Origin of the sequence: Proteus vulgaris (assembly GCF_023100685.1) — a bacterium.
Classification (GTDB): domain Bacteria; phylum Pseudomonadota; class Gammaproteobacteria; order Enterobacterales; family Enterobacteriaceae; genus Proteus.
This window is the reverse complement of sequence record NZ_CP090064.1, coordinates 3,628,693-3,859,378: the sequence shown is the minus strand read 5'-3', so window position 1 is coordinate 3,859,378 and position 230,686 is coordinate 3,628,693. Positions and strand designations below refer to the sequence as shown.

Genomic DNA, 230,686 nt, shown 5'->3' with positions numbered 1-230,686 from the left:
ATCACTATAGCAAGTTATATGATGAAAATATCAGTACCTCAGAGCAACAAGCGATGGATCTCTATCTGGCATCGTCAGTGTTGAATACCGCCAGCCAAGGGCTAAACATTGCAGGAGCTGCTGCAGATTTGGTGCCGAATATTTACGGTTTAGCGGTCGGTGGCTCGCGTCTAGGCGCTATTTTTAATGCCACATCAATTGGTCTGCAATTATCAGGATCTGCAACTCGTATTGCGGCAGATAGATTAAGTCAATCTGAGTCTTATCGTCGCCGTCGTGAAGAGTGGGTATTATCTCGCGATAACGCAAAATCCGAGTTGGAACAAATTGATGCACAACTTGAAGCCTTAAAAGTACGTAAAGATGCCACGAGTTTGCAGCTGGATAGCTTGAAATTACAACAGCAACAAACGCAAGAGCACTTAACTTTCTTACAAAATAAATTTACCAATAAAGCCCTGTATAACTGGTTACGCGGTAAATTAATGGCGATTTATAAACCTTTCTACGACTTAGCTATTTCTCGCTGTCGTATGGCGGAATTAGCTTATCAGTATGATTTAGGTGAAACCCAAACCTTTATTCGCCCAGGTGCATGGCAAGGTAACTATTCTGGTTTGATGGCGGGTGAAAATTTAATGCATAACCTGACTCATATGGAAAACAGCTACCTTGAAAAAGATAAACGCGCACTGGAAATTACCAAGATTGTTTCGTTGGGTGATGTATATCAAGGGTTAAGCACTAAGCCATTTGGATTTGAACAAGTAACTGATGTGATTAATCAATCGAAAACACAGTTAGGTACAGCAGTAAATGGTATTACGCTGAAAAACGGTCAATTACAAGCTTCAATTAGGCTCTCTGATTTAGCTATCGACAAAGATTACCCTGCTGATTTAGGTCAATTACGTCGAGTTAAACAAATTAGTGTGACATTACCTGCATTAACAGGCGCTTATCAGAATATCAGAGCAGTGCTGAATTATGGCGGTAGTGCGGTGAAACCAAGAGGTTGTAATGCAATCGCGATTTCTCATGGTATGAATGACAGTGGTCAATTCCAACTGAACTTCAATGACGATCGTTATCTGCCTTTTGAAGGTTTACCCGTGAATGATAGCAGTACACTGACTTTAAGCTTCCCTGATGCAACAAGTAAGCAAAAAGAGATGTTACTGACACTGAACGATATCATTCTCCATATTAATTACACCATTCGTTAATTATCTAAATCTTAATTAATTACAGGCTCCTTAGGGAGCCTGTCAGGAGTTCTACATGCAAAATTCAGAGACATTGACCTTTGATGCGCCGAATTTACCGAAAGGTGGTGGGGCTGTCACAGGATTAACGGGCAACATGGGTGCTGTTGGCCCTGATGGTGCAGCCACTTTTAACTTACCATTACCGATTAGCCAAGGTCGTGGTTATGCCCCTTCTTTAGGTTTAACGTATCAAAATCAAGCGGGCAATGGTGCGTTTGGTTTTGGCTGGTCTGTCGGTACGATGTCGATTCGCCGTCGTACATCAAAAGGTGTGCCATCGTACACTCAACAAGATGAGTTTGTTGGGCCAGATGGTGAAGTGATTGTACCGATTATCAATAAGAAAGGTGAAATTGAAACGGCACAACGTAATACATTATTAGGCATAAAACTTGCACATCAATACCAAGTCACAACTTATCGTTCTCGTATTGAAAAAAGCTTTAGTCGTTTTGAGTGTTGGTCATTAAATGAGGCTAATACTTCTGCCAATATACCAAAACAATTTTGGGTGATGTTGAGTGCAAATGGTGAGGTTCATTTATTCGGTTATGAAACCACAGCACAGATTGTGGATAGCCAAAACAGCGCACATATTGCGCAATGGAACCTCAATGCTTCGGTTTCAGCGATGGGTGAGCAAATTGAATATCACTATCGCGCTGAAGATGAACAAGGCTGTGATAAACAAGAAATTCAATCACATAAAAATGCCAATACACAACGCTATTTAGAGAAGGTGTATTATGGCAACCCTGTGGGAGAGCGCGCGCTTTCATGTACTAAAATTGATAACACATTACCTAAAAATGCTTTATTTACTTTGGTGTTTGATTATGGTGAGCGTAGCAGTGCATTAGCCTCTTATCCTCAATGGCAGAGCAATTCATCCTGGACACTGCGTCAAGACTGTTTTTCGCTTTTCCATTACGGTTTTGAAGTCCGTACTCGCCGTTTATGTCGCCAAGTGCTGATGTATCACCGTATTGAAAGCTTAGAAAAACAAACAGCACTGACAGAAACACCAGAATTAGTCGCTAGATTAACACTGACTTATGCCGAGTCTGGAGCTAGTTCGATATTAGTTTCTGCACAACAATCGGCGTTTAACGACAATAAAGATACACAATCGTTAGTGACATTGCCTCCTGTAAAATTTGATTGGCAACAGGTTGGTACGACAAAACAAGCTCAGTGGCAATCATTGGATGAGCTTGCTTCTTTTACACCACAACAGCCTTATCAGTATGTTGATTTATTTGGGGAAGGGCTTGCTGGGGTGTTGTATCAAGACCATGGTGCTTGGTGGTATCGCGCACCGATTAGAAAAGAAGATAAGCAAAATCCTAATGCTATAACATGGGATAACCCTAAAAAACTCCCTGTTATTCCATCACTACGAGGTTCAGCTATGCTGACAGACGTTACAGGTGATGGGAAATTAGAATGGCTAGTCACACAAGGTGATGTAAACGGTTATTACACTCAGGATGATACTAAAGCCGAGAATTGGCTTAATTTTGTGCCACTTGATGCCATACCTGTGGAATATTTTCACCCTAGAGCTGAAATTACCTCATTAACAGGCAGTGGTTTTGCTGATCTTGCCTTGATTGGTCCTCGTAGTATTCGTCTTTATGCTGGCTCAGTTCGAGGTTGGAAAGAAAGTAAAGAGATAATGCAGGCTGAAGGTGTGATCTTGCCGATTAAGAATATCAATCGTCGTGCTTTAGTCGCATTTAGTGACGTATTGGGTTCTGGTCAACAACATCTAATTAAAGTGGATTATCAAGGAGTAACCTGTTGGGTACATCTCGGTGAGGGTAAATTTAGCACACCAATCACTATTGCGGGATTTTCGGCAGATCGTCTTAAATTTAATCCTAACCAACTCTATTTAGCTGATTTAGATGGCAGTGGTACAACTGACATCATTTATATCCAATCTACTCATTTAGAAGTTTATTTTAATCAAAGTGGTAATCAATTTGTACGTGGTGATGATATCCCATTACCTAAAGGTATGCGTTTTGATAACCAGAGCCAACTGCAAGTGGCGGATATTCAAGGTTTAGGTATTGCCAGTATTTTGCTGACAAAATCTTATCCAACACCGCAACATTGGGTGCTTTCTTTACAAAATAACAAACCGTGGTTATTAACCTCGATTAATAACAATATGGGGCTGATCCAAAACTTGCACTATCGTAGTTCTGCTCAATATGGATTGGACGAAAAATTAGCTCAGCAGCAAAGTAAGAATAAAGTGGTGAGTCATTTACCTTTTCCTCTGCATACGCTTTGGAAAATTGAAACGGTTGATGAAATTACACAAAGCCAGTTAACACAGCTTTTCAATTATCGTTATGGTGTCTGGGATGGTAAAGAAAAAGAATTTCGTGGTTTTGGCTGTGTTGAAGCCACAAATGCGGAGTCTTTTAAAAGTGAAGAAAATACAACGAATAAAACGCCAAGTGCGTTAACCCGTCAATGGTTTTCAACCGGTAAATCCATTGTTGATGCTCAGCTTTATAATGAGTTTTGGCAAGGTGACAGTGTGGCATTTCCTCATTTCTCACCGCGTTTTACACAAGGTGAAGGAAGTGCTGAAAAGATCTGTGATAACACAGTACGTCAAGAACAAGCCTATTGGCTTGAGCGTGGATTGCAAGGCCAATTACTTCGAAAAGAGGTCTATGGGCTAGACAGTTCTGTTGTTTCCAATGTGCCTTATGCTGTCACAGAACAACGAGCGCAGGTACGTCTAATTGAAACGCAAGGGCGCTCGCCTGTGGTGATGCCTTCGGTGGTGGAAAGCCGTCAATATCACTATGAGCGTATTGCGACTGATCCTGCTTGTCATCAACAAATCATCTTAGAACAAGATAGTTATGGTTTTATTTCTAAAACAGTTTCTATTGATTATCCAAGACGAGTTAAAGGCACAGAAAATCCTTATCAACATTATGAAAGCCTGCCAGAAACTTTATGGGGATCCAGTTATGATGAGCAACAACATACGCTGCGCTTAGGTTTATCACGTCAAACTTGCCATCATATTAATCATCCTGAAAAGCAGGTTTATCAACTAGGTGTTACAGCAACAAGTCGCCAAGATATCTGGACATATGGCGTAGAAAAACAGCCTAAAGATGGTTTAAGTATCGAAGCATTATTAGCAACTGATAATTTGCTCACACAAAAATCGGCATCCGTATTTGTAGGACAACAGCAACTTGCTTACCTGAATGCGAGCAGTAACGCCACATTTGCAGAACCTGATTTCCCTGCGCGTTTAGCCTCTAGCGAAACGGCCGAACTCGATGAAGAAATCGCAAAAGCTATTTCACAACCTTATCCACATTTAAAACTGGATGAAGTCATGGAAAATGCGGGTTATCAGCAAAAAGTGTATTTATTTGCTGATGTTCCAGAAAAAGGCAAAAAACTGTGGGTGAAATCGTTATTAGGTATCAAAACCTACGGTTCATTAGCGCAATTCTATAAACCACTCGTGTACAAGAAAACAGCACTCTCTTGTGATTACACTTTGCTATGGGATAAACAATTCTGTGTTTTGATGGGTAAAGAGTCTCCTTTAAATACACAAGATTTCCATCTTACTTATGATTGGCGTTTTTTATCACCTAACTCTATTACTGATGAAAATAAAAATATTCATCAAGTAACCTTTGATGGTTTTGGCCGAGTGACAACAACACGTTTTTCGGGGCGTGAAAACGATAGACAAAGTGGCTATAGCGATAAAACGTGCATCATGCCAACAACCATTAATGGGGCTTTGGCGCTAACATCAACGCTGCCTATTGCCACTGGTTTTGTGTATGTGACAGACAGTTGGATGTCAACATCTGCAAAATTGCCTCCTCATGCATTGCAAATCATGACTGATCGTTATGACAGCGATCCACAACAACAAATCCGCCAACAAATCGCGTTTAGTGATGGTTTTGGTCGCTTATTACAAACTTCCGTGAGAGTTGAAACGGGAGAGGCTTTCTTGCGCAGCGAAACGGGTATGTTGGTGATGAGTGGAGAGCAACACGTCCAAGTTAAAAATGCACCGATAAGATGGGCTATTTCGGGTGAAACAGAATATGACAATAAAGGAAATATAAAGCGAGTTTATCAGCCTTATTTTCTCAATGATTGGCGTTATATCAACAATAGCTCTGCACAATCGAATCGGTTTGCGGATACCCATTATTACGATGCATTAGGTCGCTTATATCAAGTGAACACAGCAAAGAACTATCAACGTAATACGATAGTAACGCCTTGGTTTGTGGCTCAGGAAGATGAAAATGACACCTTAATGTAAGTTATTTATTGCTTATTACGCGGATTAATTGGCGATGTCGCTTAATCCGCATTATTTAGGAATTTTATTATGCTAGTTGCGATCCCATCAGAAAGCGATGCACTGGCTTGGATGATAATCGGTGGATTTTCAGCCTGGGGAGGTATCGTGAGGTATTTAATGGAAATTAGGCAAAAACAAATTAAGTGGTCTTGGTGTGGTATCACCAGCCAAATAGTGATCTCTGTTTTTACGGGATTATTAGGCGGATTATTAAGTTTTGAAAGTGGGGCAAGTCGTTATATGTCTTACATGATTGCAGGGCTTTTTGGCTCGATGGGTAGCACAACTTTAATTTGGTTGTGGAACCGGATTTTTGGTGTGAATAACCTTAAGGAGCCTAAATGAGCATATATACATTGAGTCAGCGTAGCCAAAAAAACCTAGAAGGTGTGGATCAGGATTTAGTCCAAGTGGTTAATTTGGCACTGACATTTAGTGAATATGACTTTGTCGTTATTGAAGGGGTACGTTCATTAGCTCGACAAAAAGAGCTAATGAAGGAAGGTAAAAGCAAAACACTCAATAGTCGCCATTTAACAGGTCATGCCGTTGATATTGTGCCCTTAGTGAATGGAGAGATCCCTTGGCAAGATTGGTCAGCATTCGAGTCGGTATCAAAAGCGATGAAAAAAGCTGCTTATCAATTGAATGCTCGAATTAATTGGGGGGGGGATTGGGTTTCATTTCGTGATGGCCCTCATTACGAACTTTGTCGAGAGACATATCCATGAATATAAGCACTTTTTTACGTTTAGGTGTTAAAGGTGGAGTGGCAATTATTATTGTTCTCACTCTGCTGGTTATTCGTTATCAATATAAGCAAATCAATCGACTATCAGAACAAAACAGCCAGCTTGAATATCAACAACGCACATTGCAATCACAATTAATTCAATGGCATGAGCAAGCTGAGCAAGTGTCTGAAGCATTAATGCACCAACAAAAGGAGCAACAATTTTTAGAGGAAGAAAATCATGTTATACGACAAGAATTACGGCAGATTTTGGCTCAAACGCCTTGTGCTAATGAGTCTGTACCTGATGCTGTTATCCGGTTGCAACAGAACACCCTCAATCGTCGTTAAAGCGCCGGATAAATTTGTTCCTTCACATTTGTTACAGCCGTGCTCTGCACCCTTCTTTAATGTGCAAGTGTGGGGAGATTACCCTGATTATGTGGCCCGTTTAATATTGGTTTTAGAAAAATGTAATACCGATAAAAAAGCTATTGCCGAAATTTTAGCTTTAAAAAATCAGCGTAGTAGTAACGAATTGGATGCTAAAAAGAAAATCAACTAAGGAATTATAGAAATATGTCAAATCAACAATTATATACACGAACACCCACTGTGGTGGTTCATGACAATCATGGATCAACAATCCGTGAAATTAACTATTGTCGTCATCCAGATACAAGTAACCAAACCGATGAGCGTATTATCCGTCATCACTATCATGTTCGTGGTTACTTAGAGCGCAGTATTGATGCTAGATTGTATGAAGCACAGCAATCAGACTCCTCTATTCAACCCAATATTCAGCAAACAATTAGTTTAGGTGGTGCATTATCGCTTTCACAATGTGTTGATAATGGAAATAACTTTAATCTAAATGATATTGAAGGCACTGTTGCACAGCAGATTAATGCCCAAGGTACTGTGATTACATATGAATATAGTAAACCTGAGTTTGTGCGTAATTTAGAAAAAGTTAAGGAAGGTAGTAAGGTAAAACAACTGCTGAAATGGGCAAATAGCGACGAAATATCAGTTAATAATAATCGTGTAGGAAAATGTATTGCTCATTATGACACTGCGGGTAAAAAAGAATTTAAGACGTTTTCTTTATTAGGAAAAAATACCTATTTCATCAGAAAATTTCACTTTGGTAATGATATACATTGGGAGGAAGGCAGTTACGATATGAATCAAGTGGAGCATGCGGAGAATTATAAAACTATGCTCACTCATGATGCCACAGGGGCTGTATTAAAAGAAACAGATGCTAAAGGTCATCAACGCCGTATTGTCTATGATATTGCTGGTTTTGTTAAACAATCGTGGCTAACCTTAAAAGGAAAATCAGAACAAGAGGTTTTATGTTCACTCACCTATTCGGCGGCAGGGCAAAAATTACGCGAAGAGCACGGTAATGGACTAGTGACCACTTATGAATATGAAGCAGAAACACAGCGTTTACTACAGGTCAAAACAGAACGTCCTCAAGGTCATGCTTTAGGGGCGAAGATCATGCAAGATCTGCGTTATGAGTATGATCCTGTGGGGAATATTATTGTACTAAAAAACGACGCTGAAGCGACTCGCTATTGGCGTAATCAGAAAGTGGTACCTGAAAATCGTTATGTTTATGACTCTCTGTATCAATTAGTCAGTGCTACTGGTCGAGAATCCGCCAATCAGCAAACACCTGCTTCGATGCAATCCCAACCAGTGACAATATTCGCTAAAGATGCGCAAAGTTATACTAATTACACCCGCTTATACACTTACGATCGTGGTGGTAATTTAACGCAAATTCGTCACAACTCCCCGACGGCACAACAAAGTTTTACTCAAGATATTATTGTTTCTCATAAAACCAATCGTGCTTTATTGAAATCTCAATGTGCAGATCCACAAAATGTGGATAGCTATTTTGATGAGAGTGGTAATTTAACCAAACTACTGAATGGCGATACGCTATTTTGGAATAATTGTAATGAATTAGAAGCCACAAATGGAAAAATAGAAAACGGATCAATTTATGAGGGGGAAACTTATCAATATGATAGTGAAGGCCAGCGAGCCACTAAACTAAGAGGACGTAAGCAAGGTTCGTCTGATAAGTTGGAGAAAGTGCTTACTCATTACTTATCTAATATTGATGTTTGGGAGTTTGGTGAATATCCGACAAGAGAAAAATATGATGTCGTCCATATTCAGGTAGGCACTAGTGCAAAAGTCAGAGCATTATGTTGGGAAATCGGATCACCGCAAGGCATTGAAAATAATTCATTGCGTTATAGCTATGATGATGGCATTGGTAACAGCGGATTAGAAACTGATGGTAAAGGGCAATTAATCAGTTATGAAGAGTATTACCCTTATGGAGGCACTGCAATTTGGTCTAGCGAAAATGCGGTAGAAGCTGACTACAAAACGATCCGTTATTCAGGGAAAGAGAAAGATTCCACCGGACTTTATTACTACGGCCACCGTTATTATCAACCTTGGCTTGGTCGTTGGTTAAGTGCTGATCCCGCAGGTACGGTTGATGGGCTTAATTTATACCGAATGGTGCGTAATAACCCTGTGACTATGCATGATCCTGATGGGCGAATGCCAATTCCACCAGCACCGCCAGCACCGCCTATGGCACCACCAGCACCGCCTATGATGGGGGGAGCACCATTGCCACCACCAGTACCTGATGGTATGCAGGCAATATCAAAACCACGGAAAACTTGGGGTGATCCATTAAAGAATGCTAATAGTACGGCATTATCGGATCAGCAAGGAGGAAATTATCCATACTATACGGGATTTTTTAGAACTTTATATGTCTCTAAAATTAAACATTATAACGATATTTCTAATATAAAAATGTTTGTTGATGAATGGCAAGGTATTAATGAAAAATCTCAACGTCAATTAATAAAGGAAAATATTAATGAACAGAAAGTATTATATCTACAAAATAAATTAAATAAAATGGAAGAAGAATGGCCTAAATATGTTAAGACTCATGAGAAAACAACATATCGAGGTGATGGATTATCGATTAGTGAAACTTACCCGTGGTTTAAGGATTTTGTAGATGAAGTTAAAAACAAGGAGAAAGCAGTATTAAAGCAAGTAAATATTCCTGTTTCTGCTGTTTCTATAATGTCTACTGCAACTACACCGAAGTCAGGTTATGTTTCTAACGCAAATGTTATGTGGCATTTTAATCTTGAACCCGAAAATCTAGGTGTTTCTATGCCTGTCTATAAAGGTGAGGATGAAGTGACATTCCCTGTTTATAACAAGATGAAAATTACTTCATTGCAATATTTACCAGAAGGAAGTTCTTATATGAATAATCCAGAGAAGTTTGGTTCGTCTCATCGCTATATTATTAATGCTAATATGCTTCCAAGAGGCTAATCTACAATAGTGCATTTTAAAATTTGTCAGGGCAACATGTATATATTGCTCTGACAGTTTTTAACGCTATCTTAATGAAGATGTTTTTCTACTAAACTCCTTTCTTATAATGCTACTTTTCTATATATAATCGTTAATTTAAATGTGATTATTTTCTCAAAAAAATACATTTTAAAAATTATTTAAATAATGAAGTTTGATAAATTTTAATAGTCAGATACAGTTGGATACTTATTTTTTATATCTTGCTTTAAGGTTTTATTTTCATTTCCATAATAAATTGTATATCTAATAAATATTAAATAGCTGTTTTAATTCCATTTTAATATTAAATTAAATGGCGATATTGCTCACAAATATAAATAAATACATATTCAACTATCTATTTTTGACTAATATCTATTGGGATTGACACAATCATTATATTTTAAAATTTTTAATAATCATTGAGGTTTCATTATGAAGAAAAATAAAATTATGGTATTTACTGCAACATTATTACTATCATCAGCGAGTTTTATTTCAACCGTGTCAGCAGATGTGACATTAAAACATGGATATATTGATGTACCTCCTAGTAGAGCTTTCCTTTGTTCATCAAAAGGAGGAAATTTAAATAAAAATTGTGGACCAATTCAGTATGAACCTCAATCAATTGAAGGATTTAAAGGATTTCCTAAAGATGGGCCTGCTGATGGTCAAATTGCCAGTGGTGGGAAAGAGACTTTTTCTGCTTTAAATGCACAAAGTGCGGATCGTTGGCATAAAGTGGCAATGAAAAGTGGAGAAAATATGTTTAAATGGACATTAACGGCTAAACATAGCACTGAATCATGGCGATTTTTTATTACGAAACCAGGGTGGGATGTAAATAAGCCACTGACCCGTGCTGATTTTGATTTAACACCATTCTGCCAACAAAATGATAATGGCAAAATACCAACAGAAACCGTAGAGATAAATTGTAATATACCAGAGCGTGCAGGTTATCAAATTATTTTAGGTGTTTGGGATATTGCGGATACAGGTAATGCTTTTTATCAAGTTATTGATGCTGAATTTAAAAAATAGTCAAATCAAATAAAATTATTTTTTAATATCAATAATGATATTGTATATATATTATTTCATCTAAAATGTAATCCGGTATTGAATATTAAATTTAGATTGGTAATTATTTAGTTGTTAAATGAAAATAATAGCTATTTATTATTGAAATTAAATCAATAGCGCCTTTGTGTGGGCGCTATTTTCATTGAATCGACTAGAAATCCATCGCGCACAATGCTACTTTCTACGTTATACCTATAATTATTTAGCTTAAAAACCACATCATTGAGGCGCGATTATGGAAATCTATTTAGATACAGCGGATATCGAAGAAGTCAGAAAACTCTCTCAAGTTCTTCCTATTGCAGGTGTCACTACCAATCCGTCTATTATTGCTAAATCGGCACAAGATATTGAAACGCTGTTGCCTGAATTAAAAGCGGCAATGGGAGGAAAAGGTCGGGTATTTGCACAGGTTATTGCCAGTGATGTCGATACCATGATTGAAGAAGCATTACGTATTGGCAATATCGCGGATAATACCGTGATTAAAATCCCAGTTACTGAAGCGGGACTTGTCGCCATTAAACAATTGAAACAAAAAAATATGCTGGTATTAGGTACCGCGATTTACAGTGTCTCACAAGGATTAATGGCAGCTTTAGCAGGGGCAGATTATATAGCCCCTTATGTGCATCGTATGGATAGACAAGGCTCTGATGGGGTAAGAGTAGTAAAAGAGTTACAAACACTGATTACCATGCATAATTTACCGACGAAAATCTTAGCTGCGAGCTTTAAAACACCCCGTCAGGTTGTTGATTGTTTATTAGCTGGGGCTTCTTCGGTGACATTACCGATTGAACTTGCTTACTCAATTATTCGCTCACCGGTTGTCGATGATGCAGTAAATAGATTTGCAGATGATTGGCAAGGCGCATTTGAACGTCGTTTTTTATAATCAAATTAATAATATGAGACTAAGTGCTATAGCGCTATATAGCACTTGATTTATCAGTTTTGGGATATTTAAGATATTAATCTTCACTTTTACTAATGTATTAATAACTAGATTATGATGCCTTAAAATAAAAGAATATTGATTTACATCTAATAATAAGTCACCTTTCTGGCAATCTAAATTTAGATCTATTACTATAATCTTAGTCTATAAATGGATTATTAATATAATCTATCTATTTTTTATTTTTTTGTGAAAAATAGTTTATTTATCAATGAATTGTTATTTTTTCTCTAAAAGCTATTTTATATTTTAATATTTAATTAATTTTTTGTTTTTACTCGGTTTAATTGTTATTGCTTTGGCTTTAATAATAAAATAACAAATTGTGACAAGTGTGTTAATTAAAGAGTTTGGTTGTTAAGAATAAACTAAATATTATATTGATGGGGTTGTTAACTTACCAGATTAACAGGGAAAACCGATACTCCGCGGTGCAATGATAATTAACATATACAGTTATTATCTTTATTTAGCGATAAATAAAACTTTATTTGTGATACTGGAGTAAATATGTGCGAAGAATACATGAATAAGCCACTTTATCTATCAATTGCTGACTGGGTTCAAGCGCAAGAACGTTGGGTAAGTGCGAAAGAAATTGCAACAAAATTCGATATTCCTCAATGTAATGCGATTAATATCGTTTCTTATATTCTTTCTGATGTAAAAGAAATTGAATGTGAAACGAAAAGTGTCCCTAATCAGCTTGAAGGCAGAGGATGCCAATGCCAACGAATGATCAAAGTGAGTCATATCGATCCTCAACTTTATTCACGCTTAAAAGGCCATGTTCAAGGTAAAAGTAGTCAAAGTTCTCCTGAGAAATTAGCATCCATGATCCCTCATGGGTTAAACCATGAACAAAAATGGCAATGGATGTTATCAAAATCACAACGACGATAACGTGACTGATTAAGTTGCAGGTTGAAAAAAGAACAATGACGACAGGCGCGTATAACGCCTGTCGCTGTTTGTTACTGACCTTTTGGTTTCACTTCGGTTGTGCCTCGTAAACGTGGACGATTAGGCTCAGGTGCCGTTAAAGGTGTGGTTTCGACTAAGCTTTGACGACAACGCACCGCTAAGTCTTGATATTCGCGTGTGTTCATACGCTTCCATTCCATGTCATTATCAGTAATATCACGCACATGTTTCGCAGGACTGCCAATCAGCATTTGCCGAGGTTGTCCTTGAAAGCCTGCTTTCACAAAGCTCATCGCGGCAACAATACTTTCTTCACCAATCACTGCACCGTCCATAATCACGCTATTCATACCCACTAAACTGTCACGCCCGATAATACAACTATGGAGAATTGCACCATGCCCAATATGTCCATTTTCTCTAACAATGGTATCCATATCGGTATAACCGTGCATGATACAACCGTCTTGAAGGTTAGCGCCTGCTTCAACAATCAAGCGCCCATAATCCCCTCTGAGTGAGGCTAATGGGCCGATATAAACTCCTGCACCAATAATCACATCACCAATTAATACTGCAGATGGATGAACATAAGCTGTTGGATGAACCACAGGGACAAGGCCTTCAAACGCGTAGATATTCATCTGTTTTCCTCTTTGTTGTATTATCGAAACACTAAATAATTATCGACCTTTCCATTCAGGTGCTCGTTTCTCAGCAAAGGCAAGTGGCCCTTCTGTGGCATCTTCTGAATGGAGAACACTTGGATAATGTTTTAATACACCACTGCGCATTAATTTATAGCCTTCTTCAATAGAAAGTTCGCTAGTGGCACGATAAATCTCTTTTAATGCTGCAACAGCCAGTGGGGCACTATTGGCGATTTGATCTGCGAGTTCACGAGCGCTATCCATTAATTCAGCAGAACTAACAACACGGTTTGCAATGCCCCAACGCAATGCTTCGTCCGCATTCATACGACGGCCGGTCATTAGCATTTCATTGACGATAGCCGGAGGTAAACGTTTAGGTAAACGCAATACGCCACCACTATCTGGCACAATGCCTAGTTGTGCTTCAGGTAACGCAAAAGAAGCGTTGTCTGAACACACTATCATGTCGGCAGCGAGTGCTAATTCAAATCCACCACCAAAAGCATAGCCGTTAACGGCGGCAATAACAGGTTTATCTAGATTGAAAAGCTCAGTTAAACCAGCAAAACCGCCTGCACCGAAATCAGCATCAGGGGCTTCACCTTCAGCCGCTGCTTTTAAATCCCATCCTGCCGAGAAAAAGCGTTCGCCTGCACCTGTAATAATCGCGACACGTAGGTTGGGATCATCACGAAAACGTAGGAAAACTTCGCCCATTTCATGACTGGTTTTCGCATCAATAGCATTGGCTTTTGGCCTATCTAATACAATTTCAAGTACTGAACCACGCGTTGTTAGGTGTAATGATTGGCTCATGTTGTATTCCTTTTCATCATCAAAAATAAGCATTTATGATTGAGGTTATTAAGTTGTGGTTGAACCTACCTATGCCTTATTTCAAATGCTTTTTAATCACTTTTCCGGAGCAATTACGTGGTAAGCCCTCTCTAAATTCAACTGCGCTGGGAACTTTAAACTTCGCCATATTTTGCTCACAGAAATGGAAGAATTCTTCTTCACTCAAGGTTTCATTTTCAACCAGTACCACAAAGGCTTTAATTGCTTCATCACGAATGTTGTCAGGCACTCCAATTACGGCGACATCTTGAATTTTAGGATGTGAAGAAATGATATTTTCAATCTCAACGCAAGAGACATTCTCGCCACCACGTTTGATCATATTGCAACTGCGATCAACGAAATAGAAAAAGCCTTCATCGTCACGATAACCATAATCACCAGTATGTAACCAACCTTCTGGCTCTAGCGCTTTTGCTGTGGCATCGGGTCGGTTGTAATACTCTTTGAATAAGGTTTTTCCAGGCTCGCCTTTTACGCAGATTTCACCCACAACGCCATCAGGCACTTCGTGGTTTTGTTTGTCTCTGATTTGAGCTTGATAACAAAAACCCGGTCTACCAATTGATGGCCAACGGCGTTTATCTCCGGGTCTATCACCAATTAAACCAACGATAGTTTCTGTCATGCCATAAGAGGTGAGCAATCGCACGTTAAAGCGCTCAATAAAAGCGTCTTTTTCTTCATCTGCGAGATTGAGGTAGAACATTACTTCGCGTAATTTGTGTTGCTTTTCTTCGGATGAAACTGGTTGTGCCATTAAGGTTCTCATCATCATGGGAATGCATTCCGTCACCGTCGCTTGATACTTAAGGATTTGTTTCCAAAAAGCTCTAGCACTGTATTTTTCGAGTAGGACAAATGTCGCACCTACAGAAAATGCCGCGAGAGATGCGGTGCATTGGCAATCAATATGAAAGGCAGGCATAACGGTGAGATAAACATCGTCTTCACGTAATGCGTTTTGCCATGATGAGTAATAACCCGCAAAGCGTAAGTTATAGTGTGTAATAACAACGCCTTTGGGTTGAGAAGTTGTTCCTGAGGTAAAAAGAATTTCAGCAGTGTCATCTACACTTAATGGTGTGTGATGATTAAGCGTAACAGGATGCTTGGCTTTCTCTTTTAAAAAGTCGATAACCCCTTTTTCAGCAGGCGGACTGTTTTCTGTTATTAAAAACAGTTGCGTTAAAGGGCATTGTTCATCCTGCAACATAGGTTGGTAAATAGGATAGAAATTATCGCGAGTTACCACGTAATGAGCTTGGCAGTGATTGATTATCCATGCGCTCTCTTCATACATAAAGCGCGCATTAATGGGCACCATGACAGCACCAATTTTTGCCAAGCCAAACCAGCAAAAGAAAAACTCAGGGCAGTTATCAAGATGCAAGGCAACATGGTCGCCTTTTTTTATGCCACCAGCATGGAAAAGATTTGCGGTTCGGTTGATCTCTTCATTTAATTCACTGTAGCTAAATTGTCTCTCTTGTCCTTGTGCGGATACGAAAATTAGCGCTGTTTTTTTGCCAAAAACCTCTGCTAAATCATCCCACATTTGACGTAAGTTTTGTTTGCCAATCACATCCATTAAACTGTTACCCTATTCTTTTGCCGTGAGTTCAGATGCATTTTCTACCTATGTGCTATCTGAATTTAACGGTATTACTTTTCGATTTTAGCCAGCCCCTTATCGACTAGCCCCCTGATTTGTTCGTCGTTATAACCGATGTTTTTCAAAATCGCGTCAGTGTCCATGCCGTGAGATGGCATTCCACGCCAGATCTTTCCCGGATTATTTTTGAATTTCGGCATCACGTTTGGTCCTTTGCAGGTTTCTCCATTCATGGTTTGCCATTCGGTGATCGATTCACGCGCGACATATTGCGGATTGTCTTCAAGCTCAGGAATAGTCAGCACTTTGGCGCTGGCAATATTAAGTTCTGAAAGACGTTTAAGTACTTCAGTGATGGGTTGTTTGGCTAACCATTCATCTAACTTGTCTTCAAATAATTGGCCATGAGGGCAGTTAATACGGTGAATAAGTTGAGTGCCTTCTGGTACTTCAGGTGTACCAAGCAGATGAGCAAGTCCGATATCTTTGAAAATTTCTTGAATTTGAGTGATACCGACAACTTCCATCACGATATAACCATCTTGGCAACGATAAAGCCCACAGCCTGCATAGTACGGATCTTTCCCTTTGGTCATTCGAGGGCAGATTTCTCCACCATTGAAATAATCCATCATGAAGTATTGCCCCATGCGCAACATCACTTCATACATAGCAATATCAATACTTTCGCCTTTACCTGTTTGTTGAACTTTATACAGTGCCGCTAACGCCGAAGTGGTTGCGGTCATCCCTGAGAAATAGTCTGCGGTATAAGGGAAGGCTGGCATTGGCTGATCTTTGTCACCGTTTTGAATAAGGTAACCACTGAAAGCCTGAGCGATGGTGTTATAAGCGGGTAGGTTGGTATATTGCGGATCGCCATATTGACCAAAACCCGATAAATGGGCGATAACTAATTTAGGGTTATGTTCCCATAATACTTCATCTGTAATACCGCGACGTGCAAAGGCTGGGCCCTTACTGGCTTCGATAAAGATATCAGTGGTTTCCATTAATTTTAAGAACGCATCACGACCTTCGTCTTTAAAGATATTTAACGATAGTGCATGAAGATTACGGCGAGAAAGTTGAGGGTAGTGAGGTTGAACGCGAATGGTGTCAGCCCATGCAACGTTTTCAATCCAAATCACTTCAGCACCCCATTCTGCAAACATTTGTCCTGCAAATGGCCCTGCAATTTCAATTCCTGAAAACACAACACGAACCCCTGAAAGTGGGCCGAATTGTGGCATTGGTAAATGTTCTGTCATAGCGTCACCTCGTAAGTGGTTTAATGAATACTCTCTCACCTAATGATGAGAGAGTTTTCGTGATTAATTAGCGATACTGTTTAAGTACTGAACGTCCTAATGTCAGGATCTGCATTTCATCAGAACCACCAGAGACACGATCAACACGAAGGTCACGCCAGAAACGAGAAATACGGTGCTCGCCAGCAATACCAACACCACCAAGCACTTGCATTGCACTATCAACTACTTCAAATGCCGCATTCGCACAGAAGTATTTACACATAGCTGCATCACCAGAAGTGATTAAGTTGTTGTCACTCTTCCATGCAGTTTCATATAACATGTTGCGCATTGAATTGAGTTTGATCGCCATATGAGCGAATTTTTCTTGAATAAGTTGGAAACGGCCGATAGCTTCGCCAAATTGCACACGTTGGTTGGCATAACGAGCCGCATCTTCGAATGCACACATTGCGGTACCGTAGTTAGTGAGAGCCACTAAGAAACGTTCGTGATCGAACTCTTCTTTCACACGGTTAAAGCCGTTGCCTTCACGGCCAAACATGTCTTTTTCTTCAAGTTCAACGTTATCGAAAGTGATTTCACAGCAGCTATCCATGCGTAAACCCAGTTTTTCTAACTTGTTGACTTTAATACCCGGTTTACTCATATCCACAAACCATTCAGTAAAAATTGGTTTATCTGGAGATGCTGAGTCACGGCTCATCACAACAACATAAGGGGTATAGGCACTACTGGTGATAAAGCATTTGCTACCGTTAAGGTAAACTTTGCCATCTTTACGGGTATAAGTGGTTTGTAAGCTACCAACGTCGGAGCCTGCACCCGGTTCAGTGATAGCAGAGTTCCACATCTGTTTACCTGTACCACGGAACGCCATGATTTTATCAATTTGCTCTTGAGTCCCTTCACGCAATACGGTGTTAAAGCCACCAGGTAATTGGTAAAGCACGTAAGTTGGCGCACCTAAACGACCTAATTCCATCCAGATGGCAGCAACAGTAACAAAACCTGCATTTAAGCCACCGTGCTCTTCAGGGATAAGCAGATTGTCAATTTCCATATCCGCTAAGGCTTTGACAAAACGTTCTGGGTATTTGCTTTCGCGATCACACTGTGCGAAATAAGCTTCCCAGTTTTCACTGGCCATTAATTCGCGGACACCGTCAACAAACAGTTCCTGCTCATCATTCAATCTAAAATCCATGTTAATAACCTCTTAATATGTCATTCTTTGCGTATAGCGGATCAGTCTTTCCAATGTACTTTGGCATCTTTAATAAAGGACAAGGTGACCATGATATTGACGAAAAATAGTGGGCATCCTCCGGCGATAATGGCGGTTTGAATTGGTTTTAAACCTCCAAGTGCTAGAAGAATGATGCCGATAACACCGACCAGCACAGACCAGCCGATACGCACTAATAAAGGTGGCTCAGAGCCTTCTTTCATAGAGCGACAAGTGGACATTGCTAGTGTGTAAGAACAGGCATTGATTAAAGTGACAGTGGCAATAAAGCAGAGGATAAAGAAGCCCCACATTGTCGCTGTGCTGAACGGTAATGCCGCCCATGTTTCGATAATGGCGCGAGGTACACCGTATTGTTCAATTAGTTGTGGAATGTTGAGAATATTTTGGTCAATCAGTTGTAAGGTGTTACCACCAAGAATTGTCCAAATTAACCATGTGCCTGCGGTTAAGCCTGTAACCATACCTAAACACAGTTCACGAACAGTACGGCCTTTAGAGATACGGGCTAAGAATATGCTCATTTGGATGGCGTAAATAACCCACCATGCCCAATAGAAGACCGTCCAACCTTGAGGGAATCCACCTTTACCGATTGGGTCTGTATAGAACAGCATACGAGGCATATACATCATCAATGTACCAACAGAGTCTGTGAAGTAATTGACGATAAAGCTCGCACCACCGACGATAAATACCCAACCCAGTATTAAGAAGCTCAGGTAAGTACGAATATCACTGGCGATTTTTACCCCTTTTTGCAGACCAAATGCCACGCAAATCGCGTTTAATAAGATCCAGCAAGAGATAATGATGGCATCTAATTGCAGAGTATGAGGAATACCAAATAAGTATTGAATACATTCAGTGACTAACGGTGTTGCTAAACCAAGGCTAGTCCCCATTGCCAGAATTAAAGCAACAAGATAGAAGTTATCAATAATCGTCCCAACAATGCCATTAACGTGTTTTTCACCAATTAATGGGGTTAAGGTGCTACTTGGGCGGATAACTTCCATTTTGCGAACAAAGAAGAAATAAGCGAACGCAACAGAAAGGAAGCTGTAAGTTGCCCAAGGTAGAGGACCCCAGTGGAACAAGCTGTAAGCAAGACCAATTTCTTTAGCTTGAGTCGAATAACCTTCCATTCCAAAAGGCGGGCTTGAAATGTAGTAGTATATTTCAATCGAACCCCAGAAAAGGACGGCGGCTGATGTACAAGACGCAAACATCATAAAGATCCAGCTTGCGGTACTAAACTCAGGTTTGTCTTCCCCAAGACGTTTATTGGCATAACGACCGAAGACTAACCAAAACCAACCTCCGAACATGATAACCATGTACCATTCAAAGGCCCAACCCCAGACATTGGTAACATAGCTGAATACGGCATTAATCACTTCATTTGAAGCATCAAGATCACGTACCGTTAACCAACATAAAATACCAACAATGATCAATGGCGGAAAAAAAACCTTCGGTTCTATTCCTGCCTTTTTATTATCTTTGCTCATAGGTAAATTTTCCAAATATATTTAGCGCAGAAGTTTAAGTGGTGTTAATTCCTAATAACTAATAAAACAATTAAGTTTATTTATGAATATTTTGTCTATTGGTGATTCATCATAATAGAAAAATAAAGTCATTGGCTAATCTACAAATCCATTAATGATGAAGAATGATGGATATTATAAGAAATCTATTCTGTTATTCACTTCACACTATTCTTTTTGTCGATTTTATGTTACGTTTTATAACGTTTTATTTTCATTATAACTTGTTGATAATTATTGATATTGAATTGTATGTAATCGGCTTGTTATATTCCGTCTTTCAATATTGTTGATCTGAGTGGCAATATTGAATGTTAAATACCATTATATTTATTATGTTCAATATTGTTGATCAAAGTAGCAATATTGAAAGTTGAACCCTTCAATTAAAACTAATTTCAATATTGGTGATGTATTAAGCAATATTGAACGCTATCTCTTCTTTATTTAATAATGTTCAATATTGGTGACCTAGGTTTAATTTTTTAATCACTTAATTATGTTAATTCTATATTACATTGCCAGAGTAAATGACATTATTTATTAATTTCAGGAGATGTAATGAATATTATTACATGTTACAAAAGTGTTCCCGATGAGCAGGATATTACGGTAAATAGCGCAGATAGTTCGCTAGATTTTTCTCGCGCTAATACCAAAATCAGCCAATATGATTTAAATGCGATTGAAGCCGCTAATCAGCTTAAGACGCAACTTGATGGTATTCAAATCACGGCAATGAGTGTTGGTGGTAAAGCACTGACAAATGCGAAAGCACGTAAAGACGTTCTTTCTCGTGGTGCTGACGATTTAGTGGTTGTGGTTGATGACCAATTTGAAGCCTCTTTACCCTATCAAACGGCGGTTGCGCTGGCGGCTGCAGCCACTAAAAAAGGTTATGACTTAATTCTTTGTGGTGATGGCTCTGCAGATCTCAGCTCACAACAAGTTAGCTTGCTGGTGGGGGAAATTTTAAATATCCCTGCAATCAATGGTATTAACAAAATTGTTTCGCTCTCTAATGATTCAATTACGGTTGAGCGTGAATTAGAAAATGAAATTGAAACACTGACCATTCCATTACCTGCTGTAATTGCGGTATCTACTGATATTAACACACCTCAAATTCCTTCGATGAAAGCCATTCTTGGCGCTGCCAAAAAACCTGTTCAGCAATGGAGTGTTGCCGATCTTGGTCTGGATGTGATTACTGCGCGTTCAGAGCAAAAAATTGCGGCACCAAAACAGAAAGTGCGTCAACGCATCATTATTGAAGGTGATGGTGACGATCAGATTGCTGAGTTGGCAGAACATTTACGTAAAATTCTTAAGTAATAGGGGGAGTTATGAGCCAGTTTTCAACTGTTTGGGTATTTAGTGATGCACTTTCCCGTTTACCAGAGTTAGTGGGTGGCGCTTCTTCATTAGGACAATCTATCAATGTATTTACATTGAATGATGAACAAAGCGTGGCTGCTTTTAAATTAGGGGCAACTGAGGTTTTCCAATTAGAAGGTAAACCTGACGATCGTATGATTGAAGACTATGCACAAAGCATGGTTGAAACCATCAAACAAAAAGGTGATGCAGGTTTAGTGCTATTACCTAATACACGTCGCGGAAAATTACTCGCAGCACGTTTGGGTCATCGTTTAGCGGCGGTTGTTTCTAATGACGCACAATCTTTAAAAGTAGACGGTGATGCATTAGTAACAAAACACATGGTTTACGGGGGTCTTGCCTTTGGTGATGAAACCCTGAAAACCCCTTATTGCGTAGTGACTGCAAGTGTCGGTGCTTTTGATGTTGCACCAGAAACAAGTGCGGCAGGTAATGCACAAAAAGTGGCATGGATTGCTCCCGCTCAAACCATCGTTCGTAATTCAGTTCAACCGCGCGCAATCAATGCGGTTGATTTAGATAAAGCGCGTTTTGTTGTCAGTGTAGGTCGCGGTATTGGCAGTAAAGAAAATATCGCTATTGCAGAAGAGCTAGCGAAAGCCATTGGTGCTGAAATCGCGTGTTCTCGTCCTGTTGCTGAAAATGAGAAATGGATGGAGCACGAACGCTATGTCGGTATTTCTAACCTGATGCTGAAACCTGAACTCTACCTAGCTGCGGGTATTTCAGGACAAATTCAACATATGGTCGGCGCTAATGGCGCACAAACTATTGTTGCTATTAATAAAGACAAAAATGCCCCTATCTTCCAATTTGCTGACTACGGCATTGTCGGTGATTTAATGAAGATTTTACCTGCATTAACTCGTCAATTATCTAACTGATTTATTTAAGCAGAGAAGGTGACTTCTCTGCATTTATCGCAAATTCTGGAGATGTTATGTCCGATTCCGAAGATATTTTCGATGCCATTATTGTTGGCGCAGGATTAGCAGGATCTGTGGCTGCACTTGTTTTGGCAAGGGAAGGCGCACAAGTATTGCTAATAGAAAGAGGTAACTACGCTGGCGGGAAAAATGTAACCGGTGGTCGTATGTATGCACATACTCTTGAACGCATCATTCCTGAGTTTGCGCAAGAAGCACCTGTTGAACGCGTTATTACTCACGAAAAATTGTCGTTTATGACTGAAGCCGGTGCAATGACAATTGATTACCAAAATGCCGAAGGGAATAACCCCAAAACGGCTTCTTGGTCTGTATTACGTGGTGAGTTTGATCAATGGCTAATGGAACAAGCCGAAAATGCCGGTGCGCAATGTATTACAGGTATTCGCGTTGATAAGCTCGTCGAACGTGATGGCAAGATTGTTGGTGTGGAAGCTGATGGTGATGTGTTAGAAGCCAAAGCCGTTATTTTAGCTGATGGTGTGAATTCTATCTTAGCTGAACAGTTAGGGATGACAAAACGTGTTGCCGCTGAAAATGTAGCAGTAGGTGTAAAAGAGATCATCGAATTGCCTGAAAGTGTGATTAAAGATCGCTTTAACCTAAAAGATAACGAAGGCGCGGCTTGGTTATTTGCAGGATCACCTACCGATGGATTGATGGGCGGTGGTTTTTTATATACCAATAAAACCACGCTCTCTTTAGGTCTTGTTTGTGGGTTGCACCATATTAAAGATGCGAAAAAATCAGTACCACAAATGCTGGAAGATTTTAAACAGCATCCCGTTGTTGCTCCGCTAATTGAGGGCGGAAAAATGGTGGAATACGGTGCGCATGTCGTTCCAGAAGCGGGCTTAAGAATGCAAAACGAATTAGTACGCGATGGCGTATTAATTGCTGGTGATGCAGCAGGGATGTGTATGAACCTTGGCTTTACTATCCGAGGAATGGATTTAGCGATGGCATCTGGTGAAGCGGCTGCAAAAACGATGCTTTCTGCTATGGCAAAAAATGATTTTAGTAAACAATCACTTAATGAATATCTCAAACATTTAGAAGATGGCCCGTTGCGCGATATGAAAGCGTATCAGCGTATGCCTGATCTACTTGATAATCCTCGTATGTTCACTGCTTATCCTGAAATGGTCGTTGGTATCGCGAAAGATCTCTTTACCGTTACGGGTGAAGCCCCCGTACCAATGCGTAAAACCATGATGCGTCATACCAAAAAAGTCGGTTGGATGAATCTGATCAAAGATGGGATCAAAGGAGTAAAAGCAATATGAGTTCTCCCGTAAATGTCGATGTCAAACTAGGCATCAATAAATTTAATGTCGATGAAGAAAATCCACATATCGTCGTTAAAGAGCAACCTGATATGCAGGTATTGGAAACCTTAGTCAAAGCTTGTCCTGCAGGTCTATATAAAAAACAAGAAGATGGCACTATCAGTTTTGATTATGCAGGGTGCTTAGAGTGTGGAACGTGTCGAATTCTTGGTTTAGATAGTGCGCTTGAAAAATGGGAATACCCACGCGGAACTTTTGGCGTGGAATATCGTTACGGATGATGTATCGCTACTTTTCTCCCAGCGCTGCTCCGGCCTGGGAGCTTTTCTTTTTTTGCTTTATTTAGAAAAAATACCAGGACGCAGTCATGCAACCCAGAAACTTTGATGATATTCGTTTTACCTCTGTACATCGTCGGGTGATGTTATGGGGGAGTGGTGGCCCTTTTCTTGATGGCTATGTATTAGTGATCATCGGTGTGGCATTAGAGCAACTCACACCGTTATTACAGCTTGATACACGATGGATTGGGCTGCTTGGTGCGGCAACATTAGCAGGGCTTTTTATTGGCACATCACTTTTTGGTTATATTTGTGACAAAGTGGGTCGTCGCAAAATGTTCCTCGTTGATATTGTGGCTATTGGGCTTATTTCGATTGCAACGATGTTTGTGTCAACACCAGTGGGTCTATTGGTGATGCGATTCCTTATTGGAATTGTGATTGGTGCTGATTACCCCATTGCGACGTCAATGATCACGGAGTTTTCCAATAAAAAACAACGTGCTTTTGCTGTCGGTTTTATTGCCGCAATGTGGTATATCGGGGCAACATGTGCCAACTTAGTCGGTTATCTTTTATATGATGTTGCAGATGGCTGGCGCTGGATGTTGGGCAGTGCTTTTATTCCTTGCGTTATTATTTTAATTGGTCGCTTTGATTTACCTGAATCCCCGCTTTGGCTAATACGCAAAGGGCGTATTCAAGAGTGTAATGAAATGATGATAAAGCTTTTTGGTGAACCTGTCGTTTTTGAAGCTGAAAATGCCAAAACAACGCGTTTTATCGAGCTATTTAATAAACGTCATTTTTCTTTCGTGCTTTTTGTTGCGGTCATTTGGACTTGCCAAGTTATTCCGATGTTTGCCATTTATACCTTTGGACCTCAGATTGTCGGTTTATTAGGATGGGATGCGGGAAGGAGTGCGGCACTGGGTAATGTGGTGATTAGCCTATTCTTCATGTTTGGATGTATTCCTGCTATGTTTTGGTTAAATCAAACAGGGCGACGTCCGTTATTGATTGGTAGTTTTGCCATGATGACATTGGCATTATTAGTGCTAGGGGTTTTCCCAGATTTACCTATCTTATTTGTTATCTTAGCCTTTGCGACTTATGCCTTCTTTTCTGGTGGCCCCGGAATTTTACAATGGCTTTATCCTAATGAATTGTTCCCAACCGATATTCGTGCATCGGCAGTTGGTGTCATTATGTCAATAAGCCGTATTGGTACGGTTATTTCAACTTGTGCGCTTCCTGCCTTTATTGCCACTTACGGGATTAATACGACGATGTTAGTGGGGGCCGCAATTTCTTTATTCGGCATGATAGTTTCTGTGTTGTTTGCGCCAGAAACCAAAGGATTAACGCTTAATCAGACTTCAACCATGCCAATGAGACGAGGTAAATAACATCTTTAATTGATAAGCAAGAAAATAAGTTAAGTAATTTAAAACGTTTTTTATTTAGATGTTATAAATTTTAATCATTATTGTATTTATTTTTATATTATTTTAATTTAAATTATCACACCAATGATTATTGATAAGATTTATTTATACCTTAAAGAGAGATGAGACTATTTATATTAAAGAGAGAGTGATTTTATTTTTATTATTTAAATAAAATGACTCTCCTTTTTATTTTTAAAAATAACACCTTTATAACGCCTTGGTTTCAAATTTATTTCATTGTTATTAATTCATCTTCAATTACAAATTATATTTAACTCATCAAATCTAGACCCCAATCACAGATCTCTCTCATACTATTCAAATGACGAAAAACAGTTCGTTATTTACCAAGAATGAATAATTCCCCCTACCCAGAATAAGGTCATTACAGACGCAAACACCAGCAAAAAAGCGGTTGAGTAGGTATTTATGACCTTATTAGAAATGACAGTTAAAGAATGTCTAAACAATATTGTAAAGCAATATGCTTCACAAACAGCCTTGATTGAAAACCAAAGTAAAAAGACACTTTCTTGGCAACAATTACAACAAGAAGTAGAAAGTGTTGCGCGTGGTTTTTTAGCGATTGGTTTAAAAAAAGGTGATCGTTTAGGTATTTGGTCTGCTAATAGTAAAGAGTGGATAATTTGTTTTCTTGCGGCTGCTCAAATTGGTGTTCCTGTTGTTTGTATTAACTTTCATTTTAAAAAAAGAGAGTTATTAGATTTATGTCGATTAACCGGTATTAAAGCATTATGTTTTTCTGATGGGTTTAAAAGTAATGACTTTATTGAAGTGATTAATTGCCTTGCTAAAAAAGTAACTGAAAATAAGGATGTATTACCTCAGTTATTTATTAGTATGGGAAATAAATCGGCAGAAAAAAGTGTCTCATTATCTCAATTAAAAGCAATTAGCCAAAAAATATCAGATAAAGAATATCAACATGCTATTTCACAAGTTAGTGTAAAAGATTTACTGACTATTCAAATGACCTCAGGCAGTACTGCTATGCCTAAAGGTGTCATGTTAAGCCAATATAATGTGATTAATAATGCCATGCTGTCAGCACAGCGATTAGGCGTAACGCATAACGATGTCATTTGTCTTGCTGTTCCTTTATTCCACTGTTTTGGGCTCTCTTCTTGTCTCTTTTTTGCGTTAACAACCGGATGCCAATTAGTTCTTCTTGATAACTATTGTGCAGAAGATGTTTTGAAAGTCGTCCAAGACTATCGTTGCACCGTTATGCATGGCGTACCAACGATTTTTAGCCGTTTAATGAAGCACGAGCAGTTTTCTCACTACGATTTATCTAGCCTTGATAAAGGCATTATTGCCGGGGCAAGTTTTCCTCCTGTGTTAATTGATGACATTGAAAATACGTTAGGAATGAAAGGGATCACCGTCTCTTATGGACAAACAGAAGCCTCGCCTTGTTGTACTCAAACATTACCAAACGATACTTTACCCATAAAACGCAGTTCTATCGGTAAACCATTACCTTTTGTTGAAATGCAAATCATTAGTCCGAAAACGGGTAAACCTGTGCCAGTGGGCGTTTTGGGTGAAATTTGTACTCGTGGTTTTCATGTGATGATGGGTTATGACAATGCCCCTGATAAAACCAAGGAAGCTCTAGACGAGGAAGGTTGGTTACATACAGGGGATATTGGTTATGTCGATGAACAAGGAAATTATCACTACGCCTATCGCATGAAAGAGATTGTCGTTCGTGGTGGTGAAAATATCAGCCTTTGTGAAATAGAAGAGGCTATTGCGGAATATCCCGGTGTTGACGCAACGAAAGCGTTCGGCATTCCTTCTGTCGATTTAGGTGAGGAAGTCATTGCCACTATTTGTGTGCAAAAAGATTGCACCCTAAATGAAAGCGAATTACGTGTATTTCTACAAGAGCGACTAGCTCGCTACAAAATCCCCAAAGAACTCCATTTCTTTACGCAGTTTCCTCATACCCCTTGCGGAAAAATTGATGTGCAAGCCCTGAAATTGCAATTGGGTTATGGCGTTTCAATCAAGGATGAAGAAACCAAAGTAGCGGGTTAAGTGACAACGGATTTATCCACATTCTGACAACAGCAGTATGAAGTCTAAAAATAATTAGGAGAAAAAATGACAAGTCGTAAAGCACTGGAAGGCGTCACTGTAGTTGAGTTGGCGACCTTTATTGCCGTACCCGCAGCGGGCCGTATTTTAGCTGATATGGGGGCGAACGTAATCAAAATTGAATCCCCAAGTGGTGATAACTTACGTTATACCGCACCGACTGAAGGCCGTCCGTTAGATCAACATGAAAACACCAGTTTTGATTTAGAAAATGCCAATAAACGTGGCATCGTGTTAAATACGAAAACAGAAGCAGGTAAAAAAATTCTGTTTGAACTGCTAGAAAAAGCCGACATTTTCTTAACTAACTGGCGTCCTGGTGCAAGAGAACGTGCAGGGTTGGATTATGAAACGTTAAAACAACGTTTTCCAAAATTAGTTTACGCCAGCGTGACCGGCTATGGTGATGAAGGCCCAGATAAAGATCTACCTGGATTTGACTACACGGCATTCTTTGCTCGTGGTGGCATTTTAGGTTCGCTGTACCAAAAAGGCACAGTACCGATGAATGTGATCCCTGGCCTTGGTGATCACCAATGTGCATTAGGTTTAGTGTCTGGTGTGTTAGCTGCTTATATTCGCGCTAAAGATATTGGGCAAGGTGAGTATGTTTCAACTAACTTACTGCATACCTCAATTTATACCCAAGCAATCATGATCCAAGCGGCACAATACCCAGATTATGGTCAGCCGTATCCAATCGATCGTCGTAATACTACTAGCCCATTTATTCTGGCTTATAAAACAAAAGATGACCGTTTTATTCAAGTCTGTATGCCTGTTTATGACGCCTACTATCCAACCTTTATTTCTTGTATTGGTCGTCCAGATTTAGCGGAAGACGCTCGTTATACACGTCTACAAGAAGTAGCGAAAAATAATCGCTCCCCTGAATTATATGATCTGATTTGGCAACAAGTTGAGCAAAAAACAGCATCAGAATGGGCAGATATTTTCACCAAAAACGATATCCCATTCAGTATTGCGCAAACATGGGAAGAAGTGTTGGAAGACAAACAGGCTTGGGCAATCAACACCTTCTACAACATGAAGTACAAAAATGGCAGTGAAAAAGCCTTAGTTCGCCCACCTATTGATTTCTTAGAGAGTGGTTTACCTGAATATCGTCGTGGTCCTTTGTTAGGTGAAGACACACCGTCTGTATTAGCTGAATTAGGGTATAGCGCAGAAGAAATTGCCAGCCTTGAAGCCAATAAAGACGTGATGACGTGGAAAGAATAATCCACTTATTTTTTTAATTTTCAGGAGAGCAAAGGCATGCAACAAGACATTTTCACAATGGGCGTTGATATCGGATCGTCTGCATCAAAATGCATCATCATGAAAAATGGTGACGCCATTGTCGCTAAATCACTGGCATCTGTGGGTGCAGGAACTTCTGGGCCTGAAAAAGCGATCGCTGAAGTATTAAGCCAGTTTGGTGGCGATCTCAGTCAGATCAGTTGGATCTGTGCAACCGGTTATGGCCGTAATTCTCTGAAAGAAGCCAATAAAGAAGTGAGCGAACTGAGCTGTCACGCCAAAGGCGCGCACTTTCTTTTTCCGGGCGTAAAAACAGTGATTGATATCGGCGGTCAAGACGTTAAAGCACTTCATATGGATGGTGCAGGCCGTTTATTAAACTTTGTGATGAATGACAAATGCGCCGCCGGTACAGGACGCTTTTTAGATGTAATGTCGAGAGTATTAGAAACCAAGATTTCTGACCTCGCTCAAGAGGGCGCTAAGTCCACTAAGAAAGTCACGATTAGCTCAACCTGTACCGTGTTCTCTGAATCAGAAGTGATTTCTCATCTCGCGAATAACGAAACAATACCCGACGTTATTAATGGCATTCACCGTTCTGTGGCTAGCCGTATTGCTGGTCTTGCAAAACGAGTGGGGGTTGAAGCCCCTGTCGTGATGACAGGCGGTGTTGCCAGTAATTTTGAAGTTGTTCGTTATGTTAGCGAAGAGTTGAACGCCTCTATCGCCACTTCACCTTTATCACAATACAACGGGGCGATAGGTGCCGCCATTTATGCCTTTGAAGCGTACCGCCATCAACTGGAAGACGATGCGTTAACAATAGGAACATCAAAATGAGCAATGTAGATATGAATGCGCCGGATTATATTCCTGCGAAAAAACGACTGCAAAAAATCGCTGCTGATGCTTATCAGCGTGCGTGGGATGCTAAAAATAGCGGTGAAAAAATAGGCTGGTGTGCCTCTAACTTCCCACAAGAAATTGCTGAAACATTAGGTTTATGCGTGGTTTATCCTGAAAACCAAGCCGCAGCCATTGCGGCAAAAGGTGCAGGTTTAAAAATGTGTGAGCATGCAGAAAGCATGGGATATTCCAATGATATCTGTGCTTATGCTCGAATCAGCCTCTCTTACATGGATATTAAGCAGTGTGAAGAGATGGATATGCCTCAGCCTGATTTCTTGCTGTGCTGTAACAATATCTGTAACTGCATGATCAAGTGGTATGAAAATATCGCATACGAATTGAATATCCCGATGATCCTTATCGATATTCCTTATAAAAATGATTATGACACTGATGATGTGACAGTGAAGTATGTTCAAGCACAATTTGATGATGCGATTAAACAACTTGAAAAAGTCACTGGCAAAGTCTTCTCCGAAGAGAAGTTTAAAGAAGTCTGTGAAATCTCACAACGTACAGGGCGTGCATGGTTAAAAGCGGCAGAATATTGCCAATTTGAGCCGTCTCCAATGAATGGTTTTGATCTGTTTAATCACATGGCGGTTGCTGTTTGTGCTCGCGGTAAATTAGAAGCTGCACTGGCTTTTGAGCAACTGTGTGAAGAGATGGAACAAAATATCAAAGAGAAAAAATCGACTTACCGCGGTGAAGAAAAATACCGTGTTCTCTTTGAAGGTATTGCTTGCTGGCCTTATTTGCGTGCCACATCTACCCCGTTAAAAGAGCAAGGTATTAACGTTACCGCTACTGTTTACGCCACTGCATTTGGTGTGATTTATCAAAACAGTGACGAGATGATGCGTGCTTACTCTTATGTTCCTAACTGTGTCTCTGTTGAGCGTGCTGCTGATATGCGTATTGACGTTAGTCGTCAGAATAAAGTGGATGGCGCGATTATTCACGTTAACCGCAGTTGTAAGCTCTGGAGTGGCATTATGCCCGAAATTGAGCGCCGGATTCGCCATGAACTTAAGATCCCAACAGTGACTTTTGATGGCGACCAAGCAGATCCCCGAGTTTTCTCTGAAGCGCAGTATGTCACCCGTGTTGAAGCATTAACAGAAATTATGGCTGCGAATAAAGCAGATATGAAAAAGGGAGACATCTAATGAAAGCATTAACGGATAGATTTGATGAGCTGCAAGCCGTGGTGGATAACCCCGTTGCGCAATTAGAGGGTTTTATTCGTAGTGGCAAAAAGGTGATTGGTTGTTTTCCTGAATATACTCCGAATGAAATTGTCTATGCAGCAGGCATGGTGCCTTTTGGCATTTGGGGCGCGGAAGGACGTGAGATCTCAGAAGCGAAGAAATATTTTCCTCCTTTCTATTGTGCGCTAGTGCTTTCTTCTCTTGAGATGGGATTGGATGGTGCGCTGAATAAACTGTCAGCAGCCATAATTCCTTCTTTGTGTGACACCTTAAAATGCTTAGGGCAAAACTGGAAAGCCGGTGTGCCACAAGTGCCTTTTATCCAACTGGTGCATCCACAAAATCGTAAAACCCCAGCGGGTATTGCTTTCTTAACCGAACAATACAAAAAAATCGCACTGCAATTAGGGGAAATTTCAGGTCAGCCTGTGACAGATGATGCACTAAAAAGTGCAATCCATTTGTTTAATCAGCGACGCGCCGCGTTACGCGAATTTTCAGAGATGGCCGCGCTTCATCCAAACTTAATCACACCACAACGTCGTAATACTGTGATCAAAAGTGGTTACTTTATGGATGTCGTTGAACATACAAAAGCCGTTGAAGCCATTGTTGCACAATGCAAAACCTTATCTCCAGAACCTTGGAAAGGGCACAAAGTTGTTGTGACAGGCATTATTGCGGATAGCCCTTCTATTCTACAAATTTTGGCTGATAACAAGATAGCGATTGTGGCAGATGAAGTGGCACATGAGTCTCGTCAGTTCCGTCAAGATATCCCAGAAAATAACGCACCTTATGAAGCAATGGCAGAGCAAATCGCCCAGCTTGAAGGGTGTTCACTTTTATATGATCCAGAGAAAAAACGTGGCCGTTTAATTGCCGATATGGTGAAAAACACAGGCGCTGATGGTGTTGTCTATTTGCTAACAAAATTCTGTGATCCAGAAGAGTTCGATGCCCCGATAGTGAAGAAATTCCTCGATAGAGAAGGCATTCCTTCCATCATTATCGAAATCGATCAGCAAACTAAAACGTATGAACAAGCTAGAACGGCACTGCAAACTTTTGCTGATGTGCTTTCTGCTTAACAACATTAATCAATAGTCACAAAAGACCTGTGTGGATAGCACAGGTCAATTGAACCCTAACACATATAAGTGGGGCAATCATGGGTATTATTTGTTTAATCATTGGGCTAGCGATATTAATGATCATGTGTATGAAAGGCATACATATCTTCATTTCTGTCTTTACCACCAGCCTATTTCTTGCTGTGACTGCATGGCTTGTATCACCAGATATGCTTAATCCTGTCGATGCACTGTTACAAGTGTATACCGGTGGATTAGGTGGTTATTTTGGTAGCTTCTTCTTCATTTTCGTACTTGGTGCGATTTTTGGCAAATTAACCGCTATCAGTGGCGCTGCTGATAGTGTTGCCTCTTTTATTATTGGTAAATTTGGTGAAAGAGCCGTTATTCCTTCATTAGTTGCGGCTTGTGCCATTTTAGCCTACGGCGGTGTTTCAGTGTTTGTTGCACTGTTTACCGTTTATTCGATGATGGTGAGTTTATTCCGCAAAGCGAATCTTCCTCGCAGACTTATTCCTGCTGTCTATTTTGCCGGTGCAGGTACGTTTGTGATGATAATGCCTGGATCACCACAAATCCAAAACCTTATCCCAATGAAGTTCTTAGGTACGTCAGCTACGGCCGGTTTAGTACCGGGTATGTTGACAGCATTATTCCAAGTCACCTTAGTGATTATTTATCTCACTTGGTTATTTAAGCGTGTAAAAGCGAAAGGTGAAGGCTGGGTTGAAGACGAAAAAACAGCAAAAGCCGAAGAAGGTAAAAAAGATCGTCAATTACCTAATGTGCTCGTTGCATTACTCCCTATGCTTATTTTGCTGGTCGTGCTGAATATCCTGAAATGGGACCCAGCTATCGCACTATTCTGCGCCATTATCGCCGCCTTGATTGTGTATTTACGCTATCTCGATTGGAAAAAGCTCGTACCTAATTTAGCCGCAGGAACAATGGAAGGGGTGACCTCCCTCTTTAATACGGCGGTTATTGTTGGGTTTGGGGCATTAGTGATGACCTTACCTGCGTTCAAAGAATCATTCCAAGCGATTGCTCAATCGGGTCTTAATCCACTTGTTGTTACTGCAATTTCAGTCGGTGCCTTGGTGTTTATCAGTGGTTCTGGCTCTGGTGCGCTAAGTATTGCCATGCCAATGATTGCTGCAATGTTCCCTGCAACTGTGGTTGATCAAGGCTCCTTACACCGTGTGGCAACAATGGCATCAATGAGTACAACTCCACCATTTAACGGATTGATTATTACTGTCTTTAGCGTTTGTGGTGTCAGCCATAAAGAGGGCTATGGCCCTGTAGGAACGTTAACTCTCGCTATTCCACTGTTAGCCATGATGTTTATGTTGCTGCTGTACACCTTCTTACCTGCATCCATAGCGACGATGTAGAAATAACGTTAACCCATTAATGCGTGCGATAAGACGACAAACGTGAAATCGCACGCCATAGAGATAACCCTATATATTCACAGAGGAAAATAAACATGGATTTTCAGCTAACAGAAGAACAAGTCCTGATCCGCGATATGGTCAGAGAGTTTGTTGAAAATGATATTAAGCCTATTGCTGGCGAAATTGATAAAGAACACCGTTTTCCAAGTGAAAGCATTGCACCTATGGCTGAATTAGGACTCTTTGGTTTCAATATTGATGAAAATTATGGTGGAACAGAAGCGGATGCAATTAGCTATGTATTAGCAACAGAAGAAATGGCAAAAGTCAGCGCTGCACACGCGATGATCATGGGATCACAGTGTTCATTAACTGGCCCTGTTATTCAAAAATATGCTGATGAAGAAACCAAAGCACGTATTTTACCGGGAGTGGTTTCAGGTGAACAAATTGGTTGCTTCTGTTTATCCGAACCAAGTGCGGGTTGTGATGCTGCTGCTCAACAAACAACCGCTGTTCGTCAAGGTGATAATTATGTGATCAATGGCTCTAAATTGTGGATCACTGCAGCACCTCAAGGTGCATTCTTTATCGTATTTGCCATGACTGATAAAAGTGCGGGTGTTAAAGGGATCACCGCATTCTTAGTTGAGCGTGATAACCCAGGGATCAGCATTGGTTTACCAGAAGAAAAAATGGGTATGAATGGCTCTGAAACTTGTTCTGTCAGTTTTAGTGACTGTGTTGTACCTGTTAGTGCACGTTTAGGCGCGGAAGGTAAAGGCTTTAGCATTGCCATGGAAACCTTAGATGGTGGCCGTTTAAGCTGTTCAGCTATTGCGTTAGGTATCGCACAAAGTGCATTAGATGCCACGATTGATTACACCAAAGAGCGTATTCAATTTGGAAAACCTATTGCAGCTAACCAAGGTGTGCAATGGATGCTAGTGGATATGGCTACCCGCGTAGATTGTGCTCGTATGTTGGTGTATCGCGCAGCGGCGGCAAAAATTGCTGGGCTTCCTTATACCCGCGAATCAGCGCAAGCCAAATTATACGCTTCTGAAACAGCAACCTATGTCACTCAAAAAGCTGTTCAACTCCACGGTGGTATGGGCTACACCAAATCTTATCCTGTTGAACGCCTAATGCGTGAAGCAAAACTCACTGAAATTTTTGAAGGCACAAGCGAAGTGCAACGCATGGTGATCGCTAAACATATTTTAGCGTAATGACATTGGGATTTTATTAATTTGCTCCCTTGAGCAAAACGGAGAATGTGAATTATGAAACTTATTGCCTGCTGTAAGGTTGTTCATGACGAACAAGACATCACAACGCGGCCTGATCGTACACTCGCAACTGATAATGCGGGTTTAAAAATTAGTTTATATGATTTAAATGCAATTGAAACCGCAGTAGAAATTGCCTCTGCTCTGGGTGATAGTACCGTAACTGCGCTTAGTGTAGGCACTAGTGCAATGGTAGAAAACGCGAAAATTAAAAAAGATATTTTATCGCGTGGCCCTGATGCATTAACACTTGTTGCTGATGATGCGTGCAATGCTCTTTATTCAACAGATACCGCCAATATTATTGCGCAAGCAGCACAAAAGGTGGGTTTTGATTTATTAGTTTTCGGTGAAGGATCTGGTGACTTATACGCTCAACAAACAGGTTTAGCAGTAGGTGAATACTTAGGCTTACCTTGTGTTAATGCCGTTAACAAAATCACCGTTGATGGTGACAAAATCATTGTTGAGCGTGATTTAGAAAATATCACTGAAGAGCTAGAGCTGACATTACCTGCCGTTGTCTGCGTGACATCAAGCATTAACACTCCCAAATTACCGTCAATGAAAGCCATTTTAGCTGCGAATAAAAAACCTGTTGAGAAACTTGGTTTAGGTGATATTGGTGTTGATATTTCAGCACTGACTGTCGTGCAAACACAAGTGTGCGCACCAGAACAGACTGATCGCCTTGGCATTATTTTAGAAGGTGATTCAGATGAAAATATTGCCACATTTGCTGAGCATTTACGCCAAGCGGTTAATCAATAAGGAGATTAAAAATGGCTAGTTTACTACCTACTACCTTTGTTTATGCCGAGAAAGCGGATGATTTAGCAAAGCTGATAGCGTTTGCTCGTGGTCTTGGTGAAAAAGTGAATGTGTTATTTATCGGTGATGACGAAAGCACGCGTGAATGTGTCAGCCTTGGTGCTGATTGTGTCTATTGCTTTGCGCCACAAGAAGGTGTGATTGCTGAAGATTATGCGGCCTCTTTTGCTGAAATTATTAAAGAAGCAGGTGCTAATGCATTGGTTTTATTAGCATCATCAAAACGAGCAAAAGCCATTGCGGCCCGCCTAGGTGTTACGTTAAAAGCGGGTGTTGTCAGTGATGCATTAAGTCTGACTGTTGAAAACAATACCGTGATCGCAACACACCAAGTTTATGGTGGTTTAGCACATGCTAAAGCAGAAATTCGCTCACCTTATGCTATTGCTACTGTTGGTGGTGCATTAGATGTGGAAGTTATTACAGATGCTCCCAATGCATCAGTGGTACAAGGCACCTTTGTCGCCCCTGCGCATACATTAAAAGTGTTAACACGTAAGCCAAAACAAGGTAGTAGCGTTGATTTAGGTAAAGCGCATTGTGTTGTTGGTGTTGGACGTGGCTTTGGTAAGGCAGATGATATTGCGTTAGCGTCAGCATTAGCAAAAGCCCTTCAAGGTGAAGTGGGTTGCTCACGTCCAATTGCTGAAGGTGAAGGCTGGATGGAACACGATCGCTACATTGGTGTTTCAGGCGTGACCTTAGGTGCTGATGTTTATGTTGCTGTCGGTATTTCAGGGCAAATTCAACATATGGTCGGTGTAGATAGAGCAAAAATTATTGTTGGTATCAACAAAGATAAAAATGCACCTATCTTTAATATGGTGGATTACGGGATTGTCGGCGACCTCTACAAAGTGTTACCTGCATTAACAGCAAAACTTGGCGGCTAATCCCCGTCGGTCGCTTAGTGAAAGTGTGCTAAGCGACCACACATAATAAAAGGATAGAAAAGTATGTCAGACGATATTTTTGACGCCATTATTGTGGGTGGTGGACTTGCTGGTGGTACTGCTGCCTATGTTTTAGCGCAAGCAGGATGTGATGTTTTAGTGGTTGAGCGAGGTAATTTCGCTGGCAGTAAAAATATGACGGGTGGGCGTTTATACGCACATAGTCTTGAAAAAATCATTCCTAACTTTGCCGAAGAAGCCCCAGTTGAACGCCTTGTGACGCGTGAAAAGATCTCAATGTTAACGCCGACAGATGGCGTGACGTTAGATTATCAGCATACACAGCAAGAAGAGGAAGCGGCGCGCTCTTATACTGTATTGCGTTCTTCATTTGATCAGTGGTTAATGGAAAAAGCGGAAGATGTTGGCGCACAAGTGATCACAGGCGTTCGTGTCGATGAAGTATTAGTAAAAGAGGGCAAAGTATGCGGCGTTAAAGCGGGTGATGATGAAATTGAAGCCCATGTCGTGATTTTAGCTGATGGTGTTAATTCATTGTTAGCGAAGCAATTAGGTATGACGCAAAAAGTAAATCCTCATACTGTTGCTGTTGGTGTTAAAGAGTTACTTGAATTTACTCCTCAACAAATGGAAGACCGATTTGGTTGCACCAATGATGAAGGGTTAGCTTGGCTTTTTGCGGGCGCACCATCAGGGGGATACTTAGGTGGTGGTTTTTTATATACCAATAAAAATACCGTTTCTTTAGGCCTAGTTTTAGGGCTACATAACGTCGATAAGTTCGAAAAAACGGTTCCTCAATTATTAGAAGATTTTAAACAACATCCTGTTGTTGCACCGCTTATCAAAGACGGAAAATTATTAGAATATTCAGCCCATATGGTGCCAGAAGGTGGCATGAATATGGTGTCTGAATTAGTGAGAGATGGTGTATTAGTGGCGGGTGATGCAGCTGGTTTTTGCCTCAATGTGGGTTATACCGTAAGAGGGATGGATCTGGCGATTGCTTCAGGTGAAGCGGCCGCAAAAGCGGTATTAATGGCGAAAGAACAAAACAGCTACAGCCAAAAAGAATTAAGTTGTTATCAATCTTTATTAAATGACAGCTTTGTGATGAAAGATATGAAGCTATATAAAGATCTGCCTGCTTTCCTTGATAACACCAGATTCTTTACGGATTATCCGCAAATGGCGGCCAATGTTATGCATGATTTATTCGTGATTAATGGCCCAGAAAAACCAGTACGTAAGAAAATACTGTCTCAGGTGAAGAAAGTTGGTGTGATGAACTTAATTAAAGATGGCTTTAAAGGAGTACGTTCTTTATGAGTCAAGTAAACGTAGACGTTAAATTAGGCGTCAATAAATTTAATGTGGATGAAGAAAATCCGCATATTGTCTTAAAGGATGATATCGATCCTGCGCAATTTGAAATCTTAATGAAAGCTTGTCCCGCAGGGCTATATAAAAAAGATGAGAAAGGGCAATATCTTTTTGATTATGCGGGGTGTTTAGAGTGTGGTACTTGCCGTGTGTTATGTGGTGAGACGATTTTAAAGAAATGGGAATATCCGTGTGGCACACTAGGCATTGAATTTCGTTACGGCTAATGAAATAGATCTTTTTCCCCTCTAGTGTAACCTCCAAAATTTAAACTAGAGGGGGATAAGTATTCTGGGTACATATTGATTCATATACGAACCATAATGCTTGTAATGATACTTATATAACCCATAATTTTGTTTTATAACTTATCTCAACGAGTGTATTTTTCGATACTCTGAAGGTGTCATAAAAAATTCAGATTTAAATTTTCGGCTTAAATTAGAAATATCACTAAACCCACATTCATAAGCCAGTTGTGTAATATTTTTCTCTGCTAAAAGCGGGTTAACTAACGCTGTTTTATAATTCTCAAGACGCTTTTGGTAGATCCAACGAAGTACAGATGTATTTTGTTCTTTAAATAGCATCTGTAAATAGCGGACTGAGATCCCACACGCATTAGCACATTCATTAACACTTAAATCGGGATCGGAAAGATGTTGCTCAAGATAGTGCTGAGCAAAATAAAACAGTGTTGATCTTCCTAAGCTTTGCGGTGGTGTCGCAATACTAAATTCGCTAAAGGCTGAAGTAATTAAATTCAATAAAATATCAGCAAGTTGTTGTGCATGTTGTGGTGGCATTGAATCCAAAAATGGAATATAACGCATCACAAAACTATAAACGAGAGAGCCGGTAATGCTATTACCGCGTATTGCTCTTGCTGTAAGATTTTGGGTATTACCTAAACGTGATGCTAGTTTCTCCCTTGGGATAAGGATCTTAAATAACGAGTAGTCGTTATCAAAAGACCAGGATACGGGTCTTGCCATATCAAAAATACAAAAGTCGCCTTGTCGCAGAAATGCCGTTCTTCCATCTTGAGTTAGATGGCTGGTTCCTGAACGCTGTATCTCAATTTGAAAATGTTCTTCTAAGCTCAGTTTATGGCTCAAAGGACGGCTACTTGCCCAGTGTCCATTAGACTCTAACTGAATAAAGCGCATATTTGTCACCTGCTGCTCGACAATATTGGCATAAAATCGAGAATGAGGAGGCAATTCGACTTCATTGCATTCATAAGACGATAAAAAGCGGTCTTTTATTGTATCCCTGAATACGGAAAACCGATCTACGTCAGGGAGTTCCCGAGTCGTAAACATGCTTTTCATAGTACGCCCACTTTTATTGAAAGTATTTTTGTTGTGTTGCCATCAATCTAGTATAAAAAACAACTTAAACTAGACGGAAATAGAATAATATTTTTTATAACTTTAAACTTAAAATAGTACATTTAAATAATTATTAGCGAAGATAGTTATTATCTTTTTTGTTAATAAATTGAAGGTAATATATTTAAAAATTTTTAATTTTTTAAATTAAAGCCATATAAATAATATAATTAATTTATAGCATTTTTGATGCTATCATTTCTATGCTATTAATCCTAAGTTAATTTCCTATCTTTAGAGAGAGATCTCATAAATGGATTAAGAGTGATTATTATTAATGTCTTATTTATTTCATTCTTTTCAGAGTGTGAGTTAATATGGATTTTATGTACATAATAGAATTGGTTGTTAAATAATTTTGTTTTTTTATTGTTAATCATATAATTATTAATTATATAAAATTAAATTAATTTTTTATAAATTTAAGTATTAACAGTAAATATATTTAATCTTAATGACGTTCACGTTTTCACTTGTTTTGAAAAAATCAATATTGTGAGCGTGAAATAGGTTTCTCGATTTATAAACATTATTTATGTAGTATTTAGCCCACTAAAATTAGTGGGCTGAAAATGAATATTTTCTATCTTTAACGTAGACCTTGCACACTTTCCACTAAATTGGCTAACTGTGATACTACGCGGTCGCCAATATCGGCATTATCACCACCCAATGCTTTATTGCGCATAAAGTCTTTCTTGATTTGTTGCCAACGAATAGCGTCTTTTTCAGTTAGTTTTCCACGTAATTCAGCGAGTTTTAATAAATTTTCTTCGGCTCCAGTTGTCAGCAATTGTGCTTCGCCAAGATAATGATCGTCGAGTAAGCGTTCAATCTCTTCATCATTCATTACCGCAGAGACTTTTTCACTTAATTTATTCATATTGCGGTAGCTACCTTGCAAACGGAATGCTGGCTCTGTGCGATATTTATCTGATTGTGCCGCACTGGCGATATATTGCTGATTTACTTTTAAAATGACATTGCGTAGCGTAATTAAGTGTTTAAGCACCATTACAATTTCATTAATTTCAGCATCAGAATAAGGATAACTTAATGTATTGGTAGAGACAGATTTCCCCATCGCCTTATCAACTAAAATATAGAGATCGTTAAGATCACGTAGTGCAAGCGGTGCCAATACCGCATTCGACGTTAAGCTATTTTCGATATAACTCAGGGCAAAAGCATCGTCCATACCACCTAATACTTCACCTAAGTTATAAATATCAGCTCGGTTAGCCAACATATCAGGAATACGGAAGACTTCACCTGATTCGGTGTAAGGGTTACCTGCCATGACGACACAGAATTTTTTACCCCGCATATCATAGGTTTTGGTTTTTCCTTTCCATACCCCTTCAATACGTCTTGTTCCATCACAGAGCGAAATGAACTTTTGTAAGAATTCAGGGTGAGTATGCTGAATATCATCCACATACAGCATAACGTTATTACCCATTTCTAATGCTAAGTTGAGTTTTTCAAGCTCTTGTCTCGCTGTTGCGTTGGGCGCTTGTTCGGGATCGAGTGATAGCACGTTATGTCCTAATGCAGGGCCATTGATCTTCATAAAAATAAGACCTAAACGTGCGGCTGCATATTCCATTAATGTGGTTTTGCCATAACCCGGAGGGGAGATCATTAATAATAATCCCATTAAGTCGGTGCGTTTACCTTCGCCTAATGCACCAATTTGTTTTGCCATATTGTCGCCAATAATCGGTAAATAGACATCGTTAATCAGCTTATTACGGACAAAAGAGCTTAATGGTTTGGCTTTAAATTCATGCAGTTTTAAGCGTTCACGTTCATCGCTGACTATTTTTTGACGCAGTGTGAGATACTGTCGGAATGCAGGAATAAAGTTCTTTCTTTGCCCGCGCATTCGGCTGAAATAGTCATCTAAACTGAGTGATAATGCTTGGTTTTCAATGGTGGAGTGAGAGCCTAATAAACCCGTTACAGTGAAGTATAAATCAGCTTCACTATAACGAGCTGATGCGACTTTATCTAATATAATGATAGCGATAGCACCCGGAATATAAGGTGAGAGTTCGGCATAATCAGGCAGAGAGCACAACCCTTGTAGCCAATTTTGGATCAGCGCCCAACGCTGTGCGTATCGCGTACCTAAATTCTGTTGTGAACGATTAAAGTCTATCCACATATGGGCTTCTTCTAATCGACTTTGTAATGCAATCACTAACTCTTTAGCATATTTGCTATAAACTAATTCAATAGGTGTTCTCGCCAACGCAAAACTTAAATATTCAGAGGCCTGCATCGGTACATAGTGTTCGCACTCAATCGGATTATCATGAAGGAAGAGGCGTATATCTGCTTCGATTTCTGCTTGCAGATCGGTTAACGCATCGTCAGTATGGAATAATTGCTGAATATTCAGTGCGGTTCTTGCGCGTTCAGGCCATAAAGCGGGATATTGCTCATTTTGTTTTGTTTCCCAAAAGAGAGCAGCTATTGCGCGTGCCGTTGGGTTGTAGCGTAGAAGATCAGCACTTTCGCCAATAGGGATCAGCTTTTTCAATATGGCGATCGCATCGTGATCGTGGATCCCTTTTTCATAGCCTTCTTTATAACGTGGGGTTGCAAAATCACGCACGAGTTTTTCCAGCTTTTCTGGAAGAGTGAGTGCTTCTTTTAGCGTTTCGTAATCAAGACCATCTTGACGTTTTGCCGCTGCATAAATAATGGAATAAGCAAGGTACTCTGCACGATAAACAGTGTCCGATTCAGATTCAAGTGAGGCATTCCAATAAGGCTGTAATTGAGCAAGTTCTGTATTTTCAATCGGTTCTTGGTAATCCGTTCCTGTCAGATATAACCAAAGCTTATCTTCTTTAGGTAAGATAGTGAGATCAAGTTCTTGCGTATTAACGCTAAAGCGATGGCGAGGCCCTAATTTAATAACATTGCCACCGTCTTCAAAAATATCAGTTTTATCCCGCAGAATACGAATAGCCTGGTCGCGAGAGGATTTTAAGCGTGCATCAATATCATCAGCTTTGACGTTATCATTGATTTCTCTTAATTTTTCAATGATCTCTCGTGTTTTTAGTGATAAAGGATCTGATGCGAAAAAGGCATTTAACTCATCTTGTGACTGTAATCGAGATGTTCGACGTTGCAGATTTTCCAGTAAGCGATTGGCTGCGGTTAATAGGCTTTGTGAGCGACGTTGGCGATCATCAAGCAACACTTGTTTGTGTGACTCAAAAGTTTCTACTAACTCTTCACGTTTAGCCATAATATCATCAAGAAATTCATCATGATGGCTAAACTGACTTTCTAGCTCTTCTAATTGAACTAAAAGACGCGAAAGCTGATCGTCACAACGTTCAGGATCGGTTGCAAGGGATAAAGCATTGGTGATCCCTTGGCTAAATAAGCGAAATTGAGCACCAAATTGTGCCACGCTTTCGACGCTACTTTGTGATTTGCGTTTTTGTTGTAGTCGAGCGCGAGATTGATTGAGCTGAGCATAGATTTGTGAGATTGCATCAATAATATGCGTTTGTTGGGTAACGTCTTGGAACGTCAAAGATGCCATTAAGTTAGAAAGCATATCCAAATCAGCAGACATTTTTTCCATGTCATTCATTGGTGCATCTAGTTGTGCGCTGTTCTGGGCTTTTTCAATGAGGTTTTCAAAGGTAACAAGTTGAGCTTTGAATGGTTGTAATGCTTTATCACTGGCAAGGAAAAGTGCGGTTGCTTGTGAAACACGCTGCTGTGTTTCGGTAATTTCTGTTTCCATGGCGCTAAGCTTGGTTAAATCCATATAACGGAATTCACGCAATGAAATCAGATGCCCTCGATGGGCATTTAATAAATTCAAGCTATCAACAAATTGTTGAATATCAGTCCAACTATCGGGGAGTGTTAAGGCCAGTAGTGATTTTTGGCGATTAACCGCTTCAAGCATTGATTTCGCAGATTGTTGACGAATACTTTCCACTTTTTCATATTCATCAAGTACTAATTCACTGGTTTGAGCGATATCTTTTAATAATTTACCAATTCCTAAACAGTGTTCATCATTAAACCAATAATAGAGATCTAATAAGTTTTTAGGTTGTAAGCTGAGTTGCTCATAACGAGCAATAGAGATTTGATTACCTTCAATTTCTTTTGCAACATGCAAAATTTCAGAAATACCTCGTACTAAATCAGCATTACCAATACGGCCATAAAAACCATTACGAGGCGGTTGTTTATCGGCAAATTCTTCAGAATAGAAGGGAGTTTGCCAAACTTGCATAGGATGAACACGCGTGGCTTCTTCGCCTTCACCTTCAAACAGCACCATTTTCCCATCTTCAAGCATCGCATAGCCATGACCAACTAACGGCACAGCAAGTTTACGCTCAATCATATTGTAATTGAAAAGCGCAAGGCGACCTTGTGAAGGAGAGTAGAAAACATATAACACATCTTCGCCATTAGGCGAACGGCGTAGACGGCGGAAATACATTCCTTCCATTGGTTGATCAAAGGTTTTATATTCGCCATTTTGCAGGTAATAGCCACCCGGGAAAATAATGCCGTGATCTTCAGGTAATTGAACACAAGCTTGTCCAATTGCATCAATGCGTTGTACAGTTTGCGTCAAAATGTTGTAGACCAAATAACGCCAGTTTTCTTCGCGATACGGTAAGATTTTTAACAGAATTAAACTGCCTGTTTGAGCATATTCAATTTGTGCATCATCGAGAGATTGGTTTTTATCTAAGACGGCTTCACGATAAATCCCTAAACCATCTTCGGTATTATTTTCACATTTAACGGTTAGATCACCACCAGTCGTTTCGACAAAAACGGTATCAAGAATATTGATATGGGGAAAACGGCCATTAACCGTATCTTCACGTTGGGTTTTTGTCCATTCGAAATCGTAAGCAGGAGGGAGGGCAATATCGCGTTCACCACGATTATCAATATAGTCGATACGCTTTTTATCACTTGAGATAGCCCAGCGGAAAACACGCACATCAGTAATTCGCGCACCAATTTGAAAACTGGCAAGCAGTTTCCCATCACGCTCAACAAGTTGTAGTAATTGCGTATTTTTGTAATAAGTATAAAGCTCAGTAAAATCCTGAATAAAACGATTATCGTTTAAAAAAGTCTCTTCATAAGGGACTGCCTCAACGTCAAACTCTCCCTCGCTTTCAGTTAAACAATAAAGTGAAAAGACATCTTCAAGATGAATTTCACGTTTTAATCCAAGGAAAACGTTATAACCAAACAGTAGCCATTCACCAACACGAACAATATCTCTGGCTTGGCAGTTATTTTCAGTACGAATACGGATACGGCCAATAATATCCATTTGGCTTTGACCAAATTCATCTAAGCGATGTTGATTTAACTCAGTGGCTTTTTGATGAAGTTGTTGGCCTTGCTCAGTGAGGCGTTTGCGTAAGATTTCATACGCGCCACCTTGTGCAACGGCGCTATCGAGTATTTCCTGCTCGCGATTCGTATCCAGAATTTCAGACATGGTATAACGGATTTCCTTGGCTTAAACGATAAAAACAAGATAAAAGACATAGAGATGTCTCTATGCCTTTCGCCTCCTAAATAGCATTATTCTTCTTTAGAGGAGTCTGATTTAGTTGTCACATCTTTAATCAGCTGACTGGCACCTTTTGTTGCCATAAATCCATTAATTAAATCTTGAACTTCAGGATTTTTTAATAAAGAAGCGATATCGAGCTTTTTATCTTGTTGAGTACGGTTAATCAGTTTTTCAACGTTCTCTTTGGCAAAACTGCTTTTATCCATAAAACCATCTACCGCTTTACCTAAGCTTAATGCTTTAGAGAAGGTGTTAAAGAAGCTGCCATCACCGCCTACAATTTCAATATTGGTTTTGCTCAGTGCAGCGGCCAATACATCGGCTTGTTCGCGTGCAATTTCTTTGTTGGCTTCGATAGACGCCATAGCCTGTTCAAATTGTTTTTCAAGTTGCATACGGAACTCTTCATGTGAACGAGCCGTATCGCTAAGGTGATCCATAGATTTGAATTTATCTGTTAAACCATCGGCTTCTGCTTTCAAGCGTTGGCGAATAACTTCAGCTTGTGCTGATCCTAATTGGCCTTCACCACGCGCTTGTGCTGCGAGTTTCTCTTCAAGAATTTTCGCATCAGCAAGACCTAATTTCTCTTTTGCATTGGCTTGTTGTTCTTCACCACGCGCTTGTGCAGTAAGTTTTTCTTCTAAAATCTTGGCTTCAGCAAGACCTTGTTGTTGCTGGGCTTGTGCTTTTGCCTCCATCACTTGCGCTTCCGTTAAGCCTTTTTCTTTCATGCCTCGTGCTTCAGCTAATAGTTTTTCAGCAGTGATGTTTGCCAGTACAAGACCTTCTTTCTCTTCAGCCTCGGCTGTGGCTTGACGCACTCGTGCTTCGGCAAGACCTAATGCAGCATGCTCTGCTTCAATACCTTCTGCTAAGCGTTTCTTGGCTTCTGCTTGTTTAACAGAGGCTTCGAGTTCTGCTTTTGCCATCGTACTGATTTCTTCCGCTTTATGCTTTGCACTGGCTTCATCTGCTTCTGCTTTTTTCACTTGGCGCACTAATGATTCTTCTGCTTCAGCTTGTGCATTAATGATTGTGACTTGTTTCATACGATCCGCTTCAGATATTTCACGGACTTCTTTAATGCGCTCTTCTTCTTGTGCTACCGTTTTTTCTACAACCACGCGTTCGCGGATAACATTTGAGATGTTTTTACGTTCTTCTTCTAACGCTTTTTCTTTCTCAATCCGTTGCAACTCAACTTCGCGTTCGCGAGCAACAATTTCTAATTCACGAGCACGATTAACTCGCTCTTGTTCAATGGTGACTGCACGAGTACGATTTTGTTGTGCAACTTCCACTTCACGCATGCGGTTTTCTTCACGAATTTCAATTTCTTGCTGCGTTTGAATACGGGCTTGTTCTGCTTTTAAGCGCTCTTCTTCTTGTACACGCAAGGTTTCAGATGTTTCACGAGCACGAATATTATCGATTTCACGTTTTTGGCGTGCTTCTGCATCGGCTTGTTGGCGTTCTAAGGCCAGACTTGCTTCTCGGGTTTCCACGTTTTTCTTTTGAATAGCAAGTTCTTGGTCGCGCTCTTTTTGGTTGGTTTCAATATTATGAATGGCGGTAATTTCCGTGATTTTACGGATACCTTCAGAGTCAAAAATATTATTAGGATCAAGTGCTGATTTCGGGGTTTGTTCTAAATAGTCGATAGCAACGTCTTCTAATGCATAACCATTAAGATCTTTACCGATGACATCAACAATGCGATCACGGAAATTTTGTCTATCTTCAAAAAGTTTAGACAGTTCAAACTGTTTACCTACTGTTTTTAATGCTTCTGAGAATTTAGCACTAAATAGGGTACTGACTGCTTGGTGATCTGATGCTCTATCAACACCAATGGCTTTTGCGACTTTTAATACGTCTTCAGTGGTTTCATTTACACGTAAATAAAATGCAACGGTAATATCAGCACGTAAGTTATCTTGGCAAATCAAACCATCTTTACCACGACGATCAACCTCTAACGTTAAAAGAGAAATACGCATAAACTCTTTTTTGTAGATAACAGGATAAACTAAAGCACCTGTAAAATGGACTTTAGGTTGTGAGCTCATGTCGTTGACAATTAAGGCTGTACCCTGTGGCACTTTAATATAAAAAGCTTTAAATAATCCAAATAACCCTAAAATAATTAGAATTGCGAAGCCAACAATAGTTAAGAAAGGCATAACGAAAGCCAAATCCATACTTTTTTCTCCATAGGTTCAGACGATGCCGTCATTTTTTAATCGTATTTGTCTGTTAACTTAATTGCATTTCATCGAATGCGAATATCAGCGATGAAATTCATCTTCCGTTACGACTTGATAACTGTGAGTAGACGCGTCATAGCTAATAATAATAACGTTGTCTCCTCGTTTAATATTTTCTTGTTCTGGTGCTCTAACTTGTAAAATTAAACCTGCACCTCCATCCTCTAAAACGGCTTCACCTTTGTTTTCCGCTACATTCGCTGATCGTACTATGGCTAATTTACCTATTAATTGGTGTACTGATTTAGGCTTATTACGCGACATGAGTTTTTTGCGAATAGGTTTTAAACATACCGCAGTAAGATTAAGAGAAATAAAAGAGATAATGATTAAAGCAACAAAGCCAACTAAATAATGAATAAAATTGGTTTCAATAGCGCTGATAATCCAATAGTTAGTAAAGTAACTGATAAACCAGGCAATAAGGGTAAAAAAGGTTACAATAATCGTAACTGGGATACCGGCTAATCCTAATTTTGTTAACCAACCTGCGAAACCTGTTGCATCAACATCCAATTCACTATCAATATTAAATAAATCAATATCTAATAATCCAAAAGCAGCACAAAGCCAATAAAAAGAGATAATAATAAGTAATGCACTAAAAATAATGCTAGGAAAAGCTAGGCTATTTTGGAAAAACAAATTCATAAAGAGTTCTCTTAATTTAAGAAGAAGGTAATATCCTTGTCATATTAATATCTCTTATCATACTTTAATACGCTGAAAAAGCATGTAGTTATAATCACATTCTATATTTATTTTTTCATTTTATTTTTTTATGGAAGTTAATATAACTTATTTAGATAATGATGAATAATATTCGGTATTATTGCGTATAAAATCAGATCATTCTCTAAAGTAATAATAAAAATATTTTTATCTATTACATATCATTTCTTATTAACTGAATAAGTGTTTTGTTATAAAAAATAGAAATTTATTAAATAAAAACTCTATAACATTAAAAAAATGACACTAATAGTGTTGTGCATTCCATGCAGTACTATCGGTGCGATTAATGAACGAGTTCCTATTCTGATTTGGCAAAACACAACACCCACAACAAAAATAAGGATAAACGTAGTCATTGACTCATATTGAGTATGCATAGCGGCAAATAAAAGTGAAGAGATAATAATGGCAATCCATTTTCCGATATTGCCATACCACATACCCGCATTTAGTAGAAAACCTCTAAAAATGACTTCTTCAGTAATTGGAGCAATAAAAATAACTGAGAGTGCAAATAAGAAGAAGGCAAAACCTGTAATGGATTCAATTTCTGTAACCCATGAATCATCTTCAGAGCCTAAAAATAGACTAATAAAATATAATCCCACTAAGGCCAAAAAGGGGGCTTTTAGTGTACTCCATTGAAGGCGACCTAACGGCATTAATTTAATATGTTTTTGATAGGCAAACCAAATAATTAGACAGTAGGGGAGATAAATAAAAAAACTGATCAATGAGATGATATAAGGTGATTGAAATAGTGCAACAGGAGAGGGAGTCAGTAATAGACTAAAAGATGAGAAAAAATAACCTATAAAGGCAAGTACGCAAATAAAGGAGTGATAAATTCGGTCTTTGGGAAATTCCATTTTTGTTGATCCTTGAAGTTATACCGATGAGGTAGTTCTATTTTTATCATGTTCCAAATTATAAAGGCTTTGTAAGAAAAGAGTATGAAGGAATATTTGAATTATTAGGATATAAGAAAATACTTAGATGTTTGGTTTATGTAGGAGTTGCTCTATCGTTTTCAATTATGCTTTTAGTTATCGATGAGTCAGTCGTATTTCACTCTTTTAATGAGGTGATTAATAAACACTCAACGTGTTCAACCTATGATATTTAAGAGATAATAATGGTAGCTAATTATTTTCCTTTGTGTTTTTTATAAATACAAAGATTTATATCTTAATATTGGTGTGGAAGAGAAAAGAACGATAGCGATGGCAATTAAAAATGCCATTTTTTTAACATTAAGCCTTCAATTCCATTTTTCATAATCTATCTTCCTGATCCTCATATGATACAAATATATCTGAACTAGCATATTACTAATAGTGTTGTATTTATTTTGATCTACTTTCTAATAGATAGGAATGAGGTAGGTAGAAAAGAGAAGTGATATTTAGTAAGAATAACAATTAGTTTAGTCTATGAAAGCAAAAAACCAGCCCTAAGGCTGGTTTTTCTAAAGATGGTGCCCGAACTCGGAATCGAACCAAGGACACGGGGATTTTCAATCAGTTATGAGAAAAATATATTTGGCATCTGTCACTGATAATACTTTATCAGGTGACTTATATGCATGTAATTTCAGTTATTTCTACAAAAGGTGGAGAAGGTAAATCTACTCATTCTGCGAATCTTGCAGGAATATGTGCTGATGCAGGGTTAAAAACACTACTTATCGACGCGGATTATGCACAGCCAAAAGCTTCTAGTTATTACTCCTTACTTTATGAGGCTCCTAGTGGTCTCTATGAGTTACTAATGCAAACAGTAGATCTTAATCATCCAGAGCGATTAATTTCTCACACTTGTATTCGTAATCTCGACCTTATTATCTCTAATGATCCTCATGAACAATTAAAAACGGCCATGATGCATGCTCCTGATGGTCGAATTCGTCTGCGTAATCTATTACAACACCCACTTTTTACTGCTTATGATGTGATTATCATCGACTCACAAGGTGCTCGTTCTATTATGTTGGAATTGATACTACTCGCAACTAACCATATTGCTGTTGCGATGGTTAAGCCTGTATTACCCGATGTTCGAGAGTTTTTGCGGGGAACGGTAACACTAATGGAAGAACTGTTACCGTATCAAGGTTTTGGTATTGAATTGCCACCGATAAAAATTCTGATTAATTGTATGGATTATACAGTCTTAGCAAGAAAAGTCCTTAAAGCACTAACTGAAATTATTCATAACAGCTCATACAGTCAAGAAAAAATCCCACCTATCTCATTACTGCAAACCCAAGTTTATGATCTCGATATTTACAAATTAGGTCATAGCAAAGGACAGCCGGCACATCGTCTAGAGTATCAAACAGATCGCAAAAGTTTACCTGCTGCACAAACAATGCATAACTTAGCTTGTGAATTATTCCCTCAATGGGAAGCGCGTTTCGATTTGGTTTTAAAGCATCAACCAAAGGGGAATGCACTGTGAAATTTTATTGTGTAATACTGAAGATGCTGAACTCCCTGTGTCGAGGTGATGATTTATTTAATTCATCACATATATTCAATGAAATGGGAGATAATAATGAGTAATCAAAAACAGAAATTACCTCCTCATTCTATTCATGCCGAGCAAGCTATATTAGGTGGACTCATTCTTGATAATGAACGTTGGGATGATATTTCATCGATCATTTCTGCGGACTATTTTTACTCTCGGCCTCATAAAATGATTTTCTCTGCAATACAGTCATTATTTCAACAAAATAAGCCCGTTGATTTGATTACATTAACTGAATCAATGGAACAGCAATCTATTCTAAATCAGTGTGGCGGTTTTGGTTACCTTGCGGAACTTTCTAAAAATACACCTAGCTCAGCCAACATTGTGGCGTATGCAGAACATGTCGCCAATTACAGTCAAAAGCGTCAATTGCTGGCATTAGGATATGAACTTGTCACTCAAGCGAGTGATGTGAGTAGTGATTTATCTGGACTGTTAGAACAAGCAGAAAAACGTATTTTTAATATCACTGAGCAACAACATTTAGATGGCAATGTGGATCTCCCTTCATCAATTGAAACCTTTCTCAATGAACTAGAGCAACGTTGTAGCAATGAAAACCTGATTACGGGAACACCTACGGGATTTGAAGAATTAAATGATATGACCTGTGGTTTCCAGCCTAGCGATCTAATTTTATTGGCTGGTCGTCCATCAATGGGGAAAACTGCATTAGGTCTTACTTTCTGTGAAAGTGCATTGAATGAATGTGTTGATAAAACTGTACAAATTTATAGTTTAGAAATGCCAACCACGCAGTTATTAATGCGCTTTACATCCATGTTAGGGCGAATACCTTTACAGCATTTGCGTAACGGCAATATGCAAGATGAAGATTGGGCAAGAACCAGCAACGCAATGAATGTATTGCTTGATGAATGGAAAGGGCGATTAATTATTGATGATTCAAGTTATATGACACCAACAATATTGCGCTCTAGAGTTAGAAAAAATATTCGAAAATACGGTTATCCCTCACTTATTTTAATTGATTATTTACAGCTTATGCGATGCCCAAATCAAGAAAACCGCACTCAAGAAATCGCTGAAATTTCTCGTTCCCTTAAAGCATTAGCCAAAGAAATGGGATGTCCTGTTGTTGCCCTTTCTCAACTTAATCGCTCATTAGAAAGTCGAGTAGATAAACGCCCTAACAATGGTGATTTACGGGATTCAGGCGCATTAGAGCAAGATGCTGATTTGATCATGTTTATTTATCGAGATGAAATTTATCACCCTGATAGCACAGAAAAAGGGATCGCTGAAATTATTTTAGGGAAGCAACGTAATGGCCCTATCGGTACGGTAAAAGTGCAATATCAGGCAAATATCACACGGTTTGAAGATAGATTGAGTGGGCATTATGCAAGCTGAAAGAGTAATTTCTTTAGATGAAAAAATGCTTCAACGAGGTAGATCACCTAAACAGTTGGCATCAAAAAGTGTATTAACGATAAGTGAAATACCGATGGTGTTGACCTTAGAGCAACTTCGTCCTAATCCAGATAATCCACGCACTTCACGTAATCCTAAATATGATGATATTAAAGCCTCAATTCGTGCTCGTGGTTTAGATTCTGTTCCTAAAGTCACCAAAGATCCTGATTGTACCGACGATATTTATATTTTTAGTGATGGGGGCAATACACGTTATGCCATTTTAACAGAACTCTATGCTGAAACAGGGGATGAACGTTTTCATTCACTTCAATGTATTGTGAAACCGTGGCAGGGTCGATTGCAATGTATGATTGGACACCTTGCTGAAAATGATATGCGTGGAGAGTTATCTTTTATTGATAAAGCATTTGGCATAAAGAATACGCACACAATTTATGAAGAACAGCTAGGTCGTGAAGTAAGTCAGCGAGAGCTATCCGAACTTCTCAAAAATACGGGATATCCTGTTCATCACTCCAATATCAGTCGAATGTTTGCAACAATTGAATATCTTTATCCTTGGATCCCCAATTTACTGAACTCAGGGATGGGAAGGCCTCAAATTACGCAGTTAATAGCATTACGGACATTGGCTGAAAAAGCATGGAAAACCTTTACTCAAAAAACAAAAATATCACCAGAGCAAAGCTTTAATGATGTTTTTGGGCAAGTTTGCCACTCTTTTGATAATGCTGAATATTACTCAATAGAACTTCTAAAAGATGATTTGATTAACTCATTATTAGAGGTTATTCCTGATCCTTCTATTACTTATGAGAATTGGTTGATCGAGTTATCATCTAAAACTCAAAGCTCTTCTTCAGAGATTATCACTACGTCAATTAGAGATGATTATCACCAAGAAAACCAGCCTATTAAGCAACCTGAAAAATCGAGAACAAAAAAGCGAGAGATAAAACAAGAGCCTCAATCTCAAGCTATGCCTACTGTAAACGAATTAGAGTCTGTCACAGATATCTGGCATATCTCTGCATTACACGATGATATTGAGCATCTTCAAGATATTGCCTTTCGTTTAGCGTTTGAGCTTGCTGAAGTGATGGGTGTTGAATCGACTATTCAAGAAAATAAGTCAGCCTTAAGTGCCGGTTTTTCGCTTTCACACAATGCCAAAAATGGACTTTTTGTCGCTTTAAGTGGCGATGAATCGAACACAACTTTAGTGCCATTTATGGACGCATTAATAGGAAATGAGAATTTACTTGATGAGCCGTTGTTTGATGATGCTTACACGATGAAATTTCTGCGATTAATTAGGATTATTCGACGATTACGCGAATTACAACGAAAAAATTCTGCTGAGATAAATGAATGAACCAACCAATAGTATCAAGGCTGATTGTGTTGTTATGTTTTGTTGTTTGGGCGATCAATATTGTGATGATTTATGGAGGAATAACACAATGAATGCACTATTAACGGAAATTGTGATGAAACTAAAAGCAGGAAAAATTCGTCACATTGAATCAATGGGATTAACACTGGATGAGATCCAAGCGCTCGATAAATTGACGGTAGAAGATCTCTATTATCTTGTGAATACTCCTGTGCCATTTCTGACGTTAAATATCAATCATTGCAATTTTAACATGATGTTGAAACAAGCTCAGCAAGAGCAAAAACGGATCAAGTATATGAATCGAGCATTAGCATTACAGGGTTCTATTGAGTTAATGCAGCACTTTTTTGGGCTTACTGCGATTGAGGTAAGTTCTCGACGTCGATTGGTAGGTATTGTGGCCAAACAAGGGCGCAATATTAATCCAACGGAAGAACAAGAATTATTGATCTGGCAACAATGGAAAATAGCACAAATCCAGAATATTGATTCATTAGAGGCTTTAGAAGTGATGATGGATATTGCTGAGCAACAAAAAATTCCACTTGCGGTCGTATGGTCATTAACTAAAGAGTGGAGTGCTATTTAATGGCAACTATGCCGGTCGATAATATTATTCAACAAACACTAACAAAGATGCAGGATCGGATTGAGCAAAAGGCGCAATCTGGTGATATGAGTAATGAGCAAAGTGGATTGCTGTTTTTAGGTAATGTACATGATGCTATTCCTCGTCGGCTATTTTTAGATAGCCGATTATCGCCATTAGATAAAATGGCTTGGGTCATGATCAGACTTTATGCTCAACAGAATGAGGGCGCTATTTTTCCAACCTATGACGAGTTACAAAGCCAACTAGCATTGCCCCATTCTGATAAAGCATCCCGAGAGACAATCAGTAGAGCCTTGTTGATGTTACGATTAACTGGTTGGCTAAGCTTATGCAAAAGAGTCAGAGATAAATCAGGACGCATTCGAGGTAATATTTATGCTCAGCATGATGAACCATTGAGTGTATTTGAATGTGAATATTTTGATCCCAGTTGGCTTGATACCGTTGCTCAAGCATGTAGCCATAGCAATAAAACAGTACGCTTAACAGCAATTGCCATTTTACAAGATATCAAAACCGAGAAACGAATGCGTCACCGACATGCTCGAGTGGCCCTTATTGAAGCGCGTATATCATCACCACAAACACCACAACAAATGGTGTCAGCAAAACAAAAGAAAATAACCTCTTCTAAAATCGAACTTAGTTCAAAAATCCCTAGTTCGGAAAACGAACTCAGCAATGAAAACACCACTCAAATACCGAGTTCGATTTCCGAACTAAGCCGTAAATCAAGGGATTGCGACCCAGTTCGAAAATCGAACCGTTACGTACGTAGTTTTACACAAAGTGTAAAAGATACGTATACAGCAACAAACTCAGAGCTGTTTTGGTCAACTCAAGTCACTGAACGACTCAATCCAGAGGACAAAATGATGCTAGAGAGACAACTCAAGGCATTACCTGATGGATTAGGGCAACAGCTCCTTGATGATTTAGCCGATAGAATAAAAAAAACAACAGTCAGAAACCCCACTGCGTACCTGTTAGCCAACCTCAAACGCGCTCGAGAAGGACGATTTAATTTGGGCAACAGCGCTACCGATAAGCCATTGGAAAAACCACACTCAAAGACACCTGAAACCGTGTTAGTGGCAGAAAAAAGAGTGATTAAACGTGCAAGAAGAGAATATGTGTCAGGAGTTATGGCAGAGCTTAGGGAGGCCTATTTTAGGTAAGGAAAGGAGTGTTGACAGTGTCAACAGAGAATATGTGTATCTTGAAATATAAAATAAAAATATTAAGTCATGTTTATAGTGACCGCAGCAATGGGCATATGCTCATTTCCCTTCAAATTGAACAGCTATATGCTTCTTGAGGAGCTCACCGTGTTGGTCGGTATTCATAAAGTCAGACAAACGCCTGGCTGGATTGTGGGTCTGTCGTGACGCTAACAGCATGTGAATCCAGAATGCTAGTTTTATTTTGTATAGAGAAAAATAATAATAACCACCGCTTTTTATTGATGCCTATAACAATAATGCAGTATGGCCTATTCTATACCGTACATATATTATTTCGGGCCTTTTATATGCTTAATGCTTAGCATGGTAAATTGATTTTTTATAATCTAATTCTAAGTTACACCAGTGAATTGTAATTGTTCTCTTTTTTTGAGTTAAAAAGGTCCTGAGTGGCAGTTCTTTCAAATGTTATAGTAACTTTGTTTTCCGATCTAGGATGATCAACAACCATTAAACTAAATCCTTGAGAATTGTAGTGGTCAACTAAAACTGGCCGTTTTTCCAGCATCTTTTTTCAGATTCATTTGGTGGCAACCCGTCGTTATATTCATGAGGTCTAAGTGTACTGTAATGTCCGATAATATAATCCGTTATATCACGAACTGCATCACCAAAGCTTTTGTAACCAATTATCGGTATCCACTTGTTTTTTAGACTCCTGAAGAACCGCTCCATCGGACTATTATCCCTGCAGTTCCCTCGCCGACTCATACTCTGTGTTATCCGATAACGCCATAGCAACTGTCTACTGGTATAGTGACTACCCTGATTGCTGTGAAACATGATTCCCGCTGGGTGTCCTCGTCATTCCCAAGCCATTTTCAGTGCCCTGATTGTCAGTCGACTATCCGGTGAAAACGACATAGCCCAACCCACCGGTTTTCGAGCGAACAAGTCAAGTACAACGGCGAGATATGTCCAACCCTTTCCTGCCCAGATATAAGTCACATCGCCACACCACACCTGATTGGGTTCAGTCACTGCAAATTGACGTGCAAGATGATTTGGAATAGCAACATATTCTTGTCCACTTCGTTTATAACGATCTTTCCTAATATTGAATTTTAGTTAGAAATGTTATCAATTAGATAATTGTAATGTTGTCGGAGCTAGTGGAGCACATAATTTCAGATGCTATCGGAGTGATAGGTAGTTCAATTTAGTATTTTGTCGATCTACTATCTATGTCGTCCATTCAATCTGACTACTTTATCTAGTTACCCCTCGTGAATGGATATTCACTTAATAGTTAATTGTAACAACTGATTCTGTCACAGAATTCATTTCGAGAATGGAACGACTCCATGCTCATGTGCATCACGTTAAATGACTAACTTAGCAAAACAATAGACTATTTTCTCCTGAGATGTATTGGAATGATCACGGCTAGCATGTTTTTGCCCTAAAGTGAGCTAGAGCACGATTGAACCTGATATCAATCCTCACAATTTGAATTAGTTTTCGTTATACCCAGATATTTAGCTATGTGGTCAAATTTCTAATCCACGTCACCAAGTTAGTATCGCTGAAGATGTTATGCTATGAGTTTCTCATAATAGCAATGAGTGATTGATTTGTAGGTAACATTTATTGCGTTTAAGATATGTATAATTTTTCATGGGTGGTTAAAACGTGTACATTTCTAGTATCGATATCTCAAATTACAGAAGCTTCAGAAGTCAAAACGTACAATTTAAAAATGATATTAACGTTATCGTAGGGCATAACAATGCAGGTAAAACAAATCTTTTACGTGCATTAGCTATTGTACTGGATAACTCATCTTCAAAGAGCCTATCTATTGATGATTTTAACAAAAATATTCCTTTGGACGAGTTAAAGATTGCTGCACCAAAGGTCTCGATAGCTGTTACCTTTAAAAAAGGGAACGACCACACTCCAGATGATTTAGTTACGATTGCGAACTGCCTGACTAAGCTTGAGGAGGATTATGAAGCTAAACTGACCTATGAACTATTTTTGCCAGAAAAAGAACAACCCAACTATTTACAAGAGCTAGATAAAGTAAAAAATACTATTTCAAAAGAAGATATATGGAGGATCATTGAGTCTAAGTTTTTAAGAAAATATAAGTATAAAATTTGGGCTGGTAAAGTTGAAAATAAAGATCCTGTTAGTAGCGAAATCATCAGTAAGTTTGATTTTCAGTTTTTGGATGCAATTAGAGATGTTGAAAGAGACATGCTCAGCGGAAAAAATAACTTACTCAAAGATGTATTTCAGTTTTTTATAGACTATGACCTTAAGAAAAATATCAATACTCTTGAATCAGATGAAATAGAAAAAAAAGTACAAGAAATCAGGACTAGAGAAGATATGTTTAAGACATCCTCTGAAAACGTATTACTGCAACTGCATGAAAGAATGTCAGAGGGAAAGAGTGAAATACTAGGCTATGCTAACAAAACTGGTGCGGATTTTAATGATTCGTATCCTGACTTTGATGGTAGCGTTTCTGAAAAAGATATGCTGTTTGCTTTGCAACTTATAATAAAAAAGAAAACGGGAATAACGTTACCCGCAACTCATAACGGTTTAGGATACAATAACTTAATATACATGTCTCTTCTCTTGGCAAAAATGCAAGTTAATTCTGATGGTAGCTATATGGGAAGTAACGCTAAGATATTCCCCATGTTAGCAATCGAAGAACCAGAGGCACACCTTCATCCATCGATGCAACACAAACTATTGAAGTTCTTAAGTGACAAGAATAATAAAGCTAGACAAGTTTTTATCACGACTCATTCAACACACATAACGTCATTATGTAAATTGGACAATATAATAAATCTGTATTCCGATGATGAGGAATATACAGTTTCCTACCCTTCAAGAGCATTAGATAACGATGATAGTAAAAGGTATGTTCAGCGATTCTTAGATGCAACTAAATCTGATATGCTGTTTGCTCAAAAAGTTATCTTTGTTGAAGGAATTGCTGAACAGTTACTAATATCAACTTTTGCAAAATATTATGACAATGAAGTCAAAAAGATACAGCCAGATCTTTCCAGATGCTTAGAAGACAACCATATTTCTGTAATTAATGTTGGTGGTCGGTACTTCGAGCATTTCTTGAAAATTTTCGATACAAATAATGAAAATGCTATTCCTAAAAAGGTTGTATGTCTAACTGATAGAGATCCGGTAAGAAAAATAGAAAGCGGTAATTATGAAAAGTGTTATCCCTTTGAGATAGGAATTGATAAAGAAACTTATGATTATTCTAACAACTCATCACAATTGATTGATAAATATAAAAATCATAAAAATATAAGATATTTTAGCCAAGGAGAGAAGAGTAAAACCTTTGAATATGAGCTTGTTTTAGAAAACCCAAAACTTAAACTTCTATTAACTGATTCCATTAGTAATAAAAAAGAACTGGAAAAATTAATGGATTCAATTGACGAACTACCAATTGAAGAATTCATTGAGCTATTGAATAAAGGAACTGAGAAAAAACCACACGAAGAAAACAATCGAATCATCGAGTCCATTCAGCACTGTTCATGGGATGAATATAGTAAAAAGAAAGCTATATTAGCATCCAGATACTTGAACTCCGTGGGTAAAGGTGAAAATGCACTATTACTATCTGACGTATTAGAAAGAAACCTTGAGAAAATAGGTACAGATGAATACCAAGAATTTGTAGTGCCTCAATATATTAAGGATGGGATTGACTTTCTATGTGCATAAATACGATAACATCTGAATCAGTCATTAAAGCCATTGATGATGAATTTAGGATTTCAGCAGGTCCAGGAGCTGGAAAAACTCATTGGTTAATAAGTCATATTAGTAATGTAGTAACCAACTCAACTCGTTTAGGTAAATTTGGTAAAGTTGCATGTATTACTTATACAAACATTGCCGCTGACACAATCAATAGTAGATTAGGTAACTCATCACAACATACGGAAGTAAGTACTCTTCATAGCTTCTTATACAGACACATAATTAAGCCCTATGCATCCTTCTTGCCATCTGAGTATGAACTTAGCTTCGAAAAAATAGATGGCCACGATGATCATTACGTTAGCCTTAAAAGAATCAATGATTGGTTAAGTAATCATAAAAGTAAGGCTAAGTTTAAACACCCTTATACAATAAATCAGCTCCAAAGACTAAAGAACAATCAAGATGCCTTAAGTAATTTGATAAGAACAATTTATTGGTCGATGGATCAGGAATCAAACCTTGAACTAAAGTGCAAAAACAAAGAAGCATATTATGATGAGTCAGGGAAACGTAAGTATATATCAAAAAAAATCATAGGTGCTTTATCAGAAGACTTAATTACATACAAAAAGATTTTCTGGAGAAAAGGGATATTACACCATGATGATATACTTTACTTTAGCTATAAGCTAATAGAAGAAAATCCATTTATTTTAACTGTAATAAAATCTAAATTTCCCTATATATTCATCGACGAATTTCAAGACACAAACCCTATTCAGTCTAAAATAATAAGTAAAATTAAAGAATTAGGTGTTATAGTTGGTGTTATTGGAGATAAAGCACAGTCAATTTATGGTTTTCAAGGTGCTACACCAAACGATTTTGATAGCTTTATTTCACCTAGGACAACCCAATACACTATTTCTCAAAACAGACGTAGTACAAATTCAATTATTGATGTTTTAAATCATATAAGAAAAGATATTGAGCAAACCCCATATAGGCAAGAAAAAGGGGTATTACCACAGTTACTAGTGGGAAGTATTTACGACGCTTATGTGTATTTAAAGGAAAGTATTGTTGACGGGGAAATTAAAATAATTTCAAGGAGTAACATCTATGTATACTATTTAAACAAAGTTTTTAACGGTGGAGTATCAGATGTAAATCCGATAGATGAGATTAGAAATATCGACTCAAATACAGAACGGAAAAATAAAATAATAAACTGTATTACAGCGCTATTTTTCGCTAATAATTTTAGATTTAAAGAAGCAATTGCTGAAATTGAAAAAAATTTCCGTGAAATTTTAGATGAAGATATAAGAAGAAAAAAAGCGTTAGATAGTCTTTTTGTACTTACAGCGAATCGAAGTGAATTTGAAGAAAAAAGCATTTACGATTTTTTTGTTTTCATTAAGGAAAATATACACAATTCCATTTCAAAACTCACAGACAAAGGAAAGCAAAAACCTTTATATGAACGCATTTTGTACAAAGATATTATAAATCAATTATGTACTGGCGGAGAGATAGGGGACATAAAAACCATACATAAAACTAAAGGCGATGATTTTGATAATGTGTTAGTCCACTTACCAGATGAAGAAAAACTCGATTTTTTAATAAATCCAGACCTAGAAAATAATGAAGAACATAGGATTTATTACGTGGCCGTAAGTCGAGCAAAGGATGGATTGTTTATATCAGTTCCTACTCTAAAGAAAAAAGATAAAGAAAAATTATCATCTTTATTCAAGATAGTTGATTTATATGTACCAGCTCAGACCTGATCTGACAGTTACCAGTTATTTATACAGGTGTCTGTCAGATTATATCTGGGTTAAATTCTTTTCAGCCCAAATACATTTTCTATCCAATAAAGTTTCTATTGGTGTTCGCCCACAGCATATTTTTCCTTGGTGAATGCGAGCATTATTATAGTAATACAATCATTCATCAAGATCTGATTGTAATGTTTCAAGGTCACTATACAGCTTTTTGCGGAATGTAATTTGGTAAAATTCTTGTAATATCGTTTTGTGAAAGCGCTCACAGATACCATTAGTTTGCGGTGACATCGCTTTTGTTTTTGTATGATCGATATCATTTATTACGAGATATAACTGATAATCATGTTGTTTTACGCGCCCACAAAATTCAGTACTTCGGTCAGTTAATATCCTCAGCATTGGCAAACCATGAGACTCATAGAACGGCAATACACGGTCATTTAGTAAATCTGCCGCCGTGGTGGGAGTCTTACCCACATACAGTTTGCAGTGCGCGATTTTTTAGTAAGTATCAATAAAAGTCTGTTGATAAATACGACCAACCCCTTTTAAGTTGCCCACATAAAAAGTGTCCTGAGAATCTAAATAGCCTGGGTGTGACGTTTCAATTTCCCCACAAGCCTCATCATCATGAGCTTTCTTTTCTAACGCTACAATTTGGGCATCATTAAGTTCGATTGTAGTGGTTTACTACTACTCTGGTCTGACTAGTAGTCAGTTAAAGGGTCTTCGCAAGGTTTACCCACTCACTAAAGTCGGTTCTTACTGGAATATCCCAGTTCGCCACTGCTCCTCCACTGAGTTTCCTCAACCCTAAAGCCCCTGAATTAGAAGTAGTTACTTCAATTAATTCAGGCATTACATTCCACAACTGCTCTATAAGACCAGAATCAGGTACGGCACCTTCATGCGCAAGAGCATTCCGTTTTTGTCGCGCACATTTAAGCACATAGTAACAATCTTTACTAAAAATATCTGACAAACTCAGAAGTGTATGTTTTGTGGAAATGAGGCTAAGTTTTTTCTGCTCCTTTGCCTTCTTGTGAGCTTTTGTAACCTTTTTAGGAAAGCTACTACTTTTCTTCAGGTATAGCTCATTCCATATATATTCCGTGAGTTGCTCCACGGTTATCCAGAGATTGTTTAGCGCATCGCTATTATTCCGGTACACCATTGCAGTATAGCCATTCAATAGAAAAATCGGAGAAAAGGAATTGACCGATTTAATTACACGTTGTCCCTGCTTAAATGCTTTTTTCATCTCATTTACGGTGAGAATCCTAGGTAACTTCAAAGGGTTACAGCGATCAGCTAGAGAAGCCCAGTTCAATCTAAGGCTTGTGTGGATAGATGGAGTGTATGCAAAGAGACGGTTCTTATTCTGCAACTGTCCGATAACTAGTTCTTCGGCACGAAGAACCTCAACATGTATCCCCCCTAAAAGAAGGCTACAAAGTATCTCATTCAACTTGTTTACCCCATCAATCCTGCTAGGGTAGTCACTACACTGAGGAATAGCTATGGCTCCATCATAACTAACAAGAGCTGGAATTCCACTTGAATTCCCAAGAGGTAGTAAAGTGACCACCTCCGCAAGTTTACTTCCTTCATAATAATTTGAATTGATTTGGTCTAGAGTGAAGTTCAAACCAGAGTTAGTGTTACGATGAACAGCACTATATGGGCGTAAATTAGCGATCCATGCTGGGTTGTATGAAGGAACACTTGATATTGGCGGTGTATAACCAATTGGAGCATCCTCTTGTTTTATCCAGTCACATTGATACCAGACATGAGTATCATCGGGCTTCGATTTGACTATTACAGAGAGGGTTTTAGGAAGATTTCGGTTATCCCCAGTGAAGGGGTCGAAATCATCCTCAAACTCATAGATCTGCCCCGTTTCGGTATCTTGGTATTCTTTCATATCACTTTAATCCTAATTTCTAAAAGTTTTGAACAATATAGTTTTGTTCGTATAACCCTCATAAACCACCCGATTGTTCTTTGGGGACAATGGCCGTGCTAGCCGAAAGTGCCAAGAAAAACTGTACTACCCAAAATTTACCAACCACTTTACTATAGAAAATAAATGCTCAATATTGAAGCAATATATACTAGCAATTACCTTGATCACCATTGGGGTTAAGAATGTTGCTGGATGCTCAAAATTAGGTGGGAAAAATTACCCGTTAGTATAGCAATGCCTTCCTTATTTTAGGATAGCGTTGCATTGATTGTAGTGGTTTAATAAATTGAACTCACATCTTATAGCAGACACTTGTTATTTTGAACTTGAGCTAAAAATTAGGTTTTTCATTAATACATAGCCACATAGTTGGTGGTGGCATCTATATAATTCAAGGTGTTTTTATTTCATGGTTTTCTAATTAGAGGAATATGGTAATAATAAGTTATTTACTATTAAATAGTCATTTATAACTAAAGGGTTATATATCGCAAATAGATTAAGAAAATTAACTAATAATAAATAAATTTAATTATCACTCCCCAAAAACACTTCCCCATTGCTCCCTAACTAACAATCCATCAAAGTTGAACTCTTTGTAATAGAGAGTCCTTATGAACAAACCCATCACCTTTATAATCTGTTTCACTACCTTATTTGTAACGGCTTGTACCCCCAAAGAAAAACTTCAACAACCTGCAACGGAACCGAGTCCGATCACTCTCAATAAAAATATTCAAATAGCACCGCCCGATCTCTATGCACCGACACCAAAAGTTGTGCGTTATGATCGCTATTTATTAATAAATACATCCCCAACATTGGCTCAACGCGAACCACTAGAGCAAGTGATTGATATTCATATTCCAACTTCTCAACAATCCTCTATTAGTGATGCAATGCGTTATATTTTACAGCCATCGGGATATTCTTTATGTAAGACAACACCGTCTAATCAAGTGCTCTATAACCAAAAACTCCCCGTTGTGCATCATCAATTAGGGCCTATGCGTTTAAAACAGGCTCTACAAGTATTAGCAGGTGTTGCATGGCAACTTGAGATTGATGGTGTTCAACGAATTGTTTGTCATTCATTACGTGAAGGCTATCAATTACCACCAGAAACACCCATAAACTCAACACTATCGGCTAATAGGATGTTGAAATGAAAATGCAGTCTATATTGAATTCTCAATTTCTAGTCTTATTGGGTATTAGTGTGTTGACAGTGTCAACAGAAGGAATGGCAAATCAAAGTCAGCATCAAGTTTTAAAAACAGAGCAACAAACATCAGAGCAATCGCTTATCGCTGAAAATGCTCAAGAATGGAAATTAACAGGGAAAGAATGGCAACGCTATGAAATGCTAAAAAAGGGGAAACGAGGGCTGTTTTCACCGAACTTAGATCCTTTAACTTTATTAGGCATTGAAGCGCGTAATTATGAAGAGCGACGTTATTTCGCTGAATTAGTGGTGAAGCAAGAATTTCAGCGCGTTGAAGCGGAATTGGCTTTTCAGCGAGAAGTTAATCAAGCGTGGCTTCGACTTTATCCTGAAATCTTACCGATTCAACATGAAATAAGAGAAAATCGTCAGGCTTTATTTGTGAAAGAAAATTGCCCTGTTTGTGATGTAAAGCTCACTCAACTTATCAAACAAAATCAACCTATTGATATCTATTTAGTGGAAAGTGCGGGGAAAGATAATGTGATTCGACATTGGGCTAAAAAACATCATATTCCTATCGAAAAGATAAGAAATCGGCATATCACATTAAACCATGATAATGGGATATGGCTAAAACATGGCAATGGAATGATGCCAGTCGTTTTACAACAAGGAGTGCAGGGATGGCAAAGAGCCGATTAGTTTTTCTATTTATTTCCGTTGGAATATCTCCTAGTTTTGCAGAAGTAATACCGTCACTCAATACGGAACAAACCGAATTAATTGTTGTTGCTGATTTAGGTGGGCAATCGACCGAAAACTATTTTCAAGCAATATCATCATCTGATGGTGAATATAAAGTTTCATCCCCTTCCGATGTGTTGACACTGTCAACACCCAGCCTAGTTAGCTTATTGCCTGTGAGTACACCAGAATTAACACCGGGCTATCAACCTAACCAAACTCTAAATTTAAGCGGAATGTCACCGCTGTTTTTAATTGGTGACGATGATTTTTCTCGACGTTGGTTAACAGAGAAAAGGGAACAACTGATTGAGCTTAATGCAGTGGGCTATGTTGTCAATATTGATACTGAAACGGCATGGAATGAGCTAAATGAATTAGCACAAGGACTGACATTATTGCCCGTTTCAGGAAGTGATCTAGCCCTAAGATTAGCACTTACACACTATCCTGTGTTAATCACTGATAAGGGATCAGAACAATGAGTGATCGCTATGTCATTGAAGCCTTATTACGTCCTGCGGTTGAGTTTAATACCGCTGTCGTGACAGCGTGTGCAAGTTATCTTTGTATTACTGCACCTTGGGCAGTAGCTTTAGCTCCATCTGTTAGTTATGTCACGGCATCAGGATTTGCTATTTTATCAATAAGGCGAGTTATTCAAGGGAGTCGTGTTTTACGTTATCGCCGTAATATTCGTCGTTTAAAACGTTATGCGATGTCGAGTAAAAATATTCCTATAAGCCACCATCAACTCTTCTTAGGAAAAGGATTCTTATGGGAACAAAAACATACACAACGATTACTCGATACGTTACGACCTGAAGTCGCTAAATATATTCGTCCACCTAAGCTGTATCGTGTGGCTCGTCAATTTGAACAACGCTATGAGTATCATTTCCCGTCACTATGTTCATTATTAGCATCCGATTCGATATTTAATTCCGTTCGCCCATTACCACCCGTTGGCGGAAACCCTGCTATACATGGGATTGAGTTAAAAGAGATAAATGTCTCTATGAGCTTAAGTGAACGAGTAGGGCATATGTTGGTGCTAGGTACTACGCGAGTGGGTAAAACACGTTTTGCTGAGTTACTGATCACACAAGATATTCAGCGAGGTAATGTCACCATTGTTTTCGATCCTAAAGGTGATGCTGATTTATTAAAACGAATGTATGCCGAAGCGCATCGAGCTGGGCGAGATAATGAGTTTTATGTTTTTCACCTTGGATGGCCAGATATCAGTGCTCGTTATAATGCCGTTGGACGTTTTAGTCGGATTTCAGAAGTCGCCTCGCGTATTGCAGGTCAATTAAGCCATGAAGGAAGTAGTGCGGCATTTAAAGAATTTGCATGGCGCTTTGTGAACATTATTGCCAGAGCATTGGTTGCATTAGGACAACGACCTAGCTTTAGTATCATTCAGCGCTATGTGAATAATATCGAATTATTATTTGAAACCTATGCTGAATATTGGCTAACAAAGCATAAGCCTGAGTTATGGCAACTCATCGAAAATCTCACCAAAATATTAGATGAACGTGATATTCCTCGATATATGGAAGGGCGTTCCTTGCGTGTTGTTGCAATTGAACAAGTGCTAAATGGTAATGAAGGAAAATCGATATTCGATCCGATATTAGAGAGCTTACGCTCTTCTGTTCGTTATGACAGAAAGTATTACGACAAGATTGTGGCAAGTTTATTGCCGTTATTAGAAAAGCTCACTTCAGGAAAAATTGCTGAATTAATTTCCCCTGATTACACAGATATTTCTGATCCTCGTCCTATTTTTGATTGGCTACAGGTAATACGCAAAAAAGGCATTGTGTATGTGGGATTAGATGCCTTATCTGATCCTGAAATCGCTACGGCAGTAGGTAATGCCATGTTTGCTGATTTAGTGAGTGTTGCTGGACATATTTATAAGTTTGGCATTAATGATGGTTTACCGAATGCAGATGAAAAAAAGGTATCAATTAGTCTACATTGTGATGAATTTAATGAATTGATGGGGGATGAGTTTATTCCGTTGATCAACAAAGGTGGTGGTGCTGGAATTGAAGTAACAGCCTATACGCAGACTTTACCTGATATTGAGGCGCGAGTGGGGAGTGTGGCAAAGGCTGCACAGGTTGTAGGTAATTTTAATAGTGTGGTGATGTTGCGAGTGCGACATACTGAAACCGCAGAGCTATTGACGAAGCAATTACCCGAAGTTGAAGTGTATACCAAGATGCTGATTTCAGGAGTAACCGATATTTCTAATGCTGATATGGGGGGTGATTTTACTTCGAATACACAGGATAGGGTCAGCACCGTTAGAACACCTTTAATCACGCCAGCAAATATTATCAATCTACCTAAAGGACAAGCTTTTGTATTATTAAATGGAGGGCAACTTTGGAAATTAAGAATGCCATTACCTTCAGATAAAGCAGATCCGTTAATGCCTGAAAGCATGAATCAAATTGTGGATTATATGCGACAACATTATAGAACGAGTGATACCTGGTGGTCTGATAGCATTCTCGCCAATCAGTAAATTTGAAACATGATATGTCGCAGATAAATACATCATCTACATTATCGCCAACATCACCAAAAAAACGTGGTTTTTTTACCACATTATTGTGGGATATACCTTGGCAGATTATTGGTGTTTTGTTGGCTTCACTTTTGTTTAGTTTGATATTGGAATATATCGGTATTTTCTTCTTTTGGGCGGAAGAGGGAGCACAACATAGTTACCAAATCATGCTGATTGAACGAACTTATTTTGCTGAGAGTTTTACACAAAGTATATTTTTATCCTCACCAGTAATAACAGTAATTTATTGGATCACTGATTTTTCGCAATGGATGCAGGATAGTTTGCTGAAAATACCATTATCTTCCATAAGAACGGGTAATGGTGTTACTGATGGGATTAATGTAGAAGTAATAAAAGCGATTCAAGCAGGAGAACAATATCTACTCGCGACATTCTTTGTTTTACAAATCGTGATGATGCGAGTCACGATCCTCGTGCTATCAATTCCATTGTTTATTTTGGTGATAATAGTCAGCGTTGTTGATGGTTTGGTCAGACGTGATTTACGTCGATATGGTGCAGCTTATGAATCGAGTTTTCTTTATCATCATGCAAAACGAATAATCAAGCCTGCAATTTATATTCCCTGTGTATTATATTTATCACTGCCATTTGCAGTTTATCCGAATATCTTGTTGTTACCTTCTATCTTGTTGATAGGGATGGCTATTTCTGTGACTGTGGGGAGCTTTAAGAAGTATTTATAAAGGACGTGATAAATAGTAGTAACGAAATTTGAAAGGAAGAATGTTTTGTTAATTTTTCACATAAGATTAAAAAGTAAAAGGAGAACCTAAGTTCTCCTTTTGATATTTCTCTACGACAACAATGAGTGTTGAAGGATTAGCCGCTGCCTAATCGACTGATACTTGCTCTTTACAAGCTGACCTCAGTCAGGTGCTTACGCGGGTCTCATCTGGATTTTAAGAGCGGGGAGACTCAAGCACACTCTATAGCGCCTTTATACCCTTTTATCTTGATATTATCAAGTTTTTTTGTTTTGTCGTCTTATTGAACTGAATAGGCAAATAGCATGTATAATAGCGTTTGGATACTGTTGTGCAATGATATCTCTAGCTGTAGTTAATGTTGTTCCTGTAGCCATCAGATCATCGACAAGTAATATTCTTATTTTTTCAGTATTGGATGATGATTGTGTACTTAAAACAAATGGTGGGAATATATTCCTAAATTCAGTAGAGATACTTTTTAGTGAAAATCCTCCTTTAAGTCCAACTTCTTTTGCTTGTAATTTAATTTTGAAACTAAGACTTTTAGTCTCCTCTATATTAACATCCGCTCTATCGAGAAGTTGAAAAGCATTATCGACTGTTATTTTTCTTAAAATATCAGTTAAATGTATGGCATTAAATTTTTTTGCTAAACGTTTTGCGATAATATGGCTAATATTATGGGCTGAAGGCATTGATATTATTAATTGATAGCCTTTAGGTTCTAATTCCATAAATTTATTGCAAATAACTTTGAAGCTATCATTGAGTTTTTTTATGCTAGAAATGTTTGTATATAAATCATCCTTTTTTTTCAAAGCATAAATCAAAGGACAGTTATCTCCCAGTTGACGTTGTTTTCTATTACGTCTTCTTTTACCTGAAAGGAATTGTCTTTTAAAAATAGCATAAATTTTTAAGCCACTGGTATAATCAATAGTTGGATTCCCTTCAGGCTGGGTTATTAGCCATTCAGGGCAATCATGATCGACAATAACACATAGCTCTTTAATTATTAATCCCATAAATATATATACCATTTTTAGAAGAGAAGAAAAGTATAACAGAGAGAAAATAGCAGAGCTATATTCAAATAAGGCAATGTATTATTTAGAGTAATATTTTTATATAAAGAATTTAAGTTTAATTGATTAAGTTAAATGGAAATAAATTTATATATTTTAAAATATAATAATTATTAAAATTGAAATCTCTTCCCCATGATGAATTTATTCGTTATGGGGAAGGGATTAAACAACTCACGTAGTGAGGCGTTAGCTTCCTATAAAATTCTCACTCTCTCATTTCTGCTTTTCTACTGCTTAGCCAGTTTTTTCCTGCCACTCTGCTTTCTTTTATACGACAGTATCTAAGAAGGTTTACTTATGCGAATTGTTCAAATGCGAACGTGGTGTTTATTGGGAATATTAATAACACCATTAGCTTATGCCTCTGAATCAGATGAACTTGTTTTAGCTATAAAACAACTCGATTACCTTGATGCGAGATTAGCCTCCGCTCATGTAGATGTTCTTAAGCGAGAACAACCCACGCGTTTCTACTTGGATTACCAACAAATCAAACAGGATATTGAGGCAATACGCCAAGGGCTTAAACACTATCTCAATCCTTCGCGTGCCCAGCCAAACGCTTTAATTCCTTTCTCAGCACAATATCAGCAAGAGCATCATCCATGAGTGAAGCACAAATTAATGCATTCAATATTGCGAGTGGCAATGTTGCGCCGACATCTCTACATCCTTTATTTGTTGGGATTTTGATTGCATTACTCTTGTTATGGTCTGGATGGGGATTACTGCATGTTTATCAAGGATATGCTTCGGAACGTATTACAGAGCAAGGGCTGATCCGCTTTGTTATTCGTACTGTATTGCTGATTGTTATCAGCCTTTTTTTATTTGCCCAATAGTATTGGGTATTTTTCACTTTATATAAGGATATCTCGATGTATCAAAAGGGATTGTTTTCTCTACGTTTATTCTATCGTTTTCTTATTCGTAGTGTTTCGCTTTTATTATTAGGTAGCTCTATGGCTTGGGCTGATTTGCCTACGGTAGAAGGCCCTAAAAGCAGTACAGATAAAACCTTTTATGGGCAAATTTCGGGCTACCTTAATGATGGTATTGTGCTTGGTGGTTTAATTCTTTCCGCTGTGGCGATGTTAGCGGTTGGTAATGCCATTATTGCCACTTTTGCTGAAGTGCGTGACGGTAAAGCAACGTGGGCAAAGTTTGGCATGCTTTGTGTTGTCGGTGTGATTTTAATTGTTGTCGTGATTTGGTTAGCCTCAAAAGCAGCAACCGTGTTGCTCTAAGGAAAGATATGCCAACAATTGAGTTTATGCCTGATAGATTAAATGCCGAGCCTGTTGTTTTTCGCGGTTTTACAACGCCAGAGTTAGGAATAACAGCGCTGTTGAGTGTTTTGGGTGGCTTGATTATTGCTATTCCTATCATGCCTTTTTTAGGTTGGATAGCTTTGCCGACCGTATCTTTATTAATGCCATTAATCACTATTATTTTAGGGGGAAGGTTATTGGCGCGTTTTAAAAGAGGCAAACCTGAAAACTACCTTTATCGCCGTATAGAGTGGTTTTTAAGCTTGTGTGGTGTGGGTTCAAGCAGATTAATTTGTCGTAGCCAAGTGTTATCACTACGGCGTTTACGTTCGGTGACTTTTTATTGTAAGGAGTCATATGAGTCGATTTAAGAATGCACTCAATGCGCGTGATCATCATGTTCTAACATTAAGAGTAATATGTGGCGCTCTCTGTTTTATTGTCGCACTCGCCTTATTTGGCTGGCTCACATCACCTCGGCATTTAACTATTCATAATCCGCCTGATTTACGTTCAGGGAGCTCTCGAGCTTGGTGGGAAATCCCTCCGCCAACCGTCTATGCTTTTAGCTTTTATATCTTCCAACAACTCAATAGTTGGAAGAAAAATGGCGATGTGGATTATCCCTATCGGATCAATTCATTATCGGCATATTTAACGCCAAATTGTGAACTGCTATTACAGCAAGATGCGAAACAACGTAAAGATCTGGGGGAATCTCGTGATCGCGTTCGTGGCGTATCTGAAATCCCAGAACGAGGCTATAAGGAAGAGAGTGTCACGATTGTTGATCGCGATAATTGGCGTGTTCGACTTGATTTAGTCACTGATGAGTATGTAAATGCAGAACCGGTTAAACGCTCATTAGTTCGCTATCCCTTAAAGGTCGTTCGTTGGGATAAGAACCCTGAAATCAATCCCTTTGGTCTAGCATTAGACTGCTTTTTCGATATTCCTCAACGTTTAGAAGTTGTTCCCACCATCAAGGATGAAAAGAAAGGAGTGCTTCATTAATGCGCTTGAAACAACATGTATTTTTTCTGCTCTGTTTTATTGTCTTACCCGTTCAAGCTGTTGAATTAATGAAGTGGGAACGCATTCCTCTAAAAGTTACTTTGCATGTAAATGAAGAGCGTATTGTATTTATTGAACGCAATGTGCGAGTCGGTTTTCCACCTGAATTAAAAGGAAAACTGAGAATACAAAGTGCTGGCGGTGCAGTTTATTTACTAGCGAAAGCACCGTTTTCTTATACTCGTTTAGTGCTTCAAGATGTTGAAAATGGTGAGATGATTTTATTAGATATTAATGCCAAACAAGGAAAAAAAGGCTTAGAGCCCGTGAAATTGGCATACCCACAAGAGAAAACGTTAGCAAAACAGCAAAATACGTCCACGAATAAACGCCCAAAAATACCACCGATCCCTATTGCGTTAACCCGTTACGCTTCACAAAGTCTGTATGCACCTCTTCGTACCCTTGAGCCATTGATAGGTGTGTATTCTCTTGCCATGCCATCACCTGAAAAACTGACATCATTACTGCCAAGTGAAAGTATTGAGATAAAACCATTAGGTGCATGGGGATTGCAAGGTTACAGCGTAGTGGCACTCAGTTTACGTAATCAACGAGCGCAAGAGGTATTGCTTAACCCTAAAGATCTACAAGGTGATTTTTATAGCGCAACTTTTCAACATAGTTGGTTAGGTGCAAAGGGAACACCTGAAGATACCACGGTTGTTTACTTGGTGACAAAAGGGCGTTTAGAGAATGCTTTTCTTCCTGAATTAACCATAAAGGAAGATTAAGTTATGCAAATAAGCTCAAATATCTTGTTGAAGATAATTGTTCCTGTCGTGTTATTGGTCGTGATAGTGATAAGTGTAAAGTCTTGCGATCACACTCAATCAGCACAAGAGACAATTCACAATTCCTCTATAACAGATTTAACACAAGAAGAATTACGCATTCTGGGTATTGAAGGTGATACAGCGCAAGACACTTTACGTACCTTGCTAGGGCGAATTAAAGCCATACAAATCAATCAGGAGAAATTAGAGAGACAAAGTAAGGTGTTACTGACTGAAAATACACAGTTAAAAAACAGAAGTGATAATGTAGAAAGTCGAATTCATGAGGCAGTGACGAAAGCACAAGAGGAAGGTAATTTAGCCCAGCAAACGCTTTATCATGAACAGCAACGATTGGCTGATTTATTGGATATTTTAATTAATGAACAACAAAACATTAAGGCAAAGGAGACTGAATTACCCGTTGGTTTAGCGCTTGAGCAAACTGATCAACAAACAACACTCTGGATTGATCCCTTAGAGGGGATAGCTTATGAAAATAATGCAAAGCCGATAAATGGCACAAGTACATTTCAGTATCCTACAGCGTTTCGTCAATTAGAAGATAATGAGATCAGCCGACAAAAAGCAAAGCTTGATCTTACTGCGAAAAACCAACAACACATTCCAGCTACAGAACATCCTGTTTATACCTTACCTGAAAATACCACGCTGATGGGAAGCCAAGCGATGACGGCATTACTCGGTCGAGTGCCGATAGACGGTAAAGTTACCGATCCCTACCCGTTTAAAATCCTTATTGGTAAAGAAAATCTCACTGCAAATGGTATTGAATTACCTGATGTTGAAGGTGCTGTGGTTTCAGGCACTGCAACAGGCGATTGGGTATTATCTTGCGTTCGTGGTGATATTTATTCCATTACCTTTGTGTTTAAAGATGGCTCAATTCGTACTGTGCCTAAATCGGCAACATCAACAGATGGACGCCATGATAAATCGCAAGGGGGAAGTATCGGTTGGCTCTCTGATGAACAGGGCGTACCTTGCCTCTCAGGTTCTCGTAAAAGTAATGCCTCCACTTATTTACCGACTTTATTTGCGCTTTCTGCCAGTAGTGCTGCATCGTCGATGATGGCGGAAAGCCAAACCACAAAAGCAACAGACGGTTTATCGGTGATGAATTCATTAACGGGGAATGCAGGGAAGGCAGTATTAGGTAAAGCGCTATCGGGAGGAACTAACGAAATTGCAGAGTGGGTCAAAGCGCGATATGGCCAAATGTTTGATGCGATTTATGTGCCTCCTGGTGCACGAGTTGCGGTACATATTACTCGTGCCATTCCTATCGATTATGAAGCGCAAGGACGTAAAGTTAAATACGATTTCGATATAAGCCAGCAGAATGAATTGGACTAAGGATGGTTAATGAAAGGAACTCATTTATCGTTAATAATGATATTACTATTAACAGGTTGCAGTACTTCTAAAGAGGAGATTTTACCCACAGGTAACAATACCATGCGTGATATTTGGCAAAGCAAAGTGGGTGAAATAAAGACAGAAAAAAGGCAAGAAAGAGCCATTCAGCGAGGCTTACTAGGATCAGATAATCCGCCTAATCATCTTATCAATAAGAGTGAGATCCAACAGGCTAAAAAGCATATCCAGCATCACTTCCCTCGTTTACCTAATCCCGATATGGTGATCTATATTTATCCGCATTTTGTGGGTTCTGAGCCTACGCCTATTCCCAGCTATAGCACGGTTTTTCCTTTTTATAGCAAAGTGCAATATGCCTTACCCAATGAACGATTGGAGGCTTATTGATGAAAAAGAGTGGTAAATTAACACAACAAGCCGTGAAGTCACTTTACCCTAATTATGCCTCATTTATTGATTTTCTCCCTTGGGTTGAATATTTACCCAATAGCCAATGTTTATTGTTGGATGATGGAGTCTCTGTAGGGGCGGTTTTTGATGTTATTCCTATGGGCACAGAAGGCAGAACTGAAGCAAGATTAGAAGAAATTCGCGATATTGTGGAAGATGCTTTTCAAGACAGTTTTGAAGAGCGCGATAGTCATCCTTGGGTGATCCAATTTTTTTGCCAAGATGAAGTCGATACATCAGGATATCTCGATAAATTACGTCATTACATTAAACCGTGGGCACAAGATTCTGCTTTTACAACGGCATATTTACAGGTCATTGAACGGCATATGCGCGGGCTTGCAGTACCTCAAGGCTTGTTTGTTGATAAGGCGGTAACAGGAGCACCGTGGCGAGGTCAGCAACGACGCACTCGTATGGTGATTTATCGTTATGTTAACCCGAATTCAATAGGGCCTTTCTCACCTGAAGAACAACTCAATCAAGTCTGTGAGCGTTTATCTTCCGCGCTGTTAGGTGCAGGGATCACTACGGTCAGGCAAAATGGTGAACATATTCATGCATGGTTGTTACGTTGGTTTAATCCTGAGCCTGATTGGGTTGATAAAGAGACGCTCTATCGCACAGCAACACATGTTGACACTGTCAACAGTGAACTTCCCATACTCAATGATTTTAGCGAAACATTGATGTTTACACCGCCTAAAGCAGATGTAGAAAATGGCGTTTGGTGGTTTGATAATCGCCCTCATAAAGCCATTAATATTGATAGGCTTCGTCGAGCGCCTACCGTAGGGCATTTAACAGGCGAAACGCGCAAAGGGGATAATATCAATGCGTTGATGGATTTGTTACCACAAGGCACCGTGATATCAATGACATTAGTGGTACAACCGCAGGATGAACTGGAAGAGCGTTTTAACCATCTTGCGAAAAATGCAATAGGCGAAAACAGTGCATCAGCCCGAATGCGCGCTGATGCTCAAACAGCAAAAAGTTATCTTGGTGAACGTCATAAACTTTACCGTGCGAGTATGACGTTTTATTTATCAGGTTCGACACTAAAAGAGCTCAACAGTCATCAACGCCATTTAACTGCCGTATTGCTAAATGCAGGGCTACAACCGATAAAACCTGACTATGATATTGCGCCATTAAACGCCTATCTTCGTGCTTTACCTATGTGCTTTGATCCTGAATTAGATAAAAAGCATTGGTATACCCGACTGACTTTTGTGCAACATATCGCCAATATGTTACCTGTTTTTGGTCGTGACACAGGAACTGGTCATGCAGGACTTACCTTTTTTAATCGTGGTGGTGCACCGCTGACTTTTGATCCTTTAAATAGTGTTGATCGTTCTAAAAATGCTCATTTGGTACTCTTCGGTCCTACGGGTTCAGGCAAGTCCGCAACACTCAATAGTCTATTTACTCAACTTATGGCGGTTCATAGACCTCGCTTATTTATTGCAGAAGCAGGAAATTCATTTGGGTTATTTGCTGATTATTGTGCTGAGTTGGGTTTGAGTGTGAATAAACTTAGCATTAAACCGGGTTGTGGGATTTCATTAGCGCCTTTTGCTGACGCTTATAAGCTTATTGAATCCACGACTAAGCCTATTAATGAAGATGAGCTGAGTGAGGTTATTGATGCAGATGAAACCGACGAAATAGATGAGCGAGATATTTTAGGCGAACTCGAAATTGTTGCTCGATTAATGATAACCGGTGGTGAAGCCAAAGAAGAAGCAAAGCTAGAACGTGCAGATAGAGGCATGATGCGAGAAGCCATTTTAGTGAGTGCCAACAATGCATGGAATGAAGGTAGGCAGATGATTACCGCCGATTTGCAAAATACATTTTATGCCTTTGCGAAAGATAAAGATCGCCCTGATATTCGACGAGCAAGAGCCCAAAATATGGGCGAATCGCTCAGTGTATTTATGCAAGGTTTTTTGGGGGAGTTATTTAACCAAGAAGGACAACATTGGTCAGAAGCTGACGTAACATTAATTGACCTTGGTACATTAGCCAGAGAAGGCTATGAAGCCCCTTTAGCCGTTGCTTATACCTCATTAGTCAACACCATTAATAATATTGCAGAACGTGATCAGTTTTTAGAACGAGAAATTGTCTTTGCTACGGATGAAGCCCATATGATCACCACTAACCCATTACTTGCTCCTTACGTGGTTAAAGTCGTTAAGATGTGGCGTAAATTGGGTGCATGGTTATGGCTAGCGACTCAAAATTTAGAGGATTTTCCGTCTACGTCAAAGAAGATGTTGAATATGATTGAGTGGTGGTTGTGTTTAGTGATTCCACCTGAAGAAGTTGAAGAAATCGCCCGATTTAAAAAACTTACACAAGAACAAAAAGCCATGTTGTTATCAGCAACCAAAACCCCCCGTTGTTATACAGAAGGCGTTGTCCTAGCCAGTCGTATTGAAGCGCTATTTCGTGCCGTTCCTCCAAGTCTATACCTTGCATTAGGTATGACTGAGAAAGAGGAAAAAGCAGAGCGAAAAGAACTGATGGTAGAGCATGGCATTAGTGAACTAGAAGCAGCTAAACGGATAGCGGTTAGGCTGGATGAGGTGAGGGGGATTGTTGATAGTGGGTATTATTAAATAATGTACAAATATGTGAATTAAATTATGATTATGTGGTATAATATAAATATCAGAAGTGATTGCATTAGTAAACTAATATAACTCTGAATAAATAATAAAATAATATTTATTCAGGTTTTCTTATTATATGTGAAGATAAAAATTACAATAATTAAAGTTTAAATATATCTGAATTTTGAAAGTTATAAAGAAATACTATTTTTATGCAAATTTATTGCATAGATATAGTATTTAATCACTTCATAAAAAGCCCTCAGTAAATTTTCATTTTTATAATTATGAATTTAATAGATAATCAATCATATTAAAAATACTGTTAGCGTTTGGGCAAGAACAATAAAATAAGGAGATACATATGTGCAAAGAAATGCAAATAGAATTCATGAAGGAACTTCAACAGCTTTATGTTGATTTAATAGCATCTCATGCAACATTATATCAGCCAACGAGGGTTCAAATTTCTAGACAAACTATTTTGTTTGAAAATCTAGGAAAAATAACCAGTTGGTTAGATAAAGCATTTAAGTTATAAAACTTAAATGATAATTAAAGGGTGAATCATATTGACTCACCCTTTTATATTTTTTAATTAAAAATTATTTATTTTTCTTCATAAATACACTCAATATAATATTTCCCTTCATTCCTTGATATCCATTTCTTGATTAGTTTTTCTTTTTCTAAGGTGGAAAATAGTAACTCTGCATCTTGGTTATTGTTAAAATTCAAAGTTGCAGTTTTTTGATTAAATATTTTATTAAATTCTTTTTCTTGAAGCTTATCCACAAGGTTAGCGATTTCTTCTCTATCCTTATAATTGTTATTTATTAATCGTACTATTAGGTTAATAGAAAAATTATCATTATTTGATAATTTAATTAATGATATTAATATTTCATTAGTGATATCTAATTCGTCAATGAATGATTCATGACATTCTTCACGATATTTATATAATAATGATGCTTTTTCTGAGTTTGAAAATAGATTGGAATCATTAATAGCAATCAACATACTTTCGAGGAGTTCATTATCTTGTTCATAAAATAAATAATAATTTTCGTCTGAAAATAATACTTCTTTAAATTTAGAAAGCCATAATATAAAAGATTCTATATTCTCTTTACTCTCATTTGGAGAAAAGCATTGTATTGCATTTTTATAAGATTCATTATTTAACGGTACTTTGTTATTCACTATTAACCGTAGGAAATTAGCTAAGCTTAGTTGTTCATCCCAGGAATGAGTATTTATATAAACAGGTTTTAATACTAAGTTGTATGCATTGTCACTAATGTTATCATTACAAATAACTTTCATATATAAAAGGTCATAATTGTCCCCTTCAATCAGATCTATTTCATCATAGCTTAGAATTTGTGCATGTTCTTCAATATATTGAGTTAATACATCTAAATTGCAATCTTCATAGATATAATCTAATAACACTTTCCAGCTAGGTGTAACATGATTATGATGAAAGAAAAGGTCATGATAAGAATAAATATTATCACTATTTTCAGTGTCTATTTTTTTTGGGAATTTACGTAAATTATCTATAGTAAATTGCATTTCCTCAAGTATTTTAACTTTAAGACTATTATCAAGATCTGGATGAGTAAGAATAGAAACAATTGATTCACTATTTTCTTTAGAATGTATAAAAATTTCTGATACGAAAGTATTAATATTATCATTTACATAAGATTTAACATCAGTTAATTCTTCATCATTTATCAATGACCAAGGATGCTCATCAACCTGCTCACAAGAGATATTTTTATCTTGTAGTAATCCAGCAACAATGATTCGGTAACTGGATTTATCAAGATTATATAAATTATTTTTAGCAATAAATTCTAATGCTATAGTTTCATTAGGTGTTATAGGTATAGAAATATCATTATAAATCACCTTAAGTTTTTTTATATTATCAAGAAACAATTGAAGGTGTTCTTCTTCCACATTTGATATCAAATTAAATCCTTGATTTATAATAAATTTGTGATATTTTTCTTCATTTTCTGAAATATCAGGTGATACCAAAGCAATCATTTTAGTTGCTATTGAAATAGATGTATGGTTTTGCTCATGATCTTCAATTACGGTAATCATTTTGTCTAAATAACTATTTTCTTTTAGAGAGAAAATAATGAAATTTATAAAGTTTTTATAATCTGTAAACTTATCTTCTAATATAGAATATATTTCTAAAATATCTTTTGATGAATATGTAAAAATAATATCTATCATCGAAGATAAGAGTGCTCTTTTTTTATAATCTTTGCTCTCTAATAATAAAGTTATAATTTGGTAATGAAGCGCTCCAGAACGATAAAAATAATTATGTTCAATTAATTCTACTAGAACATCTTCTGAGTTATCTAAGAAATAATTTTCATTAATTTCCTTAAAGTTAATATAACGACCTACCTCTTGGATATAATCATTATCGTTAATAGATATAGAGCCCTGATGGAAAATGGAGCGAAACATCATGTAATCTTGCATGATATAACCATTAGTGAGCAGGTGGTAGAGAGCTTCAAAACCACCAAAGTTGAATCCACTTTTGAGCGCTTTTAATTGTTCAGGGTCAATAATTTCAGGAATATTGCATTTTTCAATATAACTTTCAGCAATAATTTCGAATTGTTCAAAACCAATTAATTCTAATAATTTAGCTAAAGTAATTGAATTTCTAGTTTTAATTTTTTCTTTAGTTACTTTGATTTCTTCTACTGTCTTTCTATATTCTTCTAATTTGTCATTTTTAATGACTTCAATTCTCAGGTAATAGTCATCAATCACTGAGGATGTTTCAATTTTAACAAAATTATTATCTCTACCATATCCACTGTGATACTCGTATCCTATAAATAATGGTTCGTTACAATTAAAAAAATCAATAAAATCTTGCTCTTCTTTATAGAACTTTTCTGCTGAATACTCATCATAATCTTGACTATAATGTTTATTTCTTTTAGCAAAATGAATTAATGACCAAAGTTCAGGCGAGATAAATTTACTAATAATTTGTTTGCGTATTTCCATATCGGAAGTTGCAGATTCATTTTTTATGGCTATTAAGTGTTCGTTAAGCTCTTCTAATTTTCTATCAAGTAAACCAAAATGGTCTTTATGTAGTTTATAAAGACGGTAATCTTGAATAAGGGAGTAGAGTACACCATGTCTTTTATCTACAAGATTATAATCTTGTGCATAAATATTTTTATAAAATATTAAAGCAAAGATCTTCTCTTGATCTTTAGTATTATTGACAACATTTTTAAATAAATTGAATTCATTAACAATATTTTGAAGCGATCTCATATCATTAATATACGCAGACATTCGCTTTAAAACTAACTGTTTATTTTCAGGGAAGTCATTTAATTTATTTTTTAGTAATGTATAAGCATTACTAGAATCCATTATAGGAATAATAGGTAAAATAAAGTCAAAGAACTTAGTTTTAATATCCGCACCGAGAAAAATATCATCACGACAAGCATAAATAAATCTGACTGGATTAGTTGAAATATTATTATTAATAATCTGATTTATTTCTCTTAATTTTATAAATACTTCAGTATTTCCCAATCTATCGAGGTCTTCAAAAATAACAATCTTATACTTTGAACGAGAGAAAAAATAGACGATTTCGTCTAAGCAATTATTTAGCAGGGATGGTTGTTCATTAGAGGTGAGATCAACGCTACCTTGTAAAAAAGCTATTTTGCTAAGTTTAATTTTTTTGTCGAATATGCCGGCTTTAGATGCACTCCGTACAACACAAAAAATAAAAACTAATCCTATTAGGAGGCTAATAACTAGTCGTTCAGGGTAAGCATTTATAATGCTATTAATAATAACCTCATTAATATTAAACCAAGCTAATGTTTTTTTGGGGAATAAAGATATTGATAATATTATCAAAGGAATAATTATAGATGTCGTATTAAAAAATAAAGAAAAAATATGTTTTTTGTTTCTATTTTGAATCCGGTCAAGACGTGAATCGGGTAGGTTATCTTTATTTTCTTTATATAGAATTTGTTGAAGTATACTTAGCTCTATTTCTGTATTTTCAGGAGGTTCAGGATCATTTTTACCAGAGATGGAAAAATCAGCTAAAGATACATTAATAAAATTTTGTTTATCTCTAAATTTCAGATAGGACAAAATAACAGTACTTTTTCCAGCACCATAAGGCCCTGTTATTGCAATATTTTTTACATCTTTTTTAGAAAAGGCGAAATCTAAGGCTTCAAAATAGGGTTTGACAGTATCATCAGTAATTATTTTAGGGGTTAGAGTATTGTAATCACCTTGTTGTTCATCATCTGAAATATCATTCTTTTTTGCTGGAAATCGTTTTTTTATCTTTTCCCAAAAAGTCATGTTTGTTCCTTATCCTTGACTAAAAGTAAGTCTTATCACAAATACCAAAACTTGGTGATAAACTATCTAAAAATTAAATGATTAAACAATACTAGCTTAAAGTTTGGTTATCTCAATATAAACTTCAAGATCTGTTCTTATGCTCAATAATTTACTTGTTTTTTTAATATCAATGGAATAGTTTGGAAACGTTACTAACTAGTTAAGAGGGGATTGTATGTATGAAAGCAAAGCGTAATGACAAAGAGGAAAACATAATTTACAGCACATACAGAAAAAGAACCACTAGGGTTCTTTTTCATAAACTTTAATTTTCGGCTATACCACTTAAGGCGTCGCAGGAATGGAAGCCGTTCCATTAACCCTACCGGTTGACTTTATTCTAGAGAGTCAGGAATCTTTCTTCAATCTATATTTATAAAAACTTTTTTATTTGGCTATAATTACTAATTCTAGTAAGTATTTTTTAATAAACCAAAATTTAAAAAAGGAGTTTTTATGGATATTTCTTCTATATTAAGCGGGTTTAAAATTCTTATACCATTATTACCATTTTTTAAAAAAGTATTATTTTTTGATACATTTTTTTCGTTATCCAACAAAGAAAAATCCGAGGCTATAACATATCTAAAAGAGTGCGCTGATGAGCATGAACCTTTAGATAAGTATAAGCAAGAATTGATGTTATTAGATTATAAAATGTCAACAAACTATTTGTTAAATGATTATATCTTAAAGTATTTTATCTCTAATAAATTGAAAAATATTAAATTTTGTAATTCCATGTTTTTATTAAAAGACTTTTATAGTTATAATGATTTCAATGTCAAAACAAAAACTAAGATGATTATAATTCCTATCATTGTCCTTATGTTAGGTATTATTTTTGGATGTGGAGCTACATTTTTTGTGGTTAGTGAAAAGCAGTTTCCAAAATCTTTATTGGACTGGTTTTTTTTGGGAGGATTAACTTTAGTTAGCATTCAATATATATATTATTCTTCTTATACTTTATGGTGTTATTTTCATATGGTTAGAAAAGTAAAAGACTTTAATAATTTTATTTTAAGAAGTTAGGGAAGAAACTCTGTTTATAATTTATAAAGCATATAATATTGTTAGGTTCACTTTCTTCAGTATAAGTAAATCTATTATTCCCCAATTAACACTTCTTCACTGCATTTCCTGCCAATTCAAAGCACCCTATACCTTTTCTTTTTACAGGGTGCTTTATGAAACCACCAAAATTATTAATTCTATCATTAGTGCTTTCAACTCAATCAGTTGCATCAACAATAATCTACACTGATAGCAACACGCCTTTACTTAATACAAAAGATAGTCAAATCATCTATTTGGATGCACCTAATATTATTCAAAAACAATTATTTAATGATTTATCGCGTGATCCTAAGCAAGCAGAGCAGCAAGTGAGAAGTATTATTCAGTCAGCAGATTGGCAACAAAAACAGCAACAAATCACGCAAGCTTATCAAGGTGTTCTTCAGGCTTATGCATTAAAACTCGCGAAATATCCTGCGGTTGTTTTTGATGATCGCTATGTGGTTTATGGCACAACAGATGTTGTTCTGGCTGAAAAGTATTTCACTGAATTTTTGGAACATCAATAATGAGGCAATTAAAGCGATGTAGTGTTTTTGCGCTTTGTCTCTCTTTTCAACCTATATCAGCAAATGCGATTAACTCAGCTCAAATTATTGCAAGTGCATTATCACCACATTGTTTGGAATACAAAATTGTGGGGATCTGTTACTGGCTCTTCTGCACACCATTTGGATGCTCAGTAAAAACATCGATAAAAGTGAGTCACTATATTCCTAATGCAGTTGTTTCTAGTTACGACCAAACAGGGAGCAATCCATGGACTGAAATATCACCTTTAGGAGCAGGAATATCGGGCTTTGCTGAAGGTGGCGGAGCCAATAAACAAAAACGAGCGAGAAATAAAAATAACCTATATTTTAAAAACGTGGATGTGATTGGGCATCCTGCATTAGCGTCTCCTATATTTGGGCAATTTATGGGGCAAATAAATTATGCTTGCTCTAGCCCAATTAAAGCTTTTATGCCTTATTTTCTCAGTACACTCGATGGATTGATGTGGCGTTCTGGCTTGCCTGAATCTCTTTATCCCGAAGCGCTGATCCCAAATATACGTGAAATAGGCTCCACAGCTAAAGGCAATATGTGGGGCAATATTTATCCTCGCAGTGGTTTTGTGACACAAATAAATGATTACAAAGCCTCAGCGGTTATGGCTCAAAGAGCTGTTGATATTGTGTCACGAACAGGACAGCTTCATGTTTATCAACCGTTAATAAGCCATTCTTATCATGGATATTGGGCGCCAGAGTCTGTTACTGAAAATACAGGCACTCGCAATCATAAATGGCAAAGACTTTCACCTTCAGTTTCCTCTTCTTGTTCTACTTTTCCTGATAATGCTCAACCTATTGCTAGTGACGGCGGTTATGCATGGGCACTTTGGCAACCTTATAAGTGTTGTAAACGACGAGGCCAAATTTTTCTGTATAGCTTTAATTTTCAATAACAAGGAATGTGTATGAAAGATAAAAGCTGGCTTTATAGCTGTGTTGTGGTGGGATATTTTGCCTTGAGTTTTCCTGCTATCGCTACTTTTGAAGTTGATAGCCATGTTGTTAGCACTGACTCAAGTAAAGGCATGAAGGGGGCAATCAGTGATTACTTATTTTATACCATAGGCGGTGGAACGGTGATTTCACAACCGCCGAGTCACAGTAATATGCAAAAACTCAGTATTGGTCTGGGTTGGAATAGTGATTTAATGTGCGGTAATTTTGATATCAACACCACAGTTAAGAATCAGTTAAACGGTGCCACGCGTGGCTTTAAAGATATGATGAGTAATGTCATTAATAGCGCCACAGGTGCCGTTGCTAGCTTACCAGCCATGATTATTCAGCGTGCTAATCCTGGTCTTTATGAGTTGCTAACTAATGGTGTATTACAAGCCAGTGTCTCATTTGATAAAGCTCAACTCAATTGCCAAAAAATGTCGCAGAAAATGGCGGATTATGCCTATTCAAATCAATGGACGCAGTCTGCTATTGGTGAAGAGTTTAAACGAGTTGTCGCAACCACATCAGATGCAGTCAGTGCCGATAATCAATTGAAAACCTCAACAGGAAAAGAAGGGATTAGATGGATTGGTGGTAAAAAACGAGGCGGTATCGGTCAACCTGCGATTAAGCCTACTTATGATTTAGCAAAAGCTGGTTTTAATATTTTGAATAAACAACCCATCACAAGCCATCATCCAGTTAATGAGTCTGCTTGCAAAGGCTCTCTTTGCCGACGTTATAAAACCAGTGACGAAGCTGCCAAAGCCGTTGTGAGTGTATTGGGAGATAGGGCGATCCGCACTTGTTCTGAAACAAAAGAATGTCGTAGCGGAGGCGAAGAAAATAAATCAGGTACATCAACGGTAGGTGTTGGGTTCTCACCAATGCTTGAAGAAATCACACAAGAGAATATGGCTCTATTAATTAAGTTTGTGAATGGGCATTTAAAACCAAATTCGACAAATTTAGCACAATTAAAAACAGGCGATTTAGCGGTATCAAGAGGCGTTATTCAAGCGCTAAAAGAGGATCCTGATAATGTGGCATTAGTACAACGTTTGGCTGGTGAATTGGCGATGTCAGATACCATTGCAACGGCATTCGGTATGCGAAGAATGCTGATTGCAGGGCAATCAGAACCTCATGTAGCTGAGCATAAAATAGCATTAGAAGAAACAGATCGTCGCCTTGCTTTCCTCGATAGAGAAATTCTGGCATTAAAAAATGAAATGGAAATTCGTAAAGCTATCAGCAATAACACGTTGTTAATGGTGTTGAGCCGACAAGAGAGCCGTGATGCTGAAAATGGTGTCCATCAGCCCACCATACAAAGTGATAAGGCAATCCATCAGTTAAATCAGAAGGTAGATCATTAAGATGACGACAGAGAGTTATCTTGAGCTTGTATTACTTTTTATGGCATGGCTGATTAATAATTCATTGTGGATGCTCATCACCACAACAGGTCTTTTTGCCCTTCCATTAGCGATTAAAATTGCAGGGATTTGGTTAAAAGCACGAGAAGAGGGAGAGGATGAAGGTAATAAAGGGATTTTAGTATTATCACGTATGGAAAATACGCTCTATGTTGCGTTTGTTGTGATGATATTTTGCGCAGTTCCTCTGTGGGAAATCAATGTTTCTACATTACATTTTGACCGTACTCGCTCAACACAATGTAGTATTAATGTGCCGAAACCCGCAGATTCAGGGTATGGCGCGTTAATAGCAGAATTAAATGGCCAAACGGCAAAAGTGCCTTTGTGGTGGTACTTAGTTCATTCGCTATCTAAAGGCGTGACGCATGCAACTATCGCGACTATTCCTTGTAGTAATGATTTTCGCTTGCTACGTTTTGAAGTACAGAACACTCAATTAATAGATCCTATTCTTCGCCAAGAAGTACAAGAGTTTGCGACTCAATGCTATGCCAAAGCGTATTATAAGTTAAAAAATCTTCATTCTGGATTATCACCTCAAATAATGAAGGGTGCTAATTGGATTGGCTCTGATTATTTTTTGAATACAATCGGCTATTACGATTACTACACTGCAACATTTCCCCAACAAGCATGGTCCTATAATGAAAATCGAGATAGTGGATATGCCAATGTCAGTCGTGGTGGTTATCCAACGTGCAAAGCATGGTGGAATGCTACGACTGAAGGCTTAAAAAAGCGTTTATTGACTCACTTTGAACCACGCACCATTAATATGATGAAAGCCAAGTCACCTGATAACTGGGAGGAGGGATTATTACGTTGGTTGGTGAGCCCTCAAAGTATCCATTTAGCCAGTAGTGGTAACACTTATATGATGGGGAACCAGCAAGGGCAAAGCACAAGTATTGATACAGGAATAAAGCAGGCTATCAGTAGTTTAGGGACATTCTTAGCTCAAACGACACAGCTACCTGCTTTTGACGCATTACGCCAAGGTTTACCGATGATCCATGCGATTTTACTAATGGCTTTGATTATCATCATTCCATTGATTCTGTTGCTAGGTGTCTATGAGCCCAAAATAATTATTACACTTACTTTTGTGATGTTTGCATGGCTATTTGTGCCGTTTTGGTGGGCATTAGCCAGTTGGTTAGACGATAAATTGATTGAATTACTGTATGCGAGTTACAAAGGGTATCGCGGTGATTTTAATATTTGGTTAGCAAGTACCGGTTCTGATAGTTGGATCATGAATTTAGTGCTCGGCGCTATGTATGTCGTATTACCGCTTTTTTGGTTTGGTGCTGTAAGTTGGAGTGGAGTAAATCTTGGATTTGCGGTGTCTTCAGCCATTTCAAGTGGTTCAAAAGGTATACAACAAGCTGGTGCTCAAGGTGGCTCTGCAATGCTGAATGTGGTTAAAAAGGGTATTATGAAAAAATAATTATTTAATTTATCAGAATAATATGGAGCAAAAAGTAAAATAATATAATTACTTAGCTCCATTATTACCTACACAAAAATTAATCATAATGAACTTATAGATACTAACTCTTTATTAAAGAATACATACTTGCTGCATTAATAACACCAACATAAATGATTGCACCGCATAAATACATAGTTGCAATTCCAATAATTACTTTGCATAGGTAATTAACATTCACCTTGCTGTAATTTTTATGTAAATCGTGAAAAATAGCTAAAATAATTAGCGTAATAAAGACGACTACACCGCCTATAAGGATTTTATATTGATATGAATCACTTCCGAATTTGTCTTTACTAAATAAAGCGCCAAGAGATAGCATAAAGACAACAACCATAGAGGGGGAAATTAAAGATATCGTTCTTCTTAAAAACTCGAAGAAATCAGATCCATCAAAGAACCAAAAACTCTTTTTTTTCGTTTCATTAATATCTGTCATAAAACCTCTAATATAAATTTTTATATGGATAGATAAAATAGAATAAATTCATCGATTTTATTTTTAACATTAATAAATAATTATTCAAGAGGAAGTTTGAGTTAATATTTAATAAACTAAGTGAATATGTTCTATTGTTATTATTTTTTTATATATAATTTTGTTTGAAATATTTAATTGATGTTTTTTACTAAGGTTAATATAAAATATTAAGAAAATAATTTAACCTACCTACTAAGTATTCCTATCGTTTACTCTTCAAATATTACCTCGTTGTTTTTAACAACAGCCAATGCTTCAGTGCTCATTATTGCACTCGCGATTTGAAAGAAGCGCCTTAGGGCAATCGCAAGCTAACATCATCACTATCTGAGAGATGATACCTTTGGGTGATAACCGCAAGATAGTACAAATAATGAAGATGCCACCTGCACTATTTGAGGCACGTCGCTATGCCTAATGTAATAAAAGGCATAGGCAAAAGGGCAAAAGCTTATTAAGCGACAGGAACGAGGCAGCGTCACTTGTGTAAAAGCGTAAGCGATACCAAGTGACGCTACGCGCAAACAGCACGCTTTGGCTTATGGCATCTACTTTTTCAATGATAACTACAGCCTGACACACTCGTAGTGACAATATTAAGGACAACTCACTCGAAAAATTAAAAGAGAAATTAGCTCGGTATCGATGGCAATATCAGCGAAAGCTGATAGATGGAGGCAGTCTGATTTTATTTATCAGGACGGTTTATACCGCGAACAGCTCTGAGAGCTGGGGAGCCTCGTAAAAACTCAACTTATTGTCGCCCTGATGCACAGATACCCGCTAAAGTAAAATATAACCATGCCGTCAGGGAATTTTGTTTTATATATAAAAATATGATTGTGGAGGGCTTATTTGTCCAAATTCAACAAACAATTAACTACATTAGCAAAACAAGGTGGAGGGAGTTTTAAAACTGTTGCTGATCGTTTGAAAATAGCCTCTCGCTTTGCAGATAGAATGGGAAAACTGAATATTCAAATTCGTGATGTAAAACATATCAAAACAAACCATATAGAATTTTATATAAAAAGCCGGCAGGAAGAAGGCATTTCAAAAAGAACACTTCAAAACGAAATGGCAGGCATTAGAAATATTTTAGCGGTTGCTGGCAGAACAAAGCTTGCCTCACCTCGACATGAAAAACTCAGTAATCATGCGCTTGGTTTATCAAATGCGAGCCGTGATGGCACGAAAGTGGCTATTAGCGAAGAACGGTATTTATCTGCTTTTTATCATGCAGAAAAGCAAGATATGGGGGTTGCAATGACCATGCAATTAGCACGTTATTTCGGGTTACGTACTGAAGAGGCGATACAGTCAGCAAAGTCATTAAAAACATGGCAACGCGCTCTGCTACAAGGTGAGAAAAGTGTTTGTATTGTTTTTGGTACAAAAGGGGGAAGGCCTAGAGATACGACAATTATTGATCGTGACAAAATGTTATATGCCATCAATCAAGCGTTGAATTTAACTGCTCAATCTAACGGTAAATTGATTGATAAACCCGATTTAAAGTCTGCCATAGATCGCTATCGAAATGTTGTCAGAAATGCTGGGCTAACAGGTAAATATGCGCCCCATAGCTTGCGCTATGCGTGGGCAGTAAATGCAATGGAGTATCATAAAAGTAATGGAATGAGCGATGACGAAGCTAAGGCAATGGTATCCATGGATTTAGGTCATGGTGATGGGCGAGGGCGTTATGTTGAGCGTGTCTACAATAAACTTAATATTAATGATCAATAAAACATACTTGTTTATCGCACATTAAATTAATAACGTTTACCCGTTAATTCGTTGTTTATAACAACAGCCAATATTTCTGCAATCTGAAAGAAATGCCTTAGGGCGATTGTACATTAATTAAATCAACTTTCTTTATTTCAACCCAAATGGGAATTGCTTCCCCATTTGGTGGCAATTCCCTTTTTCTTAACAGGAATTGCCTATGAAAAAGGAATTAATAGGTCGTACATCCTCACAGCAAAACGATCTTTATCACATAGTGACAAATAAGATTATTGAAGCATTAGAAAAAGGAACAGAACCTTGGCGTAAAACTTGGGATACTGAAAATGAAGGGCTACCTGTTAATGCAGCAACGGGGCGACATTACAGTGGTATTAATGTCATGCTGTTATGGATAGGAGCGATTGAAAAAGGGGTTAATTCAAATCGATGGCTGACTTTTAATCAAGCAAAATGTGCAGGAGGTAGCGTTCGCAGAGGCGAAAAATCCACATTAGTCACGTTATTTAAACCTTTCACCGAAGATAGCACTGACAGTGAGACTGAAGATAAATTAACTCATTCATCACGCTGTTTTATGGCACGTTTCCATCTTTTTAATATTGAACAATGTGAAAATTTGCCAGAGACATTTTATTCTAAAAAGCCAGTTCTTCCTGATATTGAACGTATTGGTAGAGCTGAGAGTGTGGTGATAAGTAGTGGTATACCCGTGACACATAGTTATCAGGATTGTGCATATTATCATACGAAAAATGATCATATTGTTATCCCAGAAATGGGGCAGTTTCATTCAGTGGAAGATTACTATTGCACATTACTTCATGAATTGGTGCATTCAACGGGGCATACTTCAAGACTTGCTCGAAAAGGAATAATAACTCCATTATCTAAGAAAATGAGTAACCCAGTTTATGCTTTTGAGGAACTTATTGCAGAAATTGGATCTGCTTTTTTATGTGCTGAATTAGGTATTCAAGGTCATTTTCAACATGAAAATTATATTGCATCATGGTTAAAAATACTTAAAGAAGATCATAAAGCCATATTTAGAGCAGCGAGATATGCCAAGGAGGCATTTGAGTATTTAATATTAAATACGAATAAAAAATAATTATTATTTAGCTAAATAATATAATGACAATAGATCGAAAAAGGCTTCCGTTTTAGGAAGCCTTTTTATCTTTCGCTAACAGAGTCAAAAAACAAGTAGCTTCATACTGTTCCGCGTGCTCTATCCTGTGAATTTATCGTAATTTAATTAAAAGAAAATAGGCTAAAAATAGTATTTAATATGAATTTAATAATGGATTAATTTTTATATTAAATATAAGAATTTTTTATTTAATGATGTTATTTGTTTTATTAAAGCTTATTATCATAAATGGAGTTTTATATGTTAAATCTGAAATTATGTTTTCAGCGAATAGGTTTATTCAAAAGAATTAAAAAAGGAATAAATTCAGAAATTTCATCAAACACTATTTTACCAAGATCGTTAAATGATCTTCTCTTATCATCTCATCGTCAACAATTATTAAAGTCACTTTGGAATTCATCTTTTTTATCTCAAGAAGCTTATACTCAACTCTATAAAACACCATTAGAGCAATGTGTTTTCTTAATGCAACAGTTCCCATTAAGTGAAAAGGGAGCCTATAACTATTTAGGTGGAATGACTGATTACATGCTTGAAGTTGTAACATGTGCCTCTAATTTGTCTAAAAATTACATGCTTCCAATTGGTGCCTCACCAGAAGAGCAAGCTGAGCAAGGTACTGTATGGCACGCAGTTATCGTTTATGCCTCGTTGTTTTCTTGTGTGGAATACTTATGTCATTTTGAGGTTGAATTCAAAAGTGGAAAACGATGGTTTCCATTGCAGGAGGCATTAACGGAGCCTTATCGATTTCGATTTATCTCTGAAATATCACAAAATCAAATGAGATGTTTTGGCGCGATGCTCGCATGGAAAATAATTCCATCAGATGCAATAAATTGGTTAAGCCAACATCCTAAAGCGCTTGAGGCGCTATCAATGTATTTAACAGGGTTTAGAGAACAAACAGGTATCGTAGACCAAATTGTTTCTAAAGCGATTGCTTTAACACTTGCACCATTTCAATGTGAGATATCATTGCCTGAAAGCGATGTATTATCAGAAAGTATATCTCTAGAAAAAAGAGAACTAACCGTTATACCAGAAATGCAATTACCCCCTACTGATAATCAAATCATCGATATGGGTGATGTCTTTTGGCAGTGGCTCATTGAGGGTTGTGTAAATGGTTATCTCTCTATAAATCAACCTAATGCACAAATGCATATTATTGCAGGATATATTTTTATCGTTACTCCCAATATTTTTTATGTGTTTTTAGCTGAAATGAAATTGCCTAAACAAGATAAAAGTAAGCTTCAAAAAGCGTTTGAGAGACTGAAATATCATCGTGATGATCGAGGCAATATGTTTACTTGTCAGCTCTTTCAAAATGAATTATTAGAAGGGCAATTTAAAAAATTAAGTGGTTATTTAATTCCAGCAAATAAAATATTCACAAGCAATAATAAGCCTGCTGAAAATCCATTACTGGTTGTTGTATAAAGATTTTACAATGAATTTGCAATGTGACATTTGCTTATTAAATTGTTTGGTGAAATATCCATCAGCGATAGAAAATAATAATAGTAACTCCACTAAAACAGTCTTGCTCCCATTGATTAATCACGGTATCTTTCACTCGCACCTGCAAAATCAGGTGTCGGGATTAGCCTCCTGAAAAACTCTACCAGCGGTATATTTTCATATCGTACGCTTGATCGCATCTCAATGGTGGGTCGAGCGGGGGCATCATCAGATGCGCCGGTATCTGGTAGAACCGGTAAGGCTAACTCCGTTCGACTCCACCTCCATCGAGATTAGCCTCTCTAGTGGTGGATTGCTCTAATCTACCAGAGGATGCCTAAATATGGCAATGACCCTTAATCCAACTCATCCATTACTTACTATTCAGTTCGATTCCACAACAGATTTCACAACACTCGTTGATTATTGTGACAAATTTGTAGATGCATTAATTAATAGCGAAGAACTCTCCATTAAAATGGCGTTATGTTGCCGTCTTAACGTCTGTTTAACACTCTTGCAATCTACATTAGATGAGCCTATTCCTCCTCATTTGGTGCAGTGTTTTATTGCCAATAAAATACCACCAAGCCTTCCTCGTTTTGATTTTGAATGTACTGAGCTTTGCCAGCATTGCATTACGCTGACTCAATTTCTTGCAGAGTTAGGTTTCTCAAATGAGAAAGGAAAAAGTCTTATTTGGTTATTGAATGATTTAATTAATTACTTTGTTGCTGAAATGCGAGCACCTAGATGGTTACGTACTCTTAATGGAGTGGAACCTCTTGATAAGGTAATGGTATGACTTTTAAACAGGAGCAACAAAAAAGTCATCATTTAAAGTCTTATGGTTGTTATTTGATGGTTTGTTCGTTTTGTATCAGCGATAACAGCACCCATTGTCGTGTTTTACTGATTGTTGTAAATGAGCATGTTATGGATGACATCACTTTTGAGTTTCTTATTGAGCAGTATTTTTATTATAAATTATTACGTCCTACGACAATGAGAAGTTATCGTAAGGTTCTTCGTACATTTGAAGAATTTACCTCGTTAAATCCTGCTCAGATTGATCAATTAACAGTTCTACAATGGCGACATCTTGTTTTAGGTGACAATAAGCGCTCAAGTAGAACATGGAACAATAAAGTGACTCATATGAGAGCATTGTTTAATTTTGGAATAGAACAAGAATTATTACCCCATAAAAAGAATCCTTTTAATGGTACGGTGGTTCGTGCAGGGGCCAAAAAGAAAAAAGTTCTGACTAAATCACAGATGGATGATATGTACCGTCGAATGACACACTATCTAGAACTTGAAGAAAAGCAAGGTTATGGCTACGTGTGTGATGGGCGAAAAAATGCATTATATCCAGCGTGGTTTTGGATGACGGCAATGAACGTATTTCGTTATACCGCCATTCGCCAAGGGCAACTTCTGCATATTAGGTTGGGGGATATTAATCTTGAAGAGAAGTGGATCCATCTATGTGAGGAGGGCGCTAAAAATCACCGTGAACATCGGGTACCGATTGTTTCCGCATTATACCCATCACTAGAAAATTTAGTGAAAGAAGCACAAAAGGTAGGTGTAGAACTGACAGATCAAGTATTCAATGTTGGATGGTTTGATTTAATGAAAAGAAAGAAACATCCAAAGACGATGGGAGAATACCCGTTACGTTCATTTTTCAAACGCTTATCAGCGGAATGTAATTTCATTGTATCACCTCACCGTTTTCGACATACCGTCGCAACGCATATGATGCAATCACCAGAACGTAATCTTTATGTTGTGAAAAGGCTGTTAGGACATGCCAGTATTACATCGACATTAGAATACATTGATGAAAGTGTTGATAATTTGCGAGATATACTTGAAGCGGAATTGATGTGATGAAAATAACAGGAGGAGTATCAAGATTTGACAGTGATTAGGAAAGAAAGTAAAAGTTACAAATAAAAAAAAACAGCCTTGGTTTGAGCAAGACTGTTTAGTTTAAGAGTTCCAACATAAAGTGACAGTGTCAAATTATATTTTCAGCTCTTGATTGCCCTCTCAGTTAGTTAACTAACTGACGAACAAATGAAAGATGGTGCCCGAACTCGGAATCGAACCAAGGACACGGGGATTTTCAATCCCCTGCTCTACCGACTGAGCTATTCGGGCTAACGAGGCGCATTAAACCGTATTCAGCGTGATGCGTCAACGTCTTTTTAATAAAAAATGCAAAAATAAGTTTGTTTGCTTTCTTTTTATTCTATTCGAGTTTAAATTTTCATCATAAGCAATTTTTCAGTAAAAAACGCTTAAATAACAATCAGTAAAGATATTCACTTTTTTGCAGATCAAAGAGAAAACTTTCTCTTTTTTTGATGATTAAATTTGATTTTTGCTACTCAGCAGAGAGAAATTGGGTACAAGCAAAAAAACAGATCATTTTTCTCGTTTTCCAACACTCAAAACTAACTTAATGCACCATTTTTACGGCATTGAGCAATCTTAAGAATATCCTCAGCCAATAATTTTGCTGTAATAATATCATCAGCATGATGATTCACCATTAAACGGCTTAAACAGCCTTCTAAGATGAGTTCCATCTGTTTAGCAACTAACTCGCTGTCTTCGATATCAAGCTCGCGTAGTAGCGTTCTAGAGTAATCAAATGAGCTTTGCTTTTGACGTTGGCTTAATTGGTGAATTTGAGAGTGCTCATCAGGGTATGCGCTACATGCTGCAACAAATAAACAACCAGGAAAACGGTTTTTCTCTAAACGTATGACCAGTTGATCATAACGGGCAAGTAACTTTTGTTCGATAGTCAGTTCTTCATCTAACATCACTTGGCGTTGCCAAATATCAATTTGCTGCCCATGATGGCGAAGACAATCAAAAATTAAGGCATCTCTATCAGGCCAAAATGGGTGAAGTTGAGATTCATTGATACCCGAATCTTGAAGAAGCTCTGGTAAAGTTGCGGCTAAGCCGTATTGCTCTAGCTTGATAAGTACGTGGTCTAATAATGCTTCACGTTGCACGGAAATCTCCTTAAATCACGTTGTCGCGAAAACATCATAATTAGCAGACTTTAACTAAAAATGAAAGCAAGAGGCGACAGGGTAAAATGAAAATACCCCATCTTGCGACGGGGTATTTTCTTGTTTTTTTATTTCTTGTAAGCGCTAGGCGCTTTTTTGCAATGTTTTAATTTTTTACTTCAAACTACAGGATCATACCGCCGAAGAGGAAACCAAATCCGACAGCTAATACCACACCAATTGTACCAGGGATAAAGAATGGGTGGTTGAAGACTAATTTACCGATACGGGTTGTACCGGTGTCATCCATTTGAACTGCCGCAACCAGTGTTGGGTAAGTTGGCAGGATGAACAGACCAGAAACCGCAGAGAAAGATGCAATTGCAGTTAATGGAGATACACCTAGTGCTAAAGCCATTGGCATTAATGCTTTTGCTGTTGCTGCTTGTGAATATAACAGTGCAGAACAGAAGAAGAAGATAACGGCTAATAACCAAGGATGACCAGTGATTAAATCACCCGCAGTCAGTTTGATCCAATCAATGTTACTTGAAACGAAAGTATCACCTAACCATGCAACACCCAGAATACAGATACATGCACTCATACCTGCTTTAAAAGTACTTGAGTTGAGGATGGTATCAGTTTTAACTTTACAGAAAACAGTGATAAGCGTTGCAACACTCAGCATGATGATAAGAATAGCGTTAGTGGTGTTCATTAACGGTTCTTTCACAATACCTAAGCTTGGGCTGTTGATGATTGCATAAGTAACAACACAGACAACACCCAGTAAGAACAGCATTACAGATGATTTAGCACCTGGTAATGTTTCTCTACGTTCTTGGCTACCACGTAACTCAACCAGACCTTGTTCTAAACGTTCACGATAGACAGCATCATCAGATAGTTTTGAGTTAAATACCCAAGACACGATGAATGACATCAGAATGATAGCAAGGAAAGTTGCTGGTAATAAGATAGACAGTAGAGTGATGTAACTTACTGTATTACCTTCACCGACCATTGCTGGGTTTTCCATGACTGATGCCATGTACACAACTGCAGCAGAGATAGGAGATGCAGTAATACCGATTTGAGCTGCAACAACACCTGTTGATAAAGGACGGCAAGGTTTGATGCCTTGTTCTTTTGCAACTTCTGCGATAACTGGCAGTGTTGCTAGAGAAATGTTCCCTGTACCTGCAAATAGAGTTAAGAAATAAGTCACAATTGGCGCAAGAATTGTGATGTATTTTGGATTACGTCTTAACAGTTTTTCAGTTTGGCCAACAAGGTAATCCAAACCACCAGCAACCTGCATCGCAGAGATTGCGGCAATAACAGCCATAATGATGGAGATAACATCAAAAGGGATTGAACCAGGTTTAACACCGATAGCAGCTAAAACTAAAACCCCTAAACCACCGGCAAACCCGATACCAATTCCCCCAAGTCTCGCACCGAGGAAAATGGCCAGCAGAACGATAATCAATTCTACGGCTAACATAGCGTTTACTCCTTGAGATAATTAAAAAAATGAGAAAGATAAGTTAAATTTTTGTTTTTACAATCAAGTAAAAAGGCACGCCTCTTAAAGAGTCCGTGCCTTGTATTTTTAAGAGCTCATTCTTATGTTTAACAGTGTCATGTTATAAAACACAATTATTAATCATCGAAGCGTTTTGCTTTGTAAGCCGGGTTTTTTAAGTTCTCGATAGAGAAGATATCATCCAGTTGTTCTTCGGTTAATAAACCGCGTTCTAGAACAACTTCTCGTACACTCTTACCAGTTTCTGCACAAATCTTACCAACGATGTCGCCGTTATGGTGACCAATGAATGGGTTCAGATAAGTAACGATACCGATTGAGCTAAATACGAAGTGTTCACAGACGTCTTTATTCGCAGTGATACCATCAACACATTTTTCTACTAAGTTACGGCAAGCGTTGCTTAACAGAGAGATTGATTCGAACATTGCTTGACCGATTGCAGGTTCCATTACGTTTAATTGTAATTGACCTGCTTCAGCAGCCATTGTTACACAAGTGTCATTACCGATAACTTTAAAGCAAGCTTGGTTAACAACTTCTGGAATAACTGGGTTTACTTTAGCTGGCATGATTGAAGAACCTGCTTGTAGTTCTGGAAGATTGATTTCTTTCAGACCTGCACGAGGACCAGAGGACAGTAAACGTAAGTCATTACAGATTTTAGACATTTTCACAGCTAAGCGTTTTAATGCGCCGTGAACCATTACATAAGCACCACAGTCAGAAGTTGCTTCAATTAAGTCTTCTGCTGGAACACAAGCTAAACCAGTTACTTCTGCCAGTTTTTCAACAGACAGTTTTTGGTAACCTGGTGCTGTGTTCAGACCAGTACCGATAGCTGTTGCACCTAAGTTCATTTCTAACAGTAACTCAGCAGTGCGTTTCAGGTTTTTGATTTCTTCTTTCATCAGTACAGAGAAAGCGTGGAATTCTTGACCTAAAGTCATTGGTACAGCATCTTGTAATTGAGTACGACCCATTTTCAGGATGTCTTTAAACTCAACTGCTTTTCTATCAAAACCTGCTTTCAGCAGTTCGATAGATTCAGTTAATTTGATAACAGAGTTATAAACCGCTACACGGAAACCACAAGGATAAGCGTCGTTTGTTGATTGGCTCTTATTGACGTGGTCATTCGGGTTCAGGTATTGGTATTCACCTTTTTGGTGGCCCATTAATTCCAGACCGATGTTTGCGATAACTTCATTGGTATTCATATTTAATGAAGTACCCGCACCGCCTTGGAATACATCAACTGGGAATTGATCCATGTGTTTACCTGTTTCTAATACTACGTCACAGGCTTTGATAATCGTATCAGCGATTTCACGAGGAATAGTGTGAAGTTCTTTGTTTGCTAATGCTGCGGCTTTTTTCACCATTACCATACCGCGGATGAATTCTGGAACATCATTGATGGTACGATCACTGATGTAGAAGTTTTCAATTGCACGTAAAGTGTGGACGCCATAGTAAGCATCAGCAGGAACTTCTCTTTTACCTAACAGGTCTTCTTCGATACGAGTTTTATTTGACATGAGAACCTTCTTATTAAAATTTTAACTGTCTAGTTATGCGCTTGTTAATAAAATATATCGTTAACGGTTAATAATGTAATATAACTTACCGTTTTGCTTGGTACTGACACGATCATATTCGGGTTGTGAACAAATACCTTTAAGCTGGATCACTTTATACGTAAATAACGTCTAAATATTTTCTTTTTGTGATCTATCTCATGGATTTTACAGTTCTACTTCTCTTTTTAACGCCCCTTGAAAAGGAGTGTTAGGCTCCCCATTATTATGTAGATAAACTAAGAAAAAGCGAGTTCGTAAACCATCACCTTAGATGTAGTTCACACTCCTTTCTATTAATAATATGAATCTTTTTTTATAAAAAGGAGAACCAAGTGCGTTGGCTCCCATTAATTGTTATTTGTCTTCTTATCTATGTAGAAGCTGTTATTTTCGTCAATGTAGCATCTTCGATTGGCGTACTTACAACACTATTCCTTGTGGTGCTGACTTCTTGTGTTGGTGTCTCATTGGTAAAAAATCAGGGCGTAAAAAATATTGCTTCAATGCAGCAAAAACTTGCCGTGGGTGAAGTGCCTGCTGCTGAAATGGTGAAAAGCGTTTCGTTAATACTGGCGGGTATTTTATTGCTGATCCCCGGCTTCTTTACGGACTTCTTAGGTTTGCTGTTATTACTGCCACCGTTACAAGCACTGTTAGTGACAAAATTAATTTCTCGTATTCGTGTTTATTCAGGTAGTAACGGACAAAGTGGATTTTCTTCTAGTCAAAATGGCACCACTTTTGAAGGTGAGTATCAGCGCAAAGAAGATTCACCAAGTAACCAACTGAATAATAAGGGTGAAGATCAGGATAACGACCATTTTTCTGATAAAAAATAATTAGCCCAAAGCATAATCGACTAAAAAGGGGAAAATTTGAAAAAAAAACACACTTCTCCCCTTGAAGTTTTACCGGATGCCCCCACCTGTATCGTCATGGTACTGGTTCATCTTAGGCACTGGTATCAACCTTAATCCTGATATGGACTTTTTTATAGGAGCACTATTAATGAAGATTCGTCCATTACATGACCGTGTTATTGTTAAACGTAAAGAAGTCGAAGCTAAATCAGCAGGCGGTATCGTCCTTACTGGCACAGCGGCGGGTAAATCTACTCGTGGCGAAATCTTAGCCGTAGGTCAAGGCCGTATTATGGAAAACGGCGACGTTAAACCACTGGATGTTAAAGTTGGCGATATCGTAATTTTTAACGACGGTTATGGCGTTAAAACAGAAAAAATTGATAACGAAGACGTGCTTATCATGTCTGAAAGCGACATTTTAGCAATTGTAGAAGAATAATTTTTCTCTTTTAAGATCTTCTTAAACTGAACGAATTCAAAGGAAATATACGATGGCAGCTAAAGACGTCAAATTCGGTGTAGATGCTCGTAATAAAATGTTACGTGGTGTTAATGTTCTTGCAGATGCAGTTAAAGTAACTTTAGGCCCTAAAGGTCGTAACGTTGTTTTAGATAAATCTTTCGGCTCACCTGTTATTACTAAAGATGGTGTATCTGTCGCACGTGAAATTGAACTTGAAGATAAATTCGAGAACATGGGTGCGCAGATGGTGAAAGAAGTTGCTTCTAAAGCCAATGATGCGGCTGGTGACGGTACTACAACTGCAACAGTATTAGCACAATCAATTATTGCCGAAGGTTTAAAAGCCGTTGCCGCTGGCATGAACCCAATGGATCTGAAACGTGGTATCGATAAAGCAGTTATTGCTGCTGTCGAAGAACTGAAAAAACTGTCTGTTCCATGTTCAGATACTAAAGCGATTGCTCAAGTTGGTACAATTTCTGCTAACGCTGATGAAACCGTCGGTACTCTGATCGCGCAAGCGATGGATAAAGTAGGTAAAGAAGGTGTTATCACTGTTGAAGAAGGTACTGGCTTAGAAGATGAGCTAGATGTTGTTGAAGGTATGCAGTTTGACCGTGGTTATCTGTCTCCTTACTTCATCAACAAACATGAAACAGGTACAGCAGAATTAGAAAACCCATTCATTCTGTTAGTTGACAAAAAAGTGTCTAACATCCGTGAATTACTGCCTGTTTTAGAAGGTGTTGCTAAAGCTAACAAACCTCTGCTTATCATTGCAGAAGATGTTGAAGGCGAAGCACTGGCAACCTTAGTTGTAAACAACATGCGTGGTATCGTTAAAGTTGCTGCGGTTAAAGCACCTGGTTTTGGTGATCGCCGTAAAGCAATGTTACAAGATATCGCAACGTTAACTAACGGTGCTGTCATTTCTGAAGAAATCGGCATGGAGTTAGAAAAAGCAACCTTAGAAGACTTAGGTCAAGCAAAACGTGTTGTTATCAACAAAGACACTACCACAATCATTGATGGTTTAGGTGACCAAGACGCAATCAGCGGTCGTGTAGCTCAAATCCGTCAACAAATCGAAGATGCAACTTCAGATTATGACCGTGAAAAATTACAAGAACGCGTTGCTAAATTAGCTGGCGGTGTTGCAGTAATTAAAGTCGGTGCAGCAACTGAAGTTGAAATGAAAGAAAAACGCGCTCGTGTTGACGATGCTCTGCATGCAACTCGTGCAGCTGTTGAAGAAGGCGTTGTTGCTGGTGGTGGTACTGCACTGGTTCGTGTTGCTAACGCTCTGCGTGAGATGATTGGTGATAACGAAGAACAAACCGTGGGTATCCGTGTTGCATTACGTGCAATGGAATCTCCAATGCGTCAAATCGTTGCTAACGCAGGTGAAGAACCATCTGTTATTGTAAACAACGTGAAAGCGGGTGAAGGTAACTACGGTTATAACGCTGCAACTGATGCTTACGGCGATATGATTGATATGGGTATCTTAGATCCAACTAAAGTTACTCGTTCTGCACTGCAATTTGCTGCATCTATCGCAGGTCTGATGATCACAACAGAAGCGATGATCACTGATTCACCTAAAGATGACAAAATGGATTTAGGTGGCGCTGGTGGTATGGGCGGCATGGGTGGAATGGGCGGCATGATGTAATTCATCAGCTAACTGTTTTACACGAAAAACCCGAGCTTAGGCTCGGGTTTTTTTATGCTGTTTTATTTCAGAATTATCAGATAATTTGTTTTTTATATAATTAGAAACAACTTATTTCTTTACAACGAGACAACAGATCGTTTTTACTGCATCGCTTAAAAATAATTAAATAAATTGGGGTATCCACCATGTCTGTCGTCGCGATTGTACTTATTTTTCTTTTTGCTGTGATTGTGAGTGTGTTTATCTCACGATTATTGTCAGAAAAAATTCCTCTGCCATTGATCCAAATAGCTGTAGGGGCTTGTTTGTCGATTTTTGGTTTTGAGGTGGCTTTTGATCCACATCTTTTTTTGTTCCTCTTTATTCCACCGCTTCTATTTTTAGATGGGTGGCGTATCCCTAAAGAGGCACTATTTCAAGAAATTAAACCTATTATGTCATTGGCGATCGGTTTAGTGGTTGTCACCGTAATTGGCATGGGCTTTTTTATTCACTGGCTTATTCCTTCTATTTCGCTTGCGATTGCATTTGCTTTAGCAGCAATTTTGTCTCCAACCGATCCTGTTTCAGTATCTGCAATGACTGTAAATTCGCCACTTCCTTCTCGTATGACGCATATTTTAGAAGGGGAATCGTTACTTAATGACGCAACAGGTTTAGTTTGTTTTAGCTTTGCGGTTGCGGCTGCATTAACGGGATCTTTTTCTATTGCTTCAGCAACAGGACAATTTTTAGTTGTGGCTTTAGGTGGGGCGGCAATTGGTTTAATTGTGGCAGGTATTATAGGGCGGTTTAATCAGTTTTTGGTGAGACGCACTGGTGAAGATCCTGCAATCCAAATTTTGATTAGTTTATTAATGCCATTTTTTGCCTATTTATTGGCAGAGCATTTCCATGTATCGGGGATCTTAGCTGCAGTGGTTGCAGGTATTACAATGCACTATGAAAAAATTGTTGGCCGTATGCAAGCGGCCACACGTATGCAAAGTAAAGCGGTTTGGGATACGGTTCAAGTTGCACTTAACGGCATGATCTTTATTTTATTAGGTGAACAACTTCCGGCAATGTGGAAAATTTTACCTGAAGTGACGCAATCCGCTGGGGCTACTAACCCTTGGGCTGTTTTAGGTTACATTATCGTGATCACTGTAGGACTTGCTGTACTGCGTTTTACATGGGTTTGGGTATCAATGTCACTTACCGTTTTTCGTTCACCTAATAAACGTTTATCTCGTCATGATCTGCGTTTAATGGCGATTATGGCAACTGCTGGTGTGAGAGGTGCAATTACATTAGCTGGTATTTTAACACTTCCTTTATTAATGACTGACGGCTCGCCATTCCCAACGCGTGATCTCGCTATCTTTATTGCTATGGGAGTTATTCTTTGCTCATTATTAATCGCAACAATCGCATTGCCGATTTTAACTAAAGGGCTCTCAGAAGACTTACCATATGAGGATGATGAAATTCGTACACGTTTAGCCTTAAATGAAGCAGCAATTGCACATATCAATGAATTAATGAATCAACCTTGCGAAGACTTAGATGAAATGTCGCTACGCATAGAAGCAGGCTCTCATTTATTAGAGATCTACAGTCGCCGCCTTGATAGTGAAGATAGTGTGCAAGAAGGTGCGCTTGATCTTAAGCGCTTGTTTAGTATGGAGCGAAAATTATCTCGTAGTGCATTAAAGGTTGAACGTGATGCATTGCAACAACTGCGTAAATCTCGTCATATTAGTGAACATATTTATCATCGTTTACGTCATGAATTAGATTTAAAAGAAGAAGCGCTGAATCATCATTTGAGTTAATTTAGGCCAATATTATCGTCAGATGATGATTGATTGTCTGACGATTTTTAAAAAATGAACAAATAGTGTGTTCATTCTCGCACTGTGTAGGCTGAAAATAGGACAGATCATTTTAAAAGCATAAAAGCGGTGTAGAATAGGGGCATTGTTGCTTTGTCTATCTCAAAGCCGAATTTATACGTTAAAATAAGTTTAAAGCGAAAATAATATCTTAAGGCTATTGGCTAATGTGAGATAGTAATAATGATTTATTTTTGCGCATAAGAGGGATGACAAGGTATATTGTTGTCTTGACTAAACGGACACTCAAATAAATGAGGGGATCATGCGAATTAAATTGTTATTGGGAGCTGCTGCAGCGTTGTTATTAGCAGGCTGTTCTGCAACAAACACATTAAGCACTGCTGGCTCACAGGTACAAATCACTGATACGCAACCAGGCAGTGAATGCCAATTATTAGGAACAGTGACAGGTGTTCAAAATAACTGGTTATCAGGTTCCCGTACTGAAAGCCAATCACTGCGAGGTGCTGCTAACGACTTACGTAATAAAGCAGCCTCAATGGGTGGTAACGTTATTTTTAACGTTGGTACTGGCGCAGGTAGCTTTGTTGATAGCTTTGCACCATTAGATAGCAAAATGAGTGGGCAAGTTTATAAGTGTCAGTAATTGAATACGTGGTTACTTTTTAAGTACCAAGACCTGACCTCAATACTTTTTTCTTTGGGGTCAGGTTTGTTTTTTTATTATTAAGGGCAAATTCTATTGAGTATTTAGATCTGCTTAATAGCCTCTTTTATCTCGATATCACCATCTAATATTGGAATACATTTTTTAAAGGTATTCTTCTTATCTAAAATTTCAGCAAGCGTTAACGCTACATTATCAATAGATATTTCGCCATCAGCGGGTATTTCTTCTTTTTTTGTGCAGATCTTATGTGTTCCTGAGTGTTCAGTTAAATAACCAGCTTGAATTATTGTGTAATCGAGGTTGGTCTGATTGATCAGATAAAGATCTGCAAAATATTTAGCAGTAAAATAATCAACTAATGTGGTCCATTTATCAGGTAATAAAGAATTTACTGCACTAAGCATGATATATCTTTTTATACCTTTCTCCATGGCAATTTGCATGGTTTTTACAGCACCATGTAGATCAACCTGTAATAGATCTTCCCCTCTAGAGCCTGTTGTAAAATAGATGGCATCTAAATTTTCAGGGAATTTATGAGAAATGGAAGACAAAGGTTTTGTGATATCTAGTTCAATTTCACGATAATGTGAATCTTTGATTTTAGATGAGTGTGAGATTTTTCTGGTAGTTCCGATGACATGGTGCCCATTAATTAATAGTGTTCCAATTAATTTATGCCCAACTCGCCCTTTTGCACCGATTACCATTATGTTCATATTTTCTCCTCAATACTATTTAAGTGTTCACTGATTTAAAAGACAAAAAAGCACCCAAGAAGGTGCTTTTTCATAATGAAAGAAAGTGAACATAACTTAATTAGATAAATGATTTTTATGAAAATCACCACCAAACCTATCTTTATAGTGTAGTCACTTTTGTGTGATTATGTTGGGTTAATTATATAATCTAAACGTAAATAGTATCGGTTAGCATCAGGGATCACTCTTGACGTAACCCTAAATCAAGTAACGTCTTACTTGGTTCACCACCAATTTCACGCGTGAGTTTAGGCACCATATAACCTGATACTAAGCTCATAAGCCCTTTCATAATTTCTCTAGCTTCACTGTCTGGCACCATAAAGTGAGCCGCACCTTGTACTTTATCTAGAACATGCAAGTAATAAGGCATAACACCTGCATCAAATAAGGCACGACTTAAATCGGCAAGGACTTCAGCACTGTCGTTAACCCCACGCAATAACACACCTTGATTTAATAAAGTGACATTGGCCTTTTTTAGCTTTAAACAGGCTTCTCTCAATGCGTCATCAATTTCATTAGCGTGATTGGTATGCAGTACCATAATATTTTGCAAACGTGATTGTTGTAAACGCTGACATAGTGCATCAGTGACGCGAGCAGGAATAACCACAGGTAAGCGAGAGTGGATACGTAAACGTTTAAGATGAGGGATCGCTTCCAGTTGTGTTATTAACCAATCAAGCTCATCATCTTTCGCCATAAGAGGATCGCCCCCAGAGAAGATGATTTCATCGAGTTTTGGGTTATTTTTGATATACTCTATTGCCTTTTGCCAATTAGCCTTGTTTCCTTTGTTGTCTTCATAGGGAAAATGACGACGAAAACAGTAGCGACAATTGACAGCGCAACCACCTTTGACCAGAAGCAATGCACGATTCTGATATTTATGTAATAAACCTGGCACCGCATTTTGTTGCTCATCTAACGGATCCGTAGAAAATCCCGGTGTTATGGTAAATTCAGCATTTGCAGTTAATACTTGTAAAAGTAATGGATCGTTAGGATCGCCTTTTTTCATGCGTGCAACGAATTCACGGGGAACCCGTAGCGGAAAAAGCCGTCGCGCCTGAGCCCCTTTTTGGAGATCAGCGTGATGTTCCAATGCTAAAAGTTGGAGTAATTCAACAGGATCACTGATTGCCTGCGCGAGTTGTGTTAACCAGACTTCTCTGGTGGGGTGATTATGAGTTACAATGTGTGCCATTTTTTGGCTATGCCATTTTAAATTAAAAAAGTTAGAGGATATTCATGGCTTCTTATAATACCAACGATTTTCGTTCAGGTCTTAAAATCATGTTAGATGGCGAGCCAGCCGTCATTACTGAATGTGAATTTGTTAAACCTGGTAAAGGTCAGGCATTTGCTCGTGTACGTCTGCGTAAACTGATCTCTAACAAATTACTGGAAAAAACATTTAAATCTACTGATTCAGCAGAAGGTGCTGATGTCATGGATATCAACTTAACTTACCTGTACAACGACGGTGAGTTCTGGCATTTCATGAACAACGAAACTTTCGAACAATTAGCTGCAGACGAAAAAGCTGTTGGTGATAATGCTAAATGGTTGATCGACCAAGCTGAGTGTATCGTAACACTGTGGGATAATCGTCCTATTGCTGTTATTCCACCAAACTTTGTTGAATTAGAAATCGTTGATACTGATCCAGGTCTGAAAGGTGACACCGCAGGTACAGGTGGTAAACCAGCAACATTAAGCACTGGCGCTGTTGTTAAGGTTCCACTGTTTGTACAAATTGGTGAAGTTATCAAAGTTGATACTCGTTCAGGCGAATACGTATCACGTGTAAAATAATCGCGTAGATTATTTTACTGAGTACAACGTTAAGTACAATAATTAATTACCGCAGATAATGTTAACTATCTGCGGTATTTTTTTGTTTTAATTTATAATAATTGAATAAACTATACTATTTTCTTTCTAAAAAATTGATTAATTTGTATTACTGCATTATTTAATTTTTTATGTTATTATTTTGTTCCTAATTTATTTATCCCTTCATTATATTTTAAATGCCAAAAATGAATGCTCTATTCAATATTGGAATTGGTAAAAAATAACCATTTTCTTAGAATGAATGTGTAGGTTGTTTTGGTAAAGATAATCCACAGCAATATTTATTTTAAGTTTTTTGACTTTCCTTTAAGAGATATTGAAGAGTATAGATAAAAACATTAATCCTGTAATATTATTGATCTTTATTTTATATTTTAGTTGTACTAGGGAAACCCTTTCAATATAGACATTTACTTTGATATATCTCTTTTATTTTTTTATCAATTCAATTTATGACATAAAAGATTTAACTTATTTTATAGGTTAAATACTTTTTTTATGGAATGAATTTCCATTTCTTTATTTCTTCTTATTTTTTGTAAATCCCCCATACTTAAACACAAGTAATAGAATTTTAATCTATACTTTATGTAGGTTAAATATAAATAATAGTCTTTAAATTTATTTTAAATTTGAATATTATCAATTAGTTATATTTACCAGTAGTGCTTGAGTTATTTTAGGAGGCTATATGGAAAATAGAACGATTATTATGGGCGCTGACCCTTCAGGATTTGAACTTAAAAATACGATTAAAACGTATTTGTTAGAAAAAAATTACACAATAAAAGATCTCACAGAATCAGGCCCTATTGGCTATTGTGATGTAGGTGATAAAGTAGGCTCAATTATTTCTGAACATCCTGAATATATTGGCTTTGTTTTCTGTGGTACAGGAATGGGGGGGAGCATTAGTGCGAATAAACATAAAAATGTTTATTGTGGTGTATGTGAAAGTATCACGACAGCCCGTTTTTGTAAGATCATTAATAACTGTAATATGATGGCAATGGGTGGCTTATTAATAACACCGTTTAAAGCTAAAATGATGGTTGATGCTTATTTGTCAGCGACCTTTACAGAAGGTTTTTCTGAAGCAACACCAGAAGATTTGCAATCTGGCTTAAATTCAATGAGACAAATAGAAAAGAAAATTTATAAAATTTAAGTCATTATTATTATTCACTTTTATAAGCCTGAATTATCAGGCTTATTTTTTGCTTAAGTGATATATTTTGCTTATTAAATAGATAAAGATCTAGTATCTATACTAGATAATAAATAAAGCATTTTTATGGCTTAACAATAAATTAAAAGTAGGTGAACAATGGAACATCAACACTCTGATGCAGTAAATGCCCCATTACGTATTACCTCTAAAACCCGTGATGTTGGAGGGATTGAAACTTATCGTGCTTTACCTGATAAAAAACAACGATTAGTTGGGCCTTGGTGTTTTCTCGACCATTTAGGCCCCACTGTTTTTAATGACACTGTCGATAAATTAGCTATTTCTCCACATCCCCATATTGGCTTGCAAACTTTTACTTGGATGTTAGAAGGGGAAATTTTGCATCGCGATAGCCTCGGCTTTCAGCAAGTTATTCGACCTCAACAAGTGAATTTAATGACAGCAGGTCACGGTATTAGCCATTCAGAAGATAGTCACGGTGATAAAAAAGAAGTTCATCTGGCACAATTATGGATAGTGCTACCAAAAGATAAAAGAAATATGCCACCGCGCTTTGATCACTATCCTGATCTCCCTAAATGGCAAGCCGATGGCGCTGATTTCACGTTACTAATCGGTGATTATCAAAACTACAATTCCCCCGTATTATGTTTATTACCCATGGTTGGCATAGATATTATGGCAAAACATGCTACTCGGATTCCTTTATCATTAAATCCTAAATATGAATATGGGCTTTTTGTCTTAACTGGAGAAATGACAATAGAAGGGGAAACCTTTGCTGCGAATGAACTTGCTTATATTGGAATACAAAACACTGAATCACTAACGATTGAACTAAGTGATAATGCTCAAATTCTTTTCTTAGGTGGCGAACCTTTAAATGAAAAAATTTTGATGTGGTGGAATTTTATTGGTCGTAGCAAAGAAGAAATTCAACAAGCAATCACCGATTGGAATGCAGGCAGTGAGCGTTTTGGTAAAGTGGTTAATGATGAAAGAACACCACTGGTATCGCCTTTAATGCCTTAATCTTATGTTATAAAAGAAAATATTAATATTACGTATTTTAACTTAGCTGAGTTATCTAAAGATAATTCAGCTATTTTTTTCTTTGTACTCTGCTATTTTTGATACCTCATCATAGTGATGACAAAATTGTTGTTTAGGACTCACCACTTACTGTCAACGTCATAATTGTCGACACGTCATTTTTTGTTTCCTTTCTGTTTTTTAATTTATTGATTTTAAATGAAAATAAAATAAGTCATCTCTTGGCACGAAATATGCTTCATCTAAAGAAAAATTGACGACAGTAATGCTGTTAAACGTTTTTCTCGGAGGATGTGGCGAATGAATCGCTTTGTAATTGCAGAGCCACAACGATGCATAGGGTGTAATACCTGTATGGCAGCTTGTTCGGAAGTTCACCAAGCTGTGGGATTACAGGCGCATCCGCGTCTTACAGTGGTAAAAGTGGAGGATCAGACAGCCCCGATGCTTTGTCGGCACTGTGAGGATGCTCCTTGTGCTCGCGTGTGTCCAGTCAATGCCATTACTCATGAAGATAATATGATCTTTCTTAATGAGAGCCTGTGTATTGGCTGTAAGTTATGTGGTCTGGTTTGTCCCTTTGGGGCAATTACACCATCAGGTAGCAAACCCGTTAACTTACCAGCTGTCTTTGAACATTTTGTTCCAGAAGAGATGTTGGCCGATGTGCCAGCAAGTCTTCCAACAACCAACCCATTTCTTGCGTGGAATGTGGGTATTCGTGCAATTGCAGTGAAATGCGATTTGTGTGCTTTCTCTGATGAAGGCCCTGCTTGTGTCAAGGTGTGTCCGACAGATGCATTGCATTTAGTTGAAGAAGACAAACTTGAAGAGCAGATGAAAACGCGTCGCTTAGATTCTGTGATGGAACCTATTACGAGTCTTGACGATTTATCTACTTTGACACAGGAGCGGAAGTAATATGGAACCTCTTCAGTTACTGCTGTGGTCAGTCATCCTGTATGTTGTTGGTGGCGTTATTGCACTGTTTTTAAAGAGACAGGAAGGGTTGGCAATCCTTATTTCAGGGATCAGCGCAATCATCGGCGGTGTATTAGGTGTTTTAAGTGCATTACCGGTTATTTTTGGTGGTGAAATCGCCACATTTACCGCGGCAGGCCCATTTGAATTTGCTGCCTTCGTGGTACGCATGGATATGTTAGGCGCCTTTATGGTGTTCGTCATTTCATTATTGGTCAGTGTGTGCGCGCTTTATTCTCTTGCTTATGTGCAAGAATATAAAGGACGTGGCGCTTGGAGCATGGGATTCTTTATGAATCTGTTTATTGCTTCTATGGTTGGCTTAGTAGTGATGGATAATGCGTTCTACTTTATTATCCTATTCGAAATGATGTCACTAGCTTCTTGGTTCTTAGTTATTGCTGACCAAGATGACGAATCTATTCACGCAGGTTTACTTTATTTCTTTATCGCTCACGCAGGCTCCGTGTTAATCATGATTGCCTTCTTCTTGATGTGGCGTGAAAGTGGTAGCCTTGATTTTGATTCATTCCGTCAACTCTCTCTTTCTCCTGCAATGGCCTCTGTGGTGTTCTTACTGGGTTTCTTTGGTTTTGGTGCCAAAGCCGGTATGTTGCCATTACACAGTTGGTTACCAAAAGCCCACCCCGCAGCACCTTCACACGCATCGGCATTAATGTCAGGTGTCATGGTTAAAATTGGTATCTTTGGGATAATCAAAGTCGGTATCGATTTATTAGGTGCCACAGAAATGTGGTGGGGCATTGTTGTTCTTGGGTTTGGTGCTGTTTCTTCTGTATTAGGTGTTATGTACGCCTTAGCAGAGCATGACTTAAAACGCTTACTCGCATGGCACACCGTTGAAAATATCGGCATCATTTTAATGGGTGTGGGTGTTGGCATGGTAGGAATGGCAACCGATCATCCTGTTATAGCAGCACTTGGCCTATTAGGCGCTTTATATCACTTATTAAACCATGCGGTGTTCAAAGGATTATTATTCCTTGGTGCCGGTGCCATTATTAACCAAATTCACACTCGTGATATGGATAAAATGGGGGGCTTAGCAAAACTAATGCCTTATACCGCAACCGCCTTCCTAATTGGTTGTATGGCGATTTCAGCGTTACCACCATTAAATGGTTTTGTGAGTGAATGGTATACCTATCAATCCCTTTTCTCGATGAGTTACGAAGGTAACTTTGTAATGCGCTTAAGTGGTCCAATTGCCATTATTATGTTGGCAATTACAGGGGCATTAGCGGCCATGTGTTTCGTTAAAGTCTATGGTGTTAGCTTCTGTGGTGGCCCGCGTAGCGAGCAAGCAACAAAAGCGAAAGAAGTGCCTTTACCAATGACGATTGCAATGGGTTTATTAGCACTATTCTGTGTTGTATTAGGTGTTGGGGCTGCTTTTGTTGCGCCAATTATTGCAAACATTGCAATGTCACTTAGCGAAACCAGTGCATTAACCGTGACTCAAGGCACAATGCTTGTTCCTGATACCGCATCACAAGCAATGTTCTCTCCAGCATTAACATTTGTTTTATTAATTGCCTTACCGCTTATTCCATTCCTGATTTATCTCGGCCTAAAGGGCAATCAACCTGCGTTTCGTCGTAAAGGTAACCCTTGGGCGTGTGGTTATGTATGGGAAAAAGACATGGCAGTATCAGCAGGTGGCTTTACTCAAGCATTACGTAGCATGTTTGCACCGCTTTATCGTATGCGTAAACAACTTGATCCATCTCCATTGCTGTCTCGTGGTTTTAATAAAACACAGCTCGGTGCTGAAAAGGTCGAACCATTCTGGGATGAACGCATTATTTATCCTCTGGTTCGTGGTATCCAACGCTTTGCAAAACGTATCCAATGCCTACAAGGCGGGGATTTCAGACTCTATTGTCTCTACGTTGTCGCAGCGCTGGTCATCTTGCTTTTAGTCATCGCAGCGTAAGGAGAGGGACTTATGACTTTCCAAGAAGCACCTACGTTAATGATGGGAATATTCGCATTAATTCAAGCACTCTTTTTGCTGGCGATAACCCCATTATGTACAGGTATTTCGCGCACAATTCGTGCCAAGATGCATTCGCGTCGAGGCCCCGGAATTTTGCAAGATTATCGAGATATCTTTAAGTTATTTAAACGCCAATCAGTAGCGCCCGAGCAATCTGGTGTGATCTTCCAAGTGATGCCGTATGTGTTACTCGGAAGTATGTTAGTGGTTGCTATGGCACTGCCCGTCTTTACTGCAACGTCACTGTTTGCAGGTGCGGCTGATCTTATCGCACTGATTTATTTGTTTGCACTTTATCGTTTCTTCTTCTCTTTATCTGGTCTGGATTCAGGAAGCCCATTTGCGGGTATTGGTGCTAGCCGTGAATTAACATTGGGTGTGTTAGTTGAGCCAATTTTAGTGTTATCGCTGATTGTGGTGGCTTTAATTGTAGGTTCAACCAACGTTGGCACCATCAGTGCAACACTGGCTCAAGGTTGGGTATCACCCACAGCCACACTGTTAGCCTTATTAGCTTGTGCTTTTGCGGCATTTATCGAAATGGGCAAAATGCCATTTGACGTTGCTGAAGCTGAACAGGAGTTACAAGAAGGACCATTAACTGAGTATTCAGGCTCTGGTTTTGCCATGGTGAAACTAGGTCTTGGCTTAAAACAAGTCGTGGTGGCTGAACTGTTCTTAGCCATATTTATTCCTTTCGGTAAAGCAACAGAATTCACCTTTATTGCACTGATCATAGCGTTAGTTTTAATGGCAGTGAAATTGTTAGTGGTGTTTGTATTAGCGTCATTGGTTGAAAACAGTTTAGCGCGTGGTCGCTTCCTGCTGACTCACCATGTGACATGGTTAGGATTCGGTGTTGCGGCACTGGCTCTTGTTTTCTATTTAACCGGTCTATAAGGAGCGATGATTACAATGGAAAATATAGCTCTTGCGACCTTACTCATCCCATTTGCGGGGGCGTTGATTACGTCCTTAATGCCAAATCGGATGGCGAAGTGGTTATGTACACTGTTCGCTTTATTAGCCACATTAGGAACGGTTGTTTTAGGTTGGCAGTTCCTCGCTGAAGGTAAAGTCGATACCACAATTACGCTAGTACAATATGGTGATGTCGCGCTCTTTGGTTTTACCATTGACCGTGTCAGTACTTTGATTGCTTTCGCTGTTGTGTTCTTAGGATTGTTAGTGAGTTTTTACTCTACTGGCTATCTGACTAACGGCAACCGTGAGCATCCACATGATGGTACTCGTCGCTATTATGCCTTCTTGCTGATTTTTATTGGAGCAATGGCTGGTTTAGTCCTTTCATCGACTATTTTGGGGCAACTCCTATTTTTTGAAATCACAGGGGGATGTTCTTGGGGATTAATCGGTTACTACCAATCTGAAAAATCACTCCGTTCAGCAATGAAAGCGTTGTTGATCACTCACGTTGCTTCAATCGGTCTTTATCTCGCAGCAGCAACTTTATTTGTGAGTACGGGTACATTTGAATTAACCGCCATTGCCACCTTAGATGAACCAACCAAACTGATTGTGTTTGGCGGTATCCTCTTTGCTGCTTGGGGTAAATCAGCTCAACTACCACTACAAGCTTGGTTACCTGATGCGATGGAAGCACCAACTCCTGTGAGTGCTTACTTACACGCAGCATCAATGGTGAAAGTCGGTGTTTATATCTTTGCTCGTGCGATTATGTCAGCTGATGGAGATGTCCCTCATCTTATTGGGTGGGTGGGTATTACTATGGCGGTTATCACGTTGATTTATGGCTTTATGATGTATCTGCCACAAAAAGATATGAAACGCCTGTTAGCATGGTCAACCATTACTCAGCTCTCTTATATCTTCCTCGCATTATCTATCTCTATCTTTGGACCGCGCGAAGCGTTTGAAGGGGGTATTGCTTATATCTTTAACCATGCCTTCGCTAAAAGTTTGTTCTTCTTAGTTGCTGGTGCATTGAGCTATAGCTGCGGTACTCGCATGTTGCCTCGCTTAAAAGGGTTAATTAATAAATATCCATTATTGGGTGTGGGGTTCTGTGTCGCCGCATTGGCAATTGCAGGTGTTCCACCACTTAATGGCTTCTTTAGTAAATTCCCAATTTTTGCTGCAGGTTTTGAACTGTCGAGTATTTTCTGGGTGATGACACCAATTATGGTGCTAGTGCTGATTGAGTCTGTGGCTAGCTTCACTTGGTTTATCTACTGGTTTGGTCGTGTTGTACCGGGCAAGCCAAGTAAAGAAGTTGAGGAAGGACAACCCGTTCCTATGGCGATGCAAATTGTCATTGGAATACTGATTATTATGTCCTTTGCATCCAGTGTTATCGCAGTCACTTGGCTAGGATAAGGGAGATAAATCATGACTGGAGCACTTATCGTAAACAATTTGGCGGGGTTAATGATGATAACTTCGCTATTGGTAATTGGCGCGAAAAAGCCGATTGCTTCTTGTTGGTTCTATGCATTGCAATCTTTCGTCTTGGTGATGATTTTTGTCACCTTGGCTAATACGTTAGATGCACACCAACTGACACTTTGGGCGATTACCGCCTTCTTTACTAAAGTTCTGCTTGTTCCACTTATTTTAGGATTTGCATTCCGTAAGTTATCAGATCCTAGTGCGAATATCAGTGTTATTAGCCCCGCACTATTGATGTTGCTGGCGGCTGTTATCGTCATTTTAAGCTGGTTTGTGGTTGAGCCAATTCAAATACCAATGGTTGTTGATTTGAAACCTGCACTCGCAGTTTCTTTGGGGCACTTTATGTTGGGGCTACTTTGTATCGTGACTCAACGTAATATCCTAAAACAAGCTTTTGGTTACTGCTTAATGGAAAACGGCTCTCACTTAACACTGGCATTATTAGCTTGGAGAGCACCAGAACTGGTCGAAATCGGTATCGCCACTGACGCCATCTTTGCTGTGATTGTGATGGCAGTGTTGGCTCGTAAGATTTACCGCACGCTCAACACACTGAACGTGGATCAACTGACCGCGCTGAAGGGGTGAGGAGATGAACCAAACAACCATGTTAACAATTTTAATGTTTGCGCCGTTGGTATTTTCAATATTGGCGTTTCTGAGTCCGTTATTAAAAGCGGGTGCTCGTCCTATTGTGACAGGCACTCATGCAATTGGTATCACCGTCTTGTTAGTCGCCGCATTAGGAACTGTGGCAGATGTCATGTCTCATGGCGAAATATTGGCGGCGGCTAATTGGGTTCACGTTGATAGCTTAGGCGCATTATTCCTAGCAATCTTAGGCATTATTGGCTTTTTAACGGGGCTTTATTCTATTGGCTATATGAGCCACGAAGTGGATGAGGGTGAAATCTCAGTACGTACTTTGTGTAATTACTATGGCTTCTTCCACCTGTTTTTATTCACCATGTTATTAGCGATCACCAGTAATAACCTGATCTTAATGTGGGCAGCCATTGAAGCAACAACCCTAAGCTCTGCATTCTTAGTGGGAATTTATGGTCAACGTTCTTCTTTGGAAGCGGCGTGGAAGTACATCATCATCTGTAGTGTCGGTGTCGCGTTTGGTCTTTTTGGTACTATTTTGGTTTATGCCAATGCTGCAAGCTTTATGCCTGATCCAGATCAGGCCATTTTCTGGACTGAAGTGTTGAAATATACAGACCAGTTAGACCCAACTCTGATGCATTTAGCTTTTGTCTTTATTTTAATCGGTTTTGGTACCAAAACGGGGTTATTCCCAATGCATGCTTGGTTACCAGATGCGCACAGTGAAGCACCAAGCCCAGTCAGTGCTTTGTTATCGGCAGTGTTACTGAACTGTGCTCTATTAATCATTATTCGTTACTACATCATTATCGATGCTGCTATTGGCACTGAGTTCACACGTAACTTACTGTTAATCTTTGGTTTCCTCTCTGTTGCTATCGCGGCTTTCTTTATTCTTATTCAGCGCGATATGAAACGTCTTTTAGCGTATTCCAGTGTGGAAAACATGGGATTAATTGCCGTCGCGTTAGGAATTGGCGGACCAATCGGTATTTTGGCGGCTTTATTCCACACTTTAAACCATAGTTTAGCGAAAGCACTGTTGTTCTGTGGCTCTGGTAATGTGCTATTGAAATACGGTACACGTGATTTAAATGTCGTAAAAGGCATGTTTAAAGTGATGCCATTAAGTGCGGCTCTTTTTGCTGGTGGTGCGTTAGCGTTAGGGGGTATGCCTCCTTTCAACGTCTTTATCAGTGAATTTATGATTGTTGTGGCAGGTTTAGCTTCTCAGCACATAGGTTTAACTATTCTACTATTATTGTTATTAACCATAGTATTAGGTGGATTAGTTCGTATGGTGGCGAAAACCGTCTTTGGTCCAAAACCTGATGTTGTTGCTAAAGGTGAACTGGGGATCTTAACCACATTACCAATGGTCATTTTGATTGCCCTTATGTTGTTAATGGGAACTCACATTCCTAAGCCTGTCAGCGAGCTGTTAGAAAATGCCGCTAATATCGTGATGAATATTGATAAAAATGAATCACCAAATTATGCATGGCCAACAACTTTAATCAGCAATCAATCCACATCAGTTCAGGAGATGTAACGTGAGCTACCAAAATTATGTCAGTAGAAAAGAGGGAAAAGAACTAGGTGGAGATTATGTTGCCAAAGTTCGTGAAAAATTCCCATCAGCTGTTCTTGATGAAGAGCGACAAACCGCTGATCAATTGACGATAACAGTAAAAACAGAATCACTCCCTGAAGTGGTGGAATACTTGTATTACGGCTTAGGCGGTTGGTTGCCGGTTTTATTTGGTAATGACGAACGTAGTTTAAACGGGGATTATGCCGTGTACTACGCATTATCAATGGAAGAGGGTGAAAAATGTTGGGTTGTAGTTAAAGCCCATGTTAGTCCAATTACGCTAGAATTTCCGTCTGTAACCCCGCGAGTGCCAGCTGCTGTCTGGGGTGAACGTGAAATCCGTGATATGTATGGCCTTATTCCCGTTGGTTTACCTGATGAGCGTCGTTTAGTGCTTCCAGATGACTGGCCTGAAGAGATGTATCCATTGCGTAAAGATGCGATGGATTATCGTCAACGTCCGGCTCCAACGACAGAAGTTGAGACTTACCCTTTTGTGAATGAAGGTAAGCAAGATGCGCGTGTTGTACCAATCGGTCCTATGCACATTACTTCAGATGAGCCTGGACATTTCCGTTTATTTGTCGACGGTGAAAATATTGTCGATGCAGATTACCGCATGTTCTATGTTCACCGTGGTATGGAAAAGCTGGCTGAAACCCGAATGGGTTATAACGAAGTGACATTTTTATCAGATCGCGTGTGTGGTATCTGTGGTTTCACTCACAGTGTGGCCTATGTGACTTCTGTTGAAAATGCATTAGGTATTGAAGTGCCTCGTCGTGCGCATACCATTCGTTCAATCTTATTAGAAGTTGAACGCCTTCATAGCCATTTATTAAATATTGGTTTAGCGAGTCACTTTACAGGTTTTGATACTGGCTTTATGCAATTTTTCCGCATTCGTGAAAAATCAATGCAGATTGCAGAAATGCTCACCGGCGCACGTAAAACGTATGGCTTAAACTTAATTGGTGGTATTCGTCGCGATATCTTAAAAGATCAGCGCCTTAAAACTATTCAACTAGTTAGAGAAATGCGTCGTGAAGTCACTGAATTGGTAGATATACTTCTATCAACCCCTAATATGGAACAGCGTACTGTCGGCGTAGGTATTTTAGATAAGAAAGTGGCTCGTGATTTTAGCCCTGTAGGCCCTATGATCAGAGCGAGTGGCTTTAAACGTGATGTGCGTTTTGACCATCCATTTGCCGATTATGGCAATCTCCCTCTCACTCTTTTTAGTTATGAAGGTGGCGATGTATTCTCTCGTGTGATGGTGCGTATTAAAGAAGTATTGGATTCAATGGCAATGATTGAATATGCCTTAGATAACCTGCCAGAAGGGCCTTTATTAACGGAAGGCTTTACTTATCAACCTTATAAATTTGCACTGGGCTTTACAGAAGCACCACGCGGTGAAGATGTTCACTGGAGTATGTTGGGTGATAACCAAAAACTCTTCCGCTGGCGTTGTCGTGCAGCGACTTATGCTAACTGGCCTGTATTACGTTATATGTTGCAAGGAAATACCGTATCCGATGCGCCATTGATTATCGGTAGCCTTGACCCTTGCTATTCCTGTACTGACAGGGTAACGCTCGTCGATGTGAAAAAACGTAAATCTAAAACAGTTTCTTATAAAGAAATTGAACGTTATAGCATCGAACGTAAAAATTCGCCGCTCAAGTGAGGGAATGAACGATGTTAAAATTGTTTAAAACCATAATCAAAACAGGCGAAGCAACAACAAAATATCCATTTAAACCACTGGATTTACCGGATGGTTTTAGAGGAAAGCCTGAATATGATCCACAGCAGTGTATTGTTTGTGGTGCTTGTACTGCGGCTTGCCCTGCCAATGCATTAACGATGGAAACCAATTTAGAAACTGGTGAGCGTCACTGGCAACTGTTTATTGGTCGTTGTATTTACTGTGGTCGCTGTGAAGAAGTTTGCCCAACAAGAGCGATTGTTTTATCGGATATGTTTGAAACGGCAGTAACGAAAAAATCAGACCTTTATATTAAAGGAACATTTAAGTTATTGAATTGCCGTGAGTGTCATCAGCCATTTACCCCTAAAAAATCTGTTGAATATGCGATGGCATTATTAGTGCAATCGGGTTGGGATGAAAATACCGTGGAAGCAATGCGGCCACAATTTGAAACCTGCCCTGAATGTAAGCGTAAACATAACTTATTATCTGATGGCCGTGAAAATATTAGTATGGGCGAGATCGGGAGTACAATAAAATGAGTCTACCAGAAATTCCCATTAATCATCATGTTAGCCAACCTATCACTCTTGATGAACAGGTACAAAAGCTAAAGCAAACATTGTTGAAAGATATTCAGCGTTCAGCTTATGTTTATCGTGTTGACTGTGGTGGTTGTAATGGTTGTGAGATTGAAATTTTCTCCGCAATTACACCGGTTTTTGATGCTGAACGTTTTGGTATCAAAGTGGTAGCCTCACCTCGTCACGCTGATATTTTATTATTCACTGGCGCAGTAACGCGTCAGATGCGTGTTCCTGCATTACGTGCTTATGAATCAGCGCCTGATCCAAAAATTTGTATCTCTTATGGTGCTTGTGGCTGTGGTGGCGGTATTTTCCACGATCTATATTGCGTATGGGGTGGTAGCGAATCTATCGTGCCTATTGATGTATGGATCCCAGGTTGTCCTCCGACGCCAGCAGCAACTATTTATGGTTTTGCTGTTGCTTTAGGTTTGCTCGATCAAAAATTAAAAGGCGAATCACACATAGAAGTTGAGAATGAAAAAGCCTCACTTATTTTGCCTTCTATTCCTCTTGATGCTCGGGTAATGATTGAGCGTGAAGCGCGTCGTCTTGCAGGTTATTACCAAGGAAGACAAATCAGTGATCATTTCTTGACGTTACTTGAAGGTGCCACAATTCAAGAAGTGAGTGGCCGTGTTGATGAATGGTTACGACAAGCTAACGATCCTCGTTTATCAGAGATTGTGAAACGCTTGGTTTACTCTTTAAGTCAAGGAGGCATATATGCCTGATGACGCTAAAGTCTACTTTTGGTCATTAAGACAAAAGTTTGTAGATAGTGATGATGATATTCCTGAACAAGCACAACAGGTGATGTATTACTCGCTCGCAATTGGCCACCACGTGGGAATGATTGACTGTTTAAAAACAGAGTTAGTCTGCCCTTTAGAAAAATATAAAGAGTGGATCGATTTATTACCTGAAGGTGAAGCGAAGCGCAAAATGCACGGATTACTGACATTTGGTGAAATCAATATTAACTCTGAGCATACTCACTTATTAGCGTTAGCATTTGATCCTATCACAAAAAGTGACGATCCTATTTTTAGTGAGTGGAGTCAAACGCTGATTAAATTACTAGGTGAGATCCACGCAGAACCTGCGATTTATTTGATAGTGAAGAGAAAACCATGAGTGAAGCAATGACAGCACCTAAAGTGGTATTAACGGTTGGCAACAGCATGATGGGCGATGATGGTGCAGGCCCTCTGCTTGCTGAATTAATGGAAGCAAACCCAATTGATGGATGGATTGTTATCAATGGGGGAAGTGCACCTGAGAATGTTTCTTACCAAGTAAGAGCGCTACAACCGCAATGTGTTGTCATTGTTGATGCTGCTGACATTGGTTTAAACCCAGGTGAGATTAGGGTGATAGATCCTGATTATATAGCGGAAATGTTTATTATGAGCACCCATAATATGCCACTGAATTTTCTTATTGATCAATTAAAAGATGATATTCCTGATATCACTTTTCTAGGGATCCAACCTGATTTAGTCGGTTTTTACTACCCAATGACTGAAGCAGTAAAAAATGCCGTTGATGAGGTTTATCAAGGTATCAAGTCTTGGCGAGTTGATTACTTTCCAGAGCTTGAAGTTTGTGATGAAGAAGATATCGAAGAATAAAAATAGAACAAGTATCCAAAGATTATAGATAAAAACTAAAACATCCGCTTTGCGGATGTTTTTCATTAATGACACTTATATTACTCATTAATAAATAGCATAACGACTGATAACATGTTTTTTTTGTATAAACCTTAATTTTTCCTTTAGTAATTTCTTTTAAAAAACAATCCTGCTTAACCTTTTCTTCATCGGATATTTCAAAAGTTAACTATACTAATTCTTTATTAATAATGATTTTTACTTCGAATTAGCAGAAAAGTAACTTTTTCACTTAAGCATAACAAGAGAATAGCAAGAATAGCTCCATATTCAGCTAGGTACCTCTGCTATCCTTAAGCGGTATTTTCAGAGCAAAAGTTACCTATTACAAAGAATGAAAGGTTGATTATGTCTTCTTTTGTACCTCAATTAAGTATTGTGGTTGCCGTTTATAATGGTGAAAAATTTTTATCGCAATTTTTTAATTATTTACAAGCGCAAAAACTACAGAATTGGGAGCTTATTCTTGTTGATGATGGTTCTAAAGATAATTCCTTAAAATTACTTTATGAATGGAAAGATAAATTCCCTGATGTCACTATTTTAACCCAAGAAAACCAAGGCGTTTCTGTTGCTCGTAATACTGGTTTTCATGTTGCCCGTGGAAAATACGTTGCTTTCCCGGATATTGACGATGTTATTGATGCCAGAATGTATCCTCGGTTACTTGAAATCGCCCTTGCAGATGATTTAGATATTGCGACTTGCAATGGTAATTATGTTTATGCCGATGGACGCCCTTCACGTCCTATCTTTCCATCTAACCGATTACATTCAACGGATGTTTTAACAGGGCCACAGTGGTTAGAAATAGCATTAAACTCTAAAAAATTCTTACATGTAACTTGGTTAAATATTTATCGACGTGATTTTTTACTTGCTCATGGTTATTATTTTGAGCCAGGCTTACATCATCAAGATATTCCATGGACAACGGAGGTATTATTAACTGCCGAACGTGTTAAATATATTGATGAGCGTTATTACGACTATCTTATTCACTCTGAATCAGTTTCTCATGCAACGCCTAATGATACTATTCATGTTCGAACTATTCATAATTACATGAAAATATTAGAGATGCTTGATGCTATTAATCAAAAGCATAAGGATGTCGCTAAAAATATTAATGCATGTTATTGGCAAATCGCAAAAGAAGGTTTGGGAATTATTCACTCAATCGGTTCTATTCAATCTATTGAGGTTAAAAAACAAATAGTTAAAGAGTTTTTTGATAGAGGAATTTGGACACTTATCTGGCAGAATGCGAAAGATTTCAGATTACGTTGGCGTTTAGGTAGGCGTTATTTTAAATTAAAGAAAATATTAAACTCATAATCATAAAAAGGCACAATAATGTGCCTTTTTATTTTTAATGCATATTAAATAAAATGAAATAATTTAATTTCGTTAAAAAGTCACTTTATTTAGTTTTGCGCTCACTGATAAATTCAATGATAAATATATAACTTATTTATTATAAAAATACTGTGCACTTGCTAGAAGTTTGCCATAATGAGTAATGCTGCTTAATAAAAGTTTATGTAAAATCAATAAACTGTCGGATATTATTCGAGTAGTTGGATGAAAAATTTTATTATGGTGCCACTGATTTATTCTTTATCTGCAATAATTGTAGAGCATCGTAATTATCATTGTTATTTATCTTATTTCAGCCTCTTCTCTAATGGGATTAGAGACTGGTGATAAGTCGTATCTAAAAAATCGGAGAATGTTTTATGTCTATTCGGTTTGGTTGGCGGCAATCATTAGTAACTTTAACTTGCTTAGCCGCACTAAGCGTTCCTTTTGCAACATCTGCTCAAACGTTAAAACTGGCTATTGGTGAAGAGCCAACAGAAGGTTTTGACCCAATGTTGGGGTGGAGCCATGGTAGCTATTTACTTCTTCATAGCCCATTGTTAAAGCAAAATGCGGATCTCTCTTGGTATAGCAATATGTTAAGCGACTACCAGCCAAGTGAAGATGGTAAAACATGGAAATTAACATTAAAACCTGATTTAAAATTCTCGGATGGCTTGCCACTAACGGCAAAAGATATTGTGTTTACCTATAACAATGCGGCTGCAAGTGGCGGTAAAGTAGATATGGGAAATTTTCTTTCTGCAAAAGCAGATGACGATTTACATGTCACTATTACCTTAAAAGCACCACAGAGTACGTTTGTTAATGTATTAGGCTCGTTAGGTATTGTCTCTGCTGATAAGTATGATGAAAAAACCTATGCACAAAAACCAATTGGTGCAGGTCCTTATCGCATGGTCAGTTTCCAACCGGGTCAGCAATTAATTGTTGAAGCTAACCCTTATTATGCGGGGCAGAAAAACGATTTTGAAAAGCTCATTTTTGTTTTTCTTGATGAAGATGCGGCCTTTGCTGCGGCTCAAAGCGGGCAATTAGGCATCGTTCGTATTCCACCAGCAACAGCGGCTATTGCTAAAAATTTACCTAATACAAAATTATGGGAAAGGCCGAGTGTTGAAAATCGCGGTATTGTTTTTCCAATGGTAAAATCAGGTGAGAAGAACGCACAAGGCTATGATATTGGTAATGATATCACGGCTGATATCGCTATCCGTAAAGCCATAAATTATGCTCTTGATCGTAAATTGCTGTCAGAACAAGTCCTTGATGGTTATGCAGTTCCCGCTTATACCGGTGTAAAAGGACTACCTTGGGATCAAACTGAGGCAGCATTTAAAGATGGTGATGTTGAAAAGGCAAAACAAATTCTTGAAGATGCAGGTTGGAAACTCAACAAAAATGGTATTCGTGAAAAAGACGGTTTAGAAGCTAAATTAACCTTGTGGTATACCAGTGGTGATGCGACACGTCGCGATTTAGCAGAATCAGTTCGTGCGTTAGTACAGCCTCTTGGTATTCAAATGGATCTTAAATCAGGAAGTTGGGATACGGTAGAGCGTTATATGCACTCAAATCCAACTTTATTTGGTTGGGGAAGTCTTGATCCTATGGAGTTATATCATCACTACAGCGAAAATGCGGCAGGTGTTGGTTATTATAATCCAGGTTATTACAAAAACGCTGAAGTTGAAAAACACCTACAAGCTGCACTTGATGCTCATACATGGCAAGAAGCCGTTCCTCATTGGAAAGCTGTTGAGTGGGATGGTAAAAATGGCGTTGGTGTTAAAGGTGACGCAGCTTGGGCTTGGCTGATGAATGTGCAACATACTTATCTAACTAACCCTTGTGTTGATCTGGGTACAGGAACACCTGAAATCCATGGTTCATGGTCATTATTAAATAGCGTAGATACTTGGAAGTGGACTTGTCAGTAATACGTCAAAGTGCAGGTTTTTTCCTGCGATTACTCTGCCTGCTGTTGGTGACAACAGCGGGTGTTTTTATTTTATTAAGTTTTTCACCGATTGATCCCATTAAGGCCTATATCGGTAGTGATCTCCTGAATGTTCCCCCTGAGCAATACCCTTTAATCGCAGCTCGTTGGGGAATTGATCAGCCTTTATGGATGCGATTTTGGCTCTGGTTTAGTCAAATTATCCAAGGGGATTTTGGCTATTCCATGCTGTATAACATGCCTGTTATTGATGTTATTCGTGAGCGTGCCGGACCTTCCTTTATTTTACTTTCTTCCGCGTGGGTGTTTTCAGGCGTTATTGGTGTTGTGATGGGATTAGTGGCTGGCCGATACCTTAATCGTTGGCCCGATAGAATTATTTCTACACTCTCTTATTTGTTAGCCTCTTTACCGACATTCTGGGTAGGATTACTGCTGTTATCACTGTTTTCTGTCACTTTGCACTGGGCACCAATTTGTTGCGCATGGCCGATGGGAAGTAGTGCTGAAACAGCAACATTAAGCCAACGTTTTTCTCATCTTATTTTACCTATGATTGCTCTTGGATTATTAGGTACAGGAAATATCGCACTGCATACTCGAGCGAAAGTTGCTGAAGTGATGGGAAGTGAGTTTATTCATTTTGCTAAGGCTCAAGGTGATAAAGGTTGGGCTATGATGCTATTTCATGTTCTACGTCATGCCATAACGCCTGCACTTTGCTTACAGTTTGCATCAATTGGTGAATTACTTGGTGGCTCACTTTTGGCTGAAAAAGTATTTGCTTATCCAGGCTTAGGGCAAGCAACGGTCGATGCAGGATTACGAGGTGATATTCCTCTCTTAATGGGGATTGTTGTTTTCAGCACTATTTTGATTTTCTTTGGTAATAGTATTTCTAACATATTATTAAGACGTATTAATAAAGGAATTTTACGAGACTCATGATTTACGATCCGAACAAGCCTTTGCTACGACTTTTGTTAGTCACCCTCGCGTTAATTGGGTTAGTTGCATATGGTTTTTCTGTTTCTCATACTGATATCGTAATGGACTTTTTGGCGAGAAATCAGGCGCCGTCAGATCAATATTGGTTCGGTACTGATAATTTAGGGCGTTCTTTGTGGTTGCGTTGTTTTCAAGGAATGTTAAGCAGTTTAAATATTGGTGTGACAAGTGCGATTGTTAGTGGTGCTATCGCTCTGATTTTCGCGGGTATTTCGTCAATTAATCGTTATTGTGATTTCTTTGTTAGAGGTATTGTTGATGCGCTTTTAGCATTACCTCATTTATTACTATTGATTTTGATTTGTTTTACCTTAGGTGGTGGGCAACAAGGAGTGATTTGGGCTGTGGCATTAACTCATTGGCCTAAGCTTGCGTTGATTTTACGTGGTGAAATTCAACGTATTCGAGAGGCGGATTACGTCATGCTATCACGTCGTATTGGCAATTCACCTTTTGAATGTGTAAAAAAACACTATATTCCCATGTTATTACCGCAGTGGATTGTAGGAACGCTATTGATGTTTCCTCATGCAGTATTACATAGCGCAGCGTTAAGTTTTTTAGGTTTTGGACAAGCGGCTCATGAACCTTCTTTAGGTTTATTACTATCTGATGCATTACGTTATTTAAGTACAGGCTCTTGGTGGATGGTAGTGTTTCCGGGATTGATTTTGATGTGCTTGGTCTTGATTTTCGATCAATTTGCTAAGGCAATGCAACAACTGTGGTTAAGAGGGGCAGGATGTTAAGTTTTGAACAGCTTTCCATTGATATTGCACAATTTCGTTGGTTGGGAAAACGAAATTGGCAACCGTTGCTAAAATCAATTTCTTTGGATATTAAACCAGGAAAAATGTTGGCATTAGTGGGGGGAAGTGGCGAAGGTAAAAGTTTATTACTTCAAAGCGCTTTAGGACTTTTGCCTGCCAATATGCGCGTTCGTGGTGCGATTAAATTGAATGGGCATACACTAAGTGAACGGGAGCTTATTGCTTATCGAGGAAATACTTTTTGCTATATTCCTCAGGGAGTGACTGCACTTAATCCTTTAATTTGTATCGGTGAACAGTTAAGTCGCTCTGCGCATTTGAGTGGTGCTGAAGTTACATCAGATGATATTGTGCAGCAATTAGGGCTTTATCATCTCTCTGGCTCATTGATAAAAACCTATCCAGCAAAATTATCTGGTGGGATGGCAAAACGTGTATTGGCCTGTAATGCAACACTCTCTAATGCACAATATATTTTGGCTGATGAAATCACCTCGTGGCTGGATGATGAACATGCTTGTTTGTTATTAGGGCATTTAAGAGAGTTATGTAATCAAGGTAAATCAGTACTTTGGGTTACACATGATTTGGCCTTAGCCGCAAGGTTTGCGGATACGATAGCAGTGCTTAATCAGGGTGAAGTTAACGAAGTTATTCCTGCTAATGTGCTTAATCGTCATGAAGGTAGTGAGTGGTTGAAGACTCTCTGGAACGCATTACCTGAACAACAATTTATAAATACAAAAGAAGCATCACTTAATCCATTATAATATTGAGTTCTTAAGTTTTATTTTTATACATTTCATTTGTTATTTTGGGAGTTATCTTTATGCCACTTTTAGAGTTAAAACAATTATCTGTGGAGCAAGCAGGTAAGGTGTTATGGCAAGATCTCTCCTTTTCGTTAGATGCGGGAGAGCGACTCGGTATTTCAGCGCCAAGCGGTACAGGAAAAACGACATTAGGTCGTGTTCTAGCGCAGTGGCAAGCATCAACTCAAGGTTCAATTCTTGTTAATGGTAAACCATTATCTAACAAGGGTTATTGCCCTATTCAATTAGTCCCTCAGCATCCTGATAAATGTTTTAATCCGTTTAGAACAACAGGAGATAGTGTTCGTGATGCTTGGTCGCCAGATAAAGATTGGTTTGAAAAATTAAGAATAAAATCAGAATGGTTAACACGTAGACCTAATGAACTATCTGGCGGAGAATTGGCACGTATTGCGTTATTACGTGCGTTAGATCCTCGTACTCAAATATTGATTGCAGATGAAGTCACGGCACAATTAGATGCGAAAATTCAAGCTGATATTTGGCAAGTATTGATCGATGAAAGTCAGAAGCGTCCTTTAAGTTTGATTATTTTTAGCCACAATAAAGCACTACTTGAAAAAGTATCGACGAAGGTGTGGTGGGTTAATGAAGAAAAAAATAATTCTACTATTTTAAATTTGAATTCTTCAATCAGCTAATAAAAAAAGAGCTTCCTATATTTTTATAGGAAGCCAAATAATACAGCTAAAATTAACCTCAAACAAAACAATAAGGAATTAGAAGCGATAAGTGTAGTCAATACCAAATTGCATATCGTGATTACGATATGTAGTCATTTCCCAATTTGCTTTAGTACCAATAGATGAGTGTTTATCAACTTGATACGTTAATCCAATATGAACAAATGGACGTTGTTTTAACTGTTTTTTATTTTCTAAATAATCAATTTTTTGTTGACCTAAATAGTCAATATGGCTACGGAAGTCGCCTTGATAATGTGATAAGTTCCACAGTAATCCTGCTTTTGTATTAAGTATGAAAGAGGAACCTAATAAATGATCCATACCCAATCCTATTTTGGCTAATAATGAATGCGTTTTGAGGGCATCATAGTGTGCTGCAAATTGGGCATTTTGAGTTTCACTATAAGCTGAACGTGAGATTTGATTAAAAGTAAGTCCTACAAATGGTGTAAGCATAAATTCATTTGATATGGCATATGGATAAGAGCCTTGTAAATCAATGTGATAACCAGATATTTTAGTGTTGCCTTTACCTGATTCAGTATCTGCTAATGCTTGTCTTTCAATAGAAACTTTACGATTTAAATAAGCACCTTTTAATGACAGATGTAATGCGTTGTTATTTAACTCAGCATTGAGTGATGGTATTAAATCTAGGCTAAAACCAATTAAAGGTAATGCATAACTTTGATATTGATAGCCTTTAGGTAATGAAGAAGAGATATCTGTATCAATGGCAAGCCCTACAACTAATGGAATATGATTAATATCAAAACGATAAGCAGCGCTAATACCGGTTTGCGTTGCATTGGCTTTACTCACGCGTTGATGATGTGCAAAGCCACTAATACAGGCTTTTTCAGTACCAACAGAACAGGTTGCAGAAGCTAAATAACGCAGTTGCCCTTGTTGCATATCCATAAACTTATAACCGTTTTCAGCCATTAATTGCATTGATTTATAGGTATTTTCAATATCAATAGGTTTACTAATAACAATGGATGGTTTTGTTTTTTCTTTTTCAGCTTGGGCTTCTTGTTGTTTGGTGATTTCCGCTAAGCGTTCTTTCTCTGCTTGGGCTTTGTCCGCTTGCTCTTTGGCTAGACGCTCTTGCTCCGCTTTGATTTTATCAGCTTGCTCTTTAGCTAGGTGCTCTCGTTCAGCATTGGCTTTGTCCGCTTGCTCTTTAGCTAGGTGCTCTCGTTCAGCATTGGCTTTGTCCGCTTGCTCTTTGGCTAGGCGCTCTCGTTCAGCATTGGCTTTGTCCGCTTGCTCTTTGGCTAGACGCTCTTGCTCCGCTTTGATTTTATCAGCTTGCTCTTTGGCTAGGCGCTCTCGTTCAGCATTGGCTTTGTCCGCTTGCTCTTTAGCTAGGCGCTCTCGTTCAGCATTGGCTTTGTCCGCTTGCTCTTTAGCTAGGCGCTCTCGTTCAGCATTGGCTTTGTCCGCTTGCTCTTTGGCTAGGCGCTCTTGCTCCGCTTTGGCTTTGTCCGCTTGCTCTTTAGCTAGGCGCTCTTGCTCCGCTTTGGCTTTGTCCGCTTGCTCTTTGGCTAGGCGCTCTCGTTCAGCTTTGGCTTTGTCCGCTTGCTCTTTAGCTAGGCGCTCTCGTTCAGCATTGGCTTTGTCCGCTTGCTCTTTAGCTAGGCGCTCTCGTTCAGCATTGGCTTTGTCCGCTTGCTCTTTAGCTAGGCGCTCTCGTTCAGCTTTGGCTTTGTCCGCTTGCTCTTTAGCTAGGCGCTCTCGTTCAGCTTTGACTTTGTCCGCTTGCTCTTTGGCTAGACGCTCTCGTTCAGCATTGGCTTTGTCCGCTTGCTCTTTAGCTAGGCGCTCTCGTTCAGCATTGGCTTTGTCCGCTTGCTCTTTGGCTAGGCGCTCTCGTTCAGCATTGGCTTTATCAATAAGGTTATTTTTTTTATCTGCAATTTGTTGTTTTTCAGCATTGAAAGATTTATCACTGAGTTGAGCATTTATCCAGATAACTTGGCGCCAATTATTATATTTATCAGTAGATAGCCCATAAATAATTCTTCCATCATCTGTAATGGCATGTGCTTCCGAATCTTTACCGTTACTAAGTGTTCCTAAATCATGCATTGTATTATTAAAATAAACAAAGCCATGACGGTGGAACATGATAAAGGCTGGCACTGGTTTTAACTTAGCATTATCGGGAATTGTATCATTGTTGTAATTGTCGGTTTCAGACCACCCTACGATATATTTACCATCAGCCGAAATATCATTTGCTTTTGCATTCCTAAATCGATTTTCATTTGGTTTCTGTGAAAGATTACCAATATTAATAAGACTATCTTGTGATAAATCATAGAGTATCGCTTGGCTAAAAAGTGAGGAAGAGACCTTAACATGAGTTGGTAGCTCAATGTGATAATCATCATGCCAAACTTCTTCCCAACCAACACTATAGTTTCCATCTCTGGAAATATCAGTTAGTTTTGACGAGCCAAACTCGGATCGATTAATTTCTCTGATAGGGCCATCATTTGTAGTAACAAAAGCAGTTCTAGGATACTTACCATCATTGAGTTGTTTTTTAGAAATGTCTCGGTTGAGCTGACCAATAAACACTCGACCATTATCACTGATTTTTTGAATATCAATATTTCGTCTTTTTATACCAGAAAAGAATGGATATTCAGTTATTGATAAAAGTAGAATATTCTTTTCAGGGTGGTCTGGTAAATAATTATTAATATTATCAACAGATAAAAGGAGACTCTCTTTTTTATTTATATCATATATAAATTTTTTATTTTCATTATTAATAGGATTGTATAAAATAAAATTACCATCTTTTGTTAAATGTTTAATTTTTATATTTTTTTCTAAAATAGTAAATGTATTATTCATTGTGTTGTATGAAAAAGCATAACACTCAGATTGTCCTCGACAGTTATTATTCTCTACCGACAAATTTTCTTCTTTAATTATTTTATCTAATATGGACTTGGATTTTGTTGCATAACCGACAACGATTATACCATCTTCAGAGATCCGCTCTAGATAAATGGTATCTAATTGTTTATCACTCTCTTTATTTATTTTATTTTGAGTTTTACCGCCATCTGTACTAATAAATAGCTCACTTGGTAAAAAAGATTCATCAAACACTTTTATTTTTCTGATGTCATAACTAGGTATTTCCACTCTTATTATGCTGTTATAATCATCTGCTACAATGTTATATTTATCAATTGTATGTTGATTTATAGCTGTATACACAGATACACTACCAAATGGAGTAAATAAGTATTGATTATAATTATTATTGTCTACGATTTTACCTTGATTATGTTTGAAATGATTATGTTTTTTATCTCGAAGGTGATCATAATACGTTGCATAACTCAACATGCTAAATGGTTTATAGATTGAATGACCTATATCTTCTATATTATAATTTCCATAAGAATTAATAGGAAATATATATACTGAGCACAATATCAATAATATTGAATTATATTTTATCTTCATTGTTGGTATCCATAAGAGAGTTTTTACAGGAGGTTAACTTCTGTATTAATTAAAGTCAATTGGATAAAATAAAATGAATATAATATATAATGGTTTTAAATTTATTATTATCACAAGTAAGTGTTGGGTGTGTTAATTAAATTAACAGTTCTAAGTTCTAATTCATTTTTTAGAGTGATAATTTCTTCTTCGCATGCTGAACGCCAAATACTGGCTACACCATAAACACCATGTTGATGAAATGCATTAATACGAATCAATACAGATTCACTAAATGAATTAATAAACTGAGAAAGTAATTCGATATTCTCTAAATAGTCGGTTTTTTCTGGAATATATAAAAGGCGTAATTCCGTAAGTAGATTATTATTAGCTAACCATATGATTGATTCTTTAATACGCTGATTACCTCGGCCAGTTAAATAAATATGAGTCTCTTCATCCCAACTTTTTAAATCGATCATCGCACCATCCATAAAGGGGGCGATTTTTTGCCAGCCATTAAGAGAAAGAGTGCCATTACTGTCGATTAAACAACTAAGGTGTTTAAGATCAGGTGCTTCTTTGATTGCTTTAAAATAATCAATTAAAAAAGGCAGTTGTAACGTGGATTCACCACCGCTTACTGTTATGCCATTAATAAAGGCTGCATATTTGCGTGTAATAGCCATTAGTTCATCAACAGTATAGGTTAATGTCATCGGGCTTGATTGTCGTGGGCACTGCTGAATACAGGTGTCACATTGTTCACAACTGGTACTGTTCCAACTTATGGCACCATTTTGTAATGAAAGTGCTTGCTGTGGGCAAGCCGGAATGCAGTCACCACAATTATCACAGATCCCTATGGTGTAGGGATTGTGACAATTTTTACAGCGCAGATTACACCCTTGTAGGAAGATGGCCAGACGATTGCCTGGGCCATCTACACAAGAAAAGGGCAATATCTTATTTATCGAAACGCATCTGCTGTTCATGACTAATAACTCGTGGTTTACGTTCAGCGATATGACAGTTTGCTGTGGCTTCATCACCTAACCAAGTGGTATTAAGGCGGGAGCCTTCTTCTTTGTATTTGTTTAAATCCGATAAACGCACCATATAGCCTGTAACACGAACGAGGTCATTACCACCTACATTGGCAGTAAATTCTCTTAATCCTGAAGAAAATGCCCCTAAGCAGAGTTGCATTAGGGCATCAGGATTTTGTTTGATGGTTTCATCAACCGTTAAAATATCGCTAATTCCTGAGGTATAAAATTGATGGTGAGGAGCAACCGTCATTAAATGGGTAACAGGGTCTGGCTCTTTACCATAAGGAATGCGAGTCGCAGGGGTTGTGCCAATATCAGAGCTAATGCCCGATTGAGCATGTAACATTGAGCGATGCTTCCAACCATATTTAACCGGTGTATCAGCGACAAATTGTGCTAATTTTTCGCTGATCATATAGCTAAGTTTGTTGGCAGATCCATTATCACCATAAGCAGCTTGCTTGCCTTCTTTTTCGAGTAGAAGTGCTACGGCTTCTGCCATGGCGTAAATACCAAACATTGGCGCAAAACGATCAGGTGAGATTAATCCTTCTTCAACTAAGAAACTCTGTTTAAAGAAGTTAGATTTTTCATAGAGAAACTCACAACGGGCATCGATGATCTCAATCTGTTTTTGCATATAAAAAGGCAATACATTATCAAGAAAATCGCGACTATCTTGGCTACGCTGTGCAACCTCTTTAAGATTTATACGCACTAAGGTGCTACCACCACCACTTTGAGGCAGAGAGTTATAACAACTCACAATGCCATATTCATCTTTACCAAATACCGCATCTTGCAAGGTACCATTAGCAATATGAGGTTTGCTACTGTGGCAAATATTAGTAATGGCTTGGTGAAGTAAATCTGTTGGTGTTGAATTCGCATCATAAATAAATGTGAGATTAGGTGCGACTTGTTGAAGCTCAACATCCACTTTAAGAATTAAACGTGTAAGAACAGAGTCTTCTGGACCAATATTGGCGTGCATAAAAGCATCTGGTAGCGTTCTATCAAGATAACGCCAGAAGCGTTTTAATTTAGGGTAAAGCTGTTCTTCGGTTAACTCGCCGACATAAGGCAGTAAAATTTTATCAATACGTCCTAAATAAACAGGCATAGAGGTTACAGAAGGAACATGATGATAAAGGATAGTCAGCATGTTTAAGGCATCGTCAAAATCTTGCGCAGGTTCGAGTTCTAAATAACGAGAACCTTGTGCTAAAAACTTCGCGTAATCAGGTAAAACATAACGAGGTTTATAAGGGGCGTGACCTTCATACATATCACAGATAACCCGTTCATTAAGCGCTTTAGCTGCATCATCAGGAAGTGACGGATAAGGCAACATATTTTCAGCTTCTAACGCCAGAAAATGACGTTTTTGTTCCGGGGAAAGGGTTGGATTTTCTACGATTTGTTGACAACGTTGGATAACAGATTGTTCAGTCATAACCACCTCAGTACTCAAAGAGCCAGAAAAAGATTTAAAACTTATCTTTTTAGGTTAATGACTTGGTCAGAATTTACCGTGACTTTAAACAAAACCCCTTTAAAGATTAAGGAAATAGCACGAAAATACGCATAAATTAGATATATCTAATTTATAGTTAATTAGATATAAAAAATGAGTTTAGTTAATGATCCACTAAACTCACTAAGTAATTCGTTAAAGAATAAGAATTTATGTTTTATCTATTTTATTATCAGTGTCGTTATTTTCCTCTTTGACACTCTCTTTTGATTCATTTTCTTCATTATTTTCATCTTCACTGTCTTCATCTTCCTCTTTTTCAGTACGAGGCGGTAAATTAGCCGTTAATAAATAGGGCGATTGTTGCCAATGAACGGGGGTTAACTGAAGCAGGTTATGAGAAAGTAAAAAGCCAATGGCGAGCGCAACTAATAGCATCACACGTAATAAATTTGTTGTGTTATCGACTTGGCTTGATTCAGTGACCAACTGGTGAGTATCTAATGTTAGCCTTAAAAATCCCTTCGGTTTATCTTTGCCCGGTACGGGAACAACAAGTTGGTGATTAAAAGAACCACCACTCTTTTGTCCTTCTAGCGCTAATCGCTCTTTAACAGTGACATTTTCACCACTATGCGCTATTTGTGTACCATCTTCTAAATAAAGGCTGGCATCAAGCACCCGACTATTGTGAGTTAGATGATTTAAATTAGCCATAATGAGGGGATTTACGTTATCTTTGCTACTGTCATCCAGATAAGTGGATAAAGAGAACGCAACTTGTTCTGCCAGCGTTTTTGCAAGCTCTTCAAACTGGGTAATTCGGGCATGCTGATTAGCACGGCTAAAATAAGACGCGCCCTGCATAAGAAATGCCAATAGTGCGATACAAATCAGTATAATCGCCGTTTTTTGTAGTTTGAATTTTAGTTTGTCTTTAAGCATGTTCATCCTTTTGCGTAAGCAAGTATGTGCATGTTGCCAGATGAGTCAGAGATAGAATAGGCTGAATAACGATTATTTTGTTCAGACAGGGGAAAACAGGAGAATAAGTATGTCAAATAGTCTGACCTATTGCTATTTACCGGATGAAATCCGTAAATGGCCAGGTCTGCCGTTATCACTCAGTGGTGAAGAGGTAATGCCACTAGATTACCGCGCTGGTGATAGTGGGTGGTTACTTTATGGACGTGAACTTGATAAGAAAAGAATAAGTGAGTTCCAACATAAATTAGGTGTGGCAATCGTAGTGGTTTCTTCATGGCGTATTGATGATTACCAAGTTGTGCGTATTGCAGGTAGCCTAACCCGTAGAATTCGCCGTTTATCTGATGAATGTGGCCTAGATGTCGTTCCACTAGGTGAAATTCCTCGCTTGCGTTCTCCTGGGCTTTTAGTGATGGATATGGACTCAACGGCTATTCAAATTGAGTGTATTGATGAAATCGCCAAACTTGCGGGAGTGGGTGATAAAGTTGCGGCAATAACAGAACGCGCTATGCAAGGTGAAATGGATTTTAGCGAAAGCTTAAAACTCCGTGTTGCTGAACTTAAAGGAGCCGACGCTTCTATTTTGCAAAAAGTGATGGATGATTTGCCTCTTATGCCGGGGTTAACGAGCTTAGTGCGCAAACTTCAGGCGATGGATTGGCATATTGCTATTGCATCAGGCGGCTTTACTTATTTTGCAGACAACCTAAAACAAAAATTACGCTTAGTGTCTGCTGTTGCTAATCATCTTGAAATTAAAGATGGCAAGCTAACAGGTAAAGTCAAAGGCACTATTGTTGATGCAAAATATAAAGCACAAGTGCTTGCGCGTTTAGCCAAAGATTTAGAGATCCCAATGGAGCAAACTATTGCCATTGGTGATGGCGCAAACGATCTTAAAATGTTGAGAAAGGCAGGACTGGGCATTGCCTATCATGCAAAACCAAAAGTGTATGCTCAGGCAAAAGTGGCTATTCGTCATGCCGATTTAATGGGTGTGATGTGTATTTTAAGTGGTGGTTTAAAACACGAAGAGCGTTAAACACGTTTTTTAGAATTGTTATCGTAGGGAGAGAAGTGTGGCAAAAGCAGCAAAAAGAGCCTTTGTATGTAATGAATGTGGTGCAGATTATCCTCGCTGGCAAGGGCAATGCTCGGCTTGCCATGCGTGGAATACAATTACAGAAATTCGTCTTGCTGCCACCTCTTCCTCCCGTAATGAACGCTTTAGTGGCTTTGCGGGGGATGCTAAAGGTGTTAGTCGTGTTCAAAAGTTATCGGAAATTAGCCTTGAAGCATTACCCCGATTCTCCACAGGATTTAAAGAGTTTGACCGAGTATTAGGTGGTGGCGTTGTTCCCGGAAGTGCCATTTTAATCGGGGGAAGTCCCGGCGCAGGTAAGAGTACTTTATTACTACAGACTATGTGCCGTTTAGCTACTGAAATGAAAACGCTGTATGTCACGGGTGAAGAGTCGCTACAACAAGTCGCTATGCGCGCTCATCGATTAGGTTTACCGACAGCAGAACTGAATATGTTGTCAGAAACCAGCATTGAGCAAATCTGTTTAATTGCTTCACAAGAAAAGCCTAAATTGATGGTGATTGACTCTATTCAAGTGATGCATATGGCGGATATTCAATCTTCACCGGGCAGTGTTGCTCAAGTACGTGAAACGGCCGCTTATCTGACTCGTTTTGCTAAAACCAATGATGTTGCCATTATTATGGTAGGTCATGTAACAAAAGATGGCACCTTAGCTGGGCCGAAAGTGCTAGAACACTGTATTGACTGCTCTGTTATGCTTGATGGCGAAACAGACTCTCGTTTTCGTACCTTACGTAGCCATAAAAATCGTTTTGGTGCCGTTAATGAATTGGGTGTCTTTGCAATGACAGAGCAAGGATTGCGAGAAGTGAGTAATCCTTCTGCTATCTTTTTAAGTCGAGGAGATGAGATCACATCAGGCAGTTCTGTGATGGTGGTATGGGAAGGAACAAGGCCTTTATTGGTTGAGATCCAAGCATTAGTTGATCACTCGATGCTATCAAATCCACGCCGTGTGGCTGTGGGGTTAGAGCAAAATCGCCTTGCTATTCTACTTGCAGTTTTACACCGCCATGGCGGATTACAAATGTCTGATCAGGACGTTTTTGTCAATGTGGTAGGAGGGGTTAAAGTCACAGAAACCAGTGCTGATTTAGCCTTGTTATTATCATTAGTATCGAGTTTTCGTAATCGTCCTTTACCACGTGATTTAGTGATATTTGGTGAAGTCGGCCTTGCGGGAGAAATTCGACCTGTACCGAGTGGGCAAGAGCGTATTGCAGAAGCAGCAAAACATGGTTTTAAACGAGCCATTGTACCGAGTGCAAATATGCCAAAGAAAAATCCACCGGATATGAAAGTGTATGGTGTGAAAAAACTGTCAGATGCATTATCTGTTCTTGATGATTTAGAAGACTTCTAAAGGAGCTAATTATGGGACCTTTTGATTATATCAAACAGGCTATCAGAAAAAATGGATACACCTTACAACACGTTGCTGATGAAAGTGATATGACAAAAGGCTATCTTAGCCAATTGATTAATAATAAAATCAAGAGCCCCAGTGCGCAAAAAATGTCGGCATTACATCAATTCTTGGGGTTAGAATATCCAGTCAAAAAGAAAACAATTGGTGTTATTTTTGGTAAATTTTATCCTCTTCACACAGGGCATATCTATTTAATTCAACGTGCTTGTAGCCAAGTTGATGAACTACATGTGATCCTCTGTCATGACGAACCTCGCGATAAGAACCTATTTATCAATAGTGCGATGTCACAGCAACCAACTGTCAGTGATAGATTACGCTGGTTATTGCAAACTTTTAAATATCAAAAAAATATTCGTATTCATGAATTTGATGAGCATGGTATTGAGCCACAACCTCATGGTTGGGAAATGTGGAGTGAAGGGATCAAAACCTTTTTGCGTGAAAAACAAATTTCACCTGATTTTATCTATACCAGTGAACGTGATGATGCGGATCAATATAATGCTTTCTTGGGTATTGAAACGATATTGATTGATCCAGAACGCTCATTTATGAATATCAGTGGTAGTCAAATTCGCCAAGCACCTTTTAAATATTGGGAATATATTCCAACAGAAGTTAAACCCTTCTTTGTGCGCACCGTGGCTATTTTAGGCGGTGAATCTAGCGGTAAATCAACATTGGTCAATAAGCTTGCCAATATCTTCAATACAACCAGTGCATGGGAGTATGGTCGCGATTATGTTTTCTCTCATTTAGGTGGAGACGAGATGGCATTACAATATTCGGACTACGATAAAATTGCATTGGGACATGCTCAATATATTGATTTTGCTGTTAAATATGCCAATAAAGTGGCTTTTATTGATACGGATTTTGTCACTACTCAGGCATTTTGTTTACGTTATGAAGGTAAAGAACACCCTTTCGTACAAGCACTTATTGATGAGTACCGTTTTGATTTAGTGATTGTTTTAGAAAATAACACGCCATGGGTAGCGGATGGTTTACGCAGTTTAGGCAGTGATAAAGATCGTCGACTCTTCCAAACTTTACTGATGGAAATGCTAGATAAAAACAATATTGAGTATATCAAAGTTAACTCACCTGATTATGATGAGCGCTTCTTAAGTTGCGTTGAATTAGTCAGAGAATTATTGATGATGCAATCAAAGCATATTGAGTAAATACATAAATATAAAACGCCTTAAGGGGCGTTTTATATTTAAGGATAAAAATAATCACAGATCTCAAAACTCAAAACTCAACACTTTCCTCTCAGAGTAATTCCCTTTTATTTATTATTCTTTGCCACTGATGCACTATCAGAACAAAATCACTTACCAAAAGATAAAAATATATAAAAAAATCTGTCAAATAAGCTATCTACGTAATAATGCTATTTTTTTCAATAAGGTGAAAAAGGTTACTGAAAATTAATGTAGGGATCTCTATTATAGATAACAGGTATAGATTTATCGGTGTGTATTTCTTTTGCCATTAGGTGTGAGGAGTCACACTCTCTATCTTCATTCGTTCAAGTGAAGAAGCAGACTATTTTTCGTAAAAGGACAAGATAATGGCGCAACCTTCCCGTGTTTCACTTCATATCAAGAAAACAGTCATTTCGTTAGCGATTGCCGCTTTAGGTTTTACCGTCTCATCAACTGCATTGGCTTATCAAAAAGTTCATCAACCAGATAATAGCTATCAGCAGTATGTCTCACAGCGCCAAACGGTTGATAGTTTGATCCAAGATGCGTTAGATGCCTTTAAATCTCCGGCACGAGTGTCAGATGCAGGATTTACGGGAAAATTGCCATCAAATATGGAAATAGTGGCACAAAAACTGCAACAAGCTTATAAATTAGAACCTTACCGTCTCGATTTATTATTTAGCACCGCGAGTGCTTATATCTATAACAATGATGTTCCTCGCGCGATTACTATTTATAAACAGATTTTAGAAGCAGCACCTGATGATATTGACGCGCTAATTTATGTCACTTCATGGACTCGTTTTGAAGGAAAAGATAAAGAGAGCGAAGCATATTTCAATAAATTGAAATCATTAAATCCAGCTAAAGCTGAAGAGATTAGTCGCTTTTTTGCAGAGATTGATCGCGTAAGTAAAATGCCTTTAAGTGATAAATTGACACCGGCAGATTTGGCAAAACTAAATAAAACCAAAGATAACAACGCGATTGTGACATTGGGTTATGCTTTAAATCCCGATGGCACAATGAATAAGATTTTAATTGAACGTTTAAATAAAACTTTAGAAGTGGCTAAACAATTACCTGAAGCTATGATTGTCGTTACGGGGGGCGTGCCAAAAGCACATCAAACGGAAGGCAAATTAATGGCGGATTGGTTGGTGAAAAACGGTATTGCACCAGAGCGTATTTTCCAAGAAAACTATGCCCGTACAACCGTCGAAAATGCATTATTTAGCCGTTATGCTTTAACCAAACATCGTATTAAAACAGCCGTTATTATTAGCTCTGGTAGTCATGTTCGTCGTGCCGATGCGATTTTCACGCTTGCAAGCTGGCAAAGTGGCCCAAGTGACATTACTTATTTAACCGTTGTTGCACCAGATAAGCCATTAGCTGAATTACAAAAGGCAAGTAAATCAGATATACAAGGCATTTATCGTGATGGCTTAAAAGCATTAGGGCTATGGAGTTTCCGTAGCTATCCACTAGAAGAGCGTTAATGGGAGCGTTTTAACGTTAATTAGTTTAGAAAGGAAATCTCCTCAATAACCAAAATGATTGGGGAGGTTTTTATTATTTTTTACTGAGGCACTAAATTTATTATAAATTTGTACACGCTTAATTTTTATTGAATTGATAACAGTTATCATTACTATTGATTCTCACAATAGTTAATAATGAGAAATAAAGTGAGAATTCCTCTGATGATATGCGCATTGATGGCCTCTTTTCCCAGCTTTGCAAGTTGCTTAGCAGTAACTGAAAATAAAGAAATGACAGGTCAGTTTGATAACAACAATACGTTGTGTTTTACCGCTCATTTAGAAAGCCAACGTTATGTTGAATTAAACGTAAAAGGGATACAAAACTTACGGTTAGAGACACAAAACGGCACTCATATTCGTAGTTTGTTAAAGGATATTCCCGCTGATGGACAACAGAAAGTACGCTTTCTATTACCTAAAACGGCAAATTATCAATTAGTTGCACAAGGTGAAGCTAAAAAGCAGTGGCAATTCATGCTAACAACACAACCTTATCAACCGTTAGATAAAAATGCTGGTATTGCACCAACTAGCCCTCGTTTACAAACGCTCGCTAAACAACTTGATCAAAAAAATATTCAGGCATTTTGGCAACAAATACGCCAAGAAGGGGCTCCTCTGATTGAGCCTTATGATCATGATAAAAAGCGAGTCACCTTTCTATGGCAAGGTGCCAAAAAGAATGTTTATTTATTGGGATCACCTGATGGTAATCATGATCCGTTAACGAATTTAGCGAATAGTGATATTTGGTATCGCAGTTATATCGTGCCTAACGACACATTAATGCAATATAAATTAGCGCCTGATGTACCTGTTATTGAAAACTCAGAGCCTTTTGAACAACGTCGTGCGATTTTAACCACGGCACAAGCCGATCCGTTTAATTCCCAAAATTCACCAAGTCAATCTGAGGATATCTATAATCACTTTTCTTTATTGTCGTTAGACAGTAGGCGTGAATGCAAATTGCCTGATATTCTTGATAGAACAATGAAAGGCAAGACAGAGATTGTTCGCTTTCACAGTGAGATCTTAAATAATGATCGTGAAATAGCACTTTACCTGCCAGCCCAAAAAATGGAAACACCACGGATCCTCGTATTATTTGATGGTCAAACTTATCGTCGCCAATATGGTATTGATAAGTTTTTTGATACACAGATCGAGGAAGGAAAATTGGCACCGATGATGATCCTATTTGTTGATAGTATTGATAGTGATCGCCGTAGTGTTGAATTACCACCAAATCCTGATTTTTATCGTTTCTTGGCTGATGAATTATTTGTTTGGCTAGAAAAAGAGAAAGGTATTCACATATCAGGAGAAGAAACGATTGTATCAGGCTCAAGTTATGGTGGATTAGCGTCTTCATGGGTCGCATTTAATCGCCCTGATCGCTTTGGTAAAGTGCTGAGTATGTCTGGCTCTTATTGGTGGGCGCCTGAAAATGAAGAGCCTGAATGGCTTATTCGACAATTTGAGCAAGCAGATAAAAAACCATTACAGTTTTTCTTAGAAGCAGGGCTATTTGAAAGTCGTGGTGATAAAGGAGGAATTTTAAATAATAATCGCCACTTGAAACAGGTTTTAGAACAAAAAGGCTATCCTGTTCAATCACTCGAAATGGCCAGTGGGCATGATTATATTTCTTGGTGTGAAACACTGTATTTGGGCGCAAAAGCATTAACACAAGAAAATTAATATTTTTAAATCCGATCTCAATACAAGAGAAGCTTATACATGAGAATACATTGTATAAGCTTCTTTTTTGTCACCAACTTGTCATAAAGCTGTCATCAAAATCGCTTTTACTCTTCATTTCTTTGTCATTTAACTGCCGTAAGCTTTTTCTGACTTAAAACATTAACCCTGTTTTTTTACTTTAGAGTGCAAGGAAAAAGCTATGTCTCATCGTTACCAACGTTCTATTTTATCCGTTATTGTAACAACGCTATTGGCTGGTGCGAGTTTCTCTTCTTTTGCAGCTCCCGTTGCTGCTGATGCAATTTTGGCTCAAGATCGCGCAGCAAAAGGTAATATCACGGAATTTGGTGGTGCTCGCCGTATGACTCAAGATCAAACTGAGGCATTAAAAGCAGCTTTAAATAATAACCAAGCGAAAAATGTGATCCTCTTTATTGGTGATGGCATGGGGGATTCTGAAATCACTGTTGCACGTAACTACGCTGAAGGTGCGGGCGGGTTTTTTAAAGGCATTGATGCGTTACCGATGACGGGTCAATACACACACTATTCATTAGATAGAAAAACACAAAAACCTAACTATGTAACAGATTCGGCAGCCTCAGCAACAGCATGGGCTTCTGGTGTGAAAACTTATAATGGTGCATTAGGGATTGATGTATTTGGTAAGGATCACCAAACCATTTTGGAATTAGCAAAAGCCAATGGAAAGGCAACAGGGAACGTGACTACATCTGAAATTCAAGATGCGACACCTGCCGCACTATTTTCTCATGTCACTGGACGTAAATGTTATGGTCCCGTTGAAACCTTAGAAAAATGCTCAACTAATGCATTAGAAAATGGCGGCAAAGGTTCTATCTCTGAGCAATTATTAGTGACTCGTGCAGACGTTACATTGGGGGGCGGTGCAAAAAGTTTCGCTCAAACCGCCGCTGTGGGGGAATACAAAGGTAAAACGTTAGAGCAACAAGCTATTGAGCGTGGTTATCAAATCGTCAAAGATGCAAAATCGTTAGACGCAATTACTTTGGCAAATCAGGATAAACCGGTATTAGGTTTATTCCATGAAGGTAATATGGCTGTTGCGTGGGAAGGTCCTAAAGCGGTTTATCATGGCAATATCAATAATCCACCATTAGAGTGCAAACCTAACTCTAAACTCGATCCTAATGCGCCAACATTGGCACAAATGACTAAAAAAGCGATCGATTTACTGAAAACTAATGAAAACGGTTTCTTCTTACAAGTTGAAAGTGCCTCTATTGATAAGCAAGATCATAATGCTAATCCTTGTGGACAAATAGGTGAAACTGTTGCGTTAGATGAAGCTGTACAGATCGGTTTAGATTTTGCTAAACAAAACGGTGATACGTTGATTATTGTCACCGCTGACCATGCGCATTCAAGCCAGATTATTGAAGCGGATGTGAAATCAAGTGGCTTAACACAAGCGCTTATCACTAAAGATGGCGCAGTTATGGTGGTGAATTACGGTAACTCGGAAGAAGAATCTCAAGAGCATACTGGTGCGCAATTGCGTGTGGCTGCTTATGGTCCGCATGCGGCTAATGTGGTTGGATTAACTGACCAAACAGACTTATTCTTCACAATGCGTGATGCAATGGGTCTGAAATAAATTTAAATTAATACTGTAGTCTGTCTGAACTTGTAGTCGAATTGCCTTACTAAATTGTTGTATTTTTGCGCGACTCAGAGAGATACCCTCTAGTCGCGTTTTTTTATTAAAAATAAATATAAGAAAATAAAATGATAATAAATCAATAGGTTATTTATAGTCTGATTTTGAAAATTACACATTCTCTGTTATAATCAACAGAATTTACAAATATATCTATGTAATATTCTCAACTTCTCCATTGATTATTGCACTTAAGTTGCAATATCTTTTTATCTAATAACACTCTACGTTATTTAGGTATTACCAATAAAAATCTTTTCTCAGATGTATTATCTGCTCATGGTCTTTCTCTTTTTATGAGATTGAAGGAGAACAGAGTCAAACAAACAACGATAAAAATAAGGTTATTATTTCTATGCTGACACTGCTTCATTTACTCTCATCAGTCGCGCTTCTTGTCTGGGGAACACATATTGTTCGTACAGGGATCATGCGTGTCTTTGGCTCTGATTTGCGCCGCATTTTAGGTAAAAGTATTAATAAAAAATCCAACGCTTTCCTTGCGGGGGTTGGGGTAACGGCATTAGTCCAGAGCAGTAATGCAACGGCACTTTTGGTTATCTCTTTTGTGACGCAAGGACTTATTTCGATTACACCTGCACTTGTTATTATGTTAGGTGCGGATGTAGGTACGGCACTTATGGCACGAGTGCTGACGTTTGATCTCTCTTGGTTATCTCCACTTCTTATTCTTATTGGGGTCATTACTTTTTTAAGTCGTAAAAAAGAGCGAGTTGGGCAACTTGGGCGTGTAGGGATTGGTCTTGGTTTAATTATTCTCGCTTTGCAACTTATCGTGACATCCGCAGAGCCAATTACTCATGCGAGTGCGGTACAAGCTATCTTTATATCATTAAGTGGGGACACTGTTTTAGCTCTCTTAGTGGGCGCTTTGTTTGCCATGGTGAGTTATTCAAGCCTTGCTGCAGTGTTATTAACTGCGACATTAAGTGCAACAGGGTTAATGCCTTTGTATATCAGCTTATGCATTGTGATTGGTTCTAATATTGGTAGTGGTTTACTGGCATTAATGAGTAGCCGAGGACAAAATGTTGTTTCTCGCCAAGTTGTATTAGGAAGTCTATTTTTTAAATTGATTGGTGCATTTCTGGTTTTACCTTGGATAACCTTAATTGCGAATAAAATTCAGCAATACGGTTTTTCTCCAGCAGAAGTCGTTATCTATTTTCATGTTATCTATAATCTTGCACGCTGTGTATTGATGATCCCTTTTGTCGGCATAATGGCAAAATTATGTCAGAGACTTATTCCGGAATTACCAGTCGCAGGATCTGAAGTTGCGCCTCGTTATTTGGATCAATCTGCTATTGATACACCATCTTTAGCTATCGCTAATGCGGTTAGAGAATCACTACGATTAGGTGATGTTGTAGAACAAATGTTGCAACGTTTTATTGCATTAATGGAAGGTGATCGTCAGCAGAAAAGGGAAATTAGTCAGTTAGAAGAAGAGGTTGAATTGCTTCATAGCAGTATTAAATTGTACATGGCGCAAATTCAACAGCATGATCTGGGCACTGAAGATTCTCGACGTTGGGCCGAAATTATTGATACAGCGATGAATTTACAACAATCATCCGCTATTATTGCACGCATGTCAGTTGAAGTGGTGAGTAAAGGTTTAAATCATCACTTATTTTTATCGGAGGAAGGGCGTCGTGAATTACAGACACTCCTTGAGCGTCTGCAAAGTAATCTGAATCTGGCGATGTCGGTATTTGTTTCCGGCAACATGGAACATGCTCGTAAGTTACGTCGAGCAAAACATCGTTTCCGTTTACTCAACCAACGTTACTCGTTTGCACATGTAGAACGTCTTCATTTGCATAATATGCAAAGCATTGAAACTAGTTCTCTGCATACCAGTTTGCTTGGTGATATGAAACGGTTGAATTCCTTATTCTGTGCGGTGGCTTACCACGCACTAGAACGAAGTGAATCATCATCAGAACAGGTTAATCTTTAATAATGAAAAATGTTATTCGTCAATTAACACGAAATGAAATTCCACAAGTTTGGGAAATCGATAGAACTGAGCTTATTGAAAAACTATATGTATTAAAAGAAGGAAAGTTGCTTTTATCAGAGCAACGCTTTGATATGAAAGGTTGGCCAGAAGGTGAAACGGAACATTACACCCCTGTTTTACTTGAAAGCTTTGATCGAGGAGCGCCTTTTTGGGGCGTTTTTGAGCGTGATCGATTGGTCGCAGCGGCAAGTGTTGATCCGAAAAAGCGCGGTAAAAATGGTAGTCTACTTCAACTCTCTTTTTTACATGTTAGCCACCAGCAACGTGGGCAAGGTTTAGCACGAATACTCTTTGACTATTGCGTGAAATATGCGAAGGAAAACGGTGCGGATGGATTATATATCTCATCAACACCATCTGAAAATAGTGTGAATTTTTATCAGCATCTAGGGTGCCGCTTAATTGATATTCCTGATCCTGAACTTTATGAAAGAGAGCCAGAAGATATTCATTTGGTCTTTTATTTTATAAAGTCAAATAACGCATAATTTCGTTTATTAATAACATGATAAAATCAAACGCCTTTTCGTGAGAATGAGAAGGCGTTTTTTATATTGTAGAAAACGCTTTAACCCTTTAAAAATTAAGGATATAGAGAGTTTTTTTTCTTTATATAAGTTGATTTAGTACCGGTGTTATATATAATAATGAAAATCATTATCATTAATGGTGAGTTATTATGGCTAAATCAACACGTTTATCTCCAGTCACTTCTTGGACATCTCGTATCAGTTTATGGGAAATGTTAGCTGTTTCTTCTTTACTTACCGTCATTATGCACTCTATTGCTGGAACATCTGCATTTACGTTAGTTTTAGTTGTTTCAATGCTGCTATCAACATTGATGTTATTCCATAAGAAATTGCAGATGTGGGTGATGATCCCTGCTGGAGTTGTGTTGACTTATAGTTTAATGACACTGTTAGCCACATATTATGGATAATGAATAGAAAGCAATAAAGGATTATTAACTGGGGGTTAACAAAGGAAAAGAAAGGTTAATTGAGTGGTGCGAAGAGGGGGACTTGAACCCCCACGTCCGTAAGAACACTAACACCTGAAGCTAGCGCGTCTACCAATTCCGCCATCCTCGCAGTCTTACTCAATTATTTAGCTCTACAAAAAGTGTGTTTGGTGCGAAAAGGGGGACTTGAACCCCCACGTCCGTAAGGACACTAACACCTGAAGCTAGCGCGTCTACCAATTCCGCCACCCTCGCAATCTAAACATTATCTTTGTAGATAGGAGGCGAATTTTAGGCCTTTTATTTTTGGCGTCAATTATTTTTTATCATTAAATTATCTTAGTGATGAAAAATAAAACACCTTGAATTATCACTTAAAATCAGCCCAAAAATAAAGCCCTGTTTTAGATAACAGGGCCTGTGATTAATCTTTCTTGGTGGCTTGGTAAACTTTAAATTTACCTGTTGATGCAAGCACTTCATGAGAGCCAAATACATGATCCAGAATGTCTGGATAAGGGATAAATGAATTCGCTACAATGCGTAATTTTCCCCCTTTTTTTAGGTAATTAGGTGCAAGGCGAATAATATCTTCAGCAGCAGTATAGCTTGTACCTAAACCATCATGGAAAGGCGGATTTGAGATTATCCAATCATAAGTTTCCTCAACGGCAGAATAGACATTACTCGCAATCACTCGGCCTTCTAATTCATTCACATTTAATGTCGCAATACTGGAAGAAATTGCAGCTGCATTTACATCACACAAAGTGAGTTTCAGCATTGGGTTTTTCTTGCCTAATACTGTAGCAAGAACACCACAACCACATGCCATATCTAGTAAATCACCAACCATTGCATCATCAAAAGTTGAAAGTAATAAACGGCTACCTTCATCTAATGCATTTTGGCTAAAGACACCCGGTAATGCCATTACGGTTAAATCGTTATGGCGATAAGTTTGCCACCAGTTATTACGGTCAAACAGTGTTTGATATGTTTGTGTACCAAAAAATAAGCTACAACGGCGTGCTGAATCTATTTTTTTAAGTTTAGCGATACCGTTCATTAATTCGGTTGCACTTTTAACACCGCTACGGTTTTCACCGACGATAAAGATTTCAGTACCCACTTGTAAGTTAGAGCAAAGGCTACGCAGTTGGAAAGTGGCTTCGTTTTTATTTTTAGGCCAAAAATAGATCAAGGTATTGCAATATTTTACAAAGGATTGATCTGCAACTAAACCGAAGAGTGCATTATCACCCATTGATTTTAGTAATGGTAACCATTGGTGATATTGGTTTGTATATGCTCTGACACTTTTCGCCTGGATCTGTGCTGCAAAAGTATCTTGAAGATCACCTGCAATAAGTACATGCCTGTCTGCGAAATGATCTAGGTGACGAAGAATAACTTCGCTAGCAGGGGACAGTGAGGACATTATGATTATTACTCCTTAAAAAACATAAGACGCATGATATCAGATATAAAGAAACCGACGCTATTTATTGGCGTAGTTTATGCCCTCTGATACTATGTACCGTTGTTCTACACTTGATAGGTAAGCATAATGAGCCGTAAAGACAGAATGTTATCCCAACTAGGAATTCGTCAGTGGGTACTTCGTAAGCCCGCAGTGTTAAAAGGCGAGCATTCTGTTCAATTTCCGGATACAACACGTTTACTTATCATTACTGATGATACCGTTGATCTAAATAACGGGCTTTTCTCTGATATTTTTAGCGCCATGGGGATAGATAAAAACGAAATCTATTGTATTACAACAGACGATGTGAGCATGCTCACAGAATCATTTGATCTTCCCTGCTGGTTATTAGGCACTGATCTCATTCTTCCCTCGGAATATACTTCTTTGAGAAGCCCTTCATTGCATCAATTATATTTTGATGCCGATGCAAAACGCGATCTTTGGAAACAAATCTATCAATATGAAGACCATTTCACCCTTAAACCCTGCTGATTTACCTTTAGCATGGCAAATAGAAAAATTAAGTCATTCATTCCCTTGGAGTGAAGAAACATTTTATAGTAACCAAGGAAGTCATTATTTTAATCTGAAAATTTGCATTGATAATATTATTGTAGGTTTTGCAATTACGCAATTAATATTAGATGAGGCAACACTTTTTAATATTGCAATCCATCCTGATTATCAGGGGAAAGGTTACGGTAAGGCACTTTTATTGGAACTGATTGAAACACTTGAGAAAAAAAATATCACTACCTTGTGGTTAGAGGTACGAGAATCTAATGAAAAAGCGTTCAATCTCTATGAATCTATAGGATTTAATTTTGTTTCAAAACGCAAAAACTATTACCCAACAAAAACGGGAAATGAAGATGCGATTATCATGGCTTATCCTATTTCTTTCTAATTAAATCTTTATTTAAGTTAAATTTAAAGCGCCTTTTTTTGGGCGTTTTTTTATTTTATACGGAGTGATTGAATTTTATTTTTTATTGATTTCATTTAAAATTTATCTTTATTTTTACTTAATGGAAATTTATCAAGTTAATTTCACTTTTGTCATGCTTTCATTGTGAGGTTAATGTGATTATAACGGTGTTAAAATAGTGAACGATATATAAAATAAGTAAATCGAGTATTTGGTTTTGTTTTAAATAAAGTGATTAGTCTCTAAATATACAGAATTAAAATTAAAATAAATGTACATTTATTTTAAATATTATATTCAATCCCGCTTTTAACCTAAAATAAATAGGCTAATTCTTGGCTTTATTAGTAGCTCATAAAGCCAGTTTATAGAATTCTTAGTAAAATAGTTGTCTTGGGAGTATCAATGAAACAACGTTGCTCTATAAAGCAATAGATATGATTAATTTTTTCAAACACTAGGCATCACTCCCTCAAGCAGATAAAATAGTAACCATTGATTGTTTATACAGACAAGATAGGCGAAAATAAGCGCCAATTAAGATTAACTTGCGGGTTGAATGTCTTTATAGTCACTTTAATTATTAGTTATATAAATATATCAGTGCCTTACATTCACTCGCCTATCAACCAGAAGATCACCATTGATGTCTAATCCTATTTTTCAGCAAGAAGTTGCTCGTCGTAGAACTTTTGCCATTATTTCCCACCCCGATGCGGGTAAAACAACTATCACTGAAAAAGTGTTGTTATTCGGACAAGCGATTCAACGTGCAGGAACCGTAAAAGGACGTGGTTCAAATCAGCATGCAAAATCTGACTGGATGGAAATGGAAAAACAACGTGGTATTTCTATTACAACCTCAGTTATGCAATTCCCTTATGCTGATTGTCTAGTTAACTTACTCGATACCCCAGGGCATGAAGACTTCTCTGAAGATACCTATCGTACTTTAACGGCTGTTGACTGCTGTTTAATGGTGATTGACTCTTCTAAAGGGGTTGAAGATCGTACACGTAAGTTAATGGAAGTAACACGTTTACGTGACACTCCAATTCTGACTTTTATGAATAAACTCGACCGTGATATTCGTGACCCAATGGAAGTCATGGACGAAGTTGAAACTGAGCTAAAAATTGCTTGCAGTCCTGTTACTTGGCCTATCGGTTGTGGAAAACTTTTTAAAGGGGTTTATCACATTCTGAAAGATGAAACTTATCTTTATCAAACAGGCCAAGGCCACACTATCCAAGATTCTCGTGTCATCAAAGGATTAGATAACCCAGAGCTTGATGAAGCGATAGGTGATGATTTAGCAAGCCAATTACGTGACGAGTTAGAGCTAGTATTAGGCGCATCTCATGAATTTGATCATGAAGCCTTTTTAGCAGGTGAATTAACACCTGTGTTCTTTGGTACAGCATTAGGTAACTTTGGTGTTAACCACATGCTTGATGGCCTTGTAAAATGGGCGCCAGCACCAATGCCTCGCCAAACAGATATGCGCCAAGTTACAGCTAATGAAGAAACGTTCACTGGCTTTGTTTTTAAAATCCAAGCAAATATGGACCCTAAGCACCGCGACCGTGTCGCATTTTTACGTGTTGTATCCGGTATGTATGATAAAGGTATGAAATTACATCAAGTCCGAATCAAAAAAGATGTGGTGATTTCAGATGCATTAACCTTTATGGCAGGTGATCGTTCTCACGTTGAACATGCTTACCCTGGCGATATTATTGGTCTTCATAACCATGGTACCATTCAGATTGGTGATACTTTTACGCAAGGTGAAATTCTGAAATTCACGGGTATTCCTAACTTTGCGCCAGAGTTATTCCGCCGTATTCGTTTACGTGATCCGTTAAAACAGAAACAGTTACTTAAAGGATTGGTACAGTTATCAGAAGAAGGTGCGGTACAAGTCTTTAGACCATTGGCTAATAACGATTTAATCGTTGGTGCGGTCGGTGTACTTCAGTTTGATGTGGTTGTTGCAAGACTTAAGAGTGAATATAACGTTGAAGCGATTTATGAATCCGTTAACGTTTCAACGGCACGCTGGGTTGAGTGTGATAACGAGAAGAAACTCGAAGAATTTAAACGTAAAAATGAACAAAACTTGGCACTAGATGGTGGTGATAACTTAACGTATATCGCACCAACGATGGTGAACTTGAATTTAACGCGTGAACGTTATCCTGATGTTGAGTTTCATCAGACTCGTGAACACTAATACTCGTCTTACTCGTCATACTTCAAGGTGTAGCGTTGTTGACTACGTTCATTCGCATTAGTCACATACTTGTGTATGTTCCTAGCGACTCATTTACTCGTCATACTTCAAGCTGCAACGTTGTTGACTACGTTCATTCGCACTAGTCACATACTTGTGTATGTTCCTAGCGACTCATTTACTTGTCGCCTAGTTGCAACTTGAATTATTTAGAGTAATGGTATTGGCATACTTACAGTTGCAACTCGAATTATTTAGAGTATGTAATCTAATGAAAAGGCTATATTTTTTAATATAGCCTTTTTTGTTTCTTCGTTTTTCTTTGTTAAATCTACTCTGCATATCCCTAATATCCTACCAAAAAGCCCTTCTATATTTGGAATTACTCTTTTTTATTTCTGTTAACATGATATCTGTTTTTACACTTATTTATAAATTTATGTAAAATTTTTTATAGTTTTATTGGTTATTATTAGAATAAAATTATTAGGATTAGTCTTTATTTGCTATTTTTTGCTTTATTTAATACTAATAGCTTATTAGTGTAATAACTTAATTTGTTAATTTTTTGTAGTACTTCATAAAAATAAAGATATTAAAACACACACATTTCCTAACTCAGTTATTGTGATTAAGGGGAGAGCAATGAAACAATATAAAACGTTTAAATTAGCATTATTTATGTCCATGGGGCTTGCTTTTGTCAGTATGGGAGCATCAGCTGAAACATCATGGTATAGCGAAATTAATAGTGGAACGAATAACACAGGTTACGCTATCAGCGATACCGCGATTTCTACAAAAATTAAAGACACATTATTGCCGATCGAAAGCATTGATAGTGAATCGCTTTCTATTCGTACAGAATTTGGTCATGTATTTGTGACAGGCTTTGTTAAGAATAAAGAGCAAGAAGCGCAAATTATGCAAATTATTGAAAAAGTAGAAGGTGTAAAAAGTGTTGATTCTTCAGTAAATATTCGATCTTAAATTAAGATACGTTGTTTTTTATTTGTATGAATACGTAAAAATAATGACGCCGAAAAAATGTGCGGGTATCCTTTGTTAAGTTGTATAAAGGAGACATTATGGGGAAGTATATACCTGTCACATTAAATAATATTACAGCACTCGAATTTCAATCATCTCTACCACAAGGTAAAGTCGCTTTAGTCTGTGAAGGTGGAGGTCAACGTGGGATCTTTACCGCAGGTGTTCTTGATGAATTTATGCGTTCACAATTTGATCCCTTCGATATTTTGCTTGGGGTGTCTGCGGGCGCACAAAATTTATCCGCTTTTGCCTGTGGTCAGCGTGGCTATGCGCGTAAAATTATTAATCGTTATACAACTAATAACCAATTTTTTAATCCTATCCGATTTGTCCGTGGCGGTAATTTATTAGATTTAGATTGGTATATAGAAACGACAGCAAAAGAAATGCCTCTTGATATGCCAACAGCATTACGGCGTTTTGATACTGGCCGTGAATTTTATATGGTAGCCAGTCGTTCTGATAATTTCCAAGCAAATTATTTTCAACCAGATGAGCCAACTTGGCTTGATATCATCAAAGCATCTAGTGCAATTCCTGCTTTTTATCGTAATGGTGTTTTATTCCATGATGTTGTCTATCATGATGGCGGAATAAGTGATGCTATTCCTGTCAGGGAAGCTTATCGGCGGGGTTGTCGTACTATTGTTGTTGTGCGTACGGTGCCTTCTGAATATCAATATACCACTGAGTGGGTCGATCGTATGGGTAAATGGTTCGAAAATAGCCGTTTACAACGTTTTATGGCGATGGCTCAAGTTCATATTGAAACCTATACCGAAACACTTAAATTTATTCAATCGCCTCCAGAAGATGTTGTGGTTATCGAAATCTATCCACCAACGACGTTACAATCAAGTGCATTAGGTAGTCGTTTAAATGCATTAAATCATGATTATCATGTAGGTAGGCGTTGTGGACGCTATTTTTTAGCGACAATAGGTCAGCATTTTTCTAAGAAAAAATTCAAACAGCATGATAAAAAAATCTTTAGCCTATTTGAGCAAGAAGCAAAGGCGGATAAAGCGGAGGATGCTTCTATTATTCAACAAGGAACAAGAAGCGTGCATCCTGATGTAAGGCAGGTTTAAGAATGAATAAATTTATTGATACTCACTGTCATTTTGATTTTCCTGTTTTTTATAATGATATTGCGAATAGCTTATCTTTAGCGCATCAAGCGCAAGTTAAAAAAATTATTATTCCTGCAGTTGCTCGTTGGAATTTTGATGTGGTGACTGAGTTATCAAATGAATATCCTCAATTATATAGCGCATTAGGATTACATCCTTTATATATTGAAGAGCATAAAGAGCAGCATCTCATTGAATTAGAACAGAAACTAAAAATAGATCCTCGTTGTGTTGCTATCGGAGAAATAGGGCTTGATGACTATATGGATAACCCGCAACCAGAAAAGCAGGAACGCTTTTTAATTGCACAACTTAAATTAGCAACTAAGTTTGATTTACCCGTTATTTTACACTCACGTAAAACTCACGATAAGTTAAGTGCGCTGTTACGTCGTTATGATGTTCCGCGTAAAGGGGTTGTACACGGTTTTGCAGGAAGCCAGCAACAAGCTGAAAAATTTATTCAGCAAGGTTATTTTATTGGTGTTGGTGGTACGATTACTTATGAACGAGCACAAAAGACACGTCGAGCAATTGCTTCATTGCCACTCGAATCGCTATTACTAGAAACAGATGCTCCTGATATGCCAGTGAGTGGTTTCCAAGGTGAGCCTAATCGGCCTGAGCGTATTCAATATGTTTTTTCCCAACTCTGTGAGCTACGTCAAGAACCCTCTGAGGTAATTGCACAGCAACTCTATCTTAATAGCCTACAATTATTTCGGTTAACAGATAATGCCTAGTTGTTGAATTGATTCATTCTACGATTAAAAATTCATTTTAATTTAATCTTATTTATATGAATAAGGTGTTTATTTAACTTTATTGTCTAAGATTGAATACAAGGATTGTTAATCATATGATGTTTTCCCTTTATTCAACCTATTCAATAAATGCGTTTTCCTCTCTTTTTATGTGATCTGCTTCTCATTTGTGACCTTTTTGTTACTTTTTTCAGATCCTATTTGTGATGGATGTTGAGGGTTCTTTTCTTAGACTAGGTATAATTATCCGGCAAAAAGAGTCAATAAGCTCTGACTAGAGCGTTATTGATAATCCATTAAATTTTTATATGAACAGGGATCCTTCAATGCAACTCATTATGAGCTTGGTCGGAATGGCAACATTAATTTTGATAGCCATTCTGTTTTCCAGCAATCGACGTGCAATTAGACTACGTACAGTTGGTGGCGCATTCCTTATTCAGATTGGCTTAGGTGCATTTGTTCTTTATTCCGACGGTGGTCGCGAGGTACTTCTTGCGGTTTCTGATGGCGTCAAGAATGTAATTGATTACGGCAATAACGGGATGAGCTTCCTATTTGCAGGCCTAGTATCAGATAAAATGTTCGAGTTGTTTGGTGGTGGCGGTTTCGTATTCGCCCTACGCGTACTGCCTGTTATCGTGTTCTTCTCTTCACTCATTGCAGTGCTGTATTACCTTGGCATTATGCAAATTGTCATTAAAATTCTCGGTGGTGGCTTACAAAAAGTACTTGGCACATCACGAACAGAATCTATGTCTGCCACTGCAAATATTTTCGTTGGACAAACAGAAGCCCCACTTGTTGTTCGCCCTTATATTGCAAGAATGACAACCTCTGAACTCTTTGCTGTTATGTGTGGTGGTTTAGCTTCTGTTGCGGGTTCAGTGCTTGCTGGGTATGCCAGCATGGGTGTGCCATTAGAGTATTTGATCACCGCATCCTTTATGGCGGCGCCAGGTGGTTTACTCTTTGCTAAATTGTTGATCCCTGAAACAGAAACGCCAGACGATCAAAAAGATGCGCTTGATAAAATGGCAGATGACGAAAAACCAGCCAATATTATCGATGCCGCAGCTGCGGGCGCATCTTCTGGTCTACAGCTTGCCCTAAACGTAGGTGCCATGTTGCTTGCTTTCGTCGCCTTGATTGCATTAGTCAATGGTATTCTTGGTGGCATTGGTGGCTGGTTTGGCTATGAGAATTTCTCATTAGAACTGGTGCTAGGTTGGGTATTTGCACCAATTGCCTTCTTGATTGGTGTACCTTGGAGTGAGGCAACCATTGCCGGCTCATTTATTGGACAAAAAATTGTTATCAATGAGTTCTATGCTTACTCTGAATTTAGTAAATACCTAAAAGAGGATGCATTAGTTGCAGGTTCTGGATTAGTAGTATTATCTGCTCAAACGAAGGTTATTATCTCCTTTGCATTATGTGGTTTTGCTAACCTATCTTCTGTTGCTGTACTGCTAGGTGGTTTAGGTGGAATGGCGCCAAACCGTCGTAAAGATGTGGCTCGTTTAGGAATGAAAGCTGTGCTAGCTGGTACACTCTCTAACTTAATGAGTGCAACAATTGCAGGATTCTTCTTTGCATTAACGGCAATGGCAGTTGTTGCCGCTTAATTGATTTAATTGTAAAGAGCAGATGGGTATTTTACCTATCTGCTCTTTTATGTTTGTTTTCTGTTGTAATGTTAACTACTTTTATTGTGTGAGATATTTCGCAGATTGTATTGAATATGGTCACAAAGGTTGTCATTTAATGTGTATTACACTTTTCTTGCGTTATAAAGACGACTTAAAAACGGTATTAAAGTAACATTAAACCAGAAAATGACCTAATTGTGATATCAATCACATTTTTATGTCATTGCTTGCAAGTTACATTTGATTAGTGTGACGTAAAGCACATCTAATTGTTCCTTAGCGTGTTCAAATAAGATGTGCTGAAACTTCATGGAATGGCGAAGGCTCAATGACGGGTCGCCGAAGTGAGCATAGCGCGGTGAGAGGGAGCTCAGCTGTCGTTGTAGCACTAGTTACAACAACATCTTCAAGGAACCAAGTCCGCTCGCCAACAAATTTAATCGCTAACCTTAAGCGTATGCCCAAAAGGGCTTAAGAAACATCGTTGGAGAGTTTTATGACAGATTTAACCGCTGCAGCGCGCCTTGCGCTGTCTTTGATGGATTTAACTACATTAAATGATGATGACACTGATGCAAAAGTGACTGCGTTATGTCATCAGGCTAAAAGCCCAGAAGGCAATACAGCCGCTATTTGTATCTACCCACGCTTTATTCCGTTAGCACGTAAAGTGTTACGCGAACAGGGTACACCAGAAGTCCGTATCGCAACCGTAACTAACTTCCCTCATGGTAATGATGATTTAGATATCGCATTAGCTGAAACCAATGCGGCATTAGCTTATGGCGCAGATGAGGTTGACGTAGTTTTCCCTTACCGTGCATTAATGGCAGGTAACGAGCAAATCGGTTTTGATATCGTTAAAGCATGTAAAGAAGCTTGCGCAGAAGCAGGTTCTTTATTGAAAGTCATCATTGAAACGGGTGAGCTGAAAGATCCTGCTCTTATCCGTAAAGCCTCTGAAATTTCAATCAAAGCGGGTGCTGACTTTATTAAAACTTCCACAGGTAAAGTACCTGTAAATGCAACACTGGAAAGCGCTGAGTTAATGATCCAAGTGATCCACGATATGGGTGTTGGCAAAGAAGTTGGTTTTAAACCTGCAGGTGGTGTTCGTACCGCTGAAGAAGCTGCTCAATATCTAGCATTAGCTAACCGCATTATGGGTGACAACTGGGTTGATGCCCGTCACTTCCGTTTTGGCGCATCAAGCTTGTTAGGTAATTTACTAGCCACTTTAGGTCATGGCGAGCAAAAATCGTCTAGTGGTTACTAATCCATTCGTGTAATACGCCCACGTTTTATTGTGGGCGTTATCAATGCTATAAAGCCAGGAGGTTGCAGTGTTTCTTGCCCAAGAGATTATTCGTAAAAAACGTGATGGTCATCCTTTAACAGAGGAAGAAATTCGTTTTTTCATTAACGGTGTCAGAGATAATACTGTTTCTGAAGGTCAAATTGCTGCATTAGCAATGACTATTTATTTCCACGATATGACGATGCCTGAGCGTGTTGCTCTGACATTAGCTATGCGTGATTCCGGTACAGTACTGAACTGGAAAAGCCTAAATTTAAACGGTCCAATTGTTGATAAACACTCAACAGGTGGTGTGGGTGATGTCACTTCACTGATGTTAGGGCCAATGGTTGCCGCGTGTGGCGGTTATGTTCCTATGATTTCAGGTCGTGGATTAGGTCATACAGGTGGAACATTAGATAAACTCGAAGCTATTCCAGGTTTCGATATCTTCCCTGATGATGAGAAATTCCGCGATATTATTCGTAACGTGGGTGTTGCTATTATCGGACAGACTAATTCATTAGCACCTGCTGATAAACGCTTTTATGCTACCCGTGATATTACTGCTACAGTTGATTCAATCCCTCTTATCACAGCCTCTATTCTAGGTAAAAAATTAGCTGAAGGCTTAGATGCATTAGTGATGGACGTTAAAGTGGGATCGGGTGCCTTTATGCCGACTTATCAGAAATCTGAAGAGCTGGCTGAGTCTATTGTTCAAGTAGCAAATGGCGCAGGCTGTCAAACTACAGCACTGTTAACGGATATGAATGAAGTTCTAGCTTCTAGCGCAGGTAATGCTGTCGAAGTTCGTGAAGCCGTTCAATTCTTAACTGGTGAATACCGTAATCCACGTCTATTTGAAGTTACTATGGCGCTGTGTGTTGAAATGTTAGTATCAGGCCGTTTAGCGGATGATCGTCAACAGGCTCGTCAAAAACTGCAAGATGTGTTGGATAACGGTAAAGCGGCAGAAGTCTTTGGTCGTATGGTTGCAGCACAGAAAGGCCCATCTGATTTTGTTGAAAACTACAATAAATACCTGCCAACTGCGGTATTAAGTAAACCTGTATTTGCTGAGAAAGCTGGGTTTATCACAGAAATGGATACGCGTGCATTAGGTATGTCTGTTGTGACATTAGGTGGTGGTCGTCGTAAAGCCACTGATGCAATTGATTATAGTGTGGGATTAAGCGACATCGTAGCGCTTGGTGCTGAAATCAATACAGACACTCCGTTAGCGATGATCCATGCTAACAGTGAAAAATCATGGCAAGAAGCTGCGGCTGAAGTCCGTAAAGCGATGGTAATTGGTGATAGCAAACGTGAAGCCTCACCAATGGTGTACCGTCAAATCAGCGAATAAGAACTCAATTACGATTTATAAGTGACATATCCGTGGTCTACGGAGAATGACACAGGAGAGAGAATTATGAAACGTGTACATATCATGGTATTAGATTCCTTCGGTATCGGTGCTGCTGGTGATGCAGAGAAATTCGGTGACCAAGGTTCAGATACTTTAGGGCATATCGCACAAGCGTTTGCTGACGGTAAAGCAGATAAAGAAGGTCGTAAAGGCCCACTTCATTTGCCAAATCTTTGCCGTTTAGGTTTAGGTAAAGCCGCTGAAGAATCAACAGGTAAATTCCCTATTGGTTTAGATAAAAACGCAGATATCATCGGTGCTTATGGCTACGCGAGTGAAATCTCTTCTGGCAAAGATACTCCGTCAGGCCACTGGGAAATTGCAGGTGTTCCTGTTCTGTTTGATTGGGGATACTTTAAAGAGTTGAAAAACTCATTCCCACAAGAACTGCTAGAAAATATCGTTAAACGTGCAAAATTACCTGGGTACTTAGGCAACTGTCACGCATCTGGTACAGTTATTTTGGATGAGCTTGGCGAAGAACACATGAAAACCGGCAAACCGATTTTCTATACTTCTGCTGACTCTGTATTCCAAATTGCATGTCATGAAGAAACTTACGGTTTAGACGAATTATATGAGCTGTGTGAAATTGCTCGTGATGAACTAAACAAAGGTGATTACAACATTGGTCGTGTTATTGCGCGTCCATTTATTGGTGATAAACCAGGTAACTTCGCCCGTACAGGTAATCGTCATGATTTAGCCGTAGAGCCACCAGCACCAACTATGTTGAAAAAACTGGTTGATGAAAAACAAGGTCATGTTGTTTCTATCGGTAAAATTGCTGATATCTACGCAAACGTAGGTATCACTAAAAAAGTGAAAGCAACAGGTATTGATGCACTGTTTGATGCAACACTTGAAGAAATGAAACTCGCGGGCGATAACACAATCGTTTTCACCAACTTTGTTGACTTCGACTCCTCTTACGGCCACCGTCGTGATGTTGTCGGTTATGGTGAAGCACTGGAATTATTCGACCGTCGCTTACCAGAACTAATGGAACTGGTAAAAGAAGATGACATTCTTATCTTAACAGCAGACCACGGTTGTGACCCAACTTGGCCAGGTTCTGATCATACTCGTGAGCACATTCCTGTTCTGGTTTATGGTCCTAAAGTTAAACCTGGTTCATTAGGTCATCGTGAAACCTTCGCTGATATCGGCCAAACTGTTGTGAAATACTTCGGTTTATCTCCGGTCGATTATGGTAAAGCAATGTTTTAATTTAACTTCGGTAGGTATAGCAATATGCCTACCGAATGATATTTGAATAGTAAAAAGATCAATTAAAAGGAAGAATTATGGCTACCCCTCATATTAACGCAGAAATGGGCGATTTTGCTGATGTCGTTTTAATGCCGGGCGACCCGCTTCGCGCTAAATACATCGCTGAAACTTTTTTACAAGATGTCCGTCAAGTAAACAATGTTCGTGGTATGTTAGGTTTTACAGGTACGTATAAAGGCCGTAAAGTTTCTGTAATGGGCCACGGTATGGGTATTCCTTCCTGCTCAATTTACGCAAAAGAATTAATTACTGATTTTGGCGTAAAAGTGATTATCCGTGTGGGTTCATGTGGTGCAGTATTACCAGATGTTGAATTACGTGATGTTGTTATCGGTATGGGTGCATGTACAGACTCTAAAGTTAACCGTCTGCGTTTCAAAGACCAAGATTTTGCAGCTATTGCAGATTACCAATTAGTTCAAAATGCTGTTGATGCAGCAAAAGCGAAAGACATTAAAGTTCGCGTAGGTAATATCTTCTCTGCTGATCTGTTCTATTCTCCAGATCCAGAAATGTTTGATGTGATGGAAAAATACGGCATCCTAGGTGTTGAAATGGAAGCTGCAGGTATCTACGGTGTTGCAGCGGAATACGGCGCAAAAGCACTGACTATCTGTACTGTATCTGACCACATCAAAAAAGGTACACAGACTACAGCAGAAGAGCGTCAAACTACCTTTAATGAAATGATTGAAATTGCATTAGAATCTGTTCTGTTACTAGAAGACTAATCAATACATTTCGTTGCTTAAAAATAATAAAAACCCAATTTTCGAATTGGGTTTTTTTATGTCTATTTACTCAAAAATATAAATAGAAGTTTTAAATAAAATACTTAATATCAATAGGTTAGTTGTTATTTTTTGGGCTTGCCACTATCTATTTTCTTGACTATCAATAGTGTATTTTGTAGCCTATATAACATAGGTAATGAGATTGAAGATCTCTATTCCTACATTTTTATAGCAAAGTAGGAGGGTAATATGAACTTTGATATGTGCATAGCCCAAAATTGTGCATCTTTTTTTAACCCGATAACAAAAGTATTTGTTGTGGTTGATTCATTTAATAATTATGAGTTTGATGTACGTACAGGAACTTTATCTCATACGGAATTTGTAGGTACGATTACCGCAACAAGTGATGAAGAATTGAATAAGAAACTCGCTGAGATCACGGCTGCCTATATATGATAACAGAGCAAGAAATAAATCAGTTAGTTGCAAATATTAATGAAATTCTTCAAGAAGATAGGGCTAAATTAAAAATATCATTCCATTTTGCAGTCGAACGACTTAATGATAATCGTAATAACCCACCAATTACTTTAAATGAACTTAGAACTATATTTATAAAATTTATTAAGCATCATTTACAGAAAATATTAGAAAAAGAAGAAGGTTTTTCTTTTACGATAAAATGTAAAAAATCAGGTATTGCAATACCTTGCGCTATTGAACATGAGTTTGATATTGGTTCAAAATGGGTAATACAGCAAGTCATTACTATTATGCGAAAATGGGATTTTAACGCTTATCACGGCGATGCCCTTTTTGAAATTTAGATAACTCAACGCCTTAAAATCATTATTTAATTTATTCTCTTTAATATAGCTATTAGTTATAGGGGAGCGCTTAATATATTAATTATTAGAGCGTCAATTTAAATAATAAAAACCCAATTTAAAAATTGGGTTTTTTTATGTCTAATTAATAAAGTTAAAAACTATGGAGCATAAATATACGTTTCTAAATAAGGATCCATTTTAATAGCGTAGTTTTTTAGATTATTCAGGCTAGGGGTTAACGGATCTTTGCACTCTTTTTTACTAATAATATTATTGTCTTTATAAACAATCACGCCGTTAAAGTTCCATCCTCTACCTTCACCGTCATAAACAACGTAGCTGTAATTTCCATTCTTAAATCGAATATAAGTCGATGCACCAGCAACAAACATCTGATGCCCATAAAAGACATTATTATTAGGTTGCTGAGGAACTGGTAGTGTGATCTCTGTTTTAGCAAGTGTGCCATAGCGATACACAGGGGGATTCCCATGTTCGGCAAATACACTGACATACTTACCATTTTCAAGTTGGCAGGTAAATTCTTCAGCATAGACACTTGCGGATAATAATACGAATACAGCAGCAACAGTGATATGTGCTTTCATATTGTCTTCTCCGTTAATTACCTACTTTATTACTTTAAGTATCGGCAAAAAAAGCAAAAGATGTAGAGTAAATATTCTGATTATTTAGCAGGGTGACTATCTTTTATTTTTAACCAATATTTTTGTTATTTGCAGGGTTATTATCTGTGATTATTTTCTTTTTTATATTTTCATTAATGACTACCCTCTATTTTAACCTTAACCCATATTTTGTACCTAATAATAGTTAAAATTAGAATTAATTTGCTAATTGTTGAAAATATAGCAGTGTTTTAGTTTTATTTTATTGGTGGTAACTGAACTTAATGTAATTTTAGCTGTACTAATTGCGGAAATAACAGATTAATACAATTAATTAAATTGAGAGTCTAATGATATCATATGGTTAGCTAGTTATTATTGTATTTTGATTATATTTCAAATAGTTAATAGTATTGTTAGTGATTGTTTCTATTTATAGTTCTATTTTCATTGTGATCTCAGTCACATAAGCATATTAATGAAAAATTTGCGTCTGTAAATTTAACTTTCCGTATCAACTTAATTTGTTGATATTAATAATAAATATTATTAAACCTGTTATGTTCTATGAGATAGATGCTATCGCATAGAACACTAACTAATTTAATTAGAAAATGTATAGTATTGCTATGCAACTAAATTAAATTATTGTCGGTTTCTATTTGGAGAATATAGTGAAAAATCAAGATTTATTAGGTCTATCTTCTGCTAACATTCTAAACGCGGAATTTGAGAAGAAATACCACGACGTTATTGCTCACTTTTTCAGCCGAGATCCGAAGTATTGGCCGATATTTCAGGATAAAACAATCCAATCGATTACACAGTTTAGAAAAACCACAACTAATGATAATGACCAATTACAGCGTTATTCTAATGGGCCACAAATATTTGAACGTTTAATGGCGGATACGCAAATCCAGCAACATATTAATTACCCAGAAAACGATCCTAATGAGCTACTCATGTTAGTTTCAACTCTGTGTAAAAACTGGGAAAATCCATTAGCTGTTGAAAACGTGATTGCAATGCCAAGTGATCCAGGTGTTTATGGTTCAATCTTAGGGTTAATGGGCAACCCTAACATGGTGTATTGCGAATATTCTGGTGTTGCTGATGCATTAGAAAAAGTGACGATAAAAAAAGTCGCTAAATTGGTTGGTTACGATCCTGAAGTTGCCTCAGGTGTGTTCACTCAAGGCGGCACCATGTGTAACTTATATGGTTATCTCTTTGGATTACGCAAATCTATGCCTAATTCTAAACATTTAGGTATGGCAGCAGATCAAGATTATCGCATCATTAACTCCCAAGGCGGTCACTATTCAAACATGACTAACCTTGCACTGTTGGGGGTTGATGTTGATAACAAAACTATCCGTATTAAAGTATCTGAAGATAACACCATTAATTTAGAACACTTAGAGCGTGAGTTAAGAGCGTGCTTTACTGTTAAATGCAAAGTACCCACTATCATGTTAACCACAGGAACAACAGACACCTTTGGTGTGGATGATGTGAAAGGGGTTTGTGAGTTACGTGATCGTTTATGTGAAGAGTTCGAGATCCCTGTTAAGCCTCATGTTCACGTTGATGCCGCTGTGGGCTGGCCTATTATCTTCTTCTTAGAATATGATTTCAGCAGTAATCCACTGGCAATTAATGATGTTACCTTAGAAGGCTTACGTCAGAACGTTGAGAAATTTAAACATCTGAAATATGCCGACTCCATTACTATCGACTTCCATAAATGGGGCTATGTACCTTATACCTCAAGTTTAGTATTGGTGAAAAATGGCAATGACTTCGTGGCACTGGAAAACGATCCAGAAAACTTCACCTATTTTGAGCATGAATTAGAAGGGCAGACTCACTTACAATCTACTATTGAATGTACACGTAGTGGTGTGGGTATCTTTGGTGCTTATTCTGCAATGCACTATATGGGGATTGAAGGTTACCAAACCATTATTGCCCACTGTTTGCAAAACGCGAACTACATGCGCCATCAGTTGTTAGAGATGGGTAATGCGAAAGTGATTGTACCGCAAAACCAAGGCCCAAGTGTTGGTTTTAAACTGTATGATCCAAACCTAGTGAAAGATCCTAATGTTGCTTTTGATTTAGAGTTAACGTGCTCTACAGATAAAGAAGCATATGACTTTATGGTTCATAACACACAGTGGCATAGAAAACTTTTCTTACAACGTGGTAGAGACGGATTATTTACTAACTGGGTAGATTCTATTGCTTGCTCAAAATATGCGAAAAATAACCGTTACGTTTATCTTCCAGGTGAAAAAGCGGTATTTATGAATCCAAATACTGAACGTGCACATATTGACAATTTTATGAAGATTTTAACCGAAATGAGTCAAAATATGAGCTCAAAAAAGGCTGCGAAAATCTAATTAAATCATTGTTTGATTAAATAAAACAAACTGTACTTTAATCGAGAAAACTCGTATTAAGGTACAGTTTTTATTTTATATGATAACAATTGCAGATTATCTGAGTTGGCTATCTTTACTACCACGGCGATTATACCCACTAAAGGCATTATTCTTTTTATCAATAGCGTCTTGGCAGTTTAAACAATAACGTACACCAGGAACGGCTTTTTGCCGAGCTGGAGAGATTGGCTCGCCACATTCATCACAAAACTCTGCACTTTCACCATGTGCCATTTGGTTGCGAGCTCTTGCAATTGCATCATCAATGGTGGCATCTATTTGCTCTTGAACAGCACTATCATTAGCCCATCCACTTGCCATCATATTCTCCTATTTTAACAGTGAATATAAATACTATTATTAGGGCGATGGTGAAAAAATCAACAGAATAAAAGAGAATATAGATTGCGAAGATAGGGTGATAGAAATAAAAAACCCCTCATAGAGAGGGGTAAATTTCAGAGGCATAACGGTTGTTGTTATTGTTTTTGTTCTCTAATAAACAGAGAAATAATAAAGAAGAGAGCGACGAATACAATAATTAGGTTAAAGCCAACAGAAACATTATAGCTTTCTGAAACCTGACCGATTAATGAACCGGCTAATGCACCGCCCAATCCTGAAGCCACATAAATAAGTCCCATCACCGAGCCACTTTTACTGGTTAATTTTGTGGCAACCGCTGCGGCTGTTGGAAATAGAACAGATAATGCAAAACCAAATACCATAAACAGATAAACAATATCTTGCACAAAGATACGGCTAACAATAATGGCAATAAGCGAGAACAGTGAAAATAAAATCAATGTTTTGCGATCACCCAGTGCAAGGTTAATAAAGCCACCAATAAAGCGACCGATAGTAAATAAGAAAGCAAAACTAGAAATCACGTAAGCGGCGGTTTCTGCTTTTTGTGCGCTACTCATATTTCCAATATCCATAGAGGTATAGAAGATAGGGAAGAAGTTTAAGAAAGCGGCTTCAGCAGCAACATACAGCGTAATAAATAAGATAACTAATAATAGCGATTTTTGTGTCAGTAACTCTAAAAAGTCACTGAATTTCATATCAACTTGTGCGCTGTTTTCTATTTTTAATGTACTTAATACGAGAATAATGACCGCAACAATAACGGCAACACCTACATAAAAAGTACGCCATGAAATAGAGTGTGAAAATAGATATTGTAAAATTAGTGGAGTGACAATCATCCCTACGCCAAACATTGCATTGGAGACGTTAAACATCATGCCAGCTTTCTCTTTATAGAAAGTCGGAATAACGGTCACGATAGAGACAAGCATCGAGCCAATACCTAATCCAATAACCAGATAAAAGCCAAAAAATAGCATCACATTAAAAGCAAGGCTGGTTCCTGTTAAGCCAACAGCCATCATCAGTGAGCCAATAAACATCATGACTTTTAACCCTTTCTTATCGGTAAAATAGCCTGTTAATAAACTGGCAATTAAAAAACCGATTTGGAAAAAGGTAATTAATGAGCCAACTTGGCTCATATTTAATGAAATATCATGTTGAACTTGTTCGAGAATAAGCCCTTTTGTATTTTGAATGCCACCGAGTAAAAACATCGTGACAAACAGAAGGAAAAAGACTTTCCATTTTTGTTGTTTAGCCATAATTTTATCCTGATTTTCCGCGGTGTATTATTCTTTAATCGTGTTGTTATAGGCGTTATTGTTAGGTGTATTGTGTTCGCCAATGGCATCAAATAATTCTTGAGTTGCCCATCCATAGCAATAATAAAGTAAGTCATCACAAGCACTTTCTTCTGCTGCAATAACCGCTTCAATTAATTGAGAGGCAGGTAAATTCCACATTTGAATACCGCTATAAATAAAGGTATTTGGCTGTGAAAGCTGGCGAACTTTATTATTTTGTTCTGCAACAAAGTGAATAGGAAAACCTTGCTGTTTAAAGGTTTCGTATGAAATATCATAAGGTAATTCAAATAAGCGTTTGAACGCAGTAAATGCACGCTCTTGGCTTTCGTTATCATGGGCAAAATGATTAATTAACCCTTGAACATCTGCACCTCCCCCTAATTTATGATAAGGGAAATGTTTGAGTGTTGAAGAATAACGGGTTAATTCATGATAATTTTGACCTAAGATCCAACTATAAGCTGGTGGCCATAAGTCAAGCCATAACGTAATACCACCCGCAGTTTGTTTGGCATCAGACAGTAATTTTTCAACTAATTGAGTCACACTTTGTTGGCGAAATACTTGCCACGCTTTTAACAAAGGTTCTTCTTTTAATGCGCTAACAGGTGTTTCGAAATCCCCTTGTTTCAATGAATCAGCTAAAGCCGCCAGACGCTGTTTGATCTCATTAACAGGTAAACCTTGCTGTACCATTTTTTTTTCACAGTGAGGGCAAAAACAGGTAAATAATCCTGCTGGATTCACTTCTTTACCTGCCCAATCAGGGAAACGAATTCTGTCAATTAAAAAGGTGTCATAACCGTAGTTTTGTTTTAATGCTGTGAATGTCTTTTGCCACAATTGAGCGACATCAGGGGCGTTAGGACAGAGCCAATGTGCTTGCGGACGACCTTTAAAATCCACAACCTGATTGTTTTCTACATCCCCGGTGAAATCGCCATTAAGAATATTAGCCCATGGAATGACTTTATATTTTCCGCCATCAGTAGCTTTTTTTATCGTCATTAGCGGATCGGCACCCGCTAAAATGGTTGGATCAACACGTTGGCTCAGACGAGGGAAATCAGTATGAGTGTTGATGTGTAGTGTACCTGTTCCCATAACCACATTATGAATAGGGTTATGAGGTAAATCACCAACAGGGTAAGGGTTACGTTCAAAAATGGTATTAATTTCGACAAATAAATGCTCGACATGCTTCATGCCATCAAGGCGTTGAAGTATAGCGGACATACCTTCGTCTAAAATATCATGTGGGTGAAGATGTATTCCTGCCATGAGTTGCTCCCATCTCGTTTAGGTGCTTTTTTATTAGGGTTATCTCAGTTGGATCTCGGGCATAAATTGAATTGATGGATAAACCGTAGCCAAGGCAAGAATGGCAATGCCATAAAGCGGGCCTTTTTCCCATAATTCAGACAGCTCGATATTCACTTTGGTGTTAGCAAATAAATGTCTATCTAGATTTGCCTGAACACGCGGTAAAAAGGTGTCAGCAGAGCGAGTGATCCCGCCTGTTAATACCACTTTTTCCAGATTTGCAATGGCGACTAAGTTCATAATGCCAATAGCAAGATAATCTGCCATTTCCTCAACTAAGGATTGAGCCAGAGGATCGCCTTGTTGTGAGGCTTGAATAATCTCAATTGCACTAAGATTTTCTCCTCGTAAGTTTGCCATGCGCTCACTTAAACCTGAGCCAGAGCAGAAACTTTCAAAGCATCCTTTGTTACGCCAATTGCGAAAGAGATGGTCACGCGCAAACATCATGTAGCCGATTTCACCAGCTGCATTGTTTGCACCGCGGATAACTTTTCCATCCATCAGCAAGGCGGAGCCTAATCCTGTGCCGATACCAATCAGCGCACAACTATGTGTATGACGACAACGGCCTTTCCACATTTCACCCACAAGTGCTGCACGAATATCATTTTCGAGTACAACGGGTACATTGAGTTTTTCTGTAAGCTGTTGTGCTAAAGGCAAATTATCCCATTGAGGTAAATTAGGAGAGCCCTCTAGTACAACACCATTTTTGATATCGATGATCCCTGGTGTGGCGACACCGATAACATTGATCTTTTGACGGTCTACGCCGCTTTTTTCGATCACATTTTCAATACTTTGTGCAAATTGCGTAATAAAGTGCTTACGATCGTCAGTATCAAAGGTAGGCTCTTGATATTCATACAACAATTCGGCATCTAAGTTAAAAACCGCATAGGCGATTTTGGTTCCGCCTAAATCAATGCTGACACCTAAACTGTGTTGAGGATCGAAGTTAACTAAAATACCTTTTCTGCCTTGTCCTGCTGGCGAACTGACACCACTTTCATAAACGATTTTTTCTTCAAGGAGATCGTTAATAATTTCAGACACCGTCGCTTTTGTAATCCCGCTAATTTTGGCTATCTGAGCCCGTGACAAAGGACCTTGATGACGAATGACATTTAATACAAGCGAGGCATTCATTTGCCGTAATGTATTGGGTACGTTCGGTGTCACGTTACTACTCCATTTGTTTAGAAACAAAACTAAAAGATGTTTTTTTTATATAAAATCGTCTGTGTTTGATAGTTATGCACCGTTTTATTTACTTTGTAAAGTATAAAACGACTAATTAGTTTAGAAACCATCCTAAATGAGTTTGCGATCACAAATTGATGAGTCTAATTTGTACAATGAGATCTTCTAAAAGATCTTCAATGTATATATTCGTTGCACATATTCTTAATGCAATAAACCGACTACAATGAAATAAATCTATATTGGCTAAAGAGAAAGTTAGCATGAAAAAAGGAATGTTATTAAAAGGGTTAATAGGAATGTTATTGCTATTCCCTCTGTATTCGCAGGCAGTAACATTAAGCGGTTATCTTGAGGTAAAACGATTATTAGCCTTAGATCATCCTTCTAATAAACAACTAGAATCGGTGACACAAGCGTACCTGAACGGTATTGCGAATGGATTTAATTTTTATGCAGTGTCAGTAAGATTGCATAATGAAGGTAATGATTTTAAGCCACTTTATTGTCCACCCAAAAAAGTCATACAAAATGGCGATTTTATGGTAAAGCATATTGATGCTTATCTTGATAAATATCCTATTGCTAAGCAAAAATATAAAGATACATCAATAGAGCTAGTTTATATTGCCGCATTACAAGATGCCTATCCTTGCGATGAATAAAAAAGAAAAATAGCCACAATCCTTGTGGCTAAAATGATTTTGGTGTGCTCTTTTTCTTGTTATTTACTTCAGGTTGCCTCTCTCATAAGCCCCTTGATGGAAGACACTCAAGCTGTTGCTGCTTCAACTTGTTTTACAGGAACAAGATGACAGCAATCGCTTTCACCGGTTTTTTCAAAGGTTGATAAACGGGTGATTAAGAGTGAATTCATGTCTGTTAATAATCCTTCTGCTTGCAGTTTTTGCATGATGCTTTCATCACAATCACTATTGTTATGACGTTGATAAGCAACTGGTGTTACACCGCGTAATACGGTGAGCTGACCCGCAAGTGCTGGATTATCTGTTAATGCATATACGTTGTTGTTTGGCATAAAGCGTGACAATAAGGTCACTGATTTGCCGTTTTCTGTTAATGCGGCAACGCTTAAATGTTTGTCATCATGGAAGGCGGTTGTCGCAGCAGCCAGAGCAATCCAACGACCAGTTTGTGAATAGTAAGACGGTGATTGCCATGGGTTTTCAGCATTAGCTGCAAAAGAGCGTTCGGCTCCTTCAGCAACACGCGCCATTGCACTAACCGCCTCGACTGGGTATTTTCCTGCCGCAGTTTCAGCGGAAAGCATTACAGCATCAGTGCCATCACCAACAGCATTCGCGATATCCATTACTTCGGCACGGGTTGGCATTGGGCTTTCAATCATCGATTCCATCATTTGAGTTGCAGTAATGACAGGGCAACCTAATGCGCGACAACGTGCAATTAGTTGTTTTTGTGCGCCTGGTAAGCTGGCATCACCGATTTCAACGGCGAGATCACCTCGTGCTACCATAATGACATCGGATGCTTTAATAATGTCATCCATATTTTCTTCACAAGAAACCACTTCTGCGCGCTCAACTTTAGCAACGATTTTGGCGTGACTTCCTGCTGCTATTACTAAATCACGGGCATATTCAATATCCGCACCATTACGAGGGAATGAAACGGCAATGTAATCTGCTTGAATAGCGGCTGCTGTGTGTATGTCTTGTTTGTCTTTCTCTGTTAATGCAGGTGCAGATAAACCACCACCGAGTAAGTTAATTCCTTTACGGTTAGATAATTTTCCACCAACAGTAACGACAGTCTCTATTTTATTATTATTTACGGCACTGACTTGTAATTGAATATTACCATCATCAAGTAACAGAATATTCCCTGGTGTGACTTCCTGAACAAGTTGTGGGTAATCCAATCCAACTTGTTGCTCGTCGCCTAATGTGCTGTCTAAATCAGCATTTAGAATAAAGCTATCACCTTGTTTTAATTGAACTGAATCATGTTTAAAATTGGCAATACGAATTTTTGGGCCTTGCAGGTCAGCTAAGATCCCGATGAATATACGATGTTTTTCTGCGACCTGACGGATAGTTGCGGCTGTTGTTTGATGCTGTTCGCTAGTGCCATGTGAAAAGTTTAAACGAAATACGTTAGCGCCTGCCAAAATCAGCTTTTCAATCATCTGTTCTGAGCAGCTAGCTGGGCCAAGAGTCGCAACAATTTTTGTCTTACGCATAATGACATTCTCTTTTTAAGGAGGGATGCTTTATGGCATCCCTCAGTGACAACTTAATTTATTAATTTAAATAGTAACTTTTTTCGCATTCCAGACTAGCGTTGCTAAAATCATGGAAACGATGGCAGAACCAATCCAGAAATACTGCACTGTGGTGAAGTCGTAGTTAGTGATATCGCCAACTTGAGTCACTTTAATCAGTGATGCCGAAATCAGTTCTTGAGCGGATGCTGCAATATAAGCAAACAGTCCGATAAAGCCTTTTACTGCACCTACTGCGTTTTTCGGCATCAGGTCACAAGCGGTTAAACCTGCTAGGAACACAACCAGACCGCCCATTGCAAAACCAACCATACTTAGTGCAACAGCATCCATAACACGGCTTTGTGGACCCCAGAACATCAGCGCAAAACCTGCGATGTTGGCGATACCGTAAATTAGTGTTGGAATATGACGGTTAGCATTAAACAGTTTGTCAGAAGCCATACCCGCTAAGATTGCGCCGAAGAAACCCGCGATTGGGTAAGTAGACATGGCGAAACCTGCATCAATCAGTGAGTAACCTTTTGAACCTTGTAGGTAAAGGACTGCCCATGAACTGATTGCGTAGCGAGAGATATACATAGCCGCACAAGCCGCTGCGATGATCCACACTGTTGGTTGTTTTAATACGAATAACTGAGCGCGACGAGTTTCTTTAGGATCACTTGATTTAATCGCTTCTGATTCTTCGCCATACGCAGTTGCTGGATCAGGTAAGCCATAAGTACGAGGACGGTCTTTTAAAATCATCAGTAAGATGATACCCGCAGCAATACCTGCGATACCTGCACCGATAAAACCTGCACGCCAGCCGAAGAAGCTCACTATGGTTGCAGTCAAGATCCAGGTAATTGCTTCACCAATATTACGCGAGCCACCCCAGATGGAATAAACCGTACCGCGTTGCTTTGGTGAGAACCACTGGAAGATAGAGACACAAGAAGGCGCTGAACCAACAGATTGGAACCAACCGTTAATACCCCATAACAGGATAAAGAACAGGCTCGCGGTTGACATCCCCATAAAAATACAAATGAAGGATGAGGCAATTAACGAGATGGACATAAAGCGTCCAATATTGGCATAATCCGACAAGAAGCCGTTAGAGAACTTACCAAATGCGTAGGTAAAGAAGAACGCAGAACCCATTAAACCGAGTTCAGCGGTGGTTACGATACCTGCATCCAGCATAGGTTTTTTCACCACACTGAGTGCCATACGAACCACATAGAACATGGCATAACCAAGAACAAGACCAAAGAAGACCTGCCATTGGTGCTTTTTATATATTGCGCGGATCTTTTCACTTGACGCTTCTATTAGCGGTAGATCCTTTCTGGTTTTAAAGAAACTTAGCATAGAGATGACTCCGAATATTATTCATGTCTGAAGCTGATTTTGGTTTTCAGAGCTGATGCTATTCATTTAGGTCATCTTGGTGCAAAACACGGAATTTGAGTCATCGATGACACATTCGGCTGAATCGGTGAGTCAAATTTGTAACATCGCTATTAGGCGTTGGTTTAAAAATGAGTGAAGATATCGTCGTATCATTGTTGTAAATGGGTCATTAAGGACTCATTAGCCCAAAATAATAAATATTGCTAAATATCAGAAGTTTGAAGTTCGACACATTTTTATGTTTATTCAAAACAAAACCAGGGGTATGTCATGAGAATAAAAATAACACTAAGCCTCGTCTGTTTATTGTTTAGTTGGCTGTTTATCACACCAGTGCGTAGTGATGAGCAGCCACTTGTTATATTGACGACGCTTTCAGATACACCAATGCGACCACTCACAGAAGCTTTTAGTGCACGTTATCCTGATACCAAAGTGCAAGTGGTTTATCGTCGTGTCGCAATAGCAACACGTATGATGAAACAATATCCCACACAGCCTGTTGATATTGTGATGTCGTCCTCGGCTAACTTTTTTCATCATCTAGATAGAGAAGGGCTACTGGCGCGATTACCTGTTAAGTATGAAACGCCAAAATGGTTGATGCGTCACAGTGATATCTTAAACGATAAAATAACCACAGTTGGTTATTCCGGCATTGGTATTATGAGCAATACACAATACTTGCAAAAGTTGGGACTTCCTGCACCGAAAAGCTGGATTGATTTAAGTGATCCGATTTATCAAGGGCACTTAACCATGACCACACCAGCGAACTCTGGCACGATGCAATTGATGGTGGAAAATGTGCTACAAGAGTATGGCTGGGAGCGAGGATGGCAGATCTTACTAGAAACCAGTGGTAATCTTTCTTCCATTTCCGCACGTAGTTCACGTGTTAGTGATGCTATTGCCAGAGGTATTGTCGGTGCTGGGCCAATTATTGATAACTACGCTTTTAACCATCAAAAACGCTTTGATTTTGTTGAGTTTAGCTATTTTGATAAATCGATTATTTTGCCGGCTTATGTCGCCATTGTGGCAGAAAGCAGTAAAAGAGACACCGCGGCCAAATTTATTGCCTTTCTTTTATCGGATGAAGGACAAGAGATCATCTATAAGAGTGATATGGCAAAGATCCCATTAAGCAAAGAGATCTTAGGTAATAACGATGAACTTGCTAATAACACAGAGTTTATTTTAAACAGCAATGAGGCTTATCGTCGTAGTGAAGTGGTTAATGCGTTATTTGATCAAATGATCACGCATAATTTTCCTTTAATGCGCCAAGTTTGGAATGATATCCATGAAGCAGAAAGACAGGAAAATAAAACCCCAGAACGTATTTCTGCGATCAGTAAAGCACGAAAAATAGCAAGTTCAGTGCTTATTAGTGAAAAAGAGGCTAATTCACCGACATTACAAGCGTTATTTATGAAGGAAGCCGATCAGCGTGAATACTCTGATCAAGCGTTAGCTGTGCTATATCAATGGCGTACATTAGAAGCTGAAAGGCTTGAACAAGCACTGGTTTTATTGAAAGAAACAAAATCACCCTAACCGCCTTGTGGTTCAGATATACAGCAGGAAGCGCTGTTTTTATGAAAGGTATTACGGATGAAATTATTAGTGCCTAAACAATTTGGCAAACTAGGTAGACGCCTGTATATGGCGTTTATCTTTAGTTCTTTACTCACCTTATTGATTGGTGTGGTTATCTTTTTTATGTGGGGAAAGCTGGCGACACAAATTAATGCGTCAGTGGGAGAGTCTCTACCGATGTTAACCACCAGCTATAATATGGAGCGTTATAGCACCAATTTACAAATGCTATTAAAAGAGCGAGAGCAGACACAGAGAAAATCAGTTTCAGAGCAACAACAGCAGGAAATTCATCAGTTATTAGATAATTTACGTGAATTCCCTATTGAACAAACACCGCAACGTGATTTTTATACTCAACTTGTCGATGAATTATCAGAGCTCATTTATCAACAAGATGTATTACTCGATAAACGACGTGAATTAGAGAATCGCCTTGCTCAATTATTGGGACAATTGGCTTGGATGCATGATGCTGTTGGTGAAGATATTAAACCGCTACTTAATGAAATTGAGTGGCATGTCAGCCAAATGCTCAATGAAAAAAATGTGCAGGAAAATAGCTTACAACTGTTATTAGAATCAACGTTATTACAAGAATTATTTACCACTGAGAATGAATTAATTGGTTTAGTTGAAGAAATTGCTCATCAACGTTATAGCCGTGATATTGATGTCGCTTTTCACTATATCAGTGTCAAAATTGATGAAATTATTTCGTTAAATCAGAAACTAAAAAGCTATCCGTCAACCATTGCTCACCGACAGGTATTACAAGAGATTATTTCTATCACTCGTTATGATGGTGATATTTATCAAACACTGATTGATGATGTAGAAAACGAAAAAAAGCTTAAAGCATTAACCCCTGAATTAAATGAAAAGTTATCTCAGTTTGATAATGCCGTAAGTGGTAATGTGTTGGCGACCAGTGAAGTGTTAAATAAACTCAATGGCAATACCCGTAAACTGATGGCAACAGGGAAAATTGTTATTGTAGCGATCATTGTCGCTTCTTTATTACTCAGTATTATTGTGATGAAAATCTTAATTGATAGAAGACTTATCGCAAGATTGAATAAACTAAGTGATGACTTAGCGCATGTTGCCAAAGGTAATTTAACCGAGCCTGTATTGATTGAAGGACAAGACGAAATTGGTCTATTAAGTCGGCGACTTCGTAGATTTTGGCGTCAAATGAAAGAAGTTGAAGCTAGTAATGCGTTAAATCTTATTAATAACACTGATGCGAGTTTAATTACCTGTCACCACGATGGCAGGATGGAAACAGTTAATCCAAGTGCGGCAACGTTATTAGGAACAGGAAAAGAGCAAAGTAATAAGCCGCTTTGGTTACTATTTAGCGGTGAGGCGAGCACAATGCTTAAAGCGCAATTTAGCTCAACCAGTCAGCTTTACCGTTTAGGGCAGAGTGAATGTACTATTCGCATGGTAAAAGCAGGTGAGCCACATTTTTTACAATTTAATATTCGAGAGTATCCGCATAAAGATGAACATAAATATATTGTTACTATCACGGATATTACGCGCCAAGAGTTAAGTCGATTAGAGCTTCAAAGGCTGGTGGCATTAAAAACTCAAGATCTGCAGGATAAGAATCAGCAATTAAATGAAGAGATTGTGCGTCGTGAACAAGCACAAAAACACTTAATTCAAACGCAAGAAGAGTTGGTGCAAGCCGCTAAAATGGCGGTTGTAGGCCAAGCAATGACAAGTCTTGCGCATGAACTTAATCAGCCTCTTTCTGCAATTAATACCTATTTGTATAGCGCAAAACTGACCATGCAGATGGAAAAATACGATCAATTGCCTGATTCTATAGAGCGTATTGAAAAGCTTTGCGCGCGAATGAATCGAATCATTACAGCATTGCGTAATTTCTCTCGTAAATCATCATCTGAAATTAGTTTTGTATCAGCACCATTAAAAGAGCTGGTGGAAAGTGCGATGGTGCTGGTAGAGTCTCGTTCCAAGCGAGAGCAGTGCATCATTACGAATAATATTCCTGATGAATTAACCATTTGTGCTGACCCGACTCAAATCGAGCAAGTTTTGGTTAATCTATTTGTTAATGCGATGGACGCCATTGCGGGTATTGGTGAAAGTCAGATCACTATCGATCTCTTATCTGCTGATCCTAAAAGGAAATTAGTGGGGATCGCGGATAGTGGAAAAGGGTTCAATTCTGCTGTTTTACCAAAACTATTTACCCCGTTTACCACAACAAAAGATGTGGGGCTTGGGTTAGGGTTATCCATTTGCCGTTCTATTATGCAACGGTTTGGTTATGAAATTTATTTGGCCTCAGCGTTAAACGGTGGCGCTATGGTTGTTTTGGAGTTTACTGATGACACAATCACTCATGCCTGATATTGATGTTCTATTAATTGATGATGACGAAGATATACTTGAATCTTATCGTCATTTGCTTAACCTCGCGGGTATGGTTGCCAGAGTAACTGATTCGCCTGAAAAAGCACTTAGCCTTTTAACACCAGAGTGGCAGGGTGCTGTTGTGCTCGATATCTATATGCCAGCAATGAATGGTATGGAAGTGCTTGAACGTATTAAACACATTGATCCTCGTATCCCAGTTATTATGATCACTGGGCATGGCGATATACCGCTGGCTGTTGAGGCAGTAAAAAAAGGCGCTTATGACTTTATTGAAAAGCCAATTAATCCGCCATTATTCTTAGAGTTGGTGGCAAAAGCACATAAAGAACGACAGTCTATTCTTGCCCTTAGAAATGCGGTAATCAGCACAACTCAAGAGCGATTAGTGGGTGATAGCGCACAAATCACTGCGATTAGGGAGCAAGTACAACAAATTGCCGATATCGATAAAGACTTAATGATAGAAGGCGAGATGGGAACAGGGCGTCACCTTCTTGCTCAACTCTTACATGAGTTAAGCCCGCACAGCGATAAAGCGATCCAAACTGTGGATTGCCAGAATTTATCTGATATTAAACAGGTTATTGCTCAAATTGAAGCGGATGAAGTAGGAACGCTGATTTTGCGTTCTCCTTATGATTTATCCTCAGAAGCACAACGCTGGTTAAGTTCTTATTTGTTAGATATGGAACGCCAAGGAAAGCGCCATTTTAGAACGATTGCAATTTTAGAAAATAATACACAGCAATTGGTAACAGAAGGGCGGTTAATCCCTGAATTTTATTACTATTTTTCACAAATCACTTTTTCATTGCCTCCGCTAAGTGCGAGACGCCCTGATATTATTCCGCTATTTAGAGCGTTTTTGAGACAAAGTGCGCAGCGACTTGGTATTGCGGTACCGAAGATTGATCGTAATTATCTTGATATTTTAAAACGTTATGATTGGCCGGGTAATATTCGAGAGTTACGAAATGTGGCTGAATTGTATGCGGTAGGTATTGTGAAGATGGTGGATAGTGAACAACATAGAGCTATTATTCCACCAGAAGGCCCTTTGGACAACTTAGTTGATGAATATGAGCGCCGATTAATTGAGGATGCATTATATTTATTTGCAGGTCGTGTTAGTGATGTGGCGGATTATTTAGGTATTCCTCGTAAGAAGCTGTATTTACGGATGAAAAAGCACGATCTTGATAAAGATAGCTATAAACCGAAGGTTTGATTTAGATCCTATGGAATAACAAAGAAGCGCCATACCGGCGCTCTTTCGCATTTTTTCTTTTAAGATACATCGATTGAATTATCTTGCAGCGAGAGTTACAAAATCGCCTGACCACTTACTGGTAAATTCAATACGCAAAGCGCCTTCCCATAAACCTTCTGGTAATGATGCAACAGTTTGAGAACCATTGATAACATTAAATAAAAAAGCACTTTGAAGACTTTTTAACTCGCTTTTCTCTGATTCTTTATTCTCAGCCACCAGCCCATGATGAATACCTTTTTGATTATCGAGAATAACGGTTTCTTGATTATTTGATAATGTTTTACCGTTCCAGTCTGCTTTCACTGTTAATACAGAATTATCAGTCGCATTTTTAAGTTCATTACTAATAATTTTCGAAGTTAATTTAAAGTCTGTTGCCCCTTCGGCATCTTTAACAGTGATATCAAAAGTCCCATTTTGTGTATTAAAGCGGTTATTTTCTGTTACTTCAAAATGTAGGGCATTTAAAGGGGTAACACCTAATTCACTTTGTGGTTTTTTTACTGCTGTAGCATGCCAATTTGCAACAGTTTGTATAGAAGCACTGTTGTTTGCGTAAGTTGCAGTTGTGGTAAATGCTGTCAGTAATAGGCTTAGTAAGACGTGGTATTTTTTCATGGTTTATTCCTAAAAAATTATCGACGTTAATAGCAATATCGGCTAAAAAGTTTTTTTCATGAATTTATAAATAAAATTATGAGCATCCAAAAAAGATGAATCATTAGATAAATTATCGAATAAATTTGAAAAATAGTTTATTAAAAACGTCATAAAAAAATAGGAATAAAATGTAATAAAAATAACTTTATCGTTAATAATGTAAAATAATTAATTATCAATAACTTATATTGTTATTGTTATCTTTTTATGATTATTACTCAAAAGTTAAAAATGATAAATATGACAAAATATAAATTAATTTAATTAATTATGTATTTGCAAAAATTATATATTTAACAAAGTTACATTTTCTTTCAAATGAGAGGAAATAACAGGAAAGGTTATGAAATAGGTAGGATCACTTATTTTATAATAAAAAAGGTAGCTTATTAGGCTACCTTTATTTTTTTAATCAGCATTTATGTTAGTTTGTAGTGCAATTATTCTCTAATCCAATATAACGGTCAAAGGCAATAATAAACTGTTTATGCTCTTTCTTTAGCCAAGGATGTTGGTAACTTTCACCGGGTAACAGTTGTAATATTTTGGCATTTTCTTCGTCAGAATCGCATTTGTCATTTAACAGTAAACGGAAATAAGTATTGCCTGTGTTTCTGATGGTGCCAGCAACATTATTATGATCATAAGTGAATTTCATTTCACGAGGACGAATAACCATCACGGTGTTTAATCCAACAGTCGGAACGACTAAAGGCTGTTTACTGTTTTCTTGATAAGGTACTAAGTTAACAGGAGTTTCTTCAATAATAATTCGGTAATAACGCTCTTTATCGTCTTTGGCACCTTTATAAAATAATTTAAAAAACTCATGTTCATTAGGTAATAATACTTTTTGCAACGGTGTGTAAAGTATTTCACCATCATCGATAGGGAGTTGTTTTTCATCTTTTTCTTTGCCTCCCGGTTTTTCGATTTTATAGACATGAATTTTATAAAGATTCGTTCTGTCTGTATTATTAAGATAAGTGCGAGAGAAAAAGGTTTTATCAGATTCAAGAGTAAAAACTTCAGAACCTACATAAAGAGCATGGGTTGAAAATGTTAGTGCTGAGAGCACTAATATACTGATAAATTTTAATATTTTTTTCATTCTATCTCTTTAATTCGCTTTTTAATAATCAGTAATAAACCACACTATAATACTGTTAATCCAGATTACATTATGTAGGTTCAAAAGCAAAACGGGTATAAACACTAAATTTATACCCGTTGATTAGCCAACTTGACTGTTAGTAAATATCTGTGCCAGACCATTCAGCAAATACATTGACATAACCGCTGGCTTCTACCACGCCAATCCAGTCTTCCCCTTCCATTGAGAAAAGAGATGTTCCTTCATTCATCGGAAAGGTTAATTGCAAATCGGTACGATAGAAATAACCCTCTAATTGATAAGGATAAGGCCATGTGGTTTGTGTCCATAAGGCTTCTTTTATGGAGATAGGTACATTATCGCAAGCTGTGCGGGTTTTAACTTTTGAACCACTTTCATCGGTATAAGTCAGATAAGCTGAAAAGGGTACATTAATTTTTTTATCTTTAGAGCTAAATAAGCAGTAAGGCTGACCTTTTAATGTAATTTGAGGGCCTTCAACTGCGGCTGTAATTTTATTTGCTTGGCGAAATGCACTGGTGGTAACGATATAGTCAAAGGTTAGCGGTGGCTCTTTATCGCCCACTTTTCCTTCACGATAAGGATTATTTATCATCTCTTTAGAAACAATGCTAACACCATAATCACGAGGTTTTATAATTAAGGTATTGGAAGGCGTAAATTCATAATAGCCAGATTGAGATAATTTTGTATTATCAACGAAGAAAGTAAATAGCTCTTGGCTTTTTGCTAAATCAATTTTTTTTGTGATAACTTCTTTTAAGAAAGCTTGTCCCATAAAAAGGTAAATATCACCGTCACCATTATAAACAATTTTATCTATATCTATTATTGAAGTTCCACCTGAATTCCATACGTTCTTACCATCACCAATATAGAGTGAACTTTTTGATTTAAGCCCATCTATTAAAGGATTAAGTTTTAGAGCAATATCCATATTATTTCCTGTAAGACTACCTTCGAAATTGTAAGCGACAAGAGCGCACATTATACCTTGCTCTTTTTTAACAACGGCACTCTCACAAAGCTTAGAACCTAATCCTAATACCGCATTACCATTACTATCAACAAAAATCTCTTGTAAAGCATTGGTGGATTTTAAGGTTAAATGACCCGTTTTAGTTAAAGAGATCATGTCATTTTTTATATGATAATTCCCACCAACAGATTCACAACTCTGAGTATTAACGTCATAATCAATTTTAGTTGAACATGCGTTATAATTTAATGTTGTTGTATTTCCAACAGGAAGCTTTCTAAAAAATTGATATGCCGACATAGAAAGTACGCCACGTGCATAAAGTGCCTGTCCATCATTTGTATATAAATAAGATTTATAACTGCCATCACTTTTAATTCGTTCGGCATGAAGAGTAAAGTCATTAGGACAACCACTACTTTGCATACAGCGACTACCAATAAAAGGGGAGTCAATAGGGGAATCTTTTAGCCAAATATCCATATATTCCCCCTTTTTAGCAAATGAACTATCAGGTTTTTCTGATGGTCCTAAATAACCTAAACTCTTTTGCCCAACAGGATATTTAGTTAATATATTAGCACCAGAAAAACGAGGCTTAGATCTTGTTGGTGGTGCTATAAAATATTCATTATCGATATTATTTTCGATAAAAATATAATCAGTTTCACCTGCATAACTTGGCATTGAAAATAAATTTATTGCGACTGTAGTTAAAAGGCCAAGTGTTAAAAAAGAAGGCTTTATCATCATTATTATTCCTTTTAATTTCGAATCGCCAATGTAGTCTGCGGATCACAAATCACATCACCTACCCATAACACACCACGTGCAGATGAAAGATCTAATTCAGCTTCACAAATTTGTTTATCATCTTGTTGTAATGAAATGACTGGGTAGCGTTTATCAACATCCATTGCAAATTGGCCTTGGTGGTCGGTTTGAGTGCGACCGATATGGTTACGAACTTGCGCACTAGCTAACAGTGTGCCATCAGGCGATTTCATTCGACCAAATACGGTAACCATTTGTTTTAATTCAGGTTGATGTACTGCAACGTTACCCGGATAAAGCACTACGTTTTTCACTCGACCTGAGGCGATATCAAAGCTATCTTCACTGTTTTTATCATTGAGTAATTCGACCTTATATTCCGCGTAAGGAGAAAGCGGAATAAAGTTATTGCTACCGGATAAAACAAAGCGTTGGCCATTGACGTTGGCGGCAATTTGCCCTTCACCATCAATGCCTGTTTTAACAATTACCCCTGATGTTTCTTGTTTACCACTGGCAGAGAAATTCATATCACTATATGCCAATGAACCTCTAGCGGTTAACGTAGTATTTAAACGATCATTATTAGGGCGACTCATGGTTAGCGTACCAGTACTGTATTTGGTATCAAAAGAGCCGTAACCACTGACAGAGAAATCACTGTCAGTACCGTCTTTATCGTGTAATAAGGTTGATACCGATAAACCTGCGTTACGAATAGCCGAATCTTCAAAGCTTTTCGATGCAGATAACTCGCCACGCACATTACCATTACTAGAAGAAACGCCGGCACTAAGCCATGTTGCGAGTGGTAGTGAGAAATCCAGTGTGATGTATTTTTCGTTAGTGCTACTTTGGTTATCGTAGTGATAACGTTGAACACCGGTACGCAAACTCATGCTACCGTAACGTCCGTTATAGAGTGTGGTGGAATATTCAAAGTTATTCGATTTGTTTTTATCGCGTAAATCTTTGGTATAGGAATAGGTAAATGATCCGGCATATTCCCAAAATTGAGTCAAATTGAGGGTAGTACCAAAAGAGTAATTATCAGAGTCATACATCGGGAAATCATCTTTGATATTCCCTTTCTCTTTATTTACCCAAAGTGAGCCAAAACCCTTGGGCAATGAATAAGATGCGGTAATTATATTGCGATCACTACCATCGTTAGCAAAAAGTGATTGCCAACTAGTTGATATATTTTCACTTAATTGTAAATTAGCATTGGTTTCAAGTACGGTTAAATCATCAAATGCATAGGTTGATGCTTGTAAATTTAACCCTGAAAAAACGCCTAAAGTAACAGTCCCTGCGCCCCCAACAAGCCATGTATTATCTGAGTTCGATGTTCTATATTCATTATCTCTATTTTTAATACGCTTTTTATAATCGACATAGCCTGAGAATATTTCCCAACGAAACTCATTTAATGTTGCGCCTCGCATATTGAAGGTTTTATTCACTGTTTGAGCTTGTTTGGAGTGAACCTTACCGTCAATAACGACTTCGACTTCGACTTGATAAATACCAAAAGGGAGTGGCGCGGTATCAACTTCAAAGCTTCCCATTGGGAAATTTTGAATACTTAATAATTTACCATCACGATAAACACGCACTTCACCAGCACTGGGTAAAAAGACGGTGATAGGTGTTAAAGAGAGCTGTGAATGATTGACCTTGGATGAGGAATTATTGCCGTAGGTAATACCGTAAACTTTACTGCTATTGAGCGCCGACATAGAGGCGATAGATTGTAAGTTCCAAGTATTTAATAGACCAAAAGCAAAACGGCGACCATTAAAATCACGCTCAAACATAGCACGATAAAAATCAAAAGATTGCTCTGCGGTGCCTAGGCCATAAGCCGTGGCACTAAGATTCAAATGGTTTTCAGCAAAACTCCAGATACTATCAATTGAAAAATAACTATTGGTGTTATCTTTTTGCTGTTTAATTTGATTGTTATAGACGCCTAAATCATAGGTAGTTACTGCTGATATATTTCTTACTGTTGATTCGCCAAGCATTTCAGTGCGTGCTTTAACTTGTGTTGCAAGACCCGCTTCGCTGACATCCAATGTCATAATGAATGAGTTTAAATCAAACACAAGAGTGGCATCAGGTGAGAGTGTTATTTTCCCTTGTTGTCCAATTTGTGCATCTTTCAGTGATACAAGTGAGCTAATAATTTTTTCATTAATAGAAGCAACTTGAGAATCGTCACTCTCATAAGTTGGTGTGATGGAACTTATGGTAAGCTGATTGTCTTTAAGTACCACAAGTGCATCTGCAATTTTATTACGACTTTGTTCGTTTAATACAGATTGATTAGAACGGTCATAACGTAAATAGACAGGGATCGTCATTCCTTCTTCTAATGCAGTGGCAAAGACGCTAGGAATAATATAATTACCAATCTTTAAACTGGTTGGTTGGCTATATGTATTCTCGGACAATAGGAACATAGCAATGCCTAGTGCCACTACAGATTTACGCACAAGGAGTCCTTATTAAATTAATTTATAATAATAAAATCGTCGTTATGCCAAATACCAACAGTTGATTTTTTACTTTGAACATCCACTTGCTTTAACTTGACACCAAGACCTGGCATGACGTAATAGCGTTCACCACAACGATTATTTTCGTTTTTTGTCACAGCATCTGGCATGCAATCACCTGTAGCGACGGTACGAAACGAGCTATTTCCTGTGTTGTAGACAATGCGAGCATTTTTATCGAAACGGTAATCGAATTTTTCTTGGCGAGGAGCAACCACTAAAATGGTGCTTATCATGGCAGACGTTGTTGCCGTTGCAGCTTTTGCACTTTGCGTTGATCCCGTTTCAGTCACCGGATCGTCACGCCACACTAAGCGATAGTAACGTTCTTGATTATCACTAGGGCCTTTATAGAAAATTTTAAAATTTTCTTTGGTTTTGCCGGGCAAAATTAAGTTTGCTGGTGAGATCAAAATCTCGTTATTGACTAAAGGGAGCACTTTTCCATCTTCTAAAGGTGATGAAATACGCTCAATAGATAATCCGACTAAACGTGCCTGATCGACATTATTTTCAATTTCTTTGGCAAGAATAGTTTGGTCAGATTGCATAGTTTCGGTAATGGCACCGACATGAATGGCTACTGCAAATTGGCTATAAAAAACCAAAGGACTCAAACAGGCTAATATTATTTTTTTCATAGCGAATCCTTGAGGGAGAGCGAAAATTCGCTCACCCCTTAATTATTAAAAAACTAACTTTATGGCTTATGGAGTTGAAGTGAAGTCGCCTTCCCAAGTTGCAGTAAACTGAACTTTAACGTCACCATCCCAGTAACCATCAGCTAAATCAGAGAATTTAGCATCAGTACCAGCAATTTTTGCGGAAGCGATATTGAAGGTGAATTGGCTTTGGCCACTTACACGATCTTTACCGTTGTAAGCACCCTCTTGTGCTAAGAAATCAAGGCCAGCAGAAGTACCTGCTGCTACGTCAACCATTGTGGTTTCTGTAGAGTTAGTTAATTCAGTGCCATTCCATTTAACACCAACAGTTAATTCACTGTTATCAGATGCACGCGTTAATTTATCGGTGATGATTTTTGATGTCAGTTTGAAGTCAGTTGCTTTTTCTTGACCTTGGATTGTGATATCGAAAGCACCATCTTGAGAGTTAAACGCTTTAATACCTTCTGCATAATAGAAAGTTAAAGATTTTAATGGTGTAACCACTAACATACTTTTAGTATCTTTGTATGCTTTAGCATCCCATGAAGCAACAGCGCTTGCTTTACGAGTATCAGCTTGAGCAAGAGTAGTTGCACCCATAATAGCTACAGCAAGAACAGCCAATGTCAGCTTTTTCATAAAATATCCTTTGATGATTATCTATAATAGATTGCTTTTATCTTTCTATTAATGAAAGAAATTAAATACACTGATACATTCTTAAAATAAAAGAATTTCTCTTTAAATAATTTCAAGAAAATATTTAAAGAATAACTCTTTTATTGATTGGTTTGAGGTGGGTATTATTAATGTCTTTTATTAAGCCTCCATAAATAAAAAGCTTATTCTTTATATTTAAATAAAATCAATCTGATTGTTATTTAATGTGTTTGTTTTTTTAATTTAGATATAAATATAATTAAACATTATTTAATAGAATTAATTTAAACAATATAGGAAAATAAAGTGATAAGAATAATCCTATAAGTATTTTTTCTTAATTTTAATAAGTAATAAAATCTTATCAATTGTATCTATTTTTAACGAAATTTAGTTATTTATATGTTTATTTAATTAATTTATCTTATGCTTTATGGCTTTTTATAATATTTATTATTCAAAATTTTTAGTTTTTTTTGTATAAATACATTCGATAATAGACTATGCGTGTTATTTTATGCTGTTATGTTTGGTTTATTGGGTTATAGCTCTAATTATGACGATAAAATTACATGTTTACTCATTTTTTGAGTTACGTTGTTTTTTATCTATAAAGTTTTTATATTTCCTATAAATTAAAATCAATAAACTATCTAATTACGATTTGTATTTTTCATTCAGAGTGAAAAACAATTGCTTAATGTTTATTATACCGTCAAAAGAATATCATCATTAAAGGATAAGTTATCTTTTTTGGATGATATAAAAAAGATTTAAATTACAAGTTAATTATATATTGGTATTAAAGGAAAATTAGAAAATAGTAAATTTATTTTTATAGAATGGTTTGGATTTCTTATTTTAAAAAGGAAATAAGAAATGATCTTTATCAGGTTGCTAGTTAGTTTTTTACGTTGTATTAAAGGTAATCGTGTTATTTCGAGGGTTTACCCGCACATGATAGTGCGGGTTTTTTATGTAGTTAATTTAAAAAGAGGTTATGGTGCGATCGATTCAATAATCAGTTCACCTTTGTTTATATCTAGTTTTAGTTTCTGGGATTCAGTCACTTTTAATAGTGCAGGCCCTAAATTCACTAACATTGGTAAATGCATTTCAGTGGCTATAATGGCGCTGTGAGAACGACTATCACCTTTGGCTAAAGCAATACCAACTAATGGACTATCAGCTAATTGGATTAAGGTGGAAGGGAAAAGCTCGTTAGCTACCAAAATAGCCGGTTGTGATGGTGTAAATGCAGGGCGTGTTTTATCTTGCAATTGATAGAGGACTTGATTACGCAGATCACGGAGATCAAGTTCACGTGCCCGTAAATAAGGATCAGTAAGTGCACAATAAAGCTGTGTTCTCTCTTGCATTTCATCAGACCAGCTTTGTTGTGCGTTAATCTTTTCTTCTTTAATACGATCAACTACAGATGTGATTAATTCATCATCATCTAACATCATGATATGGCCATTAAAAATAGCCCCAATATGTTCACCTAAGGTTTGATTGGCTTTTTCTGCATACTGTTTTAGAACGTTTAATGTATTTTTGATGGCATGATTAAATTTGATGATTTGAGTGTCAACATCTATTGATTCAGACAAATTTTCTACGGGCGACAATTCAGTTTCGTGCCAAATAAAAGCTGGAGCTTTAATTTGGGCGACAGGGGTTAAAATGCCTTTTAAGGTTGTCGTGTCAGAGTCAGAAGGGAGCTCTTCGCCAAAGCCATTTTGAGCGAGCTCAAGAAAGGCTGCGATTGCTTCATCTTCTTGCTCACCAGAAGCAATTAGTGTTATCTCATCACCTTGGCGAATTTGTATTAATGAGAGTTGATTTAAACTCAGAGGATTAATTCGTCTATCACCTTTAACTAATTGATAATCAGAATGAAAGGTAGAAAGTACCTCTACTAAGGTGGCAGCAGGTCTTACATGTAAACCATGAGGATTACGCACGACCCAGCTTGCCTCTTTACCTTGGATTTTGACGGGAGCATTAATATCATTTTTAGGCTGGACGAAGTTTTCGCCAAGTTGAATTTTTTTGGGGTATAACGAGTTTGAAGCTTCTTCAATAACTTTTTCTAAAGAAGCGCCAGAAGAAGCGGCAACAACTGCTGCAAGTGTACCTTCAACTAATGGTGCAGAGCAGAGTGTCACTTTTTCAGCGAGTTCAGGATCAAGTAATTCAATCGCGGTTTCTGCACTTAATATTGCACTGCCTAAATCCATCATCACAACAATTGATTGTGCTTGAGAAAGCGATTCTATCGCCGTCATAATTTTAACGGCATCAGTACCAATTGCATGTTCTTCATCGTTGATACCTGCGGCAACTGCAAGTTGGCAATGAGCCGGATTAAGCATCTGACTGGCAAGTTCTGCCACACCATCAGCGAGATGTTTACTATGAGAAACAATAACAATATTTATCATGGTAGACCTTTATTGGTTGCTTGTATTGGTTTCTTGGTCAGTTATGCGTTAATGCTATTTGCAAGGGCTTGTATCATTAGCACAACAGATGCACTACCGGGATCTTTATGCCCAATACTGCGTTCACCTAAGTAGCTTGCTCGCCCTTTTCGAGCTTGCATTGGAATGGTATTTTCAGCGGCTTTTTCGGCCACAATGTGTGCTTGATCAAGGGCTTCTTTGATAGAAAGGTTTTGCTCATTAGATTGTTTTAATGACTCAACTACAGGCCACCAAACATCACACATGGTTTTGTCATTGGGCTGTGCTTTTCCTCGGCTCACAATACCTTCTACACCTTCAGTGACCATTTCAACAAGTTGATTGAGTTCTAAATTTTGTAATGAAGCTGTCGGTTTTGCGGCACGAATAAAGAAGGTACCAAAGAGAGGCCCACTTGCTCCGCCAATATTTGAGAGTAACGTCATGCCTGTGGTTTTAAGGATCGTACCAATATCTTGATTTTCAAATTCAGGCAGTTTTTCAAGCACCTTTCTAAAACCACGATTCATATTTAAGCCGTGGTCGGCATCACCTATTTCACGATCTAAGTCTGTCAGATAATCACTATTTTGTTCAAAAAGTGATGCACATTGTTCTAACCAAAGAATGATTTGAGTATGAGTTAAAGCCATTTCGTGTTCCTTTTTTTGTCATTAAAAACTTATTTCACCATCGCCGGTGTATTAACAGGTGCATCCCATAAGGTAAGTAATTCGTTATCCACTTTTAATAACGTAATGGAGATCCCTGACATATCGAGCGAAGTGCAATAAGAACCAATTAAAGAACGTTCGATGGTTAAGCCGAATTTTTCACAGCATTGGGTTAAACGGTTATAAACACCATAAAGTTCAGATTGTGGTGTGGCACCTAGGTTATTAACTAAAACAATGACACGATCGCCAGATTTTAAAGGCTGTTTTTCCTGATTTTCATCGATCCAAGTGCCGTTTTCACGATCCCAATTACGGATCACCCGTTGATAGTGGCCATTTTCAATTAAGGTATTAAACATGGCATCAACGGTATCATTCAGTGAAGTAAATTTACGGCGATCAATACCTGGCTCGCCATGGATCCCAACACCAAATTCCATTTCATTTTCAGGTAAAGTAAAAGAAGGTTTTCCTGCCGCAGGCACTGTACAGGCTTCCAAGGCAACACCGATAGAAAAACCATTGTTATTAATGTGATGGCCTAATTTAACCAGTTTATCAAGAGAGTCGCTTCTTTCAGCTGCCGCACCCAGTAGTTTTTCAATTAATACGGTATTGGCAACACCACGACGTCCTGCGGTATATAAGCTATCTTTTACCGCCACATCATCATCAACTAATATTGTGGCAATTTTCACACCATCGTCATGAAGCAGTTCTGTTGCCGTTTCAAAATTCAGCACGTCACCCGTGTAGTTTTTTACGATCATTAAAACACCTTCACCGCTATCAATCTCTTTGGCGCAGTCATACATTTTATCTGGTGTTGGTGATGTAAATATTTCACCTGGACATGCACCATCGAGCATACCTTTACCTACAAAGCCGGCATGCATGGGTTCATGCCCGCTTCCGCCACCGGATAGCAGCGCAACTTTACCTTTTATCGGAGCATCTTTTCGCGTGACATAAAAAGAAGAAGGATGAAGTTTGATTTCAGGATGGGCCTTTGCAAAGCCTTGTAGTTGTTCAGATAACACGTCATCAACTCGATTAATCAGCTTTTTCATCTTAAATGCTCCATTTGAAATTTGTGTTTAGTCTTTAAACCAGAAATCAATTTTCTGGTCTATGCGGCTGACAAATTATTAAGTAAAGGATAGGCAAACACGTGGTGTTTGTATTATTTAAAACATAAGAATTATTTTCATTTAGTATAAAAATAAATCTACATCATTTATCTTTCTATAAGAATAGGTTAGTCAAATAACCTGCCAGAATGGGAGCAAGATCATAAAAATAAATGAAAAAGAGAGTATCTGATCGTGATGGTTACATGCCTTGCAAAAGAGTGAGTGCTTTCTCTCGCTGCTCTGGAGAAAGGTTTTTAATAACATCTAATAACAATGTATCTTTGTTTTTTGCGCTTGGCATAAGAGTATGGCTAAACGTGAGATTTAACACAAAGGTATGTCCACATTCAGGATCACGACAAGCACAATAGAGATCGGATAACTCTTTGTGTTTACGATTACTTTTCTTTATAAGCGCTTTTTCACCGCATTCAGGACAAAAAATAGTTAACACACGCATCTCATTTTTCTCTTTGTTATGGGTATATTTAATACCTTCTATATTAGCTGAAATTTGTATTATAACCAGCCTATTTATTGTTTTTTTATATAAATACTTGTTTTCATGCCGTTTAAAGAGGCTTAAAACAAGTTTATTTGTTTTTGTTAAGGTGAATAATTCGGTTATTGTCGGTTAAGAGTTGATAGCCGAGGTTAACCGAACAAACTTACTAGCCTGAAATACAAACTTTGTAGATAATAGCTTCACGTTAAATCATACGGAGATGAGCAACATATTGAATTTATTATTTATTTATTTTGTTGGTTTTCAGTGTGAGTGAATAATTAGACAAGGATGTCTATCGTAAATTAACAAGGAAGTTAGCAGTAATATAACTGAATAGCTTGTTGTTTATCGCAAATGGATATTGCGCATAGTTGAAATAAAAGGAACTTATGTTACCTCAATCAGGATTTATTCAGTTACACAGGGTTGTGGTTGCTGCTAATTCTTTACAGATTATCTGATGAATGTTGGGAGGTGAGGGTTCTTTTTACAGTTAAATAAAAAGTGATCAGAGATGAGGTGTATTCATGGATGAATATGACAACACATTAATATCGTTGGTGATCGTAGGCGCATTTATTGCATTAGGGAAGATGCTCGTTGCGAATGAAACAATGACATTAAGATTGTTCATCGGCAAAATTATTTTAGGCTCTGCAGTTTCTGTTGTTGCTGGTGCGCTGCTTATTTTATGGCCTGGAATTAATTCTGTCGCAGTAATGGGAATAGGCTCTGCGCTCGGTATTGTGGGTTATCAATTAGTCGAAATCTGGTTACGTAAGCGAGGTAATCAATTTTTTTCAGGAAAAGAAAAAGATGATACCAAGTAAAAAGTGCAACACATTTTCATCATAATAAAAGTCGGTGAAGTCAATTTTGTCTCGAATGACTAAGGAGTTAGGTCATGTCCAACACACTAGCGGTATATGCATGGATTGCACTAATGGCGTTTAGTTTGGGTTGGATTGCTCAAGGATGGCATCGAGACAATATAACGTTAGAACAGCGGATGTTAATAACGGCTATCGAAGATCAAGCAAGCATGGATGCTTGCTTTGATCTTCAACTTTTTCCTTATGTATTAGAGGAAACTCATCCTTAATAGAAATAAAAAAACGCTTATTTCACTTAGTGAATGTCAGTCCCTGACCATTCTGCAAATACATTGACATAACCACGGGCTTCTACCACGCCAATCCAGTCTTCACCTTCCATTGAGAAAAGTGAGGCGCTTTCATTCATTGGAAAAGTCAGTTGCAAATCAGTACGATAAAAATACCCTTCTAATTGGTAAGGATAAGGCCATGTGGTTTGTGTCCATAACGCATCTTTAATGGAGATAGGCACATTATCGCAAGCTGCTCGATTTTTGACTTTAGAGCCACTGGCATCGGTATAAGTCAGATAAGCAGAAAAGGGGACATTCATTTTTTTATCTTTGGAGCTAAATAAGCAATAAGATTGACCTCGGATTGTTGTTTTAGGTCCTTCAACCGCCGCAGTGATTTTATTTGCTTGGCGAAATGCACTGGTCGTGACGATATAGTCAAATGTTAATGGTGGCTCTTTATCACCCACTTTTCCTTCTCTATAAGGATTGTTGACTAATTCTTTAGAAACAATACTAATCCCATAATCACGAGGCTTGATAATTATCGTGTTCGAAGGAGTAAATTCATAAAATCCTGATTGAGGCACCGCAGTATTGGTAAAACTAAAGGTAAATAAATCTTGGCTCTTAGAGAGATCAACGTTGTTTTTAATTAATTTTTTGAAAAAGCTTTTTGTAAAATGGACATAAACACCTCCATCGCCAGGAGTGACTAAATAAGAGGCAATGGTTGGTGAAGAGTAATAAAAGGTTCTTGATGTAGGGGTTGCTGAAAGAAGAATATCACTTGCTGCTGGCGTAAATGATAATGTCGTTGTATCTACTTTCATCGCCAGTCTCATGACATTTAAGCTTTCACCGCTTAGCTCATAATCGACCATCTTACAGACAACATTATCGCCAACAATTTCACAAAATTTAGAGCCTAAACCTAATACGGCATTGCCTTCACTATCGACAAAAATCTCTTGTAACGCATTGGTTGATTTTAGTCTTATATGCCCTTTTTTGGTAATTGCAAAACTTTGTTCAGTCACTCTACCGTTTACAGAGCGACATGTTTGACCTAATGCAGGGTTGTAGTCATCCTTGGTATAGCAGAAAAAATAACTAAAGTTTTCTATACTACCAACGGGTAGAGTTTGCATATATTGATAAAATGAATCAGAGAATATCGCCCTAGGAATACCCGCTTCACCACCATGAGTATTCATATAAGCACGATACATTCCATTGCTTAAAACCTGTTCAGGTCTTTGTATACCATCAGAAGGACAATCTCTATATGTTCGCCAGCAGCGGTTGCCAATAAATGGCATTTTAATTGGAGAGTTTTCTAACCAAATATCAAAGTAATTATTGATAGGCACTACGCCCGTATATCCCATGTAACCTAAACTAAGCTGGTCACTACTATATTTGGTAAAAACGTTAGCACCACTAAAACGGGGGTCCGTTTTTTGCGGTGTAATAAAATATTCGTTATCAATATTGTTTTCAATAAAAACAATATCATTGGTGTAGGTTACTGCATTACATGTGAATGTAGTAAAAAGGGCAAGTATTAATAATAGGTAATGTTTGAACATTATATGCTTTCCTTTAATTCCTGTTTACCAACGTAGTTTGCGGATCACAAATTACATCACCCACCCACAGCACACCCCGAGCTGATGACAAATCTAATTCAGCCTCACAAATTTGTTTATCATCTTGTTGTAATGAAATCACTGGGTAGCGTTTATCAACATCCATCGCAAATTGACCTTGGTGGTCAGTTTGAGTGCGACCGATATGGTTACGTACCTGCGCACTGGCTAACAGTGTGCCATCAGGCGATTTCATTCGACCAAATACGGTAACCATTTGTTTTAGTTCAGGTTGATGTACTGCAACGTTACCCGGATAAAGCACTACGTTTTTCACTCGACCTGAGGCGATATCAAAGCTATCTTCACTGTTTTTGTCATTGAGTAATTCGACCTTATATTCTGCGTAAGGAGAAAGCGGAATAAAGTTATTGCTGCCGGATAAAACAAAACGTTGACCATTGACGTTGGCGGCAATTTGCCCTTCACCATCAATGCCTGTTTTCACGATCACCCCAGATGTTTCTTGTTTACCACTGGCAGAGAAGTTCATATCACTATATGCCAATGAACCTCTAGCGGTTAACGTAGTATTTAAACGGTCATTATTAGGGCGACTCATGGTTAACGTACCTGCGCTGTATTTGGTATCGAACGAGCCGTAACCGCTGACAGAGAAATCACTGTCAGTACCATCTTTATCATGTAATAAGGTTGATACTGATAAACCTGCGTTGCGAATAGCGGAATCTTCAAAGCTTTTCGATGCAGATAACTCGCCACGCACATTACCATTACTAGAAGAAACGCCGGCACTAAGCCATGTTGCGAGTGGTAATGAAAAATCCAGTGTGATGTATTTTTCGTTAGTGCTACTCTGGTTATCATAGTGATAACGTTGAACACCGGTACGCAAACTCATGCTGCCATAACGACCTGTATAAAGTGTAGTAGCATATTCAAAGTTGTTCGATTTGTTTTTATCGCGTAAATCTTTGGTATAGGAATAGGTAAATGATCCGGCATATTCCCAAAATTGAGTCAAATTGAGGGTGGTACCAAAAGAGTAATTATCAGAGTCATACATCGGGAAATTATCTTTGATATTCGCTTTTTCGCGATTAACCCATAAAGCACCAATTCCTTTAGGTAAGGAGTAGTTAGCCGTAAAAATATTACGGTTACTACCATCTTTAGCAATTAATGACTGCCAACTAGTTGAGAGTGTATCTGTTAATTGTAAATTACTATTGGTTTCTAATACGGCAGTATTATCAAATGCATATGCCGAGCCTTGTAGATTTAGGCCAGAAAAAACGCCTAATGTAATGGCACCTGCGCCCCCAACTAAGACCGTATTATCGCCACTGGTTGTACGATATTCATTATTGTTATTTTTAATCCGTTTTTTGTAATCGACATAGCCTGAGAATATTTCCCAACGAAACTCATTTAATGTTGCGCCTCGCATATTGAAGGTTTTATTCACTGTTTGAGCTTGTTTGGAGTGAACCTTACCGTCAATAACGACTTCGACTTCGACTTGATAAATACCAAAAGGGAGTGGCGCGGTATCAACTTCAAAGCTTCCCATTGGGAAGTTTTGAATACTTAATAATTTACCATCACGATAAACACGCACTTCACCAGCACTGGGTAAAAAGACGGTGATAGGTGTTAAAGAGAGCTGTGAATGATTGACCTTGGATGAGGAATTGTTGCCGTAGGTAATACCGTAAACTTTACTGCTATTGAGCGCCGACATAGAGGCGATAGATTGTAAGTTCCAAGTATTTAATAGACCAAAAGCAAAACGGCGACCATTAAAATCACGCTCAAACATAGCACGATAAAAATCAAAAGATTGCTCTGCGGTGCCTAGGCCATAAGCCGTGGCACTAAGATTCAAATGGTTTTCAGCAAAACTCCAGATACTATCAAGTGAAAAATAATTATTGGTGTTATCTTTTTGCTGTTTCATTTGGTTGTTATAGACACCTAAATTATAGGTGGTGACAGAGGAAATATTATCAACCGTTGATTTTCCTAACATTTCCGAACGTGCTTTGACTTGCGTGGCAAGACCCGCCTCATTAACATCTAACGACATGATAAAGGTACTTAAATCAAAATTAAGTGTCGCATCAGGGGAAAGCGTTATCTTGTTATTTTGATCGAAGGGCTTATCTTTAAGCTCATTTAATGATTGAACAAGCTGTTCATTGATAGAAGCCGTTTGTGTTTCACCTTCATCAAGTGTGGGGGTCACAGAGTTAATGGTGATTTTATTATCTTTAAGCACTACCAACGCATCTGCAATTTTATTACGACTTTGTTCTTCTAAAACGGATTGTTCAGAAAGATCGTAACGCAAATAGACAGGGATCGTCATTCCTTCTTCTAATGCTGTGGCAAAGACACTAGGAATAATATAGTTACCTATCTTTAAATTGGTGGGTTGGCTATATGTATTCTCGGACAATAGGAACATAGCAATACCTAGTGCCACCACAGATTTGCGCACAATAGATCCTTATGAAATTAAAATTTAATTTACAATAATAAAATCGTCGTTATGCCAAATGCCGACAGTTGCTTTTTTACTTTGAACATCGACTTGTTTTAGCTTGACGCCAAGGCCAGGCATAACGTAGTAGCGTTCACTACAGCGGTTATTTTCGTTTTTTGTTACAGCATCTGGCATGCAGTCACCGGTGGCGACAGTGCGAAATGAACTATTCCCCGTGTTAAACACTACACGCGCTTCTTTATCAAATTGGTAATCGAATTTTTCTTGGCGAGGAGCAACCACTAAAATGGTGCTTATCATGGCAGACGTTGTTGCCGTTGCAGCTTTTGCACTTTGCGTTGATCCCGTTTCAGTCACTGGATCGTCACGCCACACTAAGCGATAGTAACGTTCTTGATTATCACTAGGGCCTTTATAGAAAATTTTAAAACTTTCTTTGGTTTTGCCGGGTAAAATTAAGTTTGCTGGTGAGATCAAAATCTCGTTATTGACTAAAGGGAGCACTTTTCCATCTTCTAAAGGTGATGAAATACGCTCAATAGATAATCCGACTAAACGTGCCTGATCGACATTATTTTCAATTTCTTTGGCAAGAATAGTTTGGTCAGATGGCATAGTTTCGGTAATAGCACCGACATGAATGGCTGCTGCAAATTGGCTATAAAAAATCAAAGGGCTTAAACAAGCTAATATTATTTTTTTCATCATGGATCCTAGAAGGAAGAGCGAAAATTCGCTCATCCTTTATTATTAAAAGATAATTTTGTGGATCATAGACTATGGTGTAGTAGTGAAGTCGCCTTCCCAAGTTGCAGTAAACTGAACTTTAACGTCACCATCCCAGTAACCATCAGCTAATTCAGAGAATTTAGCATCGGTACCAGCAATTTTTGCAGATGCGATATCAAAGGCGAATTGGCTTTGGCCACTTACACGATCTTTACCGTTGTAAGCACCCTCTTGAGCTAAGAAATCAAGACCTGCAGTTGTGCCTGCTTTAACATCAACCATTGTGGTTTCTGTTGTGTCATTTAACGCAGTGCCATTCCATTTAACACCAACAGTTAATTCGCTATTGTCAGATGCGCGGCTTAATTTGTCAGAGATGATTTTTGATGTCAGTTTAAAATCAGTTGCACCTTGTTGACCTTGGATAGTGATATCGAAAGCACCGTCTTGGGTATTAAACGCTTTAATACCTTCAGCGTAATTGAATGTTAATGATTTTAATGGTGTAACCACTAACATACTTTTAGTATCTTTGTATGCTTTAGCATCCCATGAAGCAACAGCGCTTGCTTTACGAGTATCAGCTTGAGCAAGAGTAGTTGCACCCATAATAGCAACTGCAAGAACTGCTAAGGTCAGTTTTTTCATATTGAAGTATCCTTTGTTGATTATTTTCACAGCATAGTGTTTTTAAATAACAGAGAGCTTTTCAACTATATTCAGTTATTTAGGTATTTAGTTATTTGATTGTTTATTAGTTAAATGCTTATTTAAAATAAAATTTAAATATACTAATTTTAAATAAAATATATTTATCTAATGGAACGTATTTTGAAGTTTGTGAATATCTATTTTCTTTATGTCTATTAATTAATATGCAAAAGAAGTAATGAATCAAAGCCAGAATATGCATTCTTTTCTTGATTGTTCGTTTATTTACAAACTTGATGTGAGGTCAATTTTACGAATAAAAACATTAATTAGGATAGGATTAATCTCATAGGGTTTTATGCTAAAAAAACAAATCATAAGCATTTTTTAACTAAAATTGCGTATTTTTACTCTAAACGCGAGTTTTTTTTCGATAATCAAATAAAAAATTTTATATGTTAATAAGTAATTAACGTTATATAAAAAAACATTTTTTTACATTTGTACACTTTTTTACACCGTTGAATTCATTTATTAAGAAATAATTAAATGAAACTCGTCTTTTTTGGACTTGTTTTGGTGGTTTGTACGAAAAATTACATAGCAGGAATAAAAAAATTAGAACTATTTTTAGTAATCATCTAAAAAAGACTAACCTATATTGATCTAAAACAATATATAATGGTCTTTGCAAGTAATTCTTATTTGAATAGAACTAAACTTAATAACAACATTATTTTGTTTTTATCAATTTAACGATTAAACAATGTAAATAAAAAGTAAAAAAATAATAAAATATTTGTTTTGTTACTTGAATAAATATAGTTAAAAAATTTATCATAAGATAACTATGTAATCAAAATGCGCTATATACAATCTTATATAAATTATAGTGTTTATAATGAAGATAGATTATTAACTAAAAATAGCATTTTTTAATAAAGCCAATAGCTGAATTGATGATGCTTTTTCTTGTTGTCGACTTTCTTTATTTTGTGTTTAGCCGAAAATAAATAAAAAGGTCTAATAATCGAATAATGTAGAAATAGCAAATACTATTTTTGAATGTCAGTGTATTTATATCAATTTTATTTCGTCATTTAATCGTATTTAATTGAGATAAAATTGACCATTCAGGGAAAGCTTTATTATTTTAATTAATAATAATAAAAATTATTTTCTAATAAATTATTTTTATTGATAAGCATTGTTAATATTTAATTGTTCATTCTTTATTGATATCTTTTGGGATGACTATCATTTCTTTCATTTAAACAGATGTTAAAAATTAATAATGCTATTTTAAAATTACTTTATACTTATTTCATTCTGTGGTGTTTGTTGTAATTAATTGATTTAAAATGACATAAATAAAATCTAAATAAAGTGGTGTTATTTCTAAACTTCAAAATATAATTTTGATTATAATCACTTTTAAAATATAAATAATTATCTTTGAATGTTATGTAATATAAAAATTTTATTTTTTATTTTTATAAAGAAATTGAATAAATAACGTGTTATATCAATAGTTCGTCAAAGATTAATCACTATACTTTGGTTTTAAGTTATTAAACGCCAACTCTATCATTATAATAAATCATAAAATGAACTTTAAACGCTTTATTTTTAAACGACTTATCCAAGTTGTTCCTATGCTTATTATTGTCAGTATATTGGCATTTATACTAAGTCATATTTCAGCAGGTGATATCGCAGAAATTACCTTACGAAGCAAAGGGATCATTCCAACTCCTGATAGTATTGCTGCGGTGAGAACAGAGCTTGGATTAGATAGACCTTTGTATATTCAATATTTAAGTTGGTTAGCACATACCTTACAAGGTGATTTTGGTACCTCTATTCAATCAGGTTTGCCTGTTAGCCAAGAAATTATGGATAGGTTTCCTGCAACGTTAAAATTAGCATTGGTGTCTACACTCTTTGCTATCATTTTATGTGTTCCTATCGCATTAGTATCGGTCCGTTTTAAAGATACACCGATTGACCATGGTATTCGTTTTTTAACGACAATGGCTGCGACCTTACCTGATTTTTGTCTCGGATTATTATTGCTGTATATCTTTGCTATCCAGCTACATATTGCTCCTGTTATTGCTGGTGACAGTATGCAAAATATTCTCTTACCCGCTTTAACGCTCAGTGCTGGTTATGCTGCTATGTATACCCGTATTTTACGTAATAACTTAATTGAGGTGAGCTATACAGATTATATTCGAGCTGCAAGGGCGAGAGGGCTGGGTAAAACAGCAGCCCTTTTTCGTCATGGCTTAAAAAATGCCGTTTTACCTTGTATTACGTTAATTGGCGTGAACTTTGGTAAGTTGTTAGGTGGACAATTTGCGTGTGAAACCATTTTTTCATGGAATGGTATTGGTAAATTTGCTGTAGACAGTATTCGCCTTAAAGATTTACCGGTTATTCAAGGTTATATTGTTGTTGTGGCGGTGACCTACATTGTTATTAACTTATTGATCGATGTGTTGTATGTGTTTATCGATCCAAAAATAATGATGGAGTGATCGCGATGCAACTGAATTTCCTACAGCGATTCTTACAACAACGTTTAGCTATGACAGGTGTTGTGATCATTCTATTTTTGGTTATTTTGGGGATCTTTGCGCCTTATTTAGCCCCTCATGATCCTTATCTGACTAATGTTAAATTGAAACTAATGAGTGCCAGTTTTGATTATCCCCTAGGAACCGATCAATTAGGGCGTTGTGTCTTTTCTCGCTTAATTTATGGTATTCGAACCAGCCTTTCTACAGCTGTATTAGCTACGGCATTGATGCTCAGTATTGGTATTCCGTTAGGAATTTTAGCGGGGTATGTGGGAGGTAAAATGGATAACTTGATCATGCGTCTTGTTGATATAGCCTCAACATTTCCATCAAGTTTGTTAGCATTGGCAGCCATTGGGATCACTGGCCCTAGTTTAATGACAATTTTATTGGTCTTTATTGCTCTGTGGTGGGCGCCTTTTGCCCGTATTATTCGAGGCTCTGTTATTGCTTTAAAAGAGAAAGATTTTATTCAAGCCGCCGTGTCTGTCGGTTCGCCTCATCGCCGTATTATCTTTCATCACATTATTCCTAATGCTATGTCATCCATTATTGTTCTTGCCACATTACGTATTGCGGCGGTTATTACCCACGTTGCGGCGTTTTCATTTATCGGTTTAGGCTCACAACCGCCCATTGCGGATTGGGGGGTGATGTTAAGTGATAGCCGACAATATATGACGCAATATCCCATGATGATTATCTATCCCGCACTCGCCATTATGTTGTCAGTTTGGGCATTGAATATGATTGGTGAAGGGTTAAATGATGTCTTACAAAACAATGCCAAAGCCTTAGATTTGAAAAAACAGGAGGAGATTTAATATGTGTATTAAACCTGTTTTATCCGTCAAAGGGCTAACAACTGTTTTTCAGCAACAAAAGAGTGAATTTGTGGCGGTGAACAATATTAATCTTGAGCTCTATGCTGGAAAAATAACAGCACTGATTGGTGGATCAGGAAGTGGGAAATCAGCCACTGCACTCTCTTTAATGAATTTAGTGGATAAACCTGGAAAAGTTGTCTCTGGTGAAATCACCTTATTAGGTGATGTTATTTCGAATAAAAGTGAAAGACAGTGGCGAAATATTCGTGGGCAGAAAATTGCCATGATTTTCCAAGAGCCAAGAAGTGCCTTAAATCCTACCATCAAAATAGAAAAACACTTTGCTGAATCACTATCTCCTTTATGGCGAAAAAAATCGAAAACAGAAAAGCGGCAACGATATAAAGATATTTTATCTCGGCTTGGATTAAGTCATGCAGATGAGTTGTTAAACAAGTATCCATTTGAGTTAAGTGGCGGTATGTGCCAGCGCATTATGGTGGGGATGGGGTTGTTATCGGAGGCGCAAGTGGTTATTGCGGATGAGCCAACGGCTTCTTTAGATCTCACCACGCAAGCCGCTATTTTATATGAAATTGATCGTTTGAAATCATTAGGGATCGCGATTTTGCTGATCACTCATGATCTGGGCATTGTGGCACAAATGGCTGATAACGTTTATGTGATGTATCAAGGTGATATTGTGAGTTCAGGCAGTGTGTCTCAACTTTTTGATGAGCCTCAACATGAATATACCCAGCGTTTATTTTCAACAATAAAGCAGGGGGAATAAGATGCCATTAATCGAAGTAAAAAATCTCGCTAAATATTATCAAAAAAAAGGGATCACGACCTGTGCCGTCGCTAATGCTTCATTTTGTATTTATCGGGGTGAAACGTTGGGTGTTGTGGGAGAGTCTGGATGTGGAAAAACAACGCTTGGTAAATTATTACTGAAATTAGAACAAAGTGATAAAGGGGTTATCACCTTTTCAAAGCAAGAGATCACGCATTTTAGTTTTAAACAAATGCGTCAAATTCGCCAAAATATGCAAATGATCTTTCAAGCCAGTGCAGATGCGTTTAATCCTTATTTTACCGTAGAACAAATTATTGCTGAGCCACTTATTAATTATAAAAATCTGACTCGCCAAGAGCGACAGCAACTTATCGGTAAAACATTAGAATTAGTTGGATTAGACGGCTCTTTTTTATCAAGACATTCTGATGCGCTTTCAGGTGGGCAAAAACAGCGTATTGGTATCGCAAGAGCATTAGTGCTGGAGCCAGAATTTGTGGTGTGTGATGAAATTGTCTCTAGTATTGATTTTGCGTTAAAACAGCAAATACTGACGTTAATTAATACACTTAAAAAGAAATTACAACTCACTTATCTGTTTATTTCTCATGATATTTCTGCGGTTAACTTTGTGAGTGATCGGATTATTGTGATGTATCTTGGTCATATTGTTGAAGTTATTCCTAAAATGGATAACTGTGTTCAACATCCTTATAGCCAGACTTTATTGTCTGCAGTATTGCCAACTCATCCTTCACAACGCACACCTTTTAAGCAACAGATCTACACCGATGCACCTAAAACACAGACAGGTTGCCCTTATTACCATCGTTGTTTAAATCGGCAAGATATCTGTAAGCAACAAAATCCTCCTTTGATAGAAATTGCATCTGACCACTGGGTTGCATGCCATAAAATAACGCATTAATAACAATAAGATGGAAAGAGAAAAGAATATGTTTAAACAATTAATACACCGAACTTTATTGGTTGGTTTTCTTTCAATAACAGCATTAACGGGCTGTAATGATGAAAAACCAACAGAAAACACCACTCAAGTTGAGCAGAAAAAAGAAGTCGTTGTTGCTATTTATCGTGATGGTGCGATGAATATGCTTGATGCTGCCAGTTATAACGGACCTCATTTTGTCTTTAAAATGATTTATGACGGTTTAACAGAAGATGGTGGTGAAGGTCAGATTATTCCAACATTAGCAACTAGTTGGGATATTTCAGAAGACGGCAAAACCTATACTTTTAAACTGCGTGAAAATGTGAAGTTTTCAGATGGTACCCCGTTTGATGCCGATGCAGTTATTTTTAATTTAAAGCGTTGGGTGAATAATCCTCGTTATAGCCAAATTACCGCCACATTAGTGGACTCAATGGAAGCCATTGATAAACATACGGTGCGTATTACTTACAAAAATCCTTCTTATCCTATTTTAATGGAAATGACCTATCCTCGACCTGTACGTTTTTTAAGCCCAGCTTCGTTAGGTGAGGATGGTAAAACCTTTACGAAACCAGTCGGAACAGGCCCTTGGATGCTAGAAAGCTATGAAAAAGATAAAAGCTTTACACTGGTACCAAATCCTTACTATTGGGGCGAAAAACCAAAGTTAGATCGCATTATCTTTAAAGTTGTTCCTGACGGTCAGGCACGTGTTTTTGCCTTGCAAAGTGGTGAAGTCGATATTATTGGCGGTGATTTGATTGGAAAAATTCCAATGGGAAATATTCAGGAATTGGAACAAGACAAAAAGTTTGAGACATTTACTGCGGATACGCTAAGTTCTCACTTTATTGCCTTTAATCAACGGACTCCTGAGTTACAAGACAAGCGTATTCGCCAAGCAATTAACTACGCTATTGATAAAAAAAGTATTGCAGAAGATCTCTTTAACCATATTGGTAAAGAGGCGACTGGTATGTATCAATCAGGAGTACCTTATGCTAATGCAAAAAATAACTACACCTTAGCGGGGGATAAAGATAAAGCACAGGCATTATTAATTGAAGCAGGATATAGCAAAAATGCCCAAGGTATTTTTGAAAAAGAGGGTAAGCCTTTATCGTTTTCTTTCTTACTGACAACCGATGAATTCCCTGAATGGAAAACCCTTGCGGAATTTATTCAAGCGGAATTAGCGCAAACGGGTATTCAAGTTAATTTAAAAATACTCGACCGTAATGGTTATACCCAATCTACATTGGAATCGAAAGATTTTGATATGGCTTTAATGCGTACCGCTTCTGACTCATGGATGCCTCATAGCTCTATGCTTGAGATCTACGATATCCAAGCGAATAATCAGCAAGCTAAAGCATGGTATGACGAAAATCTCTCTGCCATGATTTATAAAAACTTAGCGACATTAAATGAAGAAGATCGCCAAAAAGGCTATGACGGTATTATGACTTTTATTAGCGAAGAGGCGATCACTGCACCGGTTTATCACCCCGTCACCAATTTTGCTATTAATCCTAAGAAAGTGGCTAATTTTGAAGTCGGCGTGAACAATTACGCACCTGTTGCGTGGGAAAAACTCACTGTACCTCACACATCTGAAAAATAGTCTCTACGGCGCTCTTAGCTATCTTTATAAGATCTTTGCAGCGCCATGATTTTGTTTATTCATTTTAGTTTACATACTGATAGGTTTGTTATGCAGGACTCAAAAGATAAATTATTAAAAAATTGGACAGAGGGTGCTGAAAATTACAGTAATTTGATCCAACTAGAATTAAACGGTTTTCAGCGAGAAGCGTGGCTGAATATTATTCATGAATATTGCGGTCAACAAGGCAAATTAAAGGTACTAGATGTAGGAACGGGCCCTGGTTTTTTCTCTATTATTATGGCGAAAGCAGGACACAAAGTGACGGCAATAGATTGCACAGATGCGATGGTTGATGTTGCGAAGAAAAACTTTGAAGCCTACCACATTGATGTTGAAGTGATGCAAGGGGATAGCCATTGCCTACCTTTCCCAGATGATCACTTTGATTTGGTGATTAGTCGTAATGTGGCATGGACGTTATTAGATGCAAAACAAGGTTATAAAGAGTGGTTACGTGTCTTAAAACCGGGAGCAAGAACACTGATTTTTGATGCTAACTGGAATCGCTATTTATTTGATGAAGCCTTAAATCAGAAAAACAGTGAAGATATTGAAGCCTATACCGCACTGTTTAATGAAAAGCCTGCAGGTTATAGCGATGCGATGCTCGATTACCGTAAAAGTATGCCAATGTGTCAAAAAATTAGGCCTCAATGGGATCTTGATACATTAGTTACCCTTGGTTATTCAGAACTGACTTGTTTAACCAATATTAATGAGCGAGTGTATGATGAAAAACGTAAGGTCCTTTATCGCTCAACACCGATGTTTATGATCGCAGCCAGTAAGCCTTGGGTGAAAGTGACTTATTAATTGCGATAAAAATAAAGTCCTATCAACGCGATTAATAGTGGATAGGACTTTTATGATTTTTATAATTTTTTAGTACTAAGAGGCTGAAATAACAGTTTTAGGTGTGACTTTTCTTTGGTGATAATAAGCAGTAATCAGCAACATGGCATAAAATATTGCTCCCATCAACCATAGCAAACCATCCCAATAAGCGATGCTATAACTATAAATAAAGGCAAATAAGAGTGGGCCAATAATCCCCGTGATATTGGTTAAACTGACGAGTGTGCCTTGCAGTTTCCCTTGAGCATTATCATCGACAGATTTTGATAAATAGCCTTGTAATGCCGGTTGTCCCATTCCTCCCGCGGCCAAGCAGATCAATGCGGGTAATATCACCCAAACTTGGCTTACCCACGCTAATAATAAACAGCCCATCATATCAATAGACATACTGATCATAATGGTGGTTTTTTCGCCCCATTTCTGCGCTAATTTTCCAGCAACAACGGCCTGAAAGAAAATATGTAAGACACCCAGAGCTGCCAAAGACATACCGACCGATGTCGTATTCCAATCAAAACGGTATTGTGTAAATAACACCCAAATTGTGGCAGGGATTTGACCGATAAGTTGGATGATAAAATAGGCTGCCAGCCAAAAATAAAGGCTTTTCTTAATAAATCCCGTGACTGAATTTGATGTGGTTTGGTTTTCTGGCGTGTTATTTGCAACAAGCGCTTCTCTTTTTTGTGTTTCACGGAAAAAGAGCAAAGAGAGTATTAATAATATTGAGTGTGAAATAGCCGCAAAGATAAATGGCGTATGAGCAGTTATTTCACCTAATAGCCCACCTAACATAGGGCCAATAATCAGGCCAACCCCAAAAGCACCGCCTAAAAAGCCAAAATAACGAGTTCGATTTTTAGCAGGAGTAACATCGCTCATCGCTGATGCACATACAGCACCTGTTGCACCGGTGATGCCCGCAATAATACGCCCAATATAGAGCATCCAAAGCGTCGTTGAGAATGCCATTAAGAGATAATCAAGTGCTGCACCTAAAAGGGAAAATAGCAAGATAGGTTTTCTACCGTATTTATCAGACAGCCGCCCTAAAATAGGTGCAAAAATAACCTGCATGGTAGCATAGAGCGCTAATAGCACACCGTAATGAGTTGCGAGTGAATTTTCACTGACAAATTCATTTAATAGCGTAGGGAGTACTGGCATGATAAGCCCAATACCAATGGCATCTAATACGGTTATCAGCAGTATAATAATAATTGATTTATTCATTGAGATCCTAAAAAATCTATCAGTGATAGAGTGAGTGTAAAATATCTCTATCAGTGATAGATTGTCAAGGCTATTTTATTTTGAGGTAGATATGGCAAAGCTAGATAAAGAACAAGTTATTGATAATGCGTTAATTTTGCTTAATGAGGTGGGGATAGAAGGCCTAACAACGCGCAAATTAGCGCAAAAAATAGGGGTAGAGCAACCTACATTGTATTGGCATGTGAAGAATAAACGTGCGTTGTTAGATGCATTAGCAGAAACTATTTTGCAAAAACATCATCATCATGTTTTGCCATTACCTAATGAAACATGGCAGGATTTTTTGCGAAATAACGCGAAAAGCTTTCGCCAAGCCTTATTAATGTATCGTGATGGTGGCAAAATTCATGCAGGAACTCGCCCATCTGAAAGCCAGTTTGAGACATCAGAACAACAATTACAGTTTTTATGTGATGCTGGATTTAGTTTATCTCAAGCCGTATATGCGTTGAGTTCTATTGCACATTTTACATTAGGTTCAGTTCTTGAAACGCAAGAGCACCAAGAAAGCCAAAAAGAGCGTGAAAAAACAGAGTGTAATACTGTTCACTATCCGCCATTATTAACTCAAGCTGTTGCCATTATGGATAGTGATAATGGTGATGCTGCGTTTTTATTTGTCCTTGATGTGATGATTTCAGGACTTGAAACGGTATTAAAGAGCGCTCATTAAAGTTAAATTCGTTGACGCCCTTTTTGGCTAATTAATTGCCCTTGTATATCTGCGATACCAATATGCGCTATGCAGCCGGCATTAAACTGTAAATAGTCATCTTCGATGCCATCAGAAAAAATAACCCCATTTTCTGGCATCAAAGACTCTAATTGTAACGGTGAGTCAGGCTCAATAGTGCCAAAAGTCAGTGCAACACCAGTTGTTCTGCTAGGAAACGGCTCTCTGACACTAAATTGTAGCTTTCGAACACCCCAATCAAAACCTTGTAACAGAGGATGCGAAGCTTCTCCTGTTATTGCCATTGCACCTGCAAGAATGGATTGAAACCACCCCGTTGATCCCAATCCTGTAGACACAATGATGCCTGATGAGGATTGGGCTTCTTGAGCGCCGCTCCATTGTAAAATATACCGTGCGGAGGTGTGACTTTTAGGGCCAATAAATAAGTCATTAACGGCTAATAAAGATTGACCATCATTGGTTGTCGCTTGCGCGAAAGTGACCGTTTTAAATGGCATTTTTTGATTAATAGTATTAATGACTGTCTCTTTTAATTGTCCTATTTCAAAGGGTAATAATTTACCATCCCATCTTGATGGATCAGGATTTATTGCAATGATAGGCTGCCCGTTGAGATATTTCAGTGTATTAGCCACAAGCCCGTCTTGACCAATCACCACCACAATATCGTGGGGTGAGAATTGATAGCTAGGTAATAAATTTCGTTCTAATAGCTGAAATCGTCCTAGTGACTTTAAAATCAACTCAGCTTCTGTTAATTGTTTTTGGTATAGATTGTGTTCGTTGAGGTAATCCTTTACCTCAACATTATTGTGTTCTAAATAAAATTTGGCTTGTGACCAAGTATTGAAGCGCTCGATCAATTCCTGTAAACGGCTTTTTCTCATCACTAACACGAAGCGAAAATCGTTGTTACGTTGCATTATTTACCGCCTTTTTTCATAAATTGGCTAAATAAATCAGGAGTAATATTCAATTCGCCGATTTTCCCTGAATTAAGCGCTAAAGTTTCAAATGCCATTGCCATTAACTGTTGTGAGTCCATTTTTGCTAGCGCCATGGCTTTTAAGTTTTCAACTGGCAATTCACGGTAAGCACGCATGGTGGCTTCAATGGCGTAGGCATCAGCTTCTGATTGTGTTCGCTGATTTTCAGCACTTAACGCGACCAGCTCTTTGCGTTTTGCTTCTGCATTAACTTTGGCTTCAAGGCGTTCTTTTTCAATCTCAGCTTGTTCGCGTAATAATGTACGTTCGTTTTCTAAACGTGCTTCTTCAATTTCTTGTCGTTTACGTTGAACCGATAAGTCAGTTTCTAATTCTGCTTCTTTAATGGTGCGCTCTTGTTCAACGGAGAATTTACGACGCGCATAAATTGCATCATCGGCTTCTTTCAGTAAGGATTCTCTCGCTTCAGCTTCTAGTGCTTTTAAGGTTTCTGGTGATGGTGTGATCGCCGCAATGGAGACATCCAAAATCGCAATACCTAATGCTTCTAATGATGGATGTTCAACTAATTGTTCCATCACCAAAGTGACTAATGATTGGCTGAGTAATAACGCTTCTCTAAGTGGGGTACTTTGGATCTTTGCTTGAATTAAGGTTTGTGCAATACGTACAACGCGATCACTGAGTTTGAGTGGATCTTCTGAGGCATAAGATTTGCCGTTTTTGCTCAAGTTAAAGTTGAGTACTTCTGCGGCTTTTTCTGGAGATTTAACCTGAAATGAGATTTGCCCTTGAATGCGTAAACCCTGAAAGTCTGCGGTTTGGAAGTTAAAAATAAATGGTGCTTCTTGTGCATTTAAAGGTAATGCCGCAATGGAGGTTGTAGCTGAATTATACCAAAAACTTAAGCCTTTACCTTGTTGGCGGATTTTGCCATTCACGGATTTAATGATGAATGTTGATGAGTCAGCTTTAAAATAATTTAAGTTAAACATAGTATTTCCTTATTAAGTGTCTTTGTGACAATAATTGCATTGTGTCTTATAGACACTATTACTGTCAACTGATTTAGTGTCTTTATGACAAAATTTGATTTTTTACTGTTTAACCTTAAAATAGCTTTATCGTTTTCTAATAAAGCTTTCGCCATGAATGAACAAGATTTTTTAGCCAGTTATAACCGCCGTGATTTCCTATCCCCACTTATCACTGTTGATGCCGTGCTGTTTACTTATCATGAAGAGCAGTTAAAAGTGTTGTTGGTGAAAAGAGGGGAGCATCCTGAAAAAGGAAAATGGGGTTTACCCGGTGGATTTGTCGATGAGCTGCAGGACAAATGTCTTGAAGATACAGTGCTAAGAAAATTAAAAGAGAAAACGGGCGTGATCCCCCCTTATATTGAGCAACTCTGTTCAGTGGGAAATAGCCAGCGTGATGCAAGAGGTTGGTCGGTGACGGTTTGTTATAGCGCGTTGATTGCACATCAAGCCTGTGAAGCGCATATCGATACAGTGGATTCAGTAATGTGGTTGCCGATTGATGAGGTTACACAACAAAGCTTAGCGTTTGATCATCAAGAGTTAATTGCACAAGCCAGAGAGCGTTTAAAGCAAAAATCACTCTATTCAATTGTTCCCGGATTTGCATTACCCGAAGTGTTTACCTTGCCTGAGTTACAGCATGTTCATGAAATTCTGATTGGGAAAGAGATCCAGAAAAAATCCTTTAGACGACGCATCGAACAAGCAGATTTATTGATTGATACAGGAGAAAAACGGGCAGAAAGAGGACGCCCAGCAAGTCTGTATCGACTGAAAGAGGCGTCTGCGGATTATCGGTTTATTCGTAATCTTGAGTTTTAATAGGCTGACATTTTATAAAGATAACGGTTTACAAGATCAGCTGTTTTACAAAATAGTGAGCGCCATCTCGAATGGCGTCATCTGCCACTTTCATCATACGTGAGTAGTGTAAAAAGGCATGTAATGTGCCGGAATACATTTTATATTCACAAGGTAATTGATGCGCTTCCAGGGTTTTAAATAGCGTCAGACTATCATCAATAAGTGGGTCGTATTGTGCGCTGGCGATAAAGCAAGGTGGAATATCTTGCGTTAAATCGTTATTAAATAAGCAATAATAAGGTGCATCACGACTGCCAAGTGCGGTTAGATATGCATTATCATATTCTTCTAGATCTTGCTGGCGCAATCCATCCCATTCCCCCCCATAAAGTCGGCGGCTGGTGGAATCACGTAAGCCATATAATCCATACCAAAGTAAAGCTGCACTCACTTTGCCACAGTGAATGTGTTTGTCACGTAACCATAATACGGTGGCAAGTGATAACATGGCTCCCGCAGAATCACCAGCAAAACCAATATGTTGCGTATTAATATCATAGTGTTTTGCATTTTGATGATAATACTGACAAACCTGTGCTGATTCATCAATGGCTTGAGGGTAGCACGCTTCTGGTGATAGTGAATAATCAATACCAATAACAGTACAACCAGTATAGCTGGCAAGCAGCCGCATAATGCGATCGTGAGTATCTAAATTCCCTAAAATAAAACCACCGCCATGCAGATAATAGAGTGTTGCGGATGTTTTTTCTTTGGGTTTATAAAGACGCGTTAATACATTTCCATAAGAAGTACTAACCGAAATATCTTGTATGCTAAACATCTCTGGCGCATCTGCATTCCAATAACGCCTATCTTGATTATAAGCAAGCCGCATCGATGGATAGCCATCATTTTCTGGTGCAGGTTGCGGATTATCTGCATAAAATTGCATAACTTGTTTCATCTCTGGCGAAATAAGCTCTAGCACATTGATTTTATTTTTAGTTTTCATTCATGCCTCCAATTATCACTGTGGGGTATTGTAAATAATGGGGCTGAATAAACTGAGATCTTGATATCCAATATTGAACGTTAGCGTTAAATGGAAAGGGTGAGAGATAAATATGTGATCTGACTTGGATTTAAATAAAATGGCTAAAATAGGATTAATTGCACAGTTTTTCTTAACTAAATATAGATCTGAGAATAGAAATGATTATGAGATGTGTTATTGTGTTTTTATATTTAATCTTATTTTAGAAACGAAAAATGAAAATAAAATTAGCTATTTTAAGTTTACTTTGCAGCACTATTTTATTAAATGGATGTGCGACTCAACCAATGCAGTCAGATGAACAATCTCATTTGTTACTGAAACCAAAATTAGCTGATGAACCAGAGAAAATGACTCAAAGTGAAATAAAAGAGCCAAATCTTACGGTTAAAAATCACCCTAAGAATTTATCACGTCCATTACCTAATTATCCTGTAAAAGCTTATTTTCAAGGTATTGAAGGTGAACTAAAGGCGAAATTTGATGTTGATGAAAATGGGCATGTACAAAATATTAGGATGTTAGATTCACCTTTAGTGGATGTTTTTGGTTTGTCACTTATTCACGCTATGGAACAATGGCGCTATGAAACAGGAAAACCAGCAAAAGATTTAAATTTGGTTATGAAATTTAAGCTTTGAGCTCAAGATTAAATTTAATACCATGAAAAAAGAGAATAATCCGCGATAAATTAAACAGATTATTCTCTTACTTTATTAATTTGATACTAATTGCACCACAACAAGTCGCCCGCCTTCTTCTGTCGATAACACAAATTGCAACCCATCTGTTAGTGCAATTTTATCGCCAATCGCTATCTGCTTTTTCTCTGGTAATACCATTAATCCATCAATACGCTCATTAACAAGCCACCATGTTGAGTTGTGATAAACAAAATAGCCTACGCGCTTTTTCTGTTCATCTGTGGTGCGTTCATTAGGCGCAATAAGGCGATTAACATGCCAAGGAAACAGTGATTGATTACTCCAAACCATTAAGCGGTGATCGTCGGGTCTAAAGCTACCGGCTTTACGTGAAGAATAAAGATTTAAAATCGGTAATTGCCCTTTATATGGCGTATGACAATAAGGACAAACGGGCTGTGTTTTTCCTGAAAAAACATACCATTGCTGTTCACAATTTTTATTCTGACAAGGCTGAACTAAATCTACCGTTTTGACTAAAGCGGTTTCCCATTCATCTGCAGTAGGCCGTTGTGAAGGATCGTGTAATCCTGTAATAAAGGCTCTTTCAAAAAGAGGTGTTAGGTAAGGCCCCATAATCGTGTATGGGATTTTTTTAGGATCAGCCCAAGGTAGAGATGACGGTTTTACCTGATTCAATTTTACCGCATTGCTATGATCTGTTGGGTGTTCAATAAACAGCGCTTTTTCACCCATAGAGAGTGTCTCATCTCGCATTTCATCGTCAAGATCGTGAATTTTACCGCCACGTAATGGGTGGCGATAAAACAGATACATATAGATTAATACTGCAAGTGCGTGCCTATCGGTCGTAATGCTTGGCAAGATACGGTTAGGATCTTCTTTCGGTAAATGGCTGGTTTTTACCACTTCAGGTGCAATAAAATCAGGTGTTCCAACAACATCAGGCGGGTATTTGCCGGGCACCACTAAACCGTCAATATCAATGACACAGGCATGACCTTGTTCAGGATCGATAAGGACGTTTTTATAGCTTAAATCACTATGGCATAAGCCTGCTGCATGCATTCGGCGAACGGCACGAGAGAGCAATAAGCAGACTTTCAGGTAATTTAATAAATTGCCTCTTTCACGAGGATCGAGAAATTTATTTTGGTTGTTGGCACTTGCAAACCATTTACCTTCTTTTTCGCGGCCTTTTATCGCTAGAAAGTCGTTGTTTTTAGAGCCATATTTAAAGAAAAAGTGGGATTGATACGTCGGCACCACAATACCGATTTTACCTTGATGTTCAACAACATCAGTTGGCCAGCAGAAAAGGTTTTTCCAGTATTCACCGCCACTTTGCTCAAAGATATTATGACGATAAGAGCCTGTTATCATATCGATTCTATCTTTGGCTTGTGCGTTTTGTTTTGTCTTATAAAAGGCAACAACATAGGTTCTGTCAGGGGAAAAATAGACATCTTTCATTGAGCCAGAGCCAATAATTTCATTGACGTACTGAACTGTTTTTCCACTTTGCGTTGTACAGGTAATGATATCTGCCATGAAACTCACCTATTTTCTCTTTGATGATCACCACGCCACAACCAGAGTGCGGTCATCGTGATTGCCTGCTGAAAAGAAATTTAGCCATTCGGCCAGTGTTTGATCAGCGGTTTCTGGTGAGGCTAAACAAGGCGATATTTCATCAATAAGCGCTGCCCATTTATTGGGATCTTGTAAGCCGTTATCTGTTTCAAACTTCGGATCAGACACACCATCTGTCATTAATATCAGGTGTGAAATTTCGCTCCATTTACCAATAATAATGCGTCGATTAAATTCGATATCATTAAGCGCATTATCATCAAGAAAACGGGTTTGTCCTGCATATTCACCACTATCAGGAATACCTAAAACGCGGACTTTTCCAGCGGGTCCATAAGCGGCAATTGCACCATCACCCATCCAAAAGGCTGCTGCAAATAGCTCATCATTGATGCGTAAAGTCACTGTTGCCAACAGTGTAGTTGAAAATGATTTTACGGGTTCATTAATGCGAATGGCTTCATTTTTTAGGTGATTAATCGCAAGCTGTGACGCATTGTGAAATAGCTTAGAAAAAAAGTTGCCTACCTGCCTTTTCTCATTCTCATCATCCCATTGGTGAATGGTGTTGAGATAAGGGGCTAATGCTGGATTTTTTTCAATGTTCAATTGTTCTTGAAGGTATTCACTGACCACTTTGGTGACAATGCGTGAACCTTCACGAGAGTAGCGAGCACTACCTGCACCGTCAGCGACAATTAAAATATTCCATTGGCTTTGGCTATCGTGATGAATATAAAAATCGTCATCACGAAATGTACCTGCATGTTCGTGAGAGCGACCACGACGACTTGCTCCTGCAATACGAATACCGTCTTTAAGAATAAGTTTGCTATCAATATGTGCTTTAGGATAAGGGCTATTTGCGGGAGGTTCGTTAATTTGCCATAAGCTACGAGGATCAGGATTAATGATTAATAAGACGTCATTGTGATAGCAAATGGCATTAACAGACCAATGGACAACCAATGTGAAATTGCCACTTTTTGTTGGTGTGCCGACTAAACCACAACTTTCGGCATCAAAGGTTATGCCGAGAGCTTCCGGAAAATTCACAGACTCAATTTGTGCAGTATCAAGCGTATCTAATTCAATATTAATAGAAGAATTAAATTCGCTACCGACTTTGGCATTAGAAAGGGTGATTTTGGCCGTAGGGCGGTGAATAGTCGGTTTCTCTATTGGCATTGGTGATGAGTGTGTAGGAATTTGCCCTGGTTTTAATGGGCTTTCTTTTGGTAATGATGTTTCGTCAGAGGCTAAATTGCGCGCTGGTGGCAATAACAGAAGAATAGGTTGTACGTTGTCTTGTGGTGTTATTTTTTCTGCTGTTTTTGCTTTAATTTTATCAATAATAAAATCAATATGTTGAGCGATTTCTGTATCTTCATATAACGCAATAATCAGCTCTTCATGTACCGCAATGCGTTGCGAAGTTAGCGTATCATCAATAATCAGTTTTGTGAGTAGGGCTTTTTTATCCATTAGCCTTTACCTCGAGTGACATCAAAGTCAGATTGATTGCTGTTATTTCCAAAGGTGATGCTGTTATCACACCATGGGCAAATAACGGTTTCAGGGCCATTTACACAGAGTAATTTACCACATTGGCAAACGGCAAAAGCAGTGGCATTACCACAATAAGGGCAACCAGGAGTGCCATGAAGCTCACTGGTATTTACTTGATATGCCGTAGCGCTGAGATCGCTCCATGCAAAGTAATCTTCATTTAAGGTGTAGCAGCCCGTTAAATTAAATCCATTGAGGTTTAGATTAAAATCAAGTCCAGAGGCTTTCATGGGTGGGCGTTCATATTTCATTAAATAAGGCGATCGAGTGTGGCTACAACGGCCGACAAATGTGACACAAGATTCATCATAGGTACGAGCTACATCATCTTTGGCAAGGCGAACAATTTGCTCGGTTTTGCTTAAAAGTGGAGGTGTTTCCTCGCCAACACTGCGACTATGAGAAACCACAGACATTGTTATCCATTTTATAAAACGGGTGAAATCGCCTTCTTGTGCTTCAGTAAATAACAGCACATTTTCAGTTAATTGTGATAGCGCGTGTAAGTCAGCACTTAAGCCTAATCCAATCGCAATTAAGTTAACTTTGTTGGCGTAGTGGGCTTTCCAGCGTTTTATCTCTTGTGCGTAATCATCAGTTGGTCTACCGTCAGTAAGAAGATAAACAACAGGTTTCCAATCACCTTTTTGCTCAATCGTGGTTTTTTTAACTTGAGTATCGATTTGGTGAGTGAGTTCTCGTAACGCACTGCCTAGTGATGTGCCACCACCAAGAGGAAGCTGAGGGGGATAAAAAGAGACAACTTCAGTGAGTGGAACAATGGTTTTCGCTACGCCAGCAAAGGCAATGACAGAAACCCAAGCAGTTTCAAGAGCGTGAGGATCTCGCCTGAGATCACTAATAATAGTCGTAAGACCGTCATTCATCTTTTTTAGGTTTTCACCTATCATCGATTCTGAGCAATCTAACACAAAGAAAATAGGTAGCCTTCTCATTGTTATACCTTATCACTTTATAGTGGCTGTTATATATTTGTGATGGATAAACCAAAGCCTAAATAAAATAAAAGCAAAGCCTGTTTTAGCGCTTTGCTTTTGTGGATCACAGTACTAACTGAATTTCAGGCGGTGGTGGTGGTAATGTGTCTTTATCGGTGTTAATGCCCGCACTGGAACTGCCAGATGCGACACTAGCAGAAACCCATTTGAAAAAGCCTGAGAAGGCGTTAGAGTCTAATGTTTCTAATGCCACCACTTGAGATGTAAGCTCTTTAAGGTGGTCATGTTTGGCTTTTGGACCAACTGCACAGGCGATGATCGAACCAAATGAGCGTTTTTTCACTTCTTTAATGGCTTCACCATAGGCGTAAGCATCAGAAGGGGTGCCATCTGTCATTAAGAAGACCAGTGGGCGCCAGTCACCTTTTTGATCACCATCAGAGCGTTTAATATCACGATCAACACACTTGATTAAACATTCAAGAGCTGCACCAGTAAATGTGCCACCAGAGCTAGGAACGGTGATATCAGTGAATTGGAAATCTTCTAATGCCGTTAAAGGAATAAATTCACGTGCTTCATTATCATAAGTGATAATTGAGATATGTACGCTTTCTAATGCGTAGGGATCTTGTCTCAATGCATTTAGCATTGTTTGTATTCCTACGTTAACGGCATGAATAGATTCACCTCTCATTGATCCTGATGTGTCAATAAGTAGGTAAACAGGAAGTCTTCTCATTAGGTAAAGTCCTTTAAGTAAGAAACAAAACTATCTGAACTTGAAGGTTCACCAATAGCGTTAAGTTTCCAGCCATTTTCTTCTCTGACTAATTCAGCAAATAACATTGAGCGTTGATTATTGAAGGCTTCGCCTCCTGATAAATCAAAACGAGCCATTTCTACATTTTTAGCATCAACGGCGCGGATAAAGGCATTTTGTACTTTACCAAAGTGTTGTTGTAGCTCACGCCCATTGTAAATCTGAACAATAAAGACGATTTTGGTAAATTTAGGATCTAGGGTATTTAATTTTGCAATGATCTGTTCATCATCCCCATCACCAGCACCTGTACGGTTATCACCTGTTAACCAGATTTGCCCAGATTTATGTTTAAGGCTATTAAAAAAAATAATATCGCCATTAACAAGAGAAGGTTGTCCACCTTCAATTTTACCCAGATCATTGACCTTGCCGTTTTCACCACATAAAAAGGCGATAACGTCTAAATCGTATTCTTCGCTTTTTTTGCCAAAAAGCCCACCAAGGAATCCGCGTTTTTCTTCGTTGATATCCCAACCTAAACCGATAGTGACAGAGGAAAGGTCATATTCATTTTTCTTTAAACTAATACCTTGTCCTTTTTTTAAACTCACTGACATATTCATTCCTTTTTTATTTAAAGTACAACGTTAACCTCAGGAGGAGGTGGTGGTAAGTCATCAAGATCACTAATATCTTTTTTGGTTAAATCGACTTTTTGGCTACCGACAGAAATACTGGCTGAAACCCACTTAAAGAATGATTTTATGGTGTTAGAATCCGCCGTATCTAGCCGTAATACAATCTCAGTAATATTTTTGAGCACATCCGTTTGTGCTGATTGTCCTGCTGCGCAAGCAATCACAACACCAGTACGGGCTGCTTTAAATTTCTCAACGCCTTTTTTCCAATCGTCAGTTGGTGCGCCATCAGTCATTACAAAAACAAGCGGACGCCAATCACCTTTAGTTTCAGCGGTTGTTTTTTGTACTTCGTTTTCAATACGATCAGAAACTAATGTGAGCGCCTCACCTAATGCCGTTGTTCCACTTGCTACTAAGTCAGGTACGTTAAAGTTAATTAAATCAGTGAGTGGAACAATTTGTTGTGCGGTTGAATTAAAGGTGATGATAGAAATATAGGCGGTTTCTAATGCGTAAGGATCTTGGCGTAATGTTGATAAGAGCATTTCAACGCCATTCTTTACTGCTTCAATAGGTTCGCCATACATAGAACCCGATGTATCAAGTAAAAGGTAAACTGGCAATCTTCTCATGCATTTATCCTGTTAGTGAGATAGGAATAAGCGGTTAATATACTAACCGACTGATGAACGTGTTGAATTGAGATTATGCTTAGTTTAATTAAATTAGGCAAAAAACGCAGTGATGATTGTCCGATATTATTAATCTGAAATAAGATCGCATAAAAAGTAAAATAAAAGAGAATTTAATCCACGCTCACTCTTATTTTGTGTAGTTAATGGGCATTTATTATTAAAGATATTTTTATTGATTAGTCTTAATTGGAGTGATCTAAAAAGAATGGCTAATAAAGATTAGGTATAAATACTTTTCATTTATATAAAATCAAATAATTAAATAAAAAACAAGTGAATTCAATTGATTACGTTTATTTTAATTTTACATTAAAAATAAGTAAAAATAAAACAACAACTCATTAATTATATAAAAAATATTAATTTAATAAGTATTTTATTTAATTTATTATTGATTGTGAAAATAGCTTGATACTAATGTATCAAGCTATTTCTTAATATATATTATTGTTTTTTTAAACCTATTTTTTGTCTTTTTCTTTTTCAGCTAATTCAGTAAGTGTTGATTGAATTAAATTTTCAATATAATGGTCAACCAATAATTCAACCGCTTCACTGCGTGTGGAATTATTTAAATAAGATAATCTGTCAATTTTGCGTAATGCTGACATTTTTAATGAAAGTGAAACCGATTTCTTCTTATCTTTATCAAGATAAACTCGGCTTGTCATTCCATTATGACGAAGATCTTCACTGGCTGATAATGCCTCACGCATACGACGTAAGGTTTTATTATCAAGTTGACCACGTTCAGTCATTTGATAAGCTCGAGACGCTTTACTGTACTTTATTTCAGCGTCATAAGAATCTCTTATCTCTTTTAAAACGCGAGTTAACGTTGGCTCTGAGCATTCAAGAGCAGAAATAATCTTAATGGTTGGAACCTTTTTTCCCGAGCTTAAAAGGGTTGCCAGTGTAAAGACTCTGACCTGACGAGTGCTTAATTGCATGCTTAGTTACCACTTATTCTGTCATTCGTGTGTTAAAATATTCGGCTGTAATTTTTATTATTCTTGTTCTTACACTTTATTTACAAGTATCAGAAACATTACAAGTATAAATAAAATAAGCGTCCTATTAAATGTAGTATAAAATAATAATTCAAATGAAAAAAATGACTTTTTAAATAAAAAAGTCGGTTTTGTTTTTATAAGTTCTAGTTAAAGATAACATGTTTTGACTAGAAACTTATAAATCAAAATCAAGATAAGATAATTATTTTATCTTATCGAGTTCATCACCTGCTATAGAGTGTTTTATGTTGCATTAAAACGTTGAGCATTATTTTGTTGGTTAGGAATAATGCCATAAATTTTAGCTCTGGTTAAAATACTCAATGCCCAGCGACGATGTGTTGCAGGTTCACACATCGCACCTTGTGATTTAAAGACGGCTTGCGTTGAGTTTAAGATACGCAAAGCATCTGAGTGATCGGATTGAGATACCATGAGGGCTTGTTCAATCTTGTGAATTTGCTTTGGATGTATCGCCGTTTTACCAACAAGACCATTAGCAATATCAAGAGCAAGCTCTTTATCCATAATATGGTGATCATCAATATGCTCACAAACTGGCGCGGTGAGAGCAAACTGACGAGCACCAAATACAGCAACTAGCATTTTTATGACATAACCCATTGGGCCATCATAAAGTGTTAACTGGCGATTACGTCTTAGCGAAATCACATTCATTAAGTCATTTCCACCAATACGTAACGCGATAATTCTGTTATGACAAGGGTGAGTCAGTAGGTGGTTTGCAAGCGCTGTCATTTGAATAACATCAAACACCTCTTCGGTTTCAAGAGTTGGCATCATACATAAATGCGTGTTCTCAATGATATTCCACCAAACTGGTAAAGAGGCTTGAGTAAATTTAGGCAATACAAGACCATCAATAGCACTGACATCAAGGTTTTCAGTGATCCATTGGCCCATTTCCGTATGGCGAGGGCGAATAAATAGCAAAGGCCAATGGCTACAATCATGGTTCTTTTTATGCTCTGCCAACTTAGTTAATAACGTAGCCAAATTTTCTAATGCCACCGGAATATCAGCATCGCTAACCGCATCTTCTAAACAGATAATTAAAGAGCGTAACCCTTCAATTTTCTGATCGATAATTGTTGTCGCAATATCTGTTCGAGTTGCTGGCATATAAAGCGTTGCCCCTAAATTCCACGGGGATAATCGTTCAATCATTATTTCACCTTTTTAATGATAGTCACTGCACGATATTGACCAAGCGCTTGCCCTGCTTCAATAACAGCAATATTTTTTTCTTGCGCAAGATAAACCAGTAATGCCACATCAGGATCAGTTATCTCTCTCACAAGAACATGGTCAGGTACACGGCGTAAAACAGCGCGTGTGGCTTCAGCAATACCGGGTTTTATACGATTGATATTTGAAATATCATATTTTTTTGCAAGTGAACTAACGACGTTTTCGCTTAGCTTTTTTAAGTCTGATTGTTGTTCTTTAAATGTGGCATGTGGAATATCGTTATCAATCAAGCGATCAACGACTTTTCCTACAATATCAACAAGGTATCGACTGCATTCATATTGTTTTAAATGTTGGCAATCGACAAAACCATGAAAACCTTTTTCTGTCCAAATTGAACGTGAAATTAATCCTGAAACGGGGGCGCCCATGATCCCAAAGGGGATAAGCCAATCTTCATCACTGGCACTTAGCCATGCGCAACCACAAGGATCTGCAAGGACGACAAGACGTGGTTGTGGGGGATAGCCTTCGCGTCCGGTTAATGAGCGAATTAACTCACCTGTAATAGCGCCTTTTCCCGTCCAACCATCAACAAAAACAATTCCTTCTGTACCGTGATGTTGTTCAATCCATGAAAGCGCTTCGCTATCAATGCCTCTATCTCGAATAATGCTTATTCCATAGTGATAAGAGGTTTTTCCCATTTTGCGCAATGTTTGTTGCAACATTACGCCTAAAGGAACACCTGCACGTACAAGGCTTGTTAGAATAATCGGGGTATCACCAAAGCGTTCAATAAGGGATTTTGCCAACATAATCACTTCAGTTGCTAAGCGCGTCGCACCGGTTTCTAGCGCTTTTTCAAAGAGATCAAGATGCCATGTTGTGGGTTCTGGCTCTTGGCTTAGCATGTCAGAATAGTGACGTTTACCTGATTGTATTAGCTCTTCCTTTAACTCAACCGGCGTCATTTCAATATTGACGGGTTGAAGTAGAAAATCGACATCACCTGATACATAAGATCCTGAAAACGGTTTATGATCCATCATGTTTATTCTCCAAAAATTTTTGTGTTGATCGCATCAGCAAATTGGCTTTGGCGAGGAAGCCCATACCAACTGCACAATTTCATAAAGCGATGATCACTCAGACTATCGCCTAAACCAATGACAGGAAAAACGCCACGTTCTGCCTTTAATTTATTAAGCAAATAGGTGACGGCTTTACCTTTTTCAATAGGCTCAGGTAACCAAGCAATATTGTTACTGTTGCGATGAATATAAAAACCTTCTGTTGAGAATGTTTTTTCTATCTCATCACCTATGGCGTATAGCTCTTCTAGTCGGGTGCTATCGTTATGCTTCATCACTAAATAAATAGGCAAATCACCATATTCATAGTTAATTCGTGCCCAACCATCAATATGTCGTTCCGCCATTAATTGCGTAATGGATTGTTGTAGTGCGAGCAAACGTTGTGTATAGGTCGCTAAGCTTTGAGTGATATAGCTTTGCCATTGCGCATCTGCTGTGCCTTCAGGGGTTAATACCACAGCACCATGTGTGGTAATTACCCATGAATGAAAAGGGATCGTGACTCGGCTTATTTCTTCTGTACCCCGCGCGGTAACAGGAATTAAGTCAGCATGTTCTAGCATCCAATCTACCAGCATGGCTTGTTCTTGCGTCATAAAGCTACGAGGCTCTAAGCTTCTGTCTAATGCCCCTGTTTTATAGGGTTCTAGCGCTAATTCATCTATCATTTTGCGACGCGTTTGAAATAAGGTGTCGTCGAGATCAGTTAAAATAACGGGCTTAGTCATAACTAATTACCTCAACAATTGGTGCAACTTTATTAAGGGCTTCCATCAGTTGGTTATCAATACTGTCAATCGGGGTTTCACAACAAAGTAAAATACGATCAAATTGTTGGTGTGCCACGTTATAGACAAAATTAGGAATGCCTAAACCATAATTATCAGTAAAAGTAATGGCTGACTGAATAGCAAAATTGGTTGAAATCGGTGAACGTGTTGTCGAGCTATATTTTACAATAGCACCTTGTTTTTCAAGACGTTCGGCCAATAAGAATGGTTCCCAGACAAATTCTCCCGACCCTAATACAAGAATTTTTTCATCAACTGATACTTTGATAGTTAAACCAAGATCATTTGCAGGCGTTGTCATCCCTAATCGTCCCCAGCTTTGTTTGCCTGTAATCGCAACTTGACCTGATGCCGTAATATTGACATTAGGCATAATAGGTAGGGGGGCATTAGGATCAGCATCCCATTGCCATTCACCTTGAACTAAAGAGAGAGTCTTAATCGGTAATGGGGCGCGTTCAGCGATAGATTCACCACTCCAATCCGTCAATGTGACAGCAATAACGTGTTCAATATGTGTTAATCCACCTTCTTCACGTAGTGCTGAAAGTAGGTTAATAAAGGTATTGCCCGTAGTGGCTTCATCATCAATTAATACAACGGTTTTTGCTTGTTGTACCCACTGACGTTGCTCTGCTGTTTTTGGCAAATAGAGTAAGTGATCGGTCGCGTGGCTGTGATTTTCTTTAAATTCACACAGCAGTTCACCATTATCAACAGGGTGACGTGTTGAGGTTAAATAAATCGCTTGTTGATAGCGACTTCTTACCTCATCAAAAATACCAGCGCCTAAACCTACGGCGGTTTCCGCCATACCAATAAACAAAATAGGGCCTTCAAGTGAAGGAGGAAATTGTTTGGCAAGTCTTTGGTAGGTTTCACGCATTTTTTGGGGTGAAACAGGAATATGACGGCCTAATACCTTACTGACAAATAAAAATGCACGCTTAGGATTGCGTCTTTCTGCAATATCAAATAATTCATCAAGTAACTCAATAGGGCAATTTGGCGTCACGCTCAATGTGCCACAACTAAGCTGGCGACGATAAACTAAAGAGTCACTCATGCTATTTTTCATTATTAATTATTATCCGTACTTATTACGTTTGTTAACGTTGAATTGAAAACAATAGAATCGGTGATTGAGCGTATTTTTGTCGGTGTAAAATAGTTATTTTGAGCTTGAGCCTCTTCAATACTCATCAATCCCATTTGGCGTAAAGCAAAAATACCAGCAAGGTTAATGCCGCAGTGTTGGGTATAACCGATGCCACCGGAAGGGCGCATATTAATTTCAAGTAATAATGGATGGCCTTGATGATCATTTCGAGTTTGCACATTCACAAGACCATCTGCTTTCATCGCTGTGGCACACGCTTTGCCTAATTCATAGGCTTCACCTGAAATTTCTAAATGTTGTATTGCACCTTCTTTGCGTCGAGCAACAGCAGCAATAACATTGCCTTGCTCAACAACCATATCAACAGAGTATTCAGGGCCGGGTAAATAAGGCATGAGCACTAATGGCTCAAAGTGTTCAACCGATTTTAATGCATCAACATATTGTTGTGGATTAACTTGGCGATTTTCTGGGTGGTTAAACAGCGCCATCGGCGAAACCTGATTATCAAAGCGCCAAAAACCCATTCCATAAATGCCTTTTACTGGCTTAATGCATAAAGGGATCTCACCAAAAGGTAGATTTTTTATTTGTTTTTCTAATTCATCGATTGAGTCAATATAAATGGAAGGTACAACAGGAAGACCGCATTGTTCCATAGCTTGTGCAAAAGCGACTTTATTATCAGCTAATTGAAGCTGTCCGAGCTCAGTTGCACCTGTGGTTAATTTTACCCCTAATGACTCAATTTCTTTGCGGTGTAATTCAAACCATGCACCATTGCGCCCAGTATGAATGGCTCTCACTTGATGTTGTTTTACAACATCAGCGATAAATTTTAAGCGTAATGTCTCTTCAATAGGTTCATAAAAAGCCCCATCAGCAAGCGATAAAATCTCATTTCGTGTATGGCGATGAGATGCGAGCACAAAAATTTCTTGGTGCTGCTGTTTTGCAAAGTCTTTAACACTTTGAATAATATCGCGTTGTGATGATAAACCTTCCATAAACCAAATCGTATTGTTCATTACGCTGTATACCGTGAAATAAAAGTGTAGGGTTCAAGTCCTATAATCATGAAGTTTTCGAAGAACTGTGTCAATCATAATATGATTTATTTGATTTTAGTTTAAATTAGACTAACCAATAACGTTATTATTATAATTATTTTGTATTTTTATAATTTATTTTTACAAAAATATTAATTATATCAATGGGTTTACAAAACTTCATGTTCGGGTGGTAAAAATAGTCTTGCTCATGTACTTCATCATGATATGATGATTTTCATGATATGGATTTAATCACAAATGGCATTGTTGTTTCACTCTACCTCTGAAGGAATTTAATTATGGTTTCATTAAGCAAGAATCAAACAGTTTCTCTCAGTAAACAAGCACCTACACTGAGCCATTTAATGTTTGGTTTGGGCTGGGATCCGATTAAGAAAAAAGGATTATTAGGCGGTCTTTTTGGTGGTGGTGGTTCTATTGATTTAGATGCAAGTTGCGTTTTACTTGACGCAAATGGCAATCAAATCGATACCATTTGGTTTCGCAAATTAAAATCAAGTTGTCAGTCAGTGGTTCACTCTGGTGATAACTTAACTGGAGACGGTGACGGCGATGATGAAACTATTTTCGTTGATTTAGACCGTTTACCAACAAATGTTGAATACTTGGTCTTCACTGTAAATAGTTTCCGAGGACAAACATTTAATGAAGTTGAAAACGCATTCTGTCGAGTTGTTGATAAAACAACTAATAAAGAGTTAGTGCGTTATACCTTAACAGAGCAAGGCACTCATACTGGTATTGTGATTGCGTCGATGCAACGTAATCATGGTCAATGGGATTTCACCGCGTTTGGTGCACCTTGCAAAGGCCGTGTTATCAACGACATGATGCCTGATATTGTGGCGACGGTGGTGCGATAAATGAATATGACTCCCGGTGGGAATGTACCCGTTCCTAATCAAACATTAATCGTTCGTATTCAATCTGGCGCACCTGTTGATGTTTCCGCTTTTAGACTTTATGCCTCAGGTAAAGTGAATGGCGATGCCGATATGGTGTTTTATGGACAAACAGCGAGTGATGATCGCACTGTTATTTATGCAACAGCAGGAAATAGCACTTCTTTTACCGTAGATTTAACACGTTTACGTCCTGATGTTGAAAAAATTGCGTTTACAGCGACTTGTGAAGGTCAACAAACTATCGCAAATTTACAACGATTATCGATTCAAGTTGAGGCTAATAATGAGGTTGTTGCGAATGGCAATGTTGATATTAACGGTCGTCCTGAAGCAGCACTAATTTTAGGTGAATTGTATCGTCGTAATGGTAGTTGGAAGTTCCGTTTTATCGCTCAAGGATTTAACGGTGGCTTAAAACCATTAGCTGAACATTTTGGGGTTGATATTGCAGACTCTGAACCAGCACCAGCACCAGCACCAGCACCGAAACCAGCTCCAGCGCCAAGTTCGGTGAACTTAAGTAAGGTTTCTCTAACCAAAGAGAAACCTGCAATCAGCCTAACGAAGAAAGATGATTTTGGAAAAATTCGTATTAATCTTGATTGGCATCGTGAAAGTAAGAGTGGTGGATCAGGGTTATTGGGTGGATTGTTTGGCGGAAATAAAGGTATCGACTTAGACATTGGTGCTTTTGTTGAACTTCAGCAAGGCCATAAATCGGTTATTCAAGCATTAGGAAACGGATTTGGTGATTTCAATCGTATTCCTTATGTTGAATTACAAGGTGATGATCGTACGGGAGATGTTGCTGGTGGTGAATGGATCTTTGTGAATGGGCGTGAATGGAAAAATATCAAGCAAGTGCTAATTTTCGCGTTTATTTATGAAGGTGTACCGAATTGGAGCAAAACAGATGGCGTGGTTACCATTCATGTACCTGATCAGCCACCTATCGAAACACGCTTAACTGATGGTAATAATGGTCGTGGCATGTGTGCTATAGCACGACTGGTTAATGAGAACGGCTCAATCAGAGTTGAACGTCTCAATGAGTTTTTTAAAGGCCACCGTGATATGGATAATGCCTACGGGTGGGGATTTCGCTGGACAGCGGGTTCTAAGTGATCAAGTTGATATAAGGAAAAGTAACATGAGTTTTTTTAACAAATTAAAAGAAGGTTTTAATACGGGACGTTCTGAGTTAGCAAAGCAAGTTGGCCGCTTTAAAAACAAAAAATTTATGCAAGGAACGGTAGCTGTCTGTGCGCGTATCGCTATCGCCAGCGACGGTGTGAGTTCTGAAGAAAAACAGAAGATGCTGGGTTTTTTAAAAGCATCGGATGAACTTAAAGTCTTTGATACCTCTGAGGTGATTGAATTCTTTAATAAGCTAATTACAAGTTTCGAGTTTGATACTGAAGTCGGTAAAGGCGAAACCATGAAGTATATTCTGGCAATGAAAGATCAGCCAGAAGCTGCGCAATTAGCTATTCGTGTTGGTATCGCTGTTGCGAAAAGTGATGGTGATTTTGACAATGATGAAAAAGAAGCGGTGCGAACTATTGCTGTTGCATTAGGCTTTCAACCCGCAGAATTTGATTTGTAATTAATTTATAGGGAACCGTTCAGGAATTATTATGGTATCCACACATATTGGTTTTCCGACAGAAACTGTCATTGTCTTTGTAGTACTTGCGGTTGGCGCTATTTTTATCGACTTATTCATGCATCGTGCTGATAAGCCGATAACGTTAAAGAATGCCATATTTTGGTCTATATTCTGGGTTGCTATTGCTATGGCATTCGCAGGATTCCTTTATATTCATCATGGTGCAGAAGTTGCGAGTTTATTCGTAACAGGTTATGCATTAGAGAAAGTGCTTTCCATTGATAACTTGTTTGTCATGATGGCGATTTTCTCGTGGTTTGCAGTGCCTGACCGCTTCCGTCACCGCGTTCTTTATTGGGGTATCATTGGTGCTATCGTTTTCCGTGGGATCTTTGTTGCCATCGGTACAGGACTGTTAAGTTTAGGACCATATGTTGAGATAGTATTTGCCTTAATCGTTGCTTGGACGGCAGTTATGATGCTGAAAAGTGGTGGTGATAGTGAAGAGATTGAAGACTATTCACAACATCTTGCTTATCGCTTAGTAAAACGATTTTTCCCTATATGGCCAAAAATCACTGGACACGCTTTTTTGTTAACACAAAAAGAAGTTGATGTTGAATTAGCGAAACCTGAAAACAAAGATGTCACTATCGGTCGTGGTACAAAAGCTGCTCTATATGCAACACCGCTTATGCTGTGTGTGGCAGTCGTTGAGCTTTCTGATGTGATGTTTGCTTTCGACTCGGTTCCCGCTATTATCGCAGTAAGCCGTGAACCCCTAATTGTTTATAGTGCAATGATGTTCGCAATCTTAGGCTTACGTACGCTTTACTTCGTGTTAGAAGCGTTAAAACAGTATCTCGTTTACCTCGAAAAAGCGGTTATTGTGCTGTTGTTCTTTATTGCTGCAAAATTAGGTTTAAATGCAACAGATCATATCTGGCAACATGGATACAGCATTTCCGCGACAACTAGCCTATTTGTAGTGCTTGGTGTTCTTGCTCTGGGGATTATTGCAAGTTTTGTATTCCCAGAAAAAAAAGATGATCAAGGTAAGACAAACTAATACATATTCTTGAAAAATAAGAATATTAAAAACAAAACTAAAGAGGTTGTAAAATGAGCGTTTCTCTTTCTAAAGGTGGTAATGTCTCTCTGAGCAAAGCAGCCCCAACGATGAAAAACGTCCTTGTCGGACTAGGTTGGGATGCCCGTTCTACAGATGGTCAAGATTTTGACTTAGATGCATCTGTATTTCTGTTAGCTGCAAATGGAAAAGTGCGTAGCGATGCCGATTTCATTTTTTATAACAATTTAAGATCTGCTGATGGCTCAGTTGTTCATACCGGCGATAACCGTACGGGTGAAGGCGATGGTGATGATGAAGCACTGAAAATTAAATTAGACATGATCCCGAATGATGTTGATAAGGTTATTTTCGTTGTCACTATCCATGATGCACAAGCACGCCGTCAAAGCTTTGGCCAAGTATCAGGTGCATTTATTCGTTTAGTTAATGATGACAACCAAATTGAAGTTGCTCGTTATGACTTAACTGAAGATGCATCAACTGAAACGGCAATGTTATTTGGCGAGTTATATCGCCATAACGCAGAGTGGAAATTCCGCGCTGTAGGTCAAGGTTATGCGGGGGGTTTAGGATCGGTTTGTGCTCAGTACGGCATTAATGCCTCTTGATAGTCGATTAGTAAGATACTAACCGCTGGCAGTCATAATATGTGATTGCCAGATTATTCAATAAAGTAGGAGCTTTGATATGGCAGTTTCCCTCGTTAAAGGTGGTAATGTTTCTCTGACTAAAGAAGCACCAACAATGTCGGTTGCTATGGTTGGTCTAGGATGGGATGCCCGCGTGACTGATGGCGCAGAGTTCGATTTAGATGCGTCAGTATTCATGGTAGGTGAAGATGGAAAAGTACTTTCAGACGCAAGTTTTATCTTCTTTAATAACAAAGTGAGTCAGTGCGGAAGCGTTGAACACCAAGGAGATAACCGTACTGGGGAAGGCGACGGTGATGATGAGCAAGTCAAAATCACTTTATCAAAAGTCCCTGCTGAAGTGAAAAAACTGGTATTTGCAGTCACTATTTATGATGCTGAAAATCGTAAACAAAACTTTGGTATGGTCAGTAACAGTTTTATGCGCGTTTATAACAACGACAATAATACTGAAATTGCACGTTTTGATCTTTCTGAAGATGCGTCTACAGAAACCGCAATGATCTTTGGTGAGTTATATCGCCATGGCGCAGAGTGGAAATTCAAAGCCGTTGGTCAAGGTTTTGCGGGTGGTTTAGGTGCGTTAGCATCACAACACGGCGTAAATATCTAAGACTTTATTTAGCCCTCGTATTAGCGGGGGCTATTTTTTCTGTGTTGATAGGAAAACAGTTAGCAACTAAGACTCTTTTTTTACGGCCACTTTAATGGGTGAGTTTTTAGCTTTACGACGACCAGTATGAAAGTGACGCCAATGAGGTGTTTGAGAGGCTAGTAGCAATTCATGATCTCCACGAGAATCTCCCCATGCTTTCATATGATATTGCGTTAGATCTCCGTAGACATCTTCTAAACGTTTAATTTTCTCACCACAGCGACAGTTATTCCCAATAATTTTACCTGTCAATTTTCCATCAACTACTTCAAGTGTCGTGCCTATCAGTTTAATCCCCAACCTATCTGCAAAAGGCTGTAGAACCATTGCTGGTGACGCAGAGCAAATAGTAACTTGGGCATTACTTTTCACTTCTTCTGCTACTGCTAATAAGCCAGTAGGGCGCATTAATTTAGCCCAATAAAGCTGACAAAATGCTTCTGCTTTTTCTTTTAACCATTGTTCATCGGTGTTTGTTAAAAAAGTTTTGATAAGCACTTCTTTTAATTCATCACGGGTTAATTTGCGTCTAAAACAACGTAATGTTGGTAATACCATCTTAATTAAACGGCGTGAAAATTTACGTTTACCGAAAGCAAACTTTAAAAAAGGAATAAAACTATCGTGGTAAGTTAACGTGCCATCAAAATCAAACACTGATAACGTTTTTACGGTGTTTTTTGAGTTTTCAAACTGGGGTTGCATAAAAAAGTAAGCTCCGTAAATCATCAGAGTTTTAAAGTCATTGCACATATTATATCATTGTTCTCAGAATGAGATAGTGTGTCTGTTACTCATTGAAAATAAAGCAATTTTTATACTTTAAATGTAAATAAATAAAGATTATTTATGTGATGAATAAAAAATAATATTTATCATAAAATAGAAATACTTATTTTTTTGATAAAAAATAGATTTTTTATTATTAATAATATTAGTTGAATTATTTTATAAAATAAGAATAAATTGAAAATTATTTAAAATATAGATATTGTTTATTGATAGATTAATATTTTAGAAATAAAAATCATTAACTTATAAATACCTATTGTTTTTAAATAAAAGAACAACTATGTCGATAAGGAAATAAATCTTATCGATATATGTGTATAGGTATTTTTATTATGAGCATTAAACGATCTGCTAAGATAGGTTCGTCTGTATTATTATTGGTTTTTATTTTATCTTCGGCATTATCTTCATTTTTTATTTATAAAATGAAAAATAATTTTACCCAAGTGGAAACGTTGTTAACACGTTACACAGATGTATTAATGGCACGCTATGAATTAGCAACGATGCGTTCTAATGTGAATTTCTTAATGCAGGATACTGCATTAACAAACGCAAAAGATGCTGAGATTATTGAAAAAAACAAAAAATTGGCTGACAGCGCTAAACGTGCCATGGAAGTGTGGACAAAAGAGAAAAAAGTAACTGTTGAAGCACAAAAAAGTGCCGATGCCATTGCAAAATTATTTTATAATTTAGTTGATAGATTAATTATCGCATCAAATACTTCAGGTTCAATAAATGTAAATGATGAAGAATTTGCTAATGATTTTGATAGATTAAATATTTTATTTGATGATTATATCACCATAAAAGCGAAGAATAGTGCTTCTCTTATAAATAACCAAGAAACCATGGTTAATTTTTCTATTTATTCAACCATTATTTCATTGTTAATTTTAGTAATTGTTTTATATTTTGTTATTCTTTGGGTAAATAAAACATTTATTTCTAATCTTCATACATTATCTGATATTTTAAATAAAGTTGGTCAAGGTGAGTTAGTTTTCACTTTACCTAAAATGAGAAAAGATGAATTTGGTGAACTATTCTCACATGTTGGCCATATGCAAAAAGCCTTAACTTCTACCATTCTTACTGTAAAGAGAGAGACTTTAGAGATAAAACGAGGTGCTTCTGAAATTGCATCGGGTAATCAGGAGCTTTCTTCTCGTACTGAAGAGCAAGCCAGCGCCTTGCAACAAACTGCGGCTAGCATGGAAGAGATTAAAACGGCTGTCGCCAATAACACCGAAAATACCCAAGAAGCCAATGTTATTATTAATCAATCCAATGATATCGTCATCGATGGCGCTAATGTGATGAAAGATGCGATGTTATCAATGAAGAAAATAGAACAAGGTGCATTAAAGGTTGGTGAAATTAATGAAGTTATTAATAGCCTTGCGAGCCAAACAAATATTTTAGCGTTAAATGCTGCAGTAGAGGCTGCAAGAGCAGGAGAACAAGGACGTGGTTTTACTGTTGTTGCTGCAGAGGTGCGAAATTTAGCCTCTAAAAGTGCAGATGCAGCCAAGGAAATAAGTCAGATATTAAAAGCATCTATAGAAGATGTGGCTGAAGGAACTGCTCTGGTTAATAAAACAGGGGAACATATGCAAGAAATTGTCACTTCAATTGCAAAAGTAAACAATATTATGCAAGGGATAAGTCTTGCTTCAGAAGAGCAACGTGTTGGTATTGAACAAATTGCGGTGGCAATTAATCAGATGGATACTGTTGTACAGCAAAATGCTTCTTTAGTGGATCAAGGCGCATCTTCAACGATGATGTTAGACGAAAAAGCGCAGATGTTGATGGATAATGTGGCCGTTTTTCAAATAGAAGAACAAGCATTATAACGATAAAAAACTCACTCTGAATTAACGTATCAGAGTGAGTTTTTATTTTATTCTGGTAAACAGAATAAGGGGTTAATAATATTCAATCATAAAGGTTGCAGCCCCATCCGCTCTACCTGCAGATATTCTGTCATCAACACGAATATATCGTGCACGTAATGGAACACTTACGACACCCGCTTTTTCAGTAATAGGTTGTACGAAGGTAGTTGGGGTGTTAAATTTAACAAAATCTTCGCCGACATCACCAAATGCAAGTTGGATCCCGACACCTGTTGCTGCACCAGGGACATCATTTACTTTAAAAGTACCCGGATATTCAGGAATAGCTGGATTAACAGGCTTTATTGTTACTCTTAGTTCGTTAGGATCGCGATCTGGGAAAGTCTGGCCGTTTTCACTGGTATATACATTTCCCTTGCCTCCTGAATAATAACCTCTAAAAGCAGGGCAATTGGTTAATATAATATCTGAGTTTATCCATTTTGTTGTACTGTTTTTATTGGGTAACTTAGATGTTTCATGCTTACCTAATTCCACTGTGTAATCTTGAGTTTTGCAACTTGAAGATGTGACAGTGATAGATCCTGTAACTTCTAAATATGAGTTAATAGCAGGAAACTCTGGTGAAATGACTTCATTTTTATCAGGAAAATTTACATCAAGTTGCATTCGCGCAATATTGGTTAAATTAAAAACGCCAGGTTGGATTGGTCCTATTTTAATTATCGAGTAATGTAAAACGGGTTTTGCCCAATAACCAAGCCCTGTCATATTTTTGTTGAGGTAACGCTGACCTTCCCAAGATAATTTGGGCACATTAAGTGGCAGTGTATTATTTTTATCTTTAGCTGCATAAAATACAATACCGAGACCAGGATTATTCGTTTTAAATACATTGGTTGGGATCCCAGCACCTGTTACTGGGGTGCCTGTTGTACTTAATAGTTTTATCTCTTGTCTTTCTTTAAAATAAACTGTCCTATCAGGATCTTTAGAGAAATCAGCACCACATTCATAATTAATTTTTGTGCTAGCGTAATCAAGCTGACCTTGGTATACGACAGCACCTATTGGCATATCAACACCAACATGAATAGCGCCATTTATTGTCATAAACTTATTATATGGAGCGCCTTTTAGAATACATTTGACTTCACCAGGGGCAGCCGCCATTACTTCAGTCACGGGTAAAAGTAGAAGCATTAAGGCTAATGAATTTTTAATAATCGGCTTCATACTTTACTCTCCACATACACTAGTAAGTTGAACAAAACTACTTTGGTTACTTTTATCTTGTGCTGGTGCACTATAGTTAATCGTACATTGCTGTATTTCACCTGGTCCCCACTTAATCGTTAAACGACCTGATGGATTTTTAACGCGGGCGTAGAGAAGTCCTCCCTGACCAATGCTACCCACTTCACTGTTCTGTTCATCGTAAGCGACACTACCAAATGGAATAGGTCCATTATTTCTTTGGATAGTAATCAACAATGGCGTACCCTTATCAGTTTCAAAGACAACTTTAGTTATTGCACCTTCAAATGGCGCGACAAAGGCTTGAGTATTTTGTAATTCAACGCTAGTGGTCATATTTTTAGGGTCAATGGTGATATCGTTTAATTGATACGGAGTTAAGTAAGGCACTAAAGCATAACCAAAGCTGTTAACTTCGATGCCTGGATAGCCACTCACCGCGGCCCCTTCTGCGCCATCAGCA

General features: G+C 38.0%; 193 protein-coding genes, 3 tRNA genes and 2 pseudogenes (2 of these 198 running past the window's edge). 128 read left to right on the top strand and 70 right to left on the bottom strand.

The genetic code is table 11. The features are described 5' to 3' along the window. The 10 genes from LW139_RS18315 to caiF form a co-directional block, all read left to right on the top strand. Positions 1-1,226, top strand: partial view of a neuraminidase-like domain-containing protein gene (locus tag LW139_RS18315; RefSeq protein ID WP_247850355.1) — the end only. It extends 5,641 nt beyond the left edge of the window; only the last 1,226 of its 6,867 coding nucleotides appear in the window; its start codon lies off the left edge, out of view; it ends in the stop codon at positions 1,224-1,226. Positions 1,227-1,281: 55 nt separating this feature from the next. Then, positions 1,282-5,610, top strand: a complete 4,329-nt coding sequence (locus LW139_RS18310; RefSeq protein ID WP_247850354.1) for a SpvB/TcaC N-terminal domain-containing protein — start codon at positions 1,282-1,284, stop codon at positions 5,608-5,610. A 69-nt stretch (positions 5,611-5,679) separates the two neighbouring features. Further along, on the top strand, positions 5,680-5,997 hold the full coding sequence (locus LW139_RS18305; RefSeq protein ID WP_166539954.1) for a phage holin family protein: 318 nt from the start codon (positions 5,680-5,682) through the stop codon (positions 5,995-5,997). Then, positions 5,994-6,383 (top strand): M15 family metallopeptidase, encoded by a 390-nt coding sequence (locus LW139_RS18300; protein WP_166539955.1) that lies wholly within the window; start codon positions 5,994-5,996, stop codon positions 6,381-6,383. The genes LW139_RS18305 and LW139_RS18300 overlap by 4 nt, the downstream gene beginning before the upstream one ends. Beyond that, positions 6,380-6,736 carry a DUF2570 family protein gene (locus tag LW139_RS18295; protein WP_166539956.1) on the top strand — a complete coding sequence of 119 codons (357 nt, stop codon included), beginning with the start codon at positions 6,380-6,382 and terminating at the stop codon, positions 6,734-6,736. The genes LW139_RS18300 and LW139_RS18295 overlap by 4 nt, the downstream gene beginning before the upstream one ends. Continuing rightward, positions 6,627-6,950 carry an Rz1-like lysis system protein LysC gene (gene lysC / locus LW139_RS20800; protein WP_432652195.1) on the top strand — a complete coding sequence of 108 codons (324 nt, stop codon included), beginning with the start codon at positions 6,627-6,629 and terminating at the stop codon, positions 6,948-6,950. Before LW139_RS18295 ends, lysC begins: the two co-directional genes overlap by 110 nt. A 14-nt stretch (positions 6,951-6,964) precedes the next feature. Further along, positions 6,965-9,796, top strand: a complete 2,832-nt coding sequence (locus LW139_RS18290) for an RHS repeat domain-containing protein (RefSeq protein ID WP_247850353.1) — start codon at positions 6,965-6,967, stop codon at positions 9,794-9,796. A gap of 459 nt (positions 9,797-10,255) precedes the next feature. Continuing rightward, positions 10,256-10,867 carry a lytic polysaccharide monooxygenase gene (locus LW139_RS18285; RefSeq protein ID WP_247850352.1) on the top strand — a complete coding sequence of 204 codons (612 nt, stop codon included), beginning with the start codon at positions 10,256-10,258 and terminating at the stop codon, positions 10,865-10,867. Positions 10,868-11,144: 277 nt separating this feature from the next. Beyond that, positions 11,145-11,807: a fructose-6-phosphate aldolase gene (fsa, locus tag LW139_RS18280; protein WP_109408367.1), complete on the top strand. Its 663-nt coding sequence runs from the start codon at positions 11,145-11,147 to the stop codon at positions 11,805-11,807. Positions 11,808-12,380: 573 nt separating this feature from the next. Then, the gene (gene caiF / locus LW139_RS18275) at positions 12,381-12,773 is read left to right on the top strand and encodes a carnitine metabolism transcriptional regulator CaiF (protein ID WP_109408366.1); all 393 of its coding nucleotides are present in this window, start codon (positions 12,381-12,383) and stop codon (positions 12,771-12,773) included. Between the two features lie 71 nt (positions 12,774-12,844). On the opposite strand, the gene caiE is transcribed toward caiF, so the two are convergent. The 6 genes from caiE to caiT all read right to left on the bottom strand — a co-directional run bounded on the left by caiE (position 12,845) and on the right by caiT (position 19,957). Next, on the bottom strand, positions 12,845-13,438 hold the full coding sequence (gene caiE, locus LW139_RS18270) for a carnitine operon protein CaiE (protein WP_247850351.1): 594 nt from the start codon (positions 13,436-13,438) through the stop codon (positions 12,845-12,847). Positions 13,439-13,477: 39 nt separating this feature from the next. Continuing rightward, the gene (gene caiD / locus LW139_RS18265; RefSeq protein ID WP_109408364.1) at positions 13,478-14,263 is read right to left on the bottom strand and encodes a crotonobetainyl-CoA hydratase; all 786 of its coding nucleotides are present in this window, start codon (positions 14,261-14,263) and stop codon (positions 13,478-13,480) included. A 76-nt stretch (positions 14,264-14,339) separates the two neighbouring features. Continuing rightward, a complete protein-coding gene (gene caiC / locus LW139_RS18260; RefSeq protein ID WP_166539960.1) occupies positions 14,340-15,896 on the bottom strand; it encodes a crotonobetaine/carnitine-CoA ligase in 1,557 nt (518 codons plus the stop codon). A gap of 74 nt (positions 15,897-15,970) precedes the next feature. Further along, entirely contained in the window at positions 15,971-17,191 is a 1,221-nt protein-coding gene (caiB, locus tag LW139_RS18255; RefSeq protein WP_166539961.1) for an L-carnitine CoA-transferase, read from the bottom strand. 67 nt (positions 17,192-17,258) lie between these two features. Continuing rightward, a complete protein-coding gene (gene caiA / locus LW139_RS18250) occupies positions 17,259-18,401 on the bottom strand; it encodes a crotonobetainyl-CoA dehydrogenase (RefSeq protein WP_023582983.1) in 1,143 nt (380 codons plus the stop codon). A gap of 41 nt (positions 18,402-18,442) precedes the next feature. Continuing rightward, positions 18,443-19,957 carry an L-carnitine/gamma-butyrobetaine antiporter gene (gene caiT, locus LW139_RS18245; RefSeq protein WP_227336090.1) on the bottom strand — a complete coding sequence of 505 codons (1,515 nt, stop codon included), beginning with the start codon at positions 19,955-19,957 and terminating at the stop codon, positions 18,443-18,445. A gap of 600 nt (positions 19,958-20,557) precedes the next feature. On the opposite strand from caiT, the gene fixA (LW139_RS18240) reads away from it, so the two are divergent. The 16 genes from fixA (LW139_RS18240) (at position 20,558) to LW139_RS18165 (ending at position 38,019) form a co-directional block, all read left to right on the top strand. Beyond that, positions 20,558-21,331 (top strand): putative electron transfer flavoprotein FixA, encoded by a 774-nt coding sequence (gene fixA, locus LW139_RS18240; protein WP_166539962.1) that lies wholly within the window; start codon positions 20,558-20,560, stop codon positions 21,329-21,331. 11 nt (positions 21,332-21,342) lie between these two features. Next, a complete protein-coding gene (locus LW139_RS18235) occupies positions 21,343-22,281 on the top strand; it encodes an FAD-binding protein (protein ID WP_166539963.1) in 939 nt (312 codons plus the stop codon). A gap of 56 nt (positions 22,282-22,337) precedes the next feature. Then, on the top strand, positions 22,338-23,630 hold the full coding sequence (gene fixC / locus LW139_RS18230) for an FAD-dependent oxidoreductase FixC (RefSeq protein ID WP_227336088.1): 1,293 nt from the start codon (positions 22,338-22,340) through the stop codon (positions 23,628-23,630). After that, entirely contained in the window at positions 23,627-23,914 is a 288-nt protein-coding gene (gene fixX / locus LW139_RS18225) for a ferredoxin-like protein FixX (RefSeq protein ID WP_023582978.1), read from the top strand. The genes fixC and fixX overlap by 4 nt, the downstream gene beginning before the upstream one ends. An 86-nt stretch (positions 23,915-24,000) precedes the next feature. Then, the gene (locus LW139_RS18220) at positions 24,001-25,323 is read left to right on the top strand and encodes an MFS transporter (protein ID WP_227336087.1); all 1,323 of its coding nucleotides are present in this window, start codon (positions 24,001-24,003) and stop codon (positions 25,321-25,323) included. Between the two features lie 471 nt (positions 25,324-25,794). Further along, entirely contained in the window at positions 25,795-27,432 is a 1,638-nt protein-coding gene (locus LW139_RS18215) for an AMP-binding protein (RefSeq protein WP_247850350.1), read from the top strand. Between the two features lie 66 nt (positions 27,433-27,498). Beyond that, the gene (locus LW139_RS18210) at positions 27,499-28,734 is read left to right on the top strand and encodes a CaiB/BaiF CoA transferase family protein (protein WP_247850349.1); all 1,236 of its coding nucleotides are present in this window, start codon (positions 27,499-27,501) and stop codon (positions 28,732-28,734) included. 36 nt (positions 28,735-28,770) lie between these two features. Next, positions 28,771-29,598: an acyl-CoA dehydratase activase gene (locus tag LW139_RS18205; protein WP_109408356.1), complete on the top strand. Its 828-nt coding sequence runs from the start codon at positions 28,771-28,773 to the stop codon at positions 29,596-29,598. Next, on the top strand, positions 29,595-30,836 hold the full coding sequence (locus LW139_RS18200) for a 2-hydroxyacyl-CoA dehydratase subunit D (protein ID WP_166539965.1): 1,242 nt from the start codon (positions 29,595-29,597) through the stop codon (positions 30,834-30,836). The genes LW139_RS18205 and LW139_RS18200 overlap by 4 nt, the downstream gene beginning before the upstream one ends. After that, positions 30,836-31,969, top strand: a complete 1,134-nt coding sequence (locus tag LW139_RS18195) for a 2-hydroxyacyl-CoA dehydratase subunit D (RefSeq protein WP_166539966.1) — start codon at positions 30,836-30,838, stop codon at positions 31,967-31,969. Before LW139_RS18200 ends, LW139_RS18195 begins: the two co-directional genes overlap by 1 nt. Positions 31,970-32,049: 80 nt before the next feature. After that, the gene (locus tag LW139_RS18190) at positions 32,050-33,369 is read left to right on the top strand and encodes a GntP family permease (RefSeq protein ID WP_072069069.1); all 1,320 of its coding nucleotides are present in this window, start codon (positions 32,050-32,052) and stop codon (positions 33,367-33,369) included. Between the two features lie 95 nt (positions 33,370-33,464). Beyond that, positions 33,465-34,604: an acyl-CoA dehydrogenase family protein gene (locus LW139_RS18185; protein WP_166539967.1), complete on the top strand. Its 1,140-nt coding sequence runs from the start codon at positions 33,465-33,467 to the stop codon at positions 34,602-34,604. A gap of 54 nt (positions 34,605-34,658) precedes the next feature. Next, complete coding sequence (fixA, locus tag LW139_RS18180; RefSeq protein WP_109408353.1) at positions 34,659-35,435, top strand: putative electron transfer flavoprotein FixA; 777 nt, start codon at positions 34,659-34,661, stop codon at positions 35,433-35,435. A gap of 11 nt (positions 35,436-35,446) precedes the next feature. Beyond that, positions 35,447-36,388, top strand: a complete 942-nt coding sequence (locus tag LW139_RS18175) for an FAD-binding protein (protein WP_166539968.1) — start codon at positions 35,447-35,449, stop codon at positions 36,386-36,388. Positions 36,389-36,451: 63 nt separating this feature from the next. Continuing rightward, a complete protein-coding gene (locus LW139_RS18170) occupies positions 36,452-37,738 on the top strand; it encodes an FAD-dependent oxidoreductase (protein WP_247850348.1) in 1,287 nt (428 codons plus the stop codon). Beyond that, positions 37,735-38,019: a ferredoxin gene (locus tag LW139_RS18165; protein ID WP_060556296.1), complete on the top strand. Its 285-nt coding sequence runs from the start codon at positions 37,735-37,737 to the stop codon at positions 38,017-38,019. The genes LW139_RS18170 and LW139_RS18165 overlap by 4 nt, the downstream gene beginning before the upstream one ends. Positions 38,020-38,160: 141 nt before the next feature. Here LW139_RS18165 and LW139_RS18160 read toward each other — a convergent pair whose 3' ends face one another. From LW139_RS18160 to LW139_RS18140, 5 genes are all read right to left on the bottom strand, one after another. Further along, a complete protein-coding gene (locus LW139_RS18160) occupies positions 38,161-39,126 on the bottom strand; it encodes a helix-turn-helix domain-containing protein (protein ID WP_166539970.1) in 966 nt (321 codons plus the stop codon). 649 nt (positions 39,127-39,775) lie between these two features. Beyond that, a complete protein-coding gene (locus tag LW139_RS18155; protein ID WP_247850347.1) occupies positions 39,776-44,710 on the bottom strand; it encodes a DNA repair ATPase in 4,935 nt (1,644 codons plus the stop codon). An 86-nt stretch (positions 44,711-44,796) separates the two neighbouring features. Beyond that, positions 44,797-46,992 carry a flotillin family protein gene (locus LW139_RS18150; protein ID WP_166539972.1) on the bottom strand — a complete coding sequence of 732 codons (2,196 nt, stop codon included), beginning with the start codon at positions 46,990-46,992 and terminating at the stop codon, positions 44,797-44,799. Positions 46,993-47,079: 87 nt separating this feature from the next. Further along, a complete protein-coding gene (locus tag LW139_RS18145; RefSeq protein WP_227336080.1) occupies positions 47,080-47,709 on the bottom strand; it encodes an OB-fold-containig protein in 630 nt (209 codons plus the stop codon). A 305-nt stretch (positions 47,710-48,014) separates the two neighbouring features. Next, positions 48,015-48,662 (bottom strand): CPBP family intramembrane glutamic endopeptidase, encoded by a 648-nt coding sequence (locus tag LW139_RS18140; RefSeq protein WP_166539974.1) that lies wholly within the window; start codon positions 48,660-48,662, stop codon positions 48,015-48,017. 712 nt (positions 48,663-49,374) lie between these two features. Here LW139_RS18140 and LW139_RS18135 point away from each other — a divergent pair. The 5 genes from LW139_RS18135 to LW139_RS18115 all read left to right on the top strand — a co-directional run bounded on the left by LW139_RS18135 (position 49,375) and on the right by LW139_RS18115 (position 54,919). Continuing rightward, positions 49,375-50,253: a ParA family protein gene (locus LW139_RS18135; RefSeq protein ID WP_247850346.1), complete on the top strand. Its 879-nt coding sequence runs from the start codon at positions 49,375-49,377 to the stop codon at positions 50,251-50,253. Positions 50,254-50,349: 96 nt separating this feature from the next. After that, on the top strand, positions 50,350-51,702 hold the full coding sequence (gene dnaB-PI / locus LW139_RS18130; RefSeq protein WP_247850345.1) for an SPI-7-type island replicative DNA helicase: 1,353 nt from the start codon (positions 50,350-50,352) through the stop codon (positions 51,700-51,702). Continuing rightward, positions 51,692-53,104 carry a ParB family protein gene (locus LW139_RS18125; protein ID WP_247850344.1) on the top strand — a complete coding sequence of 471 codons (1,413 nt, stop codon included), beginning with the start codon at positions 51,692-51,694 and terminating at the stop codon, positions 53,102-53,104. The genes dnaB-PI and LW139_RS18125 overlap by 11 nt, the downstream gene beginning before the upstream one ends. 88 nt (positions 53,105-53,192) lie before the next feature. Beyond that, positions 53,193-53,717 (top strand): DUF2857 domain-containing protein, encoded by a 525-nt coding sequence (locus LW139_RS18120; RefSeq protein ID WP_247850343.1) that lies wholly within the window; start codon positions 53,193-53,195, stop codon positions 53,715-53,717. After that, positions 53,717-54,919, top strand: a complete 1,203-nt coding sequence (locus LW139_RS18115; RefSeq protein ID WP_247850342.1) for an STY4528 family pathogenicity island replication protein — start codon at positions 53,717-53,719, stop codon at positions 54,917-54,919. The genes LW139_RS18120 and LW139_RS18115 overlap by 1 nt, the downstream gene beginning before the upstream one ends. A 549-nt stretch (positions 54,920-55,468) precedes the next feature. On the opposite strand, the pseudogene LW139_RS18110 reads toward LW139_RS18115, so the two are convergent. After that, positions 55,469-56,035 (bottom strand): annotated as a pseudogene (locus tag LW139_RS18110) (IS3 family transposase); the annotation flags it as partial. Between the two features lie 582 nt (positions 56,036-56,617). Between LW139_RS18110 and LW139_RS18105 the strand changes: the two are divergent. Both LW139_RS18105 and LW139_RS18100 read left to right on the top strand, forming a co-directional pair. Further along, on the top strand, positions 56,618-58,711 hold the full coding sequence (locus tag LW139_RS18105) for an ATP-dependent nuclease (protein WP_247850341.1): 2,094 nt from the start codon (positions 56,618-56,620) through the stop codon (positions 58,709-58,711). Continuing rightward, positions 58,702-60,489 (top strand): UvrD-helicase domain-containing protein, encoded by a 1,788-nt coding sequence (locus LW139_RS18100; RefSeq protein WP_247850340.1) that lies wholly within the window; start codon positions 58,702-58,704, stop codon positions 60,487-60,489. Before LW139_RS18105 ends, LW139_RS18100 begins: the two co-directional genes overlap by 10 nt. 39 nt (positions 60,490-60,528) lie before the next feature. Here the strand turns inward: LW139_RS18100 and LW139_RS18095 are convergent. Next, positions 60,529-61,167 (bottom strand): annotated as a pseudogene (locus LW139_RS18095) (integrase core domain-containing protein); the annotation flags it as partial. Positions 61,168-61,207: 40 nt separating this feature from the next. Further along, positions 61,208-62,416, bottom strand: coding sequence for a hypothetical protein (locus LW139_RS18090; protein WP_247850339.1), 1,209 nt, complete (start codon positions 62,414-62,416; stop codon positions 61,208-61,210). A 656-nt stretch (positions 62,417-63,072) separates the two neighbouring features. Between LW139_RS18090 and LW139_RS18085 the strand changes: the two genes are divergently transcribed. Genes LW139_RS18085 through LW139_RS18065 form a run of 5 tightly spaced genes read left to right on the top strand, consistent with a single transcriptional unit; the run spans position 63,073 to position 67,673 of the window. Continuing rightward, complete coding sequence (locus LW139_RS18085) at positions 63,073-63,627, top strand: PilL N-terminal domain-containing protein (protein WP_247850338.1); 555 nt, start codon at positions 63,073-63,075, stop codon at positions 63,625-63,627. Beyond that, positions 63,624-64,328, top strand: a complete 705-nt coding sequence (locus LW139_RS18080; protein WP_247850337.1) for a TIGR03759 family integrating conjugative element protein — start codon at positions 63,624-63,626, stop codon at positions 64,326-64,328. Before LW139_RS18085 ends, LW139_RS18080 begins: the two co-directional genes overlap by 4 nt. Then, complete coding sequence (locus tag LW139_RS18075; RefSeq protein ID WP_166539036.1) at positions 64,310-64,855, top strand: integrating conjugative element protein; 546 nt, start codon at positions 64,310-64,312, stop codon at positions 64,853-64,855. Before LW139_RS18080 ends, LW139_RS18075 begins: the two co-directional genes overlap by 19 nt. Then, positions 64,852-66,918 (top strand): type IV conjugative transfer system coupling protein TraD, encoded by a 2,067-nt coding sequence (gene traD, locus LW139_RS18070; protein WP_247850336.1) that lies wholly within the window; start codon positions 64,852-64,854, stop codon positions 66,916-66,918. The genes LW139_RS18075 and traD overlap by 4 nt, the downstream gene beginning before the upstream one ends. 14 nt (positions 66,919-66,932) lie before the next feature. Further along, on the top strand, positions 66,933-67,673 hold the full coding sequence (locus tag LW139_RS18065) for a TIGR03747 family integrating conjugative element membrane protein (RefSeq protein WP_247850335.1): 741 nt from the start codon (positions 66,933-66,935) through the stop codon (positions 67,671-67,673). A gap of 278 nt (positions 67,674-67,951) precedes the next feature. Here LW139_RS18065 and LW139_RS18060 read toward each other — a convergent pair whose 3' ends face one another. Beyond that, the gene (locus tag LW139_RS18060; RefSeq protein ID WP_247850334.1) at positions 67,952-68,722 is read right to left on the bottom strand and encodes a phosphoribosyltransferase family protein; all 771 of its coding nucleotides are present in this window, start codon (positions 68,720-68,722) and stop codon (positions 67,952-67,954) included. A 360-nt stretch (positions 68,723-69,082) separates the two neighbouring features. Here LW139_RS18060 and LW139_RS18055 point away from each other — a divergent pair, with 360 nt between their 5' ends. From LW139_RS18055 to LW139_RS18010, 10 genes are all read left to right on the top strand, one after another. After that, on the top strand, positions 69,083-69,394 hold the full coding sequence (locus tag LW139_RS18055; protein ID WP_247850333.1) for an RAQPRD family integrative conjugative element protein: 312 nt from the start codon (positions 69,083-69,085) through the stop codon (positions 69,392-69,394). After that, the gene (locus LW139_RS18050) at positions 69,391-69,627 is read left to right on the top strand and encodes a TIGR03758 family integrating conjugative element protein (protein ID WP_109402669.1); all 237 of its coding nucleotides are present in this window, start codon (positions 69,391-69,393) and stop codon (positions 69,625-69,627) included. Before LW139_RS18055 ends, LW139_RS18050 begins: the two co-directional genes overlap by 4 nt. A 36-nt stretch (positions 69,628-69,663) precedes the next feature. Continuing rightward, entirely contained in the window at positions 69,664-70,032 is a 369-nt protein-coding gene (locus LW139_RS18045; RefSeq protein ID WP_432652194.1) for a TIGR03745 family integrating conjugative element membrane protein, read from the top strand. 8 nt (positions 70,033-70,040) lie between these two features. Next, positions 70,041-70,427 (top strand): TIGR03750 family conjugal transfer protein, encoded by a 387-nt coding sequence (locus LW139_RS18040; RefSeq protein ID WP_247850332.1) that lies wholly within the window; start codon positions 70,041-70,043, stop codon positions 70,425-70,427. Then, positions 70,414-71,070, top strand: coding sequence for a PFL_4703 family integrating conjugative element protein (locus LW139_RS18035; RefSeq protein WP_247850331.1), 657 nt, complete (start codon positions 70,414-70,416; stop codon positions 71,068-71,070). Before LW139_RS18040 ends, LW139_RS18035 begins: the two co-directional genes overlap by 14 nt. Beyond that, positions 71,070-71,864, top strand: a complete 795-nt coding sequence (locus LW139_RS18030; protein WP_166539027.1) for a TIGR03749 family integrating conjugative element protein — start codon at positions 71,070-71,072, stop codon at positions 71,862-71,864. The genes LW139_RS18035 and LW139_RS18030 overlap by 1 nt, the downstream gene beginning before the upstream one ends. A 3-nt stretch (positions 71,865-71,867) precedes the next feature. Next, positions 71,868-73,283: a TIGR03752 family integrating conjugative element protein gene (locus LW139_RS18025; RefSeq protein ID WP_247850330.1), complete on the top strand. Its 1,416-nt coding sequence runs from the start codon at positions 71,868-71,870 to the stop codon at positions 73,281-73,283. A 9-nt stretch (positions 73,284-73,292) separates the two neighbouring features. Further along, the gene (locus LW139_RS18020) at positions 73,293-73,694 is read left to right on the top strand and encodes a TIGR03751 family conjugal transfer lipoprotein (protein ID WP_109402675.1); all 402 of its coding nucleotides are present in this window, start codon (positions 73,293-73,295) and stop codon (positions 73,692-73,694) included. Then, entirely contained in the window at positions 73,694-76,390 is a 2,697-nt protein-coding gene (locus tag LW139_RS18015) for a conjugative transfer ATPase (protein ID WP_247850329.1), read from the top strand. The genes LW139_RS18020 and LW139_RS18015 overlap by 1 nt, the downstream gene beginning before the upstream one ends. Positions 76,391-76,748: 358 nt before the next feature. Next, positions 76,749-76,925 carry a hypothetical protein gene (locus LW139_RS18010; RefSeq protein WP_166541019.1) on the top strand — a complete coding sequence of 59 codons (177 nt, stop codon included), beginning with the start codon at positions 76,749-76,751 and terminating at the stop codon, positions 76,923-76,925. 68 nt (positions 76,926-76,993) lie between these two features. Here the strand turns inward: LW139_RS18010 and LW139_RS18005 are convergent, their stop codons facing one another. Beyond that, positions 76,994-80,797: a DNA-binding protein gene (locus LW139_RS18005; RefSeq protein WP_247850328.1), complete on the bottom strand. Its 3,804-nt coding sequence runs from the start codon at positions 80,795-80,797 to the stop codon at positions 76,994-76,996. A gap of 498 nt (positions 80,798-81,295) precedes the next feature. Here LW139_RS18005 and LW139_RS18000 point away from each other — a divergent pair, with 498 nt between their 5' ends. The 5 genes from LW139_RS18000 to LW139_RS17980 all read left to right on the top strand — a co-directional run bounded on the left by LW139_RS18000 (position 81,296) and on the right by LW139_RS17980 (position 86,310). Further along, a complete protein-coding gene (locus tag LW139_RS18000) occupies positions 81,296-81,874 on the top strand; it encodes a hypothetical protein (RefSeq protein WP_166541017.1) in 579 nt (192 codons plus the stop codon). 155 nt (positions 81,875-82,029) lie between these two features. Then, on the top strand, positions 82,030-82,428 hold the full coding sequence (locus LW139_RS17995; protein ID WP_166541016.1) for a TIGR03757 family integrating conjugative element protein: 399 nt from the start codon (positions 82,030-82,032) through the stop codon (positions 82,426-82,428). Then, positions 82,428-83,369 carry a TIGR03756 family integrating conjugative element protein gene (locus LW139_RS17990; RefSeq protein ID WP_166541015.1) on the top strand — a complete coding sequence of 314 codons (942 nt, stop codon included), beginning with the start codon at positions 82,428-82,430 and terminating at the stop codon, positions 83,367-83,369. Before LW139_RS17995 ends, LW139_RS17990 begins: the two co-directional genes overlap by 1 nt. A gap of 6 nt (positions 83,370-83,375) precedes the next feature. Continuing rightward, positions 83,376-84,797 (top strand): integrating conjugative element protein, encoded by a 1,422-nt coding sequence (locus LW139_RS17985; RefSeq protein WP_166541014.1) that lies wholly within the window; start codon positions 83,376-83,378, stop codon positions 84,795-84,797. A 1-nt stretch (position 84,798) separates the two neighbouring features. Continuing rightward, positions 84,799-86,310 carry a conjugal transfer protein TraG N-terminal domain-containing protein gene (locus LW139_RS17980; protein ID WP_247850327.1) on the top strand — a complete coding sequence of 504 codons (1,512 nt, stop codon included), beginning with the start codon at positions 84,799-84,801 and terminating at the stop codon, positions 86,308-86,310. Between the two features lie 103 nt (positions 86,311-86,413). On the opposite strand, the gene LW139_RS17975 is transcribed toward LW139_RS17980, so the two are convergent. Further along, complete coding sequence (locus tag LW139_RS17975; RefSeq protein WP_166541012.1) at positions 86,414-86,794, bottom strand: hypothetical protein; 381 nt, start codon at positions 86,792-86,794, stop codon at positions 86,414-86,416. Between the two features lie 897 nt (positions 86,795-87,691). Between LW139_RS17975 and LW139_RS17970 the strand changes: the two genes are divergently transcribed. The 5 genes from LW139_RS17970 to LW139_RS17950 all read left to right on the top strand — a co-directional run bounded on the left by LW139_RS17970 (position 87,692) and on the right by LW139_RS17950 (position 93,113). Further along, positions 87,692-88,585: an integrase domain-containing protein gene (locus LW139_RS17970; RefSeq protein WP_247850326.1), complete on the top strand. Its 894-nt coding sequence runs from the start codon at positions 87,692-87,694 to the stop codon at positions 88,583-88,585. A gap of 202 nt (positions 88,586-88,787) precedes the next feature. Further along, positions 88,788-89,702, top strand: coding sequence for an ArdC family protein (locus LW139_RS17965; protein ID WP_247850325.1), 915 nt, complete (start codon positions 88,788-88,790; stop codon positions 89,700-89,702). Positions 89,703-89,984: 282 nt separating this feature from the next. Then, the gene (locus LW139_RS17960) at positions 89,985-91,193 is read left to right on the top strand and encodes a TraI domain-containing protein (protein ID WP_247850324.1); all 1,209 of its coding nucleotides are present in this window, start codon (positions 89,985-89,987) and stop codon (positions 91,191-91,193) included. Positions 91,194-91,557: 364 nt separating this feature from the next. Then, positions 91,558-92,019 (top strand): hypothetical protein, encoded by a 462-nt coding sequence (locus tag LW139_RS17955; RefSeq protein ID WP_247850323.1) that lies wholly within the window; start codon positions 91,558-91,560, stop codon positions 92,017-92,019. Positions 92,020-92,150: 131 nt separating this feature from the next. Next, complete coding sequence (locus tag LW139_RS17950) at positions 92,151-93,113, top strand: tyrosine-type recombinase/integrase (protein WP_319800757.1); 963 nt, start codon at positions 92,151-92,153, stop codon at positions 93,111-93,113. Positions 93,114-93,310: 197 nt separating this feature from the next. Here the strand turns inward: LW139_RS17950 and LW139_RS17945 are convergent. The 4 genes from LW139_RS17945 to aspA form a co-directional block, all read right to left on the bottom strand. Next, positions 93,311-93,386 (bottom strand) — tRNA-Phe (locus LW139_RS17945). Between the two features lie 296 nt (positions 93,387-93,682). Next, positions 93,683-94,255 (bottom strand): division control transcriptional repressor DicD, encoded by a 573-nt coding sequence (gene dicD / locus LW139_RS17940; RefSeq protein ID WP_166539975.1) that lies wholly within the window; start codon positions 94,253-94,255, stop codon positions 93,683-93,685. A gap of 184 nt (positions 94,256-94,439) precedes the next feature. After that, the gene (locus tag LW139_RS17935) at positions 94,440-95,765 is read right to left on the bottom strand and encodes an anaerobic C4-dicarboxylate transporter (RefSeq protein ID WP_072069058.1); all 1,326 of its coding nucleotides are present in this window, start codon (positions 95,763-95,765) and stop codon (positions 94,440-94,442) included. A gap of 158 nt (positions 95,766-95,923) precedes the next feature. Then, positions 95,924-97,348, bottom strand: coding sequence for an aspartate ammonia-lyase (gene aspA / locus LW139_RS17930; RefSeq protein ID WP_109408344.1), 1,425 nt, complete (start codon positions 97,346-97,348; stop codon positions 95,924-95,926). Positions 97,349-97,722: 374 nt separating this feature from the next. Between aspA and LW139_RS17925 the strand changes: the two genes are divergently transcribed. From LW139_RS17925 to LW139_RS17905, 5 genes are all read left to right on the top strand, one after another. Then, on the top strand, positions 97,723-98,229 hold the full coding sequence (locus LW139_RS17925; protein WP_109408343.1) for an FxsA family protein: 507 nt from the start codon (positions 97,723-97,725) through the stop codon (positions 98,227-98,229). A 169-nt stretch (positions 98,230-98,398) separates the two neighbouring features. Beyond that, a complete protein-coding gene (locus LW139_RS17920; protein ID WP_036914050.1) occupies positions 98,399-98,692 on the top strand; it encodes a co-chaperone GroES in 294 nt (97 codons plus the stop codon). Positions 98,693-98,744: 52 nt separating this feature from the next. After that, a complete protein-coding gene (groL, locus tag LW139_RS17915; RefSeq protein ID WP_166539976.1) occupies positions 98,745-100,391 on the top strand; it encodes a chaperonin GroEL in 1,647 nt (548 codons plus the stop codon). Between the two features lie 188 nt (positions 100,392-100,579). Beyond that, positions 100,580-102,211, top strand: a complete 1,632-nt coding sequence (locus tag LW139_RS17910; protein WP_247850322.1) for a Na+/H+ antiporter — start codon at positions 100,580-100,582, stop codon at positions 102,209-102,211. A 325-nt stretch (positions 102,212-102,536) separates the two neighbouring features. Continuing rightward, complete coding sequence (locus LW139_RS17905) at positions 102,537-102,881, top strand: DUF4156 domain-containing protein (RefSeq protein WP_166539977.1); 345 nt, start codon at positions 102,537-102,539, stop codon at positions 102,879-102,881. Positions 102,882-102,985: 104 nt separating this feature from the next. Here the strand turns inward: LW139_RS17905 and LW139_RS17900 are convergent, their stop codons facing one another. Then, a complete protein-coding gene (locus LW139_RS17900) occupies positions 102,986-103,624 on the bottom strand; it encodes an NAD(P)H-binding protein (RefSeq protein ID WP_247850321.1) in 639 nt (212 codons plus the stop codon). A gap of 223 nt (positions 103,625-103,847) precedes the next feature. Continuing rightward, entirely contained in the window at positions 103,848-104,876 is a 1,029-nt protein-coding gene (gene epmB / locus LW139_RS17895; RefSeq protein WP_109408339.1) for an EF-P beta-lysylation protein EpmB, read from the bottom strand. Between the two features lie 44 nt (positions 104,877-104,920). Here epmB and efp point away from each other — a divergent pair, with 44 nt between their 5' ends. From efp to LW139_RS17795, 20 genes are all read left to right on the top strand, one after another. Continuing rightward, complete coding sequence (gene efp / locus LW139_RS17890; protein WP_006536168.1) at positions 104,921-105,487, top strand: elongation factor P; 567 nt, start codon at positions 104,921-104,923, stop codon at positions 105,485-105,487. A 733-nt stretch (positions 105,488-106,220) separates the two neighbouring features. Continuing rightward, the gene (locus LW139_RS17885) at positions 106,221-106,697 is read left to right on the top strand and encodes an RpiB/LacA/LacB family sugar-phosphate isomerase (RefSeq protein ID WP_247850320.1); all 477 of its coding nucleotides are present in this window, start codon (positions 106,221-106,223) and stop codon (positions 106,695-106,697) included. 159 nt (positions 106,698-106,856) lie between these two features. Continuing rightward, complete coding sequence (locus LW139_RS17880; RefSeq protein ID WP_166539979.1) at positions 106,857-107,753, top strand: pirin family protein; 897 nt, start codon at positions 106,857-106,859, stop codon at positions 107,751-107,753. 321 nt (positions 107,754-108,074) lie between these two features. Continuing rightward, on the top strand, positions 108,075-108,695 hold the full coding sequence (locus LW139_RS17875; protein WP_072069038.1) for a 4Fe-4S dicluster domain-containing protein: 621 nt from the start codon (positions 108,075-108,077) through the stop codon (positions 108,693-108,695). A 1-nt stretch (position 108,696) separates the two neighbouring features. Beyond that, a complete protein-coding gene (gene hyfB, locus LW139_RS17870) occupies positions 108,697-110,712 on the top strand; it encodes a hydrogenase 4 subunit B (RefSeq protein WP_109408335.1) in 2,016 nt (671 codons plus the stop codon). A 12-nt stretch (positions 110,713-110,724) separates the two neighbouring features. After that, positions 110,725-111,675 (top strand): respiratory chain complex I subunit 1 family protein, encoded by a 951-nt coding sequence (locus LW139_RS17865; RefSeq protein WP_036934336.1) that lies wholly within the window; start codon positions 110,725-110,727, stop codon positions 111,673-111,675. A gap of 6 nt (positions 111,676-111,681) precedes the next feature. Continuing rightward, positions 111,682-113,133, top strand: coding sequence for a hydrogenase 4 subunit D (locus tag LW139_RS17860; RefSeq protein WP_109408334.1), 1,452 nt, complete (start codon positions 111,682-111,684; stop codon positions 113,131-113,133). 12 nt (positions 113,134-113,145) lie between these two features. Further along, on the top strand, positions 113,146-113,796 hold the full coding sequence (gene hyfE / locus LW139_RS17855) for a hydrogenase 4 membrane subunit (protein WP_036934333.1): 651 nt from the start codon (positions 113,146-113,148) through the stop codon (positions 113,794-113,796). Between the two features lie 4 nt (positions 113,797-113,800). Beyond that, positions 113,801-115,369 carry a hydrogenase 4 subunit F gene (locus LW139_RS17850; RefSeq protein ID WP_247850319.1) on the top strand — a complete coding sequence of 523 codons (1,569 nt, stop codon included), beginning with the start codon at positions 113,801-113,803 and terminating at the stop codon, positions 115,367-115,369. Position 115,370: 1 nt separating this feature from the next. Next, positions 115,371-117,104: an NADH-quinone oxidoreductase subunit C gene (locus LW139_RS17845; protein ID WP_166539981.1), complete on the top strand. Its 1,734-nt coding sequence runs from the start codon at positions 115,371-115,373 to the stop codon at positions 117,102-117,104. Between the two features lie 11 nt (positions 117,105-117,115). Then, positions 117,116-117,670 carry a hydrogenase 4 subunit H gene (gene hyfH / locus LW139_RS17840; protein WP_036934329.1) on the top strand — a complete coding sequence of 185 codons (555 nt, stop codon included), beginning with the start codon at positions 117,116-117,118 and terminating at the stop codon, positions 117,668-117,670. Continuing rightward, positions 117,667-118,449: an NADH-quinone oxidoreductase subunit B family protein gene (locus LW139_RS17835; protein ID WP_109408331.1), complete on the top strand. Its 783-nt coding sequence runs from the start codon at positions 117,667-117,669 to the stop codon at positions 118,447-118,449. The genes hyfH and LW139_RS17835 overlap by 4 nt, the downstream gene beginning before the upstream one ends. After that, positions 118,442-118,852, top strand: coding sequence for a formate hydrogenlyase maturation HycH family protein (locus LW139_RS17830; protein ID WP_072069031.1), 411 nt, complete (start codon positions 118,442-118,444; stop codon positions 118,850-118,852). Before LW139_RS17835 ends, LW139_RS17830 begins: the two co-directional genes overlap by 8 nt. Then, a complete protein-coding gene (gene hycI, locus LW139_RS17825) occupies positions 118,849-119,349 on the top strand; it encodes a hydrogenase maturation peptidase HycI (RefSeq protein WP_166539982.1) in 501 nt (166 codons plus the stop codon). The genes LW139_RS17830 and hycI overlap by 4 nt, the downstream gene beginning before the upstream one ends. 390 nt (positions 119,350-119,739) lie before the next feature. Then, positions 119,740-120,729 carry a glycosyltransferase gene (locus LW139_RS17820; RefSeq protein WP_247850318.1) on the top strand — a complete coding sequence of 330 codons (990 nt, stop codon included), beginning with the start codon at positions 119,740-119,742 and terminating at the stop codon, positions 120,727-120,729. Between the two features lie 401 nt (positions 120,730-121,130). Continuing rightward, a complete protein-coding gene (locus tag LW139_RS17815) occupies positions 121,131-122,714 on the top strand; it encodes an ABC transporter substrate-binding protein (RefSeq protein WP_109408327.1) in 1,584 nt (527 codons plus the stop codon). After that, positions 122,699-123,682, top strand: coding sequence for an ABC transporter permease (locus LW139_RS17810; protein WP_109408326.1), 984 nt, complete (start codon positions 122,699-122,701; stop codon positions 123,680-123,682). The genes LW139_RS17815 and LW139_RS17810 overlap by 16 nt, the downstream gene beginning before the upstream one ends. Beyond that, positions 123,679-124,491 carry an ABC transporter permease gene (locus LW139_RS17805; protein ID WP_166539985.1) on the top strand — a complete coding sequence of 271 codons (813 nt, stop codon included), beginning with the start codon at positions 123,679-123,681 and terminating at the stop codon, positions 124,489-124,491. The genes LW139_RS17810 and LW139_RS17805 overlap by 4 nt, the downstream gene beginning before the upstream one ends. Next, on the top strand, positions 124,485-125,282 hold the full coding sequence (locus LW139_RS17800; protein WP_166539986.1) for an ATP-binding cassette domain-containing protein: 798 nt from the start codon (positions 124,485-124,487) through the stop codon (positions 125,280-125,282). The genes LW139_RS17805 and LW139_RS17800 overlap by 7 nt, the downstream gene beginning before the upstream one ends. 59 nt (positions 125,283-125,341) lie before the next feature. Further along, positions 125,342-125,986: an ATP-binding cassette domain-containing protein gene (locus tag LW139_RS17795; RefSeq protein ID WP_166539987.1), complete on the top strand. Its 645-nt coding sequence runs from the start codon at positions 125,342-125,344 to the stop codon at positions 125,984-125,986. Positions 125,987-126,064: 78 nt separating this feature from the next. On the opposite strand, the gene LW139_RS17790 is transcribed toward LW139_RS17795, so the two are convergent. The 4 genes from LW139_RS17790 to LW139_RS17775 form a co-directional block, all read right to left on the bottom strand. Continuing rightward, positions 126,065-129,163, bottom strand: coding sequence for an autotransporter domain-containing protein (locus LW139_RS17790; protein WP_247850317.1), 3,099 nt, complete (start codon positions 129,161-129,163; stop codon positions 126,065-126,067). A gap of 473 nt (positions 129,164-129,636) precedes the next feature. Next, positions 129,637-130,503, bottom strand: a complete 867-nt coding sequence (locus LW139_RS17785; protein ID WP_247850316.1) for a YjjW family glycine radical enzyme activase — start codon at positions 130,501-130,503, stop codon at positions 129,637-129,639. Beyond that, positions 130,475-132,016 carry a YjjI family glycine radical enzyme gene (locus tag LW139_RS17780; RefSeq protein ID WP_166540086.1) on the bottom strand — a complete coding sequence of 514 codons (1,542 nt, stop codon included), beginning with the start codon at positions 132,014-132,016 and terminating at the stop codon, positions 130,475-130,477. Before LW139_RS17780 ends, LW139_RS17785 begins: the two co-directional genes overlap by 29 nt. 231 nt (positions 132,017-132,247) lie before the next feature. Further along, complete coding sequence (locus tag LW139_RS17775; protein ID WP_109410060.1) at positions 132,248-132,982, bottom strand: YtjB family periplasmic protein; 735 nt, start codon at positions 132,980-132,982, stop codon at positions 132,248-132,250. A gap of 109 nt (positions 132,983-133,091) precedes the next feature. On the opposite strand from LW139_RS17775, the gene serB reads away from it, so the two are divergent. The 9 genes from serB to LW139_RS17730 all read left to right on the top strand — a co-directional run bounded on the left by serB (position 133,092) and on the right by LW139_RS17730 (position 144,733). Continuing rightward, positions 133,092-134,069: a phosphoserine phosphatase gene (gene serB, locus LW139_RS17770; protein ID WP_166540085.1), complete on the top strand. Its 978-nt coding sequence runs from the start codon at positions 133,092-133,094 to the stop codon at positions 134,067-134,069. 37 nt (positions 134,070-134,106) lie between these two features. Next, positions 134,107-135,498: a DNA repair protein RadA gene (gene radA, locus LW139_RS17765; RefSeq protein WP_166540084.1), complete on the top strand. Its 1,392-nt coding sequence runs from the start codon at positions 134,107-134,109 to the stop codon at positions 135,496-135,498. A gap of 11 nt (positions 135,499-135,509) precedes the next feature. Continuing rightward, entirely contained in the window at positions 135,510-136,754 is a 1,245-nt protein-coding gene (gene nadR, locus LW139_RS17760; protein ID WP_227336072.1) for a multifunctional transcriptional regulator/nicotinamide-nucleotide adenylyltransferase/ribosylnicotinamide kinase NadR, read from the top strand. A gap of 392 nt (positions 136,755-137,146) precedes the next feature. Beyond that, the gene (locus tag LW139_RS17755; RefSeq protein WP_227336071.1) at positions 137,147-138,286 is read left to right on the top strand and encodes an ElyC/SanA/YdcF family protein; all 1,140 of its coding nucleotides are present in this window, start codon (positions 137,147-137,149) and stop codon (positions 138,284-138,286) included. A 219-nt stretch (positions 138,287-138,505) separates the two neighbouring features. Beyond that, positions 138,506-140,035 carry an alpha/beta hydrolase-fold protein gene (locus LW139_RS17750; RefSeq protein ID WP_247850315.1) on the top strand — a complete coding sequence of 510 codons (1,530 nt, stop codon included), beginning with the start codon at positions 138,506-138,508 and terminating at the stop codon, positions 140,033-140,035. Positions 140,036-140,237: 202 nt separating this feature from the next. Further along, entirely contained in the window at positions 140,238-141,677 is a 1,440-nt protein-coding gene (gene phoA / locus LW139_RS17745) for an alkaline phosphatase (protein ID WP_210813481.1), read from the top strand. A 418-nt stretch (positions 141,678-142,095) separates the two neighbouring features. Beyond that, positions 142,096-143,727: a Na/Pi cotransporter family protein gene (locus LW139_RS17740; protein WP_247850314.1), complete on the top strand. Its 1,632-nt coding sequence runs from the start codon at positions 142,096-142,098 to the stop codon at positions 143,725-143,727. 2 nt (positions 143,728-143,729) lie between these two features. After that, complete coding sequence (locus LW139_RS17735) at positions 143,730-144,278, top strand: GNAT family N-acetyltransferase (protein ID WP_166540081.1); 549 nt, start codon at positions 143,730-143,732, stop codon at positions 144,276-144,278. A gap of 191 nt (positions 144,279-144,469) precedes the next feature. Beyond that, positions 144,470-144,733 (top strand): DUF1435 family protein, encoded by a 264-nt coding sequence (locus tag LW139_RS17730; RefSeq protein ID WP_109410052.1) that lies wholly within the window; start codon positions 144,470-144,472, stop codon positions 144,731-144,733. A gap of 64 nt (positions 144,734-144,797) precedes the next feature. Here LW139_RS17730 and LW139_RS17725 read toward each other — a convergent pair. The 3 genes from LW139_RS17725 to rsmC form a co-directional block, all read right to left on the bottom strand. Next, positions 144,798-144,884, bottom strand: a tRNA-Leu gene (locus tag LW139_RS17725). A 38-nt stretch (positions 144,885-144,922) separates the two neighbouring features. Next, positions 144,923-145,009 (bottom strand) — tRNA-Leu (locus LW139_RS17720). A 169-nt stretch (positions 145,010-145,178) separates the two neighbouring features. After that, on the bottom strand, positions 145,179-146,195 hold the full coding sequence (rsmC, locus tag LW139_RS17715) for a 16S rRNA (guanine(1207)-N(2))-methyltransferase RsmC (RefSeq protein ID WP_072069010.1): 1,017 nt from the start codon (positions 146,193-146,195) through the stop codon (positions 145,179-145,181). 129 nt (positions 146,196-146,324) lie between these two features. On the opposite strand from rsmC, the gene LW139_RS17710 reads away from it, so the two are divergent. From LW139_RS17710 to LW139_RS17650, 13 genes are all read left to right on the top strand, one after another. Continuing rightward, positions 146,325-146,735 (top strand): DNA polymerase III subunit psi, encoded by a 411-nt coding sequence (locus tag LW139_RS17710; RefSeq protein WP_072069009.1) that lies wholly within the window; start codon positions 146,325-146,327, stop codon positions 146,733-146,735. Further along, entirely contained in the window at positions 146,704-147,150 is a 447-nt protein-coding gene (rimI, locus tag LW139_RS17705; protein ID WP_151436106.1) for a ribosomal protein S18-alanine N-acetyltransferase, read from the top strand. Before LW139_RS17710 ends, rimI begins: the two co-directional genes overlap by 32 nt. Before the next feature lie 667 nt (positions 147,151-147,817). Further along, entirely contained in the window at positions 147,818-149,407 is a 1,590-nt protein-coding gene (prfC, locus tag LW139_RS17700; RefSeq protein WP_072069007.1) for a peptide chain release factor 3, read from the top strand. A gap of 645 nt (positions 149,408-150,052) precedes the next feature. Continuing rightward, entirely contained in the window at positions 150,053-150,397 is a 345-nt protein-coding gene (locus tag LW139_RS17695; RefSeq protein ID WP_227336068.1) for a BON domain-containing protein, read from the top strand. A gap of 98 nt (positions 150,398-150,495) precedes the next feature. After that, positions 150,496-151,551, top strand: coding sequence for a patatin-like phospholipase family protein (locus LW139_RS17690; RefSeq protein WP_109410048.1), 1,056 nt, complete (start codon positions 150,496-150,498; stop codon positions 151,549-151,551). Between the two features lie 2 nt (positions 151,552-151,553). Then, positions 151,554-152,336 (top strand): TatD family hydrolase, encoded by a 783-nt coding sequence (locus LW139_RS17685; RefSeq protein ID WP_247850313.1) that lies wholly within the window; start codon positions 151,554-151,556, stop codon positions 152,334-152,336. 347 nt (positions 152,337-152,683) lie between these two features. Continuing rightward, positions 152,684-153,985 (top strand): NupC/NupG family nucleoside CNT transporter, encoded by a 1,302-nt coding sequence (locus tag LW139_RS17680; protein ID WP_109410046.1) that lies wholly within the window; start codon positions 152,684-152,686, stop codon positions 153,983-153,985. A gap of 520 nt (positions 153,986-154,505) precedes the next feature. Next, positions 154,506-155,285, top strand: a complete 780-nt coding sequence (deoC, locus tag LW139_RS17675) for a deoxyribose-phosphate aldolase (RefSeq protein WP_072069002.1) — start codon at positions 154,506-154,508, stop codon at positions 155,283-155,285. A gap of 67 nt (positions 155,286-155,352) precedes the next feature. Beyond that, positions 155,353-156,675 carry a thymidine phosphorylase gene (deoA, locus tag LW139_RS17670; protein ID WP_006536108.1) on the top strand — a complete coding sequence of 441 codons (1,323 nt, stop codon included), beginning with the start codon at positions 155,353-155,355 and terminating at the stop codon, positions 156,673-156,675. Between the two features lie 66 nt (positions 156,676-156,741). Next, on the top strand, positions 156,742-157,968 hold the full coding sequence (gene deoB, locus LW139_RS17665) for a phosphopentomutase (RefSeq protein WP_072069000.1): 1,227 nt from the start codon (positions 156,742-156,744) through the stop codon (positions 157,966-157,968). 77 nt (positions 157,969-158,045) lie between these two features. Further along, positions 158,046-158,762 carry a purine-nucleoside phosphorylase gene (gene deoD, locus LW139_RS17660; RefSeq protein ID WP_036934279.1) on the top strand — a complete coding sequence of 239 codons (717 nt, stop codon included), beginning with the start codon at positions 158,046-158,048 and terminating at the stop codon, positions 158,760-158,762. A 252-nt stretch (positions 158,763-159,014) separates the two neighbouring features. Next, on the top strand, positions 159,015-159,224 hold the full coding sequence (locus LW139_RS17655) for a hypothetical protein (RefSeq protein ID WP_109410045.1): 210 nt from the start codon (positions 159,015-159,017) through the stop codon (positions 159,222-159,224). Then, positions 159,221-159,595, top strand: a complete 375-nt coding sequence (locus tag LW139_RS17650; RefSeq protein WP_166540077.1) for a hypothetical protein — start codon at positions 159,221-159,223, stop codon at positions 159,593-159,595. The genes LW139_RS17655 and LW139_RS17650 overlap by 4 nt, the downstream gene beginning before the upstream one ends. A 161-nt stretch (positions 159,596-159,756) precedes the next feature. Here LW139_RS17650 and LW139_RS17645 read toward each other — a convergent pair whose 3' ends face one another. After that, the gene (locus LW139_RS17645; RefSeq protein WP_109410044.1) at positions 159,757-160,206 is read right to left on the bottom strand and encodes a hypothetical protein; all 450 of its coding nucleotides are present in this window, start codon (positions 160,204-160,206) and stop codon (positions 159,757-159,759) included. Between the two features lie 695 nt (positions 160,207-160,901). On the opposite strand from LW139_RS17645, the gene LW139_RS17640 reads away from it, so the two are divergent. Further along, the gene (locus LW139_RS17640) at positions 160,902-162,638 is read left to right on the top strand and encodes a pyridoxal phosphate-dependent decarboxylase family protein (protein ID WP_166540076.1); all 1,737 of its coding nucleotides are present in this window, start codon (positions 160,902-160,904) and stop codon (positions 162,636-162,638) included. 96 nt (positions 162,639-162,734) lie between these two features. On the opposite strand, the gene LW139_RS17635 is transcribed toward LW139_RS17640, so the two are convergent. The 4 genes from LW139_RS17635 to LW139_RS17620 all read right to left on the bottom strand — a co-directional run bounded on the left by LW139_RS17635 (position 162,735) and on the right by LW139_RS17620 (position 166,873). Further along, positions 162,735-163,001, bottom strand: coding sequence for a DksA/TraR family C4-type zinc finger protein (locus tag LW139_RS17635; protein WP_166540075.1), 267 nt, complete (start codon positions 162,999-163,001; stop codon positions 162,735-162,737). 158 nt (positions 163,002-163,159) lie between these two features. Continuing rightward, entirely contained in the window at positions 163,160-164,320 is a 1,161-nt protein-coding gene (locus tag LW139_RS17630) for an MFS transporter (protein WP_072068996.1), read from the bottom strand. A 27-nt stretch (positions 164,321-164,347) separates the two neighbouring features. Further along, positions 164,348-165,646, bottom strand: coding sequence for a hypothetical protein (locus LW139_RS17625; RefSeq protein WP_166540074.1), 1,299 nt, complete (start codon positions 165,644-165,646; stop codon positions 164,348-164,350). 39 nt (positions 165,647-165,685) lie between these two features. After that, positions 165,686-166,873: an ROK family transcriptional regulator gene (locus LW139_RS17620; protein ID WP_227336065.1), complete on the bottom strand. Its 1,188-nt coding sequence runs from the start codon at positions 166,871-166,873 to the stop codon at positions 165,686-165,688. A 284-nt stretch (positions 166,874-167,157) separates the two neighbouring features. Between LW139_RS17620 and LW139_RS17615 the strand changes: the two genes are divergently transcribed. Beyond that, the gene (locus LW139_RS17615; RefSeq protein ID WP_166540073.1) at positions 167,158-167,559 is read left to right on the top strand and encodes a hypothetical protein; all 402 of its coding nucleotides are present in this window, start codon (positions 167,158-167,160) and stop codon (positions 167,557-167,559) included. A 107-nt stretch (positions 167,560-167,666) separates the two neighbouring features. On the opposite strand, the gene pyk is transcribed toward LW139_RS17615, so the two are convergent. Continuing rightward, positions 167,667-169,118 (bottom strand): pyruvate kinase, encoded by a 1,452-nt coding sequence (gene pyk, locus LW139_RS17610; protein WP_247850312.1) that lies wholly within the window; start codon positions 169,116-169,118, stop codon positions 167,667-167,669. Between the two features lie 66 nt (positions 169,119-169,184). Further along, entirely contained in the window at positions 169,185-170,519 is a 1,335-nt protein-coding gene (locus LW139_RS17605; protein ID WP_166540071.1) for an MFS transporter, read from the bottom strand. 312 nt (positions 170,520-170,831) lie between these two features. Between LW139_RS17605 and LW139_RS17600 the strand changes: the two genes are divergently transcribed. From LW139_RS17600 to LW139_RS17590, 3 genes are read left to right on the top strand one after another with little or no spacing between them, the layout of a single operon-like run. Continuing rightward, positions 170,832-172,121, top strand: coding sequence for an ABC transporter substrate-binding protein (locus LW139_RS17600; RefSeq protein WP_166540070.1), 1,290 nt, complete (start codon positions 170,832-170,834; stop codon positions 172,119-172,121). 57 nt (positions 172,122-172,178) lie between these two features. After that, positions 172,179-174,554: an ATP-binding protein gene (locus LW139_RS17595; protein WP_166540069.1), complete on the top strand. Its 2,376-nt coding sequence runs from the start codon at positions 172,179-172,181 to the stop codon at positions 174,552-174,554. Beyond that, the gene (locus LW139_RS17590; RefSeq protein WP_109410035.1) at positions 174,532-175,809 is read left to right on the top strand and encodes a sigma-54-dependent transcriptional regulator; all 1,278 of its coding nucleotides are present in this window, start codon (positions 174,532-174,534) and stop codon (positions 175,807-175,809) included. Before LW139_RS17595 ends, LW139_RS17590 begins: the two co-directional genes overlap by 23 nt. 78 nt (positions 175,810-175,887) lie before the next feature. On the opposite strand, the gene LW139_RS17585 is transcribed toward LW139_RS17590, so the two are convergent. The 10 genes from LW139_RS17585 to LW139_RS17540 form a co-directional block, all read right to left on the bottom strand. Next, positions 175,888-176,472, bottom strand: a complete 585-nt coding sequence (locus tag LW139_RS17585) for a common pilus major fimbrillin subunit EcpA (protein WP_109410034.1) — start codon at positions 176,470-176,472, stop codon at positions 175,888-175,890. Positions 176,473-176,938: 466 nt separating this feature from the next. Then, positions 176,939-177,625 carry a fimbrial protein gene (locus LW139_RS17580; protein ID WP_208105149.1) on the bottom strand — a complete coding sequence of 229 codons (687 nt, stop codon included), beginning with the start codon at positions 177,623-177,625 and terminating at the stop codon, positions 176,939-176,941. 139 nt (positions 177,626-177,764) lie between these two features. After that, positions 177,765-179,381: a fimbrial protein gene (locus LW139_RS17575; RefSeq protein ID WP_166540068.1), complete on the bottom strand. Its 1,617-nt coding sequence runs from the start codon at positions 179,379-179,381 to the stop codon at positions 177,765-177,767. Between the two features lie 11 nt (positions 179,382-179,392). Then, positions 179,393-181,903: a CS1-pili formation C-terminal domain-containing protein gene (locus LW139_RS17570; RefSeq protein ID WP_227336062.1), complete on the bottom strand. Its 2,511-nt coding sequence runs from the start codon at positions 181,901-181,903 to the stop codon at positions 179,393-179,395. A gap of 17 nt (positions 181,904-181,920) precedes the next feature. Further along, a complete protein-coding gene (locus LW139_RS17565) occupies positions 181,921-182,607 on the bottom strand; it encodes a hypothetical protein (protein WP_247850311.1) in 687 nt (228 codons plus the stop codon). Positions 182,608-182,673: 66 nt separating this feature from the next. Beyond that, entirely contained in the window at positions 182,674-183,273 is a 600-nt protein-coding gene (ecpA, locus tag LW139_RS17560) for a common pilus major fimbrillin subunit EcpA (protein WP_227336060.1), read from the bottom strand. Between the two features lie 1,019 nt (positions 183,274-184,292). Then, the gene (gene dhaM / locus LW139_RS17555) at positions 184,293-185,741 is read right to left on the bottom strand and encodes a dihydroxyacetone kinase phosphoryl donor subunit DhaM (protein ID WP_166540066.1); all 1,449 of its coding nucleotides are present in this window, start codon (positions 185,739-185,741) and stop codon (positions 184,293-184,295) included. A 41-nt stretch (positions 185,742-185,782) separates the two neighbouring features. Beyond that, on the bottom strand, positions 185,783-186,415 hold the full coding sequence (gene dhaL / locus LW139_RS17550; RefSeq protein WP_109410221.1) for a dihydroxyacetone kinase subunit DhaL: 633 nt from the start codon (positions 186,413-186,415) through the stop codon (positions 185,783-185,785). 29 nt (positions 186,416-186,444) lie between these two features. After that, positions 186,445-187,509, bottom strand: coding sequence for a dihydroxyacetone kinase subunit DhaK (gene dhaK / locus LW139_RS17545; protein WP_166540065.1), 1,065 nt, complete (start codon positions 187,507-187,509; stop codon positions 186,445-186,447). A gap of 262 nt (positions 187,510-187,771) precedes the next feature. Then, positions 187,772-188,032 carry an ogr/Delta-like zinc finger family protein gene (locus tag LW139_RS17540; RefSeq protein WP_023582814.1) on the bottom strand — a complete coding sequence of 87 codons (261 nt, stop codon included), beginning with the start codon at positions 188,030-188,032 and terminating at the stop codon, positions 187,772-187,774. 575 nt (positions 188,033-188,607) lie between these two features. Here LW139_RS17540 and LW139_RS17535 point away from each other — a divergent pair. Further along, a complete protein-coding gene (locus LW139_RS17535) occupies positions 188,608-188,910 on the top strand; it encodes a phage holin family protein (RefSeq protein WP_109410219.1) in 303 nt (100 codons plus the stop codon). A gap of 74 nt (positions 188,911-188,984) precedes the next feature. Then, positions 188,985-189,182, top strand: coding sequence for a hypothetical protein (locus LW139_RS17530; protein WP_166540064.1), 198 nt, complete (start codon positions 188,985-188,987; stop codon positions 189,180-189,182). Between the two features lie 26 nt (positions 189,183-189,208). Here LW139_RS17530 and LW139_RS17525 read toward each other — a convergent pair whose 3' ends face one another. The 4 genes from LW139_RS17525 to ecpA (LW139_RS17510) all read right to left on the bottom strand — a co-directional run bounded on the left by LW139_RS17525 (position 189,209) and on the right by ecpA (LW139_RS17510) (position 194,687). Then, positions 189,209-190,780 carry a fimbrial protein gene (locus tag LW139_RS17525; RefSeq protein WP_227336058.1) on the bottom strand — a complete coding sequence of 524 codons (1,572 nt, stop codon included), beginning with the start codon at positions 190,778-190,780 and terminating at the stop codon, positions 189,209-189,211. 13 nt (positions 190,781-190,793) lie between these two features. Further along, the gene (locus LW139_RS17520) at positions 190,794-193,304 is read right to left on the bottom strand and encodes a CS1-pili formation C-terminal domain-containing protein (protein ID WP_227336057.1); all 2,511 of its coding nucleotides are present in this window, start codon (positions 193,302-193,304) and stop codon (positions 190,794-190,796) included. A 24-nt stretch (positions 193,305-193,328) separates the two neighbouring features. Continuing rightward, entirely contained in the window at positions 193,329-194,015 is a 687-nt protein-coding gene (locus LW139_RS17515; protein WP_109409172.1) for a hypothetical protein, read from the bottom strand. A 72-nt stretch (positions 194,016-194,087) separates the two neighbouring features. Continuing rightward, complete coding sequence (gene ecpA / locus LW139_RS17510) at positions 194,088-194,687, bottom strand: common pilus major fimbrillin subunit EcpA (protein ID WP_227336056.1); 600 nt, start codon at positions 194,685-194,687, stop codon at positions 194,088-194,090. A 1,610-nt stretch (positions 194,688-196,297) separates the two neighbouring features. Between ecpA (LW139_RS17510) and LW139_RS17505 the strand changes: the two genes are divergently transcribed. The 6 genes from LW139_RS17505 (at position 196,298) to LW139_RS17480 (ending at position 202,338) form a co-directional block, all read left to right on the top strand. Then, on the top strand, positions 196,298-197,233 hold the full coding sequence (locus LW139_RS17505) for an ABC transporter permease (protein ID WP_166539622.1): 936 nt from the start codon (positions 196,298-196,300) through the stop codon (positions 197,231-197,233). Between the two features lie 5 nt (positions 197,234-197,238). Beyond that, the gene (locus LW139_RS17500) at positions 197,239-198,099 is read left to right on the top strand and encodes an ABC transporter permease (RefSeq protein WP_247850310.1); all 861 of its coding nucleotides are present in this window, start codon (positions 197,239-197,241) and stop codon (positions 198,097-198,099) included. A 1-nt stretch (position 198,100) separates the two neighbouring features. Beyond that, positions 198,101-198,895: an ABC transporter ATP-binding protein gene (locus LW139_RS17495; RefSeq protein ID WP_166539621.1), complete on the top strand. Its 795-nt coding sequence runs from the start codon at positions 198,101-198,103 to the stop codon at positions 198,893-198,895. Position 198,896: 1 nt separating this feature from the next. Further along, a complete protein-coding gene (locus LW139_RS17490) occupies positions 198,897-199,829 on the top strand; it encodes an oligopeptide/dipeptide ABC transporter ATP-binding protein (RefSeq protein ID WP_166539620.1) in 933 nt (310 codons plus the stop codon). A 28-nt stretch (positions 199,830-199,857) separates the two neighbouring features. Next, positions 199,858-201,480: an ABC transporter substrate-binding protein gene (locus LW139_RS17485; RefSeq protein WP_247850309.1), complete on the top strand. Its 1,623-nt coding sequence runs from the start codon at positions 199,858-199,860 to the stop codon at positions 201,478-201,480. A gap of 90 nt (positions 201,481-201,570) precedes the next feature. Then, entirely contained in the window at positions 201,571-202,338 is a 768-nt protein-coding gene (locus LW139_RS17480) for a class I SAM-dependent methyltransferase (RefSeq protein WP_166539618.1), read from the top strand. A 75-nt stretch (positions 202,339-202,413) separates the two neighbouring features. Here the strand turns inward: LW139_RS17480 and tet(H) are convergent, their stop codons facing one another. Further along, a complete protein-coding gene (gene tet(H), locus LW139_RS17475) occupies positions 202,414-203,616 on the bottom strand; it encodes a tetracycline efflux MFS transporter Tet(H) (RefSeq protein WP_166539617.1) in 1,203 nt (400 codons plus the stop codon). Between the two features lie 91 nt (positions 203,617-203,707). Between tet(H) and tetR(H) the strand changes: the two genes are divergently transcribed. Next, entirely contained in the window at positions 203,708-204,331 is a 624-nt protein-coding gene (gene tetR(H) / locus LW139_RS17470; protein ID WP_166539616.1) for a tetracycline resistance transcriptional repressor TetR(H), read from the top strand. A gap of 2 nt (positions 204,332-204,333) precedes the next feature. Here tetR(H) and LW139_RS17465 read toward each other — a convergent pair whose 3' ends face one another. Together LW139_RS17465 and LW139_RS17460 are read right to left on the bottom strand one after the other, a co-directional pair. Further along, positions 204,334-205,278, bottom strand: a complete 945-nt coding sequence (locus tag LW139_RS17465) for a sugar kinase (protein WP_109409162.1) — start codon at positions 205,276-205,278, stop codon at positions 204,334-204,336. Then, entirely contained in the window at positions 205,278-206,297 is a 1,020-nt protein-coding gene (locus LW139_RS17460; protein ID WP_166539615.1) for an SPFH domain-containing protein, read from the bottom strand. Before LW139_RS17460 ends, LW139_RS17465 begins: the two co-directional genes overlap by 1 nt. Before the next feature lie 153 nt (positions 206,298-206,450). On the opposite strand from LW139_RS17460, the gene LW139_RS17455 reads away from it, so the two are divergent. Continuing rightward, entirely contained in the window at positions 206,451-207,164 is a 714-nt protein-coding gene (locus tag LW139_RS17455; RefSeq protein ID WP_247850308.1) for an NUDIX hydrolase, read from the top strand. A gap of 28 nt (positions 207,165-207,192) precedes the next feature. Here the strand turns inward: LW139_RS17455 and aes are convergent, their stop codons facing one another. Next, positions 207,193-208,161 (bottom strand): acetyl esterase, encoded by a 969-nt coding sequence (gene aes, locus LW139_RS17450; protein WP_109409160.1) that lies wholly within the window; start codon positions 208,159-208,161, stop codon positions 207,193-207,195. 257 nt (positions 208,162-208,418) lie between these two features. On the opposite strand from aes, the gene LW139_RS17445 reads away from it, so the two are divergent. Then, positions 208,419-208,844, top strand: a complete 426-nt coding sequence (locus tag LW139_RS17445; RefSeq protein ID WP_166539613.1) for a TonB family protein — start codon at positions 208,419-208,421, stop codon at positions 208,842-208,844. A gap of 75 nt (positions 208,845-208,919) precedes the next feature. On the opposite strand, the gene LW139_RS17440 is transcribed toward LW139_RS17445, so the two are convergent. From LW139_RS17440 to LW139_RS17385, 12 genes are all read right to left on the bottom strand, one after another. Further along, entirely contained in the window at positions 208,920-210,419 is a 1,500-nt protein-coding gene (locus tag LW139_RS17440; protein ID WP_109409158.1) for a helix-hairpin-helix domain-containing protein, read from the bottom strand. 27 nt (positions 210,420-210,446) lie between these two features. Beyond that, complete coding sequence (locus LW139_RS17435) at positions 210,447-211,946, bottom strand: PP2C family serine/threonine-protein phosphatase (protein ID WP_247850307.1); 1,500 nt, start codon at positions 211,944-211,946, stop codon at positions 210,447-210,449. Beyond that, on the bottom strand, positions 211,946-212,986 hold the full coding sequence (locus LW139_RS17430; RefSeq protein ID WP_166539611.1) for a TerY-C metal binding domain-containing protein: 1,041 nt from the start codon (positions 212,984-212,986) through the stop codon (positions 211,946-211,948). Before LW139_RS17430 ends, LW139_RS17435 begins: the two co-directional genes overlap by 1 nt. Before the next feature lie 106 nt (positions 212,987-213,092). Continuing rightward, entirely contained in the window at positions 213,093-213,731 is a 639-nt protein-coding gene (locus LW139_RS17425) for a vWA domain-containing protein (protein WP_072068977.1), read from the bottom strand. Beyond that, positions 213,731-214,372: a TerD family protein gene (locus LW139_RS17420; protein WP_109409155.1), complete on the bottom strand. Its 642-nt coding sequence runs from the start codon at positions 214,370-214,372 to the stop codon at positions 213,731-213,733. The genes LW139_RS17425 and LW139_RS17420 overlap by 1 nt, the downstream gene beginning before the upstream one ends. 17 nt (positions 214,373-214,389) lie before the next feature. Then, on the bottom strand, positions 214,390-215,028 hold the full coding sequence (locus LW139_RS17415) for a vWA domain-containing protein (RefSeq protein ID WP_166539610.1): 639 nt from the start codon (positions 215,026-215,028) through the stop codon (positions 214,390-214,392). A 524-nt stretch (positions 215,029-215,552) separates the two neighbouring features. Further along, positions 215,553-216,041 (bottom strand): tellurium resistance protein TerW, encoded by a 489-nt coding sequence (locus tag LW139_RS17410; RefSeq protein WP_166539609.1) that lies wholly within the window; start codon positions 216,039-216,041, stop codon positions 215,553-215,555. 306 nt (positions 216,042-216,347) lie between these two features. Next, positions 216,348-217,292 (bottom strand): HpcH/HpaI aldolase/citrate lyase family protein, encoded by a 945-nt coding sequence (locus LW139_RS17405; RefSeq protein ID WP_166539608.1) that lies wholly within the window; start codon positions 217,290-217,292, stop codon positions 216,348-216,350. Continuing rightward, on the bottom strand, positions 217,292-218,368 hold the full coding sequence (locus LW139_RS17400; RefSeq protein WP_166539607.1) for a cysteine protease StiP family protein: 1,077 nt from the start codon (positions 218,366-218,368) through the stop codon (positions 217,292-217,294). The genes LW139_RS17405 and LW139_RS17400 overlap by 1 nt, the downstream gene beginning before the upstream one ends. Positions 218,369-218,370: 2 nt before the next feature. After that, the gene (locus LW139_RS17395; protein ID WP_247850306.1) at positions 218,371-219,141 is read right to left on the bottom strand and encodes a hypothetical protein; all 771 of its coding nucleotides are present in this window, start codon (positions 219,139-219,141) and stop codon (positions 218,371-218,373) included. After that, positions 219,134-220,270 carry a phosphoribosyltransferase domain-containing protein gene (locus LW139_RS17390; protein WP_247850305.1) on the bottom strand — a complete coding sequence of 379 codons (1,137 nt, stop codon included), beginning with the start codon at positions 220,268-220,270 and terminating at the stop codon, positions 219,134-219,136. The genes LW139_RS17395 and LW139_RS17390 overlap by 8 nt, the downstream gene beginning before the upstream one ends. A 14-nt stretch (positions 220,271-220,284) precedes the next feature. Then, on the bottom strand, positions 220,285-221,352 hold the full coding sequence (locus LW139_RS17385) for an ATP-grasp domain-containing protein (protein WP_247850304.1): 1,068 nt from the start codon (positions 221,350-221,352) through the stop codon (positions 220,285-220,287). Between the two features lie 323 nt (positions 221,353-221,675). Here LW139_RS17385 and LW139_RS17380 point away from each other — a divergent pair, with 323 nt between their 5' ends. The 6 genes from LW139_RS17380 to LW139_RS17355 all read left to right on the top strand — a co-directional run bounded on the left by LW139_RS17380 (position 221,676) and on the right by LW139_RS17355 (position 226,267). Then, complete coding sequence (locus LW139_RS17380; RefSeq protein ID WP_166539603.1) at positions 221,676-222,260, top strand: TerD family protein; 585 nt, start codon at positions 221,676-221,678, stop codon at positions 222,258-222,260. Then, on the top strand, positions 222,261-223,427 hold the full coding sequence (locus LW139_RS17375; protein WP_247850303.1) for a TerD family protein: 1,167 nt from the start codon (positions 222,261-222,263) through the stop codon (positions 223,425-223,427). Between the two features lie 25 nt (positions 223,428-223,452). Next, on the top strand, positions 223,453-223,908 hold the full coding sequence (locus tag LW139_RS17370; protein ID WP_109409145.1) for a tellurite resistance TerB family protein: 456 nt from the start codon (positions 223,453-223,455) through the stop codon (positions 223,906-223,908). Positions 223,909-223,939: 31 nt separating this feature from the next. Further along, complete coding sequence (locus LW139_RS17365) at positions 223,940-224,980, top strand: TerC/Alx family metal homeostasis membrane protein (protein WP_166539601.1); 1,041 nt, start codon at positions 223,940-223,942, stop codon at positions 224,978-224,980. A gap of 53 nt (positions 224,981-225,033) precedes the next feature. After that, positions 225,034-225,612, top strand: a complete 579-nt coding sequence (locus LW139_RS17360; protein WP_072070083.1) for a TerD family protein — start codon at positions 225,034-225,036, stop codon at positions 225,610-225,612. A gap of 79 nt (positions 225,613-225,691) precedes the next feature. Next, positions 225,692-226,267, top strand: a complete 576-nt coding sequence (locus LW139_RS17355) for a TerD family protein (protein ID WP_109409143.1) — start codon at positions 225,692-225,694, stop codon at positions 226,265-226,267. A 66-nt stretch (positions 226,268-226,333) separates the two neighbouring features. Here LW139_RS17355 and LW139_RS17350 read toward each other — a convergent pair whose 3' ends face one another. After that, positions 226,334-227,014 carry an HAD family hydrolase gene (locus tag LW139_RS17350; RefSeq protein WP_247850302.1) on the bottom strand — a complete coding sequence of 227 codons (681 nt, stop codon included), beginning with the start codon at positions 227,012-227,014 and terminating at the stop codon, positions 226,334-226,336. 419 nt (positions 227,015-227,433) lie between these two features. Here LW139_RS17350 and LW139_RS17345 point away from each other — a divergent pair, with 419 nt between their 5' ends. Next, positions 227,434-228,963 (top strand): methyl-accepting chemotaxis protein, encoded by a 1,530-nt coding sequence (locus LW139_RS17345; RefSeq protein ID WP_247850301.1) that lies wholly within the window; start codon positions 227,434-227,436, stop codon positions 228,961-228,963. A gap of 72 nt (positions 228,964-229,035) precedes the next feature. Here LW139_RS17345 and LW139_RS17340 read toward each other — a convergent pair whose 3' ends face one another. Continuing rightward, the gene (locus LW139_RS17340; RefSeq protein WP_166539599.1) at positions 229,036-230,202 is read right to left on the bottom strand and encodes a fimbrial protein; all 1,167 of its coding nucleotides are present in this window, start codon (positions 230,200-230,202) and stop codon (positions 229,036-229,038) included. A 3-nt stretch (positions 230,203-230,205) separates the two neighbouring features. Then, positions 230,206-230,686, bottom strand: the 3' end of a protein-coding gene (locus tag LW139_RS17335; protein ID WP_166539598.1) for a fimbria/pilus outer membrane usher protein. The gene runs 2,180 nt beyond the window's last position; the window shows 481 of its 2,661 coding nt (coding positions 2,181-2,661); its start codon lies off the right edge, out of view; it ends in the stop codon at positions 230,206-230,208.

What these genes read in the sequence shown, in the direction of transcription:
- caiD (WP_109408364.1), bottom strand. Translation starts at nt 14,263, where the DNA reads ATGAGCCAATCATTACACCTAACAACGCGTGGTTCAGTACTTGAAATT.
- LW139_RS18290 (WP_247850353.1), top strand. Translation starts at nt 6,965, where the DNA reads ATGTCAAATCAACAATTATATACACGAACACCCACTGTGGTGGTTCAT.
- LW139_RS17995 (WP_166541016.1), top strand. Translation starts at nt 82,030, where the DNA reads ATGAAACCACCAAAATTATTAATTCTATCATTAGTGCTTTCAACTCAA.
- LW139_RS17430 (WP_166539611.1), bottom strand. Translation starts at nt 212,986, where the DNA reads ATGAGAAGGCTACCTATTTTCTTTGTGTTAGATTGCTCAGAATCGATG.
- LW139_RS17345 (WP_247850301.1), top strand. Translation starts at nt 227,434, where the DNA reads ATGAGCATTAAACGATCTGCTAAGATAGGTTCGTCTGTATTATTATTG.
- LW139_RS17540 (WP_023582814.1), bottom strand. Translation starts at nt 188,032, where the DNA reads ATGCGTGTGTTAACTATTTTTTGTCCTGAATGCGGTGAAAAAGCGCTT.
- LW139_RS17455 (WP_247850308.1), top strand. Translation starts at nt 206,451, where the DNA reads ATGAATGAACAAGATTTTTTAGCCAGTTATAACCGCCGTGATTTCCTA.
- LW139_RS17975 (WP_166541012.1), bottom strand. Translation starts at nt 86,794, where the DNA reads ATGACAGATATTAATGAAACGAAAAAAAAGAGTTTTTGGTTCTTTGAT.
- rsmC (WP_072069010.1), bottom strand. Translation starts at nt 146,195, where the DNA reads ATGTCCTCACTGTCCCCTGCTAGCGAAGTTATTCTTCGTCACCTAGAT.
- LW139_RS18235 (WP_166539963.1), top strand. Translation starts at nt 21,343, where the DNA reads ATGAGCCAGTTTTCAACTGTTTGGGTATTTAGTGATGCACTTTCCCGT.
- LW139_RS17500 (WP_247850310.1), top strand. Translation starts at nt 197,239, where the DNA reads ATGCAACTGAATTTCCTACAGCGATTCTTACAACAACGTTTAGCTATG.
- LW139_RS17955 (WP_247850323.1), top strand. Translation starts at nt 91,558, where the DNA reads ATGGCAATGACCCTTAATCCAACTCATCCATTACTTACTATTCAGTTC.
- pyk (WP_247850312.1), bottom strand. Translation starts at nt 169,118, where the DNA reads ATGCGTAAGACAAAAATTGTTGCGACTCTTGGCCCAGCTAGCTGCTCA.
- LW139_RS18025 (WP_247850330.1), top strand. Translation starts at nt 71,868, where the DNA reads ATGCAAATAAGCTCAAATATCTTGTTGAAGATAATTGTTCCTGTCGTG.
- LW139_RS18135 (WP_247850346.1), top strand. Translation starts at nt 49,375, where the DNA reads ATGCATGTAATTTCAGTTATTTCTACAAAAGGTGGAGAAGGTAAATCT.
- epmB (WP_109408339.1), bottom strand. Translation starts at nt 104,876, where the DNA reads ATGGCACACATTGTAACTCATAATCACCCCACCAGAGAAGTCTGGTTA.
- hyfB (WP_109408335.1), top strand. Translation starts at nt 108,697, where the DNA reads ATGGAACCTCTTCAGTTACTGCTGTGGTCAGTCATCCTGTATGTTGTT.
- LW139_RS17935 (WP_072069058.1), bottom strand. Translation starts at nt 95,765, where the DNA reads ATGTTAGCCGTAGAATTGATTATCGTTCTGCTGGCCATTTTCCTCGGT.
- LW139_RS17650 (WP_166540077.1), top strand. Translation starts at nt 159,221, where the DNA reads ATGATAACAGAGCAAGAAATAAATCAGTTAGTTGCAAATATTAATGAA.
- LW139_RS18050 (WP_109402669.1), top strand. Translation starts at nt 69,391, where the DNA reads ATGAGTGAAGCACAAATTAATGCATTCAATATTGCGAGTGGCAATGTT.
- LW139_RS18140 (WP_166539974.1), bottom strand. Translation starts at nt 48,662, where the DNA reads ATGGAATTTCCCAAAGACCGAATTTATCACTCCTTTATTTGCGTACTT.
- LW139_RS18010 (WP_166541019.1), top strand. Translation starts at nt 76,749, where the DNA reads ATGTGCAAAGAAATGCAAATAGAATTCATGAAGGAACTTCAACAGCTT.
- LW139_RS17985 (WP_166541014.1), top strand. Translation starts at nt 83,376, where the DNA reads ATGTGTATGAAAGATAAAAGCTGGCTTTATAGCTGTGTTGTGGTGGGA.
- aes (WP_109409160.1), bottom strand. Translation starts at nt 208,161, where the DNA reads ATGAAAACTAAAAATAAAATCAATGTGCTAGAGCTTATTTCGCCAGAG.
- LW139_RS18190 (WP_072069069.1), top strand. Translation starts at nt 32,050, where the DNA reads ATGGGTATTATTTGTTTAATCATTGGGCTAGCGATATTAATGATCATG.
- LW139_RS17885 (WP_247850320.1), top strand. Translation starts at nt 106,221, where the DNA reads ATGGAAAATAGAACGATTATTATGGGCGCTGACCCTTCAGGATTTGAA.
- fixX (WP_023582978.1), top strand. Translation starts at nt 23,627, where the DNA reads ATGAGTTCTCCCGTAAATGTCGATGTCAAACTAGGCATCAATAAATTT.
- dhaL (WP_109410221.1), bottom strand. Translation starts at nt 186,415, where the DNA reads ATGGCTTTAACTCATACTCAAATCATTCTTTGGTTAGAACAATGTGCA.
- LW139_RS17595 (WP_166540069.1), top strand. Translation starts at nt 172,179, where the DNA reads ATGAAATTATTAGTGCCTAAACAATTTGGCAAACTAGGTAGACGCCTG.
- LW139_RS17775 (WP_109410060.1), bottom strand. Translation starts at nt 132,982, where the DNA reads ATGCTTAAAGACAAACTAAAATTCAAACTACAAAAAACGGCGATTATA.
- caiE (WP_247850351.1), bottom strand. Translation starts at nt 13,438, where the DNA reads ATGAATATCTACGCGTTTGAAGGCCTTGTCCCTGTGGTTCATCCAACA.
- LW139_RS18085 (WP_247850338.1), top strand. Translation starts at nt 63,073, where the DNA reads ATGAACAAACCCATCACCTTTATAATCTGTTTCACTACCTTATTTGTA.
- deoC (WP_072069002.1), top strand. Translation starts at nt 154,506, where the DNA reads ATGACAGATTTAACCGCTGCAGCGCGCCTTGCGCTGTCTTTGATGGAT.
- LW139_RS17900 (WP_247850321.1), bottom strand. Translation starts at nt 103,624, where the DNA reads ATGAACATAATGGTAATCGGTGCAAAAGGGCGAGTTGGGCATAAATTA.
- LW139_RS17525 (WP_227336058.1), bottom strand. Translation starts at nt 190,780, where the DNA reads ATGTTCAAACATTACCTATTATTAATACTTGCCCTTTTTACTACATTC.
- LW139_RS18040 (WP_247850332.1), top strand. Translation starts at nt 70,041, where the DNA reads ATGCCAACAATTGAGTTTATGCCTGATAGATTAAATGCCGAGCCTGTT.
- LW139_RS17880 (WP_166539979.1), top strand. Translation starts at nt 106,857, where the DNA reads ATGGAACATCAACACTCTGATGCAGTAAATGCCCCATTACGTATTACC.
- LW139_RS17965 (WP_247850325.1), top strand. Translation starts at nt 88,788, where the DNA reads ATGAAAAAGGAATTAATAGGTCGTACATCCTCACAGCAAAACGATCTT.
- LW139_RS18305 (WP_166539954.1), top strand. Translation starts at nt 5,680, where the DNA reads ATGCTAGTTGCGATCCCATCAGAAAGCGATGCACTGGCTTGGATGATA.
- LW139_RS18015 (WP_247850329.1), top strand. Translation starts at nt 73,694, where the DNA reads ATGAAAAAGAGTGGTAAATTAACACAACAAGCCGTGAAGTCACTTTAC.
- LW139_RS17490 (WP_166539620.1), top strand. Translation starts at nt 198,897, where the DNA reads ATGCCATTAATCGAAGTAAAAAATCTCGCTAAATATTATCAAAAAAAA.
- LW139_RS18185 (WP_166539967.1), top strand. Translation starts at nt 33,465, where the DNA reads ATGGATTTTCAGCTAACAGAAGAACAAGTCCTGATCCGCGATATGGTC.
- LW139_RS18075 (WP_166539036.1), top strand. Translation starts at nt 64,310, where the DNA reads ATGGCAAAGAGCCGATTAGTTTTTCTATTTATTTCCGTTGGAATATCT.
- LW139_RS17395 (WP_247850306.1), bottom strand. Translation starts at nt 219,141, where the DNA reads ATGACTAAGCCCGTTATTTTAACTGATCTCGACGACACCTTATTTCAA.
- LW139_RS18030 (WP_166539027.1), top strand. Translation starts at nt 71,070, where the DNA reads ATGCGCTTGAAACAACATGTATTTTTTCTGCTCTGTTTTATTGTCTTA.
- LW139_RS17805 (WP_166539985.1), top strand. Translation starts at nt 123,679, where the DNA reads ATGATTTACGATCCGAACAAGCCTTTGCTACGACTTTTGTTAGTCACC.
- LW139_RS17905 (WP_166539977.1), top strand. Translation starts at nt 102,537, where the DNA reads ATGCGAATTAAATTGTTATTGGGAGCTGCTGCAGCGTTGTTATTAGCA.
- LW139_RS17575 (WP_166540068.1), bottom strand. Translation starts at nt 179,381, where the DNA reads ATGATGATAAAGCCTTCTTTTTTAACACTTGGCCTTTTAACTACAGTC.
- LW139_RS17910 (WP_247850322.1), top strand. Translation starts at nt 100,580, where the DNA reads ATGTCTGTCGTCGCGATTGTACTTATTTTTCTTTTTGCTGTGATTGTG.
- LW139_RS18100 (WP_247850340.1), top strand. Translation starts at nt 58,702, where the DNA reads ATGTGCATAAATACGATAACATCTGAATCAGTCATTAAAGCCATTGAT.
- efp (WP_006536168.1), top strand. Translation starts at nt 104,921, where the DNA reads ATGGCTTCTTATAATACCAACGATTTTCGTTCAGGTCTTAAAATCATG.
- nadR (WP_227336072.1), top strand. Translation starts at nt 135,510, where the DNA reads ATGGGACCTTTTGATTATATCAAACAGGCTATCAGAAAAAATGGATAC.
- LW139_RS17440 (WP_109409158.1), bottom strand. Translation starts at nt 210,419, where the DNA reads ATGGCAGATATCATTACCTGTACAACGCAAAGTGGAAAAACAGTTCAG.
- LW139_RS17780 (WP_166540086.1), bottom strand. Translation starts at nt 132,016, where the DNA reads ATGACTGAACAATCTGTTATCCAACGTTGTCAACAAATCGTAGAAAAT.
- LW139_RS17730 (WP_109410052.1), top strand. Translation starts at nt 144,470, where the DNA reads ATGGCTAAATCAACACGTTTATCTCCAGTCACTTCTTGGACATCTCGT.
- LW139_RS17830 (WP_072069031.1), top strand. Translation starts at nt 118,442, where the DNA reads ATGCCTGATGACGCTAAAGTCTACTTTTGGTCATTAAGACAAAAGTTT.
- aspA (WP_109408344.1), bottom strand. Translation starts at nt 97,348, where the DNA reads ATGTCAAATAAAACTCGTATCGAAGAAGACCTGTTAGGTAAAAGAGAA.
- LW139_RS18165 (WP_060556296.1), top strand. Translation starts at nt 37,735, where the DNA reads ATGAGTCAAGTAAACGTAGACGTTAAATTAGGCGTCAATAAATTTAAT.
- LW139_RS17410 (WP_166539609.1), bottom strand. Translation starts at nt 216,041, where the DNA reads ATGCAATTAAGCACTCGTCAGGTCAGAGTCTTTACACTGGCAACCCTT.
- LW139_RS17385 (WP_247850304.1), bottom strand. Translation starts at nt 221,352, where the DNA reads ATGAACAATACGATTTGGTTTATGGAAGGTTTATCATCACAACGCGAT.
- LW139_RS18160 (WP_166539970.1), bottom strand. Translation starts at nt 39,126, where the DNA reads ATGAAAAGCATGTTTACGACTCGGGAACTCCCTGACGTAGATCGGTTT.
- LW139_RS17795 (WP_166539987.1), top strand. Translation starts at nt 125,342, where the DNA reads ATGCCACTTTTAGAGTTAAAACAATTATCTGTGGAGCAAGCAGGTAAG.
- LW139_RS18215 (WP_247850350.1), top strand. Translation starts at nt 25,795, where the DNA reads ATGACCTTATTAGAAATGACAGTTAAAGAATGTCTAAACAATATTGTA.
- prfC (WP_072069007.1), top strand. Translation starts at nt 147,818, where the DNA reads ATGTCTAATCCTATTTTTCAGCAAGAAGTTGCTCGTCGTAGAACTTTT.
- LW139_RS17605 (WP_166540071.1), bottom strand. Translation starts at nt 170,519, where the DNA reads ATGCTAAGTTTCTTTAAAACCAGAAAGGATCTACCGCTAATAGAAGCG.
- LW139_RS17515 (WP_109409172.1), bottom strand. Translation starts at nt 194,015, where the DNA reads ATGAAAAAAATAATATTAGCTTGTTTAAGCCCTTTGATTTTTTATAGC.
- LW139_RS17755 (WP_227336071.1), top strand. Translation starts at nt 137,147, where the DNA reads ATGGCGCAACCTTCCCGTGTTTCACTTCATATCAAGAAAACAGTCATT.
- LW139_RS17365 (WP_166539601.1), top strand. Translation starts at nt 223,940, where the DNA reads ATGGTATCCACACATATTGGTTTTCCGACAGAAACTGTCATTGTCTTT.
- LW139_RS17850 (WP_247850319.1), top strand. Translation starts at nt 113,801, where the DNA reads ATGAACCAAACAACCATGTTAACAATTTTAATGTTTGCGCCGTTGGTA.
- caiB (WP_166539961.1), bottom strand. Translation starts at nt 17,191, where the DNA reads ATGACAGAACATTTACCAATGCCACAATTCGGCCCACTTTCAGGGGTT.
- LW139_RS17535 (WP_109410219.1), top strand. Translation starts at nt 188,608, where the DNA reads ATGGATGAATATGACAACACATTAATATCGTTGGTGATCGTAGGCGCA.
- LW139_RS17750 (WP_247850315.1), top strand. Translation starts at nt 138,506, where the DNA reads ATGGCCTCTTTTCCCAGCTTTGCAAGTTGCTTAGCAGTAACTGAAAAT.
- LW139_RS17350 (WP_247850302.1), bottom strand. Translation starts at nt 227,014, where the DNA reads ATGCAACCCCAGTTTGAAAACTCAAAAAACACCGTAAAAACGTTATCA.
- dnaB-PI (WP_247850345.1), top strand. Translation starts at nt 50,350, where the DNA reads ATGAGTAATCAAAAACAGAAATTACCTCCTCATTCTATTCATGCCGAG.
- dhaK (WP_166540065.1), bottom strand. Translation starts at nt 187,509, where the DNA reads ATGAAAAAGCTGATTAATCGAGTTGATGACGTGTTATCTGAACAACTA.
- LW139_RS17690 (WP_109410048.1), top strand. Translation starts at nt 150,496, where the DNA reads ATGGGGAAGTATATACCTGTCACATTAAATAATATTACAGCACTCGAA.
- LW139_RS17405 (WP_166539608.1), bottom strand. Translation starts at nt 217,292, where the DNA reads ATGATTGAACGATTATCCCCGTGGAATTTAGGGGCAACGCTTTATATG.
- LW139_RS18150 (WP_166539972.1), bottom strand. Translation starts at nt 46,992, where the DNA reads ATGGATTTGGCTTTCGTTATGCCTTTCTTAACTATTGTTGGCTTCGCA.
- LW139_RS17865 (WP_036934336.1), top strand. Translation starts at nt 110,725, where the DNA reads ATGACTTTCCAAGAAGCACCTACGTTAATGATGGGAATATTCGCATTA.
- dhaM (WP_166540066.1), bottom strand. Translation starts at nt 185,741, where the DNA reads ATGATAAATATTGTTATTGTTTCTCATAGTAAACATCTCGCTGATGGT.
- LW139_RS17435 (WP_247850307.1), bottom strand. Translation starts at nt 211,946, where the DNA reads ATGGATAAAAAAGCCCTACTCACAAAACTGATTATTGATGATACGCTA.
- LW139_RS18195 (WP_166539966.1), top strand. Translation starts at nt 30,836, where the DNA reads ATGAAAGCATTAACGGATAGATTTGATGAGCTGCAAGCCGTGGTGGAT.
- LW139_RS17615 (WP_166540073.1), top strand. Translation starts at nt 167,158, where the DNA reads ATGAAAAAAGGAATGTTATTAAAAGGGTTAATAGGAATGTTATTGCTA.
- LW139_RS17590 (WP_109410035.1), top strand. Translation starts at nt 174,532, where the DNA reads ATGACACAATCACTCATGCCTGATATTGATGTTCTATTAATTGATGAT.
- LW139_RS18205 (WP_109408356.1), top strand. Translation starts at nt 28,771, where the DNA reads ATGCAACAAGACATTTTCACAATGGGCGTTGATATCGGATCGTCTGCA.
- LW139_RS18090 (WP_247850339.1), bottom strand. Translation starts at nt 62,416, where the DNA reads ATGAAAGAATACCAAGATACCGAAACGGGGCAGATCTATGAGTTTGAG.
- caiF (WP_109408366.1), top strand. Translation starts at nt 12,381, where the DNA reads ATGTGCGAAGAATACATGAATAAGCCACTTTATCTATCAATTGCTGAC.
- LW139_RS17375 (WP_247850303.1), top strand. Translation starts at nt 222,261, where the DNA reads ATGAATATGACTCCCGGTGGGAATGTACCCGTTCCTAATCAAACATTA.
- deoB (WP_072069000.1), top strand. Translation starts at nt 156,742, where the DNA reads ATGAAACGTGTACATATCATGGTATTAGATTCCTTCGGTATCGGTGCT.
- LW139_RS18080 (WP_247850337.1), top strand. Translation starts at nt 63,624, where the DNA reads ATGAAAATGCAGTCTATATTGAATTCTCAATTTCTAGTCTTATTGGGT.
- serB (WP_166540085.1), top strand. Translation starts at nt 133,092, where the DNA reads ATGTCAAATAGTCTGACCTATTGCTATTTACCGGATGAAATCCGTAAA.
- LW139_RS17420 (WP_109409155.1), bottom strand. Translation starts at nt 214,372, where the DNA reads ATGTCAGTGAGTTTAAAAAAAGGACAAGGTATTAGTTTAAAGAAAAAT.
- LW139_RS17685 (WP_247850313.1), top strand. Translation starts at nt 151,554, where the DNA reads ATGAATAAATTTATTGATACTCACTGTCATTTTGATTTTCCTGTTTTT.
- LW139_RS17480 (WP_166539618.1), top strand. Translation starts at nt 201,571, where the DNA reads ATGCAGGACTCAAAAGATAAATTATTAAAAAATTGGACAGAGGGTGCT.
- LW139_RS18060 (WP_247850334.1), bottom strand. Translation starts at nt 68,722, where the DNA reads ATGGGATTAATAATTAAAGAGCTATGTGTTATTGTCGATCATGATTGC.
- LW139_RS17340 (WP_166539599.1), bottom strand. Translation starts at nt 230,202, where the DNA reads ATGAAGCCGATTATTAAAAATTCATTAGCCTTAATGCTTCTACTTTTA.
- LW139_RS17630 (WP_072068996.1), bottom strand. Translation starts at nt 164,320, where the DNA reads ATGGCTAAACAACAAAAATGGAAAGTCTTTTTCCTTCTGTTTGTCACG.
- LW139_RS18045 (WP_432652194.1), top strand. Translation starts at nt 69,664, where the DNA reads ATGTATCAAAAGGGATTGTTTTCTCTACGTTTATTCTATCGTTTTCTT.
- deoD (WP_036934279.1), top strand. Translation starts at nt 158,046, where the DNA reads ATGGCTACCCCTCATATTAACGCAGAAATGGGCGATTTTGCTGATGTC.
- hycI (WP_166539982.1), top strand. Translation starts at nt 118,849, where the DNA reads ATGAGTGAAGCAATGACAGCACCTAAAGTGGTATTAACGGTTGGCAAC.
- LW139_RS18145 (WP_227336080.1), bottom strand. Translation starts at nt 47,709, where the DNA reads ATGAATTTGTTTTTCCAAAATAGCCTAGCTTTTCCTAGCATTATTTTT.
- fixC (WP_227336088.1), top strand. Translation starts at nt 22,338, where the DNA reads ATGTCCGATTCCGAAGATATTTTCGATGCCATTATTGTTGGCGCAGGA.
- LW139_RS17585 (WP_109410034.1), bottom strand. Translation starts at nt 176,472, where the DNA reads ATGAAAAAATACCACGTCTTACTAAGCCTATTACTGACAGCATTTACC.
- LW139_RS18115 (WP_247850342.1), top strand. Translation starts at nt 53,717, where the DNA reads ATGGCAACTATGCCGGTCGATAATATTATTCAACAAACACTAACAAAG.
- LW139_RS17785 (WP_247850316.1), bottom strand. Translation starts at nt 130,503, where the DNA reads ATGAACAGCAGATGCGTTTCGATAAATAAGATATTGCCCTTTTCTTGT.
- LW139_RS18175 (WP_166539968.1), top strand. Translation starts at nt 35,447, where the DNA reads ATGGCTAGTTTACTACCTACTACCTTTGTTTATGCCGAGAAAGCGGAT.
- LW139_RS18120 (WP_247850343.1), top strand. Translation starts at nt 53,193, where the DNA reads ATGAATGCACTATTAACGGAAATTGTGATGAAACTAAAAGCAGGAAAA.
- LW139_RS18035 (WP_247850331.1), top strand. Translation starts at nt 70,414, where the DNA reads ATGAGTCGATTTAAGAATGCACTCAATGCGCGTGATCATCATGTTCTA.
- LW139_RS17445 (WP_166539613.1), top strand. Translation starts at nt 208,419, where the DNA reads ATGAAAATAAAATTAGCTATTTTAAGTTTACTTTGCAGCACTATTTTA.
- traD (WP_247850336.1), top strand. Translation starts at nt 64,852, where the DNA reads ATGAGTGATCGCTATGTCATTGAAGCCTTATTACGTCCTGCGGTTGAG.
- LW139_RS17860 (WP_109408334.1), top strand. Translation starts at nt 111,682, where the DNA reads ATGATTACAATGGAAAATATAGCTCTTGCGACCTTACTCATCCCATTT.
- LW139_RS18170 (WP_247850348.1), top strand. Translation starts at nt 36,452, where the DNA reads ATGTCAGACGATATTTTTGACGCCATTATTGTGGGTGGTGGACTTGCT.
- LW139_RS17485 (WP_247850309.1), top strand. Translation starts at nt 199,858, where the DNA reads ATGTTTAAACAATTAATACACCGAACTTTATTGGTTGGTTTTCTTTCA.
- LW139_RS17920 (WP_036914050.1), top strand. Translation starts at nt 98,399, where the DNA reads ATGAAGATTCGTCCATTACATGACCGTGTTATTGTTAAACGTAAAGAA.
- LW139_RS17625 (WP_166540074.1), bottom strand. Translation starts at nt 165,646, where the DNA reads ATGGCAGGAATACATCTTCACCCACATGATATTTTAGACGAAGGTATG.
- LW139_RS17505 (WP_166539622.1), top strand. Translation starts at nt 196,298, where the DNA reads ATGAACTTTAAACGCTTTATTTTTAAACGACTTATCCAAGTTGTTCCT.
- caiT (WP_227336090.1), bottom strand. Translation starts at nt 19,957, where the DNA reads ATGAGCAAAGATAATAAAAAGGCAGGAATAGAACCGAAGGTTTTTTTT.
- caiC (WP_166539960.1), bottom strand. Translation starts at nt 15,896, where the DNA reads ATGGATGTGATTGGCAAACAAAACTTACGTCAAATGTGGGATGATTTA.
- LW139_RS18310 (WP_247850354.1), top strand. Translation starts at nt 1,282, where the DNA reads ATGCAAAATTCAGAGACATTGACCTTTGATGCGCCGAATTTACCGAAA.
- LW139_RS18285 (WP_247850352.1), top strand. Translation starts at nt 10,256, where the DNA reads ATGAAGAAAAATAAAATTATGGTATTTACTGCAACATTATTACTATCA.
- ecpA (WP_227336056.1), bottom strand. Translation starts at nt 194,687, where the DNA reads ATGAAAAAACTGACCTTAGCAGTTCTTGCAGTTGCTATTATGGGTGCA.
- LW139_RS17980 (WP_247850327.1), top strand. Translation starts at nt 84,799, where the DNA reads ATGACGACAGAGAGTTATCTTGAGCTTGTATTACTTTTTATGGCATGG.
- groL (WP_166539976.1), top strand. Translation starts at nt 98,745, where the DNA reads ATGGCAGCTAAAGACGTCAAATTCGGTGTAGATGCTCGTAATAAAATG.
- LW139_RS17735 (WP_166540081.1), top strand. Translation starts at nt 143,730, where the DNA reads ATGAAAAATGTTATTCGTCAATTAACACGAAATGAAATTCCACAAGTT.
- fixA (WP_166539962.1), top strand. Translation starts at nt 20,558, where the DNA reads ATGAATATTATTACATGTTACAAAAGTGTTCCCGATGAGCAGGATATT.
- LW139_RS18155 (WP_247850347.1), bottom strand. Translation starts at nt 44,710, where the DNA reads ATGTCTGAAATTCTGGATACGAATCGCGAGCAGGAAATACTCGATAGC.
- hyfH (WP_036934329.1), top strand. Translation starts at nt 117,116, where the DNA reads ATGTTAAAATTGTTTAAAACCATAATCAAAACAGGCGAAGCAACAACA.
- LW139_RS17580 (WP_208105149.1), bottom strand. Translation starts at nt 177,625, where the DNA reads ATGAAAAAAATATTAAAATTTATCAGTATATTAGTGCTCTCAGCACTA.
- LW139_RS18055 (WP_247850333.1), top strand. Translation starts at nt 69,083, where the DNA reads ATGCGAATTGTTCAAATGCGAACGTGGTGTTTATTGGGAATATTAATA.
- LW139_RS18065 (WP_247850335.1), top strand. Translation starts at nt 66,933, where the DNA reads ATGTCGCAGATAAATACATCATCTACATTATCGCCAACATCACCAAAA.
- LW139_RS18020 (WP_109402675.1), top strand. Translation starts at nt 73,293, where the DNA reads ATGAAAGGAACTCATTTATCGTTAATAATGATATTACTATTAACAGGT.
- phoA (WP_210813481.1), top strand. Translation starts at nt 140,238, where the DNA reads ATGTCTCATCGTTACCAACGTTCTATTTTATCCGTTATTGTAACAACG.
- LW139_RS17360 (WP_072070083.1), top strand. Translation starts at nt 225,034, where the DNA reads ATGAGCGTTTCTCTTTCTAAAGGTGGTAATGTCTCTCTGAGCAAAGCA.
- LW139_RS17800 (WP_166539986.1), top strand. Translation starts at nt 124,485, where the DNA reads ATGTTAAGTTTTGAACAGCTTTCCATTGATATTGCACAATTTCGTTGG.
- LW139_RS18200 (WP_166539965.1), top strand. Translation starts at nt 29,595, where the DNA reads ATGAGCAATGTAGATATGAATGCGCCGGATTATATTCCTGCGAAAAAA.
- LW139_RS17380 (WP_166539603.1), top strand. Translation starts at nt 221,676, where the DNA reads ATGGTTTCATTAAGCAAGAATCAAACAGTTTCTCTCAGTAAACAAGCA.
- LW139_RS17680 (WP_109410046.1), top strand. Translation starts at nt 152,684, where the DNA reads ATGCAACTCATTATGAGCTTGGTCGGAATGGCAACATTAATTTTGATA.
- fixA (WP_109408353.1), top strand. Translation starts at nt 34,659, where the DNA reads ATGAAACTTATTGCCTGCTGTAAGGTTGTTCATGACGAACAAGACATC.
- LW139_RS18005 (WP_247850328.1), bottom strand. Translation starts at nt 80,797, where the DNA reads ATGACTTTTTGGGAAAAGATAAAAAAACGATTTCCAGCAAAAAAGAAT.
- LW139_RS18220 (WP_227336087.1), top strand. Translation starts at nt 24,001, where the DNA reads ATGCAACCCAGAAACTTTGATGATATTCGTTTTACCTCTGTACATCGT.
- LW139_RS17695 (WP_227336068.1), top strand. Translation starts at nt 150,053, where the DNA reads ATGAAACAATATAAAACGTTTAAATTAGCATTATTTATGTCCATGGGG.
- LW139_RS17645 (WP_109410044.1), bottom strand. Translation starts at nt 160,206, where the DNA reads ATGAAAGCACATATCACTGTTGCTGCTGTATTCGTATTATTATCCGCA.
- LW139_RS18210 (WP_247850349.1), top strand. Translation starts at nt 27,499, where the DNA reads ATGACAAGTCGTAAAGCACTGGAAGGCGTCACTGTAGTTGAGTTGGCG.
- LW139_RS17600 (WP_166540070.1), top strand. Translation starts at nt 170,832, where the DNA reads ATGAGAATAAAAATAACACTAAGCCTCGTCTGTTTATTGTTTAGTTGG.
- LW139_RS18000 (WP_166541017.1), top strand. Translation starts at nt 81,296, where the DNA reads ATGGATATTTCTTCTATATTAAGCGGGTTTAAAATTCTTATACCATTA.
- LW139_RS17960 (WP_247850324.1), top strand. Translation starts at nt 89,985, where the DNA reads ATGTTAAATCTGAAATTATGTTTTCAGCGAATAGGTTTATTCAAAAGA.
- LW139_RS17425 (WP_072068977.1), bottom strand. Translation starts at nt 213,731, where the DNA reads ATGAGAAGACTTCCTGTTTACCTACTTATTGACACATCAGGATCAATG.
- LW139_RS17530 (WP_166540064.1), top strand. Translation starts at nt 188,985, where the DNA reads ATGTCCAACACACTAGCGGTATATGCATGGATTGCACTAATGGCGTTT.
- LW139_RS17740 (WP_247850314.1), top strand. Translation starts at nt 142,096, where the DNA reads ATGCTGACACTGCTTCATTTACTCTCATCAGTCGCGCTTCTTGTCTGG.
- LW139_RS17400 (WP_166539607.1), bottom strand. Translation starts at nt 218,368, where the DNA reads ATGATGGATCATAAACCGTTTTCAGGATCTTATGTATCAGGTGATGTC.
- LW139_RS18300 (WP_166539955.1), top strand. Translation starts at nt 5,994, where the DNA reads ATGAGCATATATACATTGAGTCAGCGTAGCCAAAAAAACCTAGAAGGT.
- LW139_RS17950 (WP_319800757.1), top strand. Translation starts at nt 92,151, where the DNA reads ATGGATGACATCACTTTTGAGTTTCTTATTGAGCAGTATTTTTATTAT.
- LW139_RS18295 (WP_166539956.1), top strand. Translation starts at nt 6,380, where the DNA reads ATGAATATAAGCACTTTTTTACGTTTAGGTGTTAAAGGTGGAGTGGCA.
- LW139_RS17495 (WP_166539621.1), top strand. Translation starts at nt 198,101, where the DNA reads ATGTGTATTAAACCTGTTTTATCCGTCAAAGGGCTAACAACTGTTTTT.
- LW139_RS17835 (WP_109408331.1), top strand. Translation starts at nt 117,667, where the DNA reads ATGAGTCTACCAGAAATTCCCATTAATCATCATGTTAGCCAACCTATC.
- ecpA (WP_227336060.1), bottom strand. Translation starts at nt 183,273, where the DNA reads ATGAAAAAGCTGACATTGGCTGTTCTTGCTGTAGCTATTATGGGTGCA.
- LW139_RS17565 (WP_247850311.1), bottom strand. Translation starts at nt 182,607, where the DNA reads ATGAAAAAAATAATATTAGCCTGTTTGAGTCCTTTGGTTTTTTATAGC.
- LW139_RS17355 (WP_109409143.1), top strand. Translation starts at nt 225,692, where the DNA reads ATGGCAGTTTCCCTCGTTAAAGGTGGTAATGTTTCTCTGACTAAAGAA.
- LW139_RS17875 (WP_072069038.1), top strand. Translation starts at nt 108,075, where the DNA reads ATGAATCGCTTTGTAATTGCAGAGCCACAACGATGCATAGGGTGTAAT.
- caiA (WP_023582983.1), bottom strand. Translation starts at nt 18,401, where the DNA reads ATGGATTTTAGATTGAATGATGAGCAGGAACTGTTTGTTGACGGTGTC.
- LW139_RS18125 (WP_247850344.1), top strand. Translation starts at nt 51,692, where the DNA reads ATGCAAGCTGAAAGAGTAATTTCTTTAGATGAAAAAATGCTTCAACGA.
- LW139_RS17390 (WP_247850305.1), bottom strand. Translation starts at nt 220,270, where the DNA reads ATGAGTGACTCTTTAGTTTATCGTCGCCAGCTTAGTTGTGGCACATTG.
- LW139_RS17465 (WP_109409162.1), bottom strand. Translation starts at nt 205,278, where the DNA reads ATGCAACGTAACAACGATTTTCGCTTCGTGTTAGTGATGAGAAAAAGC.
- LW139_RS17370 (WP_109409145.1), top strand. Translation starts at nt 223,453, where the DNA reads ATGAGTTTTTTTAACAAATTAAAAGAAGGTTTTAATACGGGACGTTCT.
- hyfE (WP_036934333.1), top strand. Translation starts at nt 113,146, where the DNA reads ATGACTGGAGCACTTATCGTAAACAATTTGGCGGGGTTAATGATGATA.
- lysC (WP_432652195.1), top strand. Translation starts at nt 6,627, where the DNA reads ATGTTATACGACAAGAATTACGGCAGATTTTGGCTCAAACGCCTTGTG.
- LW139_RS17655 (WP_109410045.1), top strand. Translation starts at nt 159,015, where the DNA reads ATGAACTTTGATATGTGCATAGCCCAAAATTGTGCATCTTTTTTTAAC.
- fsa (WP_109408367.1), top strand. Translation starts at nt 11,145, where the DNA reads ATGGAAATCTATTTAGATACAGCGGATATCGAAGAAGTCAGAAAACTC.
- LW139_RS17460 (WP_166539615.1), bottom strand. Translation starts at nt 206,297, where the DNA reads ATGTTTAACTTAAATTATTTTAAAGCTGACTCATCAACATTCATCATT.
- LW139_RS17635 (WP_166540075.1), bottom strand. Translation starts at nt 163,001, where the DNA reads ATGGCAAGTGGATGGGCTAATGATAGTGCTGTTCAAGAGCAAATAGAT.
- LW139_RS17820 (WP_247850318.1), top strand. Translation starts at nt 119,740, where the DNA reads ATGTCTTCTTTTGTACCTCAATTAAGTATTGTGGTTGCCGTTTATAAT.
- LW139_RS17710 (WP_072069009.1), top strand. Translation starts at nt 146,325, where the DNA reads ATGAGCCGTAAAGACAGAATGTTATCCCAACTAGGAATTCGTCAGTGG.
- LW139_RS17815 (WP_109408327.1), top strand. Translation starts at nt 121,131, where the DNA reads ATGTCTATTCGGTTTGGTTGGCGGCAATCATTAGTAACTTTAACTTGC.
- LW139_RS17415 (WP_166539610.1), bottom strand. Translation starts at nt 215,028, where the DNA reads ATGAGAAGATTGCCAGTTTACCTTTTACTTGATACATCGGGTTCTATG.
- rimI (WP_151436106.1), top strand. Translation starts at nt 146,704, where the DNA reads ATGAAGACCATTTCACCCTTAAACCCTGCTGATTTACCTTTAGCATGG.
- LW139_RS17990 (WP_166541015.1), top strand. Translation starts at nt 82,428, where the DNA reads ATGAGGCAATTAAAGCGATGTAGTGTTTTTGCGCTTTGTCTCTCTTTT.